This window comes from Stenotrophomonas sp. DR822 (genome assembly GCF_019793815.1).
In the GTDB taxonomy this organism is placed as follows: Bacteria; Pseudomonadota; Gammaproteobacteria; order Xanthomonadales; family Xanthomonadaceae; genus Stenotrophomonas; species Stenotrophomonas indicatrix.
Map to the genome: position 1 here is coordinate 283,865 of NZ_CP081826.1, position 228,147 is coordinate 512,011.

The 228,147-nt window shown below is 66.2% G+C and carries 208 protein-coding genes and 2 pseudogenes (2 of these 210 only partly in view); 120 read left to right on the forward strand and 90 right to left on the reverse strand.

Features of this window, described 5'->3' with window-relative positions:
- On the reverse strand, positions 1-176 hold the beginning of the coding sequence (gene gspI / locus K5K93_RS01365) for a type II secretion system minor pseudopilin GspI (protein ID WP_222389323.1). 187 nt of this gene lie to the left of the window's left edge; 176 of the gene's 363 nt are visible here — the first part of the coding sequence; its start codon is at positions 174-176; its stop codon lies beyond the left edge, outside the window.
- Positions 173-619 carry a type II secretion system minor pseudopilin GspH gene (gspH, locus tag K5K93_RS01370; protein WP_222389326.1) on the reverse strand — a complete coding sequence of 149 codons (447 nt, stop codon included), beginning with the start codon at positions 617-619 and terminating at the stop codon, positions 173-175. The genes gspI and gspH overlap by 4 nt, the downstream gene beginning before the upstream one ends.
- A 116-nt stretch (positions 620-735) precedes the next feature.
- Between gspH and K5K93_RS01375 the strand changes: the two genes are divergently transcribed.
- Positions 736-1,194 (forward strand): general secretion pathway protein, encoded by a 459-nt coding sequence (locus K5K93_RS01375; RefSeq protein ID WP_222389329.1) that lies wholly within the window; start codon positions 736-738, stop codon positions 1,192-1,194.
- 7 nt (positions 1,195-1,201) lie between these two features.
- Here K5K93_RS01375 and K5K93_RS01380 read toward each other — a convergent pair whose 3' ends face one another.
- A complete protein-coding gene (locus tag K5K93_RS01380; RefSeq protein ID WP_059064320.1) occupies positions 1,202-1,543 on the reverse strand; it encodes a hypothetical protein in 342 nt (113 codons plus the stop codon).
- Positions 1,544-1,744: 201 nt separating this feature from the next.
- On the opposite strand from K5K93_RS01380, the gene K5K93_RS01385 reads away from it, so the two are divergent.
- From K5K93_RS01385 to K5K93_RS01410, 6 genes are all read left to right on the forward strand, one after another.
- Positions 1,745-3,367 carry a ShlB/FhaC/HecB family hemolysin secretion/activation protein gene (locus tag K5K93_RS01385; protein ID WP_222389331.1) on the forward strand — a complete coding sequence of 541 codons (1,623 nt, stop codon included), beginning with the start codon at positions 1,745-1,747 and terminating at the stop codon, positions 3,365-3,367.
- 37 nt (positions 3,368-3,404) lie between these two features.
- Positions 3,405-5,189: a MotA/TolQ/ExbB proton channel family protein gene (locus K5K93_RS01390; protein ID WP_222389333.1), complete on the forward strand. Its 1,785-nt coding sequence runs from the start codon at positions 3,405-3,407 to the stop codon at positions 5,187-5,189.
- A gap of 10 nt (positions 5,190-5,199) precedes the next feature.
- Positions 5,200-5,613, forward strand: coding sequence for a biopolymer transporter ExbD (locus tag K5K93_RS01395; protein WP_025874382.1), 414 nt, complete (start codon positions 5,200-5,202; stop codon positions 5,611-5,613).
- Positions 5,614-5,616: 3 nt separating this feature from the next.
- A complete protein-coding gene (locus tag K5K93_RS01400; RefSeq protein ID WP_222389337.1) occupies positions 5,617-6,312 on the forward strand; it encodes a cell envelope integrity protein TolA in 696 nt (231 codons plus the stop codon).
- 42 nt (positions 6,313-6,354) lie between these two features.
- Complete coding sequence (locus tag K5K93_RS01405; protein ID WP_222389339.1) at positions 6,355-8,094, forward strand: putative porin; 1,740 nt, start codon at positions 6,355-6,357, stop codon at positions 8,092-8,094.
- 96 nt (positions 8,095-8,190) lie between these two features.
- Positions 8,191-8,520: a hypothetical protein gene (locus K5K93_RS01410; protein WP_099842624.1), complete on the forward strand. Its 330-nt coding sequence runs from the start codon at positions 8,191-8,193 to the stop codon at positions 8,518-8,520.
- A 78-nt stretch (positions 8,521-8,598) separates the two neighbouring features.
- Here the strand turns inward: K5K93_RS01410 and K5K93_RS01415 are convergent, their stop codons facing one another.
- From K5K93_RS01415 to K5K93_RS01430, 4 genes are all read right to left on the reverse strand, one after another.
- Positions 8,599-8,997, reverse strand: coding sequence for an OsmC family protein (locus K5K93_RS01415; RefSeq protein WP_222389341.1), 399 nt, complete (start codon positions 8,995-8,997; stop codon positions 8,599-8,601).
- Positions 8,998-9,077: 80 nt separating this feature from the next.
- On the reverse strand, positions 9,078-9,719 hold the full coding sequence (locus tag K5K93_RS01420) for a hydrolase (RefSeq protein WP_093818475.1): 642 nt from the start codon (positions 9,717-9,719) through the stop codon (positions 9,078-9,080).
- Between the two features lie 80 nt (positions 9,720-9,799).
- On the reverse strand, positions 9,800-10,480 hold the full coding sequence (locus K5K93_RS01425) for a hydrolase (protein ID WP_222389342.1): 681 nt from the start codon (positions 10,478-10,480) through the stop codon (positions 9,800-9,802).
- Positions 10,481-10,549: 69 nt separating this feature from the next.
- Positions 10,550-11,416, reverse strand: coding sequence for a pirin family protein (locus tag K5K93_RS01430; RefSeq protein WP_134832649.1), 867 nt, complete (start codon positions 11,414-11,416; stop codon positions 10,550-10,552).
- Between the two features lie 150 nt (positions 11,417-11,566).
- Between K5K93_RS01430 and K5K93_RS01435 the strand changes: the two genes are divergently transcribed.
- The 4 genes from K5K93_RS01435 (at position 11,567) to K5K93_RS01450 (ending at position 14,250) form a co-directional block, all read left to right on the forward strand.
- Positions 11,567-12,493, forward strand: coding sequence for a LysR family transcriptional regulator (locus K5K93_RS01435; RefSeq protein ID WP_222389345.1), 927 nt, complete (start codon positions 11,567-11,569; stop codon positions 12,491-12,493).
- A 102-nt stretch (positions 12,494-12,595) separates the two neighbouring features.
- Positions 12,596-12,937: a type II toxin-antitoxin system prevent-host-death family antitoxin gene (locus tag K5K93_RS01440; protein WP_093818471.1), complete on the forward strand. Its 342-nt coding sequence runs from the start codon at positions 12,596-12,598 to the stop codon at positions 12,935-12,937.
- 3 nt (positions 12,938-12,940) lie between these two features.
- Positions 12,941-13,594 (forward strand): hypothetical protein, encoded by a 654-nt coding sequence (locus tag K5K93_RS01445; RefSeq protein WP_025874397.1) that lies wholly within the window; start codon positions 12,941-12,943, stop codon positions 13,592-13,594.
- Positions 13,595-13,629: 35 nt separating this feature from the next.
- Positions 13,630-14,250 (forward strand): hypothetical protein, encoded by a 621-nt coding sequence (locus K5K93_RS01450; protein ID WP_222389350.1) that lies wholly within the window; start codon positions 13,630-13,632, stop codon positions 14,248-14,250.
- 49 nt (positions 14,251-14,299) lie between these two features.
- On the opposite strand, the gene proP is transcribed toward K5K93_RS01450, so the two are convergent.
- On the reverse strand, positions 14,300-15,787 hold the full coding sequence (gene proP / locus K5K93_RS01455; RefSeq protein ID WP_025874399.1) for a glycine betaine/L-proline transporter ProP: 1,488 nt from the start codon (positions 15,785-15,787) through the stop codon (positions 14,300-14,302).
- 586 nt (positions 15,788-16,373) lie between these two features.
- Between proP and K5K93_RS01460 the strand changes: the two genes are divergently transcribed.
- Positions 16,374-16,790 carry a host attachment family protein gene (locus tag K5K93_RS01460; protein WP_032974590.1) on the forward strand — a complete coding sequence of 139 codons (417 nt, stop codon included), beginning with the start codon at positions 16,374-16,376 and terminating at the stop codon, positions 16,788-16,790.
- Positions 16,791-16,795: 5 nt separating this feature from the next.
- Positions 16,796-17,119, forward strand: a complete 324-nt coding sequence (locus K5K93_RS01465; RefSeq protein WP_222389354.1) for a thioredoxin family protein — start codon at positions 16,796-16,798, stop codon at positions 17,117-17,119.
- Positions 17,120-17,185: 66 nt separating this feature from the next.
- On the opposite strand, the gene K5K93_RS01470 is transcribed toward K5K93_RS01465, so the two are convergent.
- Positions 17,186-17,434, reverse strand: a complete 249-nt coding sequence (locus tag K5K93_RS01470) for a hypothetical protein (RefSeq protein ID WP_025874402.1) — start codon at positions 17,432-17,434, stop codon at positions 17,186-17,188.
- Positions 17,435-17,896: 462 nt separating this feature from the next.
- Between K5K93_RS01470 and K5K93_RS01475 the strand changes: the two genes are divergently transcribed.
- Positions 17,897-20,248, forward strand: a complete 2,352-nt coding sequence (locus tag K5K93_RS01475) for a GH92 family glycosyl hydrolase (protein ID WP_222389356.1) — start codon at positions 17,897-17,899, stop codon at positions 20,246-20,248.
- Between the two features lie 127 nt (positions 20,249-20,375).
- On the opposite strand, the gene K5K93_RS01480 is transcribed toward K5K93_RS01475, so the two are convergent.
- On the reverse strand, positions 20,376-21,119 hold the full coding sequence (locus K5K93_RS01480) for an SDR family oxidoreductase (RefSeq protein ID WP_222389357.1): 744 nt from the start codon (positions 21,117-21,119) through the stop codon (positions 20,376-20,378).
- 106 nt (positions 21,120-21,225) lie between these two features.
- Here K5K93_RS01480 and K5K93_RS01485 point away from each other — a divergent pair, with 106 nt between their 5' ends.
- Positions 21,226-22,119, forward strand: a complete 894-nt coding sequence (locus tag K5K93_RS01485; RefSeq protein ID WP_222389359.1) for a LysR family transcriptional regulator — start codon at positions 21,226-21,228, stop codon at positions 22,117-22,119.
- On the opposite strand, the gene K5K93_RS01490 is transcribed toward K5K93_RS01485, so the two are convergent.
- Positions 22,079-22,585 (reverse strand): MerC domain-containing protein, encoded by a 507-nt coding sequence (locus tag K5K93_RS01490; protein WP_222389363.1) that lies wholly within the window; start codon positions 22,583-22,585, stop codon positions 22,079-22,081. The genes K5K93_RS01485 and K5K93_RS01490 overlap by 41 nt on opposite strands.
- A 32-nt stretch (positions 22,586-22,617) precedes the next feature.
- On the opposite strand from K5K93_RS01490, the gene K5K93_RS01495 reads away from it, so the two are divergent.
- The 8 genes from K5K93_RS01495 (at position 22,618) to K5K93_RS01530 (ending at position 29,251) form a co-directional block, all read left to right on the forward strand.
- Positions 22,618-23,151 (forward strand): DUF2796 domain-containing protein, encoded by a 534-nt coding sequence (locus K5K93_RS01495; RefSeq protein WP_222389366.1) that lies wholly within the window; start codon positions 22,618-22,620, stop codon positions 23,149-23,151.
- Positions 23,148-23,843 (forward strand): ATP-binding cassette domain-containing protein, encoded by a 696-nt coding sequence (locus tag K5K93_RS01500; protein ID WP_222389369.1) that lies wholly within the window; start codon positions 23,148-23,150, stop codon positions 23,841-23,843. The genes K5K93_RS01495 and K5K93_RS01500 overlap by 4 nt, the downstream gene beginning before the upstream one ends.
- Entirely contained in the window at positions 23,836-25,089 is a 1,254-nt protein-coding gene (locus K5K93_RS01505; RefSeq protein ID WP_222389372.1) for an ABC transporter permease, read from the forward strand. Before K5K93_RS01500 ends, K5K93_RS01505 begins: the two co-directional genes overlap by 8 nt.
- A gap of 8 nt (positions 25,090-25,097) precedes the next feature.
- Positions 25,098-25,640: a DUF3299 domain-containing protein gene (locus tag K5K93_RS01510; protein ID WP_222390922.1), complete on the forward strand. Its 543-nt coding sequence runs from the start codon at positions 25,098-25,100 to the stop codon at positions 25,638-25,640.
- Positions 25,630-26,259 carry a DUF3299 domain-containing protein gene (locus tag K5K93_RS01515; protein WP_093818455.1) on the forward strand — a complete coding sequence of 210 codons (630 nt, stop codon included), beginning with the start codon at positions 25,630-25,632 and terminating at the stop codon, positions 26,257-26,259. The genes K5K93_RS01510 and K5K93_RS01515 overlap by 11 nt, the downstream gene beginning before the upstream one ends.
- Before the next feature lie 46 nt (positions 26,260-26,305).
- Positions 26,306-27,028, forward strand: a complete 723-nt coding sequence (locus tag K5K93_RS01520; protein WP_222390925.1) for a hypothetical protein — start codon at positions 26,306-26,308, stop codon at positions 27,026-27,028.
- 125 nt (positions 27,029-27,153) lie between these two features.
- Positions 27,154-28,686: an MFS transporter gene (locus K5K93_RS01525; protein WP_222389374.1), complete on the forward strand. Its 1,533-nt coding sequence runs from the start codon at positions 27,154-27,156 to the stop codon at positions 28,684-28,686.
- A gap of 4 nt (positions 28,687-28,690) precedes the next feature.
- Positions 28,691-29,251, forward strand: a complete 561-nt coding sequence (locus K5K93_RS01530) for a TetR/AcrR family transcriptional regulator (protein WP_222389377.1) — start codon at positions 28,691-28,693, stop codon at positions 29,249-29,251.
- A gap of 28 nt (positions 29,252-29,279) precedes the next feature.
- Here K5K93_RS01530 and fdhD read toward each other — a convergent pair whose 3' ends face one another.
- A complete protein-coding gene (fdhD, locus tag K5K93_RS01535) occupies positions 29,280-30,137 on the reverse strand; it encodes a formate dehydrogenase accessory sulfurtransferase FdhD (protein ID WP_093818452.1) in 858 nt (285 codons plus the stop codon).
- Positions 30,138-30,351: 214 nt separating this feature from the next.
- Here fdhD and K5K93_RS01540 point away from each other — a divergent pair, with 214 nt between their 5' ends.
- A complete protein-coding gene (locus K5K93_RS01540) occupies positions 30,352-32,637 on the forward strand; it encodes an FdhF/YdeP family oxidoreductase (protein WP_222389384.1) in 2,286 nt (761 codons plus the stop codon).
- Positions 32,638-32,646: 9 nt separating this feature from the next.
- Here the strand turns inward: K5K93_RS01540 and K5K93_RS01545 are convergent, their stop codons facing one another.
- Complete coding sequence (locus K5K93_RS01545) at positions 32,647-33,081, reverse strand: hypothetical protein (RefSeq protein WP_222389386.1); 435 nt, start codon at positions 33,079-33,081, stop codon at positions 32,647-32,649.
- Positions 33,082-33,191: 110 nt separating this feature from the next.
- On the opposite strand from K5K93_RS01545, the gene K5K93_RS01550 reads away from it, so the two are divergent.
- On the forward strand, positions 33,192-33,515 hold the full coding sequence (locus K5K93_RS01550; RefSeq protein ID WP_222389387.1) for a hypothetical protein: 324 nt from the start codon (positions 33,192-33,194) through the stop codon (positions 33,513-33,515).
- A 116-nt stretch (positions 33,516-33,631) separates the two neighbouring features.
- On the forward strand, positions 33,632-34,168 hold the full coding sequence (locus tag K5K93_RS01555) for a DUF411 domain-containing protein (RefSeq protein WP_222389388.1): 537 nt from the start codon (positions 33,632-33,634) through the stop codon (positions 34,166-34,168).
- A 42-nt stretch (positions 34,169-34,210) separates the two neighbouring features.
- Here K5K93_RS01555 and blaL1 read toward each other — a convergent pair whose 3' ends face one another.
- A complete protein-coding gene (blaL1, locus tag K5K93_RS01560; RefSeq protein WP_222389391.1) occupies positions 34,211-35,083 on the reverse strand; it encodes a L1 family subclass B3 metallo-beta-lactamase in 873 nt (290 codons plus the stop codon).
- 203 nt (positions 35,084-35,286) lie between these two features.
- On the opposite strand from blaL1, the gene K5K93_RS01565 reads away from it, so the two are divergent.
- Positions 35,287-37,038, forward strand: a complete 1,752-nt coding sequence (locus tag K5K93_RS01565) for an amidohydrolase (protein WP_222389393.1) — start codon at positions 35,287-35,289, stop codon at positions 37,036-37,038.
- 56 nt (positions 37,039-37,094) lie between these two features.
- On the opposite strand, the gene K5K93_RS20205 is transcribed toward K5K93_RS01565, so the two are convergent.
- A complete protein-coding gene (locus K5K93_RS20205) occupies positions 37,095-37,553 on the reverse strand; it encodes a TonB-dependent receptor (RefSeq protein ID WP_261311900.1) in 459 nt (152 codons plus the stop codon).
- Positions 37,554-37,759: 206 nt separating this feature from the next.
- Here K5K93_RS20205 and K5K93_RS01580 point away from each other — a divergent pair, with 206 nt between their 5' ends.
- From K5K93_RS01580 to K5K93_RS01595, 4 genes are all read left to right on the forward strand, one after another.
- Positions 37,760-38,026 carry a hypothetical protein gene (locus K5K93_RS01580; protein WP_222389395.1) on the forward strand — a complete coding sequence of 89 codons (267 nt, stop codon included), beginning with the start codon at positions 37,760-37,762 and terminating at the stop codon, positions 38,024-38,026.
- Positions 38,027-38,040: 14 nt separating this feature from the next.
- Positions 38,041-39,210 (forward strand): low temperature requirement protein A, encoded by a 1,170-nt coding sequence (locus K5K93_RS01585; protein ID WP_222389397.1) that lies wholly within the window; start codon positions 38,041-38,043, stop codon positions 39,208-39,210.
- A gap of 132 nt (positions 39,211-39,342) precedes the next feature.
- Positions 39,343-42,021, forward strand: coding sequence for an ATP-binding protein (locus tag K5K93_RS01590; RefSeq protein ID WP_222389398.1), 2,679 nt, complete (start codon positions 39,343-39,345; stop codon positions 42,019-42,021).
- Positions 42,022-42,122: 101 nt separating this feature from the next.
- Positions 42,123-45,452: a hybrid sensor histidine kinase/response regulator gene (locus K5K93_RS01595; protein WP_222389399.1), complete on the forward strand. Its 3,330-nt coding sequence runs from the start codon at positions 42,123-42,125 to the stop codon at positions 45,450-45,452.
- Positions 45,453-45,463: 11 nt separating this feature from the next.
- Here the strand turns inward: K5K93_RS01595 and K5K93_RS01600 are convergent, their stop codons facing one another.
- Positions 45,464-46,123 carry a response regulator gene (locus K5K93_RS01600; protein ID WP_222389400.1) on the reverse strand — a complete coding sequence of 220 codons (660 nt, stop codon included), beginning with the start codon at positions 46,121-46,123 and terminating at the stop codon, positions 45,464-45,466.
- A gap of 119 nt (positions 46,124-46,242) precedes the next feature.
- Here K5K93_RS01600 and K5K93_RS01605 point away from each other — a divergent pair, with 119 nt between their 5' ends.
- The 9 genes from K5K93_RS01605 (at position 46,243) to K5K93_RS01645 (ending at position 54,066) form a co-directional block, all read left to right on the forward strand.
- On the forward strand, positions 46,243-46,932 hold the full coding sequence (locus tag K5K93_RS01605) for a response regulator transcription factor (RefSeq protein ID WP_222389402.1): 690 nt from the start codon (positions 46,243-46,245) through the stop codon (positions 46,930-46,932).
- Between the two features lie 98 nt (positions 46,933-47,030).
- On the forward strand, positions 47,031-47,195 hold the full coding sequence (locus tag K5K93_RS01610; protein WP_165933907.1) for a hypothetical protein: 165 nt from the start codon (positions 47,031-47,033) through the stop codon (positions 47,193-47,195).
- Between the two features lie 228 nt (positions 47,196-47,423).
- A complete protein-coding gene (locus K5K93_RS01615) occupies positions 47,424-47,987 on the forward strand; it encodes a fimbrial protein (RefSeq protein ID WP_093818438.1) in 564 nt (187 codons plus the stop codon).
- Between the two features lie 62 nt (positions 47,988-48,049).
- Entirely contained in the window at positions 48,050-48,790 is a 741-nt protein-coding gene (locus K5K93_RS01620; RefSeq protein WP_093818437.1) for a fimbria/pilus periplasmic chaperone, read from the forward strand.
- Positions 48,791-48,842: 52 nt separating this feature from the next.
- Complete coding sequence (locus tag K5K93_RS01625) at positions 48,843-51,521, forward strand: fimbria/pilus outer membrane usher protein (protein ID WP_222389403.1); 2,679 nt, start codon at positions 48,843-48,845, stop codon at positions 51,519-51,521.
- Entirely contained in the window at positions 51,518-52,585 is a 1,068-nt protein-coding gene (locus K5K93_RS01630) for a fimbrial protein (RefSeq protein WP_222389404.1), read from the forward strand. Before K5K93_RS01625 ends, K5K93_RS01630 begins: the two co-directional genes overlap by 4 nt.
- Position 52,586: 1 nt before the next feature.
- Positions 52,587-53,081, forward strand: a complete 495-nt coding sequence (locus K5K93_RS01635) for a fimbrial protein (RefSeq protein WP_222389405.1) — start codon at positions 52,587-52,589, stop codon at positions 53,079-53,081.
- A gap of 8 nt (positions 53,082-53,089) precedes the next feature.
- Positions 53,090-53,569, forward strand: a complete 480-nt coding sequence (locus K5K93_RS01640; RefSeq protein ID WP_093818433.1) for a fimbrial protein — start codon at positions 53,090-53,092, stop codon at positions 53,567-53,569.
- 8 nt (positions 53,570-53,577) lie between these two features.
- Positions 53,578-54,066, forward strand: a complete 489-nt coding sequence (locus K5K93_RS01645; protein WP_093818432.1) for a fimbrial protein — start codon at positions 53,578-53,580, stop codon at positions 54,064-54,066.
- Between the two features lie 174 nt (positions 54,067-54,240).
- On the opposite strand, the gene K5K93_RS01650 is transcribed toward K5K93_RS01645, so the two are convergent.
- From K5K93_RS01650 to pip, 6 genes are all read right to left on the reverse strand, one after another.
- Complete coding sequence (locus tag K5K93_RS01650) at positions 54,241-54,882, reverse strand: response regulator transcription factor (RefSeq protein WP_093818431.1); 642 nt, start codon at positions 54,880-54,882, stop codon at positions 54,241-54,243.
- Positions 54,875-55,933 (reverse strand): ATP-binding protein, encoded by a 1,059-nt coding sequence (locus K5K93_RS01655; protein WP_222389408.1) that lies wholly within the window; start codon positions 55,931-55,933, stop codon positions 54,875-54,877. Before K5K93_RS01655 ends, K5K93_RS01650 begins: the two co-directional genes overlap by 8 nt.
- A gap of 173 nt (positions 55,934-56,106) precedes the next feature.
- Complete coding sequence (locus K5K93_RS01660) at positions 56,107-56,844, reverse strand: MgtC/SapB family protein (RefSeq protein WP_222389411.1); 738 nt, start codon at positions 56,842-56,844, stop codon at positions 56,107-56,109.
- A gap of 25 nt (positions 56,845-56,869) precedes the next feature.
- On the reverse strand, positions 56,870-59,629 hold the full coding sequence (mgtA, locus tag K5K93_RS01665; RefSeq protein ID WP_222389421.1) for a magnesium-translocating P-type ATPase: 2,760 nt from the start codon (positions 59,627-59,629) through the stop codon (positions 56,870-56,872).
- Positions 59,630-59,689: 60 nt separating this feature from the next.
- On the reverse strand, positions 59,690-59,989 hold the full coding sequence (locus K5K93_RS01670) for a hypothetical protein (protein ID WP_025874438.1): 300 nt from the start codon (positions 59,987-59,989) through the stop codon (positions 59,690-59,692).
- Between the two features lie 265 nt (positions 59,990-60,254).
- Positions 60,255-61,202 (reverse strand): prolyl aminopeptidase, encoded by a 948-nt coding sequence (gene pip, locus K5K93_RS01675; protein WP_222389423.1) that lies wholly within the window; start codon positions 61,200-61,202, stop codon positions 60,255-60,257.
- Between the two features lie 148 nt (positions 61,203-61,350).
- Here pip and K5K93_RS01680 point away from each other — a divergent pair, with 148 nt between their 5' ends.
- Entirely contained in the window at positions 61,351-62,022 is a 672-nt protein-coding gene (locus K5K93_RS01680) for a TraX family protein (protein ID WP_222389425.1), read from the forward strand.
- Positions 62,023-62,032: 10 nt separating this feature from the next.
- On the opposite strand, the gene K5K93_RS01685 is transcribed toward K5K93_RS01680, so the two are convergent.
- From K5K93_RS01685 to K5K93_RS01705, 5 genes are all read right to left on the reverse strand, one after another.
- The gene (locus K5K93_RS01685; protein ID WP_222389426.1) at positions 62,033-63,388 is read right to left on the reverse strand and encodes an AMP-binding protein; all 1,356 of its coding nucleotides are present in this window, start codon (positions 63,386-63,388) and stop codon (positions 62,033-62,035) included.
- On the reverse strand, positions 63,385-63,966 hold the full coding sequence (locus tag K5K93_RS01690) for a hypothetical protein (protein ID WP_032974634.1): 582 nt from the start codon (positions 63,964-63,966) through the stop codon (positions 63,385-63,387). Before K5K93_RS01690 ends, K5K93_RS01685 begins: the two co-directional genes overlap by 4 nt.
- A gap of 77 nt (positions 63,967-64,043) precedes the next feature.
- Positions 64,044-65,843 carry a hypothetical protein gene (locus K5K93_RS01695; RefSeq protein ID WP_222389427.1) on the reverse strand — a complete coding sequence of 600 codons (1,800 nt, stop codon included), beginning with the start codon at positions 65,841-65,843 and terminating at the stop codon, positions 64,044-64,046.
- The gene (locus tag K5K93_RS01700; protein ID WP_222389428.1) at positions 65,840-66,817 is read right to left on the reverse strand and encodes a hypothetical protein; all 978 of its coding nucleotides are present in this window, start codon (positions 66,815-66,817) and stop codon (positions 65,840-65,842) included. The genes K5K93_RS01695 and K5K93_RS01700 overlap by 4 nt, the downstream gene beginning before the upstream one ends.
- A gap of 2 nt (positions 66,818-66,819) precedes the next feature.
- Positions 66,820-68,400, reverse strand: a complete 1,581-nt coding sequence (locus K5K93_RS01705) for an AAA family ATPase (protein ID WP_222389429.1) — start codon at positions 68,398-68,400, stop codon at positions 66,820-66,822.
- Positions 68,401-68,668: 268 nt separating this feature from the next.
- Here K5K93_RS01705 and K5K93_RS01710 point away from each other — a divergent pair, with 268 nt between their 5' ends.
- The 4 genes from K5K93_RS01710 (at position 68,669) to xth (ending at position 71,695) form a co-directional block, all read left to right on the forward strand.
- The gene (locus K5K93_RS01710) at positions 68,669-69,169 is read left to right on the forward strand and encodes a hypothetical protein (protein ID WP_025874446.1); all 501 of its coding nucleotides are present in this window, start codon (positions 68,669-68,671) and stop codon (positions 69,167-69,169) included.
- 1 nt (position 69,170) lies between these two features.
- Complete coding sequence (locus tag K5K93_RS01715) at positions 69,171-69,647, forward strand: hypothetical protein (protein WP_051501603.1); 477 nt, start codon at positions 69,171-69,173, stop codon at positions 69,645-69,647.
- A 65-nt stretch (positions 69,648-69,712) separates the two neighbouring features.
- Positions 69,713-70,825: a crosslink repair DNA glycosylase YcaQ family protein gene (locus K5K93_RS01720; protein ID WP_222389430.1), complete on the forward strand. Its 1,113-nt coding sequence runs from the start codon at positions 69,713-69,715 to the stop codon at positions 70,823-70,825.
- Between the two features lie 78 nt (positions 70,826-70,903).
- Positions 70,904-71,695 (forward strand): exodeoxyribonuclease III, encoded by a 792-nt coding sequence (xth, locus tag K5K93_RS01725; RefSeq protein WP_222389431.1) that lies wholly within the window; start codon positions 70,904-70,906, stop codon positions 71,693-71,695.
- Here xth and K5K93_RS01730 read toward each other — a convergent pair.
- From K5K93_RS01730 to K5K93_RS01775, 10 genes are all read right to left on the reverse strand, one after another.
- Entirely contained in the window at positions 71,692-73,410 is a 1,719-nt protein-coding gene (locus tag K5K93_RS01730) for a PAS domain S-box protein (RefSeq protein WP_222389432.1), read from the reverse strand. The genes xth and K5K93_RS01730 overlap by 4 nt on opposite strands.
- A 70-nt stretch (positions 73,411-73,480) precedes the next feature.
- A complete protein-coding gene (locus tag K5K93_RS01735) occupies positions 73,481-73,675 on the reverse strand; it encodes a hypothetical protein (protein WP_222389435.1) in 195 nt (64 codons plus the stop codon).
- Positions 73,672-74,307, reverse strand: a complete 636-nt coding sequence (locus K5K93_RS01740) for a DNA-3-methyladenine glycosylase (RefSeq protein ID WP_222390927.1) — start codon at positions 74,305-74,307, stop codon at positions 73,672-73,674. Before K5K93_RS01740 ends, K5K93_RS01735 begins: the two co-directional genes overlap by 4 nt.
- A 70-nt stretch (positions 74,308-74,377) precedes the next feature.
- On the reverse strand, positions 74,378-75,328 hold the full coding sequence (locus K5K93_RS01745) for a cation diffusion facilitator family transporter (RefSeq protein WP_222389436.1): 951 nt from the start codon (positions 75,326-75,328) through the stop codon (positions 74,378-74,380).
- Between the two features lie 115 nt (positions 75,329-75,443).
- Complete coding sequence (locus K5K93_RS01750) at positions 75,444-76,040, reverse strand: NTP transferase domain-containing protein (RefSeq protein ID WP_222389438.1); 597 nt, start codon at positions 76,038-76,040, stop codon at positions 75,444-75,446.
- On the reverse strand, positions 76,037-77,029 hold the full coding sequence (locus K5K93_RS01755) for an XdhC/CoxI family protein (protein ID WP_222389440.1): 993 nt from the start codon (positions 77,027-77,029) through the stop codon (positions 76,037-76,039). The genes K5K93_RS01750 and K5K93_RS01755 overlap by 4 nt, the downstream gene beginning before the upstream one ends.
- Positions 77,026-79,227 carry an aldehyde oxidoreductase molybdenum-binding subunit PaoC gene (paoC, locus tag K5K93_RS01760; RefSeq protein WP_222389444.1) on the reverse strand — a complete coding sequence of 734 codons (2,202 nt, stop codon included), beginning with the start codon at positions 79,225-79,227 and terminating at the stop codon, positions 77,026-77,028. Before paoC ends, K5K93_RS01755 begins: the two co-directional genes overlap by 4 nt.
- Positions 79,224-80,180 carry a xanthine dehydrogenase family protein subunit M gene (locus tag K5K93_RS01765; RefSeq protein ID WP_222389446.1) on the reverse strand — a complete coding sequence of 319 codons (957 nt, stop codon included), beginning with the start codon at positions 80,178-80,180 and terminating at the stop codon, positions 79,224-79,226. The genes paoC and K5K93_RS01765 overlap by 4 nt, the downstream gene beginning before the upstream one ends.
- Positions 80,177-80,821 (reverse strand): aldehyde dehydrogenase iron-sulfur subunit PaoA, encoded by a 645-nt coding sequence (paoA, locus tag K5K93_RS01770; protein WP_222389447.1) that lies wholly within the window; start codon positions 80,819-80,821, stop codon positions 80,177-80,179. The genes K5K93_RS01765 and paoA overlap by 4 nt, the downstream gene beginning before the upstream one ends.
- A gap of 144 nt (positions 80,822-80,965) precedes the next feature.
- Positions 80,966-83,761 carry a PAS domain-containing protein gene (locus tag K5K93_RS01775; protein WP_261311901.1) on the reverse strand — a complete coding sequence of 932 codons (2,796 nt, stop codon included), beginning with the start codon at positions 83,759-83,761 and terminating at the stop codon, positions 80,966-80,968.
- Positions 83,762-83,918: 157 nt separating this feature from the next.
- On the opposite strand from K5K93_RS01775, the gene K5K93_RS01780 reads away from it, so the two are divergent.
- Positions 83,919-84,698 carry a CHAD domain-containing protein gene (locus K5K93_RS01780; protein WP_222389449.1) on the forward strand — a complete coding sequence of 260 codons (780 nt, stop codon included), beginning with the start codon at positions 83,919-83,921 and terminating at the stop codon, positions 84,696-84,698.
- Between the two features lie 91 nt (positions 84,699-84,789).
- On the opposite strand, the gene K5K93_RS01785 is transcribed toward K5K93_RS01780, so the two are convergent.
- The 12 genes from K5K93_RS01785 to K5K93_RS01840 form a co-directional block, all read right to left on the reverse strand.
- Positions 84,790-85,050, reverse strand: a complete 261-nt coding sequence (locus K5K93_RS01785; RefSeq protein ID WP_093818408.1) for a hypothetical protein — start codon at positions 85,048-85,050, stop codon at positions 84,790-84,792.
- Positions 85,047-86,396, reverse strand: coding sequence for a TFIIB-type zinc ribbon-containing protein (locus K5K93_RS01790; protein WP_222389451.1), 1,350 nt, complete (start codon positions 86,394-86,396; stop codon positions 85,047-85,049). Before K5K93_RS01790 ends, K5K93_RS01785 begins: the two co-directional genes overlap by 4 nt.
- A 24-nt stretch (positions 86,397-86,420) precedes the next feature.
- Positions 86,421-87,569, reverse strand: coding sequence for an SPFH domain-containing protein (locus K5K93_RS01795; RefSeq protein ID WP_222389454.1), 1,149 nt, complete (start codon positions 87,567-87,569; stop codon positions 86,421-86,423).
- Between the two features lie 217 nt (positions 87,570-87,786).
- Positions 87,787-88,320, reverse strand: a complete 534-nt coding sequence (locus tag K5K93_RS01800) for a lipocalin family protein (protein WP_093818405.1) — start codon at positions 88,318-88,320, stop codon at positions 87,787-87,789.
- A gap of 14 nt (positions 88,321-88,334) precedes the next feature.
- Positions 88,335-89,411, reverse strand: coding sequence for a class I SAM-dependent methyltransferase (locus K5K93_RS01805; protein WP_222389457.1), 1,077 nt, complete (start codon positions 89,409-89,411; stop codon positions 88,335-88,337).
- A 5-nt stretch (positions 89,412-89,416) separates the two neighbouring features.
- On the reverse strand, positions 89,417-90,193 hold the full coding sequence (locus K5K93_RS01810) for a DUF1295 domain-containing protein (protein WP_222389459.1): 777 nt from the start codon (positions 90,191-90,193) through the stop codon (positions 89,417-89,419).
- On the reverse strand, positions 90,193-90,735 hold the full coding sequence (locus K5K93_RS01815) for a DUF2878 domain-containing protein (RefSeq protein WP_222389462.1): 543 nt from the start codon (positions 90,733-90,735) through the stop codon (positions 90,193-90,195). Before K5K93_RS01815 ends, K5K93_RS01810 begins: the two co-directional genes overlap by 1 nt.
- A 1-nt stretch (position 90,736) precedes the next feature.
- Positions 90,737-92,002, reverse strand: a complete 1,266-nt coding sequence (locus K5K93_RS01820) for a cyclopropane-fatty-acyl-phospholipid synthase family protein (protein WP_222389464.1) — start codon at positions 92,000-92,002, stop codon at positions 90,737-90,739.
- Positions 91,999-92,766, reverse strand: a complete 768-nt coding sequence (locus K5K93_RS01825) for a DUF1365 domain-containing protein (RefSeq protein ID WP_222389466.1) — start codon at positions 92,764-92,766, stop codon at positions 91,999-92,001. Before K5K93_RS01825 ends, K5K93_RS01820 begins: the two co-directional genes overlap by 4 nt.
- Positions 92,763-94,040, reverse strand: a complete 1,278-nt coding sequence (locus K5K93_RS01830; protein ID WP_222389469.1) for an FAD-dependent oxidoreductase — start codon at positions 94,038-94,040, stop codon at positions 92,763-92,765. Before K5K93_RS01830 ends, K5K93_RS01825 begins: the two co-directional genes overlap by 4 nt.
- A 1-nt stretch (position 94,041) precedes the next feature.
- On the reverse strand, positions 94,042-94,998 hold the full coding sequence (locus K5K93_RS01835; protein WP_222389471.1) for an acyl-CoA desaturase: 957 nt from the start codon (positions 94,996-94,998) through the stop codon (positions 94,042-94,044).
- Positions 94,999-95,082: 84 nt separating this feature from the next.
- On the reverse strand, positions 95,083-95,850 hold the full coding sequence (locus K5K93_RS01840) for a hypothetical protein (RefSeq protein WP_222389474.1): 768 nt from the start codon (positions 95,848-95,850) through the stop codon (positions 95,083-95,085).
- 144 nt (positions 95,851-95,994) lie between these two features.
- On the opposite strand from K5K93_RS01840, the gene K5K93_RS01845 reads away from it, so the two are divergent.
- The 4 genes from K5K93_RS01845 to K5K93_RS01860 all read left to right on the forward strand — a co-directional run bounded on the left by K5K93_RS01845 (position 95,995) and on the right by K5K93_RS01860 (position 98,375).
- Positions 95,995-96,618, forward strand: a complete 624-nt coding sequence (locus K5K93_RS01845) for a sigma-70 family RNA polymerase sigma factor (RefSeq protein WP_025874474.1) — start codon at positions 95,995-95,997, stop codon at positions 96,616-96,618.
- Positions 96,615-97,289 carry a ChrR family anti-sigma-E factor gene (locus tag K5K93_RS01850; protein WP_222389476.1) on the forward strand — a complete coding sequence of 225 codons (675 nt, stop codon included), beginning with the start codon at positions 96,615-96,617 and terminating at the stop codon, positions 97,287-97,289. Before K5K93_RS01845 ends, K5K93_RS01850 begins: the two co-directional genes overlap by 4 nt.
- Before the next feature lie 19 nt (positions 97,290-97,308).
- Positions 97,309-97,992: an NAD(P)H-binding protein gene (locus K5K93_RS01855; RefSeq protein WP_222389477.1), complete on the forward strand. Its 684-nt coding sequence runs from the start codon at positions 97,309-97,311 to the stop codon at positions 97,990-97,992.
- Between the two features lie 71 nt (positions 97,993-98,063).
- Positions 98,064-98,375, forward strand: coding sequence for a hypothetical protein (locus K5K93_RS01860; protein ID WP_093818395.1), 312 nt, complete (start codon positions 98,064-98,066; stop codon positions 98,373-98,375).
- On the opposite strand, the gene K5K93_RS01865 is transcribed toward K5K93_RS01860, so the two are convergent.
- Together K5K93_RS01865 and K5K93_RS01870 are read right to left on the reverse strand one after the other, a co-directional pair.
- Positions 98,372-98,857: a TspO/MBR family protein gene (locus K5K93_RS01865; RefSeq protein WP_222389478.1), complete on the reverse strand. Its 486-nt coding sequence runs from the start codon at positions 98,855-98,857 to the stop codon at positions 98,372-98,374. The two genes, K5K93_RS01860 and K5K93_RS01865, sit on opposite strands and share 4 nt — an antisense overlap.
- Positions 98,858-98,937: 80 nt before the next feature.
- On the reverse strand, positions 98,938-101,133 hold the full coding sequence (locus K5K93_RS01870) for a hypothetical protein (RefSeq protein ID WP_222389479.1): 2,196 nt from the start codon (positions 101,131-101,133) through the stop codon (positions 98,938-98,940).
- 120 nt (positions 101,134-101,253) lie between these two features.
- Between K5K93_RS01870 and K5K93_RS01875 the strand changes: the two genes are divergently transcribed.
- On the forward strand, positions 101,254-103,116 hold the full coding sequence (locus tag K5K93_RS01875) for an XVIPCD domain-containing protein (RefSeq protein WP_222389480.1): 1,863 nt from the start codon (positions 101,254-101,256) through the stop codon (positions 103,114-103,116).
- A 33-nt stretch (positions 103,117-103,149) separates the two neighbouring features.
- On the opposite strand, the gene K5K93_RS01880 is transcribed toward K5K93_RS01875, so the two are convergent.
- Positions 103,150-104,160: a hypothetical protein gene (locus K5K93_RS01880; protein WP_222389481.1), complete on the reverse strand. Its 1,011-nt coding sequence runs from the start codon at positions 104,158-104,160 to the stop codon at positions 103,150-103,152.
- 123 nt (positions 104,161-104,283) lie between these two features.
- Here K5K93_RS01880 and K5K93_RS01885 point away from each other — a divergent pair, with 123 nt between their 5' ends.
- The 3 genes from K5K93_RS01885 to K5K93_RS01895 are packed head-to-tail and all read left to right on the forward strand — an operon-like array spanning position 104,284 to position 105,415.
- Complete coding sequence (locus K5K93_RS01885; protein ID WP_222389482.1) at positions 104,284-104,745, forward strand: helix-turn-helix transcriptional regulator; 462 nt, start codon at positions 104,284-104,286, stop codon at positions 104,743-104,745.
- Positions 104,746-104,756: 11 nt separating this feature from the next.
- Positions 104,757-105,188, forward strand: coding sequence for a VOC family protein (locus K5K93_RS01890; protein WP_222389484.1), 432 nt, complete (start codon positions 104,757-104,759; stop codon positions 105,186-105,188).
- Positions 105,185-105,415, forward strand: a complete 231-nt coding sequence (locus K5K93_RS01895) for a hypothetical protein (protein WP_025874484.1) — start codon at positions 105,185-105,187, stop codon at positions 105,413-105,415. Before K5K93_RS01890 ends, K5K93_RS01895 begins: the two co-directional genes overlap by 4 nt.
- Before the next feature lie 81 nt (positions 105,416-105,496).
- On the opposite strand, the gene K5K93_RS01900 is transcribed toward K5K93_RS01895, so the two are convergent.
- The gene (locus tag K5K93_RS01900) at positions 105,497-106,237 is read right to left on the reverse strand and encodes a DNA/RNA non-specific endonuclease (RefSeq protein ID WP_222389487.1); all 741 of its coding nucleotides are present in this window, start codon (positions 106,235-106,237) and stop codon (positions 105,497-105,499) included.
- Positions 106,238-106,897: 660 nt separating this feature from the next.
- Here K5K93_RS01900 and K5K93_RS01905 point away from each other — a divergent pair.
- The 4 genes from K5K93_RS01905 to K5K93_RS01920 all read left to right on the forward strand — a co-directional run bounded on the left by K5K93_RS01905 (position 106,898) and on the right by K5K93_RS01920 (position 109,644).
- Positions 106,898-107,479, forward strand: coding sequence for a hypothetical protein (locus K5K93_RS01905; protein WP_222389489.1), 582 nt, complete (start codon positions 106,898-106,900; stop codon positions 107,477-107,479).
- A gap of 123 nt (positions 107,480-107,602) precedes the next feature.
- Entirely contained in the window at positions 107,603-107,950 is a 348-nt protein-coding gene (locus tag K5K93_RS01910; protein ID WP_025874492.1) for a hypothetical protein, read from the forward strand.
- A gap of 124 nt (positions 107,951-108,074) precedes the next feature.
- On the forward strand, positions 108,075-108,839 hold the full coding sequence (locus K5K93_RS01915; protein ID WP_222390932.1) for a DUF72 domain-containing protein: 765 nt from the start codon (positions 108,075-108,077) through the stop codon (positions 108,837-108,839).
- Positions 108,832-109,644 (forward strand): DNA-formamidopyrimidine glycosylase family protein, encoded by an 813-nt coding sequence (locus K5K93_RS01920; RefSeq protein WP_222389490.1) that lies wholly within the window; start codon positions 108,832-108,834, stop codon positions 109,642-109,644. The genes K5K93_RS01915 and K5K93_RS01920 overlap by 8 nt, the downstream gene beginning before the upstream one ends.
- Here the strand turns inward: K5K93_RS01920 and K5K93_RS01925 are convergent.
- The 5 genes from K5K93_RS01925 to K5K93_RS01945 form a co-directional block, all read right to left on the reverse strand.
- Positions 109,614-110,207, reverse strand: coding sequence for an isochorismatase family cysteine hydrolase (locus tag K5K93_RS01925; protein WP_222389492.1), 594 nt, complete (start codon positions 110,205-110,207; stop codon positions 109,614-109,616). The genes K5K93_RS01920 and K5K93_RS01925 overlap by 31 nt on opposite strands.
- 120 nt (positions 110,208-110,327) lie before the next feature.
- The gene (locus K5K93_RS01930) at positions 110,328-110,582 is read right to left on the reverse strand and encodes a hypothetical protein (RefSeq protein ID WP_222389494.1); all 255 of its coding nucleotides are present in this window, start codon (positions 110,580-110,582) and stop codon (positions 110,328-110,330) included.
- 104 nt (positions 110,583-110,686) lie between these two features.
- Complete coding sequence (locus tag K5K93_RS01935; protein ID WP_222389495.1) at positions 110,687-110,974, reverse strand: hypothetical protein; 288 nt, start codon at positions 110,972-110,974, stop codon at positions 110,687-110,689.
- A 72-nt stretch (positions 110,975-111,046) separates the two neighbouring features.
- Positions 111,047-111,544 (reverse strand): DUF892 family protein, encoded by a 498-nt coding sequence (locus K5K93_RS01940; RefSeq protein ID WP_222389496.1) that lies wholly within the window; start codon positions 111,542-111,544, stop codon positions 111,047-111,049.
- Between the two features lie 147 nt (positions 111,545-111,691).
- Positions 111,692-111,961: a hypothetical protein gene (locus K5K93_RS01945; protein WP_222389497.1), complete on the reverse strand. Its 270-nt coding sequence runs from the start codon at positions 111,959-111,961 to the stop codon at positions 111,692-111,694.
- Between the two features lie 175 nt (positions 111,962-112,136).
- On the opposite strand from K5K93_RS01945, the gene K5K93_RS01950 reads away from it, so the two are divergent.
- Complete coding sequence (locus K5K93_RS01950) at positions 112,137-112,607, forward strand: BLUF domain-containing protein (RefSeq protein ID WP_222389498.1); 471 nt, start codon at positions 112,137-112,139, stop codon at positions 112,605-112,607.
- Positions 112,604-113,053, forward strand: a complete 450-nt coding sequence (locus K5K93_RS01955; protein ID WP_222389499.1) for a DUF1579 domain-containing protein — start codon at positions 112,604-112,606, stop codon at positions 113,051-113,053. Before K5K93_RS01950 ends, K5K93_RS01955 begins: the two co-directional genes overlap by 4 nt.
- A gap of 51 nt (positions 113,054-113,104) precedes the next feature.
- Here the strand turns inward: K5K93_RS01955 and K5K93_RS01960 are convergent, their stop codons facing one another.
- Positions 113,105-113,341, reverse strand: a complete 237-nt coding sequence (locus K5K93_RS01960) for a hypothetical protein (protein ID WP_222389500.1) — start codon at positions 113,339-113,341, stop codon at positions 113,105-113,107.
- 246 nt (positions 113,342-113,587) lie between these two features.
- Between K5K93_RS01960 and K5K93_RS01965 the strand changes: the two genes are divergently transcribed.
- The 10 genes from K5K93_RS01965 to K5K93_RS02010 all read left to right on the forward strand — a co-directional run bounded on the left by K5K93_RS01965 (position 113,588) and on the right by K5K93_RS02010 (position 126,362).
- On the forward strand, positions 113,588-114,121 hold the full coding sequence (locus K5K93_RS01965) for a sorbitol dehydrogenase family protein (protein ID WP_222389501.1): 534 nt from the start codon (positions 113,588-113,590) through the stop codon (positions 114,119-114,121).
- A 46-nt stretch (positions 114,122-114,167) separates the two neighbouring features.
- The gene (locus tag K5K93_RS01970) at positions 114,168-115,808 is read left to right on the forward strand and encodes a GMC family oxidoreductase (RefSeq protein WP_032974706.1); all 1,641 of its coding nucleotides are present in this window, start codon (positions 114,168-114,170) and stop codon (positions 115,806-115,808) included.
- Entirely contained in the window at positions 115,805-117,202 is a 1,398-nt protein-coding gene (locus K5K93_RS01975) for a cytochrome c (RefSeq protein ID WP_222389503.1), read from the forward strand. Before K5K93_RS01970 ends, K5K93_RS01975 begins: the two co-directional genes overlap by 4 nt.
- Positions 117,199-118,470, forward strand: a complete 1,272-nt coding sequence (locus K5K93_RS01980) for a carbohydrate porin (RefSeq protein WP_222389504.1) — start codon at positions 117,199-117,201, stop codon at positions 118,468-118,470. Before K5K93_RS01975 ends, K5K93_RS01980 begins: the two co-directional genes overlap by 4 nt.
- Before the next feature lie 258 nt (positions 118,471-118,728).
- The gene (locus tag K5K93_RS01985) at positions 118,729-119,139 is read left to right on the forward strand and encodes a hypothetical protein (RefSeq protein ID WP_222389506.1); all 411 of its coding nucleotides are present in this window, start codon (positions 118,729-118,731) and stop codon (positions 119,137-119,139) included.
- Positions 119,140-119,251: 112 nt separating this feature from the next.
- Positions 119,252-120,064 (forward strand): hypothetical protein, encoded by an 813-nt coding sequence (locus K5K93_RS01990; protein WP_222389508.1) that lies wholly within the window; start codon positions 119,252-119,254, stop codon positions 120,062-120,064.
- Between the two features lie 30 nt (positions 120,065-120,094).
- On the forward strand, positions 120,095-123,859 hold the full coding sequence (locus K5K93_RS01995) for a hypothetical protein (protein WP_222389510.1): 3,765 nt from the start codon (positions 120,095-120,097) through the stop codon (positions 123,857-123,859).
- Positions 123,860-124,076: 217 nt separating this feature from the next.
- A complete protein-coding gene (locus K5K93_RS02000) occupies positions 124,077-124,259 on the forward strand; it encodes a hypothetical protein (protein WP_049470759.1) in 183 nt (60 codons plus the stop codon).
- 60 nt (positions 124,260-124,319) lie between these two features.
- Positions 124,320-124,655 (forward strand): hypothetical protein, encoded by a 336-nt coding sequence (locus K5K93_RS02005; protein WP_222389513.1) that lies wholly within the window; start codon positions 124,320-124,322, stop codon positions 124,653-124,655.
- A 132-nt stretch (positions 124,656-124,787) separates the two neighbouring features.
- Positions 124,788-126,362 carry a CocE/NonD family hydrolase gene (locus K5K93_RS02010; RefSeq protein ID WP_222389515.1) on the forward strand — a complete coding sequence of 525 codons (1,575 nt, stop codon included), beginning with the start codon at positions 124,788-124,790 and terminating at the stop codon, positions 126,360-126,362.
- Between the two features lie 127 nt (positions 126,363-126,489).
- Here the strand turns inward: K5K93_RS02010 and K5K93_RS02015 are convergent, their stop codons facing one another.
- The 3 genes from K5K93_RS02015 to K5K93_RS02025 are packed head-to-tail and all read right to left on the reverse strand — an operon-like array spanning position 126,490 to position 129,496.
- Positions 126,490-127,512: an NADP-dependent oxidoreductase gene (locus K5K93_RS02015; RefSeq protein WP_222389517.1), complete on the reverse strand. Its 1,023-nt coding sequence runs from the start codon at positions 127,510-127,512 to the stop codon at positions 126,490-126,492.
- Positions 127,513-127,564: 52 nt separating this feature from the next.
- Positions 127,565-128,353 carry an SDR family oxidoreductase gene (locus K5K93_RS02020; RefSeq protein ID WP_164279923.1) on the reverse strand — a complete coding sequence of 263 codons (789 nt, stop codon included), beginning with the start codon at positions 128,351-128,353 and terminating at the stop codon, positions 127,565-127,567.
- Between the two features lie 45 nt (positions 128,354-128,398).
- On the reverse strand, positions 128,399-129,496 hold the full coding sequence (locus tag K5K93_RS02025; RefSeq protein ID WP_222389519.1) for an alkene reductase: 1,098 nt from the start codon (positions 129,494-129,496) through the stop codon (positions 128,399-128,401).
- 143 nt (positions 129,497-129,639) lie between these two features.
- On the opposite strand from K5K93_RS02025, the gene K5K93_RS02030 reads away from it, so the two are divergent.
- The 4 genes from K5K93_RS02030 to K5K93_RS02045 all read left to right on the forward strand — a co-directional run bounded on the left by K5K93_RS02030 (position 129,640) and on the right by K5K93_RS02045 (position 132,967).
- Complete coding sequence (locus tag K5K93_RS02030) at positions 129,640-130,221, forward strand: TetR family transcriptional regulator (protein ID WP_222389521.1); 582 nt, start codon at positions 129,640-129,642, stop codon at positions 130,219-130,221.
- 380 nt (positions 130,222-130,601) lie between these two features.
- A complete protein-coding gene (locus K5K93_RS02035) occupies positions 130,602-131,210 on the forward strand; it encodes a hypothetical protein (protein ID WP_222389523.1) in 609 nt (202 codons plus the stop codon).
- Between the two features lie 122 nt (positions 131,211-131,332).
- Positions 131,333-131,785, forward strand: coding sequence for a GFA family protein (locus tag K5K93_RS02040; RefSeq protein WP_222389525.1), 453 nt, complete (start codon positions 131,333-131,335; stop codon positions 131,783-131,785).
- 21 nt (positions 131,786-131,806) lie between these two features.
- Positions 131,807-132,967 (forward strand): hypothetical protein, encoded by a 1,161-nt coding sequence (locus tag K5K93_RS02045; protein WP_222389527.1) that lies wholly within the window; start codon positions 131,807-131,809, stop codon positions 132,965-132,967.
- Positions 132,968-133,060: 93 nt separating this feature from the next.
- Here K5K93_RS02045 and K5K93_RS02050 read toward each other — a convergent pair whose 3' ends face one another.
- Positions 133,061-134,722 (reverse strand): fatty acid--CoA ligase, encoded by a 1,662-nt coding sequence (locus tag K5K93_RS02050; RefSeq protein ID WP_222389528.1) that lies wholly within the window; start codon positions 134,720-134,722, stop codon positions 133,061-133,063.
- A gap of 25 nt (positions 134,723-134,747) precedes the next feature.
- Entirely contained in the window at positions 134,748-136,592 is a 1,845-nt protein-coding gene (locus K5K93_RS02055) for a D-(-)-3-hydroxybutyrate oligomer hydrolase (protein WP_222389529.1), read from the reverse strand.
- A gap of 88 nt (positions 136,593-136,680) precedes the next feature.
- On the opposite strand from K5K93_RS02055, the gene K5K93_RS02060 reads away from it, so the two are divergent.
- The gene (locus K5K93_RS02060; RefSeq protein WP_222389530.1) at positions 136,681-137,355 is read left to right on the forward strand and encodes a response regulator transcription factor; all 675 of its coding nucleotides are present in this window, start codon (positions 136,681-136,683) and stop codon (positions 137,353-137,355) included.
- 7 nt (positions 137,356-137,362) lie between these two features.
- On the opposite strand, the gene K5K93_RS02065 is transcribed toward K5K93_RS02060, so the two are convergent.
- From K5K93_RS02065 to K5K93_RS02080, 4 genes are all read right to left on the reverse strand, one after another.
- Entirely contained in the window at positions 137,363-140,695 is a 3,333-nt protein-coding gene (locus tag K5K93_RS02065) for a PAS-domain containing protein (RefSeq protein ID WP_222389531.1), read from the reverse strand.
- A gap of 69 nt (positions 140,696-140,764) precedes the next feature.
- Positions 140,765-141,250, reverse strand: a complete 486-nt coding sequence (locus K5K93_RS02070; RefSeq protein ID WP_099842516.1) for a MaoC family dehydratase — start codon at positions 141,248-141,250, stop codon at positions 140,765-140,767.
- Positions 141,247-142,125 (reverse strand): alpha/beta hydrolase, encoded by an 879-nt coding sequence (locus K5K93_RS02075; protein ID WP_222389532.1) that lies wholly within the window; start codon positions 142,123-142,125, stop codon positions 141,247-141,249. Before K5K93_RS02075 ends, K5K93_RS02070 begins: the two co-directional genes overlap by 4 nt.
- An 11-nt stretch (positions 142,126-142,136) precedes the next feature.
- Positions 142,137-144,311 carry a TonB-dependent receptor gene (locus tag K5K93_RS02080; protein ID WP_222390934.1) on the reverse strand — a complete coding sequence of 725 codons (2,175 nt, stop codon included), beginning with the start codon at positions 144,309-144,311 and terminating at the stop codon, positions 142,137-142,139.
- 181 nt (positions 144,312-144,492) lie between these two features.
- On the opposite strand from K5K93_RS02080, the gene K5K93_RS02085 reads away from it, so the two are divergent.
- Positions 144,493-145,896, forward strand: a complete 1,404-nt coding sequence (locus K5K93_RS02085) for a GntP family permease (RefSeq protein ID WP_222389533.1) — start codon at positions 144,493-144,495, stop codon at positions 145,894-145,896.
- Between the two features lie 87 nt (positions 145,897-145,983).
- Positions 145,984-146,988 carry a PHB depolymerase family esterase gene (locus K5K93_RS02090; RefSeq protein ID WP_222389534.1) on the forward strand — a complete coding sequence of 335 codons (1,005 nt, stop codon included), beginning with the start codon at positions 145,984-145,986 and terminating at the stop codon, positions 146,986-146,988.
- Positions 146,989-147,106: 118 nt separating this feature from the next.
- On the opposite strand, the gene K5K93_RS02095 is transcribed toward K5K93_RS02090, so the two are convergent.
- From K5K93_RS02095 to msuE, 3 genes are read right to left on the reverse strand one after another with little or no spacing between them, the layout of a single operon-like run.
- Complete coding sequence (locus K5K93_RS02095) at positions 147,107-148,147, reverse strand: methionine synthase (protein ID WP_222389535.1); 1,041 nt, start codon at positions 148,145-148,147, stop codon at positions 147,107-147,109.
- Between the two features lie 40 nt (positions 148,148-148,187).
- Entirely contained in the window at positions 148,188-149,165 is a 978-nt protein-coding gene (locus K5K93_RS02100; RefSeq protein ID WP_222389537.1) for a DUF1852 domain-containing protein, read from the reverse strand.
- 57 nt (positions 149,166-149,222) lie between these two features.
- Positions 149,223-149,804, reverse strand: coding sequence for an FMN reductase (gene msuE, locus K5K93_RS02105; protein ID WP_222389539.1), 582 nt, complete (start codon positions 149,802-149,804; stop codon positions 149,223-149,225).
- A gap of 175 nt (positions 149,805-149,979) precedes the next feature.
- Between msuE and K5K93_RS02110 the strand changes: the two genes are divergently transcribed.
- The 3 genes from K5K93_RS02110 to K5K93_RS02120 all read left to right on the forward strand — a co-directional run bounded on the left by K5K93_RS02110 (position 149,980) and on the right by K5K93_RS02120 (position 152,585).
- Positions 149,980-150,894, forward strand: coding sequence for a LysR family transcriptional regulator (locus K5K93_RS02110; protein ID WP_222389541.1), 915 nt, complete (start codon positions 149,980-149,982; stop codon positions 150,892-150,894).
- Entirely contained in the window at positions 150,894-151,802 is a 909-nt protein-coding gene (locus tag K5K93_RS02115; protein ID WP_222389543.1) for a methylenetetrahydrofolate reductase, read from the forward strand. The genes K5K93_RS02110 and K5K93_RS02115 overlap by 1 nt, the downstream gene beginning before the upstream one ends.
- A 312-nt stretch (positions 151,803-152,114) precedes the next feature.
- The gene (locus K5K93_RS02120; protein WP_222389545.1) at positions 152,115-152,585 is read left to right on the forward strand and encodes a nuclear transport factor 2 family protein; all 471 of its coding nucleotides are present in this window, start codon (positions 152,115-152,117) and stop codon (positions 152,583-152,585) included.
- 14 nt (positions 152,586-152,599) lie between these two features.
- Here the strand turns inward: K5K93_RS02120 and K5K93_RS02125 are convergent, their stop codons facing one another.
- On the reverse strand, positions 152,600-153,532 hold the full coding sequence (locus tag K5K93_RS02125; protein ID WP_222389547.1) for an ABC transporter six-transmembrane domain-containing protein: 933 nt from the start codon (positions 153,530-153,532) through the stop codon (positions 152,600-152,602).
- Between the two features lie 273 nt (positions 153,533-153,805).
- Here K5K93_RS02125 and K5K93_RS02130 point away from each other — a divergent pair, with 273 nt between their 5' ends.
- The 3 genes from K5K93_RS02130 (at position 153,806) to K5K93_RS02140 (ending at position 156,800) form a co-directional block, all read left to right on the forward strand.
- Complete coding sequence (locus tag K5K93_RS02130) at positions 153,806-154,978, forward strand: serine hydrolase domain-containing protein (protein ID WP_222389548.1); 1,173 nt, start codon at positions 153,806-153,808, stop codon at positions 154,976-154,978.
- A 69-nt stretch (positions 154,979-155,047) separates the two neighbouring features.
- Positions 155,048-155,629: a hypothetical protein gene (locus K5K93_RS02135; RefSeq protein WP_222389549.1), complete on the forward strand. Its 582-nt coding sequence runs from the start codon at positions 155,048-155,050 to the stop codon at positions 155,627-155,629.
- Positions 155,630-155,930: 301 nt separating this feature from the next.
- The gene (locus tag K5K93_RS02140) at positions 155,931-156,800 is read left to right on the forward strand and encodes a trypsin-like serine protease (protein WP_222389550.1); all 870 of its coding nucleotides are present in this window, start codon (positions 155,931-155,933) and stop codon (positions 156,798-156,800) included.
- 71 nt (positions 156,801-156,871) lie between these two features.
- On the opposite strand, the gene K5K93_RS02145 is transcribed toward K5K93_RS02140, so the two are convergent.
- From K5K93_RS02145 to K5K93_RS02160, 4 genes are all read right to left on the reverse strand, one after another.
- Positions 156,872-157,195, reverse strand: a complete 324-nt coding sequence (locus K5K93_RS02145; RefSeq protein ID WP_261311902.1) for a hypothetical protein — start codon at positions 157,193-157,195, stop codon at positions 156,872-156,874.
- 212 nt (positions 157,196-157,407) lie between these two features.
- Positions 157,408-157,668 (reverse strand): hypothetical protein, encoded by a 261-nt coding sequence (locus K5K93_RS02150; protein ID WP_222389551.1) that lies wholly within the window; start codon positions 157,666-157,668, stop codon positions 157,408-157,410.
- Positions 157,665-166,376 carry a glycoside hydrolase family 94 protein gene (locus K5K93_RS02155; RefSeq protein WP_261311903.1) on the reverse strand — a complete coding sequence of 2,904 codons (8,712 nt, stop codon included), beginning with the start codon at positions 166,374-166,376 and terminating at the stop codon, positions 157,665-157,667. Before K5K93_RS02155 ends, K5K93_RS02150 begins: the two co-directional genes overlap by 4 nt.
- Before the next feature lie 330 nt (positions 166,377-166,706).
- The gene (locus tag K5K93_RS02160; RefSeq protein ID WP_222389552.1) at positions 166,707-167,672 is read right to left on the reverse strand and encodes an AraC family transcriptional regulator; all 966 of its coding nucleotides are present in this window, start codon (positions 167,670-167,672) and stop codon (positions 166,707-166,709) included.
- A gap of 190 nt (positions 167,673-167,862) precedes the next feature.
- Here K5K93_RS02160 and K5K93_RS02165 point away from each other — a divergent pair, with 190 nt between their 5' ends.
- Positions 167,863-169,020 carry an MFS transporter gene (locus K5K93_RS02165; RefSeq protein ID WP_222389553.1) on the forward strand — a complete coding sequence of 386 codons (1,158 nt, stop codon included), beginning with the start codon at positions 167,863-167,865 and terminating at the stop codon, positions 169,018-169,020.
- 143 nt (positions 169,021-169,163) lie between these two features.
- Here the strand turns inward: K5K93_RS02165 and K5K93_RS02170 are convergent, their stop codons facing one another.
- A complete protein-coding gene (locus K5K93_RS02170; RefSeq protein WP_033831116.1) occupies positions 169,164-170,057 on the reverse strand; it encodes a LysR family transcriptional regulator in 894 nt (297 codons plus the stop codon).
- Positions 170,058-170,166: 109 nt separating this feature from the next.
- Between K5K93_RS02170 and K5K93_RS02175 the strand changes: the two genes are divergently transcribed.
- The 5 genes from K5K93_RS02175 (at position 170,167) to K5K93_RS02195 (ending at position 174,067) form a co-directional block, all read left to right on the forward strand.
- Positions 170,167-171,225 (forward strand): alpha/beta hydrolase, encoded by a 1,059-nt coding sequence (locus K5K93_RS02175; protein ID WP_222389554.1) that lies wholly within the window; start codon positions 170,167-170,169, stop codon positions 171,223-171,225.
- Positions 171,222-172,424: an MFS transporter gene (locus K5K93_RS02180; protein ID WP_222389556.1), complete on the forward strand. Its 1,203-nt coding sequence runs from the start codon at positions 171,222-171,224 to the stop codon at positions 172,422-172,424. Before K5K93_RS02175 ends, K5K93_RS02180 begins: the two co-directional genes overlap by 4 nt.
- Before the next feature lie 5 nt (positions 172,425-172,429).
- Positions 172,430-172,915, forward strand: coding sequence for a cyclophilin-like fold protein (locus K5K93_RS02185; RefSeq protein ID WP_222389558.1), 486 nt, complete (start codon positions 172,430-172,432; stop codon positions 172,913-172,915).
- Between the two features lie 37 nt (positions 172,916-172,952).
- Positions 172,953-173,621, forward strand: a complete 669-nt coding sequence (locus tag K5K93_RS02190) for a carboxymuconolactone decarboxylase family protein (RefSeq protein WP_222389560.1) — start codon at positions 172,953-172,955, stop codon at positions 173,619-173,621.
- A 68-nt stretch (positions 173,622-173,689) separates the two neighbouring features.
- On the forward strand, positions 173,690-174,067 hold the full coding sequence (locus K5K93_RS02195) for an antibiotic biosynthesis monooxygenase family protein (protein WP_222389562.1): 378 nt from the start codon (positions 173,690-173,692) through the stop codon (positions 174,065-174,067).
- Between the two features lie 92 nt (positions 174,068-174,159).
- On the opposite strand, the gene K5K93_RS02200 is transcribed toward K5K93_RS02195, so the two are convergent.
- On the reverse strand, positions 174,160-175,332 hold the full coding sequence (locus K5K93_RS02200; RefSeq protein WP_222389564.1) for an acyltransferase: 1,173 nt from the start codon (positions 175,330-175,332) through the stop codon (positions 174,160-174,162).
- A 223-nt stretch (positions 175,333-175,555) separates the two neighbouring features.
- On the opposite strand from K5K93_RS02200, the gene K5K93_RS02205 reads away from it, so the two are divergent.
- Positions 175,556-176,368 (forward strand): LytTR family DNA-binding domain-containing protein, encoded by an 813-nt coding sequence (locus K5K93_RS02205; RefSeq protein WP_256993946.1) that lies wholly within the window; start codon positions 175,556-175,558, stop codon positions 176,366-176,368.
- 79 nt (positions 176,369-176,447) lie between these two features.
- Entirely contained in the window at positions 176,448-177,635 is a 1,188-nt protein-coding gene (locus K5K93_RS02210) for a serine hydrolase domain-containing protein (RefSeq protein ID WP_222389567.1), read from the forward strand.
- Positions 177,636-177,647: 12 nt separating this feature from the next.
- Here the strand turns inward: K5K93_RS02210 and K5K93_RS02215 are convergent, their stop codons facing one another.
- From K5K93_RS02215 to K5K93_RS02230, 4 genes are all read right to left on the reverse strand, one after another.
- Positions 177,648-179,228 (reverse strand): phosphoethanolamine--lipid A transferase, encoded by a 1,581-nt coding sequence (locus K5K93_RS02215; RefSeq protein ID WP_261311904.1) that lies wholly within the window; start codon positions 179,226-179,228, stop codon positions 177,648-177,650.
- Between the two features lie 133 nt (positions 179,229-179,361).
- Positions 179,362-179,754: a diacylglycerol kinase gene (locus K5K93_RS02220; protein WP_088099974.1), complete on the reverse strand. Its 393-nt coding sequence runs from the start codon at positions 179,752-179,754 to the stop codon at positions 179,362-179,364.
- 60 nt (positions 179,755-179,814) lie between these two features.
- Positions 179,815-181,071, reverse strand: coding sequence for a HAMP domain-containing sensor histidine kinase (locus tag K5K93_RS02225; protein WP_222389571.1), 1,257 nt, complete (start codon positions 181,069-181,071; stop codon positions 179,815-179,817).
- 9 nt (positions 181,072-181,080) lie between these two features.
- Entirely contained in the window at positions 181,081-181,776 is a 696-nt protein-coding gene (locus K5K93_RS02230) for a response regulator transcription factor (RefSeq protein WP_222389573.1), read from the reverse strand.
- A 123-nt stretch (positions 181,777-181,899) separates the two neighbouring features.
- On the opposite strand from K5K93_RS02230, the gene K5K93_RS02235 reads away from it, so the two are divergent.
- Positions 181,900-182,445 (forward strand): NADPH-dependent FMN reductase, encoded by a 546-nt coding sequence (locus K5K93_RS02235; protein WP_222389576.1) that lies wholly within the window; start codon positions 181,900-181,902, stop codon positions 182,443-182,445.
- 511 nt (positions 182,446-182,956) lie between these two features.
- The gene (locus K5K93_RS02245) at positions 182,957-183,304 is read left to right on the forward strand and encodes an RcnB family protein (RefSeq protein ID WP_093818345.1); all 348 of its coding nucleotides are present in this window, start codon (positions 182,957-182,959) and stop codon (positions 183,302-183,304) included.
- A gap of 79 nt (positions 183,305-183,383) precedes the next feature.
- On the opposite strand, the gene K5K93_RS02250 is transcribed toward K5K93_RS02245, so the two are convergent.
- Positions 183,384-183,662: a hypothetical protein gene (locus K5K93_RS02250; RefSeq protein WP_222389581.1), complete on the reverse strand. Its 279-nt coding sequence runs from the start codon at positions 183,660-183,662 to the stop codon at positions 183,384-183,386.
- Positions 183,663-183,804: 142 nt separating this feature from the next.
- On the opposite strand from K5K93_RS02250, the gene K5K93_RS02255 reads away from it, so the two are divergent.
- The 3 genes from K5K93_RS02255 to arsN2 are packed head-to-tail and all read left to right on the forward strand — an operon-like array spanning position 183,805 to position 185,398.
- Positions 183,805-184,455 (forward strand): hypothetical protein, encoded by a 651-nt coding sequence (locus tag K5K93_RS02255; protein ID WP_222389584.1) that lies wholly within the window; start codon positions 183,805-183,807, stop codon positions 184,453-184,455.
- A 51-nt stretch (positions 184,456-184,506) separates the two neighbouring features.
- Positions 184,507-184,920: a Rap1a/Tai family immunity protein gene (locus K5K93_RS02260; RefSeq protein WP_261311905.1), complete on the forward strand. Its 414-nt coding sequence runs from the start codon at positions 184,507-184,509 to the stop codon at positions 184,918-184,920.
- Positions 184,910-185,398, forward strand: a complete 489-nt coding sequence (arsN2, locus tag K5K93_RS02265) for an arsenic resistance N-acetyltransferase ArsN2 (RefSeq protein ID WP_222389588.1) — start codon at positions 184,910-184,912, stop codon at positions 185,396-185,398. The genes K5K93_RS02260 and arsN2 overlap by 11 nt, the downstream gene beginning before the upstream one ends.
- A gap of 24 nt (positions 185,399-185,422) precedes the next feature.
- On the opposite strand, the gene K5K93_RS02270 is transcribed toward arsN2, so the two are convergent.
- Complete coding sequence (locus tag K5K93_RS02270) at positions 185,423-186,460, reverse strand: LacI family DNA-binding transcriptional regulator (protein WP_261311906.1); 1,038 nt, start codon at positions 186,458-186,460, stop codon at positions 185,423-185,425.
- A gap of 15 nt (positions 186,461-186,475) precedes the next feature.
- Here K5K93_RS02270 and K5K93_RS20210 point away from each other — a divergent pair, with 15 nt between their 5' ends.
- The 9 genes from K5K93_RS20210 to K5K93_RS02310 all read left to right on the forward strand — a co-directional run bounded on the left by K5K93_RS20210 (position 186,476) and on the right by K5K93_RS02310 (position 200,342).
- Positions 186,476-186,598 (forward strand): hypothetical protein, encoded by a 123-nt coding sequence (locus K5K93_RS20210; protein ID WP_258954267.1) that lies wholly within the window; start codon positions 186,476-186,478, stop codon positions 186,596-186,598.
- Between the two features lie 268 nt (positions 186,599-186,866).
- Positions 186,867-189,998 carry a TonB-dependent receptor gene (locus K5K93_RS02275; protein WP_222389593.1) on the forward strand — a complete coding sequence of 1,044 codons (3,132 nt, stop codon included), beginning with the start codon at positions 186,867-186,869 and terminating at the stop codon, positions 189,996-189,998.
- A 65-nt stretch (positions 189,999-190,063) separates the two neighbouring features.
- Positions 190,064-190,822 carry a SapC family protein gene (locus K5K93_RS02280; protein ID WP_222389596.1) on the forward strand — a complete coding sequence of 253 codons (759 nt, stop codon included), beginning with the start codon at positions 190,064-190,066 and terminating at the stop codon, positions 190,820-190,822.
- 3 nt (positions 190,823-190,825) lie between these two features.
- Positions 190,826-191,845: a cupin-like domain-containing protein gene (locus K5K93_RS02285; protein WP_222389599.1), complete on the forward strand. Its 1,020-nt coding sequence runs from the start codon at positions 190,826-190,828 to the stop codon at positions 191,843-191,845.
- 13 nt (positions 191,846-191,858) lie between these two features.
- Positions 191,859-193,388: a tryptophan halogenase family protein gene (locus K5K93_RS02290; protein ID WP_222389601.1), complete on the forward strand. Its 1,530-nt coding sequence runs from the start codon at positions 191,859-191,861 to the stop codon at positions 193,386-193,388.
- 64 nt (positions 193,389-193,452) lie between these two features.
- The gene (gene xylB, locus K5K93_RS02295) at positions 193,453-194,946 is read left to right on the forward strand and encodes a xylulokinase (RefSeq protein ID WP_222389603.1); all 1,494 of its coding nucleotides are present in this window, start codon (positions 193,453-193,455) and stop codon (positions 194,944-194,946) included.
- Positions 194,947-194,989: 43 nt separating this feature from the next.
- Positions 194,990-196,324 carry a xylose isomerase gene (xylA, locus tag K5K93_RS02300; RefSeq protein ID WP_093818337.1) on the forward strand — a complete coding sequence of 445 codons (1,335 nt, stop codon included), beginning with the start codon at positions 194,990-194,992 and terminating at the stop codon, positions 196,322-196,324.
- A 47-nt stretch (positions 196,325-196,371) separates the two neighbouring features.
- Complete coding sequence (locus K5K93_RS02305; RefSeq protein WP_222389605.1) at positions 196,372-197,781, forward strand: sugar porter family MFS transporter; 1,410 nt, start codon at positions 196,372-196,374, stop codon at positions 197,779-197,781.
- The gene (locus K5K93_RS02310) at positions 197,778-200,342 is read left to right on the forward strand and encodes an exo 1,3/1,4-beta-D-glucan glucohydrolase (RefSeq protein ID WP_222389607.1); all 2,565 of its coding nucleotides are present in this window, start codon (positions 197,778-197,780) and stop codon (positions 200,340-200,342) included. Before K5K93_RS02305 ends, K5K93_RS02310 begins: the two co-directional genes overlap by 4 nt.
- 20 nt (positions 200,343-200,362) lie before the next feature.
- Here K5K93_RS02310 and K5K93_RS02315 read toward each other — a convergent pair whose 3' ends face one another.
- Positions 200,363-201,421 (reverse strand): LacI family DNA-binding transcriptional regulator, encoded by a 1,059-nt coding sequence (locus tag K5K93_RS02315; protein ID WP_093818334.1) that lies wholly within the window; start codon positions 201,419-201,421, stop codon positions 200,363-200,365.
- Between the two features lie 111 nt (positions 201,422-201,532).
- On the opposite strand from K5K93_RS02315, the gene K5K93_RS02320 reads away from it, so the two are divergent.
- From K5K93_RS02320 to K5K93_RS02345, 7 genes and pseudogenes are all read left to right on the forward strand, one after another.
- Positions 201,533-203,647: an alpha-glucuronidase family glycosyl hydrolase gene (locus K5K93_RS02320; protein WP_222389608.1), complete on the forward strand. Its 2,115-nt coding sequence runs from the start codon at positions 201,533-201,535 to the stop codon at positions 203,645-203,647.
- On the forward strand, positions 203,644-205,626 hold the full coding sequence (locus tag K5K93_RS02325) for a sialate O-acetylesterase (RefSeq protein WP_222389609.1): 1,983 nt from the start codon (positions 203,644-203,646) through the stop codon (positions 205,624-205,626). Before K5K93_RS02320 ends, K5K93_RS02325 begins: the two co-directional genes overlap by 4 nt.
- Positions 205,626-207,317 carry a glycoside hydrolase family 43 protein gene (locus K5K93_RS02330; protein WP_222389610.1) on the forward strand — a complete coding sequence of 564 codons (1,692 nt, stop codon included), beginning with the start codon at positions 205,626-205,628 and terminating at the stop codon, positions 207,315-207,317. The genes K5K93_RS02325 and K5K93_RS02330 overlap by 1 nt, the downstream gene beginning before the upstream one ends.
- Positions 207,314-209,986, forward strand: coding sequence for a glycoside hydrolase family 3 protein (locus K5K93_RS02335; RefSeq protein WP_222389611.1), 2,673 nt, complete (start codon positions 207,314-207,316; stop codon positions 209,984-209,986). The genes K5K93_RS02330 and K5K93_RS02335 overlap by 4 nt, the downstream gene beginning before the upstream one ends.
- Positions 209,987-209,996: 10 nt before the next feature.
- Positions 209,997-211,469: pseudogene (locus K5K93_RS20215) on the forward strand (MFS transporter); the annotation flags it as partial.
- Between the two features lie 24 nt (positions 211,470-211,493).
- Complete coding sequence (locus tag K5K93_RS20220; protein ID WP_314819835.1) at positions 211,494-212,459, forward strand: glycoside hydrolase family 43 protein; 966 nt, start codon at positions 211,494-211,496, stop codon at positions 212,457-212,459.
- Positions 212,449-213,321: an aldose epimerase gene (locus K5K93_RS02345; protein WP_222389614.1), complete on the forward strand. Its 873-nt coding sequence runs from the start codon at positions 212,449-212,451 to the stop codon at positions 213,319-213,321. The genes K5K93_RS20220 and K5K93_RS02345 overlap by 11 nt, the downstream gene beginning before the upstream one ends.
- A 296-nt stretch (positions 213,322-213,617) precedes the next feature.
- Here K5K93_RS02345 and K5K93_RS02350 read toward each other — a convergent pair whose 3' ends face one another.
- Entirely contained in the window at positions 213,618-213,800 is a 183-nt protein-coding gene (locus K5K93_RS02350) for a hypothetical protein (RefSeq protein WP_222390942.1), read from the reverse strand.
- A 249-nt stretch (positions 213,801-214,049) separates the two neighbouring features.
- Here K5K93_RS02350 and K5K93_RS02355 point away from each other — a divergent pair, with 249 nt between their 5' ends.
- Both K5K93_RS02355 and K5K93_RS02360 read left to right on the forward strand, forming a co-directional pair.
- Positions 214,050-215,102, forward strand: coding sequence for a sensor domain-containing diguanylate cyclase (locus K5K93_RS02355; protein WP_222389616.1), 1,053 nt, complete (start codon positions 214,050-214,052; stop codon positions 215,100-215,102).
- A gap of 125 nt (positions 215,103-215,227) precedes the next feature.
- A complete protein-coding gene (locus K5K93_RS02360; RefSeq protein WP_222389619.1) occupies positions 215,228-216,577 on the forward strand; it encodes a chloride channel protein in 1,350 nt (449 codons plus the stop codon).
- 37 nt (positions 216,578-216,614) lie between these two features.
- Here K5K93_RS02360 and K5K93_RS02365 read toward each other — a convergent pair whose 3' ends face one another.
- Positions 216,615-217,862, reverse strand: a complete 1,248-nt coding sequence (locus K5K93_RS02365; protein WP_222389621.1) for an arsenic transporter — start codon at positions 217,860-217,862, stop codon at positions 216,615-216,617.
- Positions 217,863-218,361: 499 nt separating this feature from the next.
- Entirely contained in the window at positions 218,362-219,057 is a 696-nt protein-coding gene (locus K5K93_RS02370) for a VIT family protein (RefSeq protein WP_093818577.1), read from the reverse strand.
- A 127-nt stretch (positions 219,058-219,184) separates the two neighbouring features.
- Between K5K93_RS02370 and K5K93_RS02375 the strand changes: the two are divergent.
- Positions 219,185-219,730, forward strand: a pseudogene (locus tag K5K93_RS02375) (AMP-binding protein); the annotation flags it as partial.
- A gap of 170 nt (positions 219,731-219,900) precedes the next feature.
- Here the strand turns inward: K5K93_RS02375 and K5K93_RS02380 are convergent.
- Positions 219,901-221,163, reverse strand: coding sequence for a divalent metal cation transporter (locus tag K5K93_RS02380; protein WP_222389624.1), 1,263 nt, complete (start codon positions 221,161-221,163; stop codon positions 219,901-219,903).
- Between the two features lie 348 nt (positions 221,164-221,511).
- Between K5K93_RS02380 and K5K93_RS02385 the strand changes: the two genes are divergently transcribed.
- Positions 221,512-221,847 (forward strand): hypothetical protein, encoded by a 336-nt coding sequence (locus K5K93_RS02385; protein WP_222389626.1) that lies wholly within the window; start codon positions 221,512-221,514, stop codon positions 221,845-221,847.
- A 32-nt stretch (positions 221,848-221,879) separates the two neighbouring features.
- On the opposite strand, the gene K5K93_RS02390 is transcribed toward K5K93_RS02385, so the two are convergent.
- On the reverse strand, positions 221,880-222,314 hold the full coding sequence (locus K5K93_RS02390) for an EamA family transporter (RefSeq protein ID WP_088479180.1): 435 nt from the start codon (positions 222,312-222,314) through the stop codon (positions 221,880-221,882).
- 173 nt (positions 222,315-222,487) lie between these two features.
- On the opposite strand from K5K93_RS02390, the gene K5K93_RS02395 reads away from it, so the two are divergent.
- The 4 genes from K5K93_RS02395 to K5K93_RS02410 all read left to right on the forward strand — a co-directional run.
- Positions 222,488-224,017, forward strand: a complete 1,530-nt coding sequence (locus K5K93_RS02395) for a serine hydrolase domain-containing protein (RefSeq protein WP_261311907.1) — start codon at positions 222,488-222,490, stop codon at positions 224,015-224,017.
- Between the two features lie 230 nt (positions 224,018-224,247).
- On the forward strand, positions 224,248-224,772 hold the full coding sequence (locus tag K5K93_RS02400) for a DUF6622 family protein (protein WP_222389629.1): 525 nt from the start codon (positions 224,248-224,250) through the stop codon (positions 224,770-224,772).
- Positions 224,773-224,901: 129 nt separating this feature from the next.
- The gene (locus K5K93_RS02405; RefSeq protein ID WP_222389631.1) at positions 224,902-227,553 is read left to right on the forward strand and encodes an excinuclease ABC subunit UvrA; all 2,652 of its coding nucleotides are present in this window, start codon (positions 224,902-224,904) and stop codon (positions 227,551-227,553) included.
- Positions 227,554-227,836: 283 nt separating this feature from the next.
- Positions 227,837-228,147, forward strand: the 5' portion of a protein-coding gene (locus tag K5K93_RS02410) for an autotransporter outer membrane beta-barrel domain-containing protein (RefSeq protein WP_222389632.1). It continues 3,427 nt past the right edge of the window; the window shows 311 of its 3,738 coding nt (coding positions 1-311); it begins with the start codon at positions 227,837-227,839; the stop codon falls past the right edge of the window.

The window sequence follows — 228,147 nt, forward strand, 5'->3', positions numbered from 1 at the left end:
CGCAGCTCCTGCCAGCGGTCCTGCGCGCACAACAGGGCCAGCCGACGGTCACGCAGACGCGACTGGTCATCGGTCGCCACCGCCACCGAGCGCATCACCGCCGCCAATGCGATGGCCACGATGGCCAACGCGATCAGCACCTCGATCAACGTGAATCCGTGTTGCGTCCGCTTCACTGCATGACCTGCAATTGTCCGCTGCCATCATCACGAAGACGCAGTCGACGCCCGTCCAGCGACAACGCCAGCTCCCACGGCTCACCAATCCATTCTGGGCTCAGCTCGATGGCAGCCGTTGGTTGCACGGTGATGCCACGGGTCTGCCACTGCTGGGGGCGCAGCAGGTCATCGCGCCGCAGCTCGACCCAGCCTTCGCCGTCGCGGCGGCTGAAGCGGTAGCCCTCTGCAGTGGCCTGCCAGCGGATCGGCCGACCATCAATGCGCGCTTCATCGCGCGCGACCTGCAGGCGCTGCGCCAGCCGCTCCGATTCCTGGCGCAGCTGCCGCGCAGGGTCGAGCAGGCTGCCCAGGCCGAGGCCGATACCCGCCGTGCAGATGCCGACGATGACCAGCACCACCATCAGTTCGATCAGCGTGAAACCGCGTGGCCTGCGTTGCATTGCACATCGCTTCCCGTCCTTGCCGATACCTGCCAGCGTAGGCGCGGATGATGAAACAAAAGCGTCAGCGTCAGCTGCTAGCGTGGCCGCACGGGAACCTGGCGAAGGTGCGGAACATGGACGGCAGGCGTTGGGATCGCAATCGCACGTTGACCCTGCTGGCGGCCATGCTGCTGCTGACCGTGGCGGGATACTGGGGCATGGCCCTGTTCATGGCGCCGGCTCGCGTCGCCGCCGCCTCGGTGCCGGTCGCCGTACCCGCTGCCCCGGCCTTCGACGACGCTGCAAGCACACCGCTGGTGCGGCTGCTCTCGCCCGGCGCGGTGCAGACCGACGTGACCGTGCTGGGGGTAATGGCCGGGCAGCAGGCGCCGCTGGTGCTGCTGTCGGTGGATGGGGCGCCTGCACAGGCCTATGCACCGGGCCAGCGTCTCGGCCCATCCACGGTACTGGCAGCAATCAGCGCGAACGCGGTTGAACTGCAACAGGCAGGCCAGCCGCGCTCGCTGCCCGTGCCCGAACTGCCGCCGCTGCCCACCGATGGCATCGTTCCCGCCGTCGTGGGGCGGCACTGAACACGGCTCAGCGCGCTGGACGCTGCGGCACCACCGAACGCCCGAACGCATCGCCCATGCGCTGCCGCGTGCCCTCCAGGTTGTACTGCAGCAACTGGTTGCCGGGCTTGCGCATCAGGCGTTCGGCTTCGGGAAGGTCGGGGCGGGCGGCCGTGCCTGCTGCCGGCGCCAGCTTGCGTTGCAGGCAGTCCCAGGCGGGGATGCGCTCGCCATTGACCTGTACTTCGATGCATGGCGCTGCATCTGCCTGTTTGGCAGCCTGGTCGGCCCGCGCCCAAGGCGAAGCCAGAGCCAGAACCAACGTCAGGCAGAGGGCAGGGCGGTTTGGCGTAAGCAGAGTGGCGTGCATCCTGAATCTCCCGACGCAGCAAGCGCTTTGCAATGAAGACGTGTGCCAGGCGAAGTGTCCGCCTGCGCCTGTTTCAGCATCGTCAACAGATGACAGTGCTGTCACAAAACTGTTGGCGGTTTTGACGCGGCCTGCACGTCCTGTTGGTAGACCCACGCGCCGCTCCCTGGCCATTCCCTTCGATACGACGCGATGCCTTCGATGACTCCCGTTCCGTGCCGTGCCGTTCGCCTTCCGCTGCGCCTGCATCCCTTGCTGCTGGCCTTGGCCTCGCTGCCGTCTCCAGCGTTCGCGCAGGACGCCGCGTCAGCGTCCACGGTGAACATCAACGAGTACATCGTGCGCGGCAACACCGTGCTCGATGCGCGCCAGATCGAACGCGCGGTCGAACCGTTCCTCGGCCCCGGCAAAACGCTCGCCGATGTCGAGAAGGCGCGCGATGCAGTCAACGCGCTGTACCAGCAGGCCGGCTACCAATCGGTCTATGTGGAGCTGCCAGAGCAGCAGGTCAACGCGGGCGTGGTGCTGCTGAAGGTGCAGCAGACGCCCATTGGCCAGCTGCGCGTGGTCGGTGCCCGCCATGACTCACCCGAGCGCATCCGCGAGCGGGTGCCGTCGTTGGCTGAAGGGCGCGTGCCCGATTTCGACCAGGCACAGAGGGAACTGACGGCGCTGAACGAAGGGGGCCGCCGCCAGGTGATGCCATTGGTGCGCGAAGGCCAGGTGCCGGGCACCATGGATGTGGACCTGCAGGTGGAAGAGAAGTCACCCTGGCGTGCCAGTGCCGCGCTCAACAACGACCATAGCGCCGATACCGAGAAGCTGCGCCTGAGTGCATCGCTGGCCCACGACAACCTGTGGCGGCGCGGCCACAGTGCGAGCATCGGCGTGTTCATCGCGCCGGAAGACACCCACCAGGCAAAGGTGTTCTCCGCCTCCTACACCGTTCCCTTCGAGGGCACGCCGTGGAGTCTTGAGGCATCGGGCTACACGTCCGACAGCCGCGTACTCAATGCCGGCGGACAAGGCGGCGCAGGCACGGGCACCGGCACCAACGTGATCGGCAACGGTCATTCCATTGGTCTCAAGCTCAACTACCGCCTGCCGGGCAGCAGTGCCTGGTGGCGCCAGCTCAGCCTCGGTGTGGACTTCAAGGACACCGAAGAAGACACGCAGATGGGCATGGACAGCCTGAAGACGCCCTTGAAGTACGCACCGGTCACGCTGGCCTTCGTCGGCGTGCGCCAGGGCGAGCACGATCAGCTGAGCATCAACACGCAGCTGGTGGCGGGAACCCGGCGTCTGTTCGGTTACGGCAGCAACGCCACCGATTTCGGTCAGAAGCGCTACTGGGCCGATCCGAGTTTCGTGGCGTTCAAGGCCGATGTCTCCAACACGCACACCTTCGGCAACGACTGGCAGTGGTATGCGCGTGGCTCGCTGCAGGCGACCGATGCGCCGCTGGTTTCGGCCGAACAGTTCGCCGCCGGCGGCATGTACACCGTACGCGGCTACCTGTCGGCCGAAGCGATCGGCGACTACGGTGGCCTGGCCAACCTGGAATGGCGCACCCCGGCGTGGTCGCTGTGGAGCGGTACCGACCTGCGGCTGTACAGCTTCGCCGACGCGGCCTACCTGCGCCTGCGTCAGCCGCTGCCGGAGCAGCGCGACAAGTACAACCTGGCGTCGGTCGGGCTGGGCGCGCAGCTGCGCCTGGGCGAACACCTGCAGCTGCGCCTGGACTACGCCTGGCCCTTCGCCGATGGCCCGGTCACGCGCAAGGACGACCCGCGCCTGCATTTCAACATCAGCACCAGCTACTGACCCTTCCCTTGAGATGCGTTCTCCGGAGACCTTTTGCATGGACCGTCTGCTTTCCCGAATGTTGCTGCTGCTGGCTGCGCTGATTGCGCTGCCCGCGGCCGCGGCCGATGCCAACTGGTGGCAGGCCGAATGGAAGTACCGCAAGCCGATCACCGTCGACGCCGGCCCACAGGGCGCGGGGTTGGCCGGCAACCCCGGGCGTACGCCGCTGCTGCTGCGCCTGCATACCGGCAACTTCGGTTTTGATGGCACCCAGGAGGGTGGCAACGACCTGCGTTTCGTTTCTGCCGACGGGCGTACGGTGCTGGCCCATCAGATCGAGCAGTTCGACCCGAACCTGGGCCTGGCCCTGGTCTGGGTGGACGTTCCGGCACTGACCGCCAGCGCGCCGCAGACGATCTGGATGTACTACGGCAACGCGAAGGCACCGGCGAGCGGCAATGGCCAGCAGGTGTTCGATCCGGACTACACGCTGGTCTACCACTTTGCCGAAGCCAATGCGCCGGCGCGTGATACCACGGCCTACGGCAACACGGCCGGTGCGGTAGTGCCTGCGGCGGAAAGCACGGTGATCGGGCGTGGCGTGCAGCTGGGCGCTGGTTCACTGCCGCTGCCGGCCAGTGCTTCGCTGGCACAGGAAGCGGGTGCGCCACTTACCGTTTCTGCCTGGATCAAACCGGGCGCGCTGACCACCGCGCAGGCGATCTACGCCCGACGCGATGGCACCGCAGAGTTGGTGGTGGGCATCGACAACCGGGTGCCGTTCGTGCAGCTCAACGGTCAACGCAGCACGCCGGCGCAGCCGATTCCGGAAGGGCAGTGGGCGCATCTCGCGCTTACCGCCGAGAAGGGGTCGCTGCAGCTGTATCTGAACGGTCGCGTGGTGGCCCAGCTCAGTGGTGAGCTGCCGGCACTGACCACCGCAGCGGTGGTGGGTGCCGATGCGCCGGGCGCGGCGCAACCGCTGGCCAACTTCGATGGCGCGCTGGATGAACTGCGCATCTCACGCGTGGCACGCCCGGCGGCGCTGCTGCTGGCCGATGCCACCGCGCAGGGCGCCGATTCGCGCCTGGTCAGCTACGGTGCCGACGAGCAGTCGGCCGGGCAGAGCCACTTCGCCTTCATCCTCAAGGCGATGCCGTTCGACGCCTGGGTGGTGGTCGCCATCCTCGGCCTGATGATGCTGTTGTCCTGGGCGATCATGATCGCCAAGAGCCGTCATTTCGGCCGCACCAGCAAGGCCAATGCGGTGTTCACCGAGAGCTTCAGCAAGCTCTCCGGCGTGCCGCTGCGCACGTTGTCCGAGATGGACCGGCAGGGCAAGGTACCGACGGCGATGCACGACGGCTCGCTGTGGCGAATCTACCAGGTGGCCATCGACGAAATGCAGCAGCGTCATCAGCGCGATGGCAACTCCGGTTACCTGAGCGCGGCCACCATCGCCGCCATCCGCGCGTCGATGGATGCGGTGATGGTGCGCGAACAGGAAGCGATGGCGAGGCGCATGAACTGGCTGTCGACCACCATCGAGGGCGCACCGTATGTCGGTCTGTTCGGCACCGTGATCGGCATCATGCTGGTGTTCGTGGTGGCGGCGATGGCCGGTGCGGTGGACATCAACTCGGTGGCCCCGGGCATGGCGGCAGCGCTGCTGTGTACCGCCGCCGGCCTGGGCGTCGCGATTCCTGCGCTGTTCGGCTACAACTGGCTGGGGGCACGCGCCGAAGCGATCGGCGCCGACATGGTGGTGTTCATCGACGAGTTCGCCGCCCGCCTGGCCGAAGAGCAGGACGGGCGCGGCCCGGCCGTGGTCCAGGGCTGAGGGGCCGGCCATGGGCTACAAGGCGAAGTTCGGCATCAAGAAGCGCGAGAAGGGCATCAACGTGACGCCCTTCGTCGACGTGCTGCTGGTGGTGCTGGTGATCTTCATCCTGACCAGCAACGCCTCCATTCCCGGCATCGAGGTCAACCTGCCGAAGGCCAGCAACAGCACCGCACTGGAGAAGCCCAAGACCAAGGCGATCACCATCGACCCCAGTGGCCAGGTGTTCCTGGATGCCTACCCGGTGACGATGACCGAGCTGGAGGACCGCCTGCGTACCGAACGGGCAACCTCGCCGGATTTCCCGGTGATCGTGCGCGGTGATGCGCAGGTGCAGTACGCGCGCGTGGTCGAGGTGCTGGATCTGCTGCGCCGGCTGGAGCTGGCCCAGGTCGGGCTGGTCACCGGCAAGGCGCAGGGCTGAGGCATGGCCGGTCATCGACCACCCCTGCAGGAGCCCGGTACGCGCGGACGCCAGTTGCTGGTGACGATCGCGCTGGTGCTGGCGGCGCTGCTGGTACTGGGTGTTGCCGTGTGGTGGCTGCTGTTCAAGGACACCGCCAGCACCCGCCGGCCGGTGGTGCAACCGCCCATGTTGGCGTTGCCACCGCCACCACCACCACCACCGCCGGAAAAGCCGCCTGAGCCGGAGACGCCGCCGGAAGAGACCGTGACCGAGCCGGAACCGCTGGAGCAGCCAACGCCGGCCGAAGAACCGACGCCGACGCCGGACAACACCGACCCGGTGACCATGGACGCCGATGCACAGGCCGGTGGTGACAACTTCGGCATCCAGTCGGGCAGCGGCGGTGGCTCGTCCGGCGTTGGCCGCGGCGGTGCCGGCAACGCCAGCTATGGCCGCTACCTGGGCTATCTGATGCAGCAGGCGATTTCGCGCGATGCGCGGGTCAAGCGCCTGGCGTTCCAGCTGCAGGTGAATGTCTGGCTGGCGCCCGATGGCCGGCTGGAGAAGGTCGAGCTGGTGCGCGGCAGCGGCAACGAAGAGGCCGACGTGGCCGTGCTTGAAGCACTGCGACAGATCGGCAAGGTCGACCAGATGCCACCGGCGTCGCTGGATTTTCCCGCGCGCGTGCTGATCCAGGGGCGCCGTCCCGGCGCGTGACCGATGACTTCCGTGATTTCCCTTCTTTCGATGAGAACCGTGATGAACGACCACGACCGCGCTCGAACCGCATCCCGCCGCCCACGGCCGGCCCGACGGGCGTTGCTGTGCTGCGCCGTACTGCTCAGCCTGGCCGTGCCGGCCAGTGCGATGGCTGCCGAAACCACCATGGTCAAGTTGATCAAGGGGCTGATCGCCAGCGGCGCGCTCAAGCCCGAAGACGGCCAGGCCCTGTTGGTGCAGGCCGAAGCAGAAGCGGCGGCCGTGCAAGGCGGTACCGCCGGCAGCACAGCCAGTAGTGGCGGCGTGGCGCTGGAAGCTGGTGATGTGCGCGTGCCGTACGTGCCGCAGAGCGTGCGCGATGGCATCCGCGACGAGGTACGCCAGGACGTGATGGAGCAGGCCAAAGCCGAGGGCTGGGCCGCGCCGAACGAGGTGGCCGAGTGGACCAAGCGCATCAAGGTCAGCGGTGACATGCGTGTGCGCAGCGAATCGCGCTTCTACTCCGAGCGCAACAGCGACATTGAGACCAACTGGGCCTCGGTGAACGCAGGCAACGGCTTCGATACCAACAACAACACCAACCTGCAGCTGCCGCCGCTGCTCAACACCCGCCAGGACCGCCGCAACCTGTGGCGGATCCGCGCACGGCTGGGCATCGAAGCGACGATCGGCCAGCACACCACCGCAGGCGTGCGCCTGGCCAGCGGCAGCAGCAACGGGCCGGTGTCCACCACCGAACAGCTTGGCGGTGGCCTGGGCAAGAAGGACGTGTGGCTGGACCAGGCATGGCTGGCCTACAGCCCGGCCGACTGGGTGACGGTGCGCGGCGGACGCTTCGGCAATCCGTTCTGGACCAGCGACACGCTGTTCTCCAACGATCTGAACTTCGACGGCCTGGCGGCCAATCTCAGCTACGACCTCGCCGAGGACGTCGGCCTGTTCGGCAACCTGGCGGTGGTGCCGTTGGAGTACACCTCCGACAGCGCGCCCAGCCAGAGCCGGGTAAAGACGCCCAACGAGAACAAGTGGCTGTCCGGTGCGCAGGTGGGGGTGAACTGGCGCTTCAACGATGACAACAGCCTGCGCGCGGCACTGGGCTACTACGATTTCAAGAACATCAGCGGTCGTCTGTCGTCCCCGTGCGCGCTGTACGCCGGCGCGGTCGGTTGCGATACCGACTGGTCGCGGCCGGCGTTCATGCAGAAGGGCAACACCCTGATGCTGATCCGCGACATCGCCCGCAACCCGTTGGATCCGGCCAACACGCCCACGCCGCAGTATGTGGGCCTGGCTTCCGCCTTCCGCCTGGCGACCTTCAACCTGCGCTGGGATACACAGCTTGCGCAGGACATCGGCATGCGTCTGGATGCGGACTACATCCGCAACCTGGCCTATGACAAGCAGGCCATGTTCGCGCGGGCCAACAACGGCATCGTCAACAACTACGGTGCCGGTGGCAGTGCCAGCATCGACACCTTCCGCAGCGGCGACACCGCCTGGATGCTGCAGGCCACCTTCGGCGCCACCGAGCTGAAGGAGAAGGGCCAGTGGCAGGCCCTGCTGGGCTACAAGCGGATCGAGGCCGATGCACTGCCCGATGCCTACAACGATCCGAACTTCCACCTGGGCGGCACCAATGCGCGCGGCTACTACGTGGGCGGCGCCTATGCGCTGGACGCGCGCAGCTGGATCAGCGGCAAGTGGATGGCGGCCAAGGAAGTGTCGGGCCCGCCGTTGTCGATCGACGTGTTCCAGCTGGAGTTCAATACCGGTTTCTGATCGGACAGCGTGACCACAGTCACGACACGTGTGGCGGGGGCGCGGCAATGCGCCCGTCTAGGAAAGGAGACCACGCGTTGCACAAAGGAGGAGTGGATGAGCCGTCGCAAACTGTTCGAGAGTTCCGAGCCCGCCGCGCAGGCACTGGGCATCGGGCCGGCCTATGTCTCGGTGGAGGGGTTGCGCCAGCACCTGGCCGAATTCCTGCTGTATGCGGGGCGGCCGGTCGTCATCATGCGCGGGCGCAGCGAGGTCGGCTATTTCCTGCCGGCACGCTGCTGGCGCCAGCGCGAGGATGATCCGCTGGCTGCCGCCGCAGCCGATCAGCTGCTCGGTGCCGCCGGCTTCCAGGTCGAAGACATCCAGCAGGTCGAACAGGAGTTCAACGCCATGCGCCAGCGCACCGTGCTGCATTCGCGGCGTTGAAACCAGGGCCGCCGGGCATGGCCCGGCGTTACCTGATGGCGCCAGGCTCCTCCGGTAGCGCCGGGCCATACGCGGCGATCAGGCAGCAGCCCCGCGCTCGCTGGTGATCCGTGCACCTTCGCGCATCACCAGTGTCACCGGGGTCTTTTCCACCACGTCCAGCAACCGCTGCCACTGCGCATCACTCAGCTCGGCGGTGGCATGCAGCACGCGGTGTACATGGAAGCGTCCATCCGCATCACGTTCGGAACGCAGCTCGGCGTGGAACTCGCCCAGCTCCCAGCCCTTGCGCTGGGCGTACATGCGCAGGGTGATGGCGGTACACGCGGCCAGCGAGGCCAGGTACAGGTCGAACGGGGCGAAACCCTTGCCCTGGCCACCGAGCGAAGCGGGTTCATCGGCCGCGACATCGAAATGGCCGTTGCTGATGTGGTGCAGGTAGTTGTCGGCGGTCGAAACAATGCGTGCGTAGGCCATGGAAATCCCCGGTGGTAGGGCCGAGCCATGCTCGGTTGCAGGAAAAGGCGGCGCCAGCCGGAGCCGGAGCCGCCAAGGAATCACTCGGTACGATCGTACGAGAACTGGATGCCAGCCGTGCCACCGGTTTCGATGAAGAGATTCATGAAGGCCGGCACGGTCTCCGCCCGTACCCAGTCGCGCTGCAGTTCGCAGAACAGCTGCGTCACGCTGATCAACTGGCCGCCGGCCTGTTCGATGCGGCGCAGCGCGGCATCATGCGCGGCCAGCGACGTGCCGCCTACTGCATCGACCACCACGTAGACCTCATAGCCTTCCTTCAGTGCATCCAGCGCGGGGAAGGTCAGGCAGGCTTCGGTCCACAGCGCGGTCATGATCAGTTTCCTGCGGCCGGTGGCCTCCACCGCCTTGCGGAACTCGACATCTTCCCAGGAGTTGATGGTGGTGCGGTCGTAGGTCGGGCAGTCGCCCAGCACCTTGCGCAGCTGCGCGATCGGCGGCTTGTTCAGGCCGGTCTGCACGTTCACGGTCGAATGCACGATCGGCAGGCCATAGGCGACCGCCGCCTTGGCAGTGCCGACGATGTTGTTGACCAGCAGCTGGCGGTCCATCGAGGCGATGGAGTTCACCTGTACCGGCTGGTAGTCGATGATGATGAAGGCGGAATTCTGCGGGGTCAGCAGGTGGTCGCTGACGGGGTCACGGATCGGTTCACTGGCCATGGGGGGTGTCCTGGTCGGGGTTGGCTTGCGGTGGTGCCGGCGGCGTGCCGGCAGGCGGAAATCGCCGTGGATGCAGTGGCTCAGCTACGCTGCGAATCCAGCGGCTCGTGGTTCTTCTGCACGTCCTGCGCTTTCTGGTAGCTCTCGATCAGCAGCTGGTAGTTGGGGAAGATCTGCGTGTAGATCGCGGCCCAGTGCTGGGCGTCCTCGCGGTTCCAGGTGCGCTGGATTTCCGAGGCGACCGCAGCGGTATCCATCGGCACCACACCGGCCTGCACCACGCGCGCCAGGGTGATTTCCTCGGCCATCTTCGAATAGGTGCCGGAGGCATCGACCACCGCGAACACCTGGTAGCCGTCGGCGACGGCGGCAATGGAAGGGAAGGCCATGCAGACGCTGGTGATGGTGCCGGCAATGATCAGCTGGCTGCGGCCGGTGGCCTTCACCGCGGCGACGAATTCGGGGTTGTCCCAGGCGTTGATCTCGCCCCGTCGCGCTACGTATTGCGCATGCGGTGCGGCGTCATGGATCTCCGGAATCAGCGGGCCGTTCGGCCCCTGCGGTACCGACGCGGTGGTGATCACCGGCATCTTCGCCAGCGTGGCCGTCTTCGCCAGGGCGGTGGCGTGCGCGCGTACCGAAGTGAACGGCATGTCACCGATGGTCTGGAACAGACCACTCTGGTGGTCGATCAGCAGCATCGCGGCGTTGTCCGGGTCGATCACCGGGCGGGCGCCGTTGAAGTTGGCGGGGGTACTCATGGTCAGTCTCCTGGGCAGGGGGCGAAGGCCCGGAATGCGGCGGGCGGTTGCCCGCCGCAATGCAGTGGATCAGTGCGCGATCTGGCCGAAGCGGCCGCCGTTGAAATCGTTGACGGCCTGGCTGATCTCGGCCTGGGTGTTCATCACGAACGGGCCATAACCCACCACCGGCTCGTCGATGGGTTCGCCGCTGAGCAGCAGCACGGTGGCGTCGCTGTCGGCGTCGATGAACACGTCTTCGCCGCTGCGGTCGAAGGTCACCAGCTGTGCTTCGCCGACTGCCTGGCCACCGTTGATCCGCACCGTGCCCTTCAACACGACCAGCGCCAGGGTTCGGCCGTCGGCCACCGGCAGCTCGGCGTGCTGGCCCTGCAGCAGGCGGATGTCCCACACGTCCATCGGGGTATGCGTGCGGGCCGGGCCGGCATGGCCATCGAATGTCCCGGCGATGACGCGTACGCGGCCGGCACCGTCGGGCAAGGCCACTGAAGGAATCTGCGCATCGAGCAGGGTCTGGTAGCCCGGTGCGCCCATCTTGTCCTTGGCGGGCAGGTTCACCCACAGCTGCACCATGTCCAGGGTGCCGCCGCGCTTGCTGAATTCCGGCGTGTGGAATTCCTCGTGGAGGATGCCGGAGGCAGCGGTCATCCACTGCACGTCACCCGGGCCGATGGTGCCACCGGCACCCGTCGAGTCGCGATGGGCCACCTCGCCTTCGTACACGATGGTGACCGTCTCGAAGCCGCGATGCGGATGCTGGCCGACCCCGCGCGGGGTCTCGCTGGGCGGGAAACTGTACGGCCCGGCGTAGTCCAGCAGCAGGAACGGGCTCAGGTGTTGGCCGTGGGTGTTGTAGGAGAACATCGAGCGGGCGGGGAAGCCGTCGCCCACCCAGTGCGGGCGGGGGGCGCTGTAGGTACCGGTGACACGCTTCATGGCGATCTCCTGACCGGGGCAACCGGTCGCTGTTGTTCGTTGCGGAGACGATATCGGCGTGACAATGGCCTCGGTAGTCGGCAGAATTTGCCGTCATAGTCCTGTTTTGTGAACGATGCAGGCCCAGCAAGGGCCGCAGGAGATCGTCCCGTGTTCATCGCCGACATCCGCCGCTGCGATCTGAACGACCTGTTCTACTTCGCCATGGTGGTCGAGCATGGCGGCTTCTCGCAGGCCGGGCGCGCACTGGCCATGCCCAAGTCCAAGCTCAGCCGCCGCATCGCCCTGCTGGAGGAACGGCTGGGTGTCCGCCTGATCCAACGTTCGACCCGCCGCTTCTCGGTCACCGAGATCGGCCAGGACTACTACCGGCACTGCAAGGCGATGCTGGTGGAGGCCGAAGCGGCCGAGGAGGCCATCGCGCTGTCGCGTGCCGAGCCACGGGGCACCCTGCGGCTGGCCTGTCCGATCGCACTGCTGCACGCGCGCATTGGCGCCATGCTGGCTGACTTCCTGGCCCTGCATCCGCAGGTGACCCTGCAGCTGGATGCCACCAACCGGCGCGTGGACGTGGTGGGCGAGGGCGTGGATGTGGCCATCCGCGTGCGCCCGCCACCGCTGGAGGACAGCGATCTGGTGGTGCGCGTGCTGGCCCGCCGCATCTGGTGTACCGCTGCCAGCCCGGCCTTGCTCAAGCGCTTGGGTACGCCGAAAGTGCCGGCTGATCTGGCGATGATGCCGACCGTGGACCTGGCATCGCCTGCCCAGGTGCATGCCTGGGAATACGCCGGGCCTGAGCAGGTGCAGGCCAGCGTGCACCACCGCCCGCGGCTGGTCAGCGATGACATGATCGCCCTGCGCAGTGCGGCGGTGGCGGGTGTCGGCGTGCTGATGCTGCCGCGGATGATGATCACCGACGAACTGGCCAGCGGCACGCTGGTGCCGATCCTGCCGCAGTGGCAGCCCAGGCATGGCATCGTGCATGCGGTGTTCCCGTCGCGGCGCGGCCTGCTGCCGGCGGTACGCGCGTTGATCGATTACCTGGCCGAGCGCTTCGAGGCGCTGGAGGAGCCGTAGATCCAGGCCGGCGGAGGGCAGGCGCCCCCAGGGTGGTCCATTAATCCCCAATTTGGCCAAATTGGGTATAGTGGCCGCATATGCTTCCGCTGGAGCCGTGCCATGACCCTCCCGCTCGACCTGCCCGGCCTCGACAAGGCCCCGGCCTCCTCGGTCAAGACCCGTGGCTGGCCCAGCTTGATGCGTACCGTGCGCGAGAAGCAGGCGCTGGTCATCACCAACCACAATCACCCCGAGGCGGTGATCGTGGACATCAAGACCTACCAGGAGCTGTTGGCCAGGGCCAGCGGCAGCGACACCGAAGAGCGCAGCGACGTACTCTCGCGCCTGCGCAGCGAGTTCGACCAGGCGCTGGCCGGGCTGCAGCAGGGTGAGGGGCTGGGCAAGGTGATGGGCAAGCCGATCCGCCGCGGCCACAAGGTCGCGCTCGGCCGTCCGCTCTGAATCATGGGGCGGATCCTGGCGTTGGCCGGCGTCAATGGCGCCGGCAAGAGTTCGCTGCTCGGCACCTGGCTGGAGGCCGACGGCCTGGGCTGGTACAACCCGGACAGCTTCACCCGGCGCCTGGTGGAGGCGGGCTGGCCGTTGGCCGACGCCAACGCCGAAGCGTGGCAGGAGGGCGCACGACGACTGCGCCAGGCGATCGCCGACGGCAGTGACTTCGCCTTTGAAACCACCCTGGGCGGCAACACCATTCCGCGCCTGTTGCGCGAGGCCTGCAGCCAGCATGACGTGGCGATCTGGTTCTGCGGGTTGGCCACCGTCGAACTGCATGTTGCCCGCGTGGCAGCCCGCGTTGCTGGCGGTGGCCACGACATCCCGCAGGACAAGATCCGCGCACGCTTCGATTCCGCGCGCGAGAACCTGTTGGCATTGATGCCGCACCTGGCCGAACTGCATGTGTATGACAACAGCGCGCCGGCCGATCGCTATGGGCGTGTTGCCCCCTTGCCGGTGCTGGCGCTGGATCGCCAGGGCCTGCAGTATCCGGTGTCGGTGGTGGAGCTGCTGCACACCCCGGACTGGGCCAAGCCCATCGTCATGCGCGCGATGGAACTGCATGCCGACAGTACGCCGCTTGCCGGCCCGCCTGTGCGATGATCCGAGCCCGCAGATTCATTGATCGAGGAACACGGATGTACGAGCGGAAGCACTGGCAGGCCACTGGCCTGCGCGCGCTGGTGGCGGCCATGGCATTGACGGTGGCGGCACCGCTGCTGGCCCAGGATGCAACGCCGGCCGATGCCAAGGTCGAGGCGCCGAACGAGCCGATGAGCTACGACAAGGCACGCCGCACCGCCGAGGCATCGCTGCGCCTGCACCCAGGCACCGACAGCCAGTACGACTACCGCCCGCTGTGGGCCGGCAATGCCGACCTCGATGGCGACGGCCGCCCGGAGATCATCTATCTCTACACCGCGACCCAGACCGGCAGCGCGATGCAGCTCAACGAACTGGTGGTGATGACCCCGCTGGCCGAAGGCGATGCACGGGGCCAGGCCACGTCACCCGGCAAATCCGCCTATGACGACGAAACCTACGCGTTGATCCGCGCCTCGGGCTACGCCGATGACGCCAGCGTGCATATCCCCGGCGAAATGGAAACGATCACCATGGACGGTGACCGCATCCGCGTGACCTTCAACAGCACCCGCAGTTCGAAGCTGTGCGTGCGAGGCAAGGTGGCCTGCCCGCCGGAAGGTCAGCATGCCTGGGTGTACCGCTGGACCCCGGGCAAGCTGACCCGCGCCGAGTAGTCCTGCGCTGACGGCAGCGCCAGGCAATGCCTGGCGCCACCGCAGCCACTCAGGCCGGGGTCACCTGTTCCGGTTCGGCCACGTCCGGCAACGGCGGCAGGGCGCGGTCCACCGTGACCGGTGCATCGCTCTTCAACAGCGCGGCCGCCTCCTTGTCGCAGCCCACGGCCGGCGGCGAACCACGCAGCGGCAGGCCGGCGGTCTCCTTCACGAAGATCATCGTGATCAGGCCGATCACCGCCGCGCCCATCAGGTAGTAGGCCGGTACCAGCGGATCGCCCGTGCGTTCCACCAGCCAGGCGGTCACCAGCGGCGTTGTGCCACCGAACAGCGATACCGAGACGTTGAAGGCGATCGACAGCGCGCTGTAGCGCACCGGCGTATAGAACAGCGCCGGCAGCGTGGACGGCATCGAACTGGTGAAGCACACCAGCGCCAGGCCCAGCAGCATCAGGCCAAGGAAGATCAGCCCGTCGTTGCCGCTGCCCACCAGCAGCAGGCTCGGTACCGCCAGCACCAGCAGCGCGATGCAGGCGCCGATGATCATCGGCCGCCGGCCCAGCTTGTCGCTGAAAAGGCCGCCGACGATGTTCAACGGCATCATCACCAGCATCACGATGATGATCAGCAGCAGGCCCTTGCTCTCCGCATATCCCATGGTCACGCTCAGGTAGCTGGGCATGTAGGTCAGCAGCATGTAGTCGGTCACGTTGAACACCAGCACCAGGCCCATGCAGACGATCAGCTGGCGGCCGTGCACGCGGAACAGGTCGACCAGGCCGGGGCGCTCATGGTCGCGCTTCTCGGCCTCTTCGGCGAACGCGCGGAACGCTGGCGTTTCCTCCAGCCGCATGCGCATGTACAGGCCCAGCAGGCCGAGTGGGCCGGCCACCAGGAACGGAATGCGCCAGCCCCAGTCCAGCATCTGCTCGCTGCTCAACAGCATGTGCAGTGCAGTCACCGTACCGGCACCGGCGATATAGCCGCCCAGCGTGCCGAACTCCAGCCAGCTGCCCATCAGGCCGCGGTTGCGGTCGGTGGAGTACTCGGCGATGAAGGTCGCCGCGCCGCCGTACTCGCCGCCGGTGGAAAAGCCCTGCACCACGCGGGCGAGCAGCAACAGCACCGGCGCCCAGATGCCGATGCGTTCATAGGAGGGAATCAGGCCGATGGCGAACGTACCCAAGGCCATCATGATCATGGTGAAGGCCAGTACCTTCTGGCGCCCGTAGCGGTCGCCCAGGGGCCCGAAGACCATGCCGCCCAGCGGGCGTACCAGGAAGGCCACCGTGAACGTGGCGAACGCGGCGATCACCTGCGCGGTGGGGTTGCTGGACGGGAAGAACACCTGGCCGATGGTGACGGCAAGATAGCCATAGACACCGAAGTCGAACCATTCCATCGCATTGCCCAGTGCAGCGGCGCCGACGGCGCGCTTGAGCATGGGTTTGTCGACAACGGTGATCTCGTCGACCTTCAGATGGCGGCGGCGTTTGAACCAGCCGAAATGGGCATGGGCATCGGAGTTGTCCTGCATGGGGACTCCCTTGGAAGAATGGAAATGGCGTTGGAATGGGCGGTACGAATGTCCCGGAATTCGGAAACGGCGATGCTGGCGCAGCAGGCGCAGGGGCATCGGATGGAAGACCCGGAAGGGGCGAAAGGCGTGTGCGATGAAACGCCGCGCACGCAACACGCATTGCCCGCTGCCAGAACGCAGAGCGACATGCCGGACGAACCGATGGGTCCGATTACATGTCAGCGCACGCGCGGGTGGGGCAGGCGCAGGGAACAGGCGGGGCAGGGCCCGCAGGCGTCATCCGCCGGGATCCAGCGCGAGGCGATGGAAAGGCGAGGGAGAGGCAATGATGGAAAGCGAAGCGCCGGTCGGCAGTGCTTCCCGCAGGCCAGCAACAGGTGCTGACGTGCAGTGGGTCGTGTCGATCATGCGTTCATGATAACGGTTACAGTGTGAGCGTACCGAGAATCGCGTCAGTACGAACGCAGCGTTCCATGATGCCTGTTCATGCACATGACCCACGCACATCGAATGAACATGTTGTGCTCGCCTCGCTCACGCCCCGGCTTCTACGGTGGTCACGAACCAACGCAAGGAGTAACGCATGACCCGTCGCATTCCCGAAGGCACCCTGGTTATCGTCGCTGATGGTGGCTCGGCCCGCGTGTTCACCAACGTCGGCAACGAGCACAAGCTCACCCTGAAACAGGAAGGCGAGCTGCGCCTGCAGGACATCAGCGAACAGGGTGTGTCCGGTCAGGGCCCATCCGGTGCGGTGCCCAAGGACATGTCGATCTCGCAGCTCAACGAGGCGACCTTCGCCAAGCAGGTGGCCGAGCAGCTCAATGAAGACGCGCTCAACAACCGTTATGCGCATCTGGTGCTGATTGCCGATCCCACCACGCTGGGCCGCATCCGTCCGTTGCTGCACAAGGAGACGCAGTCTCGCTTGCTGGCCGACATCGCCAAGGATCTCACCAACGCGCCGCTGGAAGACATCCAGCGCACGCTGCAGGCGTAACCGGCATGCCCTTCATGCGTGACCATGTGGCAGCCGAGCCGGCCCGCGCGGAGGTGGATGCGCAGGCCGGTTGGCTGTTGCTGGAATTCGGTGCACCGTGGTGTGGTCACTGCCAGGCTGCACAATCGGCACTGCAGGCTTTCGTGGAGGCACATGATCTGCCGCACTGGAAGATCGAAGACGGCAAAGGCAAGCCGCTGGGCCGCTCGTTCCAGGTGAAGCTGTGGCCGACCGTGATCCTGTTGCGTGATGGCACGGAAGTGGCGCGCGTGGTGCGGCCGGTGGATGCGGCAGATCTCGCCACACTGCAGAGCGCGCTGCCCGATTGAGTGGTCTCTTGAGTCCCCTCCATGGAGCCGAGCCACGCTCGGCTCATTTCCCCGGCGGTGTCCGCTTCAATGCAGCGTCACCCGCACATGCTGCTCGCGCAGTTCATGCAGCAATCGCCGGCCATGCTGGCTCAACGCCATCATCGCAACAGTGATCTTCTGCAGGCTGTAGCCCGGGCGCAGATGCGCCTGCGGGTCGGCTGGTTCGTTCTCGCCGATCATCATCGCCATGCCCTCGGCGGTGTTCAGGGCGTGCTCGATGCGGAAGAACAGGGATTCCATTTCCGGGGTCAGGATGGGCGGTTCATGCGACATGCGATGGCTCCTTGAGGGGACGTGGCCACCGCAAGGGTGGCGGGCGGTGCGGGGTTGGAACTTCGGCTGAGCTACGAGAAAAGCCGGAGGGCCATGCGGCCGCCGCGCACCGCCCGCCGCAGTCACGGCAAGCAGCTCTCGTAGCTCATTCCGGGGTTCCACACCCGGCAGCGGTGTTCGCGCTGCGCGGATATCCTGCACACGCATTGGCGGTCTGTTCCACCCGGCATTGCATCTGGACGTCTCCATTTACGGGCTGAGTTGTTTCAGTAGGGCCCATTCCGACAACCGCTTGCGCGTTCGCATCGAAATGGGCCTGCCAGCCTTGGCAGCATCCCTTCAATTCCAGTGTCGATCCATCCAATCGGTTGCAGATGCATGCGTTGAAGGCGGCATCCGCACTGCAGCATGCGACACCGTCACCCCGGTGCTAGGATCTGACCACCACCTGAATCGATCCAAATGCCGATGCCCACGCTGGACCGTCGTCTCCTGATCGCTGTCGCCGCTACGGCGATGTTCGCCACCGGCCTGGCTGCGGCCGCCCCGGCCAAGACCGCCGCCGACAAGGCCTATGCCTCGGTCGATCCCTTCATTGGCACCGGCGGTGAGGGGCATACCTACCCCGGCGCGACGGTGCCGTTCGGCATGGTCCAGCTCAGCCCGGACACGCGCATCCAGCCGCGCGAGAAGGCCTACGGCTGGGCGGCGGGCTACCGTTACGACGACAGCAGCATCGTCGGTTTCTCGCACACGCACTTTTCCGGCACCGGTCATTCCGACCTGGGCGATATCCTGCTGATGCCGTTCACCGGCAACCCTGGCCTGGAGCGCGGCGACCCCGAAAAGCCACGCAGCGGTTACGCCTCGCGTTTCCGCCACGATGATGAGAAGGCCGAACCGGGCTATTACGCGGTCACCCTGGACGACTACAAGGTGCGTGCCGAGCTGACCACCAGCGCCCGCGTGGGCGTGCATCGCTATGCGTTCCCGAAGGGCAGCGAAGCCAAGGTGCTGCTGGACATGCGTACCAGCATGTACGACTACCCGGGCAAGATCCTGTGGTCGCGGGTACGCGTGCGTGGCGATGGCACCATCACCGGTTTCCGCCAGACGCGTGGCTGGGCCGCCGGCCGCCAGCTGTATTTCGCGATGCGCTTCTCGCGGCCGCTGGCCAGGCACGCGCTGCACAACACCGAACAGGACATCGTCTACAAGGGTTTTGCGCCCCCGGGCGAGAAGGACCCGGCGCAGCGCGCGCAGATCGAGGGGCGGCAGCTGGTGGGCACCTTCGACTTCGGCAAGCTGGATTCACCGCTGGTGGTGAAGGTGGCCATTTCGCCGGTCAGCGAGGCGGGCGCCATCGCCAACCTCGATGCCGAAGTGGCCGACTTCGATTTCGACCGTGTGCGCGCGCAGGCGCGGCAGGAATGGACGCAGGCGTTGTCGGTGCTGGATATCGATGCACCCGAACACGCGCGTCGCAGCGCGTACACCGCGCTGTACCACACGCTGCTGGGGCCGACGCTGTTCATGGATGCCGACGGCCAGTACCGCGGCGCGGACAACGCCGTGCACCAGGCCAAGGGCTACACGAACTATTCGACGTTCTCGCTGTGGGATACCTACCGGGCGCTGCACCCGCTGCTGACCCTGGTGCAGCCGGAGAAGCGCAACAGCGATTTCGTCAATTCCATGCTGGCCCATCACGAGCACAGTCCCTACGGCATGCTGCCGGTGTGGTCGTTCCATGGCCTGGAAGACTGGTGCATGATCGGCTACCACGCGGTGCCGGTGATCGCCGATGCCTACGTGAAGGGCATTCGCGGCTTCGATGCGGACAAGGCCCTGAAGGCGATGGTGCAGACTGCCAACTACGGCCCTTACGATGGCATCGCCCAGTACCGTGAGCTGGGCTACGTGCCGATCGACGAGGAAGGGGAAGCAGCCAGCAAGACGCTGGAATACGCGTTCGATGACTGGACCATCGCGCGCATGGCGCAGGCGATGGGCAAGACCGATGTGGCCGCAACCTTCGACAAGCGCGCGGGCAACTGGCGCAATGCCTTCGACAAGGACACCGGCTTCATGCGTGCGCGCAAGCGCGATGGCAGCTTCCGTACGCCGTTCGACCCCAGCGCCAGTGGCTACGGCACCGACTACACCGAAGGCAATGCCTGGCAGTACTCATGGTACGTGCCGCAGGATGTGGCCGGCCTTGCCGCAGCGCATGGTGGCAGTGACAGACTGCTGGCGCGCCTGGATGAAGTGTTCAACGCGAAGGTCGATCCGGCCATCTTCGAGCACATGGAAGACATCACCGGCCTGATCGGCTGGTATGCGCATGGCAACGAGCCCAGCCACCACGTGGCCTACCTGTACTCGCATGCCGGCCAGCCGTGGCGCACGCAGGCACGCCTGAAGCAGATCATGGACACGCAGTATGCCGATCGGCCCGATGGCCTGGCCGGCAACGATGACGTGGGCCAGATGTCGGCGTGGTACGTGTTCACCGCGCTGGGTTTCTACCCGGTAGCGCCGGGCTCGGGCGAGTACATCCTCGGCCGCCCGTTCCTGCCGAAGACCGCAATGCGGCTGCCCAACGGCAAGACCTTCACCATCGTGGCCGAAGGGCTGGACGACAAGCACACCTATGTCGGCAGCGTGACCCTCAACGGCAAGCCGTTGCAGCGCACGTTCCTGCGCCATGATGAGATCCTGGCCGGCGGCGAGCTGCACTTCACCATGCAGGCCGAACCGAACAAGGACTGGCCGGGGCAGGGAGCGCAGGCACCGTATTCGATGACTCGGTAACACCCACGGTAGCGCCGGGCCATGCCCGGCGGTTGAGGGGCGGCGCCAACCAAGGTTGGCGTCTACCGGAACCGCGCACACCGCATTGAGGCGCCCTTGGTAGATGCCAACCTTGGTTGGCACGCCGCTACACCATCCCACCATTGGCCCGCAGCACTTGGCCATTGATCCAGCCGCCATCGGCACCGGCCAGGAACGCCACCGCGCCGGCGATGTCTTCCGGCGTACCCAGCCGCTCCAACGGATTCATCTTCGCCAGCCGATCGATCAGTTCCGGCGACTTCCCGTCCAGGAACAGATCGGTGGCGGTCGGCCCGGGCGCCACCGCGTTCACGGTGATGCCGCGCCCACGCAGTTCCTTGCTGAGAATCGCGCCCATGGTCTCCACCGCGGCCTTGCTGGCGGCATACACGCCGTAGTTTTCCAGCTTGATGCCAACCACGCTGGTGGACAGGGTGACGATGCGACCACCGTCGCGCACGCGCCGCGCGGCCTCGCGCAGCACATTGAATGCACCCTTGAGGTTGATGCCGATCACACGGTCGAACAGGGCATCATCGCTGTCGGCCAGTGCGGCCAACTGCAGCACGCCGGCACTGTTGACCACCACATCGATGCCACCGAAGCGTGCCTCGATGGCGTCCAACAGCGCGTGCACGGCCTGCGGGTCGGCGACATCGGCCTGCAGGGCGATGGCGTGCCCTCCGCTGGCGGTCAATTCGGCAGCCAGTGTTTCGGCCTCATCACGGCGCCCGGCATAGTTGATCACCACGGCATGGCCGTCGGCGGCCAGACGGCGCGAGATGGCCGCGCCGATGCCACGGGAGCCCCCGGTGACGAGGGCGACAGCGCGGGAAGCAGAGGAGGTCATGGCAGATTCCAGAAGGGCGCGCCGGCATAGCGCACGGCCATCTTCGTCTCTCCGCCGTCGCGGATAATCATGGATAATCCGGAAACATCATCCGGCCATCCGAACAATGGACAGATTCACCGCCCTGCGTGCGTTCGTGCGGATCGTCGAGCGCCGCAGCTTCAGCCGTGCCGCCGAAGACCTGGGGCTGCCGCGGGCCACGGTGACCGACGCGATCAAAGCACTCGAGCAGCGTCTGGGCGTGCGCCTGCTGCACCGGACCACGCGCGTGGTGGTGCCGACGCTGGAAGGCGAGGCCTTCTATGGCCGCTGTCTGCGCCTGATCGCGGACATGGACGATGCCGAAGCCGCGTTCCGTGACGTGCCGCCACGCGGGCCGCTGCGCATCGAGGTGCACGGTACGTTGGGGCGCCACCTGTTGTTTCCGCATCTGCCGGATTTCCTGCAGCGGTACCCGGACATTGAACTGGAGGTCAGCGAGGGCGACCGCTATGTCGACCTGCTGCGCGAGGGGGTGGACGGGGCCATCCGCGTGGGCACCCTGGCCGACAGCGATCTGGCCGCGCGGCGCCTGGCGTTGCTGCGCGAGGTCACGGTGGCGTCGCCCGCCTACGTGCAGTCACACGGGCGGCCGGAAAGCATCGCGTCGCTGGCGGCGGGACACCAGATGGTCGGCTACCGTTCCAGCGCCACCGGCCAGCTCATTCCGCTGGAGTTCCAGCAGGGTGGGCAGGTTCGCCACGTGCCGCTGCCGGCACGCGTGCGGGTGTCCGGTGCCGACGCCTTCCTCGGTGCCGCGCTGGCCGGGTTGGGCATCATCCAGGCACCGCGCTACCGGATGGACCCTTACATCGCGCGCGGGCAGTTGCTGGAGCTGTTGCCCGACATGCCACCCACACCGAGCCCGGTCAGCCTGGTCTATCCGCGCAACCGCACGCCATCACCGCGGTTGCGGGTGTTCATCGACTGGGTGGCGGCTGTGTTCGAGCAGAGCGGCTAGCCCCCAGCGCCCGCCGGTTGCGCAGATGAGCGGTGGCCAGCATCACCCCACCACAGGCGGTGGCAGCGCCGTGCCAGAGCAGCGATTCCTTCAACGGCAGGTACAGCGAGGCGGACAGCAACAGGATCGCGCCTGCCAGGGCCACGCACAGCGGCAGGGCGCGTCGATGGCGGCGCTGGCCGGCGGCGGTGCTGAGCAGGGCGATCGACGAGGCCAGCAGCGCGAACAGCCATTCCCAGCGCGACATCACCAGCAGTGCGGTCATCGCGCCATGGCCAGGGTGCTGGAACGAGCGCAGCGCCATCATCGCCGCCGGCGTGAAGGCCAGCAGCAGGGGCAGGGCCACGCAATGCGCGGCACAGACCAGCGACAGCCATGCGCCTGCCAGATCGAAACGGGGATGCCAGCGTGCCGAAGCTGGCGGTTGGGTGCGCGCCCTTGCGGGCGAGATCGGGATGTGGTCCATAATGTTACATAGTAACAATACGGAGCCGCCCGATGAAACGTTCTGCCGCCCTTCTGCTGCTGCTTGCTGCCCATTCTGCGAACGCCCACGACGTGCGCCATCACGGTGCTCATGTCCATGGCCAGGCCGATGTCGATCTGGCCGTGGTCCAGGGAACGCTGGAACTGGCACTGCGTGCGCCCGGCATCGGCATCCTCGATTTCGAGCGACCCCCGGCCGACAGCCGCGAACAGGCCGCATTGGCGCGGGCGCGATCGATCCTGCAGCGCGGCAGCTGGGTCACGTTGCCGACCGCTGCGCAGTGCCGTTTGGACCGTGCCGAGGCGACGGCGGAGGGCTTTGCGCCAGTGGCTGTGGCAGCACAGCCAGGCCAGCACACGCACGCTGGATTCACCGCCGCACTGCGCTACCACTGCGCCAACCCGGCAGCACTGCGCGGGCTGGCAGTGCCGCTGCCTACGCTGTTTCCGGGGCTGCACGAGGTGATCGTCAACACCGCAACGTCGACCGGGCAAGGCCGCAGCGTGGTTACTGCTGACAGCCTGCGGGTGCCGCTGGCGCCATGAACGACGATGCCATCATCGACCTGCAGGGCGTGCAGTTCGGCTACGCAGGCCGTGCAGTGCTGGACATCGCACAGCTGCAGGTGCGCGCAGGCAACAGCGTGCTGCTGCGCGGGACCAGCGGCTCGGGCAAGAGCACGCTGCTGGGCCTGCTGGCGGGCATTCTGCTTCCGGCCAGCGGCAGCATCCGGGTTGCCGGCCATGGGGTGAACACGCTCGGTGCCGCCGCGCGTGATCGTTTCCGAGCCGACCAGATGGGCGTGATCTTCCAGCAGTTCAACCTGCTGCCGTTCCTGAGCGTGCGCAACAACATCGCCCTGGGCGTGCGCTTTTCGCCATTGCGCAACGCGCGCATCGAAGGTGGGCTGGACGCGGAAATCGCGCGCCTGCTGCGTGCGCTGCAGCTGGATCCGGCACTGATGCCGCGCGCGGCGGGCACGCTCAGCGTCGGCCAGCAGCAGCGCGTTGCCGCTGCCCGTGCCCTGATCGGTCGCCCGGCGGTACTGCTGGCCGACGAACCGACCTCGGCGCTGGATCCCGAAGCGGCCACGGCGTTCGTACAGCTGATGTCCGCGCAGTGCCGGGCCGCCGGCACCACCGCGCTGGTGGTCAGCCACGATGACCGCCTGCAGCCGTTGTTCGACCAGGTGCTGTCGCTGGGTGATCTGAACCGGGCAGGGGGTGCACATGTTTGAGTTGGCCTGGGCCAGCCTGCGCAGCCGCGCCTTGAGCGTGAGCCTGGCCGTGCTGGTCATCACCCTGAGCGTGGTCCTGCTGCTGGGCGTGGAGCGCATCCGCACGCAGGCCCACGAAGGCTTTGCCAGCACCGTCTCGGGTACGGACCTGATCGTGGGCGCACGCTCGGGGCCGGTGAACCTGCTGCTGTACTCGGTCTTCCACATCGGCGACCCGACCAACAACGTGTCCTGGCAGTCCTACCAGGAACTGTCCGCGCTGCCGCAGGTGAAATGGGCGGTGCCGCTGTCGCTGGGCGATTCCTGGCGTGGCTATCGGGTGATCGGCACCACCGCAGCCTACTTCGAACACTACCGGCATGGCGCAGGGCATGCGCTGGCATTCGCGCAGGGCCAGCCGTTCGACGACCTGTATGACGCGGTGGTCGGCGCTGAAGTCGCGCAGGCCGCGCACATCGGCCTGGGCACTGAGATCGTGCTGGCCCATGGCACCGGTGCGGTAACGCTGGCCACGCATGCCGACAAGCCGTTCCGCGTGGTCGGCATCCTGCAGCGTACCGGCACGCCGGTGGATTCGTCCGTGCTGGTGTCATTGCCGGCGATCGAAGCGATCCATGTCGATTGGCGCTCCGGCGTGCAGTTGCGCAGCCAGCATGTCAGCGCCGAACAGGCACGGCAGCTTGACCTGACCCCGACCAGCATCACCGCCTTCATGCTCGGGCTGAACTCGCGCATCGCCACCTTCGGCGTGCAGCGCAGCATCAACGAGTATCCAGACGAAGCGCTGCAGGCGATCCTGCCCGGCGTGACGTTGCAGCAGCTGTGGCAGTCGCTGGGCACTGTCGAGCGCGCGTTGCAGCTGATCAGTGCGATGGTGGTGCTGCTGGGCATGGTGTCACTGATGGCGCTGCTGGTATCGACGCTGCAGGAACGCCGCCGTGAGATGGCGGTGCTGCGCGCCACCGGTGCGCGTCCGGCCTATGTGGCCTGCCTGCTGGTCGTTGAGGCCGTGGCCACTGCAGCAATGGCCTGCGCGTTGGCGCTGGCGGTGCTGACCTGTGCCAGCGCGGCCGGGCGCAGCTGGGCGCTGGCCAATTTCGGTCTGTCGATCACCCACGTCTGGCCGGACGCGCGCGAACTGGCCTGGGTGGGCGGCGTGCTGCTGATCAGCGCGGCTGCCGGCCTGCTGCCTGCGCTGCTGGCCTACCGGCGCACCTTGGCCGATGGCCTGGCGCCTGCGTCGTGAGCGCGGTCGTGCGCTGGTTGCTGCTGGCTGCCGCAATGCTGCTGGCCGCCTGCACGCGGCCGACCGATACCGGTGTGCAGGCACTGCTGCCGGCGCCGGTGCAGGGCAATGCTGGCACGCAAAGCGAGCAGGAACTGGACTGGTTGCAGATGCTGCCCAGCGATGAACTGGCAGCACTCGAGCGCGGTGAGGGGCCTGAGGTGCAGCACAACGGCAACCGGCGCATGGCCCAGTTCGGTACGTTCCGTACGGTGGACGCGGTACTGGATCGCGCAGTGCGGTTGCCGGGCTACGTGGTGCCTTTGGCCAACGCGGCAGATGGCCGGCTGGTCGAATTCCTGTTCGTGCCGTACTACGGCGCGTGCATCCACGTGCCACCGCCGCCACCGAACCAGATCGTGCATGTGGTGCTGCGGCGGCCGATCGCCATGCCCGACATGTACTCGCCGTTCTTCCTGGCCGGTGTGCTGCGCGCCGAGCGGGTGGACGATGATCTTGCCGGCTCGGCCTACAGCATGGCCGACGCCGAACTGAGGCCTTATGAACCGTAACGCGAAGCTGCTTGCCGGTGCGCTTGCCGCTGTACTGCTGGCCAGTTGTGGCCGGCCCGCCGTGGACGCCCCACCGCCACAGGCCAACAATGCTGCTGCGTCGCCGGCGGCAGCGTCTGCAGTGATCGACCGCTGGGACGCGCTGATGCCCGAAGAGGACAGCTTCCAGCGTCCACCGCCGCAGATAGGGTTGTCGCGTGGCAATGGCATGGACGGGGTGGGGGGCTTGATCGACGATACGGGTTCGGGCTCGCTGCCTGGGCAGGCCATCGATCACTCCAGCCCGCTACGTGCGCAGCAGTTCGGCTCGTCGGCGGTGGTCGATGGCGTGGATGGACAGGCGCTGGACCTGGATGGCTATGTGGTGCCGCTGGCGATGAACGACGCCGGGCAGGTGGACGAACTGCTGTTCGTGCCGTTCTATGGCGCGTGCATCCACGTACCGCCGCCGCCACCGAACCAGATCATCCATGTCACCCTGGCCAGCCCCATCACGTTGGGCGCGCTGTGGGATCCCTACCGGCTGTCCGGGCGACTGCAGGTGAAGCACTTCAAGGCGGATATCGCCAGCGCGTCCTATGACGCTGCCGCAGCGACGCTTTCCGCGATCAGCCGATGACGAGCATCCGATGACGAGGCTCCGCGCACGCACCGTCGCGCTGCTGATGGCGGTGTTGCTGCTGGCAGGCACCGCGGTGGCGCTGCTGTGGAACGCAACGCAGGCGCCCTCGCCACCGGCCGTTGCATTTCCCGCACCCGTGGCGGAAGCGCAGGCACGCATCGAACATCACCTGGCGGCCGACACGGCCTTTCGTGATGACCTGCTGTTCCTGCTGGTGGCGACGCTGCGCGACCGCTGCGAACCCGCGCAGGCGGGAGTGCTGGCGCGCATGGCCAACCGTGCGTCGCTGCCGGTGCTGGCGGCGGTCAGCGCCGTGACCGCGCAGGATGCGAGCCTGGACCGACCGATCTACCAGTACATCCAACACCGCGCCGACGCCACCGGCTGCGGTCAGCCACTGCGCGTGCCGGCAGGCGAAGGCGGCACTGTCGAGGTGGACATCGAACAGTACGCGCGCACCTTCCCGGACAGCTACTTCGATCCGCAGCGCAGCAGCGTGCCGCGTGACTTCGGTGGGCGTTCGCTGGCAGAACGCGCCGGCAACGCCTGCAACAGCGTGGTCTATTCGGTGCTGCCGCTGGGAGGGGGCGATTGGCGCTGCAGCACGCTGCGCAGCAACGCCCGCGCGCGGGTGCGTGCGCTGTGCGAAGACCAGATGCAGCGCCAGCACGGCCATCTACAGGGGGAGCTGGATGCCGCGGTGGGACGCGCCATGCAGGCCCCGATCGTGCAGGCGGTCGCTGCCTTGCCTGCGGAGTGCAGGTAGGCCCCGGGTCATGAGACAGGAAGCATTGCACCTCGCGGCAGCTGAATGGATCTCACTGGGAGCTCCATAACTATACAGGATGTCCGGTATAGTTATGGCCATACTCCTTCCCCATCCAGGTTCCCATGGCTCTCTCCCAGCCCTTGGACGGTGCTCCGTCCCTGTCGCGCGCCCGACGCTGGTCGCTGCTGTTCACCGTTGCCGCCGGCCTGCTGCTGGTCACGCTGGACAACTCGGTGCTGTATACCGCGCTGCCGACCCTGACCGAGGAGCTGTCGGCCAGTGCCGGGCAGGCGCTGTGGATCATCAACGCCTACCCGCTGGTGATGGCCGGCCTGCTGCTGGGGGCGGGCACCCTGGGCGACCGCATCGGCCACCGCCGGATGTTCCTGGTCGGGCTGGTGGTGTTCGGCATCGCCTCGTTGGCAGCGGCGTTCTCTGCAACCGCAGGGCAGCTGATCGCCGCGCGTGCCTTCCTCGCCGTGGGTGCGGCGGCGATGATGCCGGCCACGCTGGCCTTGATCGGGCTCAGCTTCCATGAAGAACGCGAGCGCAACATCGCCATCGCGATCTGGGGTTCGGTGGCCATCGTCGGTGCGGCGCTGGGGCCGATCATCGGTGGCTTGCTGCTGCAGCACTTCTGGTGGGGCTCGGTGTTCCTCATCAATGTGCCGGTGGTGGTGGTCGCCTTCATCGCGACCCTGCTGCTGGCGCCGGAAGGGCAGCGCGACAGCACCCGCCCATGGGACCTGCTGTCCTCGCTGCTGGCACTGGCAGCGCTGTCGGGCCTGGTACTGGCGATCAAGTCGCTGATCGCCACGCCGCCCTCGTTCAGCGTGGGAGCGGTCTCGCTGCTGCTGGCGGTCATCTCCGGCATCGCCTTCAGCCGCCGCCAGCAGCAGTTGCCGTATCCGCTGCTGGATTTCGCCATCTTCCGCAATCCGGCCTTCCTTGCCGGCACCCTGTCGGCGGTGTTCACCCTGTTTGCGATGGCCGGGCTGCAGCTGCTCACCACCCAGCGTTTCCAGCTGGTGGCCGGCCTCAGCCCGTTGCAGGCGGGCCTGCTCGTATCGGTGGCGGCGCTGGGCAGCCTGCCCAGCGCGTTGCTGGGCGGCAGCGTGCTGCATCGCGTCGGCCTGCGGCCGCTGATCTGCGGCGGCCTTGCGGCCGGTGCGGCAGGTGTGGGCGTGGTGGCGCTGGGCTTCCCGCATGGGCTGGGCTGGGTGGTGGCCGGCATGGCGATCACCGGCTTCGGCATGGGTGCTGCCATCTCGGTGGCGTCCACCGCCATCCTCAACAACGTGCCGCCGCATCGTGCGGGCATGGCCTCGTCGGTGGAGGAAGTGTCCTACGAGTTCGGCGGCCTGCTGGCCGTCGCGCTGCTGGGCAGTCTGAGCGCTGCGATGTACGGCGCGTTCCTGCCGGAGTCTGCGGGTATTCCCGCCGCCGCACGCGAGGGCTTCACCCAGGCATTGCACGTGACGCGTGAGGCGGGGCAGGGCGAGTGGTTCGCGCTGGCCACCGCGGCCTACGATCGCGGTTACCAGATCGTGCTGCTGGTGATCAGTGCGGTGCTGGCGGCCGGCGCGGTGATCATCGCGCGCCTGCTGCGTGGACGCGCCGGTGGCCGCGACGGCGCCGCCGATCGCGTAAAATAACGGCATGAGAACCAGCAAGCGCGAGCGCATCCTCGACGCCGCCGTCAGCGTGATCAACCGCGACGGCGTGCGTGCGGTCACCTTTGAATCGGTGGCGGCCGAGGCGCAGTTGACCCGTGGCGGCCTGCTGTACCACTTTCCTTCGCGCGAAGCGTTGCTGCGCGGCATCGACGAGCACCTGGTGCAGAGCTGGGAAGCATCGATGGAGGCGCTGCTGGGCAAGTCGGCCGGCGAGGCCACTGCGTTGGAGCGCTACCAGACCTTCGTGCGCGTTTCGGCGCAGAGTGCCACCCGTGCCGAGCTGATGTTCATGCTGGACTCGGTGGACCCCGAATTCCCCGGCGAGCGGCCGTGGGCACCGGTGGTGCGGCGCTGGGCGCCTTCGCCACCGGCCGCCGGCCGCGAAGATCCGGCGGCGCTGGATAATTTCGTTGCGCGGTTGGCCGCCGATGGCCTGTGGATCTACGAGGCCATGTACGAAGGCCAGCTGGACGAGAACGTGCGCGCACAGGTGACCGAACGGATCGGTGGGCTGCTTGCTCCCGAGCGGTCCCGCAAGGCGTAGCTGCCAGTCCATCCGCTGTAGGCACCCGTCAGGCAGGCGGATGCCCGTGCAGGCCATCCCCCTGCAGCCGCTCCGGGTGGGTATACACGTTGAAGCCCTCTTCGCGGGCGAAGCCCACCAGGCACAGGCCGGCACTGCGGGCCAGGTCGATGGCCAGCGCAGTGGGGGCCGAGACGGCGGCCAGTACGCTGGCACCGGCGCGCGCTGCCTTGCTGACCATTTCGTAGCTGGCACGGCTGGATACCACCAGCAGGCCGCCATCGATGCTGTGTTCGTTGTGGTGCAGTGCACCGATCAGCTTGTCCAGCGCATTGTGGCGGCCGACGTCTTCGCGCACCCAGCCGATGCGGCCACTGGCATCGGCCCAGGCCGCTGCGTGGGTCGAACCACTGGCTGCATTCATCGGCTGGCGTAGGGCCAGCCCAGCCAATGCCCGCTGCAGTGCAGCCGTCTGATACGTGCGGCGGTCCTTTACCGGAGGCAGTGGACGCAGCACGTCCTCCAGCTGGCGTGCACCGCACAACCCACAGCCTCCGCGACCCGGCAGCAGGCGCCCGTTGTCCGGATCCAGTGCGGCACCGGGGGCATCGGCAGACACGCTCATGTTCAGTTCGATGCCCTCCAGTTGTGGCTGCACCTGCAGGGACAGCAACTGGTCAGGACGCTCGATCAACCCTTCGCTGAGCGAGAAGCCCAGCGCGAAATCCTCCAGGTCGCACGGCGTGGCCATCATCACCGAGAAGGCCCCGCCGTTGTAGCGCATCGCCACCGGTACTTCTTGGGCGATCGTATCGAGCCGTTGCTCCTGCCCCGTGCTGCGCCAGCGCTGCAGCGTGCGCAGGGCCGTGCCGGCGGGCGGGGGCGAAGGCAACGTCGATCCGGGCATGTGGCACATCCTGGGCAAAGCAGAAGGGCAGGCTACGCGCGGAGGATAGCGCAGCGCCATCCAGTGAAGACGCGGTGGTAACCGTTGCCATGGCAGCCTGCTGTACCCGGGCTGGGCCATGGCGTTGGGGTTGCCGGTGTGCTTGACTGGCCACGGCAGCCGGGCGCGGGCCCGGCACTGCTGGCAGGCACTCCACCAACGCAGGTTCCCGACCATGTCCGAACAGAAGCCGCCGCGTTACAAGCCCTACAACCAACCGGCAGGTGGCTGGGGGGCCGCCGGTGCGACCGCCAAGGTGCTGCTGCAGCAGAGCGTGATCGGTAAAGGATCCAAGGCGCTGCTGGCGATGAACCAGCCGGGCGGATTCAAATGCCCCAGCTGCGCGTTCCCCGATGCCGACCACCGAAAGAAGCTGGAATTCTGCGAGAACGGTGCCAAGGCCTTGGCCTGGGAAGCGACCCAGCACCGGGTGACCCGTGAGCTGTTCGCCCAGCACACCGTCACCGAGCTGATGGCGCAGACCGATTACTGGTTGGAGCAGCAGGGCCGGCTGACCGAGCCGATGCGCTACGACGCCGCCACCGATCACTACGTGCCCTGCGAATGGGCCGAGGCGTTTGCACTCATCGGTCGTCATCTGCAGGCGCTGGACAACCCCGACCAGGCCGAGTTCTACACCTCCGGCCGAACGCCCAACGAGGCGGCGTTCCTGTATTCGATCTTCGTGCGCGAGTTCGGTACCAACAACTTCCCGGACTGCTCGAACATGTGCCACGAGCCGACCAGCCGTGGCCTGCCACCAGCGATAGGCGTGGGCAAGGGCACCATCGTGCTGGACGATTTCGAGCACGCCGAGGCGATCTTCGTGATGGGCCAGAACACCGGCACCAACTCGCCGCGGATGATGAGCAACCTGGTGGAAGCGCGCAAGCGCGGCGTGCCGATCGTGGCGGTCAACCCGATGCCGGAGCGTGCCCTGATCCGCTTCACCGAACCGCAAGACGTGGTGCAGATGGCCACGTTCGGTTCCACCGAGATCACCAGCGAGTTCGTGCACGTCCGCATCGGCGGCGACCTGGCGCTGATCAAGGGCATGATGAAGGTGATGTTCGAGCGCGAGGCCCAGGGTGAGCAGGTGCTGGATCATGCCTTCCTGGCCGAACACACCGTTGGCCTGGAGGCGCTGCGCGAGGACGTGCTGGCGCAGGACTGGGATGAGATCGTGCGGGTGTCGGGCATCGCGCAGGAACAGATCCGGCGCTGCGCGGAGATCTACATCCGTTCGCAGGCGACGGTCATCTGCTATGGCATGGGCCTGACCCAGCACCAGCAGGGGTCGCGGCTGCTGCAGCAGGTGGCCAACCTGTTGTTGCTGCGCGGTAATTTCGGCAAGCCGGGCGCGGGTATCGGTCCGATCCGTGGCCATTCCAACGTGCAGGGCGACCGCACCGTCGGCATCGACGAGAAGCCCACGGCGCGCTACCTGGATCGCGTGCAGCAGGTGTTTGGTTTCGATCCGCCGCGCGAGCACGGCCACCATGTGGTCGAGTCGATCGCGGCGATGCTCGATGGCAGCGCCAAGGTGTTCATCGGCATGGGCGGCAACTTCATCCATGCCGTGCCCGATACCGAGCGCGCCTACCAGGCCATGCGCAGACTGGAACTGACCGTGGGCATCGCCACCAAGCTCAACCGGGGGCATCTTGTGCACGGTCGCGACGCGCTGATCCTGCCGGTGGTGGCGCGCTCGGAGTGGATCCGCACGCCGAAGGGCGAGCAGTTCGTCACCATCGAAGATGCGATGTCCAACGTGACGGCGTCGCGCGGCGTGCTGGAGCCGGCCAGCGACCACGTGCTGCCGGAGGTGGAGATCGTCTGCCGGATGGCGATGGCAACGTTGCCGGACAGCAAGGTGGACTGGGCCGCGTACATGCACGATTACGGCCCGATCCGCGACCTGATCGCCGCCGTCTACCCGGACATCTATGCCGGCTTCAACGAGCGCATCCAGGCACTGCACGGTTTCCACCTGGATATTCCGCCGCGCAGGCGCGTGTGGCCGACCCCGAACGGCAAGGCCAACATCCTCGTCATGCCGGGCCTGGAAGTGAACACGGTAGTCGATGACCCGGAGATGCTGCGGCTGGCCACGGTGCGTTCGCACGACCAGTACAACACCACCATCTACAGCTACAACGACCGCTACCGGGGCGTGTACAACGACCGCATGGTGGTGTTCATGAACATCAAGGACCGTCTGGCGCGCGGGCTCGGCAAGGAAGCCCTGGTAAGCCTGGAAACGATCAGCGACGACGGCGTGACGCGGCGAATCGAAGGCCTGACCGTGCTTGACTACCCGATGCCGCGCGGGGCGCTGGCGGGCTACTACCCGGAGCTCAACCCCCTGCTGCCGCTGGACTACTACGATCGGATCAGCGGCACGCCAGCGGCGAAATCCATTCCGGTACGGATGCGCGCGCAGGTCGACGTGCCCGCGTAGGCGCCGATCCTACAATTGCTCGTTGTCGCTCAGCACGATGCTGCCATCCAGCAGCACCGGCACCATCTGGGTCCAGCCCTTGGCGTTGTAGTCGAGGCTGACCAGGTACACCCAGCCGCGCGCTGCGTCTTCGCTCTGCGGCGCAGCGCCGGCGGTGAACCGCTGCAGGCTTACCTCGGAGACCACGAAGTCATCGCCGGGATAACGTAGGCGCGCGTGGACCAGTGCTGCCGCCGCAGCTTGATGCACCGACAGCGGCGGCTCGGCGCGTGCCGGGTCGAACGCGGGAAGCGTTCGCAATCGCGTCCCGCTTACCTGCCAGCGCTCATGGGTGTGGTCACCATCGCCGCTGGACAGCACGGTCCATTGGCGTTCGCCTGCCATGACCGGAAGGCTCAGCAACGCGGACAGCAGGAGGGCAGCAGAGGCGAAGCGGGCAGGCATGGAAAGGCTCCAATGAACGTCATGCATGATGACAGCAGGCAGCGGCGACGGGCGCATCGTGCGTCGGCTATCATCACCCCGTGGATATATCCGGCCTGCCGCTGCGAGTGATGCTGCTCCTGACCCTGGTGCTCAATGCACCGGCGCTGGCACTTGCCTCGGGCGGCATCAACGGTCAGTCCGGCGGTGGTCATTGCGATGGCCCCCACGAGATCGCCGACGCTGCGATCTCTGTCACGCCCGCCTGCTGCGATGAACGGAACGCAGCCGCGTGCAGCAGCGAGGGTTGCGAGTGCGTGCCGGCGAGTGTGGCCATGCTGCCGTCGGCGGCAAGCCTTGCTGCATGGCCGCTGCGTGCAGTGCCCGGCGACGCGCTGCCGCCGGCTCATCCCGCGCCTGCGCTGCCTCACCTGATTCGTCCGCCGATCGCCTGATGCGCGCAGGTTGCGTACCTGCCGTCCTGCAGTACCCCTCATCTACTTGACCCATGCGCATCCGTCGCGTGGATGGCAGGCGCTCGCGCCTGCGATTGCAAAGGAAAACCTGATCCATGAACCGCATTCTTTCCCTGAGCCTGTTGCTCACCCCCGTTCTGCTGGCCACCGCCTGCGCGCGTGCCTCCGAAGAGGCCGTGTCCTCGCCCGCAACCGCAACCGCCTCGGCAGTCGAGGCGACGGCCGGAGCGACGATCGACCGGGAGCTTCCGTTGGCCATCGTGCACAAGACGGCCAGTTGCGGTTGCTGTGGCGTGTGGGCCGACCACCTGAAGGCTGCCGGCTTCGCGGTTGAGATACGCGATACCGATGACATGCATCCGGTCAAGCAACGGCTCGGCGTACCGGCCGGCAAGGCGTCCTGCCATACCGCCGAGATCGGTGGCTATGTGGTGGAAGGCCATATTCCGGCCAGCGACATCAAGCGCCTGCTGAAGGAACGGCCGACGGCACGTGGCCTGGTGCTGCCGGGGATGCCGGCTGGATCACCGGGCATGGAAATGCCTGATGGCCATGTGCAGCCGTATACCGTGGAGCTGGTGCTGGCCGATGGCCGCACCCAGCCCTTCGCACAGCACGGGCAGGGTGGCTGACAAGGTGTAGCGGGCGCGGCGGCGGATCGCCGCCGCGCCTGCTCAACGCTGCTTTTCGCGTTGCTTCTTCAACTGCGCGTCGAAATTGCGTTCGGCCGTGTCGGCGTAGTCCTGGCAGGTCATTGCCCTGGAACCCGCTGATGCTCCGGCTGCGTAGTTCCAGCCGCTGGCGCCGGGATGCGGGGTCAGCAGGACATCGCAGGGCAGGGCGCGCACCGTGGCGAAGCTGCGGCGATAGTCCTCGATCAGGTGCGGGTAGCGCGGGTTGGCCTGCAGCTGATAGCCCGGCGCACTCAAACTGTCGGCGTAGACCACGCGCACCGGCTTGCCGCCCCGGGTGTCGGTCCAGGTCCAGGCGGTGCTGCCCGGGGTATGGCCGGGCACGAAGTGCGCGGTGAAGTCGACCCCGCCGAGCGAGACCACCTCGCCATCCATGATGATCCTGTCCGCCGTTGCGGGCGGATAGGTGATGTCGTCGCCGAAGTGCAGGTCGTTGCTGCCGCCACGTGCCAGCAGCACCGCAGATTCGGCATTTGCGACGATCTGCGCAGCGGTATTGCGCTTGAGCGCAGCAACCGGGCCGGCGTGGTCGGCGTGGGCATGACTGAGCAGGATCAGGCGCAGATCCTGCGGCGCAACGCCGCGCGCTTTCATGTTGCGCAGCAGGTGGTCGGCCATCTGCGGCATGCCACCATCGAGCAGCACCGCGCCCTGCGGCGTCTGCACCAGCAGTGCGGTCAGGTCTTCGGTGCCGATCTGCCAGGTGTGATCGGCAATCTGCAGCGGCGCCATTGGCTGCAACCAGGAGGCATCAACGGTGTAGGCACGCAGTTGCGGCAGCGTCGGTTCGGCGGCGGCAACGTTGGCAACTGCGAGGACGGTGACGAGGGGGAAGACGATGCTCTGCAGGCGCATGGCGATGGAGTTGATGGCGAAGGTGAAACGAGGCTAGCACGCAGTGCTGGAAGCCCGTTTCGCGCATTTCTAATGGCAGGCATGAGCTGCATTGCATGCCCGGGGAGCTCGTTCAGGAAGGCGGGGTGAAAGAGCGAAGCCGTTCGCAGCACGCCAACCTCTGGCGGGGTAACCTGCCCGGACCACAAGGAAGGAGAAGACGCATGTGCATCGCGTGCAATCCGGGCGCCGCAGCGTATCTGCAGGCACGACGTGAGTTCCTCGGCGCCATGGTGGGGCTGGGCGTGCTGGCCCTCGGTGGCGCTTCGCTGTCACCTGCTGCCCATGCAGGCACCACTGCGGTGGGATCTACAGGCCCCGCGGACCTGATCTTCCACAACGGGCCGATCATCACCATGGCCCCGCACCCGCACCCGCACCCGCACCCGGAGGCGTTGGCCGTGCGCAATGGCCGCATCCTTGCGGTGGGCGCGAAGGAGCAGGTATGGCAGCATCACGGGCCGAACACTGAACTGGTCGACCTCAAGGGCCGCGCGTTGCTGCCGGGTTTCATCGATCCGCATATGCATTCGGCAATGGCCATTCTCTCCGAGTGGCTGGACGTCACTCCGTTCAGCACGCGTACGCTGGCCGACGCAATGGCGAAGATCAGCACGGCAGCCAGCGCACTCAGGCCCGGTGAATGGCTGCGTGCACAGGGCATCGACCCGTCGCTGATGCACGGTGACCCGATCACCATGGCGGCACTGGACAAGGCCGCACCGGACAATCCGGTGTTCGTACTGGAGTCCAACGGCCATATCGCGTACAGCAACAGCAAGGGCTTTGCCGCGGCTGGAGTGAACGACGCCACGCCGGACCCGGACCAGGGACGGTACATCCGCAGGGATGGCAGGCTGACCGGGCGCATGGAGGAGTCCCCGGCGATGAAACCGTTCATGGCGGTTGTGCCGATGCCCAGCCAAGCGCGCTACGCCGAACTGGTCCAGCAGCTGTTCGCCGACGCGGCCAAGGCGGGCTGTACCAGCCTGCATGATGCGGGCATTGGCACCGGTGGCGTCTCCGACCTCGATCTGCTCAACACCGTGATGGCGGCCAATCCACCGGTGCGGTATTCCGGCTTTCTGACCTCGGATCTGATGGATGACTGGATCAGGCTCGGGTTGAAGCCGGGGCACGGCAACGACACGTTCCGCCTGACCGGCATCAAGTTCTGGTCCGACGGGTCCAACCAGGCGCAGACCGGTTACCAGCGCGAGCACTATCTGCATTCGGACAAGCGTGGCGCGCTCAACTACACCCAGGACGAGCTGGTTGCCGGCGTCCAGCGGGCGCACGACCTCGGCTGGCAGATCGGCATCCACGCCAATGGAGATGCGGCCATCGATACCACGCTCAATGTGTACCAGACAGTGTTGAAGAAGACACCGCGCAAGGATCACCGGCATCGCATCGAACATTGCAGCGTGCTCCATCGGGAGCAGATCACCCGGCTGTCGCAGCTGCAGGTCTCGCCGTCGTTCCTGATCGGCCATGTCCACTACTGGGGAAAGGCGTTCCGTGACGATATCCTGGGGCCGGAGCGGGCGGCACTGTACGATCCGTGCCGGTCTGCATTGAAGGGTGGGCTGCGGATTTCGCTGCACTCGGATTTCAACGTCACCACCATTGCGCCGCTGCGCTACATCGACAATGCGGTGAACCGGGTGATGCTCGATGGCGGCGAAGTGCTCAATCCGGGGGAGTGCATCACTGTCGAAGAGGCGCTGCGTGCGGTTACTCTCGATGCCGCCTGGCAGTGCCGCACCGATCACATCGTCGGCAGCCTGGAGCCTGGCAAGTATGCGGACCTGGTCATCCTCGACCAGGATCCGCTGAGTGTTCATCCCGGCAAGGTCGGCAGTCTTACGGTGCAGGAAACCTGGCTGCAGGGCGTACGACGTTACAAGGCCTGATCCGGCCATGTCGCCCCGGCATGCAGGGCTGCCGGGGCGACGTGGTCCTGGCTGTCTCAGTAGCGGTACTGCCACCCCAGCGTAAGCACTCGCCCACGCCCGGCGAAATAGCTCGGGTTGGATGGCGTGGTCTGCGAGTAGCAGGTGATGTACTGCTTGTTGGCGAGGTTCTGCACGCCCAGGGTGAAACTGCGCTTGCCCAGCGCATTGCGGGCGACCAGGTCGACCGTGGTGTAGCCCTTGAAGCTGGCCACCGGCACTCCGCGCAGGTCTTCGGCACGGCAACGATCAACCGCAGCGTCATGCGCCATCCGTCGCAGCAGCGCGATCGGCTGCAGCACGCCGGCCGGTTCGGGGCGCTCCAGCAGGCGTACGCAGACGTCGTGCACCGCCTCGCGAGCCAGCCCGGGTGAGGCCAAGCGACGGCGCAGGTAATCCACCCGATCCTCGTAGTGGCGCACCAGCGAGGACACCAACGGCAGCACAGGTGGCGGGGAGTGCGGTGGCGTGGGCATCCGGGAGAACGGCGCAGGCAGGAAGGGGTGCCACGCAGGGCCAGCCCTGTGCGGTGCCACGATAGTAATGGGAACTGTTCGCATTTGCCACCGGAGGAGCGACGACGGGATTGTTCGCGGTGCCCGGAAGGTGAATCCACGATCACCCTCTGCAGCGCACACTCGGCGGCAGATAGGCTGCATGGCAGCCATCGGGGAGAGTGACCATGCACGTGCTTCTGGTGATCGTCGCTGGGTTCCTGCTGCTGGCCGTCTTCGCGCTGTTCGGCAGGCTCTGGAGCACAAGCAGCCCTCAGCTGCCAACGGCGCTGCTGGCCTTCATCGGCACCTGGCTGCTGGTATCGGTGGCCAACATGTGGGTGGGGGTCAGCCGGGCAGGCTATACGGTGCGCGAGGAGTTGCCGGTCCTGCTGCTGGTGTTTGCCGTGCCGGCGCTGGTGGCCGGTGTCATCTTCTGGCGGCTGGGCCGCTGAACCGAGGATCCGTGATGCCGGCAACGCCCCGTCTTCCTGCCCTGCGTCGTCGCGACGGCCATCATGCACGGGTGACCTACGAAGAACTGTTCTTCGACCTGGTCTATGTGTTCGCGGTCACCCAGCTCAGCCACCACCTGCTGCACCACCTGGGCCTGCTGGGCGTGCTGCAGACGCTGGTGCTGTGGTTTGCGGTCTGGCTTGGCTGGCAGTACGCGTGCTGGGTCAGTAACTGGTTCGACCCGGAGGCGCCGCGTATCCGTGGCCTGTTGTTCGTCACGATGCTGCTGGCGTTGCTGATGTCTTCGTCCATCCCGGAAGCCTTTGCCGGTCGCGCCTGGATGTTCGCCGGTGCCTACGCCACGATGCAGGTAGGGCGGACGCTGTTCGTGCTGCTGGAAGTAGGGCGCGCGCACCCGCTGGCCGCCAACTTCAGGCGCATGCTGGCCTGGGTCAGCGTTTCGGCCTGCTTCTGGCTGGCCGGTGCGGCGGTCGAGGGCAATGCGCGGCTGGCATTGTGGGCGGTGGCTGTCGCCTGCGAGTACATCTCGCCGATGTTCGGCTTCGCGTTTCCGGGCCTTGGCCGTTCGCGTACCCGCGAGTGGACCATCGAAGGTGGGCACCTGGCCGAGCGCTGCCAGTTGTTCGTGATCGTCGCATTGGGTGAGACGTTGCTGGCAACCGGCGGTGTGCTGAGCGAGGTGGAGCACTGGAGTGGCGCGGTGGTGTCGGCAGTGCTGGCGACCTTTGCCGGTACGATCGCGATGTGGTGGCTGTACTTCGGCATCTCCAGCCGCGACGCCACCGACACCATCACCCGTTCCGACGATCCGGGCCGCATCGGCGCCTACTTCCACTACGTGCACGCGCTGCTGATCGCCGGCATCATTGCCACTGCCGTCGGCAACGACCTGGTGATGGACGAACCGGAGGCGAGGGTGACCCTGCCGCATGCCGCGATGCTGGCAGCGGGGCCGTTGATCTACCTGCTGGGCAGCGCACTGTACAAGCGGGCGGTCTACGGCCGCGTGCCGCGCTCGCACCTGGTGGGGGCAGGGGCTCTGGTCGTGCTCGGCTTCGTGCTGCCATGGATGCACCTGCTGGCCGCTGGGTGGCTGACCAGCATCGTGCTGCTGGCGGTGGGGCTGGCCGATACACGGTTGAAACGCCGGCATCTGGGGTGATCAGGCACAGAACTCAGCCCGGTCCTATGGGGAGGATCCCAGGGCGCCGATAGCCTCGTGATCCCATCACAGGCCGTTACCCAGGAGGCCGCCGGCGTCGTTCTGAGCCGGTGTCGCTGCCTGCCCCCCCACATGCACTGGTTCCCCTTCCTTCCACTTACGTTGCGCGGACGCAAGCCCCCTGCCGACGAGGACTGCGACGTCAGCGCGCTGCGGCTCTATCAGCACCGCGTGCTGCTGTGGGGTGGGTGCCTGCTCAGTCTTGCCATTGTTGCCGGGATGGTCGCGCTGGTCCTGCTGCAGGCCAGCGGCTTCCAGACCCGTCGACTGGAAGCCCTGCAGCGTACCCATGCCGCAGTGGAGGCGCATCTGGTCGCGGCCGATGCTGCACACCAGCGCATGCTGAACATGGCCGAGTACGCCTGGCGGCATCGTCCGGACAGCGATGCCGCGACCCGCCTGGCAGAACGGCAGCGCTACCTTGCCGGCGGCCAGCGGATGGTCGTCAACGCCGGGCCGGAGAGCGCGCCGCAGATGGTGCTGGGTGTAGGCACCGACCACTGGCCTTTGGCGCGCCTGGATCGCTATCTCACCTTGGCCCACTCGTTGTCGGTGATACGCCGGCTGAGTGCCTCGGATACCGAAGCGGAAACGGCCGCCAGTGGCTTCTTCTTCGACCCCAGCCATCAGTTCCTTGTGCTGGGCGACGGGCTGACCGAACAGCGCCTGCTGGCTGCGACCAACGCGGGGCATCGTGCGCAGTTGTTCCAGCATCTGCAGCAGCTGTCGGAGCCGGCGGCGCGTAGCGGGCACACCCCGCACGCGCTGCCGGCGCTTGAAAGCCCGATGCAGATCGCACTTGTACGCCATCCAGTGAGTGGGGCAGCCTCCATTGCGGTGCGACTCCTGGCCCATGACAGAAAGGGGGCGATCGGGACGTTCGTGACCTTGGAGCCGACCCACCGCTTGGCACGGGTGATGGCCGTGGCGGATAGAGGTGCCTCGTTCGTGGTGACGGCCGATGGTGGTGTGGTTGCCGGTACCGCCGACGCCGGGGACATGCCTCTGACATCCGTTGCGCGCGCACTGCGCAGTAGCCAGCAGCGCGGCGATTCGGTGATGGCGGTGCGGCAGGGCCTGCGCTTCTACCAGGCGCTGCCCATTGCCGGTACCGATTGGTTGCTCGTCAATACGTACTGCCTGATGGACATCGCCCGCGACGGCTGGCGCCTGTACCTGGCGGCTGCGCTGTCAGGTGGCGGGTTGATGTTGGGCCTGTGGGTGCTGCTCGCGTGGCTGCATTGGCGCATATTCGGCCCGGCGCTGGCACGTGCAGCGCGCGTCTACCAGGGTGAACAGCTCAGCCGTTCGCTGATCCAGTTGTCGCCCGTCGGGCTGTGCCTGATCGACCGCCGGGAGGCCAATGCCGTCCTGCAGAACGAGCTGATGCGCCACTATGCAGCGGCGGCAGAGCGCAGCGGCATACCCCTCTATCTGCAGCTGGTACAGATGGCCACCGAGTGCGAATCCCGCGCCGCAGCGTCCCCCGAGCCGGTGGAGTTCGAGCTGCCGATTCCAGCGAACAACAAGACACCGGCCCGGCAGCTGCTGGTCGGCGCCGTAGGCGCTACCTACCAGGGGCGCGATGTACTGCTGTGCGCGCTGCGTGACCTGAGCGCGCGGGTGGAACTGGAGCAGCAGCAGGCCCAGGCGCGCGAAGCCGCCGAAGCGGCAAGCCGCGCCAAGGGGACATTCCTGGCGACGATGAGCCACGAGATCCGCACGCCCCTGCATGGCATCCTCGGGCACCTCGAGCTGCTTGGCCGATCCTCGCTTGACGAGGACCAGCGCGCCCGCCTTCGCCGCATCAACCAGTCGGCAGACTCGCTGCTGCAGATCATCAACGACGTGCTCGATTTCTCCCGCGCCGAGTCGGGGCAGCTTGAACTGCAGGCAGAGGTGTTCGAGCCGATCGTGCTGCTGGAGCGCGTCGCGGTGCTGTTCTCGCCGCTGGCAGAGGCCAAGGGCCTGGTGCTCGATCTGTCGGTGGACGGAGCCGTTCCGGGGCAGGTAAAGGGTCCACAGGCCCGCATCGAGCAGGTACTGCGCAACCTGGTCAGCAACGCGGTGAAGTTCACGCTGTCCGGCCGTATCGACCTGCGGGTACGGGTGAATGGCGAGGGAGAAGCGCTTTCGCTGCAGGTGGAGGTGGCCGATTCGGGCATCGGCTTGAGTCCGACGCAGCTGGAGCGGCTGTTCCAGCCCTACGTCCAGGCCGATGCCAGCATCATCACCCGTTTCGGAGGCTCCGGCCTTGGCCTGTCCCTGTGCCGGGAGCTGTGCCAGCGGATGGGGGGGGAGATCCACGCGCGCAGCACGCCGGCGGTGGGCAGTGTGTTCGCGTTCTCCGTACCGGTGGAACGCGTTGCCGGGGTTTCGCCGTCGCCCTTGGCCGGGCGCAACGTGATCCTCGTATCGGCCGCAGCGGGGTGGCGCGATGAGTTGAACCGACGCCTGCAGGCCTGGGGTGCGCACGTACAGGTGATCGCCGACGTTGCCCAGCTTGCCCACGACGACTGCGACGTGGAAGCGGCGCTGGTGGTGTTCGAACGTGGGCCCACGCCCGGGCTGCAGCGCTGGTGTGAAGGCCGGTGCCTGGTGCGGGTGAGCGCCGATGGACCATTGCGTGCCCAGCGACGTGGTGGCGCCTGGCGCGTATCCTGCTATTCCGGGGAATCCCTGCTGCAGGCGCTGCAGGCGCCGACACGTACGGGGCAGGGCACGCTGGCGGTCCTGCAGGGCCTGCACTAGATTCATCGAAGGCGCCATTGCACGACCATCATCCAAGGGGAATCACCATGCATCCGGCCGCGCCTGCAGTGCCCATCAATCAGATCGACGCCTTGCGCAGGATGCAGCGACGATTGTTGTTCGGTGGTGGCGGCTTGATCAGCGTCCTGATCGTGTTGACCGCCGTAGCGAGCCTGGTCGGTGGCATCGGCGCGTTTCACTCGCAGGAGCGGCAGACCTTCCAGGACGCGCAGTCCGCGCTGGACTACTTCCTGTTCCAGCGCGACCGCGCCTACGCCAGCAGCATCAACGCCAACGACGCACTGTGGGCAGATCAACAGGATGAACTGCGGCGATTGGGTGCTCCGTTGCTTGGGGCTTTCCAGAGCGGGGGGCAGCAGTTGCTGGTGCGCGCCGAAGGGCGTGCTTCGGTGCCGTGGCTGGTGCTGGGCAATCCGGCGCAGCCCTTGCCGCAGGCCGAACTGCAGGCCTACCTCGGCATGCTGCACGAATACTCGGCGTATACCGCCGCAACCGTCACCGCCCTGCAGAGCCAGGGGCCGGTCACGATGTTCGCGTATGAGCCAAAGGGACGGCTGCTGGCGGTGGCCGGCGTGGTTGACGAAGCACAGCTGCTGCAGACGCTGCGGGTACCGACCCGCGCACAGGCGTTCGAACGGCTGATGCGGACCGAGACGGCCGTGCGCGGGCAGGTGCCGGCACCCGGGCCGGTGGTGAGCGCGGCACAGGGGCGCCGCTTGGTATCCTTCCTTGGCGACAATCCGCTCAACGGGCAGACGTCGTTGATCGGTGTGATGACCATGGCCCGCTCGGATGCGCCCTACTTCCGTCGCGTTGTATTCGAGTCGATCGACAATATCAGGAGCCGGCTGGAAGCGACCGACCCTGGCAGCTATGTGGTGAGTACCGGGAATGGGCGCGTGGTGCTGGCCGGCGGCCCACTTGCGCAGTCGCCTGGTTCACTGGCCCCCGTGCTGGTGAACGCGCGTGCCGATGCCGGCCAGCGCCAGTACCACGACGGCCGTTTCCTGGTCAGTGGTCCGCTGCGTGGCGTCGACTGGCGGCTGACCCATCTCTACAGCTGGTCCGATCTCTGGCGCGAGCAGCATGTGGCCATCCTGCTGCGGGTATTCACCGCGCTGCTGATCCTGGCAGCGTTGTGGATGCTGTTGTGGCGCATGGATCGCCGCGTCTTCGCGCCTGCATTGGCCAATGCCTCGCGGGTGTACGAGAGCGAAGCACTGAGCCAAGCGATCATAGGCACCGCGCCGGTGGGCCTGGCCCTGTTGCGCCGGGGCGACGGCGCGCCATTGCTGCAGAATCAGGTGGCACGCGCGTTGGCTGGCGGTGACGCTGACGACGATGGGGAGGTGCCCGGGCTCTATGCCCAGCTCATCGCCCACGCACGCAGCCTCCCGGCCCGAGGCGGCGAGTTCAACTGGGCGCTGGACGCAGGTACCGCAGATGCACGCCAGCTGCAGATTGCCCTGGCCGCTGCGCAGTACCACGATCAGGCGGTCTGGGTATGTGCGCTACGCGATGCGACCGCGCAGGTGGAGCTGCAGCGCACGCTGCAGCAGGCGCGACAGGATTCAGAACGTGCGCGCGAGGCCGCTGAAGCAGCCAGCCGTGCCAAGACCGCGTTCGTGGCGACGATGAGCCATGAAATCCGCACGCCACTCAATGGCGTGCTGGGTCACCTTGAGCTGCTGGCACGCTCGCCGCTGCAGCCCGACCAGCACGAGCGGCTGCAGCGGATCCGGCTGTCGGCCGATTCGCTGATGGCCATCATCAGCGACGTACTGGATTTCTCGAAGATCGAAGCTGGGCAGCTGGACATCGATCCACTGCCATTCGCGCTGCGGCCGCTGATCGAGCAGGCGGCGTTGCTGTATGCCCCGGAAGCCCAGCGCAAGGATGTGAAACTCTACTACGCCATCGATCCGGCGCTGGAAGAAACCTTCATCGGTGATGTTCATCGCATCCGCCAGATCCTCAACAACCTGCTGAGCAACGCGGTGAAGTTCACCGCCTCTGGCCGCATTACCGTGCGCGCCGATGCTGGCGGCGGGACTGCGCAACAGCGCCTTCTGCGCCTGCAGGTCGTTGATTCGGGCATCGGAATGACCGAAGACCATGTGGCCACCCTGTTTCGGCCCTTCCAGCAGGGAGATGCCAGCGTGTCGCGGCGTTACGGTGGCAGTGGACTTGGCCTGGCGCTGTGCCAGCAGCTGGCGCAGCTGTTGGGTGGCCGGATCCAGGTACAGAGCACGCTGGGCGTTGGCAGCGTGTTCACCCTCGAGGTGCCGGTGGCGCCAGGTGAGGCCGCGCCAACGCTGGACAAGCCGTTGTCCGGTCGCCGGATCACGCTGCTTTCTTCGGCGCAGGAGTGGCGGCAGGAGATCGGTCAGCTGCTGCAGCGCTGGGGGGCAGAAGCAACGGTGACCGAACGGCCTGCGGCCGGTCCGGTCTGCGAACCCGGGTCCACACTGGTGATCTTCGGCGAGCGCCGTGCGTGGACTGAAAACGAGGAGCAGGAAATGCTCCAGGGGCACGCGTGCGTGGTGCGTGCCTATCCGAGGGGACCGCTGTCTCCCGAGCAGCGTGAGGATGCGGTGCATGTCTCCTGCTATCTCAGCGCGGCGTTGTTGCAGATCCTGCGTGGAGACCGCCTGCCTGCGCCGCAGCTGCAGGACGTGCCGCCGAAGGTTCATGTCCGCCAGACGCGCGGGCGGGTTCTGCTCGTCGAGGACAACCCGGTCAATCGTGAGCTGATCCAGCAGCAGCTGGAAGAACTCGATTGCCTGGTGGACGCGGTGGAGAACGGCCAGGTCGCGTTGACGGGGTGGCAGCCAGGGAGCTGGGATATCGTGATGACCGACATCAACATGCCGATCATCGATGGCTATCAGCTCGCACGCGCATTGCGCGGTCTTGGCGAGACCCTGCCGATCCTTGCAGTGACTGCCACCGCCCTGGCCAGCGAACGCGAGCGCTGTCGTGCTGCCGGCATTGATGACCTGTTGCTCAAGCCACTGGATCTGGCCCGGCTGCTGGCAATGCTGGACCGCTACCTGCAGCCGCAGCCGCCGCCGCACCCGCAGCCGCAGCCGTCAAGCTCACCGTTGCCAGCAGGGCAGGACAAGCCGTTGAAGCTGCGCGCGCTGTTTGTGGAAAGCAGCTCGCGCGACCTGGAGCGGATGCGGATTGCAGGCGAGAGCCACGACGATGCGGTCCTGCTGGAACAGCTGCATGCAATCAAGGGCGTGTTGTTGATGATGGGGGAAAAACAGCTTGGCGCGCGCTTCGGCGATGCTGAGCGACTGCTGCGTGAGAAACGAAGCCTGCCAGAGGTCGACAGGATCGCGCTGCTGACCGATCTCAGCCTGTTGATCGAGGCCTATCGGGCGGGTCTGGAGAATGGTGGATGAGGCGGGTATGGCTAGCCCGCGTCCGGTCTGGCCGCACGCAGCCCCAGCTCGCTTGCGAACTTGAACAGGTCGGCGTCCTTTTCGATGCCGAGCTTGGCCATCCCGGTCGTTTTCTGTGTGCTGATGGTCTGCTTGCGGCGGTCCAGCCGTGTTGCGATTTCGTTGACGCTCAATCCAGAAACGAACAGCACCAGAACCTCGTGCTCACGGGGGGACAGCACAGCGGCAGTGCGGGCGCTTGCGCGCGCAGGAAACAATCGGGCGATGGACGGCGACAGGTAGCGGCGGTTGGCCCAGGCGGCAGCGATTGCCGCCGGAACGTGGCTGGTGTCGTCCGCCTTGCTCAGGATGTGGTTGATCCCGCTGGCGTGCAACGACTGGATCATGGCCGGTTGATCAAGCCCGGTCATCACGATCAAGCGCAGGTCGGGAAAATGTGCGCGCAGATAAGAGAGCAATTGCAACCCATCGCCGTAGGCGCCGCCAGGCATCGCATAATCGGTCACCACTACATCGCATGCAGCGTGTTCCAGCAGCGCGATCAGCGCAGAAGAGTCGCCCACCGCGCCGATGCAGGACAGGGTCGGGATTTCGTCGATGGCAGCTTCGATGCCCATGCGGATGACCGGATGGTCATCGGCAATGGCAACGCGGATGATCGGATGGGACATGGGATGACCCTGATGGTGTTAGGAACGACAGATATTGCCGCAAATCATGCAGGTCACTATAAGCCAGCCGGCCGCTGTCCGGCCGCTTGTGTGTTGCACCATTACCGGAGGACGCGAGCATGCCTTTGAACGTTGTCGTGGCTGATGACCACCCGGTCCTGTTGGCCGGCATGGAGCACCTGCTGCAGGCTGCGCCTGACCTGGTCGTCGCCGGGCTGGTGCGTGATTCCACCGAGCTGGTCGATCTGCTCAGCCGCACGCCGGTGGACGTGGCCGTCTGCGACTTCTCCATGCCCAACGGTCGCTATGGCGATGGTGTGACGTTGCTGAGGTTCCTGCAGCGCCGCTTTCCCTCCCTGCGGCTGGTGGTGCTGACCGGCATGGAAAGCCCGCTTGTTCTGCGCTCGATCCAGAAGGCGGGGGTGTCCTGCATCGTCAGCAAGAGCGACCCCCTGGAGCAGCTGTTGCCCGCAGTGGAGGCCGCCAGTCAGGGGCAGTCGTTCATATCGGCGGAGATCGCGCGCCTGGTCGTCGAGGACGGCGAGCAGGGAGACGTGCGCGACGCCGAGGCACTGTCCAAGCGGGAGTCTGAAGTGCTGCGCATGTTTGCAGAAGGGCTGAGCGTGCTGCAGATTGCCGAGCGCGTGGGCCGTAGCCGGAAAACGATCAGCACGCAGAAGATCGCAGCCATGCGCAAGCTCGGATTGCAGCGTGACGCGGACATTTTCGAGTATGCGCTGGCGCATGGCCTTGTGCAGGCGTCACAGAATGCGCGTGCAGGCGCGGCTGGAGAGGGATCTTCGGAGTGATTGGGGACCGGTCCGATGGACCGGCCCGCGTGCGCACCTAGGCTCGGGGTTGACCCCCTTGCCCCGGTGATGATGTGTCCGTTCGTGAAGACCCCCATTTGACCGCTCTGCTGCTGCACTTCACCCGGCTGCCCGCGGCCGCGCAGGCACACTTTCTCGAACTGCTGAATCACTACCTGTTCGCTTCACCGCGACGCCGCAGCCAGCTGCGTCGACATTGGCACCTGCATGCCCCCGCCGACGACGAACGGGATGGTGTGTAAGGCGGTACCGCGCAGGCCGCGAGCGGCCCCGCCTGAAAACTCGGCCCGGTCCGATGGAGGCCAACGCCCCCGATTCCTAGCATTCCTTCCGCAGGCCAGGGAACTGGCCCGCCGGGAAGGGCGCTTCTCCCCAGCTGTCCCCCCGTTCCCGGCCTCGCCGTCCTCCCCGGCGGCGGGGCCTCTCTACCGCCTCGGGCGGACCACACCTGCGAAGAAGAATTCAACATCATGAAGCTCATCCCGATTGCTTCCGCTGCAACCCTGTTGCTGGCCGCTGCGGCCGCCAATGCCCAGTCCTATGGCTCGGGCGTCATCGAGTTCACCGGCGAGGTCACCGATCTGACCTGCACCATTTCCGGCGGCGCCGGCGCCATCGGCACCACCAACATCACGGTGCCGATGGATCCGGTCCAGGCCAATCAGCTGGCAGTCGCCGGCGACACCGCCGGGCTGCACCCGTTCCAGCTGGTCATCGGCGGCCCGGGCCAGGGCACCTGCCAGAACGGCAAGATCGCCGAGCTCTACTTCGATCCGACCGCCGGTCAGGTGGATGCGGGCAACGGCAACCTGCGCAACCAGGAGGCCAACGCGCCGGCCGTCAACACCCAGATCCAGGTGCTGTACAAGAACGCCGTGGTCGACCTGCGTGATCCGGCGTTCAAGACCGATCCGGTGACCATCGCCAACAACACCGCGGTAATCGACATGGCCAGCCAGTACGTCGCCGTCAACGGTGCCGCCGCCCCTGGCTTCGTGCAGTCGTACGTCAACTACAAGGTTGTCTACAACTGATGCCACTCAGGGACGCCGGCCTGTGCCGGCGTCCCTGTGAACCACCCTGCTGGAGGTGACCCATGCTTTCCGTCAACCACATGCTCTGTGTCGGCGTCCTCGCGCTCGGCGCGCTGTTTGCCCCATCCGCCGACGCGTCGGTGGTGATCGGTGGCACCCGCGTGGTCTACCCCGCGCAGGACAAGGAAGTCACCCTCAAGTTCATGAACGAAGGAGAACGCGCGGCACTGGTCCAGGTGTGGCTGGATGATGGCGACGATCAGTCGACGCCGGATACCGCCAAGGCGCCGTTCGCGGTCGCGCCCCCAGTGTTCCGCCTGGACCCGAAGAAGCAGCAGACTGCCCGTATCCTGTTCACCGGCGCCTCGCTTCCCGCCGATCGCGAAACGCTGTACTGGCTGAACATGCTGGAGATTCCGCCAAAGTCCGGTGGCAGCACTGCCAACATCCTGCAGTTCGCCTTCCGGACCCGCATCAAAGTGTTCTACCGCCCCTCGAATCTGGCTGGCGAGCCGGTACTGGCGCACCAGAAGGTGCGCTGGTCGCTGCAGTCCGCGCCGGGCCGGCTGCTGCTGCGCGCAGACAATCCCACGCCCTATCACGTCAACTTCGCCAGTGTCGGATTGTGGGCCAATGGCAAGGAGCAGGGCACGCAGGGCGGCGGCATGGTCGCACCGTTCTCGCAGGCCGAGTTCGCGCTGGAGGGAATCAGCGTGCGCCCACAGGGCGAGCTGAAGGCTGCAGTCACCGTCATCAACGACTTTGGTGCGCTGGTGCCGACCCAGGTTTCCCTGGTGCCCTGATCCGAGCGCGCAGGCACTGCGCGACTTCCCCCGTCCCTGCGGAGAGATTTCGATGAACGCCCCCAACAGGGCGCCGGGCAACGGCGCCTGTCGCCTGCTGCTTGCCCGGTTGCCGATGATGGTGGCAGCGATCCTGCTTGCGCGGACCGCCTCTGCAGCCGGTACCGGCATCGACGACGAGCTCGTGTTCGACGCAGCCTTCCTGCCTGCCGGGGCATCTTCACGACTGGATCTGGAACGATTCGCGCAAGCCGACTATGTTGCGCCCGGCACCTATCGGGGCGACATCCGCCTCAACGGACAGTGGCAGGCACGCACCGACATCCTCTACCGCGAGGTGGAGGGCGTGTCACGCCTGTGCCTGGATCCTGCCAGCCTGCAGGCCTACGGCATTGCGCCCGACCGCCTGCGCCTGGATCCGGCGCGGCCGCCGGAACTGGCGTGGCCGCAGGCGGTGTTCTGTGGAACGATCGGCGACATCGTGCCCGATGCGTCGGCGACGTTCGATGCGGGCAGCCAGACCTTGGAACTGCAGGTGCCCCAGCTGTACCTGCGCAGCGAGGCGCGGGGCCATGTCGATCCCAGCCAGTGGGATGCCGGCGTGCGTGCGTTCGCGCTCAGCTACAACGCGAACGCATACCACTATGACAGTGGCGGCGCATCCCGTCATTCGGGTTTCGTCGGCCTCAATGCTACCGGCCGTCTGGCCGGATGGCAGCTGGTGCACCAGGGCGCGATGACGCTCGGTGGCAGCCAATCACAGCGCTATCGTTCCACCGCAGCCTATCTGCAGCATGACATCGTGCCGTGGAAAGCGCAGCTGGTGCTGGGGGATACCTCAACGCCCGGCGACCTGTTCGAGAGCGTCCGCCTGCAAGGCCTGCGCGTGGGCAGCGACGATCGCATGCTGCCGCAGTCGCAGCGCGGGTTCGCACCGGTCATCCGTGGCGTCGCCGAGACCAACGCACGGGTGATCGTGCGCCAGCGCGGTGCCGTGCTGCATGAGGCCAGCGTCGCCCCGGGCCCGTTCGAACTGGATGACCTCTATCCCACCGGCTATGCCGGCGATCTGGAGGTGGAAGTGCGGGAGGCCGATGGCCGCTCCCGACGTTTCACGGTGCCGTATTCGGCGGTGCCGCAGCTGTTGAGGCCTGGCCAGTCGCGCTGGAGCGTTTCCGCCGGACGGGTCGACGAAAGCACGTTGCGTGCTGCGCCGGACATGCTGCAGTTGCAGTACCAGCGCGGTCTGTCCAATACGCTCAGCACCTACGGTGGCGTGGTGGCAGGCCAGGACTATCATGCAGGGCTGGCGGGGGCTGCAATCAATACCTCCTTCGGCGCGCTGGCGGCTGACGTATCGCTGGCCCGAACAGCCGTGCAGGGGCTGCCGACGATGAGCGGCAGCAGCTTCCGCCTGGCCTACAACCGCAACGTGGTGCGGACCGGCACGTCCTTCGCCGTTGCTGCCTATCGTTACGCCACCCGCGACTATGTGGGCCTGCGCGATTGGGCGTCGCTGCGTGATGCGCGTGCACGTGATCTGGATATCGACACCGTTGCACGCCAGCGCAACCGCATGGACCTGAGCATGAACCAGCGGCTTGGCGAGCGCGGTGGACAGCTGTTCGTGATCGGCACACGCCGCGACTTCTGGAATGCGCCGGGCCGCCAGCTCGACCTGAGCATCGGCTACAGCAACCAGTGGAAGGCCTTGAGTTACAGCCTGAACTTCCAGCGTACCCGCGACTCCATCGACTTCGGTCGAGATCACCTGCAGGACAGCATCCCCGGCGCAATCGTGCCGGAGCTGCGCGCGCAACAGGCACGCGTGGACAATCGGCTGATGCTCATGGTCTCGCTGCCGTTGGGTCGCTCGCCACGTGCGCCACTGGGCAACCTGATGCACAACCGCAGCCGCAATGGTGAGCCGGCGACTCAGTTGTCGACCAACGGCCTGTATGCGCGGGACGACCGATTCAGCTATGGCGCCACCTTGTCACGCATCGCCGGCAGCAACAGTGTCGACCTCAACGGCGGCTATCGCGGTTCGCGCGGGCAGTGGTCGGCAAGCGTCAGCAGGGGCAGCCGTTACAGCCAGCTGGGCATGGGCGCGACCGGCGGCATGGTGCTGCATGGCGATGGCCTGACCTTTGCGCCGCCGCTGGGCGACACCATTGCCCTGGTGCATGCGGCCGGCGCCGCGGGTGCACGCATCGAGAATGGTGGCGGTGCGCGGTTGGACAAGCGTGGTTACGCGGTTGTTCCATTCCTGACGCCCTATCAGCTGAACACCATTTCGATCGACCCCAAGGGCACCGGCTTCGACGTGGAACTGCAGGAAACCGCGCGCAGCGTCGCGCCGCGTGCGGGCTCCCTGGTGCGACTTGGCTTCAGCACGCGTGCCAGCCATGGACTGATGGTCGACGCACGCACCAATGACGATCGACCGCTACCGTTCGGCGCCGAGGCCACGGATGCCGAAGGCACCCCCATCGGCGTGGTGGGGCAGGGAAGCCGCCTGCTGCTGTCGGGCCTGCAGGCGTCCGGACCGGTGCAGGTGCAGTGGGGCCCTGGCAGCGATGAGCATTGCGTGATGCAGGTGGACGTGCCCTCCGCGCGTTCCAGCGGGGAGTACACCGTGCTGGAAGCGCGCTGCGAAATGAGCGCCGCTGCGGCCGATTCCCTCCCTGCCGCGCGGCCTCGCGTGGCCACCTTGGAGCAGGCTCCATGAACCTGATCACTTTCGTGACCCGCTTTTCCCTGCTTGGCCTGCTGCTGGCCTGCGCGCCGGTGTGGGCGCAGAACTGTCGGTTATCCGATGGTTACGCTCCGCTCGTCAATCTCGCCAACCTCAATGGTTCGATCACCGTGGGCCCCGACGTGCCCGTGGGTACCGAGATATTCCGGGCGACCTACTATGCCGGTCCGACCAACCAGATAACGTGCACGGCAGGGCGGATCGACCGCATCCACCAGTACACCTCGCTTCCGCATCGCGCATCGAGCTATGTCCATCCCAGTTATGGCACGGTCTATGAGACCAATGTGCCGGGCGTAGGAGTGGCGGTCTGGTACAACGGCAGTGGATTTCCCCGGCTCACCGAAGGGGAGACCAACGTGCAACCCCCCACGGTATTCCTGCTCTGGCCGGTTCAGTCCTACGACGTGAGCCTGATCAAGATCGGCCCGATCAGCCCGGGTACGGTGACCGGCGCCAACCTGCCACAGTTCGAGTACCGGATGACCGGCGTCAACCGCAACGTTCTGTTGTGGAGTGGGCGCGTGCAGGGCAGCCTCAACATCGTCTCGCGCACCTGCAGCACCAGTGACGTGCCTGTCGACCTGGGCACGCACCAGATGAGTGAGATTCCTGCCGTGGGATCCGCTACGGGTTGGGTGAATGTACCCGTGGTGCTCCGCAACTGCCCCGCGTTCTTCGGGCGCTACCGCGGTCACCTGACCACGGGCACGGTGCAGAGTGCCAACGGGCGGGTAGACAACCGTATCCGCTACCGTGTCGACCCGGTCACCGCCGTTGCCGATCGAACGCGCTCTGTGATGGCCCTGCAGGATGATGGGGTGAACATGACGGCGACCGGAATCGGCATCCAGATCGGCACGCAGACGCAGGATTCGGTCGGCTTCAATGCGATGCGCGACTCCGGCTTGGTGCTGACCGAGACCAATAACGCGCAGTACACGATCATGCTGCGTGCACGCTATTACCGCCTTGCGGCGGCGGCCTCCTCCGGCCAGGCCAATGGCGCGGCGACCATCACGCTGGAGTACAACTGACATGCGCGCCATGCTGCGGTTGGCCATGCTGGCCCTGCTGATGCCGCTGCCATCGCACGCGGCCGACCTCACCCTCCGGTTCACCGGTCGCTTCCAGCCCGGCACCTGCCAGTTCAGCGTGGCCGACGTCGATGTGGGCACCTTCGAAGCGCCGTACTTCGCGACCAATGCGCAGTCACCGGCGGTCAGCTTCGTGCTTTCGCGCAGCAGCTGCGCCAGCGACCTGCGGGTGCTGCACGTGCGCATGGCGGGAACGGCCGACGGTAGTGATCCACGCTACTTCGCCATTCCCTCCAATGGCGGCGTGCGTGGACTTGCGGTGTGGCTGTACACCCCGTCGCAGCAGACATTGGCCCCCAACCAGGCAGGCTTCGACTGGGTGACCAGTGGAACGCCGGCTGCAGGGCACCTGCTGTATGCCCGCCTGGTACGTACCGGTACCGTGTCGGCCGGCACGCTGCGAACACCCGTGACCGTGCAGGTCACCTACAACTGAGGTCAACGATGGATCGCATCGCACTCTTGCTGGCGCTGGCCGCGGCGTCAGCCGCCGCACATGCCCAGGATAGCCAGCCTTTCACGGTCTCGGGCGAAATCCTGCCCGGCGCTTGTCGGATTTCCTTCCCCGATGTGGATCTGGGCTCGCATGCCGCCACGCTGTTCACCGGAAGCCATGGCACGGCCTACGTCGATTTCAGCGGTACCGTCAGCGACTGTGATCCGCTGGTGCGGCGTGTGGCGATGTCGTTCGATGGCAGTGCTGATCCGGACAACGGCCAGCTGTTCCAGGGCGTGCAGGGCGTTGGACTCGAGCTTGTGCGGGTGGTGTCGTCCCTGAATGTGCCGATCCCACCGGGTGGTCGAACGCAGTACACGACGGCCGAGGGCACCTACCCGTATCGCGCGCGCCTGCTGCAATCGGCGGCGGTGGTCGCGGCTGGACGTATCCAGCGACCCATCACGGTCTCCCTGACCTACAACTGAGAACCCTCATGCGCCGATCGATTCAATACGTGTGCCTTGCTGGTCTGTTCGCGCTCTCCGGCACTGTGTGCGCGCAGACCGCGACCACCACCAACTTCAACGTCACCGGCACCATCCTGCCCGGCGTGTGCCGCATTGCCGTGGCTGATGTCGACCTTGGAACCTATCAGGCCACCCAGTTCACCGGTGCGTTCAATACGCCGTTCCAGGCGGTCAACGTGGTGGTCAGCCAGTGTGATCCGCTGGTGACCCGGGTAGGCCTGCGCTTCACCGGCAGTGCCGATGGCAACGATGCCACGCTCTTCCAGGGTGTTGCTGGCATCGGCATCGAATTGCAGCGCACCAGCACCGGCACCCGGCTGCCGCCCGGCGGTCTGTCCCAGATGAGCACTGCCGCCGGCACCCACGTGTTCCGCGCGCGGTTCATGCAGAGCGCGGCGACGGTAGCAGCGGGAACGGTCAGCCGGCCGATCACGGTATCGATGACCTACAACTGAGACCCGGTACGCGTGACGTGCAGTCAATGTTCGGTTTCCCGGCATGGCATCCAGGCCGGGTCCAACGAACAGGCGCATCGATGTTCCGAGCAGGCTATTGAAGGGCAGTGGCGATCGTCGCCAGCGTATCCACTGTGCTGGGATTGCGCACCGTGCCGTGTGTTATGCAGGCGGTCATTGCGCAGCGGCCTGCAGGCGGTCGTACATGCGCACCAGATCGACCAGCGTGCGTGCTTCCATCTTGCGCATGACCTGCGCGCGACGCACCTTCACGGTGATCTCGCTGACCCCCAGGTCGGCGGCGATCTGCTTGTTCAGGCGACCGCGCACTACGCCGGCAACCACCTCGCGCTCGCCGGCGTTCAAGGTGCCCCAGCGCAGTTGCAATGCCCCCAGCGCATCACCCTCGCGGCGCCGCTGGCGATCGATCTCGATGCCCCTGTGGATCGCGTCCAGCAGTTCCTGGTCGCGGAACGGCTTGGTCAGGAATTCGATCGCACCGTCCTTGATCGCATTGACGCCCATGGCGATGTCGCCGTGGCCGGTGATGAACACCACCGGCAGGTGCAGATCGTGGCTGGCCATGCTGCGATGGAAATCCAGTCCGCTCTGCCCGGGCATGCGCACGTCCAGCACAAGGCAAGCCGGAGCGTCGTCCCTCGGGTGGGCAAGGAATTCCCCGGTGGAGGCGAAGGCCCGCACCTGCAGGCCCATCGAGGCCAGCAGGTCCTCCAGCGCGGCACGCACCGAGGCGTCGTCGTCGATCACATAGACGATCGGTGACGGTTCCACAGGTGTTGTGGTGGGTTTACGCATGCGCAGCCTCCGTGGCCGTGGGCAGCTCGAAGATGAAGCAGGCGCCGCCACCGGGCGGTCGTTCGGCGCGGATACGGCCGCCGTTGGCCTCGATCATCGAGCGGCTCAGGCTGAGACCCAGGCCGAGGCCGTTCGCCTTGGTGGTCCAGAATGCATCGAACACGCGGTCGGGCTGCTCCACGGGCAGGCCGATACCACGATCGCGTACGCTCAGGCTGATGCGGCTGCGGCCATCGTACGCCGTCAGCAGGGACAGCCTGCGCTCGCTTACCGGCGTATCCGACATCGCATCGACGGCGTTGAGGATGAGGTTGCCGATCACCTGCTGCACCTGTACGCGATCGGCGTGGGCAGCGGGAAGCTCATTGCCCAGCAGCAGCGCCACGGTCACACCATGCTGTTCCAGTTCGCTGCGCGAGAGTGCCAGCATTTCCTCGGTGGCCAGGTTGAGGTCGAAGGCCTGGCGCTCTGGCGCAGCGCCCTGGGTCAGGCCGCGGATGCGGGCAATGACGTCACTGGCACGATGGGCGTCGGCGACGATGCGGGCGATGGTCTGGCGCGCCTTGTCCAGGTTCGGCGGATCCTGGGCCAACCAGCGCTGGCTGGCTTCGGCGCTGCTGGCGATGGCCGCCAGTGGCTGGTTCACTTCATGTGCGATGGAGGTGGTCAGCTCGCCGACGGTGGAGGCGCGGGCCACCCGCAGCAGGCGTGCCTGTGCATCCTGCACTGCGGCCTTGGCCGCTTCCATCTTCAATGCCAGGTAGGTGGTGATGCCGATCACCAGCATGCCGATCGCTGAATTGACCAGGCCGATGCGGTAGGTGCCGAAGCGGGTCAGGAAGAAGCTGAGGCCGGTCAATGCGATGCAGACTGCCGCAAGGGCGATGAGGCCGCGGGCGGGCAGCCGCCGCGACGCTGCGAGGATGACCGCCGCGTAGAAGCAGGCAGCGGCAACGGCGTAGTCGGTAATCGTATCGACCAGGAAGATGGCCGCCATCACGATGATCAGGGCCAGCACGACCAGTGGGCGGCGGGGCGACAACGATGGCATCGGGATAGCTCCCTGGCGTGGGTGGAAAGGATAGCAAAGCCGCCTTCGGTGGATGCCGGGCAAGGTCGGCAGGCGCTGTCCGCGGTCATGGCGCCTGACGGACTGTGCCGACCAAGGCGGTGCACGGTAGCGCCGGGCCATGCCCGGCGGAGTGCATCCACCAGCGGCCGGCACTACTCCTCCAGGCTGGCGTTCCAGAATCCCTGCAGCACGCCCGGGGTGGCGGCCAGCGTTGCCAGCACCGCATCCAGTTCAGCGCCATCGACCGTGGTGGCGTACAGCACCGCTTCGATCTCGACATCGCGCTCGCCGAACGGCCGCTGGTCGACTGCGCGTACCGGGTACTGCGCCTGCTCCAGCAACAGCAGCAGCCGGTCCAGCACCTCGGCCTGCTGCTCACGCTGGCTGACCACGTTGATGGCATAGGTGGCCTCGCTGAACGCTTCCGGCAGCGGTTGCCGCTGGATGCGGTTCACCACCGGCCGCAGCAGGGTATTGGCAGCCAGCACGAACACCGCAGCCAGTACCGCTTCAGGCAGCAGCTTGATGCCGGCACAGGCGCCGACCGCCGCCGAGCCCCACAGCGTGGCGGCGGTGTTCAGGCCCGACACCTGGGCGCCATCCTTCATGATCGCGCCGGCACCGAGGAAGCCGACACCGGAGATCACGTAAGCCACCACATGGAGTGGCGACGGCGGCCCGCCGTACAGGTCGTGGAAGCGCACGGCCAGGTCGACGAACACCGCTGCGCCCACCGCTACGAGCGTATTGGTGCGCAGGCCGGCGGTGCGTTGGCGGAACTGCCGCTCCAGGCCGATCAGCGCCCCCAGCACGAAGGCGACGGACAGGCTGATCAGCGAGCCGAGGGTGGCGCCCGCGTTGAAAGCGGGCAGGTGCGGGTTGAAGTCCATGAGGGTTCTCCCTGCGCCCGTGCTTTTACTGCCAGCCGTAGCGGCGGATGTAGAGCTTCTTCAGCGCGGTGGTCAGCACCGCATAGCCGAACAGGATCGCCACCAGGAACGGCCAGTAACCGGCCGGCAGTGCCTGCAGCTTGAAGTAGCCGGCCAACGGGCTCATCGGCAGGATCACGCCGATGGCCATGATCGCCCCGGTCATCAGCAGCAGCGGCGGCGCGGCGATGCTCTGCAGGAACGGCACTTTCGGCGTGCGGATCATGTGCACGATCAGGGTCTGGGTCAGCAGCCCGACCACGAACCAGCCGGACTGGAACAGGCCCTGGTCGGCCGGCGTACGCGCATCGAACACGTACCACATCAGGGCGAAACAGCTGATGTCGAAGATCGAACTGATCGGCCCGAAGAACACCATGAAACGGCCGATGTCGGCCGGGTTCCACTTCAGCGGCCTGCGCACCAGCTCCTCATCCACGTTGTCGAAGGGAATGGCGATCTGCGAGATGTCATACAGCAGGTTCTGCACCAGCAGCTGCAGCGGCAGCATCGGCAGGAAGGGCAGGAACGCCGAGGCCACCAGCACCGAGAACACGTTGCCGAAATTGGAGCTGGCGGTCATGCGGATGTACTTGAGCATGTTGCTGAAGGTGCGCCGCCCCTGGATGACACCTTCCTCCAGCACCATCAGGTTCTTTTCCAGCAGGATGATGTCGGCGGCCTCCTTGGCGATGTCCACCGCACTGTCCACGCTGATGCCGATATCGGCGGCACGCAGGGCGGGAGCATCGTTGATGCCATCGCCGAGAAAGCCGACCACCTTGCCCTGCGCGCGCAGCGCGCGCACCAGACGTTCCTTGTGCAGGGGCGTGAGGCGGGCGAACACGCGGTGCTCCTGCAGTGCATGCGACACGGCAGCGTCGTCCATGCGCTCGATCTGCGGGCCGGTCACGATCGTGTCGGCATCCAGGCCGACCTGGGCGCAGATCCGTGCGGTGACCAGTTCGTTGTCGCCGGTGAACACCTTCACTTCCACACCATGCGCGGCCAGCGCCTGCAGTGCTTGAGCAGCGGATTCCTTCGGCGGATCGAGGAAGGCCACATAACCCACCAGGGTCAGCTCCCGCTCGTCGGCCTGCGAGTAGACCGTCTGGCTGGCAGCGGTTTCTTTCATCGCCACCGCCACCACGCGCAGGCCCTGTTCGTTCAGTTCCTCGGTGGTCTGCCGCACCCGGGCCAGGCGCTGCGCGTCCAGCGGCATGTCCCGGCCGCTCTCGCGCACGGTGCTGCACACCGCCAGCATCTCCTCCACTGCGCCCTTGCAGATCAATTCGTGATGATCCTCGCGCTCGGAGACCACCACCGACATGCGACGGCGCTCGAAGTCGAACGGGATTTCATCGACCTTGCGGTAGTCCTGCGACAGGCGCAGCGAGCTCTGCAGCTCCACATGCTCCAGCACCGCACGATCCAGCAGGTTGATCAGGCCGGTCTGGAAGTGGCTGTTGAGGTAGGCGAAGGTCAGCACATCCTCCGAATCCTGCCCGAACACATCGGTGTGCCGCTCCAGCGCGATCTTGTCCTGGGTGAGGGTGCCGGTCTTGTCGGTGCACAGCACTTCCATCGCACCGAAGTTCTGGATCGCGTCCAGGCGCTTGACGATCACCTTGCGCCGCGACAGCAGCACCGCGCCCTTGGCCAGGGTGGAGGTGACGATCATCGGCAGCATTTCCGGGGTCAGGCCGACCGCCACCGACAGCGCGAACAGGAACGCTTCTGTCCAGTCGCCCTTGGTCCAGCCATTGACCAGCAGCACGAACGGCACCATCACCAGGGCAAAGCGGATCAGCAGCCAGCTGACACTGTTGACACCGGCCTGGAATGCCGTCGGCGCGCGGTCGCTGGCACTGCTGCGCTGGGCGAGGGTGCCGAAGTAGCTGGTGTTGCCGGTGGCCAGCACCAGTGCTGTTGCCGTGCCGGACACCACATTGGTACCCATGAACAACAGGTTGGCCTGTTCCATCAGGCCGGCGTCGGCGTTGCCCGGCTGCACGAACTTCTCCACCGGCAGCGATTCGCCGGTCATCGCCGCCTGTGCGACAAACAGGTCCTTGGCGGCGAGCACGCGGCAATCGGCCGGGATCATGTCGCCGGCCGACAGCACGATATGGTCACCCGGTACCAGGGCGCGGATGGGCAGATCCAGCAGCCGTGCCGGCCGACGGCTGTGAAGCTGCGCGCCGAAATACTGGTCGGCCACCTCCGCCGCCTCGGTACCCGCAGCGCGGCGCAACACGCGGGCGGTGTTGCCTACCAGCGCCTTCAGTCGTTCGGCGGCGCGGTTGGAGCGCCCCTCCTGCACGAAGCGGATCAGCGTGGACAGCACCACCATCGCGCCGATCACCACCGTCGCCTTGGCGTCTTCGGTCAGCCAGGACACGGCCGCCAGCACCGTCAGCAGCAGGTTGAACGGGTTGCGATAGCACTGCCACAGATGGCGCCACCACGGCAGCGGCTTCTCGTGATCGACCTCGTTGGGGCCAAAGCGCAGCAGGCGCTCTTCGGCCTCGTGCGGGCTGAGACCATCGACATGTGACTGCAGGGTGGCCAGCACATCGGCTTCGCTGCCCTGTGCAAGCGCGAGCAGCCCAGCAGTGAGCGCGGCGGGCGCGACCTGCGTGCTGCCACGGCCATACCCGGCTTCGGGCATCGCGCGACGACCGAACAGGTTGCCCGCGCGACGGCTGCGCAGGAAGGCGTTGAACCAGGCGTTGAGCAGGCTCATGGGAAGGTCCTCTTGGAGCGGCGCCGGGCGAAGCCGGCGCGTGGAGCGGAAGGGGTGGTATCAGGCGTGGCGCATGGCCAGCACCGACGGCGACCAGGGCTGCATGCGCAAGCGTTGGCTGCCGCCGATGCACAGCGGCTTCATCGCATCGCGCAGCGGGTAGGGCAGGTGGCGCAGCACGTTGATGCGCTCGCTGATCGGCAGCAGCGACAGTGCGTCGGCCACCACCCGCGGTGAGCCGAGGGCCAGCGAACGGGCGAACAGGACAGGGCCGTGCTGCAGCAGGAGGCTGCGCAGGGCGGAAACATCGCGCTCACCGATCAGGCGGCGCACGGTGATGTAGAGAATCTTGTAGGACATGGGATTCCTCCGGGCAGGCGCTGCCCGGGGCTCCCATCGTTTACACGGGAACGAACCTGGGTTCAGTCGCCAGTAGTGAACAAGTAGGCAGGCAGGGGCGCGCATTACGCCCGGCAGGGTCGGGGTCCATCTGCGTCTCCGCGTGGGGCGGCCAGTCGCTGGCCAGTGGCGCTATTGTCCGCGCTCGTATTCAGCAGGCCTAGAGGCCTGTGGGTTAGCCCGGCTATACCTTGGTATAGAAAAAGGGGCCGTTGGCCCCTTTTGTTCAGCTGCGGTCCGCGAAAGCGTCGGTGGCCCGCACCAGGGCGTCGGTCGTGGCCGCTTCGTTGGCGCTGTGGCCGGCGATGACCATCTCCAGCCGGGCTTCCGGCCACGCCTGCGCCAGGTCCCAGGCACTGCGCGGCGGACAGATGATGTCGTAGCGCCCCTGCACGATGACCCCCGGCAGATGGCGGATGCGATCGATGTCGCGCAGCAGCTGGCCTTGATCGAGGAAGCTGTTGTGACGGAAGTAGTGGGCCTCGATGCGTGCCTTGGCCAGTGTATCGAGCGGATCAGCAGCGGACACCGCGTCGACGTCGTGCACCAGCGTGGCGGCATTGTCTTCCCACCCCAGCCACGCTTGTGCCGCGGCGATGCGGATGGCTTCGTCGGCGTGGTCCAGGCGCTTCCAGTACGCGTCGAGCATGTTGCCGCGCTCGTCCTGCGGGATGTGGGCCTCGTACCGATCCCAACGCTCCGGGAAGATCCAGCGCGCACCGCCGTTGAGCTCGGCGAACCAGCGGTTCTCTTCCTCGCGCCCCAGGAACACGCCGCGCACGATCAGCCCGGTGGCGCGGTCGGGATGCCCCTGTGCATAGGCCAGCGACAGCGTTGAGCCCCAGGAGCCGCCGTAGACCAGCCAGCGCTCGATGCCCAGATGTTGGCGGACCTTCTCGATGTCGGCCACCAGATGCTGCGTGGTGTTGTCGCGAAGCTCGCCGAAGGGCGTGGAGCGGCCGCTGCCGCGCTGATCGATCAGCACGATGCGGTAGCGCTTGGGGTCGAAGAAGCGGCGGTGGGTGGGCGAGATGCCAGCGCCCGGGCCGCCGTGCAGATACACCACCGGAATGCCAGCGGGCGTGCCGCACTCTTCGATATGGAGGGTGTGCAGTGCATCCACGGGCAGCGTGTGTTCGCGGTACGGGGCAATCGACGGGTACAGCGTGCGCATGGCGGTGCCTCACAAGCGGGGAGTACAAGCATAGCGGGGCGCATCGACCAGCGTCATCCGCCCCAGGTTCAAGTATTCTTTGCGTTCAAGGGGTAATTCCGTCGAGACCCGGCGATATCGACCCTGCAGGACGCACAGGATGGATGGCATGAGCGCGCAGGACGTCGCTGCACGACACCCCCCGGCGCGCAGCGCCCTCGGCAGCGGCGCCCGCGAGCTGCTGAAGTGGCTCGCGCTGCTGTCGATGACCGGCGATCATGTCGCCAAAGTGGTTTTCGGCGGCTATGTACCGGTGGTCAGCGAGCTGGGGCGCATCGCCTTCCCGCTGTTCGCACTGGTGATGGCCTGCAACCTCGCGCAACCGGATGCGGACCTGCGCAAGTCGATCCGCCGGCTCGGGATGTGGGGGCTGGTCGCGCAACCCTTCCATATGCTGGCCTTCGGCTACTGGCTGCCGTTGAACATCCTGTTGACGTTCTGCCTGGCCGCTGTGGCCGTGCATGCGCTGGCCAACAACCGGCAGCTGTTGCTGTTGGTGGCAGGAGGCCTGCTGCCGTTCTTCGTCGACTATCAATGGGCCGGGGTGGCATTGGTGATGCTGGGCTGGATCGCGTTCCGCCACCGGGCCTACTGGCTGCTGACGTTCGGGTTCGGTGGGCTGTGCTGGGTCAATGGCAATGGATGGGCATTGCTGGCCATCCCGCTGGCGCTGGCGGCCGCGCGCGTGCAGTGGCGGCTGCCACGATGGCGCTGGGCGTTCTACGTCTACTACGTGGTGCACCTGGCGGTGCTGGCCGCCTATGCGCACTGGCTGCGCTGACGCAGGGCACTCATCGCGGCGGCGAACTGCTCCCGGCGACGTCGCTGGAGTACTGCAGGACCTTGTCTTCGCGCTGCAGTGCAATGACAGCCACCGGCTGTCCTCGCAACACCGCGCGCAGGCAGCGGATCGCCTCGGCGGAGTAGCCCAGCTCTGCAGGTGGCAACGACAACGTAACGCGGCCATCGCTGTGCTGATGCACCACGTATCGTGACAACGGCAGCGCAGCCAGCGCGTGGGTCAGGTCGATGTTGTTGATCCATTGCTGGTCGGCGGTCAGATAGCGTACCGGACGTCGCCCCTGCAGGCCGACGATCATCGGCGTATCGCCGGCCATGGCCAGCGCGCCGCGGTCGCCGGTGCGGTAGCGCAGCAGCGGCAGGCAGAAGTTGAATCCGCCGCTGAGCGTGATCTCACCGATCTCCCCGGGCGGCAACGGCGCCCCGTCGGCGCCGAGAATTTCCACATACATGCGCGGCTGCAGCAGTACGTGGCCGCCGGCAGCATCGTCATACACGGCCAGCGGGCCCGCTTCGTTCATCGAATACAGATCGAGCACCGCGCAGCCAAAGCGCGCGGCCAGGGCCTGGCGCAGGCCCGGAGACAGCGCCATCGATACCGACAGCAGCGCCTGCGGCCGGTGTCGCACGGGCAGTTCCAGCAGCGCTGCGAAGGAAATCGGATCGCCGGCGATCACTTCCGGCTGCATCTGGTCGATGTAGCGTGCGCGGTCCTCAGGATGGCGCCAGTCATCGGGATGCAGGTTGATCTTGGCCAGGCCGGATTCGTCCATCGTCGGTGTCACCGAAACATAGGTGAAGCACCGCTGCTGCATGCCCAGCAACATCACCCCCATCTGGCCGCGGCCGTGCGCCAGGGTGATGCCGAAGCGCTGCAAGGCGCGCTTGTGATGGGCCAGATAGCGTGCCGCCACCACCGGATGCGATGGCAGTACCAGTGGATGGCCGGTGGTGCCGGTGGTGCGGAAATTGATCATCCGCTCCAGCGGTACCGGGTCTGGCACGAAACGGGCGATGTCCGCTGCGAGGTCGCCACGGTGGACCGGTGCAATGTCGCTGAAGGCGGCTGGCATCGCCTGCGCGCGGTAATACGGCACCTGCGCAAACACCTCGGTCACATGCGCCTGCAGCCACGGTGGCGGTTGACCTGGCGTCCACTCGAAGCGCGCGCAGGCGATCTCCCGTTCGTAGCCGCGCAACGCCGTCACCTCATCGGCAAGCAGGCGGTTGCCGCTGGCATTGCGGAAGATCGGCGCCGCCGGGTGCTCGCGCATCTGCTGCAGCATCGCCAGGCCCGCCGCGCTCAGTGTGGGATAGCGATCGGCATCGGTCGGCTCGCGGCTCACTCGCGGGTCCACTTGTCCGCAGACTCTTCGGCCGCCTTGCGCGCCAAGGCCTCGCGGATGGCACGCGCGCGCGCTTCAGCGGCGCGGCTGGCATCGAGCAGGCGCTGCCGTTCCACGCCGCTGACCCGGGCCAGGCGATCGGTCGCCTGGGCCGCTGTTTCACCCTGCGGCAGCAGGCCCAGCCGGGCCACCACGGTACGCACCAGTTCTTCGCGGCGCTCTGGATCGAACACGAACCGGTCTGCGCTGGTACTGGCCGCCAGCGCTGGCACTGCTTCGGCGAACAGGGGCATCCACGCCTCCGGGGCGATATCCAGTGCATTCCAGTACGCATCTGCCATCAGCCATGCGGTCACCGCTGAAAGCGAGAGCTGGTTTGCATCCACGCCGGCCAGATCACCCGACAGCGTTGCCCGCAGTGCAGGGGGCAGGTGCAGCGAGCGTGCGGCAAACACATCGCCCACCACCGCCGCGACGTGCAGCCGACCGCTGCCGGCGCGGCGCGGTGGCTCGAGGAAATCGGGCGGCATGTCCAGCAGGCGCCGCAGCAGAACGTCAAGGGAGGGGCCGGAGAGCATGGTCAGGGTCCAGACTTGGCAAATACCTGGGTGGAAGGGCAATCGTCAGAGGTGCGCGGGCGCAAGGCAGAGCACGATCATCGCTGCACCCGCATGCCGCCAGGGCCGTAGTGCTGCTGGCTGAAGGCGCGCGCGAACTGCAGCAGGTCGGCCATGTCGCGCACCACATGGATGTTCCATCCCGCGTCGCGTGCGCGCAGCAGATCGCCGGTCCATCCCGCGTTGCCGCCATCGGCGATGCGGGACGGCAGCGGACTGAACAGGTTCAGTGCCATGGTGCCGCCACCGCCGGCCACACGCAGCGCTCTGGCGGCCACGTCCCAGCCGCTGTTGCCGCGCTCATCGTTGTCGAACATCGTGGTGATGCCGTCGTCGGAGATGTGCAGGATATGCACCGCCCGTGCATGCGGTGGACGCTCGGCGTAGGTGTCACGCAACCGGTGGATCGGAAACGCGGTGGCGCCACCGAAGTAGCCGGTAAGCACCTTGAGGATGTCGTCTTCCGAACGCACGAAGCCGTCGGTGTGCAGGTGCTGCCCGGTGCCGCTCCACAGCGTGGCCTGCACGCGTGCACCCACGCGCAGCGCCGACAGCGCGATGATGGCGCCGGCCAGGGTCAGGAACGAGGTCCATGCCTGCGGGTTGGGCATCGAACCGGAACTGTCCACGTACAGATCCAGGTCCACCGGTTCGGCAGCGGGTTCACGGCCGGGTGCCAGCCCGTGTACACGCTGTACCGTCGTCAGCCCGGGAATCACATGGGGTGACTGCAGCACCGATTGCAGCCAGTCCACTGCGTCCAGTGCATCGCCGGCTTCCCAGGGCTGCAGCCCTTCCGGCAGCGGCTCTAGGGCCTGCGGCTGCGGCCGCGACGGATAGCGGATCAGGTGTGGCAGCGCGCGCTCGCGGTAGTAACGCACGGCGATCTGATGGTCATCCAGGTCCAGGCCGGCCGCGCGCAGGATCTGCCCGTACTCGAACGGCTCGCGCATCTGTCCTGGCGGCTGCGCGGGGTCCGCAGCGAGCGCATCTGCAGGCAGATCGCTCTTCTGCTGTGCGTCGCCGCCGCGCTCATCGCCGGTGATGCGTGGGTCGGATGCAGGGTGCGGCGCCGGCGCCAACTCGTCGTCCTCCAGCTGCCCCAGGCCGACCGGTTGGCTTCCCTGGCCGGCGTGCCGGGTATCCATCAGGGCATCCACCCGCGCATCCTGCTGTGATTCCAGCAGCCACGGCAGCAGCAGCGTGGCGAAGCGGCCAGCGCCGATCATCCAGTCGCTGGCGTAGACGCGCACGACCCGTGCACCGAGCCAGGCATCGCCCTGCAATGCGCTGTCGTCGGTCGAGCCGCCCAGCGTGCCGCGCGGCTGCTGCCACAGTTCCTCGTAGATGCCCATGTACAGCTGCCAGACCGGCGAGCTGGCCTGCGCCGGTTGTGCGGCCAGGCGTCGATAGATCGCATCCATGCGCAGCCCGCTCTGGCGTTGCAGGCGATCGTTGATGAGCAGGTCGGTGTAGAGGTTGGCGACCATCGGTGCATGCGCTTCCAGCGTCGGCAGCGCACGGCGGATGCGCGCCAGCAGCCGTGCATGGTCGCTGGCGGTGGCAGGCGCCAGCACGTGGTGACCGATCTCGTGGGCGAGGATCTCCAGCGCGTAGGGTTGCAGCTGCAGGCGCTGTACTTCTTCCAGGTCGATGACGATGCGCTGGTCGGCGAGGCGGATGGCCGCGAAGCTGCCGGTCAGGCCCTCGGCGGCCGCCTGCATGCGCGAATGGCACAGCTTCGGGTCCTGCAGCCGGGTGAAACGGCTCCATGTGGCCAGTGCCTGTGGCCAGGCCTCGCGCCAGGGCTGCAGCGGATCATTGACTGTGGCACTCATTGGGGTGGCAACACGTGCACATGGTGCGACCACGGCGAGAACAGGGCGATGCCCGACGCACCGGAGACGGCACACAGGTCGTCCTTGGACAACGCCGGCGCCATCCACTGCACACCCAACCGGGCGGTCACATCCGGCGCCGGTCCACTGCTGCTGCCCGCTGCGTACTCGGCGGCGCTGGCAGGCAGCAGGACAGCACCGAAGGCATCGGCGAGCAGCAGGAAGTACCCGCCTGCACTTTCGACCACGAAGCCCTCGGTTGCTGCACGCACCTGTGGCGGTGCCGGAAACGCGCCGTCCAGGCCGCTGAAGCCGCCGACACGATGCCCGCGCAGGTCAACGCTGCCCTGCCGCGGATTCCACCAGCGGTCCTGCTCAAGCTGGACCCGGACCGAGGCCAGATCACCCGCATCGATGCCCAGCACGGCGGCCACCGTATTCGCGGGCAAGGCATCGATACGGGCAAGGGCAGGGCGGCGCAGCTGCACCATCCCCGCCTGCCAGGCACAGAGCGCTCCGAAGTCGCGCAGTTCCGGCACGGATGTGCACCCGCCTGCATGCGCGGCCATCGCATCGATCCATTGCGCGACGCGAATGTCCGCACTGGCGCCCAGCCGCACCACCGCATTGCTGATGGTGCCGAGGGTCTCGCGCGGAGCGTGGGCCAGCAACGGGGCGAGGGCCGGGGCCAGCGAGCGCCAGGCCTGCTCGACCCACGGAAGGCGCGCCTTGGGGCCGGCATGGCCCTGCGCCACCAGCTCCAGACCGATCTCGAAGGCGGCCTCGCAGGCGCTCTGCGTTGCCGACGGGTGGTGGCGCTGGATGGCCTGGCAGAGGGGGTCGATGGTCTGGGTGACGAACGCGCTGAAGGCGGCCATGTCCAGGCCGGGCCAGCGGTGGCGGGCATCGGCCACGGCCTGGTTCAGCACGGAACGGCGCGCGGCCAGCAGCTCGGCGAGAACGGTGGAAACCACGATCAGCGTGCCCGCAGCCAATGCAGGTAGTTGGTGTAGCGCTGGTGCAGGTACTTCAGCTTCAGCAGGTCGTCGTACAGATGGCCGTACAGCTTGCGTCCCTTCACCCGTTCCTCCACCAGACGCTCGATGCGGGTTAGGCGCTTGCGCGTTTCCGTCTCGGTCATCCCATCCAGGCCCCGCTGGAACTGTGCCGACAGCTCGCCCACCGGATCGTCGCGATCCAGATCCAGCCGGTCATATTCGGCATTGGAGGCATCGAGCAGCCAGCGCAGCCAGCTGAGCCGATCGCTGCGATAGGGCGCATTCTCCGGCAGGGCGAAGAAGGGAGCATCAAGATCCGGCTGCAGCTTGTCGTTCAGCACGAAGGGCAGTACCTGGCGCACATCCTCCAGGGCAACGGCAGGGCTGCCGCGGAAGTACGCCATGGCCTTGGCGAACATCAGCAGGGTCATCAGGTTGCGCACCGACAGGCCGTTGCGGGTCTGGCAACCCAGGTCCTTCATGCGATCGCGGCCGCTGTCGGCAGCGGTTGCCTGCGCCCATTCGGTGCCGGCCAGGCGCACGGTGTCCTTGGTCAGGTACTCGAACTGGGCGCCGGCGGTTTCCATCAGCTCGAACTGGCTGCTGAAGAATTCGATGCGGCGGCGCACGTCCTGCGGTACGTCGACCGCGCGGATCTCCTGCAGCAGCTGGTCGCCCTCGGCCTCGCTGAAGATGATGTCACGCGGCACGACCTCTTCCGGGCGGATGTCCTGCTCGATGCGCAGCAGCATCTCTTCCAGGAACCGCGGGTTGAATGCCAGTGCCTGCACCACCACGTCGATGCGGTCGCGCAGGGCTTCGATCACCTGATAGGTACCGCCGCCGCGATCATCGTTGGCGGTCAGGTACCACGCCGATTCCGGGCATTCGTAGACGTGGTTGAGGATCTCGGCGTAGTTGTCGCCCATCACCGTCAGCAGCGCGCTCTGGGTGCGGGTGGGAATGCGGTTGTATTCGTCGATGATCTTCACCCGCATGCCCAGCCACGACCGCCAGGCAATGCGGATGTCCGCCATGTCCTGCGCGGCCACCAGGTCGGCGGGCAGGGGGTTGCCGAGCAGATCGGCGATGGTCATCTGCGGGTGCCCGTGCTGCATCGCCCGGCGCACCTCGCGGACCGGATAGCCGGCCAGCACGCCCATCAGGATCGCGCTGGCGGTCTTGCCGCGCCCCGGCCCACCCACGAACAGGCATTTGCGGCGGGTGGCGAAGGTCAGCAGCGGCAGCAGCACGTAGCTGGAATAGCTCTGCGCCGAAGGCAGGGTCAGCGGCCGCCGTGTGTCACCCACCGCGAACGAGGCGGAGGGGCCGTCGTGGTACTCGATGTCGTAGTGCGGGCTGATGATCGCGTTGTTGACGATCCAGAAGTAGGCCTGGCGCAGTTTCTCGTCCAGCCGCAGGGGCGCTGCGGCGGCATCGTCCTGCAGGCGCACCGGCCCTTCGTACAGCTCGGCCACATCGAACGTGCGCGGTGCAGTGTCGGTGCGCGGGTTGGTCGGCGCCTGCGACAGGCGCTGGAACAGATTGAACGGTGGCACGCGATTCCCTTGGCTGTGGCCTGCTGGGGAGATTGTAAGCGGCGGGCCAGCGGATCCGGTGTGGAGCGAGCGCTGGCGGTGCGGCCGGTCGCGGATCCCGAGACGCCGCTTCTAGGAATTTCCCTACGCAGTTTCGTGGACGTTTCCGATGGTTGCCTGGGTGTTCGAGGCCTAGACTGAGGCGATAGCGACACTATTGGATGGCGTGTTCTGCTGGGGAGGGCAGGCGCGCGCGATACATCCCCAGCCGGGAGCTGTTCGAGTGCACATGAAAGGATTCCTGCCGGGCGCTCTCGCCTGCGCCCTGCTGGCTGCGGCCGGTGCTGCAGGCGCGCAGACGCTGGGCGCCGCCGCCAGAGCGAGCGCCGATGGATGGATCGGGCGCGAGGCATCGCAGCTGTTGATGCAGCTGCGCGTGGATGGCGGCCGGGTGCAGATCGAGGAAGACGATGCAACGCTGGAAACACGCTACACCTGGCGCACGGTCGTACCGGCCTACACCGAGCAGGTGAAGGTGGGCGGTGGCGAGTTCCTGTACATGGAACCGACCGGTACCAGCGGCGAGCGTCCGGTGTTCGCACCGATCATCGTCGAGGACGTGCACCATGCCGAGCAACACCGCTGCGACATCACCTACATCGCCGACCGTGATGGCGTGGTACGGCGCTGGCAGCACCGCGGGCCCCATTGCGATACCGATATCGTCGGCCCGGACGCGCGTCGCCCAGGCAGGTCAACCCCGACCGCTTCCCGCAACCAAGGACACTGACATGAGACAGCACACCCCCTTCCGTGTTGCCGGACTGCTGGCCCTGGCGATCGGCGCATCACTGTTGATGCCGACGGCCTGGGCCAAGCCTCGGCATGGGGTGGTCGAAGACATGCAGCCGATCGAGAATCGAGGCGAGGATACCTCCGAACGCACCAAGCGCGGCCGCAGCATCGGCGAGCGGCTGGGCAAGATCGGCGGTGTTCTGGCGGGTGTCGGCCTCAGCAGCGCCGGGCAGACCGAAGCAGGCTATGTGGTCACCAATGTCGCCGCCAACAGTGGCGACAAGATCGGTGGCTCCATCGGCGAGAAGATCGCCGGCGAAGGCCCCACCACCCGCTACATGGTGAAGGTGCGCCTGGACGAGGGCCGTGTGCTGTCAACCACGCAGTTGCGTGAACAGGTCGCAGGCCTGCAGGTCGGCAGCCGGGTCATCGTGGACGGCACCGGTGACGATGCCCGCATCGTGGCCGAGTAAGGCCAGGCGCGCCTTGCGCGGATGACGTCCTGCAGCGGGGCGGCCGGCAGTCCTACAATCGGCCCATGCCGACCTCGCCGACCCTCGATGATCTGCGCCGCTACGCCGTAGCCCGCACGCTGTTCACGCCCACCACGTTGCTGACAGCGATCCGTCGCCTGGGCTTCGTGCAGGCCGACCCCATCCGCGCGCCCGCACGCGCCCAGGACCTGACCCTGCGGCACCGGGTGAAGGGCTACCGGGCCGGAGATCTGGAGCGCCGCTACAGCCGCCTGCCGATCGAGGAAGACTTCCTGGTCAACTACGGCTTCCTGCCGCGCGAACACCTGTCCCTGATGCATCCCCGGGTGTCCCGCAGGCCATGGGACGCGAGCACGCGGCGCAAGGCCGCCGACGTGCTGGCATTCGTTCAGGAGCGGGGTGCGGTGCATCCGCGCGAAGTCGACCAGGCGTTCGCGCATGGCCGGGTGACCAACTACTGGGGCGGCACCAGCAATGCCAGTACCCACCTGCTGGATGGCATGCACTATCGCGGCATGCTGCGCATCCATCGGCGTGACAGCGGTACCCGCATCTATGCTGTTGCGGCACATGCCCCGGCCGATGGCGGCAAGGCTGCACGCCTGCAGCGCGCCACGGCACTGCTCGACCTGGTGGTGCGAAAGTATGCGCCGCTGCCTTCGGCAAGCCTCACCTATCTGGCGCGGCTGCTGGGCTACGGCGCACCCCATCTGGCGGAGGAGATCCAGCAGGCACTGCGGTTGGCGCGCGAGCAGCTGGCGGGCTGCAGCATCGATGGAACCACCTGGTACTGGCCGACCGACGAGAACCCCCGTTCGCGGCGCTACCAGACCGATGGACAGGTGCGGCTGCTCGCGCCGTTCGATCCGGTGGCCTGGGATCGGCGACGGTTCGAACTGCTCTGGGGCTGGGTGTACCGGTTCGAGGCCTACACCCCGGCGGCCAAGCGTCGCTTCGGCTACTACGCGCTGCCGCTGTTGTGGCGCGACCAGGTGATCGGCTGGGCCAATGTCGCGGCGAAAGATGGGCAGCTGCAGCCCAGCTTCGGTTATGTCGACGGCAGCGCACCAAGGGACGTGGCATTCAGCAATGCGCTGGAGGACGAGCTGGAGCGGATGGCGAACTTCCTGCCAGGGACGGGCCCGGCAACGCCGTGAACCTGCGTGTGGCGTCCTCCACGCTGCCTGCATGCCGCCTCGCCAATACTGCGGGCCCGCCGCCCGGGTACTTCCGCAATGGCTCGCCGCAAGACACTGCGCATTGCCACGTTCAACGTCAATGGCATCGGCACGCGCTTGCCGCATCTGCTGTCCTGGTTGCAGCGTGAAGCGCCCGACGTGGTGGCACTGCAGGAGCTGAAGACGGTCGATGCCGCCTTTCCGGTCGACGCGCTGGAGCGGGCAGGGTATGGCGCACTGTGGCTGGGTGAGGCGCGCTGGAACGGGGTGGCGATACTGGCCCGCGATGCCATGCCGATCGAAAGCCGGCGCCGCCTGCCCGGCGAACCGGCCGATACGCAGAGCCGGTACCTGGAAGCTGCCGTGCATGGCGTTGTGGTAGCCGCGCTGTACCTGCCCAACGGCAATCCGCAGCCGGGGCCGAAGTTCGACTACAAGCTGCGATGGATGCAGCGGCTGATCCGCCATGCGCGCACCCTGATCGATCTTCCGCACCCGGCACTGCTGCTGGGGGATTTCAATGTCATTCCAGACGACGAGGATGTGTACGACCCGGCCTCGTGGCGGCGCGATGCGCTCATGCAGCCGGAGGTCCGCGATGCCTTCCAGCGGCTGCTGGCGCAGGGGTGGACCGACGCCCTGCGCACGGTGCATGGTGAGCAGCGCATCTACACCTTCTGGGACTATTTCCGCCAGCACGCCGAGCGCGATCGCGGCCTGCGCATCGATCATCTGCTGCTGAACCCGGTACTGGCCAAAGGGCTTCAGGATGCGGGTGTCGATCGTTGGGTGCGGCTGCAGGAAAAGGCCAGCGATCATGCGCCTGCGTGGGTCACCGTTACCCGCTAGTCGGCGCTGCCCTGCGGACGCATCTCGCGACGTACCCGGGCCCGGGTGCGATAGAGCCGACTGTCGGCCTTGTGGATGGTGTCGGCTACGGGTTCGCCGGGGACGTTGACGGCCGCGCCCATCGAAAACGCAGTGGGAGCACGCGCGGCGTTGCCCGCATACCAGGCTTCCAGCGCAGCCAGCCGTCCGGCTGCCGGTTCGATCAGCGCCACCAGGAACTCGTCGCCGCCCAACCGCACTGCCGCCTCGTCGGCCTGCAGCGGCGCGCGCAGGAAGTCGGCGAACTCGACCAGCACCGTGTCGCCGCGACGGTGCCCCAGGGTGTCGTTGACCTGCTTGAAGTGATCCAGGTCGAACACCAGGCAGGCCCACGACCGTGAGGCGACGTCGTCGAGCCGATGCAGGTACCGGCGGTTGTGGCACCGGGTCAGCGGATCCTTCAGCGACAGTTCGCGCAGGCGCTCTTCCTGCAGGCGCAGCGCGGTCACGTCCTGGGCGTGGCCGAGCACGAACGGAGGATGGCTCTCGGTGTCGAGCACGTTGTTGTAGGCCCAGTAGCGGCGGCTGCCATCGGCGGCGAGCAGTTCGATCACGCCTGCGTCGGTATGGTTGGCTTCGATGCGCCGCAGGTAGGCCTTGAACGCCTCGCGCTTTTCCGGTGGCATCAGGTCGCACAGGCTGCGGCCAACCATCTCGCTTTCCGGGTAGCCCAGCGACTGCACGGCTGCCGGATTCACCGATGTCACGGTGCCGTCCAGCGTGTGCGTGCAGATCAGGCCCAGGCTGTAGTGGAAGAGACGGCGATAACGCACCTCGCTGGCTTCCAGCGCATCCACCACCGCGCGTTCTTCGGTGATGTCCTGGATTGCGCCGACCAGCCGTGGCTGGCCCTCCACCTGTTGCCGGGTACCAAGCACGCGCGTCCAGATGCTGCGGCCATCGGCGGTGGTCATCGGCAGCTGCACTTCCCACGGCGTGCCCTGTTCGGTGCAGCGCTGCACCGCCGCCTGGATGATGCTGCGGCTGTCCGGACGATAGAACGACAGGGCCGATTCGAATGTCGGCTGGTAGCTGGAACGCACGCCGTGGATCTGCTTGGTCTCGCGCGTCCAGCGCACTTCGCGGGTGGCCAGCTCCAGCTCCCAGCCGCCAACCTTGGCGGCAGTGTTGGTGCGTTCGAGGAAGTCCTCGCTGCGCTTGAGATCGCGATGCAGCGCCTGTGCCTGCTCGATCTGCCGTAACAGCGCACTGCGCTGCTCCAGCACCTGGGTGGTGACGCGGCCAAGATGGACCATCAGCTCACGTTGCGACGGTGACAGCACGCCAGGCAGGGTGTCGAGCAGACACAGCGTGCCGATGCGCGCGCCATGGGCAGTGGCCAGAGGGATGCCGGCATAGTGGCGCACCCTGGGCCCGGCAGTGACCAACGGGTTGTGGGCGAAGCGCGGATCCTGTCGTGCATCGGGAATCTCCAGCAGCGCGTCCTGTTCGATGGCGTAGGTACAGAACGAGATGGAGCGCGGCGTTTCGCTGACATCGCCCAGGCCGATGCTGGATTTGAACCATTGCCGTTGCTCGGCAACGATGGAGACCAGGCCGATGGGCATGCCGGTGGCGGCGCGCGCGGCGGCGACGATGGCATCGAACACCGGCTCGGGCGGCGTATCGAGCACGCCCAGCCGTTCGATTTCGCGAAGTCGGGTGGCCTCATCCATGGCTGTCCACGCTAGTACCCGGTCTGTTAGCGCGCTGCGTACGGCGGTGATGCCGTCGTGAGGCGCCTGCTCATGGCTGTTGCAGGGACGCCTGCAGGGCGCTGGCCAACGCGGCGTCACCGGAGACGAGGTCTTTCCAGCGCAGTTCCAGGCCCTTCCGCCGTCCCTTCTCGACCAGCTTCAGTCCGCTCGGGTCCAGGATCAGCGTATAGGCCTGGCCGGCGATGGTCAGTTCACGGCGCAGCGGTTTGTCGAGAGGTGTCATCCGGGGCTCCTTCGCGTTGAGGCGCGGGCAGGGCGCACTGAAACGTGACGATGATCGCGAACATGCCAGCGCCAAGGAAAATCCACTGCCCGGGTGATGCCGATGCGTGGGCCTATCACCGGATCGTCGGGGGGCCGGGTGCCGTCATCGACGAGGGTGATGCCGTGGCTGGCGGTGACCAGATCGGCGCCATCAACGCGCCGGTCCAGGCCGAACGCCTGCGACAGTTTGCCCGGACCGCTGGCGAGGTCGTGATCGTGGCGGGCAGCTGGCCGCAGCGGGTACATCCGTTCCTGTCCGGCCACCGGCTCTGCCGCGCGCAGCAGTACCGCAACACCCTCGCCGACCTCGCCGCAGACCACATTGCTGCCCCAGTGCATGCCGTAGGTGAAATACACATACAGGTGCCCGGCCTCGCCAAACATGCTGGCGTTGCGTGCGGTCCTGCCGCGATAGGAATGCGCAGCCGGATCCTCACTGCCCGCGTAGGCTTCCACTTCGACGATACGCGCTGCACGGCCGTCGCTGCGCACCAGCAGCTTGTTGAGCAGGTCCGGTGCAACCACCGTCGACGGGCGCCGGTAGAAGGTGCGGGGTATCGGTATCCAGGTATCCGGCAGCCAATCCATCATGTTGCGGCAGTGCTCGCTTCCCAGGCCTGCTTCAGTGTGGCGTGCAGCGGGTGAAGCCGCCGCCATCGATTCACTCCGGGTCAGCCAGCGCCGCGCGCCGTCTGGCGAAGACTTCCGGCGTCTGCGGTTTCACGAAAAGCGCCACCAGTTCCGGGAACTCCTGCTTCACCGCACTCTCGATGCGGGTGATGCAGGCTTCGATCTGCGGGGTGGTGCGGTCGTCCTCGAATTCGGCGCTGAGCATGGCCACCACCTGTTCCGGGCCCATCTGCATGGTGGTCACGCCATTGGCACGGCGCAGGTCCGGATCGGTCACGGCCACCGCCATGATGCGTTGGGCAACGGCCGGGTGCGCAGGTTCACCCACCAGCAGGCCCTTGGTTTCCCGCGCCAGCAGGAATGCGGTCAGCGCCAGCACGCCGGCAATGCACAACGAGGCGACCCCATCCAGTACCGGCATTTCCAGCAGCTGCGCGGCCAGCAGCCCGACCAGGGCAAAGCCGAGACCGAGCAGGGCGGCACTGTCCTCCAGCAACACGGTGAAGGTGGAGGGGTCCTTGCTGCGGCGGAACGCCTCGAAATAGCCCAGCGTGCCCTTGCTGCGCCGGAACTCGCGCAGTGCAACCCACCAGGAGGCGCCTTCGAACAGGATGGAAATACCCAGCACGGTGTAGCTGATTGCGTGGTTGGTGGCCGGTTCCGGCTGGCGGATGTGCTGGATGCCCTCATAGGCCGACACCCCGGCGCCGGCGGCAAACACCAGCAGGGCGACAATGAAGCTCCAGAAGTACAGCTCGCGGCCGTAGCCGAACGGGTGCAGGGTGTCGGGAGCCTTTTCGGCACGGCGCAGACCGTACAGCAGCAACACCTCGTTGAGGGTATCGACCAGCGAATGCACGCCTTCGCTGAGCATCGCCGAGCTGCCGGACAGGCCGGCGGCGATGAACTTGGCAACGGCGATGGCGAGATTGCCGGCCAGCGCGGCGTAGATGACAAGGCGGGAGCCTGAGGGTGCGGCCATGTGCGGGGGCTGGCAGGTAGCGGGCGCTCCATCCTGCGCGGCGGAGCGTCCGCGCAGCGTGTATGCCAAGCGTCCGCGCAGCGCGGTCGGGCCAGTTCAACTGTCGCCGGCGCCCTCAGGCGGACGCAGGATCCAGCCAGCCGAGCGCGCGAGCGCGGCGCAGGTCCTCGGGGGTATCGATATCGCATTCCAGCCCGGCGCCGGAGCAGCGCGCAATGCCTTCGGTCTGCCGCATCCGCCGGCCAAATCCCCCGTCTGCAGGTTGCAGTCCTGTGCCGGCAAACCAGCTGCCCGGCACCACCGCCGGCACGCCGATGGTGTCGCCCAGTACCGTGGCCGCGCAGCCGGATGGTGCAGCGGCTGCCGCGCCCAGCAGCGCGCGCAGGTGCTCCACGCGCAGCGTCGGTTGATCGCAGATCATCACCAGCACCTTGGCGGCGCTGTGCACGTGGGTAGCGGCCAGCGACAGGCTGCCGCCGATGCCGAGCCCAGGGTAGGGATTGCGCAGCCGCTGTGCCGGCAGGCTGTGGAGTTCGTCTTCGAAGCGGGGGTGCTGGGGCAGTACCACCACCAGCGTGTCCGGCGATGTTTCCAGTGCCAACCGCACGCTGCGTCGCAACAGCGTCTCTCCGCCCGCGCGCAGCAGCTGCTTGGGCTGCCCCAGGCGCTGGCTGCACCCGGCCGCGAGCACCACGGCCGCATGTCCGCTCATGGCGTGGCCAGGGGCGTTCCGTGCCGCCATGCCTGCAGCTGTGCGGCGATGCTCAAGGCAATCGCTTCGGGACCACGTCCGCCCAGTGGCAGGCCGATCGGTGAGCGCAGGCGCGGTTCCAGCGCGCGGCGCGTGTGGACATCCAGTACGCTGAAAAGGTCGTCCTTGCGACGGCGTGGCCCCAACAGCCCGATGAAGGGTACGCGCGAGCCTGCCAGCCGTTCGAGCGCGTCACGGTCGAGCTCGAAACTGTGATGCATCACGAGTGCGGCATCGGCCACGCCGGCGGCAGCGGAAGAACAATACGAACCAGCGGCAAGGGGCAGGTGCTCGCGCCAACGGGGTCGCGGTTCTTCAACATGCGCGCACCAGCCCAGCTGGTCCAGCAGGGGTAGCAGAAGCGTGGCCTCCGGGCCTGCTCCGTGCACGTGCACGACAGGCGACCGGTGCCACTGCAGCCGCCAGCGGTGGCTGCCGTCCAAGGACTGCGGGGCGGCAGGTGGCACCGTGCGGGTGAAGGTGAAGCCGGCGCAGCGGGCGTCCAGCCGTCCGTCGGCCTGCAGTGTCAGGTGCAGCGTGTGCGGCCCTTGCAGCCACGCATCGAGAAGCTGTTCGATGCCGCCGAGCTGCGGCAACGGAAGCAGTGCCAGCCACTGGCGACCCCGGCATCCGGTGGCGTTGCCGGAGAACAGCGCAGCGTCGTCTCGGCTGTCGATCACCATCCATGCAATGCGCCCGGTATCCACCGCGTTGGCGGCCTGCCGCGCCAGCTCCGGTTCCAGGCAGCCGCCGCTCAGCCAGCCCACCTGTCGACCCGGTTCGAACAGCGCACAGGTGCCCGCGCGGCTGTAGCTGGACCCTTCCGTCTGCAGCACCACTGCCAATGCAGCCGCACGGCCGGTACGCGCCGCGTCGGCGGCAGCCTGCAGCACCGGGCGCGGGTTGCCGCCATCCAGATCCAACGGGGCAGGGTGGAGCGCACTGGTCATGCGATGTCCGGCAGGCCGGCGAGCAGCTTGTCCAGGGTCAGTGGATAGTCGCGCACGCGGATTCCGGTGGCGTTGTACACCGCGTTGGCCACTGCCGCGCTTACGCCGCACAGGCCCAGCTCGCCAACGCCCTTGGCCTTCATCGGCGACGACACCGCATCGCTTTCATCGAGGAACACCACCTCCTGGTGCGGCACGTCGGCATGTACGGGTACTTCGTAGCCGGCCAGGTCATGATTGACGAAGAACCCCAGCCGCCGATCCACCACCAGTTCCTCCGACAGCGCTGCGCCGATGCCCATCGTCATCGCGCCGATCACCTGGCTGCGCGCGGTCTTCGGGTTGAGGATGCGGCCGGCTGCGCACACGGCCAGCATGCGGCGGATCCGGCTTTCGCCCGAGGCCACATCCACGCCCACCTCGACGAAATGCGCGGCGAAGGTGGACTGCTGGTACTTCTCCTGCAGCGTGTCGAACTCGATGCTGTCTTCGGCCACCAGCTCGCCTGCCTGAGCGGCATCGGCAAGGGCGCGGCTGTGGCCTCCGGCGGTCACCTTGCCGGCGTCGAACTGCGCTGCCGCCGGATCCATTCCCAGCGCCTGTGCCACCTTCGTACGCAGTGCCATGCATGCGGCGTAGACGCCCGCGGTGGAGCTGTTGGCACCCCACTGGCCACCGGAGCCGGCAGCCACGGGATAACGGGAATCGCCCAGCTTGACTGTGACCTGCTGCAACGGAACCCCGAGCATTTCCGCGGCGGTCTGGCCGATGATGGTGTAGCTGCCGGTGCCGATGTCGGTCATATCGGTTTCCACGGTGACCTGGCCATCAGCGGCCAGGCGGACGCGTGCGCCGGATTTCATCACCAGGTTGTTGCGGAAGCCTGCCGCCACGCCCATGCCGACCAGCCAGCGTCCATCGCGCACTGCCCGCGGGGTGGCGCTGCGCCGCTGCCAGCCGAACCGTTCGGCGCCCGTGCGCAGGCACTGCACCAGCTGCCGCTGTGAAAAGGGGCGCTCGGGATTGGACGGGTCGACCTGGGTGTCGTTGCGGATACGGAATTCGATCGGATCCAGGCCGAGCTTGATGGCCATTTCGTCCATGGCGATTTCCAGCGCCATCAGTCCCGGCGTTTCGCCCGGCGCGCGCATGGCATTGCCTTCGGGCAGGTCGAGGGTGGCAAGGCGCAACGCGGCCAAGCGGTTGGGCCCCGCATACAGCAAGCGGGTCTGCTGCACCGCTTCCTCCGGCGAGCCCCCTGGCAGGTTGCCCGACCATGATTGGTGACCGATGGCGGTCAGGCTTCCTTCCGGTGTTGCGCCCAGCCGGATGCGCTGCAGCGTGGCCGGGCGGTGCGTGGTGTTGTTGGCGATCAGCGGCCGCTGCAGGGCCACTTTCACCGGCCGCTTGGCAGCGCGTGCGGCGAGCGCGGCCAGCAGCGCATCGGAGCGCAGGAACAGCTTTCCGCCAAAGCCGCCGCCGATGTAGGGCGACACCAGCCGTACCTTGTCCTTGGCAATGCCCAGGGTGCGGGCCAGATCGGTGCGGCCCCAGTCGATCATCTGGTTGGAGGTCCACACCGTCAGCTGGTCGCCTTCCCAGGCGGCCATCGTCGCGTGCGGCTCCATCATTGCGTGCGACTGGTCCGGGGTGTGGTAGGTCGCGTCGAGCGTAACCGCCGCCTGGCTGAAGGCCTTCTCGAAATCGCCGACGCGCGCATCGGGCTCCGGTGTCTGCAGGGAAGCGCCTGCCTGCTTGGCGTCGGCCAGATCGAAGTGGCCGCGCTGCGGGGCATAGCGGATGCGGATCTGTCCGGCCGCAGCGCGGGCCTGTTCGAACGTTTCGGCCACCACCACCGCCAGCGCCTGGTGATAGTGGTGCACCTTCGGACCACCCAGCAGCGGCGCGGCGTTGCGCTTGACCGGATGCAGCGGCCCGGCGGTGTCGGCGGTGACGATGGCCAGAACGCCGGGCGAGCGCCGCGCCGCCTCCAGCTCCATGCGGGTCACGGTGCCGGTGGCAATCCCCGCGCCGACCACCACGCCATAGGCGGGGGCGGAAGGCGTGGCGTCATGCCATTCGTGTGCGTAGGTGGCCTTGCCGGTGACCTTCAACGGGCCGTCGATGCGATCGTGCGGCTTGCCGACGACGGTCTGCGCATCGATCGGATTGCGGCCTGCGGGGGTGTCGAATTTCATGCCTCGGCCCTCACGTCCTGCAGGATGGAAGCCAATGTGCGTTCGGCCAGCGCCAGTTTGAAGGCGTTCTGCGCGGTGGGCACAGCACCCTGCAGCAGCACCGACATCACGGCGGCGGCGCCCTGTGGCAGGGCCGCATCGGCCGCAGCGCTGTGCCACGGCTTGTGCGCGACACCGCCAAGGGCGATGCGGCCGCTGCCGTCGGGCCGCAGGATCGCCGCCACCGACACCAGGGCGAACGCATACGATGCGCGGTCGCGCACCTTCCGGTACACGTGCACGCCACCCGGGGGCGGCGGCAGGATGACAGCGGCGATCAGCTCGCCCTTGTCCAGCACGGTGTCGATATGCGGCGTACGGCCAGGAGCGCGATACAGGGCGTCCAGCACGATGTTCCGGCGCGATCCGTCGGCGCGGACGGTCTCCACCGATGCATCCAGCGCCATCATCGCCACCGCCATGTCGCTGGGATGGGTGGCGATGCAGTGCTCGCTGGCACCGATCACGGCCAATTGCCGGCTGAAACCTTCGCGCGCGCCGCAGCCACTGCCGGGCAGCCGCTTGTTGCAGGGCTGTGCGGTGTCGTAGAAATAGGGGCAGCGGGTGCGTTGCAGCAGGTTGCCGGCGGTGGTGGCCTTGTTGCGCAGTTGACCCGATGCGCCGGACACCAGTGCGCGGGTCAGCACCGCATAGTCGCGCCGGATGCGCCGGTCGGCCGCCAGATCGGTATTGCGTACCAGCGCCCCGACGCGCAGACCCCCCTCGCGGGTTGGCTCGATGGTGTCCAGGTCCAGCCCGTTGACGTCGATCAGGTGGGCGGGCGTCTCGATCTCCAGTTTCATCAGGTCCAGCAGGTTGGTGCCGCCGGCAATGAACCGAGCGCCCTGGGTACGCGCCGCTGCCGCTGCCGCCTCGGCGGGAGAGTGGGCGCGCTCGTAGCTGAAAGCTCTCATGCGCTGGCCTCCCCGACGTCCTGGATGGCCTCGATGATGTTGGAATAGGCACCGCACCGGCAGATGTTGCCGCTCATGCGTTCGCGCAGTTCTTCGGCAGTGAGGGCGCTGGGCGCGTCCAACCCGGCGCTGACGTGGCTCGGTATGCCGGCTTTGATTTCCTGCAGCACGGCGACGGCCGAGCAGATCTGCCCCGGGGTGCAGTAGCCGCACTGGAAACCGTCATGCTTGACGAAGGCTGCCTGCATCGGGTGCAGTCGGTCTGGCGTGCCGAGGCCTTCGATGGTGGTGATCTTCGCGCCCTGGTGCATCACCGCCAGGGTCAGGCAGGCATTGATGCGCCTGCCGTCCACCAGCACGGTGCAGGCACCGCACTGGCCGTGGTCGCAGCCCTTCTTGCTGCCGGTCAGGTGCAGGTGCTCACGCAGGGCGTCGAGCAGGGTGACGCGGGTGTCCAGCCGCAGCGATCGCGCTGTTCCGTTGACTTCGAAGTCCACCTGCATCAGTTCCGGTGCCCGTGCACCGGTCCGGTCCGGCTCCGCCGCAGCGACCACGGCAGGCAGGGCCATGGTGGTGGCCGATCCCGCGCTCAACTTCAGCAGCTCCCGGCGCGAAAGGGGAAGGTGTGACGGTGGGCTCATCGTGGCTCCTCGCTGGCTGCGGCAGGCTGGCTGGCGGTTTCAATGCCCGGACAGCATGGCGGTGCCGCGGTAGGCACGCGGTGAAGCATGACCCGGTCGCGCATTCATCCGCTGCCGGCTGCGGCGCAACCTGCGTGGTGGCCTTCAGCGATCGCCGGCCAGCGCGATCCTTACCCGCGAGGCCAGTTCGCCGATGGTGAACGGCTTGCCGATCAGGTGAACCTGCGCATCCAGTACGTTGTTGTCCACCAGTGCGTTGCGGCTGTTGCCGGTGGCGAACAGCACCTTCAGCTGCGGATGGCGCGCGCGTGCCTGCTCGGCCAGCTGCCGTCCATTGACCTCGGGCATCACCACGTCGGTAAACAACAGCGCGACCTCTGGATGGGCCTGCAGCAGCGCCAAGGCGCTGGCGGCGCCATCTGCGGCCAGTACCCGATAGCCGAGTTCAGTGAGGGCGTCGACCGAGAACGCGCGGACGGCCGCATCATCGTCCACGACAAGAATGTGCTCGCGCCCACCGTGCAGGGGCAGCGCACCGTCATCCGATGCGGCAGCGGGCATGTCGACGTCGGCCAGCAGCCGCGGCAGGTAGACCTGTACCCGCGTGCCTTTGCCGGGCGCGGAATCGAGTTTCACATGCCCGGCCGATTGCTGGACGAAGCCATACACCTGCGACAGCCCGAGCCCGGTGCCCTGGCCGACCTGCTTGGTGGTGAAGAACGGATCGAACGCGCGCGCCATCACCTCCGGCGTCATCCCGTTGCCGTCGTCGGTGACCGCGATCACGACGTAGTCGCCTGCAGGTACACCCGCATGCGTAGATGCGGTGTCGAGGTCGACGCGCTGGTTGCGGGTCTCGATCGTCAATCGGCCGCCGGAGGGCATCGCATCGCGCGCGTTGACCGCCAGGTTCAGGACCACGTTCTCCAGCTGGTTGGCGTCGGCATGGGTCCACCACAGGCCCGCGCCGAGTGCGGTTTCAAGGATGATGCTGCTGCCAAGGGAATGCACCAGCAGGTCGGTCATGCCGGCCACCAGGCGGTTGGCATCCATCGCCACCGGCTGCAGCGGTTGCTGGCGCGAGAACGCAAGCAGGCGCTGGGTCAGCTGAGCGGCGCGCTGCGCGCCATCAAGGGCCATTTCAATATACCGGCTGGCGCGCGCGTCGCTGTCGCCCAGGCGCAGCGCCAGCAGGTCGAGCGGCCCGATCACCGTCGCCAGCATGTTGTTGAAGTCGTGGGCGATACCACCGGTCAGCTGGCCGACCGCCTCCATCTTGCGGCTCTGGCGAAGCGCCTCTTCCACCCGCAGGCGCTCGGCGACTTCGGCCCGCACACGTGCCTCCAGCTGCCCGTTCAGCTCCTGCAGGCGCGCATCGGCCGCCTTCCGCGCGGTGATGTCGATGGCCACGCCCAGCACGCGCACGCACCTGCCGAACTCGAAGATGCCGCGGCCCTTGGCGGCGACCCAGCGGACGATGCCATCCTCCTTGCCGACGGTGCGGTACTCCACGTCATAGGTCTCGCGCCGCTCCGGATCGCAGGCGGCGGCGAACGCGGCCAGGGTTGCCGCGCGGTCGTCCGGGTGCAGTCCGGCACGGAAGTCGTCCATGGTCACCGGCGCACCGGCGGAGATGCCGAACATGGCCTTGGTGCGCGCCGGCCAGATCAGCACGTCCTGCACCATGTCCACGTCCCAGAACCCTTGCTCGCCTGCTTCGGTGGCCAGCCGCAGGCGCTCTTCGCTCTCGGCCAGCGCCGCTTCGGCGGCCTTCCGCCCGGAGAGATCCAGCATGGCCCCGATCATCCGCAGCGGGGTGCCATCGGCGTCGCGCAGGACCGTTCCGCGATCCAGCACCGACGCATAACTGCCATCCGCGCGCTGGAAACGGTACTCGTCCGTCCAGCCGCTGCCGTTCCCGTCGATCACAGCGTGGATGCCGTGATCGATGCGCGCGCGGTCATCGGGGTGGATGTGCTGCAGCCACCATTGCGCGGTCGTGTTCTTCTCCGTGTGGCCGAACAGGCTGGCCAGCGCTTCGTTCCAGATCACCTGGCCATCGGCGATGCGCCAATCCCAGATGGCATCGTTGGTGGCCTGTGCGGCCAGCCGGTAGCGCTCTTCGATATCGCGACGCTCGGCTTCGGCGGCCTTGCGGTCGGTGATGTCCAGCGACGTACCGACCAGGCCGATCACGGCGCCATCGGCGTCGCGCAGCGGCGATTTGGTCGACAGCCACCAGGCCCGGCGACCATCGGGGAAGCTCACTTCCTCCTCCAGCTGCTCGCTGTTGCCGCTGGACATGATGCGCTCGTCGGTCGCCATCACCGACGCCGCCTGCGCGGGGTCGCCCAACAGCTCGGCATCGGTGCGCCCGATATATTCCCCCGGCGGCAGGCCAATCAGCTCGGTGGTGCCGTGGTTGCCGATCAGCAGCCGGCCTTGCCGGTCCTTGGCATACATCACGCCCGGTGCCGCCTCCACGAACGAGCGCAGCAGCGCCTGTGCCTGGTCGCGCTCGGCCTCGACGCGCAGGCGTTCATCGATGTCGATCAGCACACCCGGGAAACCCAGCGCACGGCCCTGGCCATCCAGATCGACCCTGCCGATGCTCTCCAGCCAGTGGTAGCTGCCATCGGTGGCGCGCGCGCGGTACTGGTGGGCAAAGCGCCCGCCCGTCTGCACGGTCTGCTCAATCGCCGCCGACAGCGCAGGCAGGTCTTCGGGATGCACGGCGCCCAGCACGTCCTGCAGGTGCAGCTTCCGCTGTGCCATGGCCGGGTCCAGGCCGAAGGCGCGGGCCAAGGCCTCATCGACCGTGAGCTGGTCGGCCTGGACGTCCCAGAACCAGGTGCCGACGATGGCCCCGGCGGCCAGCGCCATGTTGACGCTGTCGGTGGCCCGGCTGTCGCGGGTGGCAAATGAGGGCAGGGACGTCACGTTGATCTCGAGCGGGAGGATGGGTGCGGCGCCAGCGTGGCGGGATCAGCGCGGGCGAAGGGGCGCAAGTCTAGGCAGCGGCGCGTCACGGCTGCGTGGTGCCGGTTCCCGACGGGAGCAGGCTACACTGCGGCTCCCATCCCGGCAGGGAACATCGATGTCCGCAGCAGAACCCGGCGAGGCCTTTCGCCAGAGCGCGCTGCATGAGTGCGCCGCGATCGCTGCGGCGTTGTCGTCGGCATCCGACCCGCACCCGGCCATCCATTCCGCGCGCAAGGCCATCCGCCGATTGCGGTCCCTGTTGGCGCTGCTGCAGCATGCAGCGCTGGACGTCGAGACTGCCGACCTGGGATTGAAACGCCTGGGTGATGGCCTGTCCCGCCTTCGTGATGCGCATGTGGTGGTCGAGGTCGCCCGGCAACTGCAGGAGCGGGATGCCGATCGACGGTGGAACGGGGTCATCCGGATGCTGGTGCTGCGTCGTGACGGACTGCTGCAGGCGACCCTGCAGCGTGACCCGGGGTTCGCCCGCCGCCTGCGTGTGCTGGCAGCGGTGCAGCAGCAGTTGGCGGTCCAACCCTGGCATCAGCTGCGGCGTGGCTCGCTGCGCCGGAATCTCGAGCGTAGCTGGCGCCGCGTGGACAAGGCCGCCGCACGGGCGAAACGCGACGGCGGTGCCGCGGCGGTCCACCGCTGGCGACGACGCGTGCGCAGGCTGCGCATGCAACTGGATATCGCCTGCGACCTGCAGCTGCACGTGCACAGCAGGTCGCTGCATGCCTCGGGGCATCGTTACAAGGCGCTGCATCGGCTCAGCGACGAGCTTGGCCGGCAGCAGGACCTGCGGCTGCTGCGCAACCTGGTGCGGGCGATGCCTGCCAGTGACGACAAGCGCTCAGTGATGCAGCAGATCAACGGAGAGGTGGCGCCGGACTGAATCCATGGGCATCGGGACCTACGGCCGCCTGACGTTCCGGTTTGCTTCCAGGGCTGGGATGGTCCCAGCCCCCGAAGCGCTGGCGGAGCGTTCAGTCGTCTCTGCTGCTCACCCGCGCCACCCGCTTTCGATACTCATACACGTTGTCGCCGCGGATCCGCTTTTCCTGCGTGCCCGAGATCGAATCGACCCGGCGATCCGAGCCGGTCACCGGCTTGGCATCGATCTCGGTCTCGTGCTCGAACGAATGCGATTTGTCGGTATTGCGGTAGAAGCGGTACAGCGCCCAGTACAGCGCAGTTGCGCCGGCCGGGCCTGCGGCCAACAACCAAAGACCACTGTCATCACTCATGTGCTGGCCACCAGGAAGGCAATTGCGAGGGCTTCGATGATCGTACCTGCGGTCAGCGTCGCCAGCAGCATCTTCCACTGCTGCACCGGCACGCTGCCCATCGTTTCACCGGTCCGGCCGTTCACCGCGATGTAGTGCAGCATGCCGCCGTTCCTGCCGGGCTGGTGGTACGAATACAGCCACACCGGCAGGTACATGGCCACCCAGCGGGTGCCGTGCACTTCCAGTTGCTCCTGTTCCCAGCGCACGCCACGGTCGTAACGGCGCACCGTGCCTTCCACCTGCGCGCGGGCGATCGACAGCAGCTGGTCTTCCAGGCGCGGCCGCAGCTTTTCGACGTCCAGGTTGCGCTTTTCCGAAGTGAACCCGGCCAGGTACGAGGCGTTCCACTTCACAGCGTTCTTGGTGTCGAACGGCAGAATGGTGTTGATGATGTTGTTGGTGTTGGCGCGCGTGTCCAGGTTGCCGCGCTCGGCAGAGGATTCCAGCGGCAGGTCGTCCACGGTGAAATCGACCTGGCGTTCCACCTGGTAGACATCCGCGTCGTAGTAGGTCTGCTTGTTCTTCTCGGTGCCACGGGTGTACTCGCGGGTCTTGATCTCACCCTTGCCAGCCACCGCTGCGCTGACATTGCCGTCGACGATCATGTAGGGCAGGTACACGCCCACCACGTTCTCCGGGGTGAACTGCTCCTTGAACGCCTTGAGCGCGAACATCCGGCGCTTGTCGACGAACTGGCGGATGCGCGCGACCGCATCCTCCTTCTTGATATGGAACGGCAGCACGGCATCGGGTACCGCACCGTTGGCGATCTGTTCGTTCACGCCGAACACATGCCGGCACCAGTGGCAGCGCGCCGTCATCGTGCTTTCGGTGTTGACCGTGACTTCGGCGCCGCACCCGGTGCACTTGAAGGTCATCAGTGCCGAGGTATCGGCATCGATATCGCGTGCGCCCGATGCGATGACCGTGCCACGCAGCTGGTCGATGGCTTCGCCCAGCCCGAATTCCTCCTCCACCCGCGCGCCATGCCATTGGTGACGGCAGTACAGGCAGACCAGGATGTCGGTGCCCAGCTTGGGCCGTATGTCGGTGGCGCCGCACTTGGGGCAGCGGTTGAGGCCGTCTTTCAGTTCGGCCGCAGCGGTGTCGATGGCGACCGGGTCGGGCGCCTCGACTTCGTTGCGGATGGCCTCGGGCAGCCTGGAGGTATCCAGCGGGAAGCTGCCGGGCAGGGGAGGAACATCCTGCGGCGAACCGGGGCCGTCCAGCACCGCCGCCGGCAGGGGCGGGGGTGCTGAAGCGGAACCGGGCAGCGGCGGAGGCGTGTTTCTGGGATCGGACATGGTGGTTGCGCGTCCTGCGTCTTCTTACAGTCCCAGCGCCTTGGCCTTCAGCGCGTCGTAGTCGGTCTGGGTGATCAGGCCCAGGTCGAGCATTTCCTTGGCCTTCTTCAGCTTGGCCACCGGGTCGTCGGCGGCAGGGGCGGCCGGGGTTGCCGGCTGCTGCAGGTTGCCCGCGCCGAACATGCCCGATGCCATGCCCACGCCGACAAGCCCGGCGGCACCGCCGTTCTCACCGGCGGACTGGATGCCCTGGGCGACGCTGGCCTGCAGGTTGGAATTGCCACGCGAGCCGGACAGCGCATCGGCGCGCTGCACGGTCTTCAGCAGCTCGCGGGTGTTGGCGTCGTACTCGATCGAGACGATGGCGGTCTTGACGATGGCCAGGCCACGATCGGACTTCCAGTGGTAGCCCTGTTCGACGGCGGCCGACAGGCTCTGCGCAAAGCCCAGCGAATCCTGCTGCAGCCTGGTGATGCGGTTGCCCTTGCCCGGATCGTTGGTATACAGGCTGAACGCCGGCGCCAGCGAACCCACCACTTCATTGAACAGCTGGCTGGCAGCAGCATTGTCCAGGTCGGTGAAGTCGAACACCTGGCCCGGCCGCAGGTAGCTGGCCGGAACGAAGTTCTTCACGAACAGGATCGGGTCGACGATCTTCAGCGTGTACGAACCACGGGTGACCGCGCCGACCTGGGTGTTGAGGAAACCGTCGTCCCAGTAGATTTCCGACTGGGTGCCGAAGCGGTTGTCCGGCAGTTCCTTCAGCGATACGAAGAAGGCGGCCTGCTGCGAGCCCGGCTGGCCGCCGAACTTGAAGCGCTCCCAGCTCTGCTTGATGAAGGTGCTGACCAGGCCGTCGCCGGCGAAGATCGACTGCGAGTTCAGATCATCCGAGCGCCACTCGTAGCCACCCGGCTCGGCAACGAACGCTGTGATCGCGCCATCCTGCAACAGCAGCAGGCCGTAGCCCTCGGGCACGACGATCTTCGAGCCGTTGCTGATAATGTTGGAGGAGCCGCCGGTGTTCGAACCGCGCCCGGCATTGGTGCCCTGCGGCACCGCTGCGAACAGGGCTGCCGTGGACGGCAGGCCGGTCGGCACGGTGTAGAAGTCCTTCCACTGGTCGGCCAGCACACCGCCGACTGCACCCTTCACCGCTTGTACCAGACCCATGACCCACTCCCTGTAGTTGCCGGACAGGCACCACGCCTGTCGTGCTCGGCTGACTATAGAGGAGGCGGCCTACATGCGGCTAGCGACCGGGCCAATCCCCATTCATCTGGTGGTCGCCCGGCCCTTTCCAGTGGTGGGGTGCAGGAACGCGGCGGCGTTCGTGCGGACGCGGTCACGGATGATCACCCTCCAATGCGGAACATCGCTTCGCGCAGGCTCAGCGCACCGACTGCGGCACCTTTCGCAGCTTGCCGGTGTCATAGCCCATTGCCTTGATGCGGGCGACCGCCTGCTGGTAGTCCGCCTCGCTCACCTGCGGCGTACGCGCCATGTACCACACGTAGTCACGCTTGCTGCGGGCCACGATGGTCTGGGTGTAGCCCTCATCCAGCCAGGCAATGAGGTACTCGGCCTGGATGGGCCAGATGAACTGCATGCCCCAGACCGCACCGTTTCCGTGCTTTTCCACACGACCTACCGGGTGCATCGACTTCTGTGGCGACTGGAAGCTGCCCTTGCGATAGGTGAAGGTGGTCTGGATGCGGCCATCCGGCCGTAGCGCATAGCTTTCCACCGCGTCGAAGGCCTCCCGCTCGGGCCGGGACGGGATATGGGCGATGACGTACCAGTCGCCCATGAAGCGCGGCACGTCCACCTTTGGTGGCAGCGGGATGGGGCGGGTGTCGTGGCTGCTGCAGCCAGCGCCGAACAGGGCAACGGCCAGCAGCGGGAACAGCGATGCGATACGCATGGGGGCGGTCTCCTTCAGCGCGGGCGGAACAGGTAGTGGGCGACCAACCATTGCTGGCCGTCGTCGTAGCCGAACAATTCGGCACAGGCCATCCAGAACATGCGCCAGCGCTGCCACCAGATGCGTGCGGCTGCTTCGTTGCCATAGGTCTGTGCCAGCACCGGCAGCAGCTGTTCACGGGCGGCATCCTGGTTGGCCAGCCAATGGTTGGCCGTGCGCTGGTAGTGCGTGCCGTCCAGCAGCCAGCGCTGGTCCAGCACCAGGTCGCGCTGGAAGTGCAGCAGCGTGTCCGCTGCCGGCATCAGGCCGCCGGTGAAGAAGTGCCGGCCCATCCAGTTGTCGTCGCCCTCGGTCTCGAACGGATACATCAGCGTGCGATGGGCGAAAATGTGCACGAACAGCGCACCGTCCGGCTTCAGCCAACGGGCAATGCGGCCCAGCAGGCGGTCGTAGTTGCGGACATGCTCGAACATCTCCACCGACACGCAGCGATCAAACGCAGCGGCAGGCAGGTCCAGCTGGTTGACGTCCCGGGTGAGTACCTCGACGTTGCCGAACCCGCGCGCCTCGCACTGCGCCAGGATATGGCTGCGCTGGCTGTGCGAGTTGGACACCGCGGTGATGCGCGCGTTCGGGTAGCGCTCGGCCATCCACAGCGTCAGCGAGCCCCAGCCGCAGCCCAGCTCAAGAATGTCCTGGCCGTCGGCCAATCCGGCGCGCTGCCCGTACAGCTCCAGCATCGCATCCTCGGCCTGGTCCAGCGTCTCGCGGCCGGTGCGGTAGTAGCAGCTGCTGTACTTCAGGCGATGCCCCAGGCAGCCCTGGAAGAAGGCGGCAGGCACCTCGTAATGCTGGCGGTTGGCCGCATCCACGTGCAGTGCCAGTGGGCTGCCAGCGAGCTCGGCGATACGGCGGCTGAAGCGCTGCGCCTGCTCCTCCATGCTGCCGCTCGACTCCTCGGCCAGGCGTTGCGCACACAGGCGGCGGATGCCCGCGCGCAGCGCCGCATCGGGCAGCCAGCCACGCTCGGCCCAACCGGTGAGGCCGGCTTCCGTATCGGCAACCGGAGCAAGGGACGGGGTGCTGTTCATCGGGATCACTCCTTGGGGCTGCGCGGAAACCAGGGGAAGAACATCGGGGTACTGCGCTGGTAGTCGCGATAGTCATCGCCTCGACTGCGCAGCGCCTGTTTCTCGGTGAAGGGAACGCCACTGAGGTAGCGAAGGAACACGTACATCAGCACCGGCCCGGACCAGGCCAGCCACCACAAGGGTGAGCCGGCTGCCAGCAGTACATAGGTGAACCAGTGCAGCCACTCGAAGAAGTAATTGGGATGGCGCGTGTACCGCCACAGTCCTTGGCGGCAGGTCCGGCCCCTGTTCGCCGGGTCGGCACGGAAGCGTGCCAGCTGACGGTCGGCCAGTGCTTCGCCGCCCACGCTGAGCAGCCACACGACCACCGCCGCTGCGATCCAGCCAGGCATGTCACTGTGGGGATTGCCGGCCACGGCCGTGAACGGCAGCGCAAACAGCACCACCAACAGCGCCTGCGCCATGAAGAAGCCGAAGATCCTGCCCTGGTGGCCGTGCCAGTGGTCGCGCAGATAGCGGTAGCGACCGTCTTCTTCCTCGCTGCGGACGCGGCGCCACAGATGCAGGGCGAGACGACTTCCCCACAGGCCACCCAGTACCGCCAGTGCGATGCGTGGCTGCAGCGCGCCATCGCCCAGCCATGCAAGCAGCAGCGCGCCTGCCGCCACGCCCTTTGCCCACAACACATCGACGACGCCGATGTTGCGGTGCCTGCGCTGCCAGGTCCAACCCCAGGCCATGATCAGCACGGCGTACAGCAGTACCCACCACAGAATGCTCATCAGGCGGCTCCGATCAATGGGGTGTCACGATTGCTGGGCGTTCCGCGACGGGCGACGGCGCACAGCAGCGACAGTGCCACGCACCAGCCCAGCGCCAGAGTTGCCACGCCCAGCCAGGCCGGGGCGGTGAAATGTACGGCCTGGAAACCCCGCGCCGCGGACAGATACGCCAGCGGCGCCAGCAGGCCCAGGGCCACCGGCAGCATCCAGTGCCGCTGCAGGAACGCCATCGAGGCCGTCAGCGTCATCGCAAAGGCCGCCCACAGCGCGAAAATCCACGGTGGCGGCACCCATCCAAGCGGTGCGGCGGCGTACTGCACAGCACCGCTGGCTGCAGCGCTGCCATCCACCAGCCAGGCACACCCCAGCGCGAGCAACAGCAGGCGCAGCTCCAGGCGTGGTCGCGTCGAGGCAAGCAACTGGCTGCCGACATAGAGTGTGGCCGACAGCAGGGCCGGCCATTGCCAGCCGCGGCCGGCTCCGGCAACGGCGCACAGCCATACCAGCTGGTTGCCGATTATGTTGATCCAGGTGCGGCGCATGTCAGCCGGCCCGTTGGCCATGGACGTCCGTCTCGGGACGGTAGCCCGGCCGTGCCAGCAGCAGATGGGACACGCCGATCGAGCGCTCGAGGAAGCCGCCCTCGCAGTAGGCCAGATAGAACTCCCACAGCCTGCAGAAGCGGTCATCGAAACCCTGCGCACGTACCGCCGGCAACTGCGTCAGGAAGCGCTGCCGCCAGGCGCGCAGGGTGAGTGCATAGGAGTGGCCGAAATCCTGCTGGGCGATCAGCTGCAGGTCGCAGGCCCGGGTCTTGGCGGCCAGGATGGCGTTGATCGAGGGAATGAAACTGCCGGGGAACACGAAGCGCTTGATGTAGTCCACGCTGCGACGCGCCTGCTCGTAGCGCTGGTCCTCGATGGTGATGGCCTGCAGCAGGGCCACGCCATCGGGCTTCAGCAGCCGCTGCAGGGTCGCCATGTAGGTGTCCAGATACTCGGCACCGATGGCCTCGATCATCTCGATCGACACCAGCTTGTCGAACTGGCCCTGCAGATCACGGTAGTCCTGCATCAGCAGGGTCACGCGCTCCTGCAGGCCCGCCTCGGCCACACGCTGGGCGGCAAGCGCGTGCTGTTCGGCGGAGATGGTGGTGGTGGTCACATGGCAGCCGTAGTGCTGGGCGGCATGCAGGGCGAACCCGCCCCAGCCGGTACCGATCTCGACGACGCGATCACCGGGTTGCAGCTGCAGCTGCTGGCAGATGCGGTCCAGCTTGCGGCGCGAGGCGGTTTCCAGCGAGTCGCCGGCATCGCTGAACACCGCCGAGGAGTACATCAGGTCCGGCGACAGGAACAGCGCGAAGAAGTCATTGCCCAGATCGTAGTGGGCGGCGATGTTGCGGCGACTGCCTTCGCGGCTGTTGCGCCGCAGGCGGTTCCAGCCGCGCAGCAGCCAGCCACCGATCCGCGCCGGCCCGCGTTCCATGCCGTCCAGCAGGTCGCGGTTGCGTACCAGCAGCCGCACCAGGGCCACCAGGTCATCGCAGCGCCAATCGCCGTGGATGTAGCTTTCGCCTGCGCCGACGCTGCCCTGCGCGGCCACCTTGCGGTAGAACGCCATATCGCTGATGGTCACCGTGGCCTGCAGTGCGCCGGCACGATCACCGAGGATGACCTCGCCCAAGGGGTCGCGTACCCGCAGCCCGCCTTCGCGCAGCGGCGCCAGTACCGCCAGCAGCCTCCGCCGCAGGAAGACGTCCACCGCGCCGGGTCGGGGCAGGGCAACGGAAGGATTCAGCTCGTTCATCGCGGTTTCTCGGCAAGAGCGGGGTGGTCATGAACAGGATTGCGCTTCAGCCACAGGCGCAGTGCCTGCCAGTGGATGGCGGCTACCACCTGCACGGTCATCAACGGGTAGAACGCCAGTACCCGGGCCAGGCCGCGGCCATCAAGCGGGCGTCGCTGCATGGCCTGGGTGGCATCGAATTGTCGGACACCGTCGCGCCAGACCTGCATATGAACGCGCAGGTCATCGCCGGGCGCGGTGAAGCGCCAGTCGTACCGGCAATCCATCGGCAAGAAGGGGGAAACATGGAACGCTTTGTCGAACTGCCAGCGCAGGGCGCGCCCCTGGGGCTGGGCGCGCTCAACAGGCAGCACATAGGCATGCCGTTCCTTCCACGGTGTGTTGGTGATGTCGGCGACGATGCAGTCCAGGGTGCTGCCATCGGCCCGATAGCAGTAATAGAAGCTGACCGGATTGAACACGTGGCCACCGAAGCGCAGGTGGGCCAGCAGCCGCACCGGACCGTCCGGGCGCCGCCCCAGCACGGTCGCGGCGTGGTCACGCACGGCGTCTGCAAGTGATGTCTTGGGATCGCCGAGATAGTCACTGCGGCGGAACTCTGCCAGGTTGCGGCGCCCGAACGACCACAGCCAGCGCCCGGCGAAGACCTGGTCCAACTCGTCCAGATCCAGCAGCAGTTGCGCGATGGGGTAGCGGAAGGCATGCGGATGCGGATGGTGCCGGCGGTGCACCACCTGCCCGAAGTAGAGGGCGCTGGCGCTCATGCCGCCACCTCCACCTGCAGCGGAGGCGGCGCGCCGGCGTCGCGCATCTGCAGTGCATCCACAACGCGGCGGGCACTGCGGATTCCATCTTCATGGAAGCCCCAGCCCCAGTACGCACCCGCAAACCAGGTATGCCGCCGGCCCTGCAGTTCGGCCCAGCGCCGCTGCGCGTCCACCGCAGCCGGATCATGCACCGGATGCGCGTAGTGCAGTCGGCGCAGCACCTTGGCCGGGTCGATGGCCTCGCCGCGGTTGAGGGTCACCACCAGCGGCGTATCACCGGGCAGCCCCTGCAACAGGTTCATGCAGTAGCTGACCGTGCAGGGTGCGGTGGGGTCGCGCGGTACATGCGCGTTCCAGGCCGCCCATGCCTTGCGGTTGGCGGGCAGCAGGGAGGCGTCGGTGTGCAGTACGGCCTCGTTGGGCTGGTAGCGGATCGCGCCGAGCACCGCATGCTCGATCGGATCGGCGTCGGCCAGCAGGGCAAGGGCCTGGTCGCTATGGCAGGCCAGGATCACTTCATCGAAGCCTTCAATGCCGGTTGCGGTGTGTACGCGTGCGCCCCAGGGCATGCGCTCGACCGCATGCACCGGGCATTCCAGCCGCTCGTGCACCCGCCAGCGCGCACGCAGCGCGTCCACGTAGCGCGCCGAGCCACCCTTGACCACGCGCCAGGGTGCGCGCCCGGTCATCTGCAGCATCTGGTGGTTGGCCATGAACTGCACCAGGTAACGGGCCGGGAAGTCCAGCACCTGCGCGGTCGGCGAGGACCACAGCGCCGAGGCCATCGGCAGCAGATGTTCCTGCACGAACGCTTCGCCATAGCGCTGGCTGTGCAGGTACTGGCCCAGCGTGGGGCCCTGTTCCTCGCCCAGCAGCAGCGGCGCGTCGCGATAGAAGCGCCGCAGGTCGGCCAGCATTCCCCAGAACCGCGGTGAAAGCAGGTTGCGGCGCTGGCAGAACAGGCCATCGAGCGATGTGGCGTTGTACTCCACGCCGCTGCGCTCGCTGTGCATCGAGAAACTCATCGTGGTGGGCTGCGAGGCCACGCCAAGCTCGTCGAACAACGCCGACAGCAGCGGGTAATGGTGCGGATTGAAGACGATGAACCCGGTGTCGACCGCCATCGTGCGGCCGTCCACCGTCACCTCGTGGGTGTGGGTGTGGCCGCCCAGGTAGTCGTTGGCCTCGAACAGGGTGACGTCATGCTCGCCGTCCAGCCACCACGCGCTGGCCAGACCTGCGATGCCGGAACCGATGACCGCGATACGCATGTCAGTGCCTCGCCCTGGCCAGTACCCAGGCCGGGATCGGCTTGAGGCCCTTCACCAAGCCCAGCGCAGCCATTGCGCGCAGGCCATACCAGCTGATGTCGATCTCCCACCAGCGGAAGCCCTGGCGGGCGGTGCCGGGGAAGAAGTGATGGTTGTTGTGCCAGCCTTCGCCGAAGGTCAGCAGCGCCAGCCAGAGGTTGTTGCGGCTGTCATCGCGGGTCTCGAAGCGGCGCCGGCCGAAACGGTGCGCCAGCGAATTGATGGTGACCGTGGCGTGGAACAGCACCACGGTGGAGATGAAGAAGCCCCAGACCAGCAGCTGCGGGCCGGAGGTATGCAGGCCCGGTGCCACACGCTCGAGCACCGCACCCACACCATACAGCGCAGCAGCCAGCAACACCGGAACCACGGTGTCGAACCGGTCCAGCCAGCGCAGCTCGGGGTAGCGGGCCAGATCGGGAACGCGCTGCAGATCGGTGGCAAAGGCGCTACGGGTGAGGAACCAACCCATATGGCTGCGCCAGAACCCGCCCTGGCGCGGGGAATGCGGGTCCTGCGGTTGATCGGCGTGGCGGTGGTGGTGGCGGTGGTGCGCTGCCCACCAGAGCGGGCCACGCTGCACGCTGGCGGCGCCGATGACCGCGAACACGAACTGCACGGTGCGCGATGCCTCGAACGTCCGGTGCGAGAAGTAGCGGTGATAGAACGCGGTGATGGCGAACATCCTGATCGCGTACAGGAACACGGCGACGGCAACCGCTGTCCAGGACACGCCCACCCAGATCACCCCGAGGCAGGCCACGTGCAGCAGCGCGAAGGGCAGGGCCCGCAGCCAGTCGATGCGATCACCCTGGCTGCCGTCGATCGCCGCTTCGCTTCCGGCATCGGTGTCGAACCAGCGCTGGAAGGTGCGCAACAGGCGCGAACGTCTGCGGAGTGGAGGCGCTGCGGATGCCATGGACGGAAGCCCGAGGGAGTCGATTGCCTACCTATACGCGTTGCAGTGCGGGTTGGATGCAGTGGATTGCAACAGACCGCATGTTCACCTGGTCGTAACACCGCAGCTGGCTACCAGCGGTCGCTGCAGCTCAGTGCGCCAACGCTGCTCCGGCTGCTCGGTTGCGGGCGCGGCGAAGCGCACGGTCACCTGCGGATAATCGCCACGTCCATCGCGCAGGTTGCTGGTACCACGGAACTCCAGCAGGCGGCGATCGGCATCGGCGTAGACCAGCGACAGACGTGGGGCCACCGCGCCGAACCAGGTATCAAGGCGGACATTCACCGCATGGGCGGAAAGCCCCCGCCAGCGCACCGGGCCCTGGTACTGCACCTGCACGGGGTAGAAGCGTTGCCGGCCGGGCACCAGAAAAGGCAGGCTGACCGGCGCTCCCCCCTGCAGCGTCCGCCAGTGGGCCCGCACGGCGGCATCGAAGCCGGCGTCGATCACGGCATCCGGGGGCAGCGGCAGCTGCCTGGTCCGGGAAGGCGTGGATATGTCCTCCTTCCAGTCGACCCGGACCACGCCGGGGTCGACCCTCACATCGGCCGCTTGACCGCTGCGGGCATCCTGCAGCACATAGCCCCGCACCTGCGGCCGGGTGGCGGCGGGCATCTGCTTGCGGGCGAAAGGTTGGCCCTCAGGGCAAAGGTATTCCACCCAGCGTTCGCTGCCATCGCCGGCGCCGCGCTGCCAATGCACTTCGCGGTAGGCAATGACTCCGTTGGCCAGGGTGGCCACGCCCTCCGAACGCAGAAGAGGGGCGGCCGAAGCGGCGCAGGGCATGCAGAGCAGCAACCAGGCAAGACGCATCGGGGCGATCCATGGGAGGCTTGCGGGCCTGTACGCGCGACGGCGCCGGCTGGATGCACGTTGGCACCCATCCCGGGTGCATCCAACAGGCGCCACCGTGCGTAGAGGGAAGGACTCCTCTTCACCCAACGGCAGCCCCCGCCGATGTACCGTCCTCCCGCCAGTCCCTCCCATCCCTTCGACACCGCGCGGATCGTGTCCAGTTCACAGCAGCCCAGCAACGAGCCAACGAACTGGAACGGCGAGATGGATGGCGTCGCCCGGCTGCGCGATCGTGACTGCTTCATGCGCATCTACGACCATTTCATGCCGCGCCTGTGCATTTATCTGCGTGGCCTTGGGGCACCCGCTGCGGTGGCCGAAGAGCTGGCCCAGGAATGCCTGCTGCGCCTGTGGCTGCGCGCGGCCGAGTTCGATCCTGCCCAAGGTGCGCTGAGCACCTGGTTGTATCGCATCGGCCGCAACCTGCACATCGACCGCGTGCGTCGCGAACGCAGCTGGATGCAGGTGCAGGAAGCCGTGGAAGACGCCGCTGCCGCCGACGTCGGCGAGCGCAGCAGCGCCGAGCAGTTTGCCGATCATGCCCGCCTGCGCCAGCGCATCAATGAACTGCCGGCCACGCAGGCGCGTCTGGTTCGCATGTCCTACTTCGAGGCCAAGAGCCACAGCGAGATCGCGCAGGCGCTGGGGATGCCGCTGGGCACGGTCAAATCACACCTGCGACGAGCGTTCCTGCAGTTGCAGTCCAAGGTCGGGGGTGCACCATGAATCCGCACCACCACCTGCATGAGTCGACGCTGATGAGCTACGCCGCCGGTGCTCTGCCGGCACCGTTGAGCATCGTCGCCGGCACCCATCTGGAGCAGTGCCCGCACTGCCGCCAGCGGCTGCGCGAGGCGGAGGCCATCGGTGCCGCACTGCTGGAGCAGACCCAGCCCGTGGCGGACGAGGCGCGGCGGGCGGGCCTGCGCGACGCGATGCTTGCGCAGCTCGTCGAGGTCCAGGCCGACGAGCTGCCAGGCCCGCTGCGGTCGATGCCGCGCGAACGCCCCGAGGCGGATCCGGATCATCTGCCGACGTCGCTGCATCCGTACTTCGGCGATTCGCTGGGCCGGCTGCACTGGCGCTGGATGGCGCCGGGAGTGCATTGCATCCGTGCCGAGCAGATGCCGTCGCTGATCATGCTGAAGATCGCGCCGGGCAAATGCCTGCCGATGCACAGCCATGGCCGCAGCGAACTGACACAGATCCTGCGGGGTTCCTACAATGATGCCTTGGGTCTGTTCGCGCCCGGCGATGTTGCGGACCTGGACGAGGAGGTCGAGCACCAGCCGGTAACGGCGCCGGGCGTACCGTGCATCTGCGTTTCCGCGCTGGATGCGCCGCTGGTATTCAGTGGTTGGCTGGCCCGCCGGATCCAGCGCTTCGTGAAACTCTAGGCTTCCTCAAGGTCAGCCCATGTACGGAACACGCCCCCTGCGGATTCTGCTGACCGGCGCGACCGGACTGGTCGGGCAGGGTGTTGCCCGTGCCTGCCTCGCTTCGCCGCAGGTGGCGCGCACCGCTGCCCTGGTCCGCGGCAAGGCCCCCCTTGACGCGCGTATCGAGCAGATCGTGCTGGCCGATTTCCAGCATGCCCGTGGTGTGGGTCCGCAGCTGGCCGGATTCGATGCGTGTTTCTATTGTGCCGGAGCACCGCCGGTCGGCACCGCCGAGGACGTGTATCGGAAGGTGACGCTTGATGCCACCCTTGCCGTGGCTGCAGCATGGGCCGAGGCGAATCCGGACGGCCGGTTCCTGTATGTCTCCGGCGCCCATGCCAATCCCCACAGCCGGATCATGCCCCTGCGCATCAAGGGCAAGACCGAGGCCGCGTTGGCGCAGCTCGCGGTGCGCACCGTCATGCTGCGTCCCGCCGGGGTGCGCCCGGTGGCGGGGACCGGCACCCGTCATGCGGCGTTGAAGCCGCTGTATCGCGTTGGCGGTCCCCTGATGGCGGCGGCGGGCCGCGTCCTGCCCTCACTGGTGACCAGCAACGAAGCCATCGGCCGCGCGATGATCGTGCTGGCGACGATGCCGGAGCCGCCGCCGGTGCTGGAATGTGCGCAGATCAACCGGCTGGGTGGCGCTGCTGCAACCTGATGGGCGCGGTGCACATCTGCTGCACATCGCGCCTACTACAGTCGTCGCTCATCCTTCTGTGACGCATCGACGTGAACCTGCAGCCATCGTCTTCCCTGCTTCGCCCATCGCGCCCATCGCCTGAAAACGGCCGTTTCGACCTGCTGGATGTCAACGCACTGCAGGATCCCGGCAGCGGCCGCATCGTCCATCTGTATTCACTGGTGGCGCGCTGCCTGTGCTGCGAGGTCGTATTCAAGGCGCAGGAGGGCGATGGGCTTGTCAGCACGTCTGCCGCGCGTGTGCTGCGCTGCCCGACCGGCTGCGGTGAGCAGGCCTTCAGGGGCAGCGCGCTGCGCCAGTGGCGGCCCGCAGCGCAAGGCCCTCAGGCATTGCCCGGCTAAAGCACGGCCGGATTGGCCTGCCACACTGCGTAGTTGAGCGCGCAGGCGAACGTCACCCATGCCAGGTAAGGCAGCAGCAGCCATGCCGCTGCCGGACGCACGCGATGGAAGGCGACGATCGTGGCCACGATCAGCGCCAGCAACAGTGCGATGTCAGCGAACGCCAACGCCCCCTGTTTCCAGCCGAAGAACAGCCAGCTCCACAGCACGTTGAGGGCCAGCTGCAGCAGATAGAGCGCCAGCGCAGGCGTGGCCGCGCGCCATCCGCCCTGGCGCCAGACCAGCCAGGCCGCCAGCGCCATCAATGCGTACAGCACCGTCCACACCGGACCGAACACGCTGGCCGGCGGTGCCCATGCCGGCAACGCCAGGCTTGCGTAGAAATCCGCTGCCGAGATCGAGGCACGCGCGCCGAGTGCGGCCGCCAGAAAAGTGACGATGGCCCAGCCCAGAAGGCCAACTGCTTGCCTGCGGACATTCACGGTGTCTTTCCTCCTGCACTATCGCCAACTGCGGTAGTGCGTTGTACGTAAAGGCGTCGCGACTGGATGCAGCCTGCGGGTCAGTCCGCCGTGCCACCGTCGCTGGCCGCTGCAGCACCGGGCAGCAACGCGGGCCGACCGTCGAACCATTCCCGCGCACCGGCCAGATGCCATTGGCGGCGCTGCCCATCCAGCTCGATGCCAGCACCCAGCAGGCCCCAGCGAAGGTAGAGGTCGCCACGTTTGCGCTGGTCCAGCAGATCCAGCCGCGCACGCAGCGAAAGGCGCTCGTTCTCCGCCTGCAGTCCATCCAGTACCAGATGCCCGGCGCGCCAGCGCAGGCGGGTATGCGCATCCACCTGGCCGGAGTCGAGCAGCGACAATGCCCAGCGCGGGTAATCGCTGCGCTCGGCAAACAGCGCCAGCAGCGGGCCCGCGTCGCGCATGGCAAGATCCGCGCGTGCGTCCACCTGGAACGGTGACTGCGCATCAATGTCACCGCGGGCAATGGTGACCCGGCCCCACCACGGCTGTGAACGCTGCTGCTCACCTACCTGCACGTTGCGCAGCTCGATCACGCTACCGCCCAGATCGAAGCGGCGCTGGCTGAAATCACCACGCCGCAGCCTGCCATCAACGCGGGCGTCGCCCTGCAGGCCAAGCCCGGCCACCTGCAGGCGTGCGCGTTGGCTGCGCAGGCGGACACTGCCATTGCCAACCCGGCCCTCGGTATCCAGTTCAACGTCGCCGCTCACCTGGCCAGCGCCTCCCAGCAGCCGCACCTGGCCGTTGCCCAGGTAGCGGTTGTAGGCGGTGAGGTCTGGAATGCTTGCGTCATCGAAGCGCAGCTGCGCGCGCACGCCCTTGCGCAGCTCGCGCAGGCGACCGTCACCGGTGAGTGTCAGTGCCAGGTCGCGCCCATCGAACAGCGTGGCACCCTTGGCGCCGCCTGCACGCGCATTGAACGTGGGAAGCTTCACTGCCAGGACGGCGTGCGTTGGCGTCCCGGCCTGCAGTTGGCCATGGGCGCTGGCCGTTCCCTGCATGTGCACGCCGGCCACGTCGGCCACCGCCCGCGCCGCAGGAATGTCGACGCTGCTGCCAGCGGCCAGCTCGCCGTTCTGCAGGCGCAGGTCGGCGCGCAGCACGCCACCACCCTGCAGCTGGAACCAGGGTTTCTGCACGAACAGTGCAGGAATCCAGTTGAGCGAGGTGAAGGTCCATTCGCCCTTGACCGTTCCGGAGGTGCGGCCCAGCATCTGGCTGGGTTCGGCGAATGGAATGTGCCGCCCGGTGATGGTCAGATCCGCGTCCAGCGCAGCGCCTGTGCCCTCGCGCTGCGGCAACCGCGCCTGCAGGCGGATATCGCGGGCGGCATCCAGCTGCACTGCCAGCGTTCCGCGGTCGGGGGCGCCAGCTCCCATCTGCAGGGGAACGCGCCAGACCGCATGGCTGCCGGGCTGAAGCGCGCCCTGGTCCAGAGTGATCGCGGCCTGCAGCTGCCCCGGCGCGGCGGCGCTGGCAATGGAAGGACGTTGCGTGTCCGTATCCAGGCGCAGGCCTTGGCTGCGCGCCTGCACCTCCAGCACGGCATGCAGCAGCCCCAGCTTTGCCAGCCCGGGTGCCTGATCGCGGTAATGCCGTGGGTAGGAGAACTGCGTCTTCAGTTGCATGTCGCCGAGCAGCTGGGTGCCGTCCAGGCTGACGTCGGCATCAGCGAAGGCCACCTCCGAGTCGAGCAGTTCCGAGGGACCACCACGCAGCTGCTTCACGAAACCGACCGTGCCGCTGCCCTGGCCAACGATCAGCAGCTTGCCCACGCGGACGCTGCGGATGGTTTCGCTATGAATGCCATCGAACCGCAACGTCCAGCCGCGATCGCCGCGCGGTGGTGAGGGAATGGCCTCCTCCACGCGCGCGATCTCGGCGGCCACCCCGGTCGCGTGCAGCGACGGCACGCGCACCTCGCGCTGGAACAGCGGCAGCAATGCCAAGCGTGCACTGGCGCGGTCCGCGCGCAGCACATACACCGTGTGATTGACGTGGCCGCGCATCTGCACATTCCAGGCGATGACATGCCCCGGCAGCAGCGTGATCGCCGGGCCAGTGGTCATCACGAACTTGTGCGGCTTGCGATTGGTAACCTGATCGAACAGCGGCGTATTGAGGAAAACATTGCCTGCCAACAGGTACAGCAGATACAGGCCCAGCAGGTACGGCAGCAGCTTGCGGCCGTGACGGCGCCATCGCTGCGGGCGGGCGAGGGAGTGGGGCATGGACCCTCGGCGTGGAATGGGATGGTCATCACTATCGTAGATGCGGCTGCGGCGCGATGTGAACGTGCTGCGCACACCGCGTCCTATAATCAGCGCGTCACTGTTCAAGGAGGTCACGGCATGAATGCCCGGACCAGCAAGGAAGGCGCAACCCAGGATGCGCCGCGCGATGCCGCCTCGGCGTCGTTCGATCCGACCTACACCTCGGCCAACAGCGAGGTGCGGGCCGCCGCCGGTGGTTACTCGGTCACGTTGAACGAGGGCGACGGCGCGTTGAAAGTGGGTACCGAGCACAAGCGCGCAGCGTCCAGTCTCGCAGCTCAGTTCCAGGGGACGTCGCTGAACATGGCCGGCAGCCCGACGCCCGATGGCGGCAGGGATTACCTGCTCACGATGGAGTCGGTGGTCGGGGCAAGCGCGAAAGGTGCCGGCTTCCAGGACACCAGCAGCACCGGCATGCGCGGGCGCTACAGGGTCAGCCTGCCCAGCGAGGCGGTTCACGTCGATCCCACCCGCATCAACCCGTTCGATCCGCAGACCATTCCCAAGGGGGGCAGCGTCACCCTGGATGGCCAGCAGTTCACCGGCACCGCACTGGAAGGCAGCTTCCGCAACATCGCCATGCAGAGCCAGACGACCGAGGCGAGCGGTGCCAGCTACCGCGTGGATCGCCTGGATGATGGCCGGGTGCGCGTCTCCACCGGGCCGAACGAGGCGGTGGAAGCCTTCAACGGCATGGGATTCAGTGCCGGCAGGTTCAGCGCGATTGCCGGTCGGCAGGACGCGCTCGGCCATGCTGCCGTCCGCACTGCTACGTTCGACCTGGATCAAGCCGAAGGCCGCCAGGCCTATGAACAGTTCATCGACAACGGCACGCTGAGCGGCCAGACCCCGGGCGTGCAGGATCTGGCGACGGTCGAGCGGCTGGGCGTGAGTTCGCAGACGCGGCTGAAGGTCGGCTATGGCGACACGTTCGGCCTGGACCTGGCGGGTGCACGCAACAGCGGCGACGTGGTGCAGGTCAGTCGCGAGGACGGCAGCCGCACCGAACTACGCAGCGTGCAGTACAACGGCAACCTGCCGGCAACCCGGGTCAGCGCCTACGGCGCCGACGGCCAGGAAGACAGAGCGCAGCGCCGCTATGAATTCACCTTCGACCTGCGCGGCCATGCGCAGGGTGAGCAGATTGCCGGAATGGTCAACGCGGCACTGTCCGGCGACCCCAGCGGTGATCGCGGACCGGTGAAGGCCGGTGAGCTCACTACCCTGAGCTTCAGCGAGGCCCAGATGCGCACGCTGATGGAGCGTACCCAGTCGATGGTCGGGGACAACCCGATGCTGGGGCCATCGTGGCAGGTGCTTGCAGAGGACGGCAACGGCAGGCCGCAGCAGGATGTGGACGCCTTCGCCCTGGGGCTGGCGCGCAACCAGGGGCAATCCACCTATGGCATGGCCGAACGTCTGTTCCATATCGCTGCGGCGGGCGGCAAGGATCTGCACAAGATCGATGCTGCCGTGCAGGGCGAGCACCTGCAGTCGCTCGCGCCGCCCTCACCGCTGCTGCCCCGGCAGGACCCACGGCACACCGCCAGCCCGGACCACGGCATGTGGCTGCAGAGCCAAGGCGCGGTGAGCAGCCTCGACCAGGCGATGGGGCGCCAGGGTGATGAGATGAGCGAACGGCTGGGCATGGCCCTGCTGGTCGCGGCCAAGGGCAAGGGCATGCAGCGGATCGACGAGGCCGTGCTCAGTGACGACGGCAGGTACGCGTTCGCGGTGCAGGGCCAGCCGCACGCCGCCGATCGTCAGATCGCCCGCACCGATACTGCGCAGGCAGTGGCTACGCCGGTCGAGGACCAGGTGCGTCAGCTGCAGGATGCACCCGAGCGCACCGGCGCCGCACGGCAGGATGCCCGGCAACAGGAGCAGGTCGTACAGGAGCAGGCCGCACAGGAGCAGGCCGCACGGACCATGGCGCGCTGACGCGCGCCCGGGCCTGCTACCCGCCCGGCGCCATCATCGTGCGAAGGAGCCCTCCGGCAGGCACTGGCGCTCGGCCGAATCGACCACCATGCTCAGATAAGGTTCGCCGATGCCCTGTCCGGCCAGCAACCGGCGCTGCCACGCCTTCGCAGCGGGCACGTCACTGCTGAGGCAGGCATGGCGGGCGGCGGTCTCCAGGTTCCATGCAGTCGGGTACTCGGCGAGGATGTCTTCCCATCCCTGCCGCATCAGCGGCCAGTCGACCGCCGAGTTCTGGAACAGCTGCTGTCCCGGCACGCCTTCGCTGACCGATGCGTACAGGCGCGCATACAGGCTGGCGCGGCGGCGCTTGGAGGTTCGTGCCAGAGCATGCCGTGCGAAAGCTTCCATCTGCTGTGCATCGCCCTGCCAGTGCGGGGTGAAGCGCTGCATCGCGATCAGATACAGCGGGTCATGGTCGGGAAAGCGCCTGCTGCCTTCGTCGACCAGCGCCATGAAGGCTGCTTCATCCACCCCCTGCCGCAACGCGATCAGGAGGGACATTTCATACCAGTAGGGGTCGCGCTTGGCGATCGCCTTGTGCTCCTGCATATAGGCGGCCGCTACCGCGTTGTACTCGCTGAACTGCTGCCAGCCCTGCGCCGACACCTCGTGGGCATAGCCATCGCCTCGGAAGCTCCAGGCCAGATTGAGCGGCACGCGCGCGGCGACCAGATGGGCCGACAGGGAGCCCGGTGACTGCCGGATCCAGCGTGCGGCCCAGGCGGTCCAGTCATTCCACTGCCGTACATCCTGAGGCGCGGTGCCGATGCGCCGCGATATGCAGATGTAGAAACGGCTGAGGTTGGAATAGCCGCTGGCATTGCGCTGGCCCTTACGGAAGCGATCGGCCATGGCATCGAGCGCCTTGAAGTCGTCGGCGTCCATCAGTGGCGCCACCTGATCGCACAGGGCGAGTGAATCGGGATCTTCCGAGGCCCAAGCGGACGAAATGGTTAGGCATGCCAGGCTCAACAGCGTGCCGGCGAAGTGCATCCTGCGCATCGGGATCATCCTTGAAGTTTGGGCGGGGCCGGGAGCGGCTTCAGGCCCGCTGCGGCATTGCGCAGTATCCCACCGCCCGCTACCCACCGGAAGTGAGGCCGCCTTCTGCGCTACGCTGGGCGCATGACCCAGAGCCCGGAACTGCTGCGCCGCCTGCTGCGTGCAAAAGACCACATGGACCGGGCCAGCCATGAAGACTGGCCAGTGGCGCGGCTGGCCGGGATCAGTGCGGTTTCCGCGGCCCATTTCGCGCGCTCCTTCAAGGACGCCTTCGGGGTGCCGCCGCACCGCTATCTGCTCAGCCGCCGCATCGAGCGCGCTGTCGCCCTGCTGCGCGATACCGACCTGCCGATCACCGAGATCGCACTGCAGACCGGCTGGACCAGCCTGGGCACCTTTGGCCGCATCTTTCGTGACATCACCGGCGACAGCCCCGGTGCCCTCCGCGACCGCGAGCGGACCGATGCCCCGGCGCAGGGTGCGGTGCCGGAGTGCCATGCGCGTGCCGCACGGCGCCCGGACCTGAAGATCGCAGTTTTGGAGAAGCGCCGCCGCACCGGCCTTGTTAGCGTAGATCCCACCTGAGGGAGGATGCTATGACTGGCATGGTGAATGTGGTCGGCCTGTATGTGCACGACCAGGATGCGGCACTGGATTTCTACGTCAACGCACTCGGCTTCCAGGTGCATACCGATGTCGGCAACGGCGACCATCGCTGGCTCACGGTGCATTCGGGCGGCGAGGGCGGTTTCCAGCTCGGCCTGTTCAAACCGGGGCCGCCGGTACACGATGCGGCCACTGCGCTGACCCTGCAGCAGATGGTGGCCAAGGGTGCGATGCCGCCGCTGGTGCTGGCGGTGGACGATTGCCGCGCCAGCTACGAGCAGCTGCTGGCACGTGGGGTGGAATTCACCCAGGAGCCGGTGGAGCGCTATGGTGCAGTGGATGCCGGATTCCGTGATCCGTCCGGCAATGGCTGGAAGATGATCGAGCGCCCTGCGAAGACTGCCGAGAGGGCGCCGCAGTGAGGGCCGGCAGCTGGGCGCGTCCCGTGCACCGCTGGACGTCTATCGTCTTCACCCTGACAGTGATCGCCAACTTCGTGGCGCGCTGGATGGGGCAGGGCGAACCACCGGCCTGGCTGACCTACTCGCCGCTGCCGCCGTTGTTCCTGCAGCTGTTCACCGGGTTGTATCTGTTTGCGTTGCATTACCGCCGCAGGCCGGATGCCGCTCGCGCCGGCGTCGCACCCTGAGGCGGGGCGCGGAGGCAGATCAGGCAGGGTCCTCACGCAGCGCAGGCCCGGCGGAGAAGACTCTGCCGGGCCATCCGGCGCTCAGCTCAGATCGCATCCGCTCGGCAGCGGCCAGCTGGCACTGGGCAGCATGTTCTTCAGCGACGCCGGCGCGTTGATCGCCACGTAGCTGGCACCCAGCAGCTCTTCCAGATCCGCGATGGTGACCAGATAACTGTCCAGACTGCCCAGACCCGCTTCATTGGGAACGATCCAGCTGATGGCCTTGGCGGTGCCGGTGTTTGGATCCTTGGTGATGATCGTCTTCCAGAAGAATTCCGGGGTCGGAATGCCATGGCTGGCCAGGAAATGGTCATTGGACGCATCGCCATAGACCACGCCGCCATAGACGTCGACCGGGGCGATGTCCCGGTAGCACTCGGCCACGTTCTCGGCCTTCACCCAGATGCCCTGGTTGAAGCTGGACACCTGCGGCACGATGTTGGTCATGTAGTTGGCGCGGCGGATGTAAGTGGCCTCGTAGTCCATGTGATTGGACGTCACCAGATGTCCCCGGTCATAGCCGGACTGCACGCTGGCATAGGAGGCGGTGCTGGTCTGGCCGAGGCAGCCTGCCGGCAGGTCCGGGTCCTTGTAGAAGCTGGACGGGCGGGCCGCCGAGCCGGTGTCCGCCACCAGCGTGTATTCGTAACGGGTCGCGCTGTGGATGCTGCAGTCATAGGTCAATACGAACCCACCCTTGTTGAGGGTCACGACCTGGGCATGTGCGGCCCCGGCAAAAGTGCTGAAAACAAGGGCAAGGAAGAACGTGGCAAGGCGCATTGCGGATCTCCATGGATAGGGGCAGGGCGCAGCCGTCCACCACGGCAGGCGAGGCTTTTCCGTGTGCAGGACGATGCGGTGACAGGTGTCGGGGATGCGATCCGGCCGTAGCCGGTATTGCCTGGGATCTCGACCGCGCACTGGCGTCAGGAAAGCTTTCGCGGTGTCGTTAGCGTCTTTTTTTGTCGTCAACAGGTCAACGACCAAAGTGCGAAGGTGTGACTGCGCGCAAGCACTGGGCTCCTGTCAGATCAAGGTGCCCATGCATGAAAGAATGACCTGTTAGCGGCGTGGCCCTTGCCCGGTGGATAGCTGTCCGCAGGGCGCGTGCCGACGATTGACGTGACGCATCACGGCCGGGCAACCCGATGCCCGTAGCGGCCGCGCCGCGCTGGCGCTATGCTCGCCGTAAAAAGGGCATACGCAGATGAAATGGACTTCCATCGCGGCCGCAACACTCTGCGCGCTGCTCACGAACAGCTGCTTGCGCGATATCCCTTCCAACGCCAGTTGGCCGTTCCTGCGCCGGGCGCACCGTCCACCGACGCGCTTGAAGAAGAGCTGAGAACCTGCGGCGAGAAATGCAACGCCTACCTCGCGGCGCCTCTGCAGATGCGGTAGAACCTGCATGTCGCCCGGCATTTCAATGGAACCGGACAGATGAAGCGAACGATTGCAATGGTAGCGCTGTTGATGCTGTCGACAGCAGCGAGCGCGGGCGTGGAAAACATCAAGGAATCGAAGAAACTCAAGCCGGACGAAGGCATCCTGGTCACTTCGGTCACCTGCGCAGATCGGATCAACTTCGTGCAGCTCTACCTGTCCGGAAACGCGTCGACCGGCTTCTGGGGTCCGTACAGGTTCGATTCCGTAGCCACCTGCGCAAAGGGCCTGAAGACCCGCCCCGTCAAGGCTGGCCGCTACTACATAGGCTGGGTTGGCATCGGGCAGCAGGGCGTCGCCATTGCCGAGCCCCAGGCGGTCAGCTTCAATATCGAGGCAGGCAAGCTCAATTACATCGGTGACATCTACGTCGGCGACGTTTCACCCTTCCACCTGGACAACGAAACACTGTTGCGGACAACCGGCAATCTGGTCAGCGTCGTCGATCAGGAGGCACGGGCGCGAGCTGCCTTGGCAGCCGATCATGCCTGGTTGCTCTCACGCTATGAATTTGTCAGTGCTCCCGCGGCGGCGCCGCCGAGAGTTGAAGGAAGTAACCAGCATCCGGCCAGGCCTTGAGATCAACGGCTCACGCGGGGAAGCAGGCAGGGATCGACCTGCACGCAACGGCCATCCATTCTTGACGGCGCCTTGGCGCCGGACGTGGATACTTCCGCCGTCATTGGCCGAGGAGGACTGGAAATGGGTAGCACCGAGACCAACCGGGCGCCGCGCATTCTGCGCGTGGAAGTGATGCCGCTGGACTGCGGGGAAACCGCAGTGGTGGTGGAACTGGCATCGCCCCCCGGCAGGGCCTGGGAGAAGGCACTGAAGCGCGTGATTTCTGAAACCGAGGGGCTTGAATCGGCGCAGTCGCGCTGTGACGGCCGCTTCGTCTACATCATCGGTATCGAGCCCGGTGGCCGTGGCACGCTCCATCGGGTGAACCAGGTCCTGGCCGCCACCCACGAACGCATTGCACCGCGCAACGGGCATTCCATGCCGATGCCACAGCAACCGGCAGGCGCCATGGTCAACGCCAGCCTCTGAGCAGCGATGGCCGATACACGGCAACCGGCCGGCTGCAGGCCGGCCACGCCCGGCGGCACAGGCTTCACGCCGCAGCCAACGTGTGTTCACCATGTTGCTACGGGCCTGTCGCCACCGTAGCGCCATGGCACGTGAACTCCGTCATCCGCGACCGGGCCACCCGGTCGCCGTGGGCTGCGCAGGGTGGTCACTGCCCACGGACATCGCCCACGCGTTCGCGGCAGGAGACAGTGCGCTGCAGCGCTATGCATCGCGCTTTCCGATCGTGGAGATCAATTCGTCGTTCTACAGGCCACATCAGCCCGTCACGTATGCGCGCTGGGCGGCCAGCGTGCCGCACGGTTTCCGTTTTTCGGTGAAGATGCCGCAGGCCATTTCCCATGACGCGCGCCTGCGCGGTACTGCGCCGTTGCTCGACACGTTCCTGCACGCGGTGGCGCATCTGGGGGATCGGCTGGGCGCCCTGTTGCTGCAGCTGCCGCCGAGCCTGGCCTACGATGGCCGCACGGCCTCGGCCTTCTTCCGGGCGCTGCGCCGGCGCAGCGCCGTGCGGGTCGCCTGCGAACCACGCCACCCGAGTTGGTTCGACGACAAGGCCGACGCGCTGCTGGATAACCACGGCATTGCCCGGGTCGCGGCCGATCCCGCCCGGGTTGCAGGGGCCGATCAGCCGGGCGGAGCCAGGCACTGGAGCTACTGGCGGTGGCACGGGCAGCCGCGCATGTACTACAGCGCCTACCAGCAACCGCAGCTCTGCAGTCTGGTGGCCGCCGCAGTAGAGGCCGCCCAGGCGGGGGAGGCGTGGATCATCCTTGACAACACGGCGCACGGCCACGCCGTGCCCAATGCACTGCAACTGCAGTCGATGCTGGAGCACGCCAATGCCTGAAGGTCCTTCCATCGTGCTGCTGCGCGAGGCCGCCGCCAGGTTCAAGGGAAAGACCGTCCGTGGCGTCAGTGGCAACAGCACGCTCGACCTGGCCTGCCTGGAGGGACGCCGGGTGCGGGCCGTGCGCAGCTGGGGCAAGCATTTCCTGCTGGAGTTCAGCCACGTCAGTCTGCGCATCCACCTGATGATGTTCGGCAGCTGGCGCATCGACGAACGCAAGGAGACCCCAGCGCGGGTATCGCTGCGCTTTGACAACGGCGAACTGAACTTCTACACCTGCTCGGTGAAGCTGATCGATCAGCCGTTGGACGAGGTCTACGACTGGCGCACCGACGTGATGAGCGACCTGTGGGACCCCCGGCTTGCCCGCCGTCGCCTGAAGTCGATGCCCGATGTCCTGGTCTGCGATGCCCTGCTGGACCAGACGCTGTTCTCCGGCGTGGGCAACATCATCAAGAACGAGGTGCTGTTTCGCATCCGGGTCCACCCGGCCAACCCTGTTGGTGATCTTCCGCCGCGCAAGCTTGCCGAACTGGTCAAGCAGGCCCGCGAATACAGTTTCGACTTCCTGCGCTGGAAGCGCAGCTTCGAGCTGAAAAAGCACTGGCAGGTGCACACCCGGCGGACATGCCCCCGTTGTGGTGGTCCGGTCAGCAAGGTCTACATGGGCACCACGTATCGGCGCACCTTCTTCTGCCCGGTATGCCAGGTCGATTATCGCGCTGGGACGCCGCGGCCGCCGGCGAAGAAGCGCACCCTGGCGAGAGGCCCGGTTCAGCGCGGTGGTGTCAGGCCCGTGCGTTGATGTGAGGACGTGGATGACAGCGAAGCGATGATCTGACGGTTGCTGAGTACTTCGACGGCGCCCGATCGCTGCAGGGTCTGCAGGGCCGGCTGGCGGCGGTCCGGCAGGGCGGCGACCGCTTCCCGGGCGACCACCGTCGCGTACTCGCGCGAGTTGGCATCGATGGCAGTGGCCAGCACGCACGCGTCCAGTACCATGCCGGCCAGCACCAATCGCCGGGTGCCGAGCTTGGCCAGCAGCACCGGCAGTGGCGTGGCGAGGAAGGCGGAGTGCTTCGGCTTGAGGATGAAGTAGTGTTCCTCGCTGGGGGCAAGGTACTGGACGATCCGCGCCGAGGCGCCGCCCTTCTGCCGGCAGGCCTCGACCAGCTGCGGGAAGTCGCGCTGCCAGTTGCCGAAATTGTCATTGGCGTAGATCACCGGGCAGCGGTGCGCGTCGAATGCAGCACCCAGGCGGGCGGTGCGCTGGGCTGCACGTACGGCGTACGGAGCCAGTTGCCGCCCCTGTGGAAAGTCGAACAGGCTGAAAAGATCGATGATGAGCAGGGCGGTGGGCTGTCCCATGGCGGGCTCCGAGGTGTCAGGCCTCCACTGTCCGTTCGTCTTCAGCACCACGGACCAGCGCACCGGAGCCGCCTGACGGGCGCGGGCTGGCCGGCCCCCTCGGCGGGAGCGCAGGCCCGATCACTGGCCAGCTCCGTCGTCCCCCTCTCCCTTGTCGTGCCGAGCGGGCGCCACGCGCTTGCCAAGCCGTTGCGCCTGCTCATCCGGCGTGGCGGCGGCGACGAAGGGAGAGATCGGATCGCTGGCCGGGAACGTCTCCGTCAACGCCTGATCATGATTGGCACCGTTGTGGGCCTTGGCCTGTCCAGCGCTGGCAGCAGGCACCGCAGCCGCGTCGTCATCCGGATGGGGCAGGTCTTTCTGATCGCGCTGCATGACGTTTCCTCATTGATTGGACCGCATCGTGCGGGGGGCACGACAACGGTAAACGTGAACGCGTGAGTACCCGCATCAAGCCGGCGTGGACGCAACGTCAACAATCAGGGCGTCCTTCCATATGAGCTCGAAGGCGTTGCACGGTTGCGGCGCCACGCCAGCAGCTGTCCGATCAGCGCGGTTGCCAGCAACAGCAGGTTGGTGACCACGAACACGGTGGCACCCAGCAGCGCGCTGTAGATCGTGAACAGGGTAGACGCGGTCATCTGCCCGATGAAAAGCCACTTCGAGACGGTTTCCGGGTGCGCCGAGTGCCATTGCTTGACCATCTGCCGGACCAGCGTGGCCATCAGTACGGCTGTGGCGGTCCATCCAAGTAGATCAGGATGCATACGTCATCCTCGCGCAGAAGCGCGCCGCCCCCTGGCGGGCGACGCGCAGGCTGATCTGCGGTGCACCTGCGATCACGCGGCCTGGGCGGCCTTGGCGTTGCCGCCGCTCTTGGCCAGCAGGGTCAGCTTCTCGTCCGTGGCCTTTTCTTCTTCCAGCGTTTCCAGCAGCAACGGCACAGCGTCCTTGTATCCGAGCTGCTTGGCCAGCGCGGCGATGGTGCCGTAGGAAGCGATTTCGTAATGCTCGACTTTCTGCGCGCCGCCAATCAGTGCTGCATCGCGCACTGGGCCCTTTTCAATGCTCTCGATGACTTCCTTGCCTTCTTCCACCAGGCCCTCCATCGCCGCGCACTTGATCCGCTTCAGGCGGATGCCCAGTACCTCCACGACCTGGTCGATGCGCTCGACCTGGCCCTGGGTCTCCTCGAGGTGGGTCTCGAACGCGGCGGCAAGTGCGGGGTTCTCTGCGGCCCGGGCGAGGCGCGGCAGGGCCTTGGTCAGCTGCTTCTCGGCACTGTAGATGTCGGACAGTTCGTGGATGAAAAGGTCTTCAGCGGTCTTGATGGCCATGGCGCGCTCCAGCGGGGAAGGAGTGACGAGGCTATCCCGGCCGGTGTTGGGCTGCGGGGTAGATGCAGTGAACGGCGGATGCGCATCGAGCGCGCAGATGCATGCATTCCCCTCACGCCGGGCACTGGGCGCGCGTCGGAACCAGGCTCAGCGTTGGTCGGCCGCTGCTGCAGAGTGGCCGGTTGCCGCCAGATGTTCGCCGTCCACCAGGCGCGCATTGCTCACGGCTTGGTGCGATCCGCATTTTCCACAGGTCAGCAGCGTGCCCCCTGTCATCCGCTTGAGCTCCGCGTCGGCGCGGGACACGTGGTGGCACTGGTTGCAGCGGAAGGCGATAGCGGTGACCTGATCGATGCAGCCTCGCGCATCGGTCGCGTAGTCCACTGAAAAGACGTAGAAGAGTCCGGTGTCAGGCATGAAATCGATCTCGCGGGCGGAGTTGTTTCATGCCATGGGGCAGCAGTGCATGGCGTGAATCCTGCCGGGGTTCCTTTTCACATTTCACTGAATTGTTCTGTTTCAGGCTGCGCCTGCTGCACTGCCTCAACCGGCCTTCTGCTACGGTTGGGAGCCCATTGCAGGGAGGTCGAACGTGCCCATCAGAGCCGTTGTGTATACCAGCGAGGCGGCAGCGGATATTGCTGCCAGCCGGCTGGGCCAGGCCGGGGGCAGGCTGTGCGACATCGTGGATGACGCAGCACGTTTCAACCGCGATGCCGGCGTCACCGGCGTACTGCTGTTCGACGGGGTGCGCTTCGTGCAATACATGGAAGGCCCGGACGATGGCCTGCAGGTGGCATATTCCCGGGTACTGGGTGCCAGCAGCCACAGCGGCCTGATCGAACTGCAGCGGGGCAGGGTGGGGCAGAGACGCCTGCCTTTCTGGCCCATGCGTTGGCTGGCGGTGGAGCCGACGGAGCTGAGGCGGGTGGCCGGCGCGGACTGGACCGGTTTCGTCCAGCGCGAAGGCACCGCTGCACCCACCACTACTGCCACGGGCATGGAGCTGCTGCGCGCCCTGGTCCAACCCTATGCCGCCTCACCCGGTACGGAGTCGCCATGACAATACAAGCCACGTTCCACAGTGGACACCACCGCCGGCTGGACGTTCTTGCCGGAGCGTGGGAGACCACCCTCATCGCGCTGCAACCCGACGGCAGCACGGGCGGGGTGTCGTTCGCATCGGACGTCTACACGTGGATGCCCAACGGTCACTTCCTGGTGCATGAGGTCGACGCGATGATGGACGGGCAGCGTGTGCGCTCCACGGAAATCATCGGCGTCGATGTTGAAGCCGGTGGTTTCTTCAGCCGCAGCTACGACGCTGATGGTGGCACCAGCGATTTCACTTCACGACTTGATGGCGGCAGGTACACCATCCAGGGTCAGTCCCAGCGGTTCGACGGCGTAATCAGCAGCGACCGGCAGTTGCTGACCGGGGAATGGGAGCATCGGGTCGGCGATGACTGGATCCCGTTCGTACGCATCGTGCTTGAACGGGCCGAGTAGATTCGCTTGTTCCGCAGCCCGCCGGACCGGGGACGTTGCGGTCGGTCGCGCCTAGCGCTTGGGCGGCGGCGGCGCGGCTTCTTTCCCGCGTTCGGCCTCTGGCCCCGAGGCCTGGTCTTCGGAGGCGGCGGTGCCGCTGCCGCCGCCGGGCACGTTGCGCGCCAACGCGCTGGCCGCTGGTGGGGTTTGCCGAACCGCATCGGCATGTTGTGCCTTATCGGTCGGTTCGCCTTGGTTGCAGGCCGACAATGCCATCGTCGCCACGGCACACAGCAGCAGTACCCGCATGGCCACTCTCCAGAGTAGGAAACCCCTTGTTTCTAGCGTTGAGGGCGTTGTGCGGGCGTGACGGGGGCGGCAGCGCACCGGCTGAAATCTGCCTCTGCTGGTGCCGGGAGAAGGGCGCTTCGCCGCGCTGCGGCGCTTCCTGCTCACTCCGCGACGACGTTCAGGTGCGTTAAAGTTGCCCGCGTAGGTGCCCCCCGCGTCGCGGTGAGGGGCAGCCGAAGAAGTGACGCATCAGGAGTCCACATCATGAGTGTTCCCGAGGGGTTGGAAGGGAGTGGGCAAGGCCTGACGCGCAGAACCTTCCTGCTGGCCGTTGGCTCCGCTTCGCTGCTTGTTGCCTGCAACGGCAAGGCGCCAGCAGCCCATGCCGGTGCCACGCCAGCGAGACGGACGGACGGGCGCTTTCTGCAGCTCTCCCAGGCACTGACCGGCAAGTCCGACCTTGATCCGGCAACCGCCGCGCGCATCGAAGCCGCCTTCGCCAAGCTGCATCCCGACATGCACGCCCAGTTCTCCGCACTCGCGGCCAAAGCGCAACAGGTGCAGGGCCCTGAAGCGCTGCTGGCGGCTGTTGGCGATGCACGGCCGACAGCGCTGGCCATCATCACTGCCTGGTACACCGGCAGCGTAGGCAAGGGGCCGCAGGCCATCACCGTGTCCTATCGCGATGCGCTGATGCAGCGCCCGGTGGACGATGGCCTGTTCCCGCCCACCTATGCACAAGGCGGTCCGGCATGGTGGACGGCCGAACCGCCGGCGGCGGTACGCGCGCACGGCTGAGCCTGCGCTTCCAGCTCTTTTCCCGTAATTGTTATGGATTCCCCTCATGAAAGCTCCGGTTTTCCGTGATGGCGACGCCGATGCCGATGTTGTGATCGTCGGTTCGGGCGTCGTCGGCGCCTTGATCGCCCACCAGTTGGTTCGTGCCGGAAAATCGGTTCTTGTGCTGGAGGCGGGCCCCCGCCTGCATCGTTCCGACGTGGTCGAGAACTGGCGCAACGTCAGCTTCGAACGGCGCATCGGCAGTGATTTCCAGGGGCCGTATCCGCAGTCACCGCTTGCCACCGCGCCGCTGTACTTCCCGGCCAATGACTACGTGGGCCTGACCGGCCCCGACGCCAGCAGCTTCCATCAGGGCTTCATCAAGGCCGTGGGTGGCACCACCTGGCACTGGGCCGCCTCCTGCTGGCGCCACCTGCCGGTGGACTTCAGGATGCAGAGCACCTACGGGGTGGGGCGTGACTGGCCGATCAGCTACGACGACATCGAGCCTTATTACTGCCGCGCCGAGGAGGCGATGGGCGTCTCCGGGCCGAATGATCCGGACAAGCAGAGCCCCTCCGAGCGATCCAGGCCCTACCTCGCCGACATGATTCCCTGGGGCAACGGTGACAAGGTGTTCGCCGAGGTGGTCAATCCGCACGGCTACAACCTGGTGCCCATTCCGCAGGGTCGCATGGTCACGCCCTGGAACGACCGGCCCGCCTGCTGCGGCAACAACAACTGCCAGCCGATCTGCCCGATCGGCGCGATGTACAACGGCATCCATACCATCGAAGCGGCCGAGAAACTGGGCGCGCAGGTGCTGGCCGAAGCAGTGGCCTACAAGATCGATACCGACGCGCAGAACCGGGTCACGGCCATCCACTGGTATGACAACAACAAGGTCAGCCACAAGGCCACCGGCCGCAGTTTCGTGATTGCGTGCAATGCACTGGAGACGCCGCGTCTGCTGCTGCTTGCCGCCAATGAGCAGAACCCGAACGGTATCGCCAACAGTTCCGACCAGGTGGGGCGCAACATGCTCGACCATTCCGGTTTCCACTGCTCGTTCATTGCCGACAGGCCGATCTGGCTGGGCCGTGGACCGGCGCAGTCCAGCTGCATGGTTGGCCCGCGCGACGGCGCCTTCCGCTCGCAATACTCGGCCACCAAGATCATCCTCAACAACATCAGCCGGGTGGCGATCGCCACCGACCAGGCGCTGAAGAAAGGCCTGGTCGGCGACGCGCTGGATGCGGAGATCCGCCGCCGTGCCGTCTTCGGCGTGGATCTTTCGATCAGCCTGGAACCCTTGCCGGATCCCAGCAATCGCCTGACGCTGTCCAAGACGCGAGTGGATGGCCACGGCCTGGCCTGCCCGGATATCCACTACTCGCTGGGCGACTACGCCCGGAAGGGTTACGACGAATCCTGCAAACAGCTGCGGCATATCGGCTCGCTGTTCAATGCCGAGGAGTTCGTCATCACCACGGCGCTCAACGCCAACAACCACATCATGGGCTCGACCATCATGGGCGCGGATCCGCGCGATTCGGTGGTCGATGGCGATTGCCGCGCACACGATCATCCCAACCTGTGGCTCCCGGGCGGCGGCCCGATGGTGTCGGCCAGCGTGGTCAACAGCACCTTGACCATGGCCGCGCTTGCGCTGAAGGCAGCAGATGCCATCGAGCGTGCCGCATGAAGACCTTCTGCTCGCTTCTGCTGATGATGCTGGCTGCAGCCAGTCAATCCGCGCACGCAGATGAGGTCGCCGAACGCGGGCGCTACCTGTCTGTCGCTGCGGACTGCGTGGCATGCCACACCAGCCCCAAGCAGGGCAAACCCTACGCAGGCGGCTACGCGATTGCCTCGCCGCTGGGTGAGATATGGGCAAGCAACATCACGCCCTCCAGAAGCCATGGCATCGGCCTGTACAGCGAAGACGATTTCGCCAGGGCGGTACGCGAAGGCGTGCGCAAGGACGGCGCCCATCTGTATCCGGCGATGCCTTATACCTCGTATGCCAAGCTGACCGACGAGGACATCCACGCGCTGTATACCTACTTCATGAAGGAGGTGGCGCCGGTCGATGAGGAAGCTCACGCGACCGAGCTGCCGTTCCCCTTCAGCATCCGCCAGTCCATGGCGGTGTGGAACCTGCTGTTCCTGGACAAGGAAACGTTCACCCCCGATGCGGGCAGGAGCGCGCAGTGGAATCGCGGCGCCTATCTGGTGGAGGGTCTGGCGCACTGCTCCAGCTGCCACAGTCCGCGCGGGCTGATGATGCAGGAAGTGGACGGCAAGGCCTTCGCCGGCGGATCGCTGGGTGACTGGTACGCCCCCAACATCACCTCACACCCCACCAGCGGCCTCGGGGGTTGGAGCGATGCCGAGCTGGCCCAGTACCTGAAGACCGGCCGCGTTGCCGGCAAGGCGCAGGCCGGGGGTGGCATGGCCGAAGCGGTGAGCAACAGCCTGTCCAAGCTGCAGGACGATGATATCGCGGCCATCGTCGCCTACCTGCGCACGGTGCCGGCCGTGGCCGATCCTGAGGCCACCCGGGCCGCCTTCGCGTGGGGAGACGCCGCCACGGCGCCGGGTGAGCAGCCGGTACGCGGCACGAGTGCTGCATTGGCCTCGGGCGGGGTGCTGTACTCAGGCTTGTGCGCAAGCTGCCATGGATCCAGGGGCGAGGGCAGCAGGGACGGGTACTACCCCTCCCTGGTGCACAACACCACCGTCGGCATGACCCGCCCGCAGAACCTGATCGCCACCATTCTCGGCGGCGTTGACCGCGACGTGCATGGCGAGCATGCGTTGATGCCGCACTTCTCGAAAGGCTCGTTCGTACAGGACCTGAGTGACGCCGATATCGCAGCGGTGGCGACCTACGTGCGCACGCAGTTCGGGCCGGGCGACCAGGTCACCGAAGCGCAGGTGGCGTTGACCCGTGCTGGCGGCGAGAAGCCACTTCTGGCTAAGATTGCACGCTTGTGGCTGCCGATGCTCATCCTTGCCGTGCTGGCGTTGGTAGGCATGGTGCTGCTGGTGCGCCGCGCGTGGAAGACCCGGAAGGCGCGGAGGGCGGCTGCATGAATTTCGTATCCTTGACCGGCATCGGGCTGCTCGCCTTCATCGTCAACGGGCCGGTGTCGGCCGCCGAAGCAAGTGGCACCGCCAAGCCCAAGCCGGTAGACAGCGTCGTGCAGACGCCGCTGAGTGCGGACTGGGCTGCGCGCCTCTGGCTGCAGGACCGCGGTGTCACGCCGAGTGCGCGCATCGTGATCGGCAGTGGCGTCAACAGCGACGGATACAAGGGCAGTGGCTGGTCCACCGCCGAGCACATCGACCTGGGCGCGACGATCGACACCGGCAAGGCATTCGGCTTCGACGGCACCCTGCGCGTGGTGTTCTCCGATCGCTTCGGCAACGCCATCAATGAACGATCCACCGGTTCCTACATCCAGAACCAGGCCTTCTATGGCCAGGGCCAGAACCTGCGTTTCAACGAGCTCTCCTACGAGCGTTGGCTGCTGGACAAGCGGTTGAGCCTGAAGGGTGGCTTCTACTCGATGGGCAACGACTTCGGTGGCTTGCCTTACACCTGCAACTTCAACAACAACGGCCAGTGCGGGCATCCGCTGGGCCCGATCTACAGTTCTGGCTGGCTGGACAATCCGACAGGCCAATGGGGCCTGCGGGTAAAGTGGAACGATCCCTCAGGCTGGTACGTGCAGACCGGCATCTACGACGTCAATCCAACGCGCAAGCAGGCCAACAGCGGCTTCCGTGTATCGACGAGGGGAAAGACCGGCCTGTTCCTGCCGGTCGAGCTGGGCTACAGCCATGGCAAGTCCGGAGAGGACTATGGCGGTACCTACAAGGTCGGCTACTACCTGGATACCTCCAACGCCGATGACATCGGTGACCCGACGGCACCTCGCGCTTCGCATCGCAGTGGTTCGTACGTGCAGGCCGCGCAGCGGGTGTGGAAGCCCGAGGGTGACACGGTGCGCGGCATTTCGGTGTTCGGCGTGGCCACCCGGGCGGATGCAAAGACCGGGCTGATGCGCTACTCGTGGGAAGCGGGCGTGAGCTGGCGTGGCGTGATCGCATCGCGCGAGGATGACGTGCTCAGCCTGGCCTGGAACCGGCTGGACATCTCCGACCGGCTCGCCCGCCATCAGCAGCTCGCCGGAAAGGATGTGCAGAGCAACGAGCAGTTCGTCGAGCTGAACTACGGCGTGCAGGTCGCCCCGTGGCTGGTGCTGCGGCCGGCGGTGCAGTACGTGGCACGGCCCGGCGCCTATGCCAGCCGGCCCGACAGCTGGGTGTTCACCCTGCAGGCGCAGGCAACGCTGTAGCGCTGCGTCAAATAATTGACCATTTTCCCCGGCGATATTCCGCGGTCCAATGGATTATCTGCACTTTCTACTTTTGCGACGCCGCGCACGATATTCATTGATTATAGGATCATACTTCGCCGCAACTGCAGGAGCGGATGCAAGGTTCGCCCTCCGGCCCGGATCAACGAACGGGCCGCATGCAGAAGCGGGAATACACGATTGGCGTAACAAGAATTCCAGGCTTGTACATACGTCCAAATGCGAAGGGGGCAGGGGATGCGCACGCGAACCTTTGGAATGCTGGCCGTCGGCATGGTCGCCTTGTTGGGATTTGAAGGGGCGGCCATGGCGGACTTGCCGAAGAACATGATTTTCTTCATGTCCGGAACTGCTTGCCCGGCAGGCAGCAGCCGGCTCACCAATGCGAATGGCAGGATGCTGCTGGTGGCCAACGATGCAGGTGCGATCGGGTCGACCTCGGGAAAGGCGCTGGCAGACCGCGAAGATCGCAGGCACAAGCACAAGGCGAAGGTTTCGGCCAATTTGAACGAGCATTCGATATCGGCTGCCAGCAGTTGCTGCAACAGCCAATCGACCCGCAAGGGAGAGCACTCTGCGGAGCTGGAGACCGACGAGTCGACATCCGCGCTGCCGTTCGTTCAATTGCTTGCCTGCAAGGTCGATTGACTTCTCCTTCAAGCTGCACGTTTTCCAACATCAAGCGCCGTGCTGCGACCTCGGGTCCAGTACATGCCTGACCACGACCGCTTTCGCCTTACGCTCACTCAAAAGGTGCGACATGGCTACCACGCGTCGTCTTTCCCGGCCAACCCAGGCCCCGCTGCTCGCAGCTCTGCTCCTGTACGCATCCGCGCCGCAGATCGTTGCAGCAGCTGATGCCATGCCATTCTTCACGCAGGCCTATTTTGCCGGCACATGCCCAGAGGGCTGGACCTCGGTCGATGGTGCCAAGGGACGCTTTGTGGTGCCCGCGCCCCTGGGCGCCGGTGTCGGCGGCTTTGCCGGAGATGCGCTTGATGGAAAAAAGCCTCCGGCGCACAGGCATCAGCGCATCAACGGCAAGATCAATCTCCCATCGAAGAATTTCGTGCTGATCGGCGGTTGCTGCAATGGCAGCCTGGGTGATTCCGGGGACTATGCGGTGAGCGGTGCCTCCGAGGAGGCGAGCGGTGACCTGCCTTACGCCCAGTACGGCCTCTGCATCAAGACCTCCAATGGCGATGGTTCTGCCATCCCGTCAGGTCTGATGACCTTCATGGCACAGACGATGTGTCCTGCATCGTGGGAGGTGGAAAACTCAGTTGCGGGGCGCTATATCGTCGCGCTCCCCGATAATGGCACGCCCTACTACCAGTTCGGCGGGAAGCCGCTGGATCCAAGCGAAGTGCGCAGCCACGTGCATGGCGTGCAGGGAAAGATTCCGTTCAGTGGCCATGACATCGCCGGCGCCAGCGGCTGCTGCGCCAGCGGCTATGCGTCCAAGGGCGATTTCAACATCGTCGATACAAAGACGGCGCCGGTTGCCGGGCAGCCGTCCGACAGCGCGGTGCAGGCGCCGTACTACACCGCGCTGATGTGCCGGAAGCACTGAGTCCGGCTTTCGAAGGGCAGGGAGAGCATCATGAGCTGGGGTCACTTTGGCGGCGAACGGGATCGGGAGCGTGCCGACGCCTCCGATCGTAATGCGCCAGGCACGGCCGCCGTACGGGTGCGCAATCGCACTTGCCCATCGTGGATGCGTGCAGTTGTGGCAATGTGCTTGACTGCGGCAGCGCTTGCCAACGTTGCGGCGGCACAGCAGGCAATGCAGGTGCACGGGGAAAGCGCTGCTGAGGTGCGCCCCGGTGAAGTGGATCCCATCACCAACCCGAAGCGGCTGACGATGTTCCCGGTCAGCACCATCGGAATGCTGGCGAGTCAGAACTCATCGCTCTACAGCGATCTGTTCGACTACGCCGCAGCCAACGCAGCGCTCACCCAGTGGAGCGTGTCGGCGCAGAAGCTGCAGCCGGGAGATTCCTGCCAGCAGTCACAGCGGCGACGCCTTGCCCATGGCCGTGTATCCACGCCCGATTTCGAGCAGGCGGTGTGCATGACCAACTTCGGCATCACGGTTTATACAAGCCCTCTGAAGATCAACGATGGTCAGCGCGCAACGCTGTCCTTTGCCAATCCATCCACCAGCATGGCGGGCCGCAATTTCGATCTGGCGGTCGGGGAGATCGTGCGGCGCCCCAACCAGGATGAACAGCCCCAACAGATGATCGTTGCCGCCTATGCCAACCTGCAGCAGCGACTGCAGGTCGACGTGATCCTCTGGACGCCAGGAGCGGGTTCGCAAGGCGGACTGGAAGTGGCTGCCTCCTATGTCGGCCCGGCCGATGAGGCGCCCACCGGCGACGTCGCGGTGACGCTGGGGGACTACATGAACGACGGCACCCTGCAGATCGTCACTGCCGCCGATGCGTCGGCTGGCGCAGGCGCCGGACGCATCCGCCTGGCGGCGTACCGCTATGCGGGCGACGGCAGCAAGCACACCCTGCAGCGAGTCGGCAGCTCCTATGCGTACGATGTCCCCAGCGGCCGCCCGAGTTCGATCGGGCTCGCCTCGGCGGACTTCGTTGGCCGGGGCCATGAGCAGTTCATCGTGAGCTATCTCGCCCAACGGGACGCCGGCACCGACCAGATGCTGTCACTGGTCTATTTCGACCCGGCCAAGCTGGAGCAGATAGGGCCGCCGAGGGCAAACTCCCTGCTCGGACCTGTCGCCGGCAACTCCTACGCCGATCTCGCCACTGGCCTGTTCCAGTTCGATCCCAGGACAGCCACTCCGGCAAGCGATCCGTTCTTCAGGCGGCAGCTGGCGGTCGCCTACGTGTCACCCGAGGGCAGAGTAATGGGGCGCGTACTGCAGGTCCGTGATGGCACGCCGCCATCCTTCCATGCCGGTCCGGAAGCTCAGTTCTCGTCGGACCGATCGCCGGTCGCAACCACCGGGTTGGGCCCGATGGTTGCGGCAGGCAATTTCATCGGCCTCAGGAACGATGGCGTCGATCCGCGGCACCAGCTGGCGGTGGCACTGCCCCAACGGGGTGACCAACCCGGGCGCATCCTGCCGGAGATCGTTGTCGCCCGTGTCAACAACGAGTCGTTTGCACTTGATCCGGTGTATCGCCATCGCATGCCCAACTACGAGAGCACCGGCCTGGTCTTCGGCGTGCCGATCATCGCCTATGATCGTGGTGGTGATTCCCTGTACCTGGGAAATCCAGCGCACATCACCATCCAGGACATGATCGATCCGCAGTACGTGGTCGGCATGCCGCCGCGCCACGTTGATGCGCTGCCTGACCCCGGTGGTGATTCCCCCTACCGGATCGTCAACCTGCTTGGCGGCTTCGGGCCATCGGCGTTCAGTGTCACCTTGCGTGACAGCGCAGACAGCACGCTCACCGAGACATCAACCAACTCCAGCTCGTCCCGGTTTGGTGGCGGCCTTACGCAGACCGTGGGCAGCAGCGTCGGTGGCGGCTTCATGAACATTGCCAACTTCGAGACGTCACTCTCGGTAAGAACGGCGGCATCGTTCGAGACCAACAGCATGGAGCGCACGCTCAACAACGCCTACCAGTCGATCACCACCCAGAAGGCCGCCACCACCACCCAGGACGACCACTTGGTATTCAACATGCGCCTGATCGATATCTGGCGCTATCCCGTTTACGGCGTGAACCAGGAGCGCTCGGGCCGGTTCCCCTTCTACGACATCGTCATACCCGGGCAATTGATGGAGTACAGCGGCGGCGGCCTGAACTACGACTGGTACAACCCGTCGCACCAGAACTACAACGCCACCAGCTATCCGGAGATCCCGACGCAGGGTCTGTTCGCCACCGACATCGGCACGTTCAGCTTTCGCGATGAGGCGGGGAAGACCGTCGAGGTGGCGGGAAAACCGCTCAACAGCCCCATCGCGCGTGCCTTCGATGGCAATGCCCAGACGTTCAGCCTCGACTACACCAGGGAGTCCGGCTCCAGCAGCGAGAAGTCCTTCTCCTATTCGCTCAGCAGGAGCATCGACATCACCACCGGATTCCGGGCGTCAGCGGAGGTGCGCATGTTCAGCGGCAGCGCGAACTACGAAGGCACCGTCAGCCTGTCTGACGCATCGAACTGGGAAAGCAGCGTGGTCGCGCAGCGTACGATGCGCAACTCGCGGGGAATCACCCTCGATCAGCCGGATGTGCCCGGAATTGCGTCACGGGCCTATCACTACCAGACACTGATCTATGTCACCGGCAATGGCGGCATCAAGGTCGCGCATGGAACCGACTTCCTCCGCTCTTCCGGTGGATCGCAGTGGTGGAAATCCACCTATGGCGGACGACCGGATCCTGCCCTCAACCTACCGTGGCGCATGGCCTACGACCCGACGCAAGGCGCGTGGACACTGGCGCCGCAGGACGAGTACTTCCGCTTGCGTGGACTGGCGCTCACCGAGGCCTTGCCGGACGATGTGACCGGTGAGTACGCACCGCTGCTGGGTGGCGTGGATGCAGGAACCAAGGTCAGGATCGTGGTGCCGGTGCACAACTACTCTCTCGATACAGCTGCGCAGAAGGTCGTCGTCGCCTTCGCCTATCGCGCAAAGGCGCCGGACGCCGACAGGCTGGGCGGGCGCGAACCGGTCTCTGCACACGAAGAGGACTATGTCGAGTTCGCTCGTTCAAAGCCGGTCACCATTGCGCCGCGCGGTATCGCCAACGTCGAGGCGCTGTGGAATACCGCCAACCTGGGCGGTAGTGACGCCGGCACTGCCTATGAGTTCAAGATCACCGTGGACCCGGACGATGCGATTCCGGACAAGTTGCATGGATCGGATCCCGCCGCCGGTGCGCAGACCATCGGCCATTGGCCATGGAATGGCGGCTTCTGGGTATTCAATGCCCAGAAGCCTGGCGCGGGCACGCGGCGCCATGACCTCCTTCAATCGCCACAGACGCCTCGATTGACGCTGAGCGTGCCGGCGCCCGCGCGACCGGCAGGTGAGGGCAGGGCGGCTGAAGGCAAGCGCACTGACGTTGCCACCGTGATCATCGATATGCCGGCAGCGGACCGCTCTCTGCGTCGACTGATCATCGGTGGCATCGACGCCGACGGCAGACGCGTCGCGCTGGCGTCGCGCTCCCTCTATGGACTAGGGCCCGGCCAGCATCGGTTTGACATCAGGCTTGGGGCCGCGGATGGCCCGGTCGGCCTGGCATCGCTGCACGCCTGGATGTCCTCGGGTGCGCTGCGCGGAGAATCACGCGCCGGCATCAGCACGCAGGACGTGGATGCGGTGCATCCCGGTCCAAAGGAATCGAATCCAATAGAAGGGGAGTGATGCGTGACGAGGCGAGGCAGTCGCCTTCGGTGATCCACCCGTACCGGTTGGCGTGAGGCTATGCCGCCGGAATATCGACTTCTATGCATGGAGGGGTATCCCGATGAGAACGACCATTGTTGTTGCGATGCTGCTTGTGGCTGGCTCGATTTCCACAGCGAATGCCGCACAGTGCTATCAGGGGAGGGCCACGGTGCGACAGAACGCGCCAGCGAACATGTGCACGCAGCCGGAAAAGGGCTATGCCAACACCGGCAAAGGTCCATTGACCCATGACGGTTGCACGGCAGCCAAGAACCAGGCCGCCACCAAGCTGCGAGCGCGCCTGCAGCAGAGTTGTCGCGCCTATGTGCAGACCAATGAATCGTGCACCGTCATCACCGCTCCAACCTGTACCTGACAAGGGTGGTGAGGTCGTTTGCGGATTCATGCCTGCTGGCGGCGGGTTGGCTCGGGCCGGATGCCGGGGCCGATCCGACTGCTGGCGCTCGAACAGACAACAGGGACTACGGCGATGACGGACTGCAGAACCTTCAACGGGGTCACCGAGGCCATCTTCAGCTGCGTCAAGAAGAAGAGCTTCGAGGAGCACGGCACGGTCTACGAACCGGCGAATGCGAACCAGGGCAAGGCAACGACGAAAGTGCCGGTGGTCGGGACGGTGGTCGTCAGCTTCAGCTTCGATCCAACTGCGGGAACGATTGTCTACTGCATCATCTCAAAGCCCTGGATCGTGTCCGCTTCCCAGGTCTTCGATGGCATCGGCGACACCATCAATTCCTGCCGGAAGTCGTAGGGCCTGCGCAGGCACGCCGATGGCATGCCTTGCGCCTCCTTGCCCCACCCATGCTGCAACGCAAGGTGTAAGCCACCATTCGCACTGGTACGGTCCTGCCCGTTGCACCACCAACGACGGGGAGAGACGACGATGCGCAAGGTAGTGCTGCTGTTGATCCTGCTGACCGGACTGGCGCCCACCGCCTGGGCCGCCACGGTCAAGACCACCCACCGCACCCTTCCCAGCTGGGACGGCACGCCCCTCGGGGTCTTTGTCATCGAGCCCCAGGACGCAGGTGGCGGCAAGTACCCGCTGCTGGTGATGCCCAGCAGCTGGGCCGTTCCCAGCGTGGAGTACGTAGGGGTGGCACAGTCGCTGGCCAAGCGCGGCTACGTGGTCCTCAGCTACAGCTCGCGCGGCTTCTGGGAGTCCGGCGGGGCCATCGATATTGCCGGGCCGGCCACGGTCGAGGATGTCAGCGCATTGATCGACTGGGCGCTGGACAACACCCAGGCCGACCCGGCGCGGATCGGCGTCTCGGGCATCTCCTACGGCGCCGGCACCAGCCTGCTGGCGGCGGCACGCGATCCCCGCATCAAGGCGGTGGCCGCCCTCAGCGGATGGGCCGACCTGCAGGCGTCGCTGTACGCCAACGACGCCCCCAGTGCTCAGGGAATCGCGCTGCTGGTGGCCGCCGGCCTGGTCACCGGCCGCCCCGGGGCAGAGCTGGCCACGATCAACCGCAACGTGGTGGTCGGCAACTACCAGGGGGCAGTGGAATCGCTGCTGCCCGTGGCCGCGATCCGCAGCCCCGCTGCGAGCATCAGCGAGATCAACGCCAACCAGCCGGCCGTGTTCCTGGCCAACGCCTTCAACGACAGCCTGTTTCCACCGGGTCAGCTGGTGGATTTCTTCAACCAGCTGAAAGGCCCCAAGCAGCTGCAACTGCGCCACGGCGACCATGCCCTCAACGAGGCCTTGGGCGCACTGGGCATTCCCAACGAGGTCTACGACTCGGCGGGCGACTGGTTCGACCATTACCTCAAGGGCGTGGCCAACGGCATCGACCGCGAGCCGGCGGTGCAGCTGAAGTCGCAGAAGGGCAGCTGGAGCAGCTACCCGAACTGGCAGGCGACCAACAGTGGTGCGGTCAGCTACGCGTTGACCGCACCCGGCGGCCTGCTTCTGCCTACTGGCGGCCTGGCTGAGAACGGGCGCAGCAGTGGCTGGAACTACCGCATCGGCAGTGGCCTGGGGACCGCCGCCAATTCCGGCGTGGCGATGGTGTCCGGCTCGCTGCAGATGATCAACCTTCCGCCGGGTGCGTACGTGCCTTTCATCGGGCGCAACGCCGCAGGTGTCTGGCAGGGGCCGGTGTACTGGAACGCACGCCGCCTGGACGGCGCGCCGGAGGTACGGGTGACCGTTACCCCCAGCCGCGCCAACACCACGCTGTATGCCTATCTGTACGCGGAAGATGTGCTGGGCAATGGCCAGCTGATCAGCCACAAGCCGTACACCCTGCGTGGCGTTGCGCCCGGTCAGGCGACCACCCTCGATCTGCGCCTGGAAGCGAGCAGCTGGAACCTTCCGGCGGGCAGCCGGCTGACGCTGGTGGTCGATACGGTGGACCTGCGCTATGCAGGCATCAGCCAGTTGGGCGGGGCGGTGACCTTCAGTTCGCCCGCGTCCGCGCCATCGGTGCTGAAGGTGCCGTTGCATTGAGTTGATCCCGTGCCCGCCGTGGCGGGCACGGGTACTCCCTGTGCGCACCGGGGTCGCCACCACGTGCTGGAGTCAACGCTTGCCGGCCGTCCTGTATCGGGACGCACCTGTCCGCTCAGCGCGCTCCTCAGGCCTGCACGTCCTGTGTCTGCACCATCTGCACCACCACCTTGCCCTTGGCGCGGCCGCCGTCCATGTAGGCCAATGCTCTGCCGGTTTCCTCGAAGGGAAACACCGTGTCCACCACCGGGCGCAGGGCGCCTGATTCGACCAGTGCCGTGACCTGTTCCAGCTGTTGCCCATCAGCACGCATGAACACGAAGCTGTACCGCATGTTCGTGCGCGCGGCCTTGCGGCGGATGCGAAGGCTCAACAGACGCAGCACCTGCCGAAGCGGCCAGGCCAATCCTCTTGCCGCACCGAATGCCGGCGTGGGTGGCCCGGAAATGGAAATAAGGTGACCGCCGGGCTTGAGGATGCCGAGGGATCGATCGAGTTCGTCGCTGCCGAGGCTGTTGAGGACCACGTCGTAGTCACGCAGCACGGCAGCGAAGTCCTGCTGCCGGTAATCGATGACGACGTCCGCACCCAGAGCCTTCACCCAGGCAACGTTGGCCGTGCTGGTGGTGGTGGCGACGAAGGCGCCCAGGTGTTTGGCAAGCTGGATCGCAATCGTGCCGACGCCACCGGAGCCGGCCTGGATGAAGACCCGCTGTCCCTTCTTCAGTGCTGCGGTTTCGACCAGCACCTGCCAGGCGGTCAGTGCCACCAGTGGCAGGGCGGCCGCCTCGACCATGCCAAGGTTCTTCGGTATTGGTGCTACCGAGGAGGCCTTGACCGCGATGTACTCGGCAAATCCGCCGATGCGATCATCGTCCGGGCGGGCATACACCTGGTCGCCCGGCTTGAACCGGCCTGCGCGATCGCCGACCCGCACCACCGTCCCGGCCACATCGTTGCCCAGGATCAACGGAAAGCGATAGGGCAGGATCTGTTTGAACTCGCCGTGCCTGATCTTGCTGTCCAGTGCATTCACGCCTGCGGCATGAACCCGGATCAGGACATCCTCGTCGCCCACATGCGGCTCGGGCACGTCGGCGATTCGGCCGACGTCCTTGCTGCTGTAGCGGTCAATGATGAAGGCTTTCATGGCGGGCGGTTCCTGCAGTGATGGGGCCGGGTGGATGCAACGGAGGCCGGCCTCAGGCGCCGGTGCGGTAGCGCTCTGCGGCGTGCGCCTGGCGGATGTCGCCGAGCAGAGCCTGACGTGCGCCATCCAGCGTGTCCCAGCGTTCGGCCACGTGCAGCGGCGGAATGGTCACCGTTTCGCGACGATCGAAGCCGACCAGCGCTGCATCGACCAGTTCGCCCACGTCCATCACTTCAGCAAGCGTGGTGATGTCGATACCGGCGCGTTCCCAGATCTCGGTGCGCGTGGCAGCGGGCAGCACCGCCTGCACATGGACGCCCTTCGGGGCCAGTTCCTGGCTCAGGCCCTGCGACAGGAAAAGCACGTACGCCTTGCTCGCGCCGTACACGGACATGCCGAACTCCGGGGCAAGGCCAACCACCGATCCGATGTTGACGATCGCGCCGTTGCCGGCACCGACCAGCCGCGGCGCAATGGCGGCGGCCAGGCGCGTGAGCGCGGTGGTGTTCAGGGTGACCAGGCGGTCGATGGCGTCGGCCGACTGTGCGAGGAAGTCGCCGGACTGGGCGATACCGGCATTGTTGATGAGGATGCCGATGCGCGCATCGTCGCGCAGCCGTGCCTCGACCGTGGCCAGCGCGTCAGCCTGGGTGAGATCGGCCGGCAGTATGTCCACCGCCACGCCGGTCTCTTGGCGCAGTCGCGCGGCGAGTGCTTCCAGTCGGGCGCTGTCACGCGCGACCAGGACAAGGTCATGCCCGCGCCGCGCGAAGCGGTCGGCATAGGTAGCACCGATGCCGCTGGAAGCGCCGGTGATGAGGACGGAAGGGAGGACGGACATGATGGAATCTCTGGACGGGGGACGTGTCGGATGCGGGCGGCCGCGTTACTGCGCGTGCGCTTCAGCCAGGGTGGGGTAGTCGGTGTAGCCTTCGGCGCCACCGCCATACAGCGTGGCCGGGTTCAGTGCCGCCAGCGCTGCGCCGCGCTTGAGGCGCTCGACCAGATCGGGGTTGCTGATGAACGGGCGACCGAAGGCGACCAGATCGGCCTTGCCTTCGGATACTCGGGCGCTGGCCAGCTGCAGGTCGTAGCCGTTGTTGGCCAGGTAGGTGCCGTTGAAGCGACGGCGCAGCCCATCGAAGTCGAACGGTGCCACATCGCGCGGGCCACCCGTGGCGCCCTCGACCACATGCAGGTAGACAATGCCCAGTGCGCTGAGTTGATCGACGATGTAGTCGTACTGGGGCTGCGGATCGCTGACGGTGAAAATGGCATTGGCCGGCGACACCGGCGAAATGCGCACGCCGGTCCGGACAGCGCCGATTTCGCCCGCCACCGCAGCGGTCACCTCAAGCAGGAGGCGAGCACGGTTCTCGACCGAGCCGCCATACGCGTCGGTGCGCTGGTTGGCCCCGTCCTTGATGAACTGTTCGAGCAGGTAGCCGTTGGCGCCGTGGATCTCCACGCCGTCAAAACCCGCTGCGATGGCGTTGGCAGCGGCTTGGCGGAAATCGTCGACGATGGCGGGCAGCTCGTCGATGTGCAGGGCGCGCGGCTCGGACACATCGACAAAACCATTGTTGACGAAGGTCTTGGTCTGCGCGCGGAGGGCCGAGGCGGAAACCGGCGCGGCGTTGCCGGGCTGCAGGTCGACGTGCGAGATGCGGCCGACGTGCCACAGCTGCACGAAGATGTGCCCGCCGCGTGCGTGCACCGCATCGGTGACGGTGCGCCAGCCGTCGATCTGGTCCTGCGTGTACAGCCCCGGGGTGTCCTGGTAGCCCTGCGCCTGCGCCGAGACCTGGGTGGCTTCGGTGATGATCAGGCCTGCTGACGCGCGCTGGGCGTAGTAGGTGCTGGCCAGCGGACTGGGCACCAGGCCCTCGCCGGCGCGGTTGCGCGTCAGCGGTGCCATCACGATGCGGTTGGCCAGCGTCAGCGGGCCGAGGGGATAGGGCTGGAAAAGCGTGGCGTCGGACATGGGAGGGTGGCTCGTCTACGGAGGAAGGGTCTGGATCAATGATTATGACCATAATCATTGATGTCAATGGTTTGATGATGAATATAATCCATGTGTGTTAAAGTGCCCTCCACACGCGACACGACTCCCAAGGGCGAAGGCTCATGAAGGTCACCAAGGCACAGGCGCAGGCCAACCGGGCACACATTGTCGAAACCGCCTCCACGCTGTTCCGCGAGCGCGGCTACGACGGCGTTGGCGTGGCCGACCTGATGGCCGCCGCTGGCTTCACCCATGGCGGCTTCTACAAGCACTTCGGCTCGAAGGCCGACCTGATGGCCGAAGCAGCCGCCTGCGGCCTGACCAGCTCGGCCGCAGCGGTGGCTGATCTGGATGTCCAGGCATTCGTCAGCGAGTACCTGTCCCGCGCGCATCGCGACGGGCCCGGCCAGGGTTGCACGCTGGCGGCGTTGTGCACCGATGCGGCGCGGCAGACGGAGGCGGTCAAGGCTGCCTTTGCGGCCGGCATCGAGGCCAGGCTGGCAACACGTGCCACGCAGGACGGGCAGGCGCAGCGCGATCAGGAGGATGCGGCGCGTGCGCGCAGGATTGCGCTGATGGCTCAAGCGGTCGGCGCGCTGGTGCTGTCGAGGTCCTGCCCGGACGAATCGCCGCTGGCGGACGAAATCCTGGATGCATGCCGGGCGGATCTGCTGGCCCGGCTTGTGGACGAGCCTCGTAACTGAACTGCGGCTTTTTCAGTCAGGAAATTCGCGTTTCATCCTGCGGCTGACATCGTACGGCCAGGGTGCGTTCGGATGCTGGCAGGTCTTCTCGAAGGACCCCTCGAATGGTGCACTGTCGGGAGCGTCCTTGCGGTCGGTACAGGCATTCTGCGGCCTGTCCCTCGCTGCATTCCGGCACCGCGGCTGGCGCCGGCAGCGTTTGGTCAGATCCCGGGTTTGTGCCAGTGGGCCATCGACAGCATGTGGTCGCGGCTTCGTCGCTGCATAACCCCAAGACGGCGACCGTCAAGAAAGTTGTGCGGCTGCCGCTAATGCGCAGGAGGAGGGCGTATCGCTCTCTCGATGTCGCATTCCTGATCCAGATATAAGGACGTAGTTCTGTGAGAATCACTGTGGTTTTGGCGCTGGCGCTGTCTGTCAGCGGATGCGGCATGCTTCCAAAGAAGGAAACACGCGAGCAGACGGCGGCTGCGTCCCGCCTCTATCCGGGTAAATCAATCGATCAGGTGCGCACCGCGGCTACTGAGGTGTTGAATCTACTGGCGCCGGGGAAGATGAAGTACGACGCTGGCGCGCCCGGTATTGCAGCCAAGCGTGAATATGGCTATGTGGAGCGGCGCATGGGCTACCAGGGAACCATGACGACGTTCTACAACGTGCGCATGACGGCGGTGAGCTGGTATACCGTTGCCTTCTCGGAAGAAGCGGGTGGCACGCGTGCCCGGTTTGCGGTGCAGACCCGTGCCGATGACCAGAGCTCGTACTGGGCAAATCCGGCGATACCGGAGATTCACAACAGCTTCCGCCAGGATCTCCTGATGGACGGCCGTTACGGCGTGGCCGATCTGAAGCTGTTCCACGACCGCGTCGAGTACGTGTTGGGGTTGCGCCCGCAGTGGACATCGTGCGACGAGGTTAAGGAGCCGGGCATGGCCCTCGAATTCTGTGATCGCGCCGGTGCCAGCGACGTGGGTCCAGCGCAGCCGTGACCGAATCGGGTCCGGCCTCTGTTTGATATATGCAGGGGCGGGCCCGAACCTGGAGGCGTCCTGTTGCGAAGGTTGAGCGGTGCCAGCACACTCCTCGCCAGCCACTCCCTTCAGAAACGTCCATGTCCCTTCGGATCACCTGCCTGTGCGGCACAAATACCATGGAGCTGCATGGCCGTCCCGCTGCGCAGGCGAACTGCCACTGCGCCACCTGCAGGGACTTCTACGGCGTTGCGATGCTCTCGGCCACCGCATGGGCGGCCGAATCGGTGAGCGTTTCGGGGACGAAGAATGCGCGTTTCCAACATCCGTCCAAGCAGCTTTCAAAGACCTTCTGCCTGAACTGTGGCGATGTGTTGTTTGGCACCAATCGCTTGGGCATGCGCGTGGTTCCCAATGCTGTGGTTGCCCGAGCTGCTGATGGCGTACTGGATGCAGCGTTTGCGCCAACGATGCATCTGTTCTATCGGGAGCGTGTCATCGACGTAGCAGATGCGCTGCCGAAGTACCTCCATGGGTGGGATGGTCCGCTTCATGTGAGCCAGGAATATCCGCAGCCATGTCCTGGCCCCTGACGATGCGAGGAAGCAATGTCCATGGATAAATCGTTGGGCAAGATCAAAAGGACTGCGCAGTTGAACTTGCCAATCACTCACGACCTGGTACTGGATACGCTCCGGAAGAGCCTTGAAGGCCTGCCCGCGACCGATGGCGTGGGCCTGCCATTACTTGCAGTGTGCGCAGCATTTGATGACTTCAACGCGCTTTCCATTGGAAGGAAGCTCGATGAGGAAGCGCTTACCAGCCTGTTCCTGGGGCACCTGGGGTCGAGCATCCGCCATGCAAGCTGCATCTGGCCAGAAGGCGACGTTGGCGGCAATCGCATGGGCCTGCGCTGGCTCCATTACAGCCGCCCGGCAGAAAACACCTTTGGCAGTGACTTCGCGTTGCTGATCGCCGCACCTGGGCAGGACGAGCGCTACCGGTTGGCGGTCTTCCAGGCCAAACGCTGCGATGGGTCTGCCGTTGACCTGAAGCGGGCACCCGCATGGGATCTGGGTGAGAGTTCCGATGGCAATGGGGCTCCAGCGTCGGTCAGCAAAGCCAGTAGGGATCAGCTGGAGAAGGAACGCAAGGCAAAGCGTGTGGAGGAAGCCGACGCCGAGCTTGAACGCTATCTTGGGTGGTTACAGAAAACAGATGCCGTACTTGCGGCTGACCAGATTTCGGAAATCGAACAGCGACAGCCCGGCAAATGCTGGCAACTTACCAAACTGGTCATCCTTGCCCTCAGGCTGAGGCACCAGTTCAACAGGCCGGCGGCGACAAGCGTGAATTATGTGCTGTGGCCAGAGCAGACCGGTAGGCCTGTGACCTATGCGCCCGTGGCCCATGCCAGATTGGAGCGTCTGGTTGACAGCAAGAGACCCACGACAGCGCCGGTGGCGCAGCGGGATACCGCGTCCGGGGAAGCGCTTGGGCGTAGCAGGCAACGTCTGGAACCACCCCAAAGCGAGCTTCGCACGCTTTTGATGGCGTGGCTGACGGAAGACGGGGGTAGCGGCGACTCCTTGAGCGTGGACGAAGCTGCCGACGCCTGCCAATTGATCACTGACTGTGTCGGCTCGGTCGCCATCGTCGACCTTCGCAGTTCAGGGCCCGCACTCACCCTGGATAGCAGGATCGGGCTGGTAGCGCCCGCTGCAGCACTGTCTACCTACGAACACGCGTTCGAAGGGACCGTTTGCACGCCCTGATGCAGATGGGCGAAAGAGGCACGGGCCCTGCGATGCTGCAACCCGCATCGTGCGGATTGCAGCAGAACCGTCTTCGTCCTGCAGGTGCTGGTCTCAGCGGGCGTCAGTGGCACCACCCGAATCATGCAGGCTGCGCAGCTTCTTCTTGTTGATCTTGCCCACGCTGGTGCGTTCCAGCGAATCGACGAAGCTGACGCGGTCGGGGATCGCGTAGCGGGAGATATCACCGGAGCGGCTGCGTGCTGCGACCAGTTCGATGATCTCCGCCTCGGTCACATCGCTGCCGTGCTGCCGGACCACCAACGGCAGCGGTCGCTCGCCCCATTTCGTATCGCTGATGCCGATCACGGCGACCTCGTTGACTGCCGGATGCAGGGCGATGATGTCCTCCAGGGCGAGCGAGGAGATCCACTCGCCACCGGTCTTGATCACATCCTTGATGCGGTCGGTCACGCGCAGGTAGCCGCTGCCATCGATGTTGCCGATGTCCCCGGTGTGCAGGTAACCGCCGGCCCATAACGCCGTCGAAGCGTCCGGATTGTGCAGATAGCCATGGGTGAGCCAGGGCGTACGCACCACCACTTCCCCGGTGGCGATGCCATCGTGGGCAACATCATTCATGTGTTCGTCGACGATGCGCAGATCCACCAGCGGCACCGGAATGCCGGCCTTGGTGCGCAGGGACAGCTCCTCGTCCGGGCCGTCCACGGCGTCGGCATCGATCTGCGCGAGGGTGAGCAGCGGGCAGGTTTCGGACATGCCGTAGCCACCGAAGATGTCGATGCCACGGGCCAGTGCCTGCTGCGCCAGTGCCCGCGGTAGTGCCGCACCACCGATGATCACCTTCCAGTTGCGCAGGTCGGTATCGGCGGCAGTGGGATGGCCCAGCAGCATATGCAGGATGGTCGGCACGCAGTGCGAGAACGTCACCTTCTCGCGGGCGATCAGCGCCAGCAGCGTGCCCGGCAGGTAGCGGCCGGGGTAGACCTGCTTGATGCCCAGCAGCGTGGCCACGTACGGCATGCCCCAGGCATGGACGTGGAACATCGGCGTGATCGGCATGTAGACATCGTCGCGGTGTAGGCGCCCCTGGCTGGACGCGCTGCCGAGGGCTGCCATCGCCGCAAGCGAGTGCAGTACCAGTTGCCGATGGCTGAAGTACACGCCTTTGGGCAGGCCCGTGGTGCCGGTCGTATAGAACGTGGTGGCGCGGGTGTTCTCGTCGAAGTCCGGGAAGCGGGTGATGGGCGTGGCCTCGCGCAGCCCGGCCTCATACTCGGTCACGAAACCCGCTGGCAGCGGGCCCTTATCATCATCCAGCAGGATGCGCGTGCGCACGTCCGGCAGCTGTTCTTCGATGGCGTCCAGCACCGGCAGGAACTCGCGGTTGGCTAGGATCACCCGCGCACCGCTGTGATTGAGCGTATAGGCAATCTGCTCGGGCGCCAGGCGGATGTTCACCATCATCAGCACCGCTCCGATCATCGGCACGGCGAAATAGCTCTCCAGGTAGCGGTTGCTGTCCCAGTCCATCACCGCCACGGTATCGCCGCGCTTTACCCCGAGCGAGGTCAGCAGCCCGGCCAACCGGCCGATGCGCGCCTGCAGGGTGCGGTAGTCGAAGCGGACCTTGTCGCCGTAGACGATCTCCTGCCGTGGTCGCACTGCCAGAGGTGTCAGCAGCAGCTGCTTGATCAGCAGGGGGTAGGCATGAGGCTCGGCGGCGGGCGCGTCTGCGGCGGTGGCGAATGACATGTGATCTTCCTGATGGGGCGGCGCGTCAGCGGCCGGGGGGCGCGGGAATGGACAGCTGCTCGCGCAGCAGCGGCGCCTCCGCGCGTGGGCTCGGCTGGATGAGTGCATCCTGCGGCAGCGCTCGCGCTGGATCTTCAAGGTGTTCCCACACCTGGTCCATCGCCGCGAACAGGTAGGGCAGCAGCGGGACGTAGCGCTTCCGGTAGTCCGGGAAGGCCAGCAGCGAGTCGAAGTGCTGCGCGTTGTTCACCCGCCAATAGGCGATCTGCGCCCCGGCCTTGCGGGCAAGTGGCACATAGCGATCACTGGTCATGCTGATCGGGACGAGCCCGTCGTCCAGGCCATGGATGACCACGATCGGCAGGCCGCGACGCGGCGCCTTGGCAGTCGCTGCGGTGATGCCGGCGCGTACCCGTCGGGCATCGGCGCTGTCGCCCTCGCCCAGTGCGCGCAGGCAGTTCAGGCCACGCAGCGGATCAGCTGCCGCCCCGGTGGCATTGCCGTCCACCAGAACCACGCCGCTGCCCGGCGGAATGCCGCTGCCCTCGCTCCACCAGGTCGCACGAACCTCGGCCGTGGCCGCGTGGGGTCTGCCGTCGGTACCGGCGGCCGAGAAGCTGTACGCGCAGGGATGTTCGCCCGTGGCGTAGCGTCCATAGGCTGACGAGTAGGTCACTGCGATGGCGCGCCACAGATCGAAGCCGGTGGAGAATGCGCCGGCGCGAAGTGCATCGGCGCTCAAACCCGCGTCGAGCAGCTGCTGCCGTGCCGACCGTGCCTGTGCTGCAGTGTCATCGCCTTGCACCAACCCAGCGGATTTCAGCGTGGCACATCGCTGGGTCCACCCCGGCACGGCCTGCGCCCGCATCGGCGGTTGTGGTAGATCGTCCTCCGTCAGCAGGGCACAGGGCATCAGCAACGCGGCCTGGGTGACGAAGTCGTACAGCGGCGGAGCGCCGGCCACCGAGACATTGGGTTCGCCGGCCACCATCGCATCGAACCAGTCGCCTTCGATCTCCGCCGCACGCAGCACGGCGCCACCGCCATTGGATACGCCCACGCCCAGCGTGCGCGTGTTGGCCGCAGTGAACGGGGCCGACTGCGGATAGGCGCGGTCCAGCGCCTGCAGGCCGAACTGCAACGCCTGCAGCAGATGGCGTCCCCAGTCTGCTTCCGGGTTGTCACCGGAATGGGCATGTTTGAAGGCGATTCCCTGCGCGGCGGTCGCACCCGCAGGAAGGAAGGCCAACGCGCCTTGGCTGGCTGGCGTGCCGTCTGCCTGGACGCCGGCCTTGGCGTCCAGATCGTAGTAATCACTGCCGGCGCCCTTGTCGGTATAGGCGACCGCGCAGCCATGTGCCAGGCCCCAGCTGCCGGCAACCGCGATCGCGCCATGGATGCCACGCGAGCCGGAAGACGCCGCGACGACCAGGCAACGCCGCGCGGTGTCGAAACTGTCGGGCACCTGCACCAGTACCCGATGGGGATGGCGGGCGCCGGGAACGCGCGCATAGGCGGAGAACTCGCGGCCGGGTACCGCCTGCAGGCTGCCGTAGACATCGCCAAAGCCGCCGCCGGGTGTCAGGTCGGCGATGCCGCGCCAGCTGCTCCAGATCGCACGACGCCGGACTTCCTCCGCTGTAGGCTGGGCCGGGTTGGCAAACGCCGGCGCGGTGGCCGAGCGCAGGGCGTCGATGCCCAGGCCTGCGGTCAGCAGTTCGTCGCTGCCGCGATGCACGGATTCCCGCCACTGCTCGAACACCGGTACAGCGGTAGTGGGGCGGGGCGGAGCGGCGTGGGTGCTGGAGATGCTGCCCAGAAGCAATGGCAGCGCGGCGCACAGCAGCATGACGGGGCGGTGGATGTTCATTGCTCCACCCTAACCATCCGGGCGGCGCACGCCAGCGTACCTTGGTACCCGTGCCCAGCCCCGGGCGATTTGCTAACCTCGGCTGGACATGCCGACCCTGCTCATCGCCGATGACCACCCCTTGTTCCGCGCGGCGCTGCATCGCGCCGCCGAAGAGGCGGTGGCTGACCTGCAGATCAGCGAGGCCGATTCGCTGCACGGCGTGCTCGAAGCGATAGAGAGCCAGCAGATCGATCTGATGCTGCTGGACCTGCACATGCCGGGCAACCACGGCCTGGCCGGACTGGCGACCATACGTGCGCTGCAACCGGGGCTGGCGATCATCATCGTTTCGGCCAATGAAGAGCCGCACGTGATCCGCCGCGCCATCGACCTGGGCGCAGCCGGGTACCTGCCCAAGAGCTCCGGCCTGACCGACCTGCAGTCCGCACTGCAGACCGTGCTGGAAGGTGAGCGCTGGATACCGGCGCTGCTGCGCGAGACGGTGGCGCGGGTGGCGCCCTTCAGCAAGGACGCCGATCTTGCCGCGCGCTTGTCCAGCCTGTCCGCGCATCAGTACAAGGTGCTGAGCCTGGTGGCCGAAGGGCTGCTCAACAAGCAGATCGCCGACCGGCTGGGCGTGCAGCTGCGCACGGTCAAGGCACACATGACCCGCATCATGGGGCGACTGGGCGTGCGCAATCGCGCGCAGGCCATCCGCGTGCTGCACGAGATGGGGTTGACCGACCCATCCCGGCAGATCGAAGACGCGCAGGACGCTTGATCCTTCGTCAGGTCCTTTCCGCGCTGGCCGTTGCCAGCAGATGGTTGATCGCCCAGCGCAGCGCCAGTGGCTTGAACGGTTTTTTCAGCAGTGACAGGCCCACACTGCGCACCGCCTCGCGCGTGTCATTGCCGGTATCGGCGCTGAGGATCACCGTCGGCCGCGCGCCATGCACGGCGACGAGGCGCTTCCACAGTGCGACGCCGGTATCGCCCTCATCAAGGTGGTAGTCGAACAGCCACAGTGCCGCCTCATGTGCGGACGCGCCCAGCGCAGCGACATCACGCGCCGCGATGACATCGCAGCCCCAGGCAAGCAGCATCAGCCGCATTGCCTCCAGCGCCTCCGCATCGTTGTCGACCACCAGCACGCGGATGCCCTTGATGCTGCTGTTGCCAGCGACGGGCTCAGTGCGTGGGGCCTCAGGCGGCGCTGCACGCGCCACGGTGATGGAAAAGGCCGAGCCGCGATCCAGTTCGCTTTGCAGTTCCAACGGTGCATGCAGCAGGTCGGCAATGCGATGCGCGATGGTCAGGCCAAGACCGAGGCCCTGGCCATTGCTGCGGTCGCCACGGTGGAATTCCTCGAACACCACGGCTTGTTGCTCCAGCGCGATGCCGGGGCCGCTGTCATGCACGCCGATCGACAGTGCCTGGCCGTGCCGGCGAACGCCCAGCAGTACGCCGCCACGGCGGGTGTAGCGGATGGCGTTGGCCAGGAAGTTCTGCAGTACGCGGCGCAGCAGCAACGGGTCGCTGTGCACCCACACGCGGGTGCGCACATGGCGGAACTGCAGGCCGCGTGCCGCGGCCAGCACGGCGAACTCCTGCGCAAGCGGCTCCAGCACGGTCGACAATGCGAACGGGCGCGGATCGGCCACCAGCCCACCGGCTTCCAGTCGCGAAATATCCAGCAGGCCCGACAGCAGATCGTCGGTGGAATCCAGCGCGCCGCGAATCTGGCGCAGGAAACTGTCCAGGAATTCCGATTCGATGTGCTGCGACATGGCGTCGGTCAACAGCTGCGCCGCATGCAGGGGCTGGATCAGGTCATGGCCGACTGCGGTCAGGAAGCGGGTCTTGGCCACGTTGGCCCGCTCGGCTTCATGCACGGCCTGTTCAAGCCGGGCGGTGCGGTCCTGCACGCGGCGCTCCAGGGTTTCGTTACTGCGCTTGAGCGCGTCCTCTGCCCGCCGGAAGGCGGTGACATCGGTGAAGGTGGCCACATAGCCGCCACCGGGCATCGGGTTGCCTCGGATCTCAACGATGGTGTTGTCCGGGAAAATCCGCTCGGAAAGGTGCGGCGTGCCGCGCCGCATGTGCACCACCCGCCGCTGTAACGCCTTGTCGCGCGAGTCACCAGGGGTGTCGCCGATCTTCAGCTGTCCCAGTGCCCACGCCGTCAGGTTCGACACCGGCTGCCCCACCTGCAGCAGCTCCGGCGGGAACTTGAACAGCGCGGCGTAGCGGCTGTTCCAGGCCACCAGCTGCAGCTGCGCATCGACCACGCTGATGCCCTGGCTCATGTTCTCCAGGGCGGCCTCCAGCAGGCGCTGGTTGAAGCGCAGCACCTGGGTGGCTTCACCGACCGCGCGGGTAACAGCGTCCAGCGGCGCAGCGCCACCATCGCGTGCCGCCTCCACCAGCAGCCGCGCCATGCCTGCACCGACCACGGCGGTCAGTTCGCGCTCGATGGCAGTCACCCGGTCGTCGTCCAGCATCTGCCCGGCGTGCCCGTCCATCAGCTGGCGTGCCCGTTCCTGGCCGAGGAAGCGACCAGCCGTCTTGCGCAACGATGCAGCGGCCACCGCGTCGCGCTGCCGAGGCATCGGTGGACGCACCGCGCGCGACACCAGCACCACGGTTACCAGGTTGACGGCCAGGCTGGCGCCCATGCTGATGGCGATATGGCCCGGCTGCATGCGCAGCGAGAACATCGCCAGCCAGTGCAGTCCGTCGGGACCGGCCGACGCCAGCGGTGCAGGGAGCACCATGGGCAGCAGCACCAGCCACAACCAGACCAGCGAGCCCAGTACGATGCCGGCGATGATGGCCGGGGAGGGCGTGCGCGGACGGTACACCGCCAGCAGCACCGCCGGTGCCAGCTGCGAGAGCGCGGTGAACGACATCAGGCCGAAATCGCTGAGCGCCTCGGTGCCGCTCATCGCACGGCTGTACAGCCACGACATCAGGAACACGGCGAGGATGCCGGCGCGCCGGAAGGCCAGCACCCGCGGTCGTAGATCCGCGCCGGTGTTGAAGCCATTGACGCCGCTCAGCAGGCGCGAGCCCACACCGTGGTTGCCGAGCATGATCGACAGGGTCAGCCCGGACAGGATCATCATGCCGGTGGCGGCACTCAGGCTGCCCAGGTATGCCAGCAGTGCCAGCAGGTGATGGCCGCGCTCCTGCGGCAGGGCCAGCACGTACAGATCCGGCGTCATCGAGGGCGACAGCTGCGCGGCACCGGCCAGTGCCATCGGCACCGACGGCAGGCCGATCAACAGCAGGTAGACCGGGAACAGCCAGCGCGCCGTCTTCAGGTCCGATGACTGGCGCAGCTCGACGACGCCCACATGGAACTGATGGGGCAGGGTGAACGCGGCCATGGCACCGAGCGCCACCATGGTCAGGTAGTCCGGCACCACTGCCGGTGGCGGCAGGTGCGCCATCTTCTCAAGCAGCGGCGTGCCGGCCTTGTGCACCGATAGCGCGGCATACAGGCCAATGGCCAGCAGTGCCGTCAGCTTCAACAGCGATTCCAGGCCCAGCGCGACCACGATGCCGCGGTTGTGTTCGGTCGCCGATGCCTTGCGTGCGCCGAACAGGGTGGTGAACGCTGCCATCGTCAGCGCGAACCAGAACGACACGTCCAGCTGCCAGCCAACGGGTGCGAACTGGTCACCGAGTAGGGCGGCAAGGCCCTGGCTGACCGCTTTCAGCTGCAGCGCGATGTAGGGAATGATGCCGAACAGCGCGACCAGGGTGATGGTGATGCCCAGCCCTTGGTCGGCGCGCAGGCGCGCGACCACCAGGTCGGCGATGGTGGCGCTGTTGTGCTGCTTGGCCAGCCGCCCCAGCCGCACCAGGAACGGCAGGCCGAAGGCAAAAATGAGGGCCATGCCGATCAGTGTCGGCGGAATCGGGAAGCCCCATTGCACGCCCTGCGAGGCAGCCCCGTAGTAGGTCCACGCCGTGCAGTGCACGCCCAGTGACAGCGCGTAGATGGCTGGCCATACCTTCGACAGCCGATGCCCCTGGCGTTCCCCCCACAGGGCGACGCCGAACAGCAGCACGGTCCACGCGATGCAGGCGAACAGAACGATGGAGGGCGTCAACATCGCTCCAGTGTAGAGAGAACCGCGGCCGGCGGGCAGCCGGCCCGCCCCGCGCGGGAGGACGGTGCGGCGCTAGTCGGCGAGCACGATCAGCGACAACTGTTCGGCGACCACGGCCGTCTCGCCGGCGGGAACCACTTCCACGGTCTTGTGCTGGGTCAGCAGCCACTGCCCGGGCCTGCGCGCTTCCAAGGACATCAGCTGCGAGCGTACCCGTACCTCGGAACCGCTCGGCACCGGCGCCAGGAACCGGACCTTGTTCAAGCCGTAGTTCAGTACGTGGGCGATGCCGGGAAAACCGGCCAGGGCCGCCACGTCGTCCTCTACGGTAAGCGAGAGCAGAAGGAAGCCATGGGCGATGGTCTGCCCGCCCGGCAGGCCGGTCCGTGCGCGGGCGGGATCGGTGTGGATCCAGTTGTGGTCACCGGTGGCTTCGGCGAAGGCATTGATGCGCGACTGCGCGATGCGCGTGCTGCCGCTCAGCCGCTCGCTTGCCGCCCATTGGTGCAGGGCCTGCAGGGCGGCAGGCAGCGCATCCATCGAAACGCCGGAACTCATCGCACGCGATCCAGCAATGCCAGGATCGCGTCACGCGCCTCGGGCTCGGACAGCATCGGCGCATGGCCCACCTCCGGTACCTCAACGAGGCGGGCGTTGGGCGACGTGGCGGCCATCTGCTGCGCGACATCGGCAGGCAGGATGTCCGACAGCGCCCCACGAACCACCAGCACCGGCACGCGTGCGGTCAGCCCACGCACCGCGCGCCACAACACCGGGCGCAGCAACCACAGCAGCCACGGCCGGGTGGTGCGGATCACCGCCGGGTCGTAGTCCAGTTCCAGCAGGCCATCGCTGCGCTGGCGGAACGTGCGTACGGCCATCGCCCGCCAGTCGTCGGCGGTGAAGCGCGGAAACGCGGCCTTGCCGATGGATTCCACATAGGTCGTGGCCTGTGCCAGGTCCATCGGTGGCACGGGCTTGCCGGCGTACTTGCCGATCCGCGCCAGCGCGTCGCGCGGCACCTTGGGGCCGGCATCGTTCAGGACTGCCGCGGCGATCAGCCCGGGCGCACGCGAGGCCAGGGTGATGGTGACCAGCACCCCCAGCGAGGTGCCGACGAATACCGCCTTGTCGATGTTCTGCGACCGCAGCAGCGCCACCATGTCGTCGGCATAGGTGCGCGGGTTGTAGCTGGACCGGTCCGATGCGCGTTCCGAACCTGCGCGTCCTCGCAGGTCAACCGCGATCACCCGCCAACCCGCAGCAGTCAGCGATGCGGCCAGCGCATCGAAGTCGGCGCCATTGCGGGTCAGGCCGGGGATGCAGACCACGGTGCCGCGCGCCGGCTGCGCGCCTGCAGGAGCATGGTCACGCGCATGCAGGCGCAGGCCATCGTCACTTTTCCAGTACAGATCATCGTAAGACGGTGTCATGCAGAAGCTTCCTAGAAATCGTAACGGACGCTGAGGCTATATTGGCGCGGCGGCCCATAGAAACCAATCAGCGTGCCGACGGCCGGAATGTTGTAACCGGTGGTGCGGTACTCCTTGTCGGCCAGGTTGGTGCCCTGCAGCGAGAAGGTCCAGGCGTCGTCAAGCTTCCAGGTCACGCCGGCATTGACCAGCCCGTAGCCGTCCTGGCGGATCACCGGGCTCAGATCGGTGGTCGGCCACACTTCACTCTGGTAGCTGTAGCTCACCCGTGCGGACAAGTTGCTGCCATTGGCCAGGTCGGTGCGGTACTCCACGTTCAGCGCGCCCGAGAAGTCCGGTGCGTTGGTGAACTTCATCTGCTTGGCCACGTTGACGCCGCGGTCCATGTACTCGTCATACTTGGCATCCAGCCAGGCCAGGTTGCCGGAGATCAGCCAGTGCTGGCTGGGCAGGTACTGGTACTCGATTTCCAGGCCGTTGATGGTGCCGGCGCCAGCATTGGTGAAATCGCCGAAGAAGGCATCGTCGACACCGTCGCCGTTGGTATCGATGCCGGTGAACACCGACAGCTGGATGTCCTTGTACTTGTTGTGGAACGCCGACAGGTTCAGGAACAGGCGCTGGTCGAGGAAGGCCATCTTGCTGCCGATCTCGAAGCTGTCGACCGTCTCGTCATCGAACGGCTCGGCCGAGCGTGGCACGGCAACGGCATTGGCGCGGATGTTGTAGCCGCCGGACTTGAAGCCACGCGTGGCCAGGCCGTAGACCATGATGTCCGGGGTGATCTGGTAGTCCAGCGACACCTTGGGCGAGACGTTCTTGAAATTGGTCTTCTTGTCGAAATCGGCGGCGACCGCGATCGGACGGGTGAACGTCGCATCCGAATAGAAGCGGTTGAGCACGATCGCGCGCTTGTCCTCGTCGGTGTAGCGGGCGCCGACGTCCAGCTTCAGCTTGCTGGTCAGGTCGAACGTCCAATCGGCATACAGCGCGATGCTGTCGGTGAGCACCTTGCCGCGGGTGTCGCCGAACTGCAGGTTGAAGAAGTTGTTGCGGATCTGTCCACCGGCCTCGCCACTGAACTGGTACAGGCCCACCACGCCGCGCACGCGGCCACCGGCATCGTAGTTCAGCTGTACCTCATTGCTGAACTGGTCGTCATGATAAGTGCCACCCACATCGGCCAGCTTGACCGGCGTGCTGTCGAAGTCGATGTTCGCGTCGCTGTCCGACTCGCGCTTGGCCACCACGTACTTCAGTGCAACGTCTTCGCTGGGCCGCCAGTTCACCGTGGCCGAGGCGCCCTTGGTCTCCACGCTGTTGAGGTTGCGCATGCCCGAGCGGATGTCGTAGCGATCATCCATCGGCGGGTAGGCGCGCACGAACGGATTGGGTGCCAGCATCTTCGAACCGCGCATGCCGGACTGGTCATCGATCCAGTCCAGGGCGAACTGCACGTCGAAGTCGTCGCCCGCATACGCACCCAGGTTGAAGCGTGCAGCATTGATCTGCTTGTCACTGACCGGCTGGTTGGTGAAGGTGTTCTCGCCGAAGCCGTCACGATTCATGCTGGCCACCGCCACGCGCGCGCGCAGGCCGCTGTCGGCCCCGCCGATCGGGCCGCCGATCGCCGCCTTGGCGTCCAGCTGGCTGTAGTTGCCCACGGTGATCTGGGCGAAGCCTTCGGTCTGGGTGGGCAGGCCGCGCGAGATGTACTTGATGGCACCGCCAATGGTGTTCTTGCCGTACAGCGTGCCCTGCGGACCGCGCAGCACCTCGATGCGCGAGACGTCGAACACGTCCAGCAGCGCACCCTGCGGACGGGCGATGTAGACGTCGTCCAGGTAGATGCCCACGCCCGGGTCAGCGCCCCAGGTGGGGTCGGACTGGCCGACGCCGCGGATGTAGGCGGTGACCGTGCTGCTGGCGCCGCGCGCCGCGTAGATGGTCAGGTTGGGGACCTGTCCATCAAGGTCGCTGATGTCCTGGACGTTCATCTTGTCCAGGGCTTCGGACGTAAAGGCGGTGACGGCAACCGGCACTTCCTGCAGGGTTTCCTCGCGCTTGCGTGCGGTCACCGTGATGCTGTCCAGGTTGGTGGCCGAAGCGGTGCGGGCGGCTGCCGGCGCGCCCTGCGGTGCGTCCTGCGCCAGGACCGGCCCGGTGGCCAGCAGTGTGCCGATCATCAGGCTCAAGCAATTCCGTTTCATTCGGTCCTCCCCCAAGGCATGTACGCGGCGAATGGCCCATTGCCACCCATGGACGCTAGGCTAGCGGCGCGGTTGCGCACCGGCGAGTGGACCTAGGTCCAGTCGGCAGCGGTCGCCAGATCCGGATACTGGGCGCGTCCCCACCCGGAAGCGCCGTATGTCGCTACTGATCGTACTTGCTGCGCTGGCCTTCCTCATCCTGGTGGCCTACCGCGGTTACAGCGTGATCCTGTTCGCGCCCATCGCCGCGCTTTGCGCAGTGCTGCTCACCGATCCCTCGCTGGTGGCACCGATGTTCACCGGCTTGTTCATGGACAAGATGGTTGGCTTCCTCAAGCTCTATTTTCCGGTGTTCCTGCTGGGCGCGGTGTTCGGCAAGCTGATTGAACTGTCCGGCTTCTCCCGCTCGATCGTGGGTGCGGCGATCGGCTTGTTCGGACCGCAGCGGGCGATGCTGTCGATCGTGCTAGTGTCGGGCCTGCTCACCTACGGCGGCGTGTCATTGTTCGTGGTGGTGTTCGCGGTCTATCCGTTCGCGGCCGAGATGTTCCGCCAGAGCAACATCCCCAAGCGCCTGATTCCGGCCACGCTGGGGGTGGGCGGCTTCAGCTTCACCATGGACGCATTGCCGGGCACGCCGCAGATCCAGAACATCATCCCGACCACGTTCTTCGGCACCGATACCTGGGCGGCTCCGGTGCTGGGTACGCTGGGCAGTGTGTTCGTGCTTGCGGTGGGCATGGCCTACCTGGAGTGGCGCCGCCGCGCGGCGGTGCGCAGTGGCGAGGGCTACGGAGACCCGGCCACGCTGGTGAACGAGCCGGCGCCGTTCGCAGGCACCCATCTGGCCCACGCGGGCATTGCCGTGCTGCCGTTGCTGCTGGTGTTTGTGTCCAACAAGCTGTTCACCCTGGGCATACCGCACTGGTACGGTGCGGAGCACAGCTTCGTGCCGTCGAGCATGGGCAGCGCCGCGCCGGTGGTGCAGGGCGTGGCGAAGATCACCGCAATCTGGGCCGTGCTGGGGGCACTGCTGGTTGGCATCCTGTCGGTGCTTGCGCTGGCCTGGCGCCCGGTGGTCACCCAGTTTGCCGAGGGGACCAAGGCGGCGATCGGTGGTGCCGTGCTGGCAGCCATGAACACCGCCTCGGAATATGGCTTCGGCGCGGTCATCGCCGCGTTGCCCGGCTTCATGGTGGTGGCCAACGCGCTGGGGGCGATCAAGGACCCCCTGCTGCATGAAGCGGTCACCGTAACCGGTCTTGCCGGCGTCACCGGCTCTGCGTCGGGCGGCATGAGCATCGCCCTGGCGGCGATGTCGGAGACCTTCATCGCCAACGCGCAGGCTGCCGGCATCCCGATGGAGGTGCTGCATCGTGTTGCCGCGATGGCATCGGGGGGCATGGACAGCCTGCCGCACAACGGTGCGGTCATCACCCTGCTGATGGTCACCGGGCTGACCCATCGCCAGGCCTACAAGGACATTTTCGCAGTGACCATCATCAAGACCCTCGCGGTGTTCGTGGTGATCGGCATCTACTACGCCACCGGCTGGGTTTGACAGCGGCGTCGCAGCACCCTCTGGAAGGTCGGTCCACGAGGATTTCCGGTACCACTTCATCCACGACTCACGCATGAGGATCTGGTCATGAAATCTGGAATCGATTCAATCAAGGCGCTGATGCTGCTGCTGTGCACCTGGCTGGCCACCACGGGCGCCGCCTCTGCGGCAGACCCACCCGGGCATTGGGATGTTGGCCTGTACGGCAATCTGTTCGGTGCCCGCGAGTACCAGGTGTGGGTGCCGGCCGGCTACGACGAAACGCGGCCACTGCCCCTGTTGCTGGTGCTGCACGGCTGCGTGACCGGGCCGAACCTGATGGGCGAGGCCTCCGGCTTCAACGAGGTCGCCGACACCGAAGGCTTCATCGTGGTCTATCCGCGGCAGAACGTCACCTCCAACCCCGCACGCTGCTGGAACTGGCAGCTGCCGATCAACCAGGCGCGCGACAGTGGCGAAGCCTCCATCCTGGCCGGCATCGTGGACAAGGTGAAAGCGGGCTACAGCATCGATCCGCATCGCGTGTACGTCACCGGCATTTCCGCCGGCGGGGCGATGACTTCGATCATGCTGGCCTGCTATTCGGATGTGTTCGCGGCGGGCGCGATCCATTCGGGCGGCATGTACAAGGGCGCGACCACGATTTCCGGCAGCGCCTATGCGCTGTTGGCCGGCAGCATCTACTCACCGGACAGCAACGGGCGGCTGGCCTGGCAGTGCTCGGGCTCGCCGTCGCCGCGGCCGATCCCGGTGCTGGTCTTCCATGGCACCGCCGACGCCACGGTGAACCCGGTCAACGGGCAGCAGGCCGTGCGCCAGTTCCTGCAGACCAACGACCTGGCTGACGATGGCGTGGACAACGACTCGGTGAAGTATGTACCGACCAGTACCTTCCACGGACAGGTGCCGGGTGGGCGTGCCTACACGGTTGACTCTTACACCTATGGCGGCAGGACGCTGGTGCAGCATTACGTGGTGCAGGGGATGGGGCATGCCTGGAGCGGCAGCCAGTCCGGTTTGCCGTTCACCGATCCCAAGGGGCCCGATGCCACGTTGATTACCTGGCTGTTCCTGAAGGATCAGCAGCGCTGAGTGTGGAGGCACAGGAGCAGGGGAGGCGGCGCCAGTGTGGGAGCGGTGGGCTCCCGCACTGGCGCGCGGCCTTTGCCTCATCCATCCAAACGTGTCCCCCCCGCACGCGCACTCGTGCTCAGCCGCGGGCCAGAATCTCGTCGCGGATGATCCGTGCGCCCGCGCTGAGCGCGCGCAGCTTGCCTCGTGCTACGTCACGCGACAGCGGCGCCATGCCGCAGTTGGTGCTGGGGTAGAGCTTGTCAGCGTCCACGAACTGCAGGGCCTTGCGCAGCGTGTTGGCCACTTCTTCCGGCGTCTCGACCGTGCTGGAAGCCACATCGATGGCACCGACCATCACCTTCTTGCCGCGCACCAGCTCGATCAGGTCAATCGGCACGTGCGAGTTGTGGCATTCCAGCGAGATGATGTCGATGCTGGACGTCTGCAGCTTCGGGAACGATTCTTCATACTGGCGCCATTCCGAACCCAGCGTCTGTTTCCAGTCGGTGTTGGCCTTGATGCCGTAGCCGTAGCAGATATGGACCGCGGTTTCGCACTTGAGCCCTTCGACCGCGCGCTCCAGTGCAGCGACACCCCAATCGTTCACTTCGTCGAAGAACACATTGAAGGCCGGTTCGTCGAACTGGATGATGTCGACGCCGGCCGCCTCCAGTTCCCTGGCTTCCTGGTTGAGGATCCCGGCGAACTCCCATGCCAGCTTTTCGCGGCTCCTGTAATGCGCATCGTAGAGCGTGTCGATCATGGTCATCGGGCCCGGCAGCGCCCACTTGATCGGCTGCGTGGTGTGCCTGCGCAGGAACTTCGCGTCCTCCACGAACACCGACTTCGGACGACTCACCGCATCCACCACGGTGGGCACGCTGGCGTCGTAGCGGTCGCGGATGCGGACGGTTTCGCGCTTCTCGAAATCGACACCACTGAGGTTCTCGATGAACGTGGTGACGAAATGCTGCCGTGTCTGTTCGCCGTCACTGACGATGTCGATGCCGGCGTGCTGCTGTTCGTGCAGGGACAGGCGCAGGGCATCCTGTTTGCCTTCAATCAGGCCGTCATCCTGCAGCTTCCAGGGCGACCAGAGCTTTTCGGGCTCGGCCAGCCAGGAGGGCTTGGGCAGGCTGCCTGCGGTGGAGGTGGGGAGCAGTTTCTTCGTCGACATTGCGTCTTGTGTCCTGAGGGGCGAATGGAAAAGCGGTGGATCAGCGGGCGGCCCACTGCTCAAGCACGGCGCGGTACGGCTTGATGAAGTGTTCTTCGGTGAACCGGCCTTGCTTGACGGCCAGCTGGCTGCGCTCTTCGCGGTCGTAGACGATGCGGGTGGACGAATAGTCCTGGTGCTTCAGGCTGGGCTGGTAGACCTTGCCCGCTACGGAATTGGCGTTGTAGATCTCGGGGCGGTAGATCTTCTGGAAGGCCTCCATCGTGCTGATGGTGCCGATCAGTTCCAGGTTCGAGTAGTCGCCCAGCAGGTCACCCTGGAAGTAGAACGCCAGTGGCGCGACGCTGCCTGGCGGCATGAAGTAGCGCACCTGCAGCCCCATCTTGTCGAAGTACTGGTCGGTGGGGGAGAACTCGCCTTGCCGATACTCGACGCCCAGCATGGGATGGTTGTTCTCGGTGCGGTGGTAGGTCTTGCTGCTGGACACGCTGATGCAGATCACCGGCGGCTTGCTGAAGTGCGCACGGTAGGCGTCGGACGCCAGGAAGTGCTTGAACAGCTTGCCATGCAGGTCGCCGAAGCCTTCGGGAATGCCGAAGGTGTCCTTGCCTTCGTTGCTGGCGGGCAGCACGACGCTGAAATCGTAGTCGCGGACGTAGGAGGAGAAATTGTTGCCGACGATGCCTTCCGTACGCACGCCGGTACGCGTGTCGACGATGGTCGGCCGCAGCACCTCGATCAACGGGAACGGATCGCTGCCGTCGCTGCCATCGATGTGCAGCTCCACCGAGATGATGTCCAGCTCGACCGCGTAGCGATCCGCGCTGGGGTTGTCCCAGTGCGCCAGATCGTTGAAGCGGTTGTTGATCATGTCGAGCGTGTTGCGCAGGTTTTCCTGGCGGGATTCGCCGCGGGCCAGGTTGGCGAAGTTGGTGGTGATGCGCGTGCCGTCAGCGGGCTGGTAGTCCTCGTTGAACGGAATACGGGTGATGCTGAAGGTGAAGTTCTCGGTCGTCATGGGCGGCGTTCCGGGTTGCGGGGTGACATCCGAATGCAGGTCGCTGGCATTCGGCATTCAGAGGACTGCAGCGGCCTCGGTAGCGGCAGGGGCTGCACGATGGGAGAGCGCAAGCAGCGGCATCGCTCGCTGCACCGCCAGCCGCGCCCGCTGCATCAGGGCCTCGTTCCGCACGCAGCCATCTGCGAAATCCTTGTCGGTTGCGTAAACCCCCAAGGGCAGGGTTCGCGCCTGGAAGAAGCTGAAAAGCGGCCGCAGCTGGTGGTCGATCACCAGCGCGTGGCGTTCGCTGCCGCCGGTGGCGGCCAGCAGGATCGGGGTATCGACCAGCGCGTCCTGGTCGATGAAATCGAAGAAGTGCTTGAACAGGCCGGTGTACGAACCGCGGTAGACCGGCGTAACCACCACCAGCACATCGGCACGCTCGACAGCGGCCAACTGCCGCTCCACGGGTTCGGGCAACTGCGAGCGCCGGAGCGCACCGGCCAGTTGCGGCGCCAGTTCACCCAGTTCAATCAGGTGCTGATCGCAGGGGACGCCTTCGCCGATCAGGTCCAGCAGGTGCTCGGCCAGGGTCGCGGCCCTTGAGGGGCGCTGCAGCCCGCCGGAAACGGCGACGATACGGAGGGGGCGGGTCATCTCTTCGCTTCAGCAGGGGAGGGGCTGCTTCGGGGTGACCTGCAGGGGCGCAGTCCTGCGTGCCGGCTGGGTAGCCGCGCTGGCAGGGATCCGAAGGCATGAGCCGATGCTAGCCAGCCCTTCCCATGACGTAAAATGGTATTACTTCACCAATCCATGAGTTAGATTCATCGTCATGTTGGAGCGGATCCATCTCAGCATCGTGCAGCAGGTCGAGCAGCAGGGGTCGCTCACGGCCGCCGCCGGCGTGCTGAACCTGACCCAGTCAGCCCTGAGCCACAGCATGAAGAAGCTGGAGCAGCAGTTGGGCACCAACGTCTGGTTGCGCGAAGGCCGCAGTCTGCGCCTGACCCAGGCGGGCCAGTACCTGCTGGCGGTGGCCAACCGGGTGCTGCCGCAGCTGGACCTGGCCGAGGAACGGCTGGGCCAGTTCGCGCAGGGCGAGCGTGGCGCGCTGCGCATCGGCATGGAATGCCACCCCTGCTACCAGTGGCTGCTGAAGATCGTCTCGCCCTATCTGGCCAGCTGGCCCGACGTCGATGTGGACGTCAAGCAGAAGTTCCAGTTCGGCGGCATCGGCGCCCTGTTCGGCTATGAGATCGACCTGCTGGTCACGCCCGACCCGCTGTTGAAGCCGGGCCTGAAGTTCGTCCCCGTCTTCGATTACGAGCAGGTGCTGGTGGTGGCCAAGGGCCACGCGCTGGCGTCGGTCGAGCACGTCAAGCCCCGCCAGCTCAGCCAGGAAGTACTCATCAGCTATCCGGTGCCGTTCGAGCGGCTGGATATCTACAACCAGTTCCTGCTGCCTGCCGGGGTCACGCCCCGGCGCCACAAGGCCATCGAAACCACCGACATCATGATGCAGATGGTGGCCAGCGGTCGCGGCGTGGCCGCCATGCCGCGTTGGCTGGTGGAGGAATATGCAGCCCGCATGGACGTGGTACCGGTGCGTCTGGGTGCGAAAGGCATTCCCAAGCAGATCTACCTGGGTGCGCGTGAGGCCGATACCGGTATCGATTACCTGCAGGCGTTTGTCGAACTGGCACGGAACAGCTCCACACGCGCCGGCAACCTGCCTGGAGCCCGCTGATGTCAGCAGGCGTTGGCCGCATGGAGCCATTGGCGCAGACCTTCGTCAACGCCTTTTCATTGGAAGTCAGTGCCAAGGCCATGCCTGCGTTGCGCGCCGAAGCCGCCCGCATTGCACGGGGGACGACGATCTCCATTCCCTACCTGCCGAGCGAGGACGATGCTGCGCGACTGGCGGCGGCACGCAGGGTGCGCGAACTGGGGTTCGAGCCGATGCCGCACCTTTCCGCACGCCGCATCGGCTCGCGGGCGGCGCTGGAGCACTTCATCGAGCGTGCCGTCATCGACGCCGGCATTGAGCGCTGTTTGGTGATCGCAGGCGATCTTGCCACGCCTGCCGGGCCGTTCGCCGACAGCACATCGATCATCGAGAGCGGCATTCTCGAGCGCACCGGCATCAAGGTCGTAGGGGTGGGCGGGCATCCGCAAGGCCATCCGGTGATGACCAGCGCCGAGAGGTGGCGCGTGCTTGAAAACAAGTGCCAGCGTATCGAAGAGCGAGGCATGGCACCGCTGATCATCACCCAGTTCGCATTCGACGCCGATATCGTTCTGGCCTGGTTGAATGAACTGCGCGCCCGTGGCATCACCCATCCGGTGCTGGTGGGCGTCCCCGGGCCGGCCAGCATCGCGCGGCTTGTACGCTATGCGGCCATGTGCGGCGTCGCTGCAAGCACCTCGATGCTGTCCCGCTACGGCATCTCCATCGGCCGCCTGCTGGGAAGGGCCGGGCCGGACGTGTTCGTGGGTCGTTTGGTAGAGGGCTTGACCGAAGCCCTTGGGCAGGTCAGCCCGCATCTGTTTCCCTTCGGCGGTATCGCACCAACCATGGAGTGGGTGGAGCACTACCGGACGCGCGCAGGCGATGCGCACACGACCGGCTCACCTGTTGCCGATGAACCGTCATGACACGCATGGGGCTGTCATGGCCGATCACTGTACGCCTCTGGCGCGAGCCCGTAAGTGGCCACCCTGGCGTACTGACGCCGGTGCAGGCGGTGGCAGCGGCGGCAATCCTCGGTGCACGCACGCTGGCGCCCATTCACTATGGCATCAGCGGAATGGACAACCATGCGGAAGTGGACGACCCGCTCGGGCGGCTTCGTAAGGCAGCCGGTGACCGTGCCGTGGCCGTGCAGGTCGTCGAGCCGGGCGCGTGGCTGACACGGCCGGCGTAGTCCCGTATACGCGCCTGAATCATTCCTGGCCCTGGGAGAACCCATGAATCGAACACACTGCCCGAAGCCCATCGGCAGTGATGGCAGGTTGTCACTGACGCAGCAATCGCCCAACCACCATGGAGCCGGCATGGACACTGAAATACGGCAGCTCGAAGAAGCGCTGCGCATCGCGATGCTCACCAGCGACGTGGCCGCGCTGGATGGCCTGATTGCAGACGCCCTGATCTTTGTGGGGCCTTCGGGCGAAGTGTTTGGCAAGCAGGATGATCTGGCCCTGCATCGTTCAGGGCGCCAGAAGCTGAGCATGGCCGAATGGCAATCGGTGGAGATTGCCCTGCATGATCAAACCGCTGTTGCACTCACCACTGCGGCCCTGGCCGGAACCTTCGATGGCGCAGCCTTCTCTGGCCGCTTCAGATACTGCCGCTTCTGGGGGAAGACGGCCGGTGTCTGGCAGGTGCTGGGCGGCTCGGTTGTCGCTCTGCCCGCAGCAATGGAGACAATCGCCTAGACAGCTGCGGTGGCTCATGGCCGGGGGTGGACGTTGTTCTCCGCATCCTCCATTCCCGGGCTCACCCGGCGGCCGATGTCCTTCAGCCTTGCCAGCTGGTCGACCATCGACGGTGCATCGTCCAGGCTGCCGACAAAGGTCCACAGGTAGGTCATCACCGCATAGACGTGGCCAGGGGTCACGCCATCGGTCGTGGCGAGGCGGCCGATGGTCAAGGCAAACAGCACCGCAGCAGCCGCACCGACCACCACGAAGGCACCAGCCTCGCGATCGGACAGCAGGATGCGCAGTCGCGACAGGGTGCGGTAGTGGCGGCGCAGTACCGACGGGCCGACCCGGTCGACCAGCCGGATTTCATGCTCCAGCCGGTTGTTCAGGCGGCCGTGCAACTGCTCGTTGCGGCGAGCGAACGAGGGCAGCAACACCAGCGCACCGAGCAGGGCGATGAGGCTGGCGGCCCCAACCAGGGGTTCGATTGCCAGCAGCATCGCCGCCGCGCCGAACATGGAAACGAGCGCAGTGGCGATGATCGGCACGTGCTTCTCGAAGAAGTCGACGAACTCGCGGGCCAGTACCACGCGCGCCGCCGAGGTGGAGGTGGCCTGGCCAAGGCGCCGCTGCGCCTGCACCACGTTTACGGCCAGATCGGCGTAGATACGGGTGAAGGTGCGTGTATCGACCGCACGGCGGGCGGCGCCTACCAGCCAGAACAGCAGCACCACGCCGGCGTAGGGAATGGCATGGCCGACGTTGCCACGGATGATCGCGTCCACCGCGAAGCCGGCGAACAGCGGATAGGCCAGCAGCAGCGCATTCTCCAGCGCCACCAGCGAAAAGGTGCCGGTGAGCTGCCAGGGGTAGGTGCGCAGGATGGCTTTCAGGGTGGCGGCCGCATTCTGCTGGCCGATGCTGCCGGCTGCGACGGCCGGATCGTGTGGGGGTTTCATGGGGACCTGGGCAGATCGAGGATGGGGCAGGGGATCGATGGAGGCATTTCCCCTGATCGCTGCCAGTATCTGCAGTCCTTTGGAGGGAGCATGGAGGAGCGATGGAGATTGCGTGGAGATGCTGGCAGCGTTCAGCGACGGGCGTGCACCGGCCAGGGGAGCTCGACCCGGGGCGAGGCTCGGCATCCATCGGCAATCGAGCCCCTGCCATCGGGTATCTTAAGAGCCCTTTCCCCACCTCCCTTCAAGCGCCTACGCATGCATGCGAATCCGATGACTGTTCGAAACAGGCGATGGCTCGGCAGCTTGGTCGTATCCGCGGCGTTGTTGGCGGCAGGCTGCGCCAGCGAGAAGGCCGCAACGAAGGATCTCGGGGCGGAGATCGACGAAGTTGCCGCGACGCTGATCCAGCAGCCGCTGCTTCATTCGACCTCGATCGGCGTCGTGTACCGGGGCGAGGAATTCGTCCGTCATCGCGGCGACATGGAAACCGGCAAGCCTGGCCATCCAACCGATGCGACCCTCTACGAGATCGGTTCGTTGAGCAAGACCCTGGCCGGCACCCTGATGGCCAATGCCGTTCTGGAACACAAGGTCAGTCTGGACGACGACGTCCGGCAGTACCTGCAGGGAGACTATCCGAACCTGCAGTACAAGGGCGAGCCCATCCGCATCCGCCATCTGCTGTCGCACACCAGCGGCCTGCCGAACATGCTGCCGGAACGCGCGAACACGGTGTTGGAGGACTTCACCGATCATCGTACGCCCAGCGAACTCAACACCCTCTATGCACACTACGGCAAGGCTGATTTCTTCAAGGATCTGCACGCCGTCGAGATTGACCGGGCACCCGGCAAGGACTACGCCTACTCCAGTGCCGGAACGGAACTGACAGCGCATATCCTGGAAACCGTCTACAACAGCGACTACGAGTCGCTGTTACGCGGATTCCTTGGCGATTCCGCGGCGATGACGGGTCTCAGAATCAGACTCAGCGACAGCGAAGCGTCCCGGCTTGCGGTCGGCTATCACAGCGACAACCCGATACCGACCACGCCGATGCCACAGTTGCCGTGGGGCGCCTCCGGGAACGTGAAGGCAACTGTCCCGGAAATGGTGAAGTACCTCAGGTTCCAGCTGGCCAACGGGCCAGTGGTAAAGGAGTCGCATCGCCCTCTGGTCACGTTCGATTCGGAGTTCAGCATCGGCTACTTCTGGAACATCGTTTCCGGTGACCAGCTGAAGGGCGTCTACCATGCGCATCATGGTGGCGTACCGCGGTCGCAGTGCTACATCTACATCGTGCCCAAGTACGATCTTGGCATCTTCATCATCACCAACCAGAGCGGCGACCAGACGGCGCGCGCCATGGAGGCTGCGATCGATACGCTGGTCGAAAGAATCGCCGCGCGGGAAGCTCTCGCTGGCAATGATGTTTCCCGATAGAGAGGGTGTTTCCCAGCTGTGCGGTGTGGTGCCGAACAGTGTTGGCACCCCAGGCAGGAGCATTGCGCATTGATCACCCGTACGTTGAACAGGATTCTACTGCTCGCAGGCTTGGGGCTTGTCATTGCCCCGAACGCCCCGGCAGCAGAATCGATCCGCAGCACCGTTCCCAAGCAGGATGAAATCGATCAGGCGCTGGCACTCGTGTCCTGCAAGGCGGATCGCACCGCATTCCGGGTGTTGGCCCATCAATTGCGTGACATCGCAACCCGCGGGAAGCCATCGGGTGGCTGGCAGCCGATCGCCGGCAAGGATGGGGGTTACAGCAACGCACTGGGCGACATGCCCGGCGTTGTCGCGGAAATGAAGCTTCCAGCACCGGCTCTGGTCTTCGGTCATCCGTCCACGCGGCTGATACTGTCGCGCAGTTCCGTGGTGGCTGTCTTCGATGCAGACCTTGCTGCAGACCTCACCAAAGCGCTTTCCCTCGATGGGCCGGGGACGCAGGGCGAACCCGGAGGAATGCGCTTGGTCCAGTCAGCACCCGAAGCCCAGGGCGATGGCATTGAAGTGATGGCACTGGTGGCCCAGCGCATCGAGGCCGACCCGATGCCGATCGCCGTTGCCGGGTGTCTGTACTTCACCCAGTGAAGTGCGCGACGTTCTCATGGACGGGCCCCTTCCCGGTTTCCGATCTTCGCTCCGGGGCTGTGAACAGAGGGATTCAAGGGCGCGGACCAACCTCGAAATCCTGCGCACGTACGGGCTGTTCGATCCGCAGGAATGCCAGGCTCGGCTTGCGCGGTGAACATTAAACGTCTCGGCGCGTCCCGGTTTCAGACGCGGTTTCCATCCCTTCGTCGGTCACCACGGGAACTGGTCGCGCGTCCATCAGCAGTGTCGATGCGTTTTGCTAGGCTGGATCGATCGACCACAAGGATGAATGCTTTCGATGAATCGCTGGCTCTTTCTGCTGCTTGCCGCGCTCCCGTTCGCTGCCGCGGCCATCGTCATCCGTGATGATGTCGAAGATGGCAGGTACCGCATCGAACGATCTGACTTCGCGGCGCTGGCGGACATGTCAGGAGAGGGGCACGGCGTTCTCATCGCCCCGCGTTGGGTGCTGACCGCAGCGCATGCAGCGCCGATGGAAGGGATGGGAGCAACGATCGCGATCAATGGCCACGCGTATGGCGTTGAACGCGTATTCCTGCATCCCGGCTACCGGAGGATGCCCGAATCCCTGGGCAAGGAGGCGATGGCAACAGGAAGTCCTTCCCGGATCCATGTCTTCCTGGCGGCCTCGGATGACATCGCGCTGATCAAGCTTGCCGCGCCGGTGACCGATGCCACGCCCGTGGCGCTGTATCGGGGTTCAGCAGAGGTCACGCGGGTCGCCGTCCTGATGGGGAAGGGCGCCACCGGCAACGGTGCGGTTGGCCAGTTGCCGGATGCGCCGCGCCGTACATCCCTGCGGCGGGCCCACAACACGATTACCGGCGGCAATCAGCGGTATCTCTGGTACCGGTTCGATCCGCCGCCGCAGGGCCTGCCGCTTGAGGGGGTACTGGGAAGTGGAGACAGCGGTGGTCCACTTGTGGTCAACGACCACGGCGCCTGGCAATTGGTGGGACTCGGGTCGTGGATCACGGCCGTACCCGAGCATGCCCTTGAAGCGGGCTTCTATGGCCAGATGGTCCACAACGTTCGCGTGTCACGCTACGTCGACTGGATCGAGGCCGTCATGCGGCAGGGGGACGATAGCCTGCCGCCCAGTAAAACCGGACGCGCCAATGGCTCACTTGGAAATGGACGCCCGTAACAGGTTCGATCGTGAAATCCCGCACAAACTGGTCTGAAGCGGAGCGCGCGCAGATGTGCCGCGCTCAGCGCTCAGCGCCCCGCGCATGTCGCTGAGGTGGCCCGCGGGGCGGGCACCCGCCACACCTGTTCACCTTCCTCGTCATTGCCCACGTAGAACGCGATGCGCCCATCCTCCTCGCGGCGAAGCGTGGGACTGAACGTGATGGTGTCCATTTCGCCGCCCTTGCCGACGAAGCACATTTCACCGCCGCAGACAAAGTTCGAACCGGCCTGCTCTCCCAGCGCACCACAGTTCAGTGGCGAGGATTCGGCGCGGACCAACGGCTTTACCCGAGGCTGGATGCGCCCCTGGTCGGCCAGCTCGCAGAAATGGTCGGCGATGGTGTTGCGCATCTCGGCCTGTGAGGGCATCCATGCGGGGCAGTGGGACGGGTCGTCCTGGCAGCTGCTGGCCGGGGCGGTGGAGGCGGGCTGGGTGGACGGTGCTGCGATCGTCCCGGAAAGCGGCAGCAGGGAAGCTGCGATGGCAAGCAACAGGCGAGTGGAGACGGGCACGCGTATCTCTGGTCAGTTGAGCCCGGCATCGTAACGCAGGGCGCTGGCCTTCACTCTCCTGACTTCCCCGGCGGCAGGCTGTCATCACGCGCGTACCAGGATGGAAGCTCCAGCGCGTGGCTCTTGAGCATGGCCCGGATGCACGCGTGCGCCTGTCCCCTTTCTGCGTGCTCGCATTGGTCAAGAATCTCCGCAGCCAGCGTTTCAAACTGCGGCCAGAACTGCGCCGGATGGCGCGACCGCGCCAACCAGTGCACCAGCATCTCGGCCAGCGTATCAAGTTGCAGCTGTATTCCAGGGCGCACGTTCATCCCGGGGCCGCACCCAGATCAAGCGCGACGCGGTAGTGATGGCCGTCGTCGCGCAGCAGGACGGTGAGGTCCGGCTGCAGGACGCCATCCACGTGCAGCGTGGGCTGGCCCTGCGCAGTGCGGGTCACCACGAACTCGTAGAAGCTGCGGCCGAAGCGGTAGCTCAGTTCGAATGACGGCCAGTGATCGGGCAGGCACGGTGCCAGCGAAAGACGATCGCCCTGCCGACGTATGCCCAGCAGCGATTCGACCAGCAGGCGATACATCCAACCGGCCGAGCCGGTGTACCACGTCCAGCCGCCTCGCCCGACGTGCGGAGGCACGGCGTAGACGTCGGCTGCCAGCACATAGGGCTCGACGCGGTAGGTCTGGATCGCCTCCGGGTCCAGCGTGTGACTGAGCGGGTTGATCATGCCGGCCAGCTCCCAGGCACGCACCGCATCGCCCTGCTGCGCGAATGCCATGGCCGCCCACACGGCCGCGTGGGTGTACTGGCCGCCATTCTCGCGCACGCCCGGTACGTAGCCGCGAATGTAGCCGGGGTCTTCCGGGGTCTGGTCGAAGGGCGGATCGAGCAGCTGGATCAGCTTGGCGTCCTTTCGCACCAGGTGCGTGTACAGCGAATCCAGCGCCTGTGAGGCACGTTCAGGCGCGGCGACGCCTGACAGCACCGACCAGCTCTGCGAAATCGAATCGATGCGGCATTCTTCGTTCTGTGACGAGCCCAATGGCGCGCCGTTGTCGAACCAGGCGCGGCGATACCATGCCCCGTCCCAGGCATGCTGTTCCAGGTTCTGGCGCAGGCTTTCGGCCTGCTGTTGGCACCACTCTGCACGCGGTGCATCGCCATGCGCGCTGGCCAGCCCGATGAAGCGGCGGAGCGTGTCATGCAGGAAGAAGCCAAGCCACACGCTTTCACCGCGCTGCTGGTCGCCGACGCGGTTCATGCCGTCGTTCCAATCTCCGCTGCCCATCAGTGGCAGGCCGCGCTCGCCGAGCAAGCGGCAACCGCGCTCGAGCGCGAGCACGCAGTGCGCATACAGCGTGCCGCGCTGCGTCGAAGGCGTGGGCATGTCGTAATACCCTTCCTCTTCGGGTGTCACCGCGCGCCCCTCGATGTAGCCGACCACTTCGTCCAGCACGCTGGCGTCGCCGGTAACCTCCAGGTAGCGGCATGCGCCCTGCGGCAGCCAGAGGTAATCGTCCGAACAGCGGGTGCGCACGCCGCGACCTTGCGGAGGGTGCCACCAGTGCATCACATCCCCTTCGGTGAACTGGTGTGCAGCGCATAGCAGCAGGTGCTCGCGGGTCAGGTCCGGGCGAGCGTGCACGAGGGCGAGTGCATCCTGCAGCTGATCGCGGAAACCGAACGCACCGCCGGATTGATAGTAGCCACTGCGCGCCAGGTAGCGGCAGCCCAGCGTCTGGTAGACCAGCCAGCCGTTGGCCAGCGCATCGAGCGCCGGGTCTGGCGTGCGCACCTGCACCGTGGCCAGCACGTTGCGCCAGTGGATGCGCACGGCGTCCAGCGCGTCGATGGCCTCATGGGCGCCCTGGCGGCTTCGTGCCAACGCCAGCGTTTCCTTGCGGTTGCGCCCGGCGCCAAGGCGGAACGTCGTTTCGCTGCGGTCGCCTGCAGCCAGCAGCAACGGCACCTGGATCGCCGCGCACGGATCCAGGCCAGCACCCAGTCGTGAATCCAGGCGCTCGCGGCGCAACGCCGCCGGTGCGTGCAGGCTGCCGTTGCGGCCGATGAACTCCAGGCGGTCACAGGTCCAGCCGCAGCCATCGGCATCGGTGTCGAAGAAGGCCATCCGGCCGCCGAAGTCGGTGCTGTAGGTGTTGCGCGCCAGCAGCGCGCCACTCTGCGGGTCACGTTCGGTGAGCACGTGCATGCGCGACTTCGCGCGCAGGTCACCCATCACCCATTCAACGTAGCCGATGGCCGACAACCGCCGTGGCCGGCCCGACAGGTTGTGCAGCCGCAGGACCGAGAACTTCAGCGGCGCGGCGACGTCGACGAAGACCCACAGTTCGCTGGCGATGCCGTCCTCTAGATGCTCGTAGACCGTGTAGCCGAAGCCATGGCGCGTACGGTACGCGCCGGTGCCACGGCGCGGCAGCGGCATCGGTGACCAGACACGACCGGTGTCCTCGTCGCGCACGTAGAAGGCTTCGCCGCCCGTGTCCGACACCGGATCATTGAGCCAGGGCGTCAGGCGGAATTCGTGTGCATTCTCGAACCATGTGTAGCCCGGTGCACTCTCACTGACGACCGTGCCCAGGCGGGTGTTGGCGATCACGTTGGCCCATGGCGCCGGCGTCGGCGCGCCTTCGCGGACCACCACGACGTACTCGCGGCCGTCCTCGCTGAAACTGCCGGTGCCGTTGTCGAATCGGCCGGTGCCGCGGTAGGGAAGGAAAGGCCACGGATCGTCCACTTCTTCGTCGTGCTCGGCGCTCGGCGGCAGTCCGGGCTCCGGGCCCAGGTCGGCAACGATGGGCAGCCCGGGCGTCGCCTCCATCGACAGGGCCAGCTCCTGCTGCAGCGCTTGCGGCACCAGGGCCGGGATCCGTCGCGGAGGCAACGGCTGACGCCCCACCTGCGCGACCAACGTGCCGTCTTCGTCGCTGATGACCGCCCGTGCGACCGCCTGCAACAGAATGCGGTCCTCGTGCGTCATGTTCTGCACTGGCCGCACGAAAATGCCGCCGGGGCGGTCGAGCAGGCCGGTCTCCGAACTGGCGGCCACCATCCCCAGGATCTGGTCCTGCAGCTCCTGCCGATAGCCGGCCTTGCTGTCGTTCCAGATGACCAGGTCGGTGTTGAGGCCCTTCTGGCGCCAGTAGGCATGCGCCTGCACCAGTTGCCGGACCAGTTCCACGTTGTCCGCGTCGGTGACCTTCAGCAGCACGATGGGCAGGTCACCGGAGATGGCATGGCCCCACAGCCCGGATTGTCCTCGCTGGTTCTGCTGCAGGACGCCTGCACCGGCGCGCAGCAGCGGACCGGCATACAGCACGTGGCTGGCCAGGCGCTCGTACAGCGATGCCTCGGCCTGGCTTGCGTTGATCTGCCGGCGCACCACCTGGCTGTGTGTCCAGGCCAGGTCGAAGACGCGGTCGGCCAGGCGGCGATCACGGTATTTATCCACCAGTGCTTCGCAATCGCCGCGACTGGCGCCGATGCCATACACCATGTCCAGCTGTACGGTCTGCTCGGGCTCAAGCACCACGCGGACGCGGATGGCCACGATCGGGTCCAGCACCGAGCCATCGGTGCCGGACAGGTCGGCATCGGTGGTCAATGCCTGCGGCGTCCGCGGCGTGTTGCCACGGCCCAGGAAGCGCGCACGGTCGGTTTCATAGGAGATCGCCACCACTTCCGCATCGTGCACCGCGACCAGATGGAACATCCACGGCGGCACCTCATCGTTCGAACGTGGCCGGCGCGTGCACAGCACCGCCTGCTTGGCGGCCAGGATCTCGCTCTGCACGAAGAGGTTGCTGAAGGCCGGGTGCGCATCGTCGGCCGCTGCGGGTGCCAGCACCACTTCGGCATAGGTGGTGATCTCCACCGTGCGCGGGCGACGGCTGCGGTTGGTCAGGCGCAGGCGCCTGAGCTCGATGTCGTCCTCGGCGGAGATGGCGACCTGCAGGTGGCTCTCGCAGCCGCGGCGCACACCGCGGAATTCCGCCTTGGCGTCAGAGAAGATCGCCTCGTAATTGTCCACTGCCATGCAGGTGGGCTGGTAGGCGGCAGACCAGAACTCGCCGCTGTCCACGTCGCGCAGATAGCAGAACGTGCCCCATGCATCGGTGGTGCCGTCCTCGCGCCAGCGGGTAAGCGACAGGTCGCCGTGGCGGCTGTAGCCGCCGCCGGCATGGGTCAGCATGCCGTGGTAACGCCCGTTGGACAGCAGCTGCACTTCCGGGCGCGGGCCACCCGGGTCGCGCAGGACGCGCAGAGACGTCTCGTGCTCGGCCAGGGCTGAGTGCTCGCCAAGCGCTTCGACCTCATGGGGATGGAACACGCCCACGCGCGGGATGCGTTCCTGCAGCAGCAGCAAGGTGGCCTGGAACTCGACATCGGCAAGGAAGCGGCGCTGCATTGGCTGGTCGCGCAACAGGTAATCCAGCGACAGCAGGCCCATGCCCTGGTGGTGGGCCATGAACGAACGCAACAGGACGTGATCCTGTCCCGGCGGCACCCGGGTGGGCGTGTAGTCGATGGCCTCGTACATGCCGAAACGCCCGCAGAACCCCAATCCTTCCAGCACCTGGAGGTTCTGGCAGGCCGCTTCCGGCGCCACCATCAGTGCCATCATGCTGGCATAGGGCGCGATGACCCGATCCTGCCCAAGGCCGCGTTTGAGCCCCAGTCCGGGCACGCCGAACGCCCGGTACTGGTAGTTCAGGCGGGCATCGACGGCGTTGTAGCCGGACTCGGATACGCCCCATGGCAGGTTCAGCGTACGGCCGTAGACGATCTGTGCCTCGACCGCGTGCCGTGCGGTCTGGTCCAGCAACGTGTCCGGATAGCTGGGCATCACCAGCTGCGGCATGAGGTACTCGAACATCGAGCCACTCCATGACAGCAGTGTCGGCGTGCCGTTGACCTCGGTGAGCATGCGGCCGAGCGCGAACCAGCTTTCCTGTGCCAGCTGGCCCTGTGCAATGGCAACGAACGCGCCCAGCCGCGCTTCGGAAGCCAGCAGGTCGTAGAAGCTGTTGTCGAGGCGGTGGTCGTCTACGTTGTAGCCGATCGAAAGCAGGTTGCGGGTACGGTAGAACAGGAACCCGTATTCCATCAGCGAGAACTGCCCGGCGCGGTGCGCCAGGTCCTGCAGCTGCTCGATGCGCGCGCGCGCGTCCGCGCCGGCCGCACCGGGCAGGGCGGCCAACTGACGCAGGCTTGGCACCGGTGCATCGACGGCCGCGCCGGCATCGGCAGGGATATCGGCAAGCGAAGCCTGGGCGGCATGGCATTCGGCGGCGAACAGGGCCGGCCAATGCAGCTCACCGTCCTCGGGCGAGGGCGGTGCCGGCCATTGCAGCAGCAGGTCGTCGGCCAGACCGGCCAGTTCCTGCAGACGGGCCAGCGACTGCGCCATCCCGACGGGACGGTCGACACGCGTAAACGCCAAGCGCTGACGAAGATGATTGAGCACCTCGACCAGCGGCGCATCGTCGGCGCGATGACGCTGCCGCTCCTCTTCCAGCACGCCCAGCGTATCGGCCAGGCCATCGAACGTGTGCGGCGCCAGCACCGGCGCGTCCACCAGCGCGAGCAGGCCTTGGCGCAGGGTAAGCAGGTGGCCGGCAAGGTTGCCGCTGTCCACCGTGGAGACGTAGCGTGGCGGCAGCGGCGCCAGGGTTTCGGTGTCGTACCAGTTCAGGAAGTGGCCGCGATGGCGCGGCAGCTGGTCCAGCGTATCGAACGTGCGGGCGGTACGTTCAGCCACCGCGCCCTGCTGCAGATAGCCGAAATCCCACGCAGACAGATTCGCCAGCAGGGACAGGCCGATGTTGGTCGGCGAGGTCCGCCGCGCGACCACCAGCGCCGGATGCTCCTGGATGTTGTCCGGCGGCAGCCAATGATCCTGCTCGCGCACCCAGGCCTGGAAGAAGGACCAGGTGCGCCGCGCCAGCCGGCCCAGGAATGCCCGTTGCGTGACCGACAACTCGGCCACGCTTGCAGCCGGCGGGCGACCCAGCCACGCCATCAATGCCGGCGCAAAGGTCCACGCCAACAACAAGGGCAGGGCGATCGCCAGTGCCTGCGGACGCACGCCGGCCACCACAGCCACCAGCGCGAGCGCCAGCAGCGAGGCCGGCGTCATCACCCGCCATTCCGCGCCACGGTCGCTGCCAAGGCGGCGCTCGACTTCGCTGGACGGGTTCCATTGCAGCAGGTGACGGCGTGTAATGGCCATGCGCCAGAGCGTGCGCAGCACGGCGTCACTGGCCAGCAGTGCTTCGTAGGGCAGGCACGCAATCTGGGTGGACGCGCGCAGCAACGACTGCAACGTACCGCGCCCGACCTTGATGTAATGCGCTTCCAGCGGGGTGTCTTCCGGAACGCTCAGGCCATCACGCAGCATGCCTATCAGCGGCGGCGCGAACCACAGCGCCAGGATCCACGCGGTCCACGCAGCAGGGTTCCGCGCGTACAGCCAACCGGCTACCAACAACGCCAGGGCAGCGATCGGCACCACGCTCCGGCGCAGGTTGTCCAGCAACTTGCCGCGCGAGAGCAGGCTGAGCCGGTTGCGTTCCCACCCCGGGCCCGGGCGCGGTGTCCACGGCAACAACCACGGCAGCAGCTGCCAGTCGCCACGGATCCAGCGCGCACGGCGCTTGGCGTCGGCGGCGTAGCGCTCGGGATAATCCTCGTACAGGCGCACATCACTGACCAGGCCTGCGCGTGCATAGCAGCCTTCCAGCAGGTCGTGGCTGAGGATGCGGTTCTCGGGCAGGCGGCCCTCCAGCGCATGCTCGAAGGCGTCGACGTCATAGATGCCCTTGCCCACGAACGAGCCTTCGTCGAACAGGTCCTGGTAGACGTCGGAAACCATGCGCGTGTACGGATCGATGCCGGGCTCGCTGCCGAACATCCTGGCAAAACGCGAGGTGCGGCGCCGGCCCAGGCTGGTGCCGACGCTGGGCTGCAGGATGCCGTAGCCCTCCACCACGCGTTGCAGCTGCGGATCGAAGCGCGGGCGGTTGAGCGGGTGCGCCAAGGTGGCGACGAACGCGCGTGCCGCATCCCGCGGAAGCTGCGTGTCCGAGTCCAGCGTGATGACGTAACGGACGCCGATCAGGGCCGCCGCGTCTCCGACGATGCGCATGAACGCAGCGGCATCGCCTTGGCGTAGCAGGGCATTGAGCGCGGCCAGCTTGCCCCGCTTGCGCTCGTGGCCCATCCACACACCTTCGCCCGGGTTCCATTGCCTTGGCCGGTGCAGCAGGTAGAAGCGGTCGCCGCGCTCGGGCGCGTAACGATGGTTCAATTCCTCGATCCGTGCCACGGCGTGCGCAAGCAGGGCGTCGTCCATCGGCGCCTGTGCTGCTGGCGCGTCGAGAAAATCCGTCAACAACACGAAGCGCAGTTGGGGATCGCGGTTGGCCAGGAAGCGCACCTCCAGCGCTTCGACCAGAACGTCGATGCCGTCGACGCTGGACAGCATCGAGGGGACCGCGACCACGGTGGCGCACGCGGCAGGAATGCCTTCGCTGAAATCAAGCTTGGGAAGCGGCCTGGGGGCGACCAGCACCGTCGCGGTCCAGTTCACCAGCACGATGCCCAGCTCACTGAACACCAGCAGCCCGAGCAGCGCGGCCAGCCAGACAGGTACCGAGCCGCTGCCGGTTGCCAGCAGGCCGCTGGTGGCCAGCACCGCCAGCAGGCCGATCGGCAGCAGGTACAGCGCAAGCGGCACGCGATGCGCCAGCCGCCGTGCCTTGCGGTGGCGCGGTGCTGCCTCGGCCACCGCCGCTACAGTGGTCTGCAGGCCTTCGCCGACCAGCCAGTAGCCCACGTGCGTGCGTGGGCCGTCGGCCGGCGTAGCCGCCCGTGCCAGGTCCAGCGCGATGGTCGCAACGCGCTCCTCGGCGATGCGGCTGCCGCGGGCAATCTTCTCCACCACGTGGCGGTAGGCATCGCGGGTACCGAAATCCATCTGCGCATAGACGCCCATGGGGTCTTCCCGCAGCCGCTGCTCGACCACGCTCATGTCTTCGACAAAGGTGCGCCAATCCATGGTGGAGAGGAAGCGCAGGCTGCCGATGCTGTTGCCGATGGAGACCTGGTCGGCCGCCTGCTGCTGCCCCTCGGCGGCAACCAGTTCGTCGATGCGCTGCCCGGCCGCTGCCGCCCACTGTTCCAGCCACGCGATGGGCATGGCCCAGGCGCCGCCGCGCCCCTGCAGCGAGCGCGTCAGCTCGGCGATGAACGCGCCGGTCAGCGGCGGCGCGGATCGCGCCATGTCGGCAACCACCAGGACCACATCGGTAGGGGTGTCGGACGCCGCGCGGTTGAGCTGGTCGGCCCACTGCGCAGCCAGGCGGCGGTCGGTCCCATCGCGCATCACCCGCGCGGCCATGCGCCGCAGGTTCTCCAGCAGTGCCAGGCGCAGCATGATCGGAACGGCCCACAGTTCGCCCAGGCTCAGCGGCGCGAGTGACTGGTACGAGGCGATGAACCGGCCCAGCGTATCGGCGTCAATGCGGCCGTCACCGTGCGCGATCGCCTGCATCGACAGCTCATACACCCGTGGCAACCCGGCCGAAGGGCCGGAGGCAAGTGAAGGCAACTGGCGGCTGTAGCCGCGCGGCAGGTGGCGTCGCGCGGTCTGGATCTGTTCTTCGACCAGGTAGTAGTTATCGAGCAGCCATTCCCCCGCCGGGGTCACCGGCCGCTGTTCGCGCACCACGCTGCTCAGCAGCGTGTTGGCGTCTTCCAGCACGCGCTCGTTGGCCTGCAGCCGTTCGAGCAGGCGCTCAGGACTGGGGCGCAACCGCACGCGATGCTGTCGCGCAAGCGCGCGGCCGTACTCCTCCATCTTTTCAACGTTGTACAGCGCGGCACGCAGTGGGCCCTCGGTGGCCTCGATGGCCGGGGCCGACGCCTGGTGCTCACGCCAGCGCCAACGCACACGACGACGCAGGCGCAGCCAGCGGCCAAAAAGACGACGAAGGTGGGGCATAGGTTACCGATGGGGGCAGGGCGCGTCCTGCATGGTTGCATTGCAGGGGCCGTGGTAACTGTGAAGGCCGGGCCCGGTTGGCGTGGTCGCCGCTCAATGCGGTCTGATCCTGAGGCGACCCGCAGTCAGCAAGGCAAGGGTAGTGCCGGGCGCTGGCCGGCAACGCGCCATCCATCGCGCTCCTCGGCTACGATGGATGTCAGCCTGCCCGGCGCACTGCTGGTCTTCGGGAACGTAGTGCGCATTGATGATGAAGCGCGCTGCAGAGCTGCAGCGGCGATGAACCGCACAGTGCAGTACGGTTGTTCGGAAGCAGGGCGGGAGGTCTTTCTATGTCGAGGCCAAGGCGCGCCCGCGCCGGGTCGTGCCAGGCGAGTGCCCGATGACGCGCTTGTAGGCGCGACTGAAAGCCGCCTGCGACGCGTAGCCGAGGCGCTCTGCCACTACCTCGATCGGTAGGCTCTGGTGGGTCAGCCATCGACTTGCCAATTGCATTCGCAGCTCAGTCACGTACCGCAGGGGTGCGGTTCCAATAACGGTCTGGAACCGATCTGCAAAGACAGAGCGTGAGATGTTGGATTCTGCGGCCAGCGCTTCGACGGTCCAGTCACGCCCGGGGTCTCTGTGCAGGGCAAGCAACGACAGCGATAGACGCGGGTCGCGCATGGCCATGACCAGGCCGGATGCGCCGTCGCAACCGCGCTCGACCCAGTCACGAACGATCATGGCGGCCACTGCATCCGCCAGCCGGGAGAGTATTCCTGCATATCCGATACGTCCGGAGCAGACCTCGCGCTTCATCGCGTCGACCATGGGCAACAGCCCAGGGAATTGCGTGCCGTTGCCATCGGCCAACATCACCGCCGGCATCACCTTGCTCAACCCTTGCATGCCGCCCAGATCGAACACCATGCAGCCGTGGAAGAGCACTGCGCTCGGCACGGCGTGCGTGCTCGGGCACGTGTCTATGCCGCCCACCGCGTCACCCAGCGGGGCTGCGTCTATCGTTTCCAGGCACTGGACGGGGTGCTCGTCGCCCGACAGCAACGCGTGTTCTTCTCCGCGGGGAAGAAGCACGACATCCCCGGCAGACAGGCGGTGTTGGCTACCGTCCGCGCCACGAAGAATGGCAGTGCCCACTGCCAGGTAATGGAAGTAGGCATGGCCTGGCTTCGGAGAAAATCCAAGCCCAAAGGTCGGCCCGGTCTGAATGCGTCGGTATTGAACGCCATGCAGCCGCATGCCGGTCAGCAGCTCGCTGATCAGGTCGGTGGGCTGGGATGGAGCGTGGCTCATGAGACGACCCGGGGTTTCGATCAAAAATACAGGTCATGCAATCATAGATCATCCGGGTCTAGCTCCCTAGACTCTCGGCTGCACGATTGCACTGGGATCTTTGATGAGTAATGACGTAGCTGACGCCGCAGACGCACCTGATTCTGTGGCCTGGAGTAGCGGGGAACCTTCTTCGTCGGCATGGGTAGCGGTGTTTTCGCTGGCCATGGGTGTCTTCGGGCTGCTCACGGCCGAATATCTGCCTGCCAGCCTGCTGACGCCGATGGCGGCGGACCTGGGGGTGTCGGAGGCGCTGGCTGGTCAAGCAGTGACGGTCACCGCTGTAGTGGCCCTGTTCGCTGGCCTGCTGGTGCCGCGGCTCACCCGTTCGATAGACCGGCGCCTGGTGCTGTTGAGTTTCACGGGTCTGATGATCCTCTCCAACGCCCTGGTGGCATTGTCGTCCAGCATGGGCGTCCTGCTGGTGATGCGCGTCCTTCTGGGCATCGCGCTGGGCGGTTTCTGGAGCATGGCAGCGGCCGTGGCCATGCGGTTGGTGCCGCTGCAGCGCGTGCCTCGCGCGCTTTCCATCATCTTCAGCGGCATTGCGGTCGGCACCGTGGTCTCCGTTCCTTTGGGGAGCTACCTGGGAGGTCTGCTGGGCTGGCGCAGCGCCTTCTGGGCTGCGACGGCGGTAGGTGGACTCACGTTTGCGTTCCAGTGGTTCACGCTGCCCCGAATGGCCCCGCGCAAGGCGGCAGTCCCAGAGTCGGTGGTGCGGCTCCTGCGCCGGCCAGGCGTTGCGGTCGGCATGCTGGGCTGCGTTCTGGCGCACACCGGTCAGTACTCGCTCTTTACGTACATCCGCCCAACGTTGGAGAGCCTGGGGCAGATGAGCGCGGATGGCCTGGCGCTGATTCTGCTCGGATTCGGTGTGGCGAATTTCGTTGGCACCCTGCTGGCCGGCTGGCTCATGGAGCGCAGCTTGAAAGTCACGCTGGTGATCATGCCCGCCTTAGTTGGCGCAGCCGCGCTGGGCATGCTCCTGTTGCCGGTGGGCGTTGGCGGGCTGTCGGCCCTGGTCGCGCTCTGGGGCCTGGCCTTTGGTGGCGTGCCCGTTGCCTGGTCGAGCTGGGTTGCGCGTGCGGTGCCCGATCAGGCCGAGAGTGCCGGCGGGATGGTGGTCGCTGCTGTGCAGTCTTCCATCGCCGCGGGTGCCGCTTTGGGCGGCCTGGTGTTCGGGTTCGGGGGCATTGTTGCCGTGCTCACCGTTGCTGCGGCGGTGATGCTCATCGCCAGCCTGCTCATTGCGTTCCGTGTCAGGGTGAGTTCGGCGACGTTGTCGGCGGGTCCGGCGTTTCACATCTAGCCGTCATCTGTCCTGAGCGTCCTACTGGGTATCAAGCCGGTGATCGACCGGGTGTTTTCGTGCGCTGAAGTGCCTGAGGCGTTCAGCCGGCGCGGGCAATGCGGGCCGCGCTGATCTTGTCGGCCCTGGCGTCGCCCCGGACCTCAGGCATCTCGCCTCAGCCAGGCCACCAGCGCCGAAAATGCCGGCGAGGGCTGCCGACGGTTCGGGTAATACAGGTGATAACCGGGGAAAGGCAAGCACCACTTGTCCAGCACGGCAACCAGCCGCCCCTCGGCAATGTGGTCGGCCACCATCGGCTCGGGCGCATACGCCAGGCCCAGTCCATCCAGTGCGGCATTGATGACGTGGATCATGCTGTTGAACACCAGTGGCCCATCACCGCGCACGGTGAATTCCTTGCCCTTCTCTTCGAACTCCCAGGCATAGATGGCGCCGTTCGGGCGATGCCGGATGTGCACGCAGCGATGTTGCGTGATATCGGCAGGCTTCCTTGGCTTGGCGTGCCTCTCGAAGTAGTCGGGGGATCCAACCACCACCAGGCGCCAATCCGGTCCGACCCTGACCGCGATCATGTCCTTGCTGAGCGCCTCACCCAGCCGGATGCCGGCGTCGAAGCGCTGTTCAACCACATTGGTGAAGCCGTAATCGACGTAGAACTCAAGTGTGATGTCGGGATACTCGGCGAGGAACCCGGCAAGGCGAGGGCGGACGATGGTCTCCATGGAATCGTCCGTACAGGAGATACGAAGAGTTCCGGCCGGGCGGTCGCGCAGATCCCCCAGTGCCTCGACGCTGGCGACGATGGCCTCGAAATGCGGTGCAATGGAGCGCATCAGGCGCTCGCCCGCCTCGGTCAGGGAGACGTTGCGCGTGGTACGGGCCAGCAGGCGGATGCCCAGGCGCTCTTCCAGCAGCCGCATGGAATGGCTGAGCGCTGAGGGCGTAACACCGAGGCGGACAGCTGCCCTGGTGAAGCTCTGCTCCTGTGCCACCACCAGGAAGGCTTGCAGATCATTGGTCTTCACGCCGTTCATGGGCCAATTGTGAGCGCAACTCAATAATGCATCAACTTTCAGCTGGCTTATCGCGGTAGCGGGCGGCGCCTATCGTGGCGACCTGAGTCCCCACTGAGGCCGTCCGCACATGAAACCCACCACGCTGCTGTTGGCACTGATCGCCAGCCATTTCGTTCCGCAGTCGGCCTTGTCCGCTGAGGTGCCGGCGGCCACAAGAACCGCCGGCGCCGACAATTTCTACAGAAGCGCCAGCGTAAAAGGCGAGCGCGTCAGCTTCCTCAACCAGTACCAGATGGAAGTGGTCGGGACGCTGTACCGGCCGCAGGGCCTGACGCATGGCGGCCACGCACCCGCCGTGGTGGTCGGACACCCGATGGGCGCGGTGAAGGAGCAGAGCTCACAACTGTATGCGCAGAAGCTGGCGGAGCAGGGTTTCGTTACGTTGGCGATCGATCTTTCCTTCTGGGGAGAGAGCGCGGGTACCCCGCGGCACCTGGTGTCGCCTGAAATCTATTCGGACGACGTCAGCGCGGCGGTGGACTTCCTGAGCACGCAGTCGTTCGTGGATCCGCAGCGGATTGGTGGCCTGGGCATCTGTGGCAGTGGCAGTTTCGTGATCAGCGCAGCCAAGATCGACCCGCGCATCAAGGCAATCGCTACGGTCAGCATGTATGACATGGGAGCCGCCGCGCGCCAAGGGCTGAACCACGCGCAATCGCTGGAGCAGCGCAGGCAGATGATCAAGGCTGCAACGGACCAGCGTCTGGTCGAGTTCAACGGTGGGCCGGCAGTCCATGTACCTGGCACCGTGAACAAGCTCGAGGCCGATACGTCCGAAGTGCAGCGCGAGTTCTTTGATTTCTACCGCACGTCGCGTGGCGCTTACACTGCCGAAGGCGAGCGCAGCGACTTGACCACCCAGCCGCTGTTCAGCAGCTTGGTCAAGTTCGTCAATTTCTACCCCTTCAACGATATCGAGACCATCTCGCCCAGACCGATGCTGTTCATCTCTGGCGACCACGCCCACTCGCGTGAGTTCAGCGAGGACGCGTACCGCAGGGCGGGGCAGCCGAAGGAGCTCTACTGGGTGAAGGATGCCGGTCATGTAGACCTGTATGACCGCACCGACCTGATTCCCTTCGCAAGGTTGGCGACGTTCTTCCAGCAAGGTCTCGCTGGGAAATGAGCAGCAACGACGCGACGGCCGACCGGGCCAACTGGGGCGGGGTGCTGGCAATGACACTGTGCGTGTTCGCACTGATCGCCTCTGAATTCATGCCGGTGAGCCTGCTTACGCCCTTGGCGGCTGACCTTGGCGTGAGCGAAGGGCTGGCCGGGTATGGGATTGCCATCTCTGGTGCCTTCGCCGTGCTGACCAGCCTGTCGATCTCCCGCTTGGCCGGGAGCATCAACCGGAAGACAGTGCTGCTGACGCTCACCGCATTGATGGCGGTATCCGGCGTGGTGGTGGCATTGGCTCCCAGCTACCCGATCTACATGATGGGCCGGGCATTGATCGGCGTGGTGATCGGTGGTTTCTGGTCCTTGTCTGCGGCCACGGCCATGCGGCTGGTGCCAGCAGCGCAGGTGCCGCGAGCACTGGCAATCTTCAATGGCGGCAACGCGCTGGCAACGGTAGTGGCTGCCCCCTTGGGCAGCTACCTTGGCGGCGTGATCGGATGGCGTGGGGCATTCCTGTGCCTCCTGCCTTTGGCCGCCATCGCGCTGGCATGGCAGTGGCTGTGTCTTCCCTCCATGGCCGCGGAACGACGGCAATCCCGGGGCGGGGTGCTGGCTCTGTTGCGGCGGCGGGTGGTGATGTTGGGAATGGCGGCTTGCGGCATCTTCTTCATGGGGCAGTTTGCCTTGTTCACCTATGTGCGCCCGTTCCTGGAAAGGGTCACGGGTGCAGGGGAATCCGCCGTTCCGCTGGTGCTGCTGGCCATTGGTGCAAGCGGCGTTGTGGGCACGCTCGCGATCGGGGCATTCATCAGGCGTGGTCTTTATCGCACACTGGTGGCCGTCCCGATCCTGATGGCGGTGATTGCCGCGGCGCTCGTGGCGCTGGGGCCTCAACTCTGGCCGACGGCCGTACTGTTTTCGGTATGGGGTCTGCTGGCCACGGCTGCGCCGGTGGGTTGGTGGAGCTGGCTGGCACGCACGTTCACCAACAACGCTGAAGCGGGCGGCGGGCTGATGGTAGCGGTGGTGCAGTGCTCGATCGCGCTGGGTTCCAGCCTTGGCGGCCTGCTGCTGGACAGTGCCGGTTTCGCCTGCACATTCCTGGCCAGTGCGGGCTTGCTGCTGTTCGCGGCATTGCTCGCCTATGTCACGGCCGCCGATGCTGCGTCCGCATCCGGCTCGGCGGTCGCCGTAGAGGCATGAGGCTGATGAGGCGCGCGACGAGGATCATTGGGCAGCTGCTTTCGCTTTGCCTTGCCTTCGCGGCGGTGTCCGCATGCTCTGCCGAGCAGAAGCATCACACCGTCGCGCCCATGAAAGACGCATCCAACCCGGAGGTGCCCTCAGTGAAGGTTCGACTGATCATCAACAACCAGACGTTGTCGGCCACGCTGGAGGACAGCGTCCCTGCACGCGAATTCGCCGCACAGTTGCCGATTACGCTGCAGCTTGAGGACCATGCAGCTAAGGAGAAGATCGCGCAGCTCCCGTACGGTCTCAGCATCGCCGGCGAACCGGATGGGTTCACGCCAGTGGCCGGCGATATCGCCTTCTACGCGCCGTGGGGAAATCTGGCGCTCTTCCACAGGCCGTTCCGTTACTCGAAGGGTTTGGTGCGGTTGGGCCGCATCCAGGGGGACTTACAGGCGCTTCGCGCGGAGGGACCGGTGGAAGCGCGGATCGAGTTCGAGTAGACGTCTGGCTACGTCCCCTGCACACGAAGGAGCAGCTATGAACAGCAAGTACAGCCGGTTCTCTGTCACCGGGCTGGATGCCCACCAGCAAGCCATCATTCCAATCAGCGCCTGCGCAGCGGCGGGCAACATGAGTGCCCTTGATCAGGCGTTGAATCAAGGTCTGGACGCGGGGCTGAGCGTGGCAGTGGTGCGCGAGATCCTCGTGCAGGTCTATGCCTATGCAGGTTTCCCACGGAGCCTGAACGCGTTGAGCGAACTGATGAGGGTGGCGCAGGCACGCAGGCAGCGGGGCATCCAGGATGAAGCTGGCCGCGAGCCGGGCAGGCCGATCCCCAAAGGAGACGCACTGCTCGCCGCAGGCACGGCCAATCAGACCAGGCTGGCTGGCGGCCCGGTCTCAGGGCCTTTGTTCGATTTCGCACCCCAGGCAAATGAGTACCTGCGTACGCATCTGTTTGGCGACATCTTCGAGCGCGACAACCTTGATTGGCAACTCCGCGAGTTGGCCACGGTCAGCATGCTGGCTGCCATGTCCGGGGTGGAGCCGCAGTTGCAGTCTCACATTGGCATCAGCATGAACATAGGGTTGCGCCCAGAGCAGCTGTACGCGCTGGCTGCTGTTCTCGAAGCGCGCTTCGGCCTGGAGGCCGCGGAGCGTGTTCGTGGCGGTATTCAATGCCAGCTGGACGTTCGGCACGAATGATGTTCAGACGGGAGATTCCGTCGCATGGCCCGCGCATTGGAGGATTGAATGAAAAATTGGAGGATTGAATGAACAAGATGATCATCGGCACGTTGATCAGCATGCTGGCAGGACCCTTCAGTGTTGGAGCGCAGGAGGTACAGATGACAAGGCTCTCGAAGATCACCGTCAATGCAGACCATCTGCCGGCCTATCGAGACGCTTTGGCTGAGGAGGTTCGCGCTTCAATGGAGCTGGAGCCCGGCGTGCTGTCGTTGTATGCGGTCTTTGACAAGGAAGATCCGACCCGGCTGACAATCCTTGAAATCTATGCGAGCCGACAGGCTTACGAACAGCATGTGAAGAGCTCACATTTCCTCAAGTACAAAAGCGGGACGCTGCACATGGTCAAGTCACTGGAACTGGTTGATGTTGATCCTCTTCTGCCGGAGTTGAAGATCAAATAGCCGCCGGGTGGCTGGTGGACCGAAAGCCCCCCCGGGAACATTGAGTCGATGCCTCAAGGCCATTCGGCTTTCGCCATGGCCCCGCTAGGCCTTCAGCGCACGCTCGATTTCAGTCCAAACAGGGGCCGCAGCCAGCGGGAACGTCGGATCAGCAGTTCGTGCAGCAGCAGGCAACCGCCTACCGTGCCGAGCAGCACCAGCGCCGGCTCCATCCAGGGCCCAAGCTGCATCGGCTTCAGCCAGAACAACACGGCGATCATCAGGCTCTGATGCAGGACATACCAAGGATAGATGGCCTCCGTGCAGTACGGCAGCCAAGGGAAGGGGCGATCCAGACAGTGCTTGCCCCAGCCGAGCAGGGTCAGCAGCATTCCCCACGAGTACACCACCTCGCAGTACTGCGACTGCAGGCGCCAGAAAGGTTCCGGCCACTGGCGCAGTGGCGATGCCGGAGGCAACCAGCGCCCCAGCGCTTCCAGGAACAGGTACCACGCAACTGCACCCAGTACCGTGGCCAGTGTTGTCCAGCGAAGCGCCTCGACCCGTTCCCAGAAGCGCGGCTCACGGCCGAGCAGGTAACCGGCAAGGAACACCGTCCCATACTTGGCATGTTGATGGACATCGTCCACCAGGGTGTTGGTGGCAGGGTAGGACGGGGCGAGCCACACCAGCCACAGCAGCAACAGCAGCGCCGGAAGCCCGGTCAGCATCCAGCCCGGGGCGTTGGCAAGCCGCCGGCTGGCCGATCGCAATGGCGCCGAATCCAGCACCGGCAGGGCGATGGCCAGAATCGTCGTATACACCCAGAGATAGGCGAGGTACCACAGGTGGTTCCAGGTGATGCCGAAGCGATCACCGGCGAAACTGCCTTCCGGCCATGGGCGCACCTGCCAGTAGCGCAGCAGGAATTCCCAGAATCCGGGCGCGACCATGCCTCTGCTCACACCCTCGCAGTACGGCTGGATGGGCACGACCACGAACATGCCGAAGGCGAGTGGCAGCAACAGCCTCCATGTCCTCTTCAGAATGAAGCGACCGCGTTGCAGTCGGTTTCGTGTCAGCGCAATGGCCACCCCGGAAATCAGAAACAACAGTGACATGCGCCAGCCGTTGAGCAGGCGCATGGGCCATTGAAGTGCGTCGGTCGTGAAGCTGCCCTTGAGATGAAAGCCCCATTCGCCCACGTACGCCATGGCGGTGTGGTAGAGGATCAGCAAGGCGAAGGCGATGATGCGAAGAGCATCGATATCGTGGCGGCGCGTCATGATGGTTCTGCTGGAGGCAAGATCGGGCCAATGTGCGGCACGTGGCCGGCAGGGCCAGCGGCGAAGGGATGGCCCGTTGACGGAAAGTGACCAATGGCGGGGTTCGTGGGACGGATGGCGCGGCTAGAATTGCCACCTTGTCGCGTTATGCGCCGTTCTGTGTGGCCACCACCCCATGCCTGTCCCTTCCTCCCCACGCTTGCCCCTGGCCTCCCGTCTGCTGATGTGGGCAGGGATCCTGCTGGTGGTGGCCGTGGCCAATGCCGTGGTGGAAGTCATGGACGCACAGCGCCGTGGCGATGTACTTGCGCTGTGGGAGCCGCTGGTCTGGGAGCTGAGCAGCGTCGGTGTGATCCTGGCCTGCCTGCCGATGCTGTGGTGGGGCTGCAGGCGCTGGCCCCTGCACATCGACACCTGGAAGCGGCGCCTGCCGCTGTACCTGCTGGCCAGCGTGGGATGGTCGTTGCTGCATGTGCTGGGCATGATGGCGGTGCGCAAGGTCACCTACCTTGGGCTTGGTACAACGTATGTGGATGGCTCCAGCTGGGCGTCACGGCTGCTGTATGAGTACCTGAAGGACGTGCGGGTCTTCTTCAGCTTCGTGGCGCTGGAGCATTTCCTGAGCTGGTTCGGCCGCCGCCGTCAAGGCGAAGCCCATCTGTTGGCAGCGCCGGAAGATGGCCCGCCAGTCGAGCCTGTTCAACGACCCCAGAATTTCCTTGTGCGCAAGTTGGGCAAGGAATTCCTGGTGGCCACCGAGGAGGTGGAGTACGCCCAGGCCTCCGGCAACTATGTGAACCTGCGGGTGCGCGGATGTGACTATCCGCTGCGGATGACGATGGCCGCACTTGAGGAGCGCCTTGATCCTTCCGTTTTCCTGCGCTGCCACCGCAGTTGGCTCATCAACCGGCGTCATCTGCGCTCGATCGAACCTGCCGATGGCGGTGAAGCCCTGCTGCACATGGCCGATGGTGCACGGGTGCCGTGCAGCCGCCGCCAGTTGCCAACGCTGCGGCAGGCACTGGGAGGAGGGTGATGGATGAAGCATGACTTCATGCACTGCAGATTGACTACAAATGTAGTCATTGTCTCTGTGTCCATTGAAGGAGCCCGCCATGAGAGCACGTCTGCTTGCCTGCACAGTCTTACTGGCATTACACCCATTTGTAGCCGCGGCCAACACGCCTGATGCCTTGGCAGCGATCGAGCGCAATGCCCGCAACGCGCATTCCGACGCGGTCTACATTGAACGCGGGCGCGGGGTGCTGCTGCAGATCGCGCCGGCAGCCGGTGAAGACCGCATCCACCTGATGTCGGCGACCAAGTCCGTCGTCGCCCTGGCCATCGGGCTGCTGCTCGATGACGGCAAGCTCGCATCCATCGACGAACCGGTCAGCACGGTGTACCCGGAATGGCGCCAGGGCAGGAAGCGTGACATCACGATCCGGATGTTGATGGACCACACCTCCGGCCTGCAGAACGTGGTCAACGCGGGGGTGGAACTGGAGGGCGCGCCGGATCTGGTGAAGCTGGCGCTGGCGGCCGAGGTGTCCAGCGATCCAGGCACCACCTTCGCCTACAACAACAAGGCGACCAATCTTCTGCCGGACATCGTGCAGCGGCTTGCCGGCAAGCCACTGGATATCTATCTGGACGAACGGTTGTTCAAGCCGCTTGGCATCACCGGCCATGCATGGATGAAGGATCAGGCCGGGACGCCCATGGGCATGGCCGGGCTGTCGCTGTCGGCGGTTGATCTTGCAGCGATCGGACGATTGATGCTGGACGGCGGTGTCACCCCGGGCGGCAAGCGGTTGCTGAGCGAACGCTCGGTGGCGTTGATGACCGCCGAAAGCGCGCGTTCCCCCGACGTCGGCCTGTTGTGGTGGCGCATCCCCGCATGGGAGCACTACCGATTGAAGGCCGGTGCGGCCACGCTTCTGAGCGCTCGCAGCATGGATGCCGTGATGCTGGACGCGCTGCTGGCCGCCGACGGCCAGGTATTTGACAGCAAGTCAGCGCTGATCAGCTTTCTGGCCGAACGGCTGGGGCCGAGCTGGCCACAGCGCTACGCTGCGGAAATCACCGGGCGTGGACTGAAGCTCGGCGACATCTTCGACATCGACCGAGGGCCGGTAGCGGCCTACGCCGCCAACGGCTATCTCGGCCAGCATCTGGTCATTGTTCCCGACAAGGGCGTGGTGGCGGTAAGGCAGATTCAACGGCGGGAGAGCCACAGCGCCCCGCTCGACGATTACGCCGCGTTTCCCATGGATGTACTGCGGTTGGCAGAGACGCTGTGACCGGACAGCACGCTAGGGAATGCGGCAGCCCGCGAACACATCCAGTCCCGGCTGGTAGATACCGCTGCTGATAGCGAACAGTCCCAGCAGGGAGTGGAAGAGATTGTCGTGGCTGTAGGATCCGGTGCCCGCGGCATGCCGCAGGCAGGCCAGATCAAGGCGGGCATGGGTTGCAAAGCCCTGGGAGAACCACATCACCATCGGCACCTGGGTCTGCTCGCGTGGCGCAATGAAGTAGGGCGTTCCGTGCAGATACAGGCCGCGCTCGCCAAGCGACTCGCCGTGATCGGAGACATAGATCAGTGCAACGTCACGCTGCTCCGAATAGGTCTGCAGCAGGTCGATGGCCTTGCCCAGCAGCCGGTCGGTATAGACCAGCGTATTGTCGTAGGTGTTGGTCAGCGCTTCGTTGCTGCACTTCTGTATCTGGTTGCTGTCGCAGGTAGGGCTGAATGCCCTGGAGTCGGCGGGATAGCGTTCAAAGTAGGTGGGGCCATGGCTGCCCAGCTGGTGCAGCACGATCAGACCATCACCCTGCATGGCCGCGATGCGCGTGTCCAGCTGGTGCAGCAGGATCTCGTCATGGCAGGTGCCGTCCTTGTTCACGCACAACCCAGGCACCTTCAGCGGCGGCATGTCGTCGGTGGGAACGCGGTTGCACACGCCCTTGCAGCCACCGTTGTTGTTGTCGCGCCAGAGCACGCTGGCGCCGGTGCGCTGCAGGATGTCCAGTACGTTCTCTTCCGATGCCGCAGCGACGCCCTCGTACTGCGATCGTGGCATCTTCGAGAACATGCACGGCAGTGACACGGCTGTTGATGTGCCGCAGGATGCAACGTCCCGGAAGCTGATGACGCCGTCCCTGCGTGACAGCTGCGGGTTGGTCGGGCGCGGATAGCCGTTGAGCTGGAAGTTCTTTGCACGTGCCGTCTCGCCGGCCACCAGGATGACCAGGCGCGGGCGCTCGCCGGGCGTGCGCGCGGCGTCTTCGCCGATCGTGCGCAGCGGCTGTGCCTTGGCGCTGTAGCTGCTCCGGAGATAGCCATAGGTGTGACGGAGAACGTTCAGCGGCAGCACCTGCTCACGGATGTAGCGGTTGTTGCGGAGCAGCGACGAGTACTCCTTGTAGAACGCCAGGCTTACCGCAGCCAGCACCATCAGCGTCGCCAGCACGTTCCCCAACCACACCAGTGCCGCCCGCAAAGGGCGCCCGCTGTTTCCACTGCGCATGATCAGCAGAACGCATGTGGGCAGCGCGCCCAGCAACAGCACCGTCAACAGCAACGGCAGCGACAGGTAGGAGGTCATCTCAGCCTGGTTGGTCTCCAGCGCGTTCTGCACCATGTCGCGGTCGATCAGTACGTTGTAATGCAGCATGAAGTAGGTGCACGCAGCGCTGACGACAACCAGCAACGCCAGCACCGGTTTGCGCGCATAGGGGAGCATGCCGATGGGCGTGAACAGCAGATTGAACAGGCACAGCAGCAGCACCGGAAGGCTGCAGAAGAACAAAGCGCTGCGCAGATCATGGATATCGATGAGAGACCAGAGCGTCTTCCAGAGAGCGATGTTTCCCAGCGTGGTGAAGAACAATGCCGTGCACCAGACAAGGATGATCGGATGTTGCGGGACAGACCTGAAGCATGAACGCACGTGCAGAATCCGCTGAGCCAGAAGTGCGCGCAGTATCTGGACGTGTTCATCAGGAAGTTGTCAGGTTCCTTGCTCATCCCATCAGGACCACGGCCCACACCGTAGCCACCATCAGCAGGGCCGTGCTCTGTGCGGCACTGCCCATGTCCTTGGCGTTCTTGGAAAGTGGATGGTGTTCCAGAGAAATGCGATCCACCACCGCTTCGATGGCCGAGTTGAGCAGCTCCACCAGCAGGCTGATGAAGCAGACCATCAGCATCAGGGCGCGCTCGCTGCGGCTGACGTCCAGCAGGAGCGCGACGGTTGCCAGCGCGCCATGCAGCAACAGCAGCTGCCGGAACGCGGCCTCACCCTTGAATGTCGCGACGAAGCCGTCGCGGGAATGGATCACGGTATGCAGGATGCGGCGCAGCCCGGTCTTGCCGTGCGCGTATTTGCCGTTGCCCTTGGGTTGCCCTGGCTGCATTTCGCACCTGCCTTCATGAAGAGATCCGGCAAGGGTGGAAGGAGCAATGTCAGGAAGCTGTCAGGTATCGGCTGCGGCTGGGCGCATCTGCAGGGTGAAGCAGCAGCCTCGCACCGAGGTCTCGACCGTCATCTGCCAGCCAAGATGCTCGACCACGCGCTGCACGATGGACAGGCCCAGACCTTCGCCACTCTGCCGGGCGCTGGTCACGAAGCGCTGGAACTGCTGCGCGTCGATGCTGGACGGCAGCCCCGGGCCGGTATCGGCAACCCGCAGCGTGGTGCCATGCAGTTCCACCCGTATCTCGCCTTCCTCCGTGTACTGGCACGCATTGCGCAGCAGGTTCCAGATCACGCTCTGTGCCAGCACGTCATTGGTCAGCAGCTGCTCGTCCTGCGCCGCATCAAGGCTCAGCCGCACCGGCTTTCCTGCCAGCCACGGCACGCATCGCGCCATGCATTCCTCGATCACCGGTCGCAGCAGCAGGTTGCTGCGTGGCACCGTCCTGGGGTCGCGGGAAAGCAGCAGCAGGCAGGTCAGCTGGCGCTGCATTTCCTGCGTGGTCCGCACAATGCGCTGGGCACTGGCCAGCAGCCGGCTGTCGGCCGGGAGCTGGTGCAGCAGCGTTTCGGCGGCGCCACCGATGATCGCCAGTGGTGTGCGCAGTTCATGGCTGGCGTCGCCGGCGAAGCACTGTTCACGCTGCAGGAACTGCTCAAGTTCGTCGCTGTGCTGGGCAAAGGCGCGCGCTAGAACGCCGATCTCGTCGCGCGCGTCCTGGAAGGGGAAGGGCTTGTGCTTGTTCTGCACGGCATCAGCCAGGCGCGTAATGGGCGCGATGACGTGGGCCGACGTCCGGCGACCAATCCAGAACGCACAGAGCACGCAGGTCAGGATCACCAGCGCAGCAAAGGCGTTGATCAGGTGCTCGAGGTAGGCGTAGTGATCACCGTGCTGCAGCAGGTAGTAGCGCTGCCCGCTGCTTTCGAAGACCCGAAGGTGCCATTCGTTCGGTGCGGCGTCACCGTGGTAACCCGGCCCGTACCGGCGCAGTACCTGCGGAACCGTACGCAGATCAAACAGTTGGCTGCCTTCCGGCAGGTCCGGTTGCACGCCTTTCGCCAAGGCCGCCTGCAGCCTGCGGACCTCCCGGTCCTGGCTCATCGAAACCACAGAGGCCCTTACGTCGTCATAGTCCACCAGTTCGACCAGTACGATGAAGCCCATGGCACCGGCCATCAGCAGCACGAAGGCAACGGTGATACGCGTTCTCAGGGTCAAGCTTCGATAGAGGGACTTCAGCGAGCGGGCATTCATGGGTGGCGACTACTCCACATGTGCTGGCGCCGGCGTGCCCAGGCGCCAGCCGACACTGTGCACGGTAGCAATGAGTGCAGGGTCGAACGGCCTGTCCACCTGAAGGCGCAGCTCATGGATATGCGTACGTAGCGCGCCGCTCTCCGGCGGCTCGTCGCCCCATATCAGGTACTCCATCTCCTGCTTGCGCACCACCGCCGGCGCGGCACGCATCAGGCACATCAGCAGCTTGTGCGTGGTCGGTGTCAGGTTGAGGGCCTGGCCCTGGCGCCATGCCTGTGGCGAACGGGTGTCGACCCGCAGGTCCGCCCAGGCCAGCACGCTCTGCACCTGCCGGCCCTGGGCACGGCGGACCAGCGCCTTGATGCGCGCGTCCAGCTCCTTCAGGGAAAAGGGTTTGACCAGGTAATCATCCGCACCCAGCGCGAGCCCCTGCACGCGGTCTTCCACCGGATCACGGGCGGTCAGCATCAGGATCGGCACCGGGTTCTGGAACTCCTCGCGGAGTGTCTGGCACAGCGCCATGCCATCAAGGCGGGGCAGCATCAGGTCCAGCACGATGGCATCGTAATCATTCTGCGTTGCCCTGCGCAGGCCGCTGGCACCATCCCGCGCATCGTCAAGTACGTAGCCCAGTGGCTCGAAGAACGCGTAAAGGTTGGCAACCAGCTCGGGGTTGTCTTCAATGATGAGCAGTCGTGTCATGGGCTACGTGCATCCGTGCATGAGCAGCGGACTTTGGACGATCACCTGTGGTTTGCCAAGTGCGGGGAGGTGCTGCAGGCCATCGCCGGGCGCGGCGACAGGCGGCTGTGATAGCGTGCCAGGATGAAGATCCTTGCCATATCCGGTAGTGCACGCCGGCTGTCCACCAACACCGCATTGCTGAGGGCGCTGGAAGAAATCGCGCCGCCGGATATCGCGCTGACGACCTGCACCGATCTCGGCGGACTTCCCGTTTTCTCTCCCGACCTTGAAGATCTGCCTTTGCATGACAGCGTCGTGCGCTTCAAGCAATGCATTGAAGCCAGCGATGGCATCCTGATTTCAAGCCCCGAGTACGCAAGAGGCATTCCCGGCGGCCTGAAGAACGCCATGGATTGGCTGGTATCGGGCGACCTCGTGGTTGCAAAGCCCATCGCCCTGGTGCACGCCTCCCATCGCGGCGACGACATGCTCGCTTCTCTCCGGCTTGTGCTGTCGACCATCAGCTCCCGCTTCAACGAGGAACTGTTCCTGCGCTTTCCTTTCATGAAGATGGAGCCGGAGGCCATTGCCAGTGCTGTAAGACAACCGGTCAATCGCGCGCCGGCAGAAGCCTTTCTTCAGGAATTCGCCCGCTTCTGCAGCCGACCGCTGGGTGATCGCGCATGATCGATAGCGCGGCCTGCTGACAAGGGCGTTCTGGACACGCACCGTGCGTCCGCGAGGCCCGGCCATGCGCTTGCGGCGTCAGCGGGTCACAGGGGGTGCAGATGGGAATAGCCTGCAGCTTCCACGAACTGCGGCAGCGCCCACAACTGGCCATTGGGCCCCCAGCGCCTGCAGACGCTATACATGTCGCCGGCAATGATGGCGCCCGCCGCAGCAGCTCATCCCGTCGGTGCGCTTGAACCGGGCGCGGCTGATGCTGGAAAGCGGCAGGCTTTCGGTGGAAGAGGTGGCCGCGCAAGTGGGCTTGGGCGATTCTGCGACACTCAGGCGATTGCTGCGCCGCCGATTGGGCCTGACTCCCACCCGGATTCGAGGGTGAGGGCGCCGCATTGCTGAATGCGGGTTTGCGGGCGCCCATCGGGTCCGGTCGGGCTCACGGATTCATTCACAGGCGCTGCCCTATATTCCGGGTCACAACGCCGCATACTGCGGCTGGACCGGGAACATTCCCATGAAAACCGGACGTTTGCTTGGCATTGCCCTGGGCGCGGCAATCACCCTGGTGGCTGCCCCTGCCTGGGCCGATCCGCCGCACCATGCACGTGGCAACGGACCGCCGCCCCATGCAGGCGGCCCCCACAACCGCGACGCACCCCCGCCGGGCTGGCAGAAAAAGGCATGGCGCCGCGGCGACCGCTTGCCCTGGGCCGAGGTTGACCGCCGCTACTGGGTGGACGACTACGCGCATTACCGTCTGCGCGACCCCGGTCGCGGTCAGCGGTGGGTGCGGCAGTCGGATACGGAATACCTGCTGGTGGAGATCGCCACCGGCGTGATCATCGACGCCTTGCGTCGCTAGGGATTCCGGCACGGGCCCCCGCGCGGCACGCAGCCGCCGCGGGGGTAATGGCGGCACGGCCGCCGCTGACATCGCGCTCTCACCCCGGCAACTCGCACCTCATCTTGCCGTCCACGTAATACGGCTTGGGGACGTTCGGGTTGTCGCTGGTCTTCTCAAAGACCACTTCGAACGACGCTGCGTCGGGCGAGCCCTTGCGATCGGTACACGCGTCGTGGAGTTTTTTCTTGACCGCGGCAATGCCGGCCTCGCGGTTGGCACCGTCGGCGCTGTTGGTCAGGTTCACGGTTTCAGCCAGGGCCAAGGGGCTGAAGGCACACAGGCAGCCGGCGATCATCAGGGTATGCAGCTTGGTCAAGGGGTGCACCTCGCGGAAGTTCAATGAGGCGGTCAGCATAATGCGTGAGCGTTAACTGCACGTGCCCGGTTGCCGCAGTTGGCGTTGCTGACGTTGTTTGGTACAAACCAAGCTGTCGAAGATCAGGAAATGGGCGCGAGCCATGTCCGAACCCTATTCGGCCCTGCTCAGGCTGCAGCTGCCGCGCGAGCGTCTTGCACGCTGGTTGGCGGCCCCGGTGCCTGCAGCATCGAGGTGGAATGACTGGCGATCCATCGCCGGCCGGTGGCACCTGCCCGGCGGCGTCGATCTGGCTGCGTCCAGTGATGTGGAGTTGGGTGAATTCCTCTGCGATTGCACTGCAATGCTGGCCCGGCACGCGGACAATCGCGCCGCGTTGGCCGCCCTCCTGGAATCGGCGCAGGCCGAGAACATCAAGGTTGCGGCCTACGATCAGGCTGGCGCGTACTTCGTGGCAGGGTCGCTGACATATTCCGAGAACCTCTATGACCTGGTCGTGTTCCTGGCGATGGCGCGCGGCGCCGCCGATTTCCTTGAGCCTGGCGAGCACGGCGTGGCACTGGTGCACGACTACCTATGGGCCGAGAACGGTGAGCGGGAGACGGTTGCTGCGGTCCACCTGGCCGGCAAGGGCGATTCCGGCTTCATGACGCCGGCGCAGTCCGGTGAGACCGCTGCGACCTTCGATGCAATGGTCGAGCTCATGCTGGACGGAGCGGACGACCCGCAGTTCACTCCACGCAATCAGTTCGACCGTATCCAGGAGCGCGGCCATGCTGCCCAGGAGAACTAGATGACAAGCACAGGCACCCGCAGGGATCCAGTCAGCAGGAGAGCACGCTGCTTGCCCGGCGCCCTCGTTCTCTGCTTCTGCATGCTGGCCGGATCTGCGCTGGCGCAGACAGCGCCGGTCACGCGCACCTGGTTCGTGAGCGGAGCAGAGTTGGCCAAGCTCCTGCAGGGCAGGGGTGAAGACGGATTCTGCAGCGGCGATCAGTGCCGGAACCTGTCGAGCGTCCGCGCGGGCGCCTACATCCAGGGCGTTGCAGATACAGGCCGAGGGCAGTGGTGTGGCCAGGGACATATTCTTCCCCATGAACTGGTCGACCGTGTGTCTTCGCACATCCGGCAGCTACCCGCCGAACGACTGCATCAGGATGCCGCATCTCTGGTCATTGAGGCGCTGGAGACTGCGTTTCCCTGCCAGCAGGCGGCGTCCAGCGGCGACCGCGCCCACGCCGCGCGGAGTGGGCGATGAGCCCCTGCCGCCGCTGCAGGTGGCCTGGCCGGAACAGAGCGAGAGCTGCCGCGTGCGAGTGATGGAGACAGCGTTGTCTGCCTACGTGCTGGCCCTGCTGGAGGCCAGCGGCCTGCCTACGAAGGATCTGCGTGCAGGCAGGCCGATCACCTGTCTGGCAGCGTCGTTGAACGGAGAGCTGCTCGGTTGCGTGGGCTATGAGTCGAGCCGCGGCGTCGTGCTCCTGCGCTCGTTGGCGATCCAGCCGATGTCGCAGGGCAGGGGCCTGGGGCGGCAACTGGTGGTGGAACTGCAGCAGCATGCCAAGGCGGCGGGTGGCAGGACCGTGTTCCTTCTCACGACCACGGCAGCACCGTTCTTCGAGCAGCTTGGCTATGAGCGTGTCGCGCGCGATGCAGCACCGGGATTCATCGCTGCGTCGACGCAGTTCAGTGAACTGTGCCCAGGCTCGGCCCAGCTGATGATGCGTCGGCTGTAGGTCGGCCGGGACCCGGCGGGTGCTTCAGCCCCCTTGTCCATCGATGTCCGGGGCTTGCCGCGTTGCGATCCGGGATGCCCGGTGTCCAGAGGACAGCGGCGGTGTCGATACCGAGGCGCGCGTGATCAACTGGTGCGCAAGCACGTGGTTGACGGTAGCGCGCCTTGAAGACGCGGGGCGGCGCATTTCCCGCAGCAGGATGTCTATCGCGTTGTCCGCCATCTCTGCGACCGGCTGATGCATGGTGGTCAGTTCCGGCCACACCATGGTAGCGGCGGAGGTGTCGTCGAAGCCCACCACCGAAAGATCCCCCGGTACCTGCAGGCCGTGGCGGTGGGCCACTGAAACAACCGCCGATGCCATGTCATCGTTGCTGGCGAAGATCGCACTGGGTGGCGGGGCCTGGGCCAGCAGCCGCTCGGCTGCCTCCAGTCCGGATCGGTAGGTGAAGCAGCCGGGTTGCACGAGCGCGTCATCGTAGCCGATGCCGGCGTTGGCCAGTGCATCCCGGTAGCCCTGCCAGCGGTGCGCGCTGGCGGTCTGGTTCGGATCGCCCTTGATATAGCCGATGCGTGTATGCCCGTGAGCGATGAGGTGCGACACCATGTCATGGCTGGCCTGGCGGTCGTCGATGCGCACGCAGGAGATCCTGTCGCTGAAGCGGCTGGACGCGATGGAGACGACGGGAATGCCTGCGTTGACGAATACCTCGACGATGTCCTTCGATTCACACAGCGGCGGCGGAAGAATCACGCCGGCCACCGTAGTGGCGAGTTGCCGTGCCGCCTCGCGACGCGCCGGGGTACCCAGCTCATCCCAGGCAGCGATGACCAGCTGCGCCGCCGAGCGGGTGGAGCCGCGCAGCGCGCCGACCAGCAGTTCGCGCAGGTAGCTGGAGCTGGGGTTGGTGTAGATCAGGGCGATGCAGGTGTGCTGCGCCGCAGCCAGGGCGGAGGCAGCAGGATTGGGTCGGTAGTCCAGCGCCAGCACGCTGCGCAGGACGCGTTCGCGGTTGCCTTCGCGTACCCCGGCATGGCCGTTGATGACGCGTGACACCGTCATGGCGGAAACACCTGCATGGGCAGCGACGTCATCGATGGTGATGGCGCTTGCTTTTCGACGGACCGCTTTATGGCCGTTTTTCAAGGCTGGATTCCTTTGCTGCGCTGCATGATGACAAGCGCGATTGCGGATGAGTAGTCTGCGCCGTGACGCGATGGTAGCGCTACCACTGAGCCGGTGTAAGGCCAGCGGATGCCCCCCCCTTTACCGCGCGGCTGTTCTGGCAAGTCTGAAGGCGAGTTTGAGTCGCAGTGGGTGCAAAGCGCACTGCGATGTTCGGTGTGGAAGACGGGCGTCGCCCGTACGTGCCCCCAGGAGGGGCGGTACATCCATTCGATCGTATGTCAGAGGGGAGAGTCATGAGCGCTGCTACTTTCCGTCGTACCCCAGACCGGAGGGCTCGTCGATGAGCCGGACGCTGGCGAAGTTCACTTCCAGGGCCATGTTCACCTTTGTCGGTGGCGTCCTGGTCATCAATCCCGCATTCGCACAAGAGGCGTCAACGCCGGCACCCGTCGCCGGGCAGCAGAACCCGCCCAGCCCGACACAGCTGGACACCGTGCAGGTCACCGGCATCCGCAACAGCCTCAGCCAGGCCATGGACATCAAGCGTGATTCGGCCGGCGTGGTGGATGCGATCAGTGCGGAGGACATCGGCAAGTTCCCCGATACCAACCTGGCCGAATCCCTGCAGCGCATCACCGGCATCTCGATCGAACGCCGTGATGGTGAGGGCGCACAGGTAACGGCGCGTGGCTTCGGCCCTCAGTTCAACATGGTGACGCTCAACGGGCGGCAGATGCCCGGCGCCGACGCGTTCGGTGCGTCGGGGCAGGTCGCCATCGGTGGTGTCGACGGCGGTACCCGTGCCTTCAACTTCGCCCAGCTGGCCGCTGAAGCCATCAATGGCATCGAGGTCTACAAGACCAGCCAGGCCAATGTCCCCAGCGGTGGCATCGGTGCCACCATCAACATCCTGACCTCGCGGCCGTTTGACCACGAGGGCATCGTCGCCAGTGCCGGGGCGAAGGCCGTCTCCGACCGCAGCCAGCCGTTCGGCGACGACCTGACGCCGGAACTGTCCGGCATCTTCAGTTACGCCAATCCCGACAAGACCTTCGGCGTGGGGGTGAGCGCCAGCTACCAGAAACGCAAGGGCGGTTCGGTGCAGGCCACCGACAACTACTGGAACGTGCAGCCGTGGACCGGCACGATGCCGGGCAACCCGAGGGTGGTCAATGCACCAGCGATCGGTGCGCTGTATGCGCGGCCGAACGACCTGCGCTATGCCTTCTCCGAGTTCGAGCGCGAGCGCATCAACGGCCAGGCCGTGCTGCAGTTCGCACCGACCGATGCGGTGACCTTGACCCTGGATTACACCTATTCGACCAACGAGATCACTGAAAATCGTGGCGAGCAGGGCATGTGGCTGCAGAACAGCAACTACACCGACGTCGAATTCGATACCAGCGGTGCGGTTGCCACGCCGATCTACATCCGTGAAATCGCCGGCACCAAGGATTTCGGCCTTGAGCAGCAGCGCAGCATGCAGAAGTACAAGCTGGGTTCGCTCGGCCTGAACGCGGTCTGGAATGTGACCGACCGCTTCAAGCTCAGCTTCGATGCGCACAACTCGAAGAACGAAAGCCGCCCGAACGATCCGCTCACTGGTGGCGGCTCCATCTTCAGCAGCATCGCCGGCACCAACAACTGCACCGCCGGACCGCATTGCGGTGGGTCATGGGTGCAGGAAATGGTCTTCAACAGCGGCCTGCCGGTGGGCACCCAGGTCTGGTACCCGAGCACGGCCGATGCCATCGCCAACACCAACGGCGTGGTCAATCCGGGTTTCGCGCCGGGCGAGATCGGTTCGCAGGTGCTGCGCATCAACTCGCAGACACAGATCAGCGAGATCAAGCAGGGGCGTGTCGACGGTGAGTGGAGCTTCGACAAGGGGCGCTTCCAGTTTGGCGTGGACTCGAGCAAGCAGACCACCCACCGCATCCAGGCAGCGGAGAATTACAACACGCTGGGCGATTGGGGCGTGGCCAACGTTGACGGGGATGTTGCCAACGGATTGATGGACCTGCTGCAGCCGGTCAACATCGTCGGGCTGTTCAACGACTTCAATGCCAACAGCTTCACGGCCTGGCGCGGCGATGCCGGTCGCCTTGCGCAGTGGGCGGCGGACAACTATGGCGCCAATCTCGGCGTGAGCCCGCAGCGCGCCGCCGATAACCTGGTGGAAGAGAAGACGAAGTCGGCCTACTTCCAGGTGGAGCTGGATGGCGAGCTGGGCGGCATGCGTACCAATACCCGCCTGGGTGTGCGCTATGAAACCACCGACGTTGTCTCCACCTCGAACATCGCCATCCCGGAAGCCATCGAGTGGCAATCCAACAATGACTTCCGCGTGGTGTTGTCCGACGAACAACAGCCTTTCACCGAGAAGAACAGCTACAGCTACATCCTGCCCAATCTGGACTTCAGCATCGATCTTCGTGAGGACCTGAAGGGGCGTGTCTCATTCGGCAAGAGCATCGCACGCGCGCCGATCGGCAACCTGTATGCCGGCCCGACCGCCCAGCAGCCGTTCGGCTCGGTCCTCATCGACCCGTCCTCGCGGGCCAGCGGTACCGCACAGAACCCGCAGCTGAAACCGCTGGAGTCGGACAACCTGGATCTGGCGCTGGAGTGGTATTTCGCCGATGCGAGCTACGTCTCGCTGACCTACTGGAACAAATCGGTCGACAATTTCGTCGGCAACACCATTGTCCAGGAGAATCTGTACGGCCTGCGCGATCCTACCGCCGGCCCGGATGCGCAGGCGGCGCTGGCGTTTCTCACCAGCGGTGCCTGCGTCACACAGGTCGGCGCTGCCAATGCAGCGGCGTGCTCGGCCAACGACACCTCGCTGTTCACCGCCCTGGCCCTGCTGCGCAACAATCCCGCCGGGTTGGGCGCCTACAACGGTACCGACGCCCAGGTGCTGGCCACTGAGGCAGCCTACGACCTGTACGGCACGGCCGGCGATCCGCTGTACCAGTTCAACGTCAATCGTCCCATCAACCAGAACAAGGCCAAGCTCCACGGCTGGGAACTGGGTGGGCAGTACTTCTTCGGCGATACCGGCTTCGGCATCCTGGCCAACTACACCTTGGTCAATGGGGATGTGGGCTTCAACAACGCCGGCGATCCGGGCATCGACCAGTTCTCGCTCACCGGCCTGAGCGACACCGCCAATGCCGTGCTGATGTATGAGAAATACGGCTGGTCGGTGCGCCTTGCCTGGAACTGGCGTGACCAGTACCTGATTCTGGCCAACCAGGGGGCCAGCCGCAATCCGTACTATGTGGAGGCGTATGAGCAGTGGGATCTCAGCGTGAACTACACCCTGGACGATCACTGGTCGTTTGGCCTGGAGGCGATCAACCTGACCGGTGAGGACGTGCGCTGGCGTTCGCGTACCTCGCAGATGATCGTGAAGCTGGCCGACCAGAGCCCGCGTTACATGCTGGGCGTGCGTTACAGGTTCTGAACCGTGGGGTGCCGCTGCCACGGCAGCGGCATCCGTTCAAGGCTGCTGACGGATTGGACAACACCATGTCGCGTTTCGAAATGCTCAACAACATTGCCCATCCGGACCTGCGTGTGGCCACCGGGTTCGGCGCCGAGTTCGGCGACGCGGTGGGCATGGTGCCGGCCTATCCGAGCGAGTTCGCCGAACTGCAGCGGGAATATCCCATCTTCCTGCGCAGGGACCCCGCCACGGGCGGCTGGCAGGCGGTGGCCCTGCTGGGGTTCGAACAGCACGAGAACCTGTTCCTGCAGGACGGTCGCTGGAACGCCTCCTACCTGCCCGGTGCCGTGGCGAAAGGGCCATTCCTGATCGGCTTCCAGGAAGGCTACATCGATGGTGCGCTTACCCGGGAAGCGGTGCTGCACGTGGATCTGGATCATCCGCGCGTGACCGCGATGCACGGCGAGCCGGTGTTCCTGCCACAGGGTGGTAACTCGCCCTATCTGGACCATATCGCCGGGGTGCTGCGCGGCATCCACGACGGCCATGCCTTTGCCGCGGACATGTTCGCCACGCTCGACGCAAAAGGGTTGATCCAACCGATCACGCTGGACGTGCGGATCGACGCGGAGCATCGGGTCGGCGTCAACGGCCTGCATGCGGTCGACCGTGACCGCCTCGCGCTGCTGGAGGGTGCGGCGCTGGCCGAACTCAACCGCGCCGGCTACCTGGAGGGTGCCTATCTGATGCTGGCATCGCTGCACAACATGCGCCGCCTGATCGCCGAGAAGCAGCGACGCCTGCACGCAGCGGATGCTGCCCTCGCCGCCGGCAGGAACTGACCGGTGCTGGACGGCGTCGCCATGCGCACACTGGAAGGCCTGGATCCCACGGCGCTGCCGCTGCAGGCGCTGGTGGCTGCCGGTGAACCGGTGGTGCTGCGCGGCATCGCGCGCGACTGGGCATTGGTGCAGGCCGGGTCGCGCTCCCTGCAGGAGGCCATGGCCTACCTGCGCGGCTTCGAAGCAGGCGTGCCTGTTCCCTATTCCTTCGGCGGCCTCGAGATCGAAGGGCGTCCGTTCTACAACGCGGGCTTCACCCGCTTGAACTTCGAGGTCCGTCGTGGCCTGCTGACCGAGGTGCTGGACGCAATCACCGACCACCTCGATTCGCCGAGCCCGCCCACCTATTACGTCGCTTCGCTGCTGATCGCGCGTGCGCTGCCTGGGTTCGCCCAGCACAACGACGCCGGACTGGCGGGGCAGGGCATCGATGCTTCGGCCAGCATCTGGGTCGGCAACCGGGTGACGGCCTCCTGCCATTACGACATTCCGGACAATCTGGCGTGCTGCGCGGTGGGCCGGCGCCGCTTCACCCTGTTTCCGCCGGAGCAGATCGACAACCTCTACCCGGGGCCGATGGAGCCCACCCCGGGTGGGCAGGTGGTCAGCGTGGTGGATTTCGACCAGCCGGACTTCGACCGCCATCCGCGCTTCCGTGATGCCCTGGCAAGCGCGCAGACCGCCACGCTTGAGCCCGGCGATGCCATCTTCATCCCGGGCCTGTGGTGGCACCATGTGCGCAGCCTGGAACCGTTCAATGTGCTGGTGAATTACTGGTGGCGCAGCGCGCCTGCCCATCTCGGCTCACCCCTGCTGGCGCTGCAGCATGCGATGTGGTCCCTGCGCGATCTGCCGGCGCGCGAGAAGCAGGCGTGGGCGAAGATCTTCCAGTACTACGTGTTTGGTCCCGGCGAGCAGGCAGGGCAACACCTGCCCGAAGCGGCCCGGGGTGAGCTGGCACCGTTCGACGAGGCTCAGGCGCGGCGCATGCGCGCGCAGCTGCTGGGTCGACTCAACCGCTGATGGGAGCATCGCATTGAACACTGCGGACACTACACAAGGGCCGATCCGGAGAGTGGTGATCGCCGGTGGCGGCACCGCCGGCTGGCTGGCCGGCTGCGCACTGGCGCACCAGTTCCGCCAACAGCTGGACATCACGCTGGTGGAGTCCGAGCAGATCGGTACCGTGGGTGTGGGCGAATCCACCGTGCCGCCCATCCGCACGTTCCACCGTTTCCTGCAGATCGATGAGCAGGAGTTCCTGCGTGCGGTCGCCGGCACGTTCAAGCTGTCGATCTCGTTCGAGAACTGGCGTCGCCCCGGTGAACGCTTCATCCATCCTTTCGGCACGATCGGGCAGGGCACCTGGGCCACGCCGTTCCATCACTTCTGGCTGGACAGCCTGCGCCGCGGCATGCCCTCCGAGCTGGGCGACTTCTGCCTGGAAAGCGCCGCGTCACTGGCCGACAGGTTCTCGCTGCAGACTCAACCCCAGGTCAACTACGCCTACCATTTCGACGCCGGGCTCTATGCCAGGTTCCTGCGCGGCAAGGCCGAAGCAAACGGCCTGCGGCGGGTGGAAGGCAAGATCCGCGAAGTCCGCCAGCATCCCCATGACGGCTCGGTTGCGTCGCTGGTGCTGGACGACGGGCGGGTCATCGAAGGCGATCTGTTCATCGACTGCACGGGCTTCCGTGGCCTGTTGACCGAGCAGACCCTGCATACCGGCTATGAAGACTGGAACGAATGGTTGCCCAGTGATCGCGCCGTTGCCGTGCAGACCGACTCGGCCGCGCCGCCGGTGCCCTACACCCGTGCCATCGCGCACGAGGCCGGGTGGCGCTGGCACATCGCGCTGCAGCACCGGGTCGGCTGCGGGCTGGTGTTCTCCAGCCGCCACATGTCCGATGACGAGGCGCAGGCCAAGCTGCTGCGTGATGTCGACGGACAGCCCCTGCGCGATCCCTGGCTGGTGCCGTTCCGCAGCGGGCGCCGGTTGCAGGCCTGGAACAGGAACGTGGTGGCGCTCGGGCTGGCCAGTGGCTTCATCGAGCCGCTGGAATCGACCAGCATCCACCTGACCATCAGCGCCGTGGTGCGCCTGATCCAGCTGTTCCCGTCCGACGGCATCACCCCTTCGCTGGTGGCGCTGTACAACGACGTGAGCCGCCAGGAGATGGAGCACGTGCGCGATTTCATCATCCTGCATTACCACGCCAACCAGCGCGACGAGCCGATGTGGAAGGCCTGCCGCGAGATGGCGCTGCCTGAATCGCTGCAGGTCCGCCTGCGCGCGTGGCGCGAGCGGGCCCATGCGTGGCAGGACCCCGGCGAGCTGTTCCGGGTCGACTCCTGGACCAGCGTCCTGATGGGCCAGGGCATCCAGCCCGGACCGCCGCACCCGCTTGCGCAGGCCATCGGCGATGCGGACCTGCGCACCCTGTTGCATCGCATCCGGCAGCCGGTGCAGCACACGGTGGCGAAGATGCCGACGCAGGCAGCGTTCATCGAGCGCTACTGCAAGGCGGCGCCGGACGCATGGCAAAGGGGCAGGGCCGTGGCGTAGCCGCAGTGCGCGCTGTTGCATCGAATTGGTAGCGCTACCTTCAAACCACTACGGGGTGCAGTGAATGGAATTGGTTGCGGGAATCGACGCAGGTACGCAAAGCCTGAAGGTGGTCGTCTACGACCCTGAAGAACGCAGTCTCGTGGCCAGCGCCAGCGCGCCATTGCAGCTGACCAGTGCTGCAGACGGCAGCCGGGAACAGCGGCCGGCCGACTGGGTCACGGCACTGCAAGCCTGCTTTGCTGCGATCGACCCGGCGGTGCGCTCCCGGATTGCCGCGCTGGCAGTCTCAGGACAGCAGCATGGGTTCGTGCCGGTCGATGCGGCCGGGGAGGTGCTGGCACCGGCCAAGCTGTGGTGCGACACCAGCACCTCGGCCGAATGCGTGCAGATCATGGACGCCGCAGGCGGCACGGCGCGCACCATCGCGTTGGCCGGCAACCCGGTGCTTGCCGGTTACACCGCCTCCAAGCTGCCGTGGACGAAGACGCACCGGCCCGACGCCTACGCGCGGCTTGCCACCATCCTGCTGCCGCACGATTACCTCAATTTCGTGTTGACCGGCGAGCGCTTCTGCGAATACGGCGATGCGTCGGGCACCGGCTGGCTGGATGTGCGCACCCGAACCTGGTCGGCCGAGCTGCTGCACGCGACCGATCCGCAGCGCGATCTCGCCGACTGCCTGCCGCGCATCGCCGCGCCCGAAGAGATGTTCGGCATCACCCCCGCCGCGGCGGCGGCATTGGGCCTTCCCGCATCGGTGAAGGTGGCCGTCGGCGGTGGCGACAACATGATGGCGGCCGTCGGTACCGGCTGCGTCGTACCCGGTCGCCTGGTGATGAGCCTGGGTACGTCCGGCACCCTGTTTGCTTTCTCGGACACGCCCGTGGTCGACCCGGCCGGGGCATGGGCCGCGTTCTGCTCGTCGACCGGCGGCTGGTTGCCGCTGATCTGCACGATGAACTGCACCGTAGTGACCGGACAGGTCGCCGACGCCTTCGGCTTCAGCAGCCGCGAGGGCGACCGGCACCTGCAGGCCACGCCGCCCGGTGCCGACGGCCTGGTGATGCTGCCGTTCCTCAACGGCGAACGCACGCCGGACCTGCCGCAGGGCAAGGGGGTACTGGCGGGCCTGGACACGACCAACATGACGCCGGCGCACATCTACCGCGCGGCCATGGAAGGGGCCACCTACGCCCTGAAGTATGGCTACGACGCATTCGTCGGCGCGGGCATGCAGTTCGAACGCATCGTGCTGACCGGCGGCGGCAGCAACAGCGCGCAGTGGCGGCAACTGGTGGCCGATGTGTTCGGCCTGCCGGTGGACGTGCCGGCCCAGTCCGAAGGCGCGGCATTCGGTGCGGCATTGCAGGCCCTGTGGGCATTGGGCCACGGCCGCGGTGATGCCGCCTCCATCGCCGACGTCGCCGACCGCCACGTTGCGCTTGATCCGCTGCGGTCGGCACGCCCGGACCTGGCGCGCGCCGAAGCCTACGCCACGGCCTACGCCCGTTTCCTTCGACATCTCGACGCGATCACGCCGCTGTACCGCGGCTGATCTCCTTTCCGCGACACCTCGCACAACGACAGGAAGACGCACCATGAGCACGCAACCTTTCATCGGCGCCAAGGAATACTTCCCCGGCATCGGCCGCATTCCCTTCGAAGGCCGGGGCTCGGACAACCCGCTCGCGTTCAAGGTCTATGACGCGGACAAGGTCATCGGCGGCAGGACCATGCAGGAACATCTGCGCTTTGCAGTCTGTTACTGGCACACCTTCTGCAATGCCGGGCACGATCCGTTCGGTCCGGGTACCCGTCGTTTCCCCTGGGAGGCCGGCTCGCCGATGGCGACCGCCGAGGCGAAGGTGGACGCGGCATTCGAGTTCTTCACCAAGCTGGGCGTGCCGTACTGGTGTTTCCACGATATCGACCTGGCGCCGGACGCCGAGGATGTCGGGCAGTACGAAAAGAACCTGAAGCACATGGTGGGCCTGGCCAAGGCGCGCCAGGATGCAACCGGCATGAAGCTGCTGTGGGGCACGGCCAACCTGTTCTCGCACCCGCGCTACATGAACGGTGCGTCCACCAACCCGGATTTCGCTGTAGTGGCGCGTGCCGCCGTGCAGGTAAAGGCGGCGCTGGAGGCCACCGTTGAACTGGGCGGCGAGCATTACGTGTTCTGGGGCGGCCGCGAAGGCTATGCCGCGCTGGCCAATACCCAGATGAAGCGCGAAGTCGACCACCTCGCGCGGTTCCTGACCATGGCGCGCGACCATGGCCGCAGCATCGGCCTGAAAGGCAACTTCCTGATCGAGCCCAAGCCGATGGAACCGATGAAGCACCAGTACGACTTCGACAGCGCCACCGTGGTGGGGTTCCTGAAGGAACATGGCCTGGACAAGGACTTCAAGCTCAACATCGAGGCCAACCACGCGACGCTGTCCGGCCACACCTTCGAACACGATCTGCAGGTCGCCTCGGACCACGGCCTGCTCGGCAGCATCGACGCCAACCGCGGCAACGCCCAGAACGGCTGGGATACCGACCAGTTCCCCACCGACCTGTACGACACCGTGGGCGCGATGCTGGTGGTGCTGCGCCAGGGCGGGCTGGAAGGCGGCTTGAACTTCGACGCCAAGGTGCGCCGTGAATCGACCGACCTGGAAGATCTGTTCATTGCCCACGTCGGCGGCATGGATGCCTTCGCCCGCGGGCTGGAAGTGGCCCATGCGCTGCTGAACGACTCGCCGCTGGAGCAGTGGCGCAAGGAGCGTTACGCCAGCTTCGACAGTGGTGCCGGCAAGGACTTCGCGGGCGGCGCGCTCAGTCTGGCAGAGCTGGCTGCGCTGGGTGCCAAGGGCGGTGAGCCCAGGCAGATCAGCGGCAAGCAGGAGCGCTACGAGAACCTGATCAACCAGTACCTGCTGCGTTGAGCACGGCGGCTCGCATCGATGACACCGAACCGGGGAGGGGCACGGCAATGCAGCAGGCAATGAGCGGTGGAGAGAACACCCGGCTGATCGTATTGATCAGCGTGGTGGCGACGATTGGCGGATTCCTGTTCGGGTTCGACAGCGGCGTGATCAACGGCACCCAGGACGGCCTGCACCAGGCGTTCAGATCCGGCGAGTGGATGCAGGGGTTCGAGATCGCCTCGATGTTGCTGGGCTGCGCCGTGGGTGCCTTCAGCGCCGGCCGGCTGGCCGACCGTCTCGGCCGCCGCAACGTGCTGATCGTCTCGGCAGTGCTGTTCCTGCTGTCGGCGATCGGCGCCGGCGCCGCATCCTCCTCGGCGATGTTCATCGTCGCGCGGGTGTTGGGGGGCTTTGCGGTGGGCGCCGCCAGTGTCATCTCCCCGGCCTACATCGCCGAGGTCGCGCCGGCGCGCTACCGTGGCCGGCTCGCCACGGTCCAGCAGATCGCCATCATCAGCGGACTGACCGTCGCGTTCCTGTCCAACTATCTGCTGGCGGCCAGCGCCGGTGCGTCCACCGAGGCGCTGTGGGGCGGGCACGCAGCGTGGCGCTGGATGTTCTGGATGCAGGCCGTGCCCTCGCTGCTGTTCCTGGCACTGCTGCTGACCATTCCGGAAAGCCCGCGCTACCTGATGGTGAAGCGCCGCAAGGACCAGGCGCTGCAGGTGCTTGCACGGCTGTACGGCGGTGTCGAGGCGCAGGCGAAGCTTGCCGAGATCGACGCTTCGCTGTCGAGTGACCACCATCGGCCGCGGCTGTCGGACCTGCGCAACAAGGCCACCGGCAGGATCCGCCCGATTGTATGGGTCGGCATCGGCCTGGCCACCTTCCAGCAGCTGGTTGGCATCAACGTGGTGTTCTACTACGGTGCCGTGCTCTGGCAGGCCGTCGGCTTCTCCGAGAACGACGCGCTGCTGATCAACGTGCTGTCCGGTGCGCTCAGCATCGGCGCCTGCATCGTCACCGTGCTGCTGATCGATCGCATCGGGCGCAAGCCATTGCTGTGGGTGGGCTCGGCCGGCATGGCGGTGTCACTGGCACTGCTGGTGGCCGCATTCGCCAGCGGCGCGCTGGTCGATACGCACCTGCAGCTGCCTGCGGGCATGGGCACGCTGGCGCTGGTGGCGGCCAATGCCTATGTCGTGTTCTTCAACATCTCGTGGGGCCCGGTGATGTGGGTGATGCTGGGCGAGATGTTCCCCAACCAGATCCGCGGTTCGGGCCTGGCGGTGGCCGGTGCGGCGCAGTGGACCGCCAATTTCGCCGTCACCGTGACTTTCCCGATTCTGCTGGCCGCCACCGGGCTGGCAGCCACGTACAGCATCTATCTGGTGGCGGCGGTCATTTCGGTGTTCTTCGTGCTCAGGTACGTGCACGAAACCAAGGGCAAGGAACTGGAGCAGATGGAAGGATGAACGCGATGACCCATCGACACGTTGGCCGCGCCCACGCTGGCGTGCTGCTGACCACGCTGCTGCTGGCACTGGCGGCCTGCGGCAAGGATCAAAACGTTGCCGCAACTGCAACCGCGACGCCGGACCCGTGGCCGCAGGTCGCCTGGCCACTGGCCGAGGACCCCGCGCTGGAGAAGCGCATCACAGACCTGATGGCCACCATGACGGTGGAGGAAAAGGTCGGCCAGCTGGTTCAGGGCGATATCGCCAGCATCACCCCCGACGACGTGCGCCGCTATCGGTTGGGCTCGGTCCTGGCCGGCGGCAATTCCGATCCCGGTGGCCGTTACGATGCCGCGCCGGCCGAATGGCTGGCGCTGGCCGATGCGTTCTACGCAGCGTCGATGGACACCTCCACCGGCGGCAAAGCCATCCCGGTGCTGTTCGGCATCGATGCCGTGCACGGGCAGAGCAACATCATCGGCGCGACACTGTTCCCGCACAACATCGGCCTGGGCGCGGCCCGCAACCCGGATCTGCTGCGCCGGATCGGCGAGGTGACCGCGCTGGAGACCCGCGCGACCGGGATGGAGTGGGCGTTCGCACCGACCGTGGCGGTACCGCAGGACGACCGCTGGGGGCGCACCTATGAGGGCTATTCCGAATCGCCCGAGGTGGTGGCCAGCTATGCCGGGGCAATGGTCGAAGGCCTGCAGGGCAAAGTGGGTACGCCCGCGTTCCTCGATGGTCGTCATGTGATCGCCTCGGTGAAGCACTTCCTCGGCGACGGTGGCACTACCGATGGCAAGGACCAGGGTGATACCCGGATCAGCGAAGCGGACCTGGTGCGCATCCACGCGGCCGGGTATCCACCGGCGATCGCTGCAGGCGCACAGACCGTCATGGCCTCCTTCAACAGCGTCAACGGCGAAAAAATGCATGGCCACAGGCAGTACCTGACCGATGCGTTGAAGGGCCGCATGCACTTCGGTGGGTTCGTGGTGGGCGACTGGAACGGCCACGGGCAGGTCAAGGGCTGCACGACCACCGATTGCCCGGCCACCATCAATGCGGGCCTGGACATGGCCATGGCCTCGGACAGCTGGAAGGGCTTCTACGAGACCACGCTGGCCGCCGTGAAGAACGGCACCATCAGCCAGCAACGGCTGGACGAGGCGGTGCGCCGGATCCTGCGCGTCAAGATGCGGCTGGGTCTATTCGAAGCCGGCAAGCCGTCCACACGTGCGGTCGGCGGCCAGTTCGCCCTCATCGGCGCACCGGAGCATCGTGCGCTGGCACGGCAGGCGGTGCGCGAATCGCTGGTACTGCTGAAGAACCAGGGGGGCGTGTTGCCACTGTCGCCCAAGCAACGGATCCTGGTCGCCGGTGACGGTGCCAACGACGTGGGCAAGCAGGCCGGCGGCTGGACGCTGAACTGGCAGGGCACCGGCACGACCCGCAAGGACTTCCCCAATGCGGACACGATCTACGAGGGCATCGCCCAGCAGGCGTCGGCCGCGGGTGGCGAGGCAGTGCTGGCGGTCGATGGGAAATATGTAACGAAGCCGGATGTAGCCGTGGTGGTATTCGGCGAGAGCCCGTATGCCGAGTTCCAGGGCGATCTGCCGACGCTGGCCTACAAGCCGGGGGACGATGCCGACCTTGACCTGATCAAACGGCTGAAGGCCGACGGCATTCCGGTGGTGGCCGTGTTCCTGAGCGGACGCCCGCTGTGGGTCAACCGCGAGATCAACGCCGCTGATGCGTTCGTGGCGGCGTGGCTGCCCGGCTCGGAAGGTGCCGGCGTTGCCGACGTGCTGCTGCGCGGGCCTGATGGCAGCGTGCAGCACGATTTCAAGGGCAGGTTGAGCTTCAGCTGGCCGCGCACGGCGACGCAGTACGCCAACAATGTGGGGCAGAAGGATTACAACCCGCAGTTCGCCTTCGGCTTCGGCCTGTCCTACGCCGACAACGGCGATCTGGCGGCGCTGCCGGAAGTCTCCGGGGTAACCGGCAATGAAGGTGCCAGCGGCGTGTTCTTCGCGCGCGGCGAAGCCGGGTCCGGCATGGCCCTGCGCCTGCAGAACAGCAGGGCGCAGGGCGTCACGGTCACCAAGGTGCCGGAGGCCCTGCAGGGCGATCTGCTCAAGGTCACCGGCGTGGACCACCTGGCACAGGAAGACGGCCGCCGCCTGGCCTGGTCGGGCAAGGCTGAGGCAGTTGCCGCGCTGCAGTCGCACACGGCACTGGACCTGCAGCGCGAAAGCAACGGCGACCTGATGCTGCTGACCACGTTGCGGGTGGAGTCTGCACCCCGTGGCGAGGCCTGGTTGGCGGTGGGCTGCGGCACGGGTTGCTCGGCCCGCATTGCGCTCACGCCGACGCTGGCAAAACTGCCGGTGGGCCAATGGACGCGCGTGGGCGTGCCGCTGAAGTGCCTTGCAGCCGCAGGTGCGGATGTCGGCAAGCTGGATCGCCCGTGGTCGATCGGAACGGCGGGGGCGATGACACTGTCGGTGTCACGTGTCGCGCTGGGCGCCCTGAACGAGGCGGAGACCAGCATCGGGTGCGCAGGCGCGTGACCGTGACGCTGCGTCCTGCGCTATCGGGAACCGGGTGGGCGCGTGACCGAATCGCGCACCACCAGCCGGTGCGGCACCACATGGTCGGTCAACACGCGCACGCCCTCGCTGCGGCGGCGGATGGTGCGCAGCAGGATCTCGATGGCGGCATCGGCCATCGAGGCGATGGGCTGATGGATGGTGGTGAGCTCGGGCCAGACCGTGGTGGCGGCGGAGCTGTCATCGAAGCCCACCACCGACAGGTCGCGGGGCACCTCCAGGCCACGCCGGTGCGCGACGGAGATCGCCGCCGCGCCCATATCGTCGTTGCTGGCCAGGATCGCGGTGGGCGGCCTGGGCTGGCACAGCAGTTTCTCGGCAGCGGCCAGCCCGGAGCGGTAGGTGTAGTCGCCCTGTTCGACCAGGGCGGGGTCGACCTCCAGCCCGGCGTCGTGCAGCGCGCTGACAAAGCCGTCATAGCGCCGCGCGCTGGCACTGAGGTCGGTGCGCCCGCAGATGAAGCCGATGCGGCGGTGGCCCTGCTGGATCAGGTGTTCAGCCAGTTCCCTGCCGGCGTGGAAGTCATCGATGCGCACGCAGGAGATGTCATTGCCGAGGTGACCCGGCGCGATCGCCACCACCGGGATGCCGGCCTTGACCAGCTCGGTCACCACCGGCTTCGATTCGCACAGCGGCGGCGGCAGGATGACGCCGTCCACCCGCCCGGCCAGGGCACGCGCGGCCTTGCGCTGGGCGGCCGGGCCCGGCTCGTCCCAGTAGTCGATGACCAGCTGGATGGCAGCGCTGGACGCTACCCGCAGCAGGCCGACCAGCAGTTCACGCAGGTAGGCACCGCTGGGGTCGGTGTAGATCAGTGCAATACGCGTGTGCTGCGCGGCGGCCAGCGAACTGGCGGCGAGGTTGGGCGTATAGCCCAGTTCACGCACTGCGCGCATCACGCGCTCGCGGGTGACGTCGCGCACCTTGCCCTGGTTGATCGCCCGCGACACCGTCATCGGCGACACTCCGGCCAGGGCCGCCACCTCGTCGATCGTCACGCCACTGGTTTTGCGGCGGACCGATTTCTTCGGCTTGTCCAATACGCGCTCCCGTTCTTCTCTGTGACGCTGCCGAAGCGCGCGCACGTCCGGAGCTTACAAGGTTTGCCGGCCAACCAGCGGTCCGGTCCGGATGGCGAGCGGTGTCATTGGATGTTCGCTGCCGTGCTGGCGCTGCTGGCCTGCATGGGCGACGCGCGCGCAGAGGACGGCCATGCCCTGTGGATGCGCTACGTTCCGCTCGAACCGTCCCTCGCTGCCGACTACCGTACCCGCCTGGGGCAGGTGGTGGCCCCTGATCACACACCCACGCAGCGCGCCGCGCGCGATGAACTGCAGCGTGGACTGGCCGGGCTGCTCGGCAGCGCTCCGCAGTTGGCAGGTACGGCAGCCACCGGCCCCATGCTGGTGCTGGGTACGCCGCAGTCGTCGGCGTTGATCGCGCCGTTGCGTGCGCAGATGCAGCCGCTGGGCGAGGAAGGCTACCTGCTCAAGCGCACACAGGTGGGCGGACGCGATGTGCTGCTGGTCGCCGCACCGCGGGATATCGGCGTGCTGTACGGGGTGTTCCATCTGCTGCGGCTGCTGCAGACCGGCGCGGCACTGGACGCCCTCGATGTGCGTCAATCGCCACGGCTCCGGTTGCGCGTGCTCAATCACTGGGACAACCTGGATGGCCATGTCGAACGTGGCTACGCAGGCCGTTCGCTGTGGGACTGGCAGACGTTGCCGGAGTGGCGCGACCCGCGCTACACCGACTATGCACGCGCCAACGCATCCGTAGGCATCAACGGCACGGTGCTCAACAACGTGAATGCAGACGCACAGAGTCTTGCGCCTGACTATCTCGACAAAGCGGCAACACTGGCCGATCTGTTCCGTCCGTACGGCATCCGTGTCTACCTGAGTGCACGCTTCAGCGCACCCATCGAGCTGGGCGGGCTCGGCACCGCCGATCCACTCGACCCGGCCGTGCAACGCTGGTGGCGCGACAAAGCCGAGCAGATCTACGCGCGCATTCCCGATTTCGGTGGCTTCCTGGTGAAGGCCAATTCGGAAGGGCAGCCCGGCCCGCAGGACTACGGCCGCTCGCACGCCGACGGCGCCAACCTGCTGGCCGATGCGCTGGCCCCGCACGGCGGCGTGGTGATGTGGCGCGCCTTCGTCTATGCGCACGACGTTCCTGCGGACCGGGCCACGCAGGCCTACAGCGAATTCGCCGGCCTGGAGAGTGCGTTCCGCCCGAACGTGGTGCTGCAGGTGAAGAACGGGCCCATCGATTTCCAGCCGCGTGAGCCGTTCCATCCGCTGTTCGGGGCCATGCCGCGCACGCCGCTGGTGATGGAAGTGCAGATCACCAAGGAGTACCTGGGCTTTGCCACGCATCTGGTTTACCTGGGTCCGTTGTACGAGGAAGTGCTGCGGGCCGACACCCGCACACGCGGTAAGGGGGCCACCGTGGCGCAGTCCCTGGCCGGCATGGCCGGGGTCGCCAACATCGGCACTGACCGCACCTGGAGTGGATCGCACTTCGACCAGGCCAACTGGTACGCCTTCGGGCGCCTTGCGTGGGATCCGCAGCAATCGGCCCAGGACATCGCGGCGGACTGGGCGGCGCTGACGTTCTCGGCCGATCCCGGCGTGGTGCAGCCCATCGTCGGGATGATGATGGCCTCGCGCGAGGCCGCGGTGAACTACATGACGCCGTTGGGCCTGCACCACCTGATGGCGCGGGGACACCACTATGGCCCCGGTCCCTGGGTCGATGGTGGCCCGCGCGCGGACTGGACGTCGGTGTACTACCACCGTGCGGATCGCAACGGCATCGGCTTCGACCGCACCGCGCGCGGCAGCAACGCCGTGGCCCAGTATTCCCCCCGCGTGGCCGAGCAGTATGGCGACCTGGCGCGGGTTCCGGAGCCGCTGCTGTTGTGGTTCCACCACGTGCCGTGGGATCACCGCATGGCCTCGGGGCGGACGCTGTGGGACGAACTGGTCGGGCGCTATTCGCTGGGGGTACGGCAGGTGCAGGGCATGCAGGCCACCTGGGCGGGGCTGCAGGGCAAGGTGGATGCGCAACGACATGCGCAGGTCTCGGCCTTCCTGCGTATCCAGCAGCGCGAAGCACAGTGGTGGCGCGATGCCAGCGTGGCGTATTTCCAGTCGGTGAGCGGCAGACCGTTGCCCGCAGGCGAAGCCGCGCCGCCGCATCCGCTGGCCTGGTACCAGGCCCTGCAGTTTCCCTCCGCGCCAGGAGATGGCCGATGAAGCCGACGTCGTGGGTGGGCTGGCTGCTGCTGGTTGCCATGGGCGGCTGCGCCACGCGTGCCGCGGCGCAGGAACCAGGTAGAGCGCTGCTGCATCCGCTGTTCCAGGATCACGCCGTGCTGCAGCGTGACCGGCCGATTCCGGTATGGGGCCAGGCCACGCCGGGCGCCTCGGTTTCCGTTGCGTTTGCAGGGCGCGCTGTCAGCACGCACGCGGCTGGCGATGGCCGCTGGCACGCAACGCTGCCGTCTGCCGCAGCCGGCGGACCTTACGAAATGTCGGTCCGGTCCGGGCATGCCAGCCAGATCGTGCGTGACGTGCAGATCGGCGATGTCTGGTTGTGTTCCGGGCAGTCGAACATGGAGCTTCCCGTATGGCGCGCGCTTGATGCAGGCAGCGAGATCGCCTCCGCCACGGAACCGGGGATCCGCCTGTTCACCGTGCCGAAGGCGGCGGCGATTTCACCACAGAGTGATTTTTCCGCGTCTGTGGCCTGGCGCCCCGCGTCACCGGACACCGTGCGTGACTTTTCCGCCGCGTGTTTCTACTTCGCGCGTGAACTGCGCAGGACCGTCGACGTTCCGATGGGGCTGATCCAGGCAGCGTGGGGCGGCTCGCGTATCGAGGCCTGGACCAGCAGCAATGCCCTGCGCATGCAGGGTGGCCTGGGCCCGGCGCTTGACGTGCTCGCGCTGTACGCGCGTGATCCGGCGGCGGCAAACGAACGGTGGGGTCAGCAGTGGCAACACGGGTGGGCCCAGCGCGCCGGCGTTGCCGCCGCCGATGCACCCTGGCGGCCAGGCACCGACAGCCGTGGATGGCAACGCGCACCCGCCACGCTCGGGGCGTGGGAGCGCTGGGGTGTGCCAGCGCTGGCCGGCTACAACGGCATGGTCTGGTATCGCACCCAGGTGACACTGAGCGCCGACCAGGCCGCCAAGCGCGCACAGCTTGAGCTCGGCCCCATCGACGAGACGGACATGACCTGGGTGAACGGCGTGGCCGTGGGCAGCCAGTACGGTGCGGGCGAGCGGCGAACCTATGCGCTGCCAGCCGGATTGCTGAAAGCCGGCGCCAACACCGTGGTGATCAATGTGCTGGACACCTACGGTGAGGGGGGCCTTGCAGGGCCGGCGAGCGCGCACGCCATCGGCCTGGATGACGGTACGCGCATCGAGCTGGATGCCCGCTGGCAGTACCGGGTGGCGCCCGGCGCGCAGGCGCCGCCGCTGGCACCGTGGCACGCCGCCACGGGACTGTCGACGCTGTACAACGGCATGATCGCGCCGCTGGGCACCTATGGCCTGCGCGGCGTGCTGTGGTACCAGGGTGAATCCAATACCGGCGACGCAACGGCATACCTCGCACGCCTGCGCAGCCTGCGTGATGACTGGCGGGGGCGGTTCGGCGCACACACGCCGCTGCTGCTGGTGCAGCTGGCCGGCTATGGCCAGCCACCCAAGGCGCCGGTTGAAAGTGGCTGGGCGCAGGTGCGCGAGGCGCAGCGGCTCGCTGCGGCGGAAGATCCGCGCACCGGGCTGGCCGTGACCATCGACATCGGCGATGCCTACGACATCCACCCGCCGAACAAGCAGGAACTGGGCCGGCGGCTGGCGCGGGCAGCGCGCCATGTGGTCTATGGCGAGCGCAGCCTGGCGCCCGCCGGCCCAACTGCACACACAGCATCGGCCACGCGCGCCGGCGTGCGTATCCGCTTCAACGGGGTCACCGGCACCCTGGTCACGACCGGCGCGAACGGCCCCATCGGCTTCGAGCTGTGCGACGCCGAGGCGCACCACTGCCGCTACGCCGACGCGGTGCTGCACGGGCACGACGTCGTGCTGCGCAGCCCGCCGGCTGACGCGGGCGGGCGCGTGCGCTACTGCTGGGCCGATGGTCCGGTGTGCACCCTGCGCGACAGCAGTGGGGCGCCCGCCGGCCCGTTCGAGCTTTCCATCACCCCTGCGGAGGTTCCCTGATGCGTCTGCTGCTGGCTCCAGTACTCGTGCTGATGTCGTTGCTGCCGCAGGCGTGGGCAGCGCCGCCCGCGCCGCCGGTCTACTTCGATTGGTTCGAGTACAGCGGTCGCGACGCGGCCTTCGATGCGCCGTTGCCGGCCGGGCACTATCGCAACCCGATTCTTGCCGGGTTCCATGCCGACCCCAGCATCGTCGCCGCAAACGGGCGCTTCTATCTGGTCAATTCCAGCTTCACCTACTTCCCGGGCATCCCGGTGTTCGAAAGCGTGGACCTGGTGCACTGGAAGCAGATCGGCAATGTGATCGACCGACCGTCGCAGCTGGACTTCGACGGACTGGGCGTGTCGCGCGGCATCTTCGCGCCGGCCATCAGTTACCACCACGGCATGTTCTACGTGGTCACCACGGCCGTCGACAGCGGCGGCAACTTCATCGCTACCGCCCGTGATCCTGCCGGCCCCTGGTCGGACCCGCACTGGCTGCCTGGCATCGACGGAATCGATCCGTCATTGTTCTTCGACAACGACGGCACCGTGTATCTGCTCAACAACGATGTACCGCCCGGCCCCCCACGTTACGAGGGCCACCGTGCCATCTGGATGCAGCAGATGGATCTGGCGACCTTCACCCCGGCAGGGCCCCGCAAGGTGTTGATCGACGGAGGGGTGGAGCCGGCCAGCAACCCGATCTGGATCGAGGGGCCGCACATCTACCAACGCGATGGCTGGTACTACCTCTCCGACGCGGAAGGCGGCACCGGGCCGCAACATTCGCAGGTGGTGCTGCGCAGCCGTGATGTGTGGGGGCCCTACGTGCCGTATGCGGGCAATCCGATTCTCACCCAGCGCGACCTGCCCGCCGACAGGCCGTTGCCGATCACCAATGCCGGACATGCGGATCTGGTGGAGGGGCCGGACGGCTCATGGTGGGCGGTGTTCCTTGCCAGCCGCAACTACGACACGCGCCACTACAACACCGGGCGCGAGACCTATCTGCTGCCGGTGCAATGGCGTGACGGCTGGCCGGTGATCCTGCCGGCCAACCAGGTCATTCCGTATGCGGCCAGAGCGCCCTCCTGGATGCAGGGCGAAGCGGCGCAGGCGCCGTCCACCGGCAATTTCACCGAACGCGACGAATTCGATGCGCCGACACTCGGCAGCGGCTGGCTGCGCGTGCGCATCCCCAGGCAGCCGTGGGCGGACCTGCGCGAGCGACCGGGGGCCTTGGCCGTGCATCCGCTGGCGGAGAACCTGGACACGCTGCGCAACCCCGCGTTCCTCGGTCGGCGCCAGCAGCACCTGCGCTTCGAATCCAGCACGGCCATGACCCGGCCGGTGGCGGGCGTGGCCGCAGGTCTGGCAGCGTTCCAGAGCGAGACCCACTGGTATTTCCTTGGCGTGCGCAGTCTCGGCGGTGACCGCGTGGCGGTCTTCCTGGAAGCGCGCGACGGCGGCGGTGTCACCCGCACCCTGGCAACGCGCCAGGCAACGGCAGCGACATCACTGCGCCTGAAGATCGCCGGTGACGAAGGCCGCTATGCGTTCGCCTTCGACAGCGGCGACGGGCGTGGCTGGCAGACACTGGCCGATGACGTGGACGGAACGGTGTTGAGTACGGATCGTGCAGGCGGCTTCGTCGGCGCCCTGCTGGGACCATTCGCGCGCGACGAGCGTGCATTGAGGAGCAAATGATGACGCGCACTCCCATCTTCCGCACGCTAGCCCTGTGCGCAGCCATCGCGCTGGCGGGCACAGGTTACGCAGCCGAGCCCACGCCCTGGCTCGACACCTCGGACAGCTTTGAAAGCCGCGCCGCTGCCCTGGTCGCACGGATGACCCTGGAGGAGAAGGCAGCGCAGATGCAGAACGCCGCGCCCGCGATCGAGCGCCTGGGCGTTCCCGCCTACGACTGGTGGAACGAAGGCCTGCATGGCGTGGCGCGGGCAGGGCAGGCCACCGTGTTTCCGCAGGCCATCGGCCTGGCGGCCACCTTCGATGTGCCGCTGATGGGGCAGGTGGCCAGCACCATCAGCGACGAGGCCCGTGCCAAGCACCACCAGTTCCTCCGTGAAGGCTCGCATGGCCGCTACCAGGGACTGACCTACTGGTCGCCGAACATCAACATCTTCCGCGATCCGCGATGGGGCCGTGGCCAGGAAACCTACGGCGAGGACCCGTACCTCACCGCCCGCATGGGCGTGGCTTTCGTGCACGGCCTGCAGGGCGATGACCCGGTGTACCGCAAGCTCGACGCCACCGCCAAGCACCTGGCCGTGCACAGTGGCCCCGAGGCCGACCGCCACCACTTCGATGCGCGCCCGAGCAAGCGCGACCTGTATGACACCTACCTGCCCGCGTTCGAGGCGCTGGTGAAAGAGGGGCAGGCGGACGCGGTGATGGGCGCCTACAACCGGGTGTACGGCGAGTCCGCCAGCGCCAGCCGGTTCCTGCTGCGCGACGTGCTGCGCCGTGACTGGGGCTTCAAGGGCTACGTGGTGTCCGACTGCTGGGCCATCGTCGACATCTGGAAACATCACCGGATCGTTCCCAGCCGCGAGGCGGCTGCCGCGTTGGCGGTCCGCAACGGCACCGAACTGGAGTGCGGCCAGGAGTACGCCACGCTGCCGGCGGCAGTACGGCAGGGCCTGATCAGCGAGGCGGAGATCGACGATGCGGTGACCCGCCTGTTTGCCGCGCGGATGCGGCTGGGCATGTTCGACCCACCCGAGCGCGTGCGCTGGGCGCAGATTCCCGCGTCGGTCAACCAGGCTCCGGCGCATGATGCGCTGGCCCTGAAGGCCGCCCAGGAATCGCTGGTGCTGCTGAAGAACGATGGCGTGCTGCCGCTGTCGCGCAACCTCAAGCGCATCGCCGTGATCGGCCCCACGGCCGATGACACCATGGCACTGCTCGGCAACTACTTCGGCACCCCGGCCGCGCCGGTCACCCTCCTTCAGGGCATCCGCGATGCCGCCAAGGGAATCGAGGTGAGCTACGCACGCGGCGTGGACCTGGTTGAAGGGCGCGACGATCCCAGCGCCACACCCTTGATCGAAGCGACCTACCTGCGCCCGTCGGCGGACTCGCCGGAGCGCGGCCTGCGCGGCGAGTACTTCCGCACCGCTGATCTTTCGGGCACTCCGGCCCTGGTCCGCACCGATGCCCAGATCGGATTCCGCTGGGATCGCGGCTCGCCGACCGACAACCTGCTGGCCCGTGGTGAAGCCGCACCGGGGCAGGGCATCCCCAGCGATGGTTTCAGCATCCGCTGGACTGGCCAGTTGCTGCCGCCCGTCTCGGGGCGCTACCGGATCGAGGCGGCCGCCGACGATGGTTTCCGCCTCTACGTGGACGGCAAGCGGGTGCTCGACCACTGGGCCACCAGTGATCGCCTGCACGGCGATGGCGTGGACCTGGACCTGCAGGCCGGCCGCGCCTATGACCTGAGGCTTGAGTACTTCGACGCCGAGCGCGATGCCGGCGTCCGCCTGGGGTGGCGCATGCCCGGTGCCAAGCCGCCGTTCGAAGCGGCGCTGGAGGCCGCGCGCAACGCCGATGTGGTGGTGTTCGTGGGCGGCCTCACCGGCGACGTCGAAGGCGAAGAGATGAAGGTCAACTACCCGGGCTTCGCCGGCGGCGACCGTACCGACCTGCGCCTGCCGGCGCCCCAGCGCTCGCTGCTGGAAGCGCTGCATGGCACCGGCAAACCGGTGGTGATGGTCCTCACCGGCGGCTCGGCCATGGCGGTGGACTGGGCGCGGCAGAATCTGTCCGCCATCCTGATGAGCTGGTATCCCGGGCAACGCGGCGGCACTGCCGTCGGCCAGGCGCTGTTCGGCGACGTCAATCCGGGCGGACGCCTGCCGGTGACCTTCTACAAGGCGGACGAGGCCATGCCGGCCTTTGACGACTACACGATGGAAGGGCGCACCTACCGCTACTTCCGCGGTACCCCGCTGTATCCGTTCGGGCACGGGCTGTCGTACACCCGCTTCGACTACGGCAGGCTGCAGCTCGATTCAACGCGCATCGCCAACGACGGAACACTCAAGGTGCAGGTCGAGATCACCAACACGGGCAAGCGCCCCGGCGACGAAGTGGTCCAGCTGTATGTGCGACGGCTGCAGGCCGGGCCTGGCGACGCACGCCAGACACTGCGCGGCTTCCAGCGTGTGCACCTGGCCGCAGGCGAGCGGCGCAACGTGGTGTTCGACCTGGAAGCGCAGCAGGCCCTGCGCCACTATGACGATGTGCGCGGGGGCTATGCCGTGCCGGCGGGCGCGTACGAGGCATGGGTGGGCAGCTCCAGCGCCGACATCCGCGCGAAGGCCGGGTTCACCGTGGAGGCCAACCGTGACTGATGCACGCCGCATGGAAAGCACCGGGCACACGCTGTCCATCCGGGAGAAGCTCGGCTACAGCCTGGGCGACCTGGCCGCCAACCTGATCTTCCAGACGCTGATCACCTACCTCGCGTTCTTCTACACCGATGTGTACCGGCTGCCGCCCACCACGGCCGCTACGATCATCTTCGTGATCGGCGTGCTCGGTGCCTTCGTGTTCACCCCGTTGATCGGCATCGCCGCCGATCGCACGGTCAGCCGCTGGGGCAAGTTCCGGCCGTGGATCCTGTGGACGGCCATTCCCTTCGGGGTGCTGTCACTGCTGGCCTTCAGCACCCCCGACCTGGCGCCGCGCGCCAAGGTCGTCTACGCCCTGGCCACCTACGGCCTGTTGATGCTCGTGTATGCGGCCAACAATCTGCCGTACTCGGCACTCAGTGGCGTGCTCACCGGCAGCATGGCCCAGCGCAACAGCCTGTCGGCCTACCGCTTCGTGGCGGTGATGATCGCGCAGTTCATCATCCAGGTCCTGCTGCTGCCGCTGGTGCTGATCCTCGGCGACGGCGACCGGGTGCTGGGCTTCGAGCGGGTCATGACGGTATTTGCGGTGGTGGGAACGGTGTTCTTCCTGATCACCTTCGCCACCACGCGCGAGCGCATCGTACCGGCGAAGGAACAGACTGCCGGGGTGCTGCAGGACCTGTCCGACCTGCTGCGCAACCGCCCGTGGAAGGTGATGCTGGCGCTGACCATCCTGGTCTTCATCAACCTGTCGCTGAAGGGCGGCACCTACGTCTACTACTTCCAGTACTACATGAGCGAGACCGCCTTGGCGGGCTTCCTCGACAGCTCCGGCTTCAATCGCTGCATCAGCGCCATCAATGCGGCACTCAGCGGTCTGGGCCTGGCCGGCTTCGCCTGGCCGAAGGATCCGGCAACCTCGGCCTTCAGCCTGTTCAACGCCTGCGGCATCGTCTGCATGATCCTGGGCATCGGCGTATCGCGCCGCCTGGCCGACCGTTTCGGCAAGCGTGATGTCTTTGGCGGTGCCTTGCTGGTGTCCACCGTATTCCTGCTGGCGTTCTATTTCTTCCCGCCCACGGCGGTTGCCGTGGCCTTCGCTGCCTTCATGCTGCACGGGTTCTGCTACGGCATCACCATCCCGCTGCTGTGGGCGATGATCGCCGACGTCGCCGACTACTCCGAATGGAAGAACCATCGCCGTGCCACCGCCATCGTCTTCTCGGCGATGCTGTGTGGCCTGAAGATCGGGCTCAGCATCGGTGGCGCGCTGGTCGCCGGCATCCTCGCCCATCACGGCTACCAGGCAGGCGCACCGCAACAGCCCGAAGCCGTGGTGGACGGCATCCGCCTGACGGTGAGCGTGTACTGCTCCCTGCCGTTCCTGGCTGCAGTAGCGCTGCTCTTCCTCTACGAGATCAACAAGCGCATGGAGACCCGCATCGAGCAGGACCTGCAGTCGCGGCGCCAGGGCAGCGATCTGCAGCAACTGGCAGCACACGCCATCTCCCAGCCCCTGGTAAGCCACATCTACACGGCCGACCCTTCGGCCCATGTGTTCGAGGGGCGGCTGTACATCTATCCATCGCACGACATCGACAGCGGCGCCCCCTTCGACGATGAGGGCGGCCACTTCGGCATGCAGGACTACCACGTGCTGCGGATGGAAACACCCGAGGGCGAGGCCACCGACTGCGGCGTGGCGCTGCATGTGCGCGACGTGCCCTGGGCCAGCCAGCAGATGTGGGCGCCGGATGCCGCCTCCCGCAATGGCCGCTATTACCTGTACTTCCCGGCCAAGGACGCCCATGGCATGTTCCGCATCGGCGTTGCGGCGGCGGATCGGCCGGAGGGACCGTTCACTCCAGAGCCCGAACCCATCGAGGGCGCGTACTCGATCGACCCGGCCGTGTTCGAGGACGACGACGGCACGCACTACCTCTGTTTCGGTGGCATCTGGGGTGGCCAGCTGCAGAAGTACCGCGACAACCGCTACGACCCGGCGCATGAAGAACCTGCAGGCGAGGCGCCGGCACTGGGCCCGCGTATCGGGCGACTGGACGCCGGCATGACCCGGCTTGCCGAACCCACCCGGGAGATCGTCATCCTGGACGAGCACGGGCAGCCGCTGCGCGCCGACGACCATGCCCGTCGCTTCTTCGAAGGACCGTGGCTGCACAAGTACCAGGGCCGGTATTACCTGTCGTACTCCACTGGTGATACGCACCTGCTGTGCTATGCCACCAGCGACAGCCCGTACGGGCCGTTCACCTATCGCGGCGTGATCCTCACCCCCGTGGTGGGCTGGACCACCCATCACTCCATCTGTGCGTTCCAGGGGCGGTGGTACCTGTTCTATCACGACGCGTTGTTGTCCGGCGGGGTCACCCACCTGCGTTCGGTCAAGTGCACACCGCTGTACATGGAAGCAGACGGCAGCATCCGGACGATCCATCCCTATGGCGCCTGAGCCGACCTCGCCCACGGATGATGCGAAGGCGCAACTGCCTGCCGGCCCACTGCACTGGTTCCGGGCAGGCAGGCTGGAGGTCGCGCTTGCACCGGAAGCCGGTGGGCGCATCGCCCAATTACGCTGCGACGGTATGGACTGGCTTGTCGACGAACATGAAGTCGGGCAGGCAAGCATTGCGTGGGGGTGCTATCCCATGCTGCCCTGGGCCGGGCGCATCCGCCACGGGCGCTTCGCCTTCGACGGCAGGCCCTATCAGCTGCCGGTGAACTTCGGAACGCACGCCATCCATGGCGTCGGCTTCTCACGGCCCTGGCGCATCGACCGCCTTGAACCGGACGGCGCCTCGCTGTCGCTGGACCTCCCTGAGGATGCCTATTGGCCCTTCGGGGGCAGGGCATCGCAGCACATCCTCGTGCAGCCCGACCGCCTGCAGCTGCGCCTCGCGGTGCAGGCCGGTGCCATGGCAATGCCAGCCGTGCTTGGCTGGCATCCCTGGTTCCGCAAGCCGGATCGACTGCTGTTCGCGCCCAGCGCGATGTACCGGCGCGACGGGGAGGGCATCGCCACCTTGCCCTGCGTGCGCCCAACGCAGGGGCCGTGGGATGACTGCTTCATCAACCAGGCCGAAGTGACGCTGGTTGCCGCCGGCCAGCGGCTGCGGCTGAGCGCCGACACCGATCACTGGGTGGTCTACGACGGGGCGGCGCACGCCACCTGCGTGGAGCCGCAGACCGGCCCTCCCGATGGATTCACGCTGGCGCCGACCCGGTTGCAGCCGGGACAACAGCTGGAACTGAACTTCGAACTGCGTTGGGAGATCGGCAGCGATGGCGATCTGGCTGGCGTCGACGCCAGCTGATTACCTGTCCGCAGCAGAATCCGGGAACTCCCTGCGGCTGTTCCACCGCATCGAATACCTGCCGGCCCTTCTGCTTTTCGCGTCCGCCGGGCATGGCCCGGCGCTACCCATCTTCGCGTCCGCCGGCAATGACCCGGCGTTGCCCATGCGTCGCGTCCGGTAGTGCCGGCCGCTGGCCGGCAACCCGCGATCCGGCGCGCGCCTACGGCACGCTCTGCGGTCGCACCTTCAGCAGGGAGGCTCGCCATGTCGCGTGGCACGCACCGTTGGCTTCAATTGGCGTCAACCCGCCGTGCTTACCGGGTCGGATCGGGATCAGGCCGCTCGTAGTCGTCGGGCGTAGCTTTGGGGTCATCACCATCATCGGGCATGTCGTGCTCCTTCCATGTAGCGTTGTCATTCCTGAGCCTGTCCGGGGTATGGCGCTTCGACGCATCATCCACGTCGGCGCCAGGGTTGAAAGGCAGGTCATCCTGCAGCTGCTTCTCGTTCACTGGAATGCTCCTCGGGCGTGTTGACCAGCCTCTGCCAGTGAGCGTTAACGCTGCAACACAGACGGATGAAGGGCCGCCGCACGGCCCATCAACCCATGTGCGCAGCCTCGGCATGCGGCTGCGATGGCAGCACTCCTTGCGTCATTGACCTGTCGTTGACGCACAGGTGTCAGACTCGCGCACAAAGGGGTATCCGGGTGAATGGCAGGGGAGTGATCATCAGGAGAGCTGGCAATGCCGTTCTTCACTGACTCAACAGAAGTCGCCGTCGAGGGCGTCGGTGCGGCCCGACGCATCGGCTGGATGCGCTTCGTGGGAAATGGTCTGGGCGCGCTTCCGATTGCCTCGATCATTCTCGAGCGTCAGGCGGATGCTGCGCCCTGGGTGCTGCTGTTGCTCAACGCCATCGCATGGCCGGCGCTGGCGATGCTCCTGACACGTCGCGCCCGCGAGCCTGCAGCAGCGCAGTTCCGCTGCATGATCGTCGACTCTCTCTTGGGAGGCGCATGGATCGCCTTCATGGCCCTCAGCACCGTGCCAAGTGCGTTGTTTGCCGCACTGCTGGTGGCCGACAAGATCGCCGCCGGCGGCATCCGCCTGGCCACAAGGGCAACGCTGGCCCTGGTGGTCGGGTTCGCCGCCACCTGGCTTGCCCTGGGCCTGCCCTATCAACCCATCACCTCGCAGCGCACCGTTGTCCTCAGCCTGCCATTCCTGTTCGTCTATGGCATTGGGTTGAGCCTGCTGAGCTGGCGACTGGCGCGCCGGGTGAAGTCACAGAACCGCCAGCTGCAGCGCCTGAGCCGGATGGATCCGCTGGTGGAGCTGGCCAACCGCGGCTTCCTGATCCAGCGCGCCCAGCAGGTGCTGCAGACGGGGCAGCACCTGGGCGGGAACGCCTGCCTGCTGATGCTCGATGTGGATGATTTCAAGCGGATCAATGACTCGCATGGCCATCGTGCCGGCGATGAGGTGCTTCGCCGCATCGCGGCGGTGCTGCGCCAGTTGGCCCAGCCGGGCGACACGCCGGCGCGGCTGGGCGGCGATGAATTCGCCATCCTGCTGGTCCAGCGGACACCGGTGGAGGCCATGCGTGTGGCCGAGCAGATCAGGCACTACCTGCAGGAGCCAGGCGCGCCCGGAACAACCGATATCCAGTTCAGCGTCAGTATCGGCATCGCCGCAGCCGCTGGCACGGCGACCGCAGAGGACTGGCTGGCGAAGGCGGACAAAGCGCTGTATCACGCCAAGCGGCATGGCAAGAACACTGCAAGCTGCGCCGAGTGATCTGCGCCGGGGGCGGTGTACGGTTCATGTGAGTGGAGAGCAGCCTGACATTTCACCGGATGCAGGAGGGCCAACCGCCACACTCGCCACTTCCACGGGGCCACCGGCACTTGCAGAATCGCCCGATGTTCAATCTTCAACATCTCCGCACCCGTATTTCGGCGATGGTGCTGACCGAAGGATGGCGCCGGCGCGCGGCATTGTGGAGTGGCGCGGTGGCCGTGGCGCTGGTCGCCATTGTGTTCGCCAAGGCCAGTGATGCCGCCTTCCATGTCTTCCAGCGTGTCATTGCCCATTCCCCGTGGTGGGCGTTGCTGCTTACCCCGGGCATCTTCGCGCTGCTGGCGTGGCTGACCGTCGGTGCGCTCAGGCCCACCCGTGGCAGCGGCATTCCGCAGGTCATCGCTTCGCTGGAACAGCCGGACCCGCAATTCAGGCAGACCAACCTCTCGCCTGCGGTATCGGCGGGAAAGCTGCTGCTGACCTCGCTGTCCCTGCTTGGCGGCGCGTCGGTTGGCCGCGAAGGCCCCACCGTGCATGTGGGAGCCAGCCTGATGTACCTGTTCGGGCGCTGGTTCGGGTTCAAGGATCCCCGCGAGCTGTCGCACTTCCTGCTGGCAGGGGGCGCGGCAGGCATCGCCGCAGCCTTCAATACGCCGCTTGCGGGCATCGTGTTCGCCATCGAGGAGCTGAGCGGCCGGTTCGAACATCGCTTCTCGGGCACCCTGCTCACGGCGGTCATCGTGGGCGGCGTGGTGTCCCTGGGCCTGCTGGGCAACTACACCTACTTCGGGCATGTCACGGCGTTGCTGCCCTTGGGCCAGGCGTGGGGCGCCATCGTGCTGTGTGGCGTGGTCGCCGGCCTGCTCGGCGGTCTGTTCGCCCGGGTGGTACTGCTGACCATGTCAGGTCATCCGCGCTGGCTGGGCAGGCTCAAGGGGGACCATCCCGTGGTACTGGCCGCTGCCTGTGGCGTGATCGTGGTGGTGCTGGCGCTGGTCTTCGGCGACGGCGCGTTCGGTACCGGCTATGAGCAGGCGCGCAGTCTGGTGCAGGGTCAGGCCATCGTTGGTCACGAGTTCGGCCTGATGAAGCTGCTCGCCAACCTGGCGTCCTACGTGGCGGGCATCCCTGGCGGACTGTTCTCACCCGCCTTGGCGGTGGGGGCAGGGTTGGGGCACAACCTGGCGGTGCTGATGCCGGCGGTGGACCCGAAGGCATTCGTGCTGCTGGGCATGTGCGCCTACCTGACGGGCGTAACCCAGGCGCCATTGACCTCGGCGGTGATCTCGCTGGAGCTGACCGACAGCGGTGACCTGCTGCTGCCGATCCTGGCCACCGTGCTGATTGCCCGGGGTGTGTCAGGCATGGTCTGCCGCGTGCCGATCTACCGCGGGCTGGCCGAACAGCTGCTGGCCAGCAGCGCGCTTCCCGTGGGGCAGCAGGGCGCCCCTGCATCTCGCGCTACGGAGTAGACGCTCACCTGCAGGCGAACGTCCCGTCCACGCCTGATCAGAGCAGCAGCAACGCCCCGATCAGCGCGGGCGGCATCACCAGCGCGCCGACACGCAGGAAGTCGAGCGCGCTGACATGCTCGCCTTCGCGGCGCAGCGCCACCAGCCACAGCATGGTGGCCAGCGAGCCGGTCACCGACAGGTTCGGGCCCAGGTCCACGCCGATCAGCAACGCCGCGCGCGTCTGCGCCGGCAGCTCGGCCATCTGCCCCAGCGAGCCCGCAGCCAGGCCCACCGGCAGATTGTTGGCCACGTTGCTGAGCAGTGCGGCAGCGCCTCCGGCCAGCCAGCCGGCCTGGTGCGGCGAGGTCTGCGCCAGCGCCTGCAGGTTGCTGGCCGCTGTCTGGATGACACCGGTCTGCGAAACCGCTTCAACCAGCACGAACAGGCCGGCCACCAGCGGCAGCACGCCCCAGGAGACGTGGCGCAACAGCGGCAGCGGGCTGCGGCGCTGGCGGATCGCCACCACCGCTATGCTCAGGGCGCCCGCACAGAACGTAGTCAGGCCCAGTGGGCCGTTCATCGCGGAGGTCACCAGCAGCACGGTGCCGGTGAACAACACGCCCAGCGCACTGAGGCGGCCACCCTCGGTAAGCGGGCGATGCTCGGGCGACGCTGCCAATGGCTGTGCGATCTCGCGGCGATGCACCCAGCGCAGCACCAGATACGTGGCACCGATCGCGGCCAGCGACGGCAGCGCGAACTGCGCCAGCCACTGCAGCAGCGGCGGCATGTGGTTGCCGTACACCACCAGGTTGGCCGGGTTGGAAATGGGCAGCACGAAGCTCGCCGCATTGGCGATGAACGCACAGACAAACAGATAGGGCAGGGGGTTGGCGCGGGCCGCCTTGCACGCCGCATAGACCGCGGGCGTCAGCACCACCGCCGTGGCATCGTTGGACAGGAACACCGTCACCACCGTGCCGACCAGGAACACCAGATCGAACAGCCGCCGTCCCGAGCCGCCTGCATGCCGTACCGCATACAGCGCCAGCCAGTCGAACAGGCCCTCGCGCCGCGCCAGTTCGGCCAGCACCATCATGCCGACCAGGAACAGGTAGACATCCCGCCCTTCGGCAACCGCGTGCCAGGTCGTGCCTAGCGACACCGCCCCAAGCAGCGGGAGCAGCGCTGCCGCGCCCAGCGCCCACACGTACTCCGGAATGCGGAACGGCCGGAACAGCAGGCCGACGGTGGCAACGGCCACGGCCGCCCAGATGATGAAGGGGGAACAGGAAGCGAGCATGGCGTGGGTGGGGTCTCGGCTGCACCGGCGCGTAGCCAACAGCAAACGCGCGCTGCAACGATGGCAAGTGCGAGAAAGTCGGCATCATACCGTGCCGGCTGTAGCGCCGGCCCCGCCAGTAAAGGGTTGTTTCAGATCCCGACATGCGCCCGATCGAAGGCGCATGCCATTCACCGTGATGCGTCACGGTAATATCGATCCCGGATATCCGCATCGCATGGGTAGTGCCGGCCGCTGGCCGGCAAGGAGAATGAGGACCCAACCAGCGACGAACTTCCGGCACAGGCAGCAGGCTCGCAGCTTCATTCTGCTGTAGACAAGGCGCCGTTCTCCATCGTGCATGACCCAGCCGCCGAGGGAAGCGGCGCATGCCACGCTTTCCATTCACCCACTGCCTGTCTCGACACGGCTTCATTGCGATCTGCGTAGTCCATCTCCACCCGATCAACCTCCGATCAAACAGCCTGCAGATGGCGATGGGTGGCGCGTAGCAGCGCAATCAGGGGGCAGCGAGCACGCCAAACCAGGCGCCTATTCCATAAGTGGCCGCCATTGCTATTGCCCCCCAGACCACGACCCGCAGAGTGCCGCGCAATGGCGACGCTCCACCAAGCCGGGCCGCGACCGCGCCGAGGGCGGCCAGAAGGCACAGCGTGGTGGCCACGACCGCTGCTGCCAGGTTGCTGCGATCCAAGGCTGCAACCAGAAGAACGGGGGGCAGTGCACCCACAATGAACGAAGCTGCAGAAGCGACCGCCGCCTGCAGTGGTCTTGCCTTGAGTACCTCGTGAATCCCAAGCTCGTCGCGCAGGTGGGCTGAAAGCGCGTCATGTGCGGTCAGTTCGCGGGCAACCTGCTCTGCCAGCGCTCGCGTCAGTCCTCTTTTCTCGTAGATGCCCGTCAGCTCAAGCAGCTCCGCTTCCGGCTGGTTCACCAGCTCACCGCGCTCCTTCTTTTCGTCAGCATTCTCGGCATCGGCCTGTGAGCTGACCGAAACATATTCGCCAGCCGCCATCGACAGTGCACCGGCGATAAGGCCGGAGAGGCCAGTGACAAGAATGGTCTGGGTCACCGCGCCAGCACCGACCATGGCAACGACCAGGCTGCTGGTCGATATGAGTCCATCATTTGCACCCAGGACGCCAGCGCGCAACCAGCCGCCGCGCTGACTACGATGGAATTCTCCGTGGCTCATGTCGTGTCCGATGGGAAGAAGGGAGCGCAGGCAAAGCGTACTCCCAATTCTCCACGTGCGATGGCGCCACGTGGCCAGGCCGTAGATGCGGGAGCCGGGCCGCAGGCCCGGCACCTGCAGGCACAGGCTGGAGCGCGCAACGTCGCCCAACAATATCCTGTCGAATCACTAACACAACGGGTTGGACTGGCTGGTGCTGGACTTGTCCCTGCGCGTGGTCGGCGGCGTCCATGTTCCGCTGCCCACGTTCTTCTCCGAAGAACAGCTGCGCCATGCGTTGCACACCAGCGGCGCCCAGCTGTTGGTCACGTCGGCGGCAGCATCGCCGCCGGGGCCTGCAGGCAGCCCAGCGCCACCGCTTCCCGGTATCGACGCCAAGGGCTGGAAATTGGACCCTGGCACTGGCGGGATGCTGCCAGAGGGAACCGCGTGCGTGACCTACACCTCTGGCAGTACCGGGCGCCCGCACGGTGTGTGTCTGTCGGCGGAAATCGCGTTGCCGTCATTGCAGGAAATCGGCTACACGGGCGCGTCCGGACTGGATGTCCCCGCGCTGCTGCGCTGCCTGCACAGATATCAACCGGAGAGCATCATTCTCGTGCCCCAGCTGCTGCTTGCGCTGGTAATGGCAGCCGAGCACGGCGCCGCTCTTCCTGCATCGCTGCGCTATCTGGTCCATTGTCGGGGAGGTTGCCGACGCGCATGGTGCCTCGGTACGGCTTGGCACGTCTGCCCGGCTCGGCGGCCTGGAGGTGCGTGTAGAATGGCCAGCGTACATCGCTCATTGACCTGTGGCTGGCGTGAAGACGTCAATCGCACGAACGTGCTGAAGTCCCCGTTCGATCATCTCCAAAGCGTTGCCAGCATGGTCAACACAGTGAGGCCCATCGCCCCGGTGGCGATCCATCCCATCACGCGCAGGCGCCGCCCGATCGTGTGGCCGCGCATGGTGGCGGTGCGCGAGGCGAGCAGCATGATGATCACCATGATCGGCACGGCCACCACGCCATTGAGCACCGCGCACCAGAACAGCTCCTTGACCGGGTCCCACGGCGTGAAACAGAGGCCCACCCCTCCAAGCGTTGCGGCGGCGATGATGCCGTAGAAGCCACGCCCTTCGCCACGATCCAGGCGCGCGCTCAGCGTTCCACGCCATCCGGCGGCTTCGGCCACCGCATACCCGGCCGAACCGGCCAGCACCGGGATCGCCAGCATGCCAGTGCCGATGATTCCGATACCGAACAGCAGAAAGGCAAATTCGCCGGCGACCGGACGCAGCGCCTGGGCAGCCTGGGTGGACGTCTGGATATCGGTGATGCCGGACATGTGCAACGTCGCTCCGGTGCTGAGAATGATGAAGAACGCCACCAGATTCGAGAACGTCATCCCGATCAGCGTATCGACCTTGATCCTGCGCAGGTGCTGGCGCACCTCCTGCTCCCGCCTGGGGCGCTCGTCGCGGGCTTCCTCCATTTCCTGTGCGGCTTGCCAGAAGAACAGGTAGGGGCTGATGGTGGTCCCAAAGATCGCCACCACCATCAACAGCGTCTCCTTGGTGAGGGCGATGGATGGCAACACCGCGTCGTGCAGCACCGATATCCAGTCCAGCTTTACCGAGAAGGCAACGGCAACATAGGCCAGCAGGGCCAGGGTGAACCATTTCAGGGTGCGGACGTACGCGCGGTACGGTACGAAGATCTGCAGCAGGAGGCAGGTCGTACCAAAGGTTACCGCGTAGACATGCGCCGACCCGCCGAGCAGTATGCGCAGCGCCCCGGCCATTGCTGCTATATCGGCTGCGATATTCAGCGTGTTGGCCGTGACCAGCAGCCCAACTACACACAGCAGCACCCAGCGTGGGTAAGCCTCGCGGATGTTGGCTGCAACCCCGCGTCGGCTCACGTAGCCGATGCGGGCGCTCACGGTCTGGATGGCGACCATCAGTGGCAAGGTGATCACAACCGTCCACAACATCCCGAACCCAAACTGGGCACCGGCCTGGGAGTAGGTCGCAATGCCGCTGGGGTCGTCGTCCGCAGCCCCTGTGATCAGGCCAGGGCCCAGCTTTCTCAGTGCGCGGCGAAGGGCAAGCGTCCGACTGGTCACGTTTGCTCGCGTGGAGCCCTTCGGATACAAGGGAGGTTGAGGGGCCGTTGCCACAGTCGACGTTCTTGACGAAGGGGACGCGACACCATGACTGCCGGTTTCGTGTGCATGCTTACGCCGATGCCCCGTGATGGTGATGTGTAGACGGGATGCCAATCCATCGTTCCGCTGGAAATCCGTCGCTGGAACAAAACCCCGCCGGCATCGCTGCCGGGCGTCTTTACAGGTTCGTCACTTAATCTAAGAGTGAATGGAAGAGTAATCAGGTGGGCGCGAGCGCTTATTAATGCCGTCTGTAAGCGCCCAAATTGCGGTGGGAGCGAAATTTGCGGTATGGAGAGTCGCGATATGGGCGTGCTCATCGAATCCATCGACCACGGCTCAGCCGGCTCCCACGTCGCGGCGGATCCCAAGGTTTTGATACATGAGAAGTGCCGGTCGCCAGTCCCGGTCGCCCTCACTCTCGTCAGATCATCAGCCTGCCCTGAAGGACGCGTAAGGGCAATTCTGTCCGGCGGAAGTTTTGACGGACAGGATCTGTTGATCTCCAGAATGGAGCTCCACACCGGAATCGTGATCCGATCCGGAGAGGTCTACGTCCGTCGCAAGAACGCCACCAATTCCCTGGCGGGATCGGAGTTGCCGGCATTCACGGCAGCTGCAAACCAGCAGTCCGCCACGTAGGCCACAGGATGGTCAGGACCGGCATGGATGCGCTACTTCCTTGTGGCCAGGACAATGACCCCTGCGAGCACCAGGCCGATTCCAGCCCATTCACGGGGCGCTGGTCGTTCTCCCAGCAACAGGAATGCCAGGCCAACCGCCAACACCACACTCAGCTTGTCAACCACCGCAACCTTGGCCAGCTCGCCTACCTGCAACGCGCGAAAATAGAAGAGCCACGAGGCCCCGGTGGCCAAGGCGGAGAGGACAAGGAACAGTTGTGTTCGGCCTGGAAGAAGCAGCGGATTGGACCATTTGCCTGTTGCCACCACCAAGGGCAGGATCACCGCGGCAACCACGAGGGTGCGGAGGGACATTGCCAGGTCCGGGTCGACGCCTTTTACTCCCATTTTGGCAAACAGTGCTGTCAGCGCAGCGAATATCGCGGACAATCCAGCCCAGAACAGCCACTGCGGAATACTCTGCATTTGTCCTGCTCCTCGTTGAGAGTCTCGGCGGCGAAGCCTTGCATATCTGCTGCAGGTAATACTCCTGGATCGCGCTCGTTTCCACTGCTGGCGTTATCCGGGACAGGATGGAGGCGGGCTTCCGCCCGGACGCCATCTCACGTACCGCTCCCATTCTGCAGAAGGCATCACTGATGCTCGGCACCTATCGCAAGGCGCTGGAAACCCCGTCTGCCGGGCTGCTGCGTCTCCGCTCCAGCGGTGTATCCGTCCTGCTGATGCTCGTGGTGATATCGGCGCCTGCGCAGGAGCCGGCGCCCGCCATCCAGTCACGGATTGCCCGTGTGGAACAGGGTCTTTCCAGTCGTGTCGTGGTCAAGGGCGCGCCCGGCCAGAAGGCATCGATTGCCAGCCGCATGGCCTTCCACGACGTTCCAGCGGTCAGTATTGCCCTCATCAATGATGGGCAGCTCGAATGGGCCCGCGCCTACGGCGTACTCGATGCGGCCGGTCAACGCGCCGCTACGCCGGCCAGCCTGTTCCAGGCTGGCTCGATCAGCAAGACGATCAGCGCACTGGGCGCGCTGCGCATGGTCGAGCAGGGCAAGCTGTCCCTGGACGCTCCCGCCAATGTGCAGCTCAGCAGCTGGAAGATTCCGGACAACCGCTTCACCCAGCAACGCCCTGTCACGCTACGCGGTCTGCTCAACCACAGCGCCGGCATGAACGTGCATGGCTTCTACGGCTACGCACAGGGCCAGCCGGTGCCTTCGCTGCTGCAGGTGCTGGATGGCCTGCCGCCAGCGAACTCCGAAGCGGTTCGTGTAGAGGCCACGCCCGGCACCGGATGGAGATACTCCGGAGGCGGCTACAGCGTTGTCCAGCTGATGATGACCGAATCAGCCGGGAGGCCGTTCCCCGAGTTGATGCAGGCGTTGGTCCTCGGCCCGCTGGACATGAAGGACAGTACGTTCGCGCTGACACTGCCGCCGACGTGGCAGGAACGGGCTGCTTCTGCCCACGACAGCAATGGAACACCCCTGGCGGGCGGTTGGCATGTGTATCCGCAATCGGCGGCCGCCGCACTTTGGACCACGCCGACCGATCTGGCCAACGTGATCCTCGACATCCAACAGGCACAGTCCGGAAAGCCCGGCAAGGTTCTGTCCAGTGCGATGACCTCCACAATGCTGCGCCGTGGGCAAGGCGAGTACGGCCTGGGGCTGTACGTTGAACAGATCGGCGACGGCACCAGCTTTTCGCACTCGGGGGGCACCGATGGGTTCCGCTCGCAGCTTTATGGCTACACCCACACCGGGCAAGGCGTGGTGGTGATGACCAACAGCGACAACGGCGCAGCGCTGATCGACGAGATCCTGGTCAGCGTGGCGGCGGAGTACGGCTGGCCAGAGTTCCAGATCACCGAGAAGTTGGCGTTGGCCCCCGACCCCGTGGCCAATGCGATGTTTGCGGGCAACTACACCCTGGCGGGCAAACCTGCGCAGGTCATCGCCGAAGGAGACCGCCTGTATCTGCAGAGCGAACTGTTCGCCAAACGCCCGATGCAGCTGTTTGCGGAGTCAAAGACCCGGTTCTTCATGACCGCACAGGACATGACGGTCGAGTTCCAGCAGACAGCTGGCGGCACGCCGGGCAGTTTCTTGCTTAAGCGCGGTAGCAGCACCTATGTCGCCACGCCGGCCCGCGAGCCGCCGAGTCGGTAGCCGCGGCATGCCCGCTTCTGGCTGAGAGCGGAGGCGGGGATGGGAGGGCATGGAGGAATGCCTGTCAGGGCAGGGCATGCTTCGGCGTCCGGCCGGAAGGCCGGCATGTGCCCGCGCCTGACACTCCCAGATCGTATCGCTGACACCTGTCACTTGTCCGGGCAATGCGTACCGCCAATAGTGAGCGCCACCGCCGCCTGCCTGGCCGGCACTCACCGAAAGGATCTCCCGTGAACCTGCTGCAGCAACTTCTCTGGCAGACCCCCATCTGGGTCTGGGTACTTCTGGCGTTCCTGGTCTCGCGTGGCATCGCGGCCATGCGGCCGGGGCAGACCTCGCTGCGGAAGCTGGCCATCGTGCCGGCGCTGTTCAGCGTCTGGGGCATCTGGTCGATCAGCCACCGCTATGGCGGCTCGCCGCTGGCGTGGGGCGAATGGCTGGCCGGCATCTGCGCCGGCGCGGCAGTGGGCTGGCTGCTGCTGCGCCGGGCAACGCTGACCGTGGACGCCGCCACGGGCACGCTGTGGCGCAGTGCCGACTACAGCCTGCTGCCACTGCTGCTGGTCACGTTCGTCATCAAGTACGGTTTTGAAACGGCGCTGGCCGTGGCGCCCGGCCTGAGCAGCAACGCAGGCTTCAGCGCCGCCTATCTCCTGCTGTCTGGCGGCTTCACCGGCATCTTCATCGGCAAGTACTGCCGCTATCTGGCGGCGTCGCGGCGGGCAACGCCCGGTGGGATGCAGCCTGCGGGCTGAGTCCAGCCCAGGATGAGGGGCGGTACACGCGCTTCGGCCGCGCCCTCACCACATTCACCTCGCAGCAGCGAAAATGCGTCCTCGGGCGCGCTCCAGGGCGCACCGCTCACTGCCTGCAGGAACGCAACGATGTCCAACAACCCTTTCGGTGAATCCTCATGCGCGGCCGCAGCCAACGGTTGCGTGGAGGTGCGCGGCGCGCGCGAGCACAACCTCAAGAATGTCGATGTCTCCATTCCGCGCAATGCACTGGTGGTGTTCTCCGGGGTGTCGGGTTCGGGCAAGTCGTCGTTGGCCTTCGGTACCGTCTTCGCCGAGGCGCAGCGGCGCTACTTCGAGTCCGTAGCGCCATACGCGCGGCGCCTGATCGACCAGGCGGGCGTACCTGATGTGGATGCCATCGACGGGCTACCGCCGGCGGTGGCGTTGCAGCAGCAGCGCGGCGCCAGCAATGCACGTTCCTCGGTGGGCAGCGTGACCACGCTGTCCAGCCTGGTGCGCATGATGTACTCGCGCGCCGGGGCCTACCCGGCCAACCAGCCCATGCTGTACGCCGAGGACTTCTCGCCCAATACGCCGCAGGGCGCCTGCAGCACCTGCCACGGCCTGGGACATGTGTACGAGGTGACCGAAGCGCTGATGGTGCCGGACCCATCGCTGAGCATCCGTGAGCGCGCCATCGCCTCGTGGCCGCCGGCATGGCATGGCCAGAACCTGCGCGACATCCTGGTCACGCTGGGCTACGACATCGATGCGCCGTGGAAGAAGCTGCCGAAGAAGGACCGCGACTGGATCCTGTTCACCGAGGAAACGCCAACCGTGCCGGTCTATGCCGGCTTCACGCCCGCAGAGACACGTGCCGCACTGAAGCGCAAGCTGGAACCCAGCTACATGGGCACCTATACCGGTGCGCGCCGCTACGTGCTGCACACCTTTGCCAACACCCAGAGCGCGCTGATGCGCAAGCGCGTTTCACGCTACATGGAAGGCAGGTTGTGCCCCGCCTGCCACGGAAAGCGCCTGAAACCCGAGGCGCTTTCGGTCACCTTTGCCGGTGTGGATATCGGCGAGTTCATGCGTTTGCCGCTGGACCAGTTGGCGGACCTGCTGGAGCCCATCGCGCAGGGCGATTTCAGCGCGCACAGCCGCGGCGCACGTACCAGCGGCAGCACCACCAAACGCGATCGCACGCAGCGGGCTGCAAGCGGCCGCCCTGTCCATGCTGGGGCCCCCGACGTTCGGCTGACCTCGGCCCTGTCGGAAGAGAAGCGCTTGGCCGCACAGCGGCTGGCAGGCGGCGTCATGGCGCGCGTACACCAGCTGCGAGGCCTGGGCCTGGGATATCTCTCGCTGGATCGCGCCACGCCAACATTGTCGGCCGGCGAACTGCAGCGCCTGCGGCTGGCCACGCAGCTCAGCTCGCTGCTGTTTGGCGTGCTGTACGTGCTTGATGAACCCTCGGCCGGCCTGCACCCCGCCGACAGCCAGGCGCTGTACGACGCGCTGGACCGGTTGCGCGACGGCGGAAACTCGGTGTTCGTTGTCGAGCACGACCTGGAGCTGATGCGCCGCGCGCAGTGGCTGGTGGATGTTGGCCCGGAGGCGGGTGAGCACGGCGGGCGCGTTCTCTACAGTGGCGAGCCCGACGGCCTGCGCAAGGTCCAGGAATCGCGCACCGCCCGGTATCTGTTCGATCAGGTGCCCGCGGCCGCCAGCCGGCAGCGCAGCGCCAGCAGCTGGTTGGAATTGAAGGGCATCCACCGCCATAACCTGCAGGGTGTGGACGCGCAGGTGCCGCTGGGGTTGCTGACCGCAGTGACCGGCATTTCAGGATCGGGCAAATCCAGCCTGATGGCACAGGCACTGCCCGAGCTGGTGCTGCTGCACCTGGGGCATGAGCCCGAGGACAGCAGCGCCGAGAGTGGGCCCACCGATGCACCGACCGTGATCGAAGCGACCCGGGGCCGGTTGGCTGGCGATGTGGGTGCCATCCAGCGGGTAGTGCAGGTGGACCAGAAGCCCATCGGCCGCACGCCACGCTCCAACCTGGCCACCTATACCGGGCTGTTCGACCACGTGCGCAAGCTGTTCGCCGCCACGCCCGCCGCGCGCCGTCGGCGTTTCGACGCGGGCCGTTTCTCGTTCAACGTGGCCAAGGGCCGATGCGAGACCTGCGAAGGCGAAGGTTTCGTCAGCGTCGAACTGCTGTTCATGCCCAGCGTCTATGCGCCGTGCCCCACCTGCCATGGCGCCCGCTACAACGAGGCGACGCTGAAGGTGTTGTGGAATGAGCGCAACATCGCCGAAGTCCTGCAGATGACGGTGGACCAGGCGCACGCGTTCTTCATCGGGGAAGAGGCCATTGCCCGCCCGTTGCAGCTGCTGCAGGAAATTGGGCTGGGGTACCTGCGGCTGGGCCAGCCGGCCACGGAGCTTTCAGGCGGTGAAGCCCAGCGCATCAAGCTGGCCACCGAGCTGCAACGCAGCCAGCGCGGGCGCACGCTGTACGTACTGGACGAGCCCACCACCGGCCTGCATGCATCGGACGCGGACAGGCTGCTGGTGCAGCTGCAGCGGCTGGTGGACGCGGGCAATACGGTGGTGATGATCGAGCATGACATGCGCGCGGTCGTGCAGGCGGACTGGGTGATTGACGTCGGGCCTGGCGCAGGCGCTGCGGGCGGCACCATCGTGGCGAAGGGAACGCCGCAACAGGTGGCCCGCGCCAAGGGCAGCAGGACGGCGCCGTTCCTTGCGCGCGAGCTGGGGCAGGGCGGGTGAGGCGGGGGCGTCGCCTGGGCTGCACCCCTGCCTCTGCACGCCGCACCGCTCATCCTCAGGCACATCGCCAGCAAGCCTCAGCAGCCGATCCTGCAGCGTAGGCTCCTGGCACGCTGAACAAGCCTGCCTGCCTGGCCCCTTTCCCAATGTTTTTGGGACGAGTCCGATTCGGCTCCCAAGTGGCCCTCTCTAACCTCTCAAGTGTCAGCTGGGAGCTTCCTTTCCGTTCTTTCGAACGGTTCAGGAAGCCCTCCAGCATCCATGTCACTTCGAGGAGAGCCTCATGAACACTATTCATGCAATCGCCTGGGATGCGGCCGCCGGTCGATGGCTCGTCGCCTCAGAAGTTGCCACCCGCCGCACGCGCGTCAAGGCCGGTCGACACGCTTCACTGCGCCCGCTGCAGCTGGCTACTGCTATCGCGCTGGCGTGGAGCGGCGCAGCCGCTGCGGAGACGCTGCAGTTTCCCGCGGCTCCGGTTGACATCAGCGATGGAACGCGAATTGTAGACAATATCCTTGTTGCCGACGGCGCGACAGGTATTGTCAGGGGCGAGGGCGGCACGCTGATCCAGCAGGCAAACTCGTTCCGTAT

Coding starts and splice junctions, on each gene's coding strand:
- gspH (WP_222389326.1), bottom strand. CDS start 619: ATGCAACGCAGGCCACGCGGTTTCACGCTGATCGAACTGATGGTGGTG.
- K5K93_RS01375 (WP_222389329.1), top strand. CDS start 736: ATGGACGGCAGGCGTTGGGATCGCAATCGCACGTTGACCCTGCTGGCG.
- K5K93_RS01380 (WP_059064320.1), bottom strand. CDS start 1,543: ATGCACGCCACTCTGCTTACGCCAAACCGCCCTGCCCTCTGCCTGACG.
- K5K93_RS01385 (WP_222389331.1), top strand. CDS start 1,745: ATGACTCCCGTTCCGTGCCGTGCCGTTCGCCTTCCGCTGCGCCTGCAT.
- K5K93_RS01390 (WP_222389333.1), top strand. CDS start 3,405: ATGGACCGTCTGCTTTCCCGAATGTTGCTGCTGCTGGCTGCGCTGATT.
- K5K93_RS01395 (WP_025874382.1), top strand. CDS start 5,200: ATGGGCTACAAGGCGAAGTTCGGCATCAAGAAGCGCGAGAAGGGCATC.
- K5K93_RS01400 (WP_222389337.1), top strand. CDS start 5,617: ATGGCCGGTCATCGACCACCCCTGCAGGAGCCCGGTACGCGCGGACGC.
- K5K93_RS01405 (WP_222389339.1), top strand. CDS start 6,355: ATGAACGACCACGACCGCGCTCGAACCGCATCCCGCCGCCCACGGCCG.
- K5K93_RS01410 (WP_099842624.1), top strand. CDS start 8,191: ATGAGCCGTCGCAAACTGTTCGAGAGTTCCGAGCCCGCCGCGCAGGCA.
- K5K93_RS01415 (WP_222389341.1), bottom strand. CDS start 8,997: ATGGCCTACGCACGCATTGTTTCGACCGCCGACAACTACCTGCACCAC.
- K5K93_RS01420 (WP_093818475.1), bottom strand. CDS start 9,719: ATGGCCAGTGAACCGATCCGTGACCCCGTCAGCGACCACCTGCTGACC.
- K5K93_RS01425 (WP_222389342.1), bottom strand. CDS start 10,480: ATGAGTACCCCCGCCAACTTCAACGGCGCCCGCCCGGTGATCGACCCG.
- K5K93_RS01430 (WP_134832649.1), bottom strand. CDS start 11,416: ATGAAGCGTGTCACCGGTACCTACAGCGCCCCCCGCCCGCACTGGGTG.
- K5K93_RS01440 (WP_093818471.1), top strand. CDS start 12,596: ATGACCCTCCCGCTCGACCTGCCCGGCCTCGACAAGGCCCCGGCCTCC.
- K5K93_RS01445 (WP_025874397.1), top strand. CDS start 12,941: ATGGGGCGGATCCTGGCGTTGGCCGGCGTCAATGGCGCCGGCAAGAGT.
- K5K93_RS01450 (WP_222389350.1), top strand. CDS start 13,630: ATGTACGAGCGGAAGCACTGGCAGGCCACTGGCCTGCGCGCGCTGGTG.
- proP (WP_025874399.1), bottom strand. CDS start 15,787: ATGCAGGACAACTCCGATGCCCATGCCCATTTCGGCTGGTTCAAACGC.
- K5K93_RS01460 (WP_032974590.1), top strand. CDS start 16,374: ATGACCCGTCGCATTCCCGAAGGCACCCTGGTTATCGTCGCTGATGGT.
- K5K93_RS01465 (WP_222389354.1), top strand. CDS start 16,796: ATGCCCTTCATGCGTGACCATGTGGCAGCCGAGCCGGCCCGCGCGGAG.
- K5K93_RS01470 (WP_025874402.1), bottom strand. CDS start 17,434: ATGTCGCATGAACCGCCCATCCTGACCCCGGAAATGGAATCCCTGTTC.
- K5K93_RS01475 (WP_222389356.1), top strand. CDS start 17,897: ATGCCGATGCCCACGCTGGACCGTCGTCTCCTGATCGCTGTCGCCGCT.
- K5K93_RS01480 (WP_222389357.1), bottom strand. CDS start 21,119: ATGACCTCCTCTGCTTCCCGCGCTGTCGCCCTCGTCACCGGGGGCTCC.
- K5K93_RS01485 (WP_222389359.1), top strand. CDS start 21,226: ATGGACAGATTCACCGCCCTGCGTGCGTTCGTGCGGATCGTCGAGCGC.
- K5K93_RS01490 (WP_222389363.1), bottom strand. CDS start 22,585: ATGGACCACATCCCGATCTCGCCCGCAAGGGCGCGCACCCAACCGCCA.
- K5K93_RS01495 (WP_222389366.1), top strand. CDS start 22,618: ATGAAACGTTCTGCCGCCCTTCTGCTGCTGCTTGCTGCCCATTCTGCG.
- K5K93_RS01500 (WP_222389369.1), top strand. CDS start 23,148: ATGAACGACGATGCCATCATCGACCTGCAGGGCGTGCAGTTCGGCTAC.
- K5K93_RS01505 (WP_222389372.1), top strand. CDS start 23,836: ATGTTTGAGTTGGCCTGGGCCAGCCTGCGCAGCCGCGCCTTGAGCGTG.
- K5K93_RS01515 (WP_093818455.1), top strand. CDS start 25,630: ATGAACCGTAACGCGAAGCTGCTTGCCGGTGCGCTTGCCGCTGTACTG.
- K5K93_RS01520 (WP_222390925.1), top strand. CDS start 26,306: ATGGCGGTGTTGCTGCTGGCAGGCACCGCGGTGGCGCTGCTGTGGAAC.
- K5K93_RS01525 (WP_222389374.1), top strand. CDS start 27,154: ATGGCTCTCTCCCAGCCCTTGGACGGTGCTCCGTCCCTGTCGCGCGCC.
- K5K93_RS01530 (WP_222389377.1), top strand. CDS start 28,691: ATGAGAACCAGCAAGCGCGAGCGCATCCTCGACGCCGCCGTCAGCGTG.
- fdhD (WP_093818452.1), bottom strand. CDS start 30,137: ATGCCCGGATCGACGTTGCCTTCGCCCCCGCCCGCCGGCACGGCCCTG.
- K5K93_RS01540 (WP_222389384.1), top strand. CDS start 30,352: ATGTCCGAACAGAAGCCGCCGCGTTACAAGCCCTACAACCAACCGGCA.
- K5K93_RS01545 (WP_222389386.1), bottom strand. CDS start 33,081: ATGCCTGCCCGCTTCGCCTCTGCTGCCCTCCTGCTGTCCGCGTTGCTG.
- K5K93_RS01550 (WP_222389387.1), top strand. CDS start 33,192: ATGCTGCTCCTGACCCTGGTGCTCAATGCACCGGCGCTGGCACTTGCC.
- K5K93_RS01555 (WP_222389388.1), top strand. CDS start 33,632: ATGAACCGCATTCTTTCCCTGAGCCTGTTGCTCACCCCCGTTCTGCTG.
- blaL1 (WP_222389391.1), bottom strand. CDS start 35,083: ATGCGCCTGCAGAGCATCGTCTTCCCCCTCGTCACCGTCCTCGCAGTT.
- K5K93_RS01565 (WP_222389393.1), top strand. CDS start 35,287: ATGTGCATCGCGTGCAATCCGGGCGCCGCAGCGTATCTGCAGGCACGA.
- K5K93_RS20205 (WP_261311900.1), bottom strand. CDS start 37,553: ATGCCCACGCCACCGCACTCCCCGCCACCTGTGCTGCCGTTGGTGTCC.
- K5K93_RS01580 (WP_222389395.1), top strand. CDS start 37,760: ATGCACGTGCTTCTGGTGATCGTCGCTGGGTTCCTGCTGCTGGCCGTC.
- K5K93_RS01585 (WP_222389397.1), top strand. CDS start 38,041: ATGCCGGCAACGCCCCGTCTTCCTGCCCTGCGTCGTCGCGACGGCCAT.
- K5K93_RS01590 (WP_222389398.1), top strand. CDS start 39,343: ATGCACTGGTTCCCCTTCCTTCCACTTACGTTGCGCGGACGCAAGCCC.
- K5K93_RS01595 (WP_222389399.1), top strand. CDS start 42,123: ATGCAGCGACGATTGTTGTTCGGTGGTGGCGGCTTGATCAGCGTCCTG.
- K5K93_RS01600 (WP_222389400.1), bottom strand. CDS start 46,123: ATGTCCCATCCGATCATCCGCGTTGCCATTGCCGATGACCATCCGGTC.
- K5K93_RS01605 (WP_222389402.1), top strand. CDS start 46,243: ATGCCTTTGAACGTTGTCGTGGCTGATGACCACCCGGTCCTGTTGGCC.
- K5K93_RS01615 (WP_093818438.1), top strand. CDS start 47,424: ATGAAGCTCATCCCGATTGCTTCCGCTGCAACCCTGTTGCTGGCCGCT.
- K5K93_RS01620 (WP_093818437.1), top strand. CDS start 48,050: ATGCTTTCCGTCAACCACATGCTCTGTGTCGGCGTCCTCGCGCTCGGC.
- K5K93_RS01625 (WP_222389403.1), top strand. CDS start 48,843: ATGAACGCCCCCAACAGGGCGCCGGGCAACGGCGCCTGTCGCCTGCTG.
- K5K93_RS01630 (WP_222389404.1), top strand. CDS start 51,518: ATGAACCTGATCACTTTCGTGACCCGCTTTTCCCTGCTTGGCCTGCTG.
- K5K93_RS01635 (WP_222389405.1), top strand. CDS start 52,587: ATGCGCGCCATGCTGCGGTTGGCCATGCTGGCCCTGCTGATGCCGCTG.
- K5K93_RS01640 (WP_093818433.1), top strand. CDS start 53,090: ATGGATCGCATCGCACTCTTGCTGGCGCTGGCCGCGGCGTCAGCCGCC.
- K5K93_RS01645 (WP_093818432.1), top strand. CDS start 53,578: ATGCGCCGATCGATTCAATACGTGTGCCTTGCTGGTCTGTTCGCGCTC.
- K5K93_RS01650 (WP_093818431.1), bottom strand. CDS start 54,882: ATGCGTAAACCCACCACAACACCTGTGGAACCGTCACCGATCGTCTAT.
- K5K93_RS01655 (WP_222389408.1), bottom strand. CDS start 55,933: ATGCCATCGTTGTCGCCCCGCCGCCCACTGGTCGTGCTGGCCCTGATC.
- K5K93_RS01660 (WP_222389411.1), bottom strand. CDS start 56,844: ATGGACTTCAACCCGCACCTGCCCGCTTTCAACGCGGGCGCCACCCTC.
- mgtA (WP_222389421.1), bottom strand. CDS start 59,629: ATGAGCCTGCTCAACGCCTGGTTCAACGCCTTCCTGCGCAGCCGTCGC.
- K5K93_RS01670 (WP_025874438.1), bottom strand. CDS start 59,989: ATGTCCTACAAGATTCTCTACATCACCGTGCGCCGCCTGATCGGTGAG.
- pip (WP_222389423.1), bottom strand. CDS start 61,202: ATGCGCACGCTGTACCCGTCGATTGCCCCGTACCGCGAACACACGCTG.
- K5K93_RS01680 (WP_222389425.1), top strand. CDS start 61,351: ATGAGCGCGCAGGACGTCGCTGCACGACACCCCCCGGCGCGCAGCGCC.
- K5K93_RS01690 (WP_032974634.1), bottom strand. CDS start 63,966: ATGCTCTCCGGCCCCTCCCTTGACGTTCTGCTGCGGCGCCTGCTGGAC.
- K5K93_RS01695 (WP_222389427.1), bottom strand. CDS start 65,843: ATGAGTGCCACAGTCAATGATCCGCTGCAGCCCTGGCGCGAGGCCTGG.
- K5K93_RS01710 (WP_025874446.1), top strand. CDS start 68,669: ATGAAAGGATTCCTGCCGGGCGCTCTCGCCTGCGCCCTGCTGGCTGCG.
- K5K93_RS01715 (WP_051501603.1), top strand. CDS start 69,171: ATGAGACAGCACACCCCCTTCCGTGTTGCCGGACTGCTGGCCCTGGCG.
- K5K93_RS01720 (WP_222389430.1), top strand. CDS start 69,713: ATGCCGACCTCGCCGACCCTCGATGATCTGCGCCGCTACGCCGTAGCC.
- xth (WP_222389431.1), top strand. CDS start 70,904: ATGGCTCGCCGCAAGACACTGCGCATTGCCACGTTCAACGTCAATGGC.
- K5K93_RS01730 (WP_222389432.1), bottom strand. CDS start 73,410: ATGGATGAGGCCACCCGACTTCGCGAAATCGAACGGCTGGGCGTGCTC.
- K5K93_RS01735 (WP_222389435.1), bottom strand. CDS start 73,675: ATGACACCTCTCGACAAACCGCTGCGCCGTGAACTGACCATCGCCGGC.
- K5K93_RS01740 (WP_222390927.1), bottom strand. CDS start 74,307: ATGATGGATTGGCTGCCGGATACCTGGATACCGATACCCCGCACCTTC.
- K5K93_RS01745 (WP_222389436.1), bottom strand. CDS start 75,328: ATGGCCGCACCCTCAGGCTCCCGCCTTGTCATCTACGCCGCGCTGGCC.
- K5K93_RS01750 (WP_222389438.1), bottom strand. CDS start 76,040: ATGAGCGGACATGCGGCCGTGGTGCTCGCGGCCGGGTGCAGCCAGCGC.
- K5K93_RS01755 (WP_222389440.1), bottom strand. CDS start 77,029: ATGACCAGTGCGCTCCACCCTGCCCCGTTGGATCTGGATGGCGGCAAC.
- paoC (WP_222389444.1), bottom strand. CDS start 79,227: ATGAAATTCGACACCCCCGCAGGCCGCAATCCGATCGATGCGCAGACC.
- K5K93_RS01765 (WP_222389446.1), bottom strand. CDS start 80,180: ATGAGAGCTTTCAGCTACGAGCGCGCCCACTCTCCCGCCGAGGCGGCA.
- paoA (WP_222389447.1), bottom strand. CDS start 80,821: ATGAGCCCACCGTCACACCTTCCCCTTTCGCGCCGGGAGCTGCTGAAG.
- K5K93_RS01780 (WP_222389449.1), top strand. CDS start 83,919: ATGTCCGCAGCAGAACCCGGCGAGGCCTTTCGCCAGAGCGCGCTGCAT.
- K5K93_RS01785 (WP_093818408.1), bottom strand. CDS start 85,050: ATGAGTGATGACAGTGGTCTTTGGTTGTTGGCCGCAGGCCCGGCCGGC.
- K5K93_RS01790 (WP_222389451.1), bottom strand. CDS start 86,396: ATGTCCGATCCCAGAAACACGCCTCCGCCGCTGCCCGGTTCCGCTTCA.
- K5K93_RS01795 (WP_222389454.1), bottom strand. CDS start 87,569: ATGGGTCTGGTACAAGCGGTGAAGGGTGCAGTCGGCGGTGTGCTGGCC.
- K5K93_RS01800 (WP_093818405.1), bottom strand. CDS start 88,320: ATGCGTATCGCATCGCTGTTCCCGCTGCTGGCCGTTGCCCTGTTCGGC.
- K5K93_RS01805 (WP_222389457.1), bottom strand. CDS start 89,411: ATGAACAGCACCCCGTCCCTTGCTCCGGTTGCCGATACGGAAGCCGGC.
- K5K93_RS01810 (WP_222389459.1), bottom strand. CDS start 90,193: ATGAGCATTCTGTGGTGGGTACTGCTGTACGCCGTGCTGATCATGGCC.
- K5K93_RS01815 (WP_222389462.1), bottom strand. CDS start 90,735: ATGCGCCGCACCTGGATCAACATAATCGGCAACCAGCTGGTATGGCTG.
- K5K93_RS01820 (WP_222389464.1), bottom strand. CDS start 92,002: ATGAACGAGCTGAATCCTTCCGTTGCCCTGCCCCGACCCGGCGCGGTG.
- K5K93_RS01825 (WP_222389466.1), bottom strand. CDS start 92,766: ATGAGCGCCAGCGCCCTCTACTTCGGGCAGGTGGTGCACCGCCGGCAC.
- K5K93_RS01830 (WP_222389469.1), bottom strand. CDS start 94,040: ATGCGTATCGCGGTCATCGGTTCCGGCATCGCAGGTCTGGCCAGCGCG.
- K5K93_RS01835 (WP_222389471.1), bottom strand. CDS start 94,998: ATGGCATCCGCAGCGCCTCCACTCCGCAGACGTTCGCGCCTGTTGCGC.
- K5K93_RS01840 (WP_222389474.1), bottom strand. CDS start 95,850: ATGCGTCTTGCCTGGTTGCTGCTCTGCATGCCCTGCGCCGCTTCGGCC.
- K5K93_RS01845 (WP_025874474.1), top strand. CDS start 95,995: ATGTACCGTCCTCCCGCCAGTCCCTCCCATCCCTTCGACACCGCGCGG.
- K5K93_RS01850 (WP_222389476.1), top strand. CDS start 96,615: ATGAATCCGCACCACCACCTGCATGAGTCGACGCTGATGAGCTACGCC.
- K5K93_RS01855 (WP_222389477.1), top strand. CDS start 97,309: ATGTACGGAACACGCCCCCTGCGGATTCTGCTGACCGGCGCGACCGGA.
- K5K93_RS01870 (WP_222389479.1), bottom strand. CDS start 101,133: ATGCCCCACTCCCTCGCCCGCCCGCAGCGATGGCGCCGTCACGGCCGC.
- K5K93_RS01875 (WP_222389480.1), top strand. CDS start 101,254: ATGAATGCCCGGACCAGCAAGGAAGGCGCAACCCAGGATGCGCCGCGC.
- K5K93_RS01880 (WP_222389481.1), bottom strand. CDS start 104,160: ATGCGCAGGATGCACTTCGCCGGCACGCTGTTGAGCCTGGCATGCCTA.
- K5K93_RS01885 (WP_222389482.1), top strand. CDS start 104,284: ATGACCCAGAGCCCGGAACTGCTGCGCCGCCTGCTGCGTGCAAAAGAC.
- K5K93_RS01890 (WP_222389484.1), top strand. CDS start 104,757: ATGACTGGCATGGTGAATGTGGTCGGCCTGTATGTGCACGACCAGGAT.
- K5K93_RS01900 (WP_222389487.1), bottom strand. CDS start 106,237: ATGCGCCTTGCCACGTTCTTCCTTGCCCTTGTTTTCAGCACTTTTGCC.
- K5K93_RS01905 (WP_222389489.1), top strand. CDS start 106,898: ATGAAGCGAACGATTGCAATGGTAGCGCTGTTGATGCTGTCGACAGCA.
- K5K93_RS01910 (WP_025874492.1), top strand. CDS start 107,603: ATGGGTAGCACCGAGACCAACCGGGCGCCGCGCATTCTGCGCGTGGAA.
- K5K93_RS01915 (WP_222390932.1), top strand. CDS start 108,075: ATGGCACGTGAACTCCGTCATCCGCGACCGGGCCACCCGGTCGCCGTG.
- K5K93_RS01920 (WP_222389490.1), top strand. CDS start 108,832: ATGCCTGAAGGTCCTTCCATCGTGCTGCTGCGCGAGGCCGCCGCCAGG.
- K5K93_RS01925 (WP_222389492.1), bottom strand. CDS start 110,207: ATGGGACAGCCCACCGCCCTGCTCATCATCGATCTTTTCAGCCTGTTC.
- K5K93_RS01930 (WP_222389494.1), bottom strand. CDS start 110,582: ATGCAGCGCGATCAGAAAGACCTGCCCCATCCGGATGACGACGCGGCT.
- K5K93_RS01935 (WP_222389495.1), bottom strand. CDS start 110,974: ATGCATCCTGATCTACTTGGATGGACCGCCACAGCCGTACTGATGGCC.
- K5K93_RS01940 (WP_222389496.1), bottom strand. CDS start 111,544: ATGGCCATCAAGACCGCTGAAGACCTTTTCATCCACGAACTGTCCGAC.
- K5K93_RS01945 (WP_222389497.1), bottom strand. CDS start 111,961: ATGCCTGACACCGGACTCTTCTACGTCTTTTCAGTGGACTACGCGACC.
- K5K93_RS01955 (WP_222389499.1), top strand. CDS start 112,604: ATGACAATACAAGCCACGTTCCACAGTGGACACCACCGCCGGCTGGAC.
- K5K93_RS01960 (WP_222389500.1), bottom strand. CDS start 113,341: ATGCGGGTACTGCTGCTGTGTGCCGTGGCGACGATGGCATTGTCGGCC.
- K5K93_RS01965 (WP_222389501.1), top strand. CDS start 113,588: ATGAGTGTTCCCGAGGGGTTGGAAGGGAGTGGGCAAGGCCTGACGCGC.
- K5K93_RS01970 (WP_032974706.1), top strand. CDS start 114,168: ATGAAAGCTCCGGTTTTCCGTGATGGCGACGCCGATGCCGATGTTGTG.
- K5K93_RS01975 (WP_222389503.1), top strand. CDS start 115,805: ATGAAGACCTTCTGCTCGCTTCTGCTGATGATGCTGGCTGCAGCCAGT.
- K5K93_RS01980 (WP_222389504.1), top strand. CDS start 117,199: ATGAATTTCGTATCCTTGACCGGCATCGGGCTGCTCGCCTTCATCGTC.
- K5K93_RS01985 (WP_222389506.1), top strand. CDS start 118,729: ATGCGCACGCGAACCTTTGGAATGCTGGCCGTCGGCATGGTCGCCTTG.
- K5K93_RS01990 (WP_222389508.1), top strand. CDS start 119,252: ATGGCTACCACGCGTCGTCTTTCCCGGCCAACCCAGGCCCCGCTGCTC.
- K5K93_RS01995 (WP_222389510.1), top strand. CDS start 120,095: ATGAGCTGGGGTCACTTTGGCGGCGAACGGGATCGGGAGCGTGCCGAC.
- K5K93_RS02000 (WP_049470759.1), top strand. CDS start 124,077: ATGTGCACGCAGCCGGAAAAGGGCTATGCCAACACCGGCAAAGGTCCA.
- K5K93_RS02005 (WP_222389513.1), top strand. CDS start 124,320: ATGCCGGGGCCGATCCGACTGCTGGCGCTCGAACAGACAACAGGGACT.
- K5K93_RS02010 (WP_222389515.1), top strand. CDS start 124,788: ATGCGCAAGGTAGTGCTGCTGTTGATCCTGCTGACCGGACTGGCGCCC.
- K5K93_RS02015 (WP_222389517.1), bottom strand. CDS start 127,512: ATGAAAGCCTTCATCATTGACCGCTACAGCAGCAAGGACGTCGGCCGA.
- K5K93_RS02020 (WP_164279923.1), bottom strand. CDS start 128,353: ATGTCCGTCCTCCCTTCCGTCCTCATCACCGGCGCTTCCAGCGGCATC.
- K5K93_RS02025 (WP_222389519.1), bottom strand. CDS start 129,496: ATGTCCGACGCCACGCTTTTCCAGCCCTATCCCCTCGGCCCGCTGACG.
- K5K93_RS02030 (WP_222389521.1), top strand. CDS start 129,640: ATGAAGGTCACCAAGGCACAGGCGCAGGCCAACCGGGCACACATTGTC.
- K5K93_RS02040 (WP_222389525.1), top strand. CDS start 131,333: ATGTCCCTTCGGATCACCTGCCTGTGCGGCACAAATACCATGGAGCTG.
- K5K93_RS02045 (WP_222389527.1), top strand. CDS start 131,807: ATGGATAAATCGTTGGGCAAGATCAAAAGGACTGCGCAGTTGAACTTG.
- K5K93_RS02050 (WP_222389528.1), bottom strand. CDS start 134,722: ATGTCATTCGCCACCGCCGCAGACGCGCCCGCCGCCGAGCCTCATGCC.
- K5K93_RS02055 (WP_222389529.1), bottom strand. CDS start 136,592: ATGAACATCCACCGCCCCGTCATGCTGCTGTGCGCCGCGCTGCCATTG.
- K5K93_RS02060 (WP_222389530.1), top strand. CDS start 136,681: ATGCCGACCCTGCTCATCGCCGATGACCACCCCTTGTTCCGCGCGGCG.
- K5K93_RS02065 (WP_222389531.1), bottom strand. CDS start 140,695: ATGTTGACGCCCTCCATCGTTCTGTTCGCCTGCATCGCGTGGACCGTG.
- K5K93_RS02070 (WP_099842516.1), bottom strand. CDS start 141,250: ATGAGTTCCGGCGTTTCGATGGATGCGCTGCCTGCCGCCCTGCAGGCC.
- K5K93_RS02075 (WP_222389532.1), bottom strand. CDS start 142,125: ATGACACCGTCTTACGATGATCTGTACTGGAAAAGTGACGATGGCCTG.
- K5K93_RS02080 (WP_222390934.1), bottom strand. CDS start 144,311: ATGATCGGCACACTGCTGGCCACCGGGCCGGTCCTGGCGCAGGACGCA.
- K5K93_RS02085 (WP_222389533.1), top strand. CDS start 144,493: ATGTCGCTACTGATCGTACTTGCTGCGCTGGCCTTCCTCATCCTGGTG.
- K5K93_RS02090 (WP_222389534.1), top strand. CDS start 145,984: ATGAAATCTGGAATCGATTCAATCAAGGCGCTGATGCTGCTGCTGTGC.
- K5K93_RS02095 (WP_222389535.1), bottom strand. CDS start 148,147: ATGTCGACGAAGAAACTGCTCCCCACCTCCACCGCAGGCAGCCTGCCC.
- K5K93_RS02100 (WP_222389537.1), bottom strand. CDS start 149,165: ATGACGACCGAGAACTTCACCTTCAGCATCACCCGTATTCCGTTCAAC.
- msuE (WP_222389539.1), bottom strand. CDS start 149,804: ATGACCCGCCCCCTCCGTATCGTCGCCGTTTCCGGCGGGCTGCAGCGC.
- K5K93_RS02110 (WP_222389541.1), top strand. CDS start 149,980: ATGTTGGAGCGGATCCATCTCAGCATCGTGCAGCAGGTCGAGCAGCAG.
- K5K93_RS02115 (WP_222389543.1), top strand. CDS start 150,894: ATGTCAGCAGGCGTTGGCCGCATGGAGCCATTGGCGCAGACCTTCGTC.
- K5K93_RS02120 (WP_222389545.1), top strand. CDS start 152,115: ATGAATCGAACACACTGCCCGAAGCCCATCGGCAGTGATGGCAGGTTG.
- K5K93_RS02125 (WP_222389547.1), bottom strand. CDS start 153,532: ATGAAACCCCCACACGATCCGGCCGTCGCAGCCGGCAGCATCGGCCAG.
- K5K93_RS02130 (WP_222389548.1), top strand. CDS start 153,806: ATGACTGTTCGAAACAGGCGATGGCTCGGCAGCTTGGTCGTATCCGCG.
- K5K93_RS02140 (WP_222389550.1), top strand. CDS start 155,931: ATGAATCGCTGGCTCTTTCTGCTGCTTGCCGCGCTCCCGTTCGCTGCC.
- K5K93_RS02145 (WP_261311902.1), bottom strand. CDS start 157,195: ATGCGCAACACCATCGCCGACCATTTCTGCGAGCTGGCCGACCAGGGG.
- K5K93_RS02150 (WP_222389551.1), bottom strand. CDS start 157,668: ATGAACGTGCGCCCTGGAATACAGCTGCAACTTGATACGCTGGCCGAG.
- K5K93_RS02155 (WP_261311903.1), bottom strand. CDS start 166,376: ATGCCCCACCTTCGTCGTCTTTTTGGCCGCTGGCTGCGCCTGCGTCGT.
- K5K93_RS02160 (WP_222389552.1), bottom strand. CDS start 167,672: ATGAGCCACGCTCCATCCCAGCCCACCGACCTGATCAGCGAGCTGCTG.
- K5K93_RS02170 (WP_033831116.1), bottom strand. CDS start 170,057: ATGAACGGCGTGAAGACCAATGATCTGCAAGCCTTCCTGGTGGTGGCA.
- K5K93_RS02175 (WP_222389554.1), top strand. CDS start 170,167: ATGAAACCCACCACGCTGCTGTTGGCACTGATCGCCAGCCATTTCGTT.
- K5K93_RS02180 (WP_222389556.1), top strand. CDS start 171,222: ATGAGCAGCAACGACGCGACGGCCGACCGGGCCAACTGGGGCGGGGTG.
- K5K93_RS02185 (WP_222389558.1), top strand. CDS start 172,430: ATGAGGCGCGCGACGAGGATCATTGGGCAGCTGCTTTCGCTTTGCCTT.
- K5K93_RS02190 (WP_222389560.1), top strand. CDS start 172,953: ATGAACAGCAAGTACAGCCGGTTCTCTGTCACCGGGCTGGATGCCCAC.
- K5K93_RS02195 (WP_222389562.1), top strand. CDS start 173,690: ATGAACAAGATGATCATCGGCACGTTGATCAGCATGCTGGCAGGACCC.
- K5K93_RS02200 (WP_222389564.1), bottom strand. CDS start 175,332: ATGACGCGCCGCCACGATATCGATGCTCTTCGCATCATCGCCTTCGCC.
- K5K93_RS02205 (WP_256993946.1), top strand. CDS start 175,556: ATGTGGGCAGGGATCCTGCTGGTGGTGGCCGTGGCCAATGCCGTGGTG.
- K5K93_RS02210 (WP_222389567.1), top strand. CDS start 176,448: ATGAGAGCACGTCTGCTTGCCTGCACAGTCTTACTGGCATTACACCCA.
- K5K93_RS02220 (WP_088099974.1), bottom strand. CDS start 179,754: ATGCAGCCAGGGCAACCCAAGGGCAACGGCAAATACGCGCACGGCAAG.
- K5K93_RS02225 (WP_222389571.1), bottom strand. CDS start 181,071: ATGAATGCCCGCTCGCTGAAGTCCCTCTATCGAAGCTTGACCCTGAGA.
- K5K93_RS02230 (WP_222389573.1), bottom strand. CDS start 181,776: ATGACACGACTGCTCATCATTGAAGACAACCCCGAGCTGGTTGCCAAC.
- K5K93_RS02235 (WP_222389576.1), top strand. CDS start 181,900: ATGAAGATCCTTGCCATATCCGGTAGTGCACGCCGGCTGTCCACCAAC.
- K5K93_RS02245 (WP_093818345.1), top strand. CDS start 182,957: ATGAAAACCGGACGTTTGCTTGGCATTGCCCTGGGCGCGGCAATCACC.
- K5K93_RS02255 (WP_222389584.1), top strand. CDS start 183,805: ATGTCCGAACCCTATTCGGCCCTGCTCAGGCTGCAGCTGCCGCGCGAG.
- K5K93_RS02270 (WP_261311906.1), bottom strand. CDS start 186,460: ATGACGGTGTCACGCGTCATCAACGGCCATGCCGGGGTACGCGAAGGC.
- K5K93_RS20210 (WP_258954267.1), top strand. CDS start 186,476: ATGGGCAGCGACGTCATCGATGGTGATGGCGCTTGCTTTTCGACGGAC.
- K5K93_RS02275 (WP_222389593.1), top strand. CDS start 186,867: ATGAGCCGGACGCTGGCGAAGTTCACTTCCAGGGCCATGTTCACCTTT.
- K5K93_RS02280 (WP_222389596.1), top strand. CDS start 190,064: ATGTCGCGTTTCGAAATGCTCAACAACATTGCCCATCCGGACCTGCGT.
- xylB (WP_222389603.1), top strand. CDS start 193,453: ATGGAATTGGTTGCGGGAATCGACGCAGGTACGCAAAGCCTGAAGGTG.
- xylA (WP_093818337.1), top strand. CDS start 194,990: ATGAGCACGCAACCTTTCATCGGCGCCAAGGAATACTTCCCCGGCATC.
- K5K93_RS02305 (WP_222389605.1), top strand. CDS start 196,372: ATGCAGCAGGCAATGAGCGGTGGAGAGAACACCCGGCTGATCGTATTG.
- K5K93_RS02310 (WP_222389607.1), top strand. CDS start 197,778: ATGAACGCGATGACCCATCGACACGTTGGCCGCGCCCACGCTGGCGTG.
- K5K93_RS02320 (WP_222389608.1), top strand. CDS start 201,533: ATGTTCGCTGCCGTGCTGGCGCTGCTGGCCTGCATGGGCGACGCGCGC.
- K5K93_RS02325 (WP_222389609.1), top strand. CDS start 203,644: ATGAAGCCGACGTCGTGGGTGGGCTGGCTGCTGCTGGTTGCCATGGGC.
- K5K93_RS02330 (WP_222389610.1), top strand. CDS start 205,626: ATGCGTCTGCTGCTGGCTCCAGTACTCGTGCTGATGTCGTTGCTGCCG.
- K5K93_RS02335 (WP_222389611.1), top strand. CDS start 207,314: ATGATGACGCGCACTCCCATCTTCCGCACGCTAGCCCTGTGCGCAGCC.
- K5K93_RS02345 (WP_222389614.1), top strand. CDS start 212,449: ATGGCGCCTGAGCCGACCTCGCCCACGGATGATGCGAAGGCGCAACTG.
- K5K93_RS02355 (WP_222389616.1), top strand. CDS start 214,050: ATGCCGTTCTTCACTGACTCAACAGAAGTCGCCGTCGAGGGCGTCGGT.
- K5K93_RS02360 (WP_222389619.1), top strand. CDS start 215,228: ATGTTCAATCTTCAACATCTCCGCACCCGTATTTCGGCGATGGTGCTG.
- K5K93_RS02365 (WP_222389621.1), bottom strand. CDS start 217,862: ATGCTCGCTTCCTGTTCCCCCTTCATCATCTGGGCGGCCGTGGCCGTT.
- K5K93_RS02370 (WP_093818577.1), bottom strand. CDS start 219,057: ATGAGCCACGGAGAATTCCATCGTAGTCAGCGCGGCGGCTGGTTGCGC.
- K5K93_RS02385 (WP_222389626.1), top strand. CDS start 221,512: ATGGGCGTGCTCATCGAATCCATCGACCACGGCTCAGCCGGCTCCCAC.
- K5K93_RS02390 (WP_088479180.1), bottom strand. CDS start 222,314: ATGCAGAGTATTCCGCAGTGGCTGTTCTGGGCTGGATTGTCCGCGATA.
- K5K93_RS02395 (WP_261311907.1), top strand. CDS start 222,488: ATGCTCGGCACCTATCGCAAGGCGCTGGAAACCCCGTCTGCCGGGCTG.
- K5K93_RS02405 (WP_222389631.1), top strand. CDS start 224,902: ATGTCCAACAACCCTTTCGGTGAATCCTCATGCGCGGCCGCAGCCAAC.